This is a genomic window from Pseudoalteromonas sp. CH_XMU1449-3 (assembly GCF_037027245.1).
Classification (GTDB): Bacteria; Pseudomonadota; Gammaproteobacteria; order Enterobacterales; family Alteromonadaceae; genus Pseudoalteromonas; species Pseudoalteromonas shioyasakiensis.
The window spans coordinates 288358-519043 of the sequence record NZ_JAYMDY010000001.1 but is presented as its reverse complement, the minus strand read 5'-3'; the positions used below and the strand labels follow the sequence as shown (position 1 = coordinate 519043).

190 protein-coding genes, 1 tRNA gene and 1 pseudogene (2 of these 192 running past the window's edge) are annotated in these 230686 nt (G+C 41.2%); 103 read left to right on the top strand and 89 right to left on the bottom strand.

Translation table 11 applies throughout. The features are described 5' to 3' along the window. A protein-coding gene (locus WA256_RS02240; RefSeq protein ID WP_062564327.1) for a TonB-dependent receptor crosses the window boundary here: on the bottom strand, positions 1–177 show its beginning. Its footprint begins 2046 nt before the window's first position; only the first 177 of its 2223 coding nucleotides appear in the window; its start codon is at positions 175–177; its stop codon lies beyond the left edge, outside the window. Between the two features lie 548 nt (positions 178–725). On the opposite strand from WA256_RS02240, the gene WA256_RS02235 reads away from it, so the two are divergent. The 3 genes from WA256_RS02235 (at position 726) to WA256_RS02225 (ending at position 2525) form a co-directional block, all read left to right on the top strand. Continuing rightward, on the top strand, positions 726–1319 hold the full coding sequence (locus WA256_RS02235; protein ID WP_269407579.1) for a helix-turn-helix transcriptional regulator: 594 nt from the start codon (positions 726–728) through the stop codon (positions 1317–1319). 211 nt (positions 1320–1530) lie between these two features. Beyond that, positions 1531–2373, top strand: a complete 843-nt coding sequence (locus WA256_RS02230; RefSeq protein ID WP_062564325.1) for a VOC family protein — start codon at positions 1531–1533, stop codon at positions 2371–2373. After that, on the top strand, positions 2373–2525 hold the full coding sequence (locus WA256_RS02225) for a hypothetical protein (RefSeq protein ID WP_167350228.1): 153 nt from the start codon (positions 2373–2375) through the stop codon (positions 2523–2525). The genes WA256_RS02230 and WA256_RS02225 overlap by 1 nt, the downstream gene beginning before the upstream one ends. Positions 2526–2566: 41 nt before the next feature. Here the strand turns inward: WA256_RS02225 and WA256_RS02220 are convergent, their stop codons facing one another. From WA256_RS02220 to rlmE, 8 genes are all read right to left on the bottom strand, one after another. Beyond that, positions 2567–3511 carry a general glycosylation pathway protein gene (locus tag WA256_RS02220; protein WP_269407577.1) on the bottom strand — a complete coding sequence of 315 codons (945 nt, stop codon included), beginning with the start codon at positions 3509–3511 and terminating at the stop codon, positions 2567–2569. 200 nt (positions 3512–3711) lie between these two features. Then, positions 3712–3796: transfer RNA gene (locus WA256_RS02215), tRNA-Leu, on the bottom strand. A gap of 76 nt (positions 3797–3872) precedes the next feature. Beyond that, entirely contained in the window at positions 3873–4220 is a 348-nt protein-coding gene (gene secG, locus WA256_RS02210) for a preprotein translocase subunit SecG (RefSeq protein WP_054551698.1), read from the bottom strand. Position 4221: 1 nt separating this feature from the next. Continuing rightward, positions 4222–4971, bottom strand: a complete 750-nt coding sequence (gene tpiA, locus WA256_RS02205; RefSeq protein ID WP_235376889.1) for a triose-phosphate isomerase — start codon at positions 4969–4971, stop codon at positions 4222–4224. 69 nt (positions 4972–5040) lie between these two features. Continuing rightward, a complete protein-coding gene (gene glmM / locus WA256_RS02200; RefSeq protein ID WP_287203938.1) occupies positions 5041–6396 on the bottom strand; it encodes a phosphoglucosamine mutase in 1356 nt (451 codons plus the stop codon). Beyond that, positions 6389–7237: a dihydropteroate synthase gene (folP, locus tag WA256_RS02195; RefSeq protein WP_274167379.1), complete on the bottom strand. Its 849-nt coding sequence runs from the start codon at positions 7235–7237 to the stop codon at positions 6389–6391. Before folP ends, glmM begins: the two co-directional genes overlap by 8 nt. 106 nt (positions 7238–7343) lie before the next feature. Beyond that, positions 7344–9281 carry an ATP-dependent zinc metalloprotease FtsH gene (gene ftsH, locus WA256_RS02190; protein WP_251602676.1) on the bottom strand — a complete coding sequence of 646 codons (1938 nt, stop codon included), beginning with the start codon at positions 9279–9281 and terminating at the stop codon, positions 7344–7346. 66 nt (positions 9282–9347) lie between these two features. After that, positions 9348–9977, bottom strand: a complete 630-nt coding sequence (rlmE, locus tag WA256_RS02185; protein ID WP_054551703.1) for a 23S rRNA (uridine(2552)-2'-O)-methyltransferase RlmE — start codon at positions 9975–9977, stop codon at positions 9348–9350. 89 nt (positions 9978–10066) lie between these two features. Between rlmE and yhbY the strand changes: the two genes are divergently transcribed. Beyond that, positions 10067–10363, top strand: a complete 297-nt coding sequence (yhbY, locus tag WA256_RS02180) for a ribosome assembly RNA-binding protein YhbY (protein WP_062564320.1) — start codon at positions 10067–10069, stop codon at positions 10361–10363. Positions 10364–10468: 105 nt separating this feature from the next. Here the strand turns inward: yhbY and WA256_RS02175 are convergent, their stop codons facing one another. After that, positions 10469–11617 carry a serine hydrolase domain-containing protein gene (locus WA256_RS02175; RefSeq protein WP_062564319.1) on the bottom strand — a complete coding sequence of 383 codons (1149 nt, stop codon included), beginning with the start codon at positions 11615–11617 and terminating at the stop codon, positions 10469–10471. A 115-nt stretch (positions 11618–11732) separates the two neighbouring features. Between WA256_RS02175 and WA256_RS02170 the strand changes: the two genes are divergently transcribed. The 6 genes from WA256_RS02170 to WA256_RS02145 all read left to right on the top strand — a co-directional run bounded on the left by WA256_RS02170 (position 11733) and on the right by WA256_RS02145 (position 17485). Further along, a complete protein-coding gene (locus tag WA256_RS02170) occupies positions 11733–12539 on the top strand; it encodes a hypothetical protein (protein WP_304636633.1) in 807 nt (268 codons plus the stop codon). A 166-nt stretch (positions 12540–12705) separates the two neighbouring features. Beyond that, positions 12706–13545 (top strand): MipA/OmpV family protein, encoded by an 840-nt coding sequence (locus WA256_RS02165; RefSeq protein WP_054561864.1) that lies wholly within the window; start codon positions 12706–12708, stop codon positions 13543–13545. Then, on the top strand, positions 13535–13936 hold the full coding sequence (locus WA256_RS02160) for a DUF3019 domain-containing protein (RefSeq protein ID WP_269407572.1): 402 nt from the start codon (positions 13535–13537) through the stop codon (positions 13934–13936). Before WA256_RS02165 ends, WA256_RS02160 begins: the two co-directional genes overlap by 11 nt. A gap of 13 nt (positions 13937–13949) precedes the next feature. Continuing rightward, a complete protein-coding gene (locus tag WA256_RS02155) occupies positions 13950–14657 on the top strand; it encodes a response regulator transcription factor (RefSeq protein WP_175078973.1) in 708 nt (235 codons plus the stop codon). A gap of 12 nt (positions 14658–14669) precedes the next feature. Next, positions 14670–15959, top strand: coding sequence for an ATP-binding protein (locus tag WA256_RS02150; RefSeq protein ID WP_130167012.1), 1290 nt, complete (start codon positions 14670–14672; stop codon positions 15957–15959). Positions 15960–16132: 173 nt separating this feature from the next. Further along, positions 16133–17485, top strand: a complete 1353-nt coding sequence (locus tag WA256_RS02145; RefSeq protein ID WP_062564313.1) for a sodium-dependent transporter — start codon at positions 16133–16135, stop codon at positions 17483–17485. A 31-nt stretch (positions 17486–17516) separates the two neighbouring features. Here the strand turns inward: WA256_RS02145 and WA256_RS02140 are convergent, their stop codons facing one another. Both WA256_RS02140 and WA256_RS02135 read right to left on the bottom strand, forming a co-directional pair. Continuing rightward, positions 17517–17954 (bottom strand): GNAT family N-acetyltransferase, encoded by a 438-nt coding sequence (locus WA256_RS02140; protein ID WP_062564312.1) that lies wholly within the window; start codon positions 17952–17954, stop codon positions 17517–17519. Positions 17955–18021: 67 nt separating this feature from the next. Further along, complete coding sequence (locus WA256_RS02135) at positions 18022–18765, bottom strand: sporulation protein (protein ID WP_054561870.1); 744 nt, start codon at positions 18763–18765, stop codon at positions 18022–18024. A 221-nt stretch (positions 18766–18986) separates the two neighbouring features. On the opposite strand from WA256_RS02135, the gene WA256_RS02130 reads away from it, so the two are divergent. From WA256_RS02130 to WA256_RS02120, 3 genes are all read left to right on the top strand, one after another. Further along, positions 18987–20558, top strand: a complete 1572-nt coding sequence (locus WA256_RS02130) for a cation:proton antiporter domain-containing protein (protein WP_274167373.1) — start codon at positions 18987–18989, stop codon at positions 20556–20558. 285 nt (positions 20559–20843) lie between these two features. Continuing rightward, positions 20844–21125, top strand: a complete 282-nt coding sequence (locus WA256_RS02125) for a hypothetical protein (protein WP_058585448.1) — start codon at positions 20844–20846, stop codon at positions 21123–21125. A gap of 137 nt (positions 21126–21262) precedes the next feature. After that, positions 21263–21478 carry a DUF3820 family protein gene (locus tag WA256_RS02120; RefSeq protein WP_062564309.1) on the top strand — a complete coding sequence of 72 codons (216 nt, stop codon included), beginning with the start codon at positions 21263–21265 and terminating at the stop codon, positions 21476–21478. Positions 21479–21590: 112 nt separating this feature from the next. Here the strand turns inward: WA256_RS02120 and WA256_RS02115 are convergent, their stop codons facing one another. From WA256_RS02115 to ilvY, 6 genes are all read right to left on the bottom strand, one after another. After that, positions 21591–22838 (bottom strand): ATP-binding protein, encoded by a 1248-nt coding sequence (locus tag WA256_RS02115; RefSeq protein WP_335988716.1) that lies wholly within the window; start codon positions 22836–22838, stop codon positions 21591–21593. A 6-nt stretch (positions 22839–22844) separates the two neighbouring features. Beyond that, positions 22845–23537 carry a response regulator gene (locus tag WA256_RS02110; protein WP_054562019.1) on the bottom strand — a complete coding sequence of 231 codons (693 nt, stop codon included), beginning with the start codon at positions 23535–23537 and terminating at the stop codon, positions 22845–22847. A gap of 14 nt (positions 23538–23551) precedes the next feature. Beyond that, positions 23552–23938 carry a DUF3019 domain-containing protein gene (locus WA256_RS02105; protein ID WP_054561875.1) on the bottom strand — a complete coding sequence of 129 codons (387 nt, stop codon included), beginning with the start codon at positions 23936–23938 and terminating at the stop codon, positions 23552–23554. A 1-nt stretch (position 23939) separates the two neighbouring features. Continuing rightward, on the bottom strand, positions 23940–24773 hold the full coding sequence (locus tag WA256_RS02100) for a MipA/OmpV family protein (RefSeq protein WP_055197444.1): 834 nt from the start codon (positions 24771–24773) through the stop codon (positions 23940–23942). A 167-nt stretch (positions 24774–24940) separates the two neighbouring features. After that, entirely contained in the window at positions 24941–25990 is a 1050-nt protein-coding gene (locus WA256_RS02095; protein ID WP_335988710.1) for a GGDEF domain-containing protein, read from the bottom strand. Positions 25991–26196: 206 nt separating this feature from the next. Beyond that, positions 26197–27099: an HTH-type transcriptional activator IlvY gene (gene ilvY / locus WA256_RS02090; RefSeq protein WP_335988708.1), complete on the bottom strand. Its 903-nt coding sequence runs from the start codon at positions 27097–27099 to the stop codon at positions 26197–26199. Positions 27100–27245: 146 nt separating this feature from the next. Here ilvY and ilvC point away from each other — a divergent pair, with 146 nt between their 5' ends. The 4 genes from ilvC to WA256_RS02070 all read left to right on the top strand — a co-directional run bounded on the left by ilvC (position 27246) and on the right by WA256_RS02070 (position 32898). Beyond that, positions 27246–28718, top strand: coding sequence for a ketol-acid reductoisomerase (gene ilvC, locus WA256_RS02085; protein ID WP_062564305.1), 1473 nt, complete (start codon positions 27246–27248; stop codon positions 28716–28718). 144 nt (positions 28719–28862) lie between these two features. Then, complete coding sequence (locus WA256_RS02080) at positions 28863–30776, top strand: methyl-accepting chemotaxis protein (RefSeq protein ID WP_335988704.1); 1914 nt, start codon at positions 28863–28865, stop codon at positions 30774–30776. 84 nt (positions 30777–30860) lie between these two features. Next, positions 30861–32045, top strand: a complete 1185-nt coding sequence (locus tag WA256_RS02075; RefSeq protein ID WP_335988702.1) for a tetratricopeptide repeat protein — start codon at positions 30861–30863, stop codon at positions 32043–32045. Then, positions 32032–32898, top strand: coding sequence for a M20/M25/M40 family metallo-hydrolase (locus WA256_RS02070; RefSeq protein ID WP_269407568.1), 867 nt, complete (start codon positions 32032–32034; stop codon positions 32896–32898). Before WA256_RS02075 ends, WA256_RS02070 begins: the two co-directional genes overlap by 14 nt. Here the strand turns inward: WA256_RS02070 and WA256_RS02065 are convergent, their stop codons facing one another. After that, on the bottom strand, positions 32899–33216 hold the full coding sequence (locus WA256_RS02065) for a GIY-YIG nuclease family protein (protein ID WP_062564301.1): 318 nt from the start codon (positions 33214–33216) through the stop codon (positions 32899–32901). A 117-nt stretch (positions 33217–33333) separates the two neighbouring features. On the opposite strand from WA256_RS02065, the gene WA256_RS02060 reads away from it, so the two are divergent. Next, positions 33334–33696, top strand: coding sequence for an outer membrane protein assembly factor BamE (locus WA256_RS02060; protein ID WP_063528054.1), 363 nt, complete (start codon positions 33334–33336; stop codon positions 33694–33696). A 42-nt stretch (positions 33697–33738) separates the two neighbouring features. Here WA256_RS02060 and WA256_RS02055 read toward each other — a convergent pair whose 3' ends face one another. Together WA256_RS02055 and WA256_RS02050 are read right to left on the bottom strand one after the other, a co-directional pair. Next, positions 33739–34065 carry an RnfH family protein gene (locus tag WA256_RS02055; protein WP_058585457.1) on the bottom strand — a complete coding sequence of 109 codons (327 nt, stop codon included), beginning with the start codon at positions 34063–34065 and terminating at the stop codon, positions 33739–33741. Then, on the bottom strand, positions 34062–34502 hold the full coding sequence (locus WA256_RS02050) for a type II toxin-antitoxin system RatA family toxin (protein WP_054561884.1): 441 nt from the start codon (positions 34500–34502) through the stop codon (positions 34062–34064). The genes WA256_RS02055 and WA256_RS02050 overlap by 4 nt, the downstream gene beginning before the upstream one ends. A 133-nt stretch (positions 34503–34635) precedes the next feature. On the opposite strand from WA256_RS02050, the gene smpB reads away from it, so the two are divergent. After that, entirely contained in the window at positions 34636–35115 is a 480-nt protein-coding gene (gene smpB / locus WA256_RS02045; protein ID WP_054551727.1) for an SsrA-binding protein SmpB, read from the top strand. A 265-nt stretch (positions 35116–35380) separates the two neighbouring features. Further along, entirely contained in the window at positions 35381–37906 is a 2526-nt protein-coding gene (locus tag WA256_RS02040) for a TonB-dependent receptor (protein WP_235591841.1), read from the top strand. A gap of 68 nt (positions 37907–37974) precedes the next feature. Here WA256_RS02040 and WA256_RS02035 read toward each other — a convergent pair whose 3' ends face one another. Both WA256_RS02035 and fadR read right to left on the bottom strand, forming a co-directional pair. Then, positions 37975–38580, bottom strand: a complete 606-nt coding sequence (locus WA256_RS02035; RefSeq protein ID WP_054561886.1) for a peroxiredoxin C — start codon at positions 38578–38580, stop codon at positions 37975–37977. Between the two features lie 286 nt (positions 38581–38866). Next, on the bottom strand, positions 38867–39580 hold the full coding sequence (gene fadR, locus WA256_RS02030; RefSeq protein ID WP_054561887.1) for a fatty acid metabolism transcriptional regulator FadR: 714 nt from the start codon (positions 39578–39580) through the stop codon (positions 38867–38869). Positions 39581–39813: 233 nt separating this feature from the next. Between fadR and nhaB the strand changes: the two genes are divergently transcribed. Further along, positions 39814–41394 carry a sodium/proton antiporter NhaB gene (gene nhaB, locus WA256_RS02025; protein ID WP_335988693.1) on the top strand — a complete coding sequence of 527 codons (1581 nt, stop codon included), beginning with the start codon at positions 39814–39816 and terminating at the stop codon, positions 41392–41394. 88 nt (positions 41395–41482) lie between these two features. Here nhaB and tyrA read toward each other — a convergent pair whose 3' ends face one another. The 6 genes from tyrA to ffh form a co-directional block, all read right to left on the bottom strand. Further along, entirely contained in the window at positions 41483–42616 is a 1134-nt protein-coding gene (gene tyrA / locus WA256_RS02020) for a bifunctional chorismate mutase/prephenate dehydrogenase (protein WP_063527371.1), read from the bottom strand. Positions 42617–42881: 265 nt separating this feature from the next. After that, entirely contained in the window at positions 42882–43241 is a 360-nt protein-coding gene (gene rplS / locus WA256_RS02015) for a 50S ribosomal protein L19 (protein ID WP_054551733.1), read from the bottom strand. 33 nt (positions 43242–43274) lie between these two features. After that, positions 43275–44042, bottom strand: a complete 768-nt coding sequence (gene trmD / locus WA256_RS02010; RefSeq protein ID WP_054551734.1) for a tRNA (guanosine(37)-N1)-methyltransferase TrmD — start codon at positions 44040–44042, stop codon at positions 43275–43277. After that, complete coding sequence (gene rimM / locus WA256_RS02005; RefSeq protein ID WP_054551735.1) at positions 44042–44575, bottom strand: ribosome maturation factor RimM; 534 nt, start codon at positions 44573–44575, stop codon at positions 44042–44044. Before rimM ends, trmD begins: the two co-directional genes overlap by 1 nt. Before the next feature lie 17 nt (positions 44576–44592). After that, the gene (rpsP, locus tag WA256_RS02000) at positions 44593–44841 is read right to left on the bottom strand and encodes a 30S ribosomal protein S16 (RefSeq protein WP_054551736.1); all 249 of its coding nucleotides are present in this window, start codon (positions 44839–44841) and stop codon (positions 44593–44595) included. 240 nt (positions 44842–45081) lie between these two features. Then, a complete protein-coding gene (gene ffh, locus WA256_RS01995) occupies positions 45082–46458 on the bottom strand; it encodes a signal recognition particle protein (RefSeq protein WP_054551737.1) in 1377 nt (458 codons plus the stop codon). A gap of 243 nt (positions 46459–46701) precedes the next feature. Here ffh and WA256_RS01990 point away from each other — a divergent pair, with 243 nt between their 5' ends. The 3 genes from WA256_RS01990 (at position 46702) to WA256_RS01980 (ending at position 49840) form a co-directional block, all read left to right on the top strand. Continuing rightward, positions 46702–47505: a cytochrome C assembly family protein gene (locus WA256_RS01990; RefSeq protein WP_054551738.1), complete on the top strand. Its 804-nt coding sequence runs from the start codon at positions 46702–46704 to the stop codon at positions 47503–47505. A 61-nt stretch (positions 47506–47566) separates the two neighbouring features. Beyond that, complete coding sequence (locus tag WA256_RS01985) at positions 47567–48835, top strand: HlyC/CorC family transporter (RefSeq protein WP_130051057.1); 1269 nt, start codon at positions 47567–47569, stop codon at positions 48833–48835. Positions 48836–49000: 165 nt separating this feature from the next. Next, the gene (locus WA256_RS01980) at positions 49001–49840 is read left to right on the top strand and encodes a mechanosensitive ion channel family protein (RefSeq protein WP_054561892.1); all 840 of its coding nucleotides are present in this window, start codon (positions 49001–49003) and stop codon (positions 49838–49840) included. Between the two features lie 44 nt (positions 49841–49884). On the opposite strand, the gene WA256_RS01975 is transcribed toward WA256_RS01980, so the two are convergent. Both WA256_RS01975 and gshA read right to left on the bottom strand, forming a co-directional pair. Then, complete coding sequence (locus tag WA256_RS01975) at positions 49885–50493, bottom strand: transglycosylase SLT domain-containing protein (protein WP_054551741.1); 609 nt, start codon at positions 50491–50493, stop codon at positions 49885–49887. 136 nt (positions 50494–50629) lie between these two features. Next, a complete protein-coding gene (gshA, locus tag WA256_RS01970; protein ID WP_063527435.1) occupies positions 50630–52204 on the bottom strand; it encodes a glutamate--cysteine ligase in 1575 nt (524 codons plus the stop codon). A gap of 392 nt (positions 52205–52596) precedes the next feature. On the opposite strand from gshA, the gene WA256_RS01965 reads away from it, so the two are divergent. Next, a complete protein-coding gene (locus tag WA256_RS01965; RefSeq protein WP_335988679.1) occupies positions 52597–54144 on the top strand; it encodes a methyl-accepting chemotaxis protein in 1548 nt (515 codons plus the stop codon). Between the two features lie 59 nt (positions 54145–54203). On the opposite strand, the gene clpB is transcribed toward WA256_RS01965, so the two are convergent. From clpB to rluD, 3 genes are all read right to left on the bottom strand, one after another. Next, positions 54204–56780, bottom strand: coding sequence for an ATP-dependent chaperone ClpB (clpB, locus tag WA256_RS01960; protein ID WP_054561895.1), 2577 nt, complete (start codon positions 56778–56780; stop codon positions 54204–54206). A 98-nt stretch (positions 56781–56878) separates the two neighbouring features. After that, on the bottom strand, positions 56879–57601 hold the full coding sequence (gene pgeF / locus WA256_RS01955; RefSeq protein WP_063530031.1) for a peptidoglycan editing factor PgeF: 723 nt from the start codon (positions 57599–57601) through the stop codon (positions 56879–56881). A 5-nt stretch (positions 57602–57606) separates the two neighbouring features. Then, positions 57607–58584, bottom strand: coding sequence for a 23S rRNA pseudouridine(1911/1915/1917) synthase RluD (gene rluD, locus WA256_RS01950; protein WP_058585463.1), 978 nt, complete (start codon positions 58582–58584; stop codon positions 57607–57609). A gap of 129 nt (positions 58585–58713) precedes the next feature. On the opposite strand from rluD, the gene WA256_RS01945 reads away from it, so the two are divergent. Next, entirely contained in the window at positions 58714–59472 is a 759-nt protein-coding gene (locus WA256_RS01945) for an outer membrane protein assembly factor BamD (protein ID WP_054561898.1), read from the top strand. 95 nt (positions 59473–59567) lie between these two features. Here the strand turns inward: WA256_RS01945 and WA256_RS01940 are convergent, their stop codons facing one another. Then, entirely contained in the window at positions 59568–59906 is a 339-nt protein-coding gene (locus tag WA256_RS01940; RefSeq protein ID WP_054551748.1) for a P-II family nitrogen regulator, read from the bottom strand. A 137-nt stretch (positions 59907–60043) separates the two neighbouring features. Between WA256_RS01940 and WA256_RS01935 the strand changes: the two genes are divergently transcribed. Continuing rightward, on the top strand, positions 60044–60592 hold the full coding sequence (locus WA256_RS01935) for a GspH/FimT family pseudopilin (RefSeq protein ID WP_130167000.1): 549 nt from the start codon (positions 60044–60046) through the stop codon (positions 60590–60592). Between the two features lie 72 nt (positions 60593–60664). Next, a complete protein-coding gene (locus tag WA256_RS01930; RefSeq protein ID WP_335988669.1) occupies positions 60665–61204 on the top strand; it encodes a GspH/FimT family protein in 540 nt (179 codons plus the stop codon). A gap of 6 nt (positions 61205–61210) precedes the next feature. Here WA256_RS01930 and WA256_RS01925 read toward each other — a convergent pair whose 3' ends face one another. The 15 genes from WA256_RS01925 to murJ form a co-directional block, all read right to left on the bottom strand. Continuing rightward, complete coding sequence (locus WA256_RS01925) at positions 61211–61636, bottom strand: type IV pilin protein (RefSeq protein WP_058585466.1); 426 nt, start codon at positions 61634–61636, stop codon at positions 61211–61213. A gap of 153 nt (positions 61637–61789) precedes the next feature. Next, a complete protein-coding gene (locus tag WA256_RS01920; protein WP_063528195.1) occupies positions 61790–65005 on the bottom strand; it encodes a pilus assembly protein in 3216 nt (1071 codons plus the stop codon). A 12-nt stretch (positions 65006–65017) separates the two neighbouring features. Continuing rightward, a complete protein-coding gene (locus tag WA256_RS01915) occupies positions 65018–65530 on the bottom strand; it encodes a pilus assembly PilX family protein (protein WP_130166997.1) in 513 nt (170 codons plus the stop codon). 451 nt (positions 65531–65981) lie between these two features. Then, positions 65982–69008: a PilC/PilY family type IV pilus protein gene (locus tag WA256_RS01910; RefSeq protein ID WP_335988663.1), complete on the bottom strand. Its 3027-nt coding sequence runs from the start codon at positions 69006–69008 to the stop codon at positions 65982–65984. A gap of 15 nt (positions 69009–69023) precedes the next feature. After that, complete coding sequence (locus WA256_RS01905; protein WP_058585470.1) at positions 69024–69506, bottom strand: pilus assembly PilX family protein; 483 nt, start codon at positions 69504–69506, stop codon at positions 69024–69026. After that, the gene (locus WA256_RS01900; RefSeq protein ID WP_062564286.1) at positions 69494–70483 is read right to left on the bottom strand and encodes a PilW family protein; all 990 of its coding nucleotides are present in this window, start codon (positions 70481–70483) and stop codon (positions 69494–69496) included. The genes WA256_RS01905 and WA256_RS01900 overlap by 13 nt, the downstream gene beginning before the upstream one ends. Before the next feature lies 1 nt (position 70484). Continuing rightward, complete coding sequence (pilV, locus tag WA256_RS01895) at positions 70485–71039, bottom strand: type IV pilus modification protein PilV (protein ID WP_062564361.1); 555 nt, start codon at positions 71037–71039, stop codon at positions 70485–70487. A gap of 181 nt (positions 71040–71220) precedes the next feature. Next, entirely contained in the window at positions 71221–71931 is a 711-nt protein-coding gene (locus WA256_RS01890) for a LytR/AlgR family response regulator transcription factor (protein ID WP_181447710.1), read from the bottom strand. Beyond that, a complete protein-coding gene (locus WA256_RS01885; protein ID WP_335988656.1) occupies positions 71928–72953 on the bottom strand; it encodes a sensor histidine kinase in 1026 nt (341 codons plus the stop codon). The genes WA256_RS01890 and WA256_RS01885 overlap by 4 nt, the downstream gene beginning before the upstream one ends. 38 nt (positions 72954–72991) lie before the next feature. Next, positions 72992–73921: a 4-hydroxy-3-methylbut-2-enyl diphosphate reductase gene (gene ispH / locus WA256_RS01880; RefSeq protein ID WP_062564284.1), complete on the bottom strand. Its 930-nt coding sequence runs from the start codon at positions 73919–73921 to the stop codon at positions 72992–72994. Beyond that, positions 73921–74361: an FKBP-type peptidyl-prolyl cis-trans isomerase gene (fkpB, locus tag WA256_RS01875; protein WP_055020954.1), complete on the bottom strand. Its 441-nt coding sequence runs from the start codon at positions 74359–74361 to the stop codon at positions 73921–73923. The genes ispH and fkpB overlap by 1 nt, the downstream gene beginning before the upstream one ends. Next, on the bottom strand, positions 74358–74858 hold the full coding sequence (lspA, locus tag WA256_RS01870) for a signal peptidase II (protein ID WP_335988652.1): 501 nt from the start codon (positions 74856–74858) through the stop codon (positions 74358–74360). Before lspA ends, fkpB begins: the two co-directional genes overlap by 4 nt. A gap of 9 nt (positions 74859–74867) precedes the next feature. Beyond that, the gene (gene ileS / locus WA256_RS01865) at positions 74868–77693 is read right to left on the bottom strand and encodes an isoleucine--tRNA ligase (protein ID WP_062564283.1); all 2826 of its coding nucleotides are present in this window, start codon (positions 77691–77693) and stop codon (positions 74868–74870) included. A gap of 25 nt (positions 77694–77718) precedes the next feature. After that, the gene (ribF, locus tag WA256_RS01860) at positions 77719–78645 is read right to left on the bottom strand and encodes a bifunctional riboflavin kinase/FAD synthetase (protein WP_062564282.1); all 927 of its coding nucleotides are present in this window, start codon (positions 78643–78645) and stop codon (positions 77719–77721) included. Between the two features lie 73 nt (positions 78646–78718). Next, complete coding sequence (gene murJ, locus WA256_RS01855) at positions 78719–80299, bottom strand: murein biosynthesis integral membrane protein MurJ (protein WP_335988648.1); 1581 nt, start codon at positions 80297–80299, stop codon at positions 78719–78721. Positions 80300–80542: 243 nt separating this feature from the next. Between murJ and rpsT the strand changes: the two genes are divergently transcribed. Then, positions 80543–80803: a 30S ribosomal protein S20 gene (rpsT, locus tag WA256_RS01850; protein WP_054561913.1), complete on the top strand. Its 261-nt coding sequence runs from the start codon at positions 80543–80545 to the stop codon at positions 80801–80803. A gap of 98 nt (positions 80804–80901) precedes the next feature. On the opposite strand, the gene WA256_RS01845 is transcribed toward rpsT, so the two are convergent. Next, the gene (locus WA256_RS01845) at positions 80902–81285 is read right to left on the bottom strand and encodes a response regulator (protein WP_054561914.1); all 384 of its coding nucleotides are present in this window, start codon (positions 81283–81285) and stop codon (positions 80902–80904) included. Between the two features lie 151 nt (positions 81286–81436). Here WA256_RS01845 and WA256_RS01840 point away from each other — a divergent pair, with 151 nt between their 5' ends. The 3 genes from WA256_RS01840 to smrA all read left to right on the top strand — a co-directional run bounded on the left by WA256_RS01840 (position 81437) and on the right by smrA (position 82956). Beyond that, positions 81437–81880: a hypothetical protein gene (locus tag WA256_RS01840; protein WP_054561915.1), complete on the top strand. Its 444-nt coding sequence runs from the start codon at positions 81437–81439 to the stop codon at positions 81878–81880. Positions 81881–81980: 100 nt separating this feature from the next. Then, the gene (locus tag WA256_RS01835; protein ID WP_054551958.1) at positions 81981–82226 is read left to right on the top strand and encodes a hypothetical protein; all 246 of its coding nucleotides are present in this window, start codon (positions 81981–81983) and stop codon (positions 82224–82226) included. 148 nt (positions 82227–82374) lie between these two features. Next, entirely contained in the window at positions 82375–82956 is a 582-nt protein-coding gene (gene smrA / locus WA256_RS01830; RefSeq protein ID WP_054561916.1) for a DNA endonuclease SmrA, read from the top strand. 62 nt (positions 82957–83018) lie between these two features. Here the strand turns inward: smrA and WA256_RS01825 are convergent, their stop codons facing one another. Together WA256_RS01825 and WA256_RS01820 are read right to left on the bottom strand one after the other, a co-directional pair. After that, positions 83019–83153, bottom strand: a complete 135-nt coding sequence (locus tag WA256_RS01825; RefSeq protein ID WP_335988640.1) for a hypothetical protein — start codon at positions 83151–83153, stop codon at positions 83019–83021. Positions 83154–83251: 98 nt separating this feature from the next. Further along, positions 83252–84172, bottom strand: coding sequence for a 2-hydroxyacid dehydrogenase (locus WA256_RS01820; RefSeq protein WP_304636511.1), 921 nt, complete (start codon positions 84170–84172; stop codon positions 83252–83254). A gap of 123 nt (positions 84173–84295) precedes the next feature. Between WA256_RS01820 and WA256_RS01815 the strand changes: the two genes are divergently transcribed. Then, the gene (locus tag WA256_RS01815) at positions 84296–86014 is read left to right on the top strand and encodes a lysophospholipid acyltransferase family protein (RefSeq protein WP_062564279.1); all 1719 of its coding nucleotides are present in this window, start codon (positions 84296–84298) and stop codon (positions 86012–86014) included. 49 nt (positions 86015–86063) lie between these two features. Here WA256_RS01815 and dapE read toward each other — a convergent pair whose 3' ends face one another. Further along, positions 86064–87242: a succinyl-diaminopimelate desuccinylase gene (dapE, locus tag WA256_RS01810; protein WP_335988636.1), complete on the bottom strand. Its 1179-nt coding sequence runs from the start codon at positions 87240–87242 to the stop codon at positions 86064–86066. A 70-nt stretch (positions 87243–87312) separates the two neighbouring features. Further along, positions 87313–88731, bottom strand: coding sequence for an MATE family efflux transporter (locus WA256_RS01805; RefSeq protein WP_335988634.1), 1419 nt, complete (start codon positions 88729–88731; stop codon positions 87313–87315). 235 nt (positions 88732–88966) lie between these two features. Between WA256_RS01805 and WA256_RS01800 the strand changes: the two genes are divergently transcribed. The 9 genes from WA256_RS01800 (at position 88967) to WA256_RS01760 (ending at position 109985) form a co-directional block, all read left to right on the top strand. Next, on the top strand, positions 88967–89620 hold the full coding sequence (locus tag WA256_RS01800) for an OmpW/AlkL family protein (protein WP_054561921.1): 654 nt from the start codon (positions 88967–88969) through the stop codon (positions 89618–89620). A 333-nt stretch (positions 89621–89953) separates the two neighbouring features. Beyond that, positions 89954–92167 carry a CapA family protein gene (locus WA256_RS01795; protein ID WP_062564276.1) on the top strand — a complete coding sequence of 738 codons (2214 nt, stop codon included), beginning with the start codon at positions 89954–89956 and terminating at the stop codon, positions 92165–92167. Between the two features lie 9 nt (positions 92168–92176). Further along, a complete protein-coding gene (locus WA256_RS01790; RefSeq protein WP_304637507.1) occupies positions 92177–94069 on the top strand; it encodes a hypothetical protein in 1893 nt (630 codons plus the stop codon). Beyond that, complete coding sequence (locus WA256_RS01785; protein ID WP_335988630.1) at positions 94069–97182, top strand: poly-gamma-glutamate biosynthesis protein PgsC/CapC; 3114 nt, start codon at positions 94069–94071, stop codon at positions 97180–97182. The genes WA256_RS01790 and WA256_RS01785 overlap by 1 nt, the downstream gene beginning before the upstream one ends. Then, entirely contained in the window at positions 97169–99433 is a 2265-nt protein-coding gene (locus WA256_RS01780) for a hypothetical protein (RefSeq protein WP_335988628.1), read from the top strand. The genes WA256_RS01785 and WA256_RS01780 overlap by 14 nt, the downstream gene beginning before the upstream one ends. Further along, the gene (locus WA256_RS01775) at positions 99423–100166 is read left to right on the top strand and encodes a hypothetical protein (RefSeq protein WP_335988626.1); all 744 of its coding nucleotides are present in this window, start codon (positions 99423–99425) and stop codon (positions 100164–100166) included. Before WA256_RS01780 ends, WA256_RS01775 begins: the two co-directional genes overlap by 11 nt. Then, a complete protein-coding gene (locus WA256_RS01770) occupies positions 100151–104425 on the top strand; it encodes a hypothetical protein (RefSeq protein WP_335988624.1) in 4275 nt (1424 codons plus the stop codon). Before WA256_RS01775 ends, WA256_RS01770 begins: the two co-directional genes overlap by 16 nt. Further along, positions 104415–108494, top strand: coding sequence for a poly-gamma-glutamate synthase PgsB (locus tag WA256_RS01765; protein WP_335988622.1), 4080 nt, complete (start codon positions 104415–104417; stop codon positions 108492–108494). Before WA256_RS01770 ends, WA256_RS01765 begins: the two co-directional genes overlap by 11 nt. A gap of 246 nt (positions 108495–108740) precedes the next feature. Next, on the top strand, positions 108741–109985 hold the full coding sequence (locus WA256_RS01760; protein WP_335988620.1) for a DUF642 domain-containing protein: 1245 nt from the start codon (positions 108741–108743) through the stop codon (positions 109983–109985). A gap of 61 nt (positions 109986–110046) precedes the next feature. Here WA256_RS01760 and WA256_RS01755 read toward each other — a convergent pair whose 3' ends face one another. Further along, a complete protein-coding gene (locus WA256_RS01755; protein WP_054561929.1) occupies positions 110047–110577 on the bottom strand; it encodes a thioesterase family protein in 531 nt (176 codons plus the stop codon). A 109-nt stretch (positions 110578–110686) separates the two neighbouring features. Between WA256_RS01755 and WA256_RS01750 the strand changes: the two genes are divergently transcribed. Continuing rightward, positions 110687–111175, top strand: a complete 489-nt coding sequence (locus WA256_RS01750) for a hypothetical protein (RefSeq protein ID WP_062564268.1) — start codon at positions 110687–110689, stop codon at positions 111173–111175. Between the two features lie 66 nt (positions 111176–111241). Here WA256_RS01750 and tyrR read toward each other — a convergent pair whose 3' ends face one another. The 3 genes from tyrR to bcsE form a co-directional block, all read right to left on the bottom strand. After that, entirely contained in the window at positions 111242–112798 is a 1557-nt protein-coding gene (gene tyrR, locus WA256_RS01745) for a transcriptional regulator TyrR (RefSeq protein ID WP_054561931.1), read from the bottom strand. Between the two features lie 94 nt (positions 112799–112892). Next, positions 112893–114473, bottom strand: a complete 1581-nt coding sequence (gene bcsG / locus WA256_RS01740) for a cellulose biosynthesis protein BcsG (RefSeq protein ID WP_130166981.1) — start codon at positions 114471–114473, stop codon at positions 112893–112895. A 169-nt stretch (positions 114474–114642) separates the two neighbouring features. Next, positions 114643–116268 (bottom strand): cellulose biosynthesis protein BcsE, encoded by a 1626-nt coding sequence (gene bcsE, locus WA256_RS01735; protein ID WP_335988613.1) that lies wholly within the window; start codon positions 116266–116268, stop codon positions 114643–114645. A gap of 122 nt (positions 116269–116390) precedes the next feature. Between bcsE and bcsR the strand changes: the two genes are divergently transcribed. From bcsR to WA256_RS01675, 12 genes are all read left to right on the top strand, one after another. Then, a complete protein-coding gene (gene bcsR / locus WA256_RS01730; RefSeq protein ID WP_055021463.1) occupies positions 116391–116603 on the top strand; it encodes a BcsR/BcsP family cellulose biosynthesis protein in 213 nt (70 codons plus the stop codon). A gap of 10 nt (positions 116604–116613) precedes the next feature. After that, positions 116614–117336 (top strand): cellulose biosynthesis protein BcsQ, encoded by a 723-nt coding sequence (gene bcsQ / locus WA256_RS01725; RefSeq protein WP_304637489.1) that lies wholly within the window; start codon positions 116614–116616, stop codon positions 117334–117336. Continuing rightward, entirely contained in the window at positions 117326–119992 is a 2667-nt protein-coding gene (gene bcsA, locus WA256_RS01720; protein ID WP_062564264.1) for a UDP-forming cellulose synthase catalytic subunit, read from the top strand. Before bcsQ ends, bcsA begins: the two co-directional genes overlap by 11 nt. Continuing rightward, entirely contained in the window at positions 119989–122238 is a 2250-nt protein-coding gene (gene bcsB, locus WA256_RS01715; protein ID WP_335988607.1) for a cellulose biosynthesis cyclic di-GMP-binding regulatory protein BcsB, read from the top strand. Before bcsA ends, bcsB begins: the two co-directional genes overlap by 4 nt. Next, positions 122238–123353 (top strand): cellulose synthase complex periplasmic endoglucanase BcsZ, encoded by a 1116-nt coding sequence (bcsZ, locus tag WA256_RS01710; protein WP_062564262.1) that lies wholly within the window; start codon positions 122238–122240, stop codon positions 123351–123353. The genes bcsB and bcsZ overlap by 1 nt, the downstream gene beginning before the upstream one ends. Then, on the top strand, positions 123344–127156 hold the full coding sequence (locus WA256_RS01705; RefSeq protein WP_335988603.1) for a cellulose synthase subunit BcsC-related outer membrane protein: 3813 nt from the start codon (positions 123344–123346) through the stop codon (positions 127154–127156). Before bcsZ ends, WA256_RS01705 begins: the two co-directional genes overlap by 10 nt. A 244-nt stretch (positions 127157–127400) precedes the next feature. Then, positions 127401–128831: a peptide MFS transporter gene (locus tag WA256_RS01700; protein ID WP_063527708.1), complete on the top strand. Its 1431-nt coding sequence runs from the start codon at positions 127401–127403 to the stop codon at positions 128829–128831. A 115-nt stretch (positions 128832–128946) separates the two neighbouring features. Further along, on the top strand, positions 128947–131670 hold the full coding sequence (locus tag WA256_RS01695; protein WP_335988599.1) for a metallophosphoesterase: 2724 nt from the start codon (positions 128947–128949) through the stop codon (positions 131668–131670). 315 nt (positions 131671–131985) lie between these two features. Then, on the top strand, positions 131986–133032 hold the full coding sequence (gene hppD / locus WA256_RS01690) for a 4-hydroxyphenylpyruvate dioxygenase (protein ID WP_335988597.1): 1047 nt from the start codon (positions 131986–131988) through the stop codon (positions 133030–133032). Positions 133033–133175: 143 nt separating this feature from the next. Then, complete coding sequence (gene fahA, locus WA256_RS01685) at positions 133176–134489, top strand: fumarylacetoacetase (RefSeq protein WP_062564258.1); 1314 nt, start codon at positions 133176–133178, stop codon at positions 134487–134489. A 151-nt stretch (positions 134490–134640) separates the two neighbouring features. Then, a complete protein-coding gene (locus tag WA256_RS01680) occupies positions 134641–135792 on the top strand; it encodes a M23 family metallopeptidase (RefSeq protein WP_054561943.1) in 1152 nt (383 codons plus the stop codon). Continuing rightward, positions 135782–136264, top strand: coding sequence for a bactofilin family protein (locus tag WA256_RS01675; RefSeq protein ID WP_054561944.1), 483 nt, complete (start codon positions 135782–135784; stop codon positions 136262–136264). Before WA256_RS01680 ends, WA256_RS01675 begins: the two co-directional genes overlap by 11 nt. On the opposite strand, the gene WA256_RS01670 is transcribed toward WA256_RS01675, so the two are convergent. Then, on the bottom strand, positions 136261–136737 hold the full coding sequence (locus WA256_RS01670; RefSeq protein ID WP_062564257.1) for a hotdog fold domain-containing protein: 477 nt from the start codon (positions 136735–136737) through the stop codon (positions 136261–136263). The genes WA256_RS01675 and WA256_RS01670 overlap by 4 nt on opposite strands. A 177-nt stretch (positions 136738–136914) precedes the next feature. On the opposite strand from WA256_RS01670, the gene WA256_RS01665 reads away from it, so the two are divergent. From WA256_RS01665 to WA256_RS01650, 4 genes are all read left to right on the top strand, one after another. Further along, positions 136915–138087, top strand: a complete 1173-nt coding sequence (locus WA256_RS01665) for a multidrug effflux MFS transporter (RefSeq protein WP_062564256.1) — start codon at positions 136915–136917, stop codon at positions 138085–138087. A gap of 223 nt (positions 138088–138310) precedes the next feature. Next, entirely contained in the window at positions 138311–140152 is a 1842-nt protein-coding gene (locus WA256_RS01660) for a S8 family serine peptidase (protein ID WP_062564255.1), read from the top strand. 98 nt (positions 140153–140250) lie between these two features. Then, positions 140251–140883, top strand: coding sequence for a LysE family translocator (locus WA256_RS01655; protein ID WP_058585503.1), 633 nt, complete (start codon positions 140251–140253; stop codon positions 140881–140883). Positions 140884–140891: 8 nt separating this feature from the next. Further along, positions 140892–141356, top strand: a complete 465-nt coding sequence (locus tag WA256_RS01650; RefSeq protein ID WP_054551787.1) for a methylglyoxal synthase — start codon at positions 140892–140894, stop codon at positions 141354–141356. Between the two features lie 32 nt (positions 141357–141388). Here the strand turns inward: WA256_RS01650 and yegD are convergent, their stop codons facing one another. From yegD to WA256_RS01620, 6 genes are all read right to left on the bottom strand, one after another. Further along, complete coding sequence (gene yegD, locus WA256_RS01645) at positions 141389–142756, bottom strand: molecular chaperone (RefSeq protein ID WP_062564254.1); 1368 nt, start codon at positions 142754–142756, stop codon at positions 141389–141391. Positions 142757–142823: 67 nt separating this feature from the next. Beyond that, positions 142824–143663: a DNA ligase gene (locus WA256_RS01640; RefSeq protein ID WP_062564253.1), complete on the bottom strand. Its 840-nt coding sequence runs from the start codon at positions 143661–143663 to the stop codon at positions 142824–142826. 82 nt (positions 143664–143745) lie between these two features. Further along, positions 143746–144402, bottom strand: coding sequence for an HAD family hydrolase (locus tag WA256_RS01635; RefSeq protein ID WP_062564252.1), 657 nt, complete (start codon positions 144400–144402; stop codon positions 143746–143748). 48 nt (positions 144403–144450) lie between these two features. Further along, entirely contained in the window at positions 144451–144750 is a 300-nt protein-coding gene (locus tag WA256_RS01630) for a hypothetical protein (protein WP_054551791.1), read from the bottom strand. Positions 144751–144860: 110 nt separating this feature from the next. Then, a complete protein-coding gene (locus WA256_RS01625; protein WP_335988580.1) occupies positions 144861–147122 on the bottom strand; it encodes a TonB-dependent receptor in 2262 nt (753 codons plus the stop codon). Between the two features lie 368 nt (positions 147123–147490). After that, the gene (locus tag WA256_RS01620; RefSeq protein WP_335988578.1) at positions 147491–149185 is read right to left on the bottom strand and encodes a mechanosensitive ion channel family protein; all 1695 of its coding nucleotides are present in this window, start codon (positions 149183–149185) and stop codon (positions 147491–147493) included. Between the two features lie 155 nt (positions 149186–149340). On the opposite strand from WA256_RS01620, the gene WA256_RS01615 reads away from it, so the two are divergent. Continuing rightward, positions 149341–149889: an HdeD family acid-resistance protein gene (locus WA256_RS01615; protein WP_062564249.1), complete on the top strand. Its 549-nt coding sequence runs from the start codon at positions 149341–149343 to the stop codon at positions 149887–149889. Positions 149890–149912: 23 nt separating this feature from the next. On the opposite strand, the gene WA256_RS01610 is transcribed toward WA256_RS01615, so the two are convergent. Then, positions 149913–150785, bottom strand: coding sequence for a mechanosensitive ion channel family protein (locus WA256_RS01610; RefSeq protein ID WP_058585510.1), 873 nt, complete (start codon positions 150783–150785; stop codon positions 149913–149915). A 197-nt stretch (positions 150786–150982) separates the two neighbouring features. Between WA256_RS01610 and WA256_RS01605 the strand changes: the two genes are divergently transcribed. The 6 genes from WA256_RS01605 (at position 150983) to WA256_RS01580 (ending at position 158171) form a co-directional block, all read left to right on the top strand. After that, complete coding sequence (locus WA256_RS01605; RefSeq protein ID WP_054561957.1) at positions 150983–151192, top strand: hypothetical protein; 210 nt, start codon at positions 150983–150985, stop codon at positions 151190–151192. 216 nt (positions 151193–151408) lie between these two features. After that, positions 151409–153547 carry a M3 family metallopeptidase gene (locus tag WA256_RS01600; RefSeq protein ID WP_335988572.1) on the top strand — a complete coding sequence of 713 codons (2139 nt, stop codon included), beginning with the start codon at positions 151409–151411 and terminating at the stop codon, positions 153545–153547. Positions 153548–153694: 147 nt separating this feature from the next. Continuing rightward, positions 153695–155122, top strand: a complete 1428-nt coding sequence (locus WA256_RS01595) for an amidohydrolase family protein (protein WP_335988570.1) — start codon at positions 153695–153697, stop codon at positions 155120–155122. Between the two features lie 99 nt (positions 155123–155221). Continuing rightward, the gene (locus WA256_RS01590) at positions 155222–156079 is read left to right on the top strand and encodes a carboxylate/amino acid/amine transporter (protein WP_054561959.1); all 858 of its coding nucleotides are present in this window, start codon (positions 155222–155224) and stop codon (positions 156077–156079) included. 35 nt (positions 156080–156114) lie between these two features. Then, a complete protein-coding gene (locus WA256_RS01585) occupies positions 156115–157344 on the top strand; it encodes a glycerophosphodiester phosphodiesterase family protein (protein ID WP_335988566.1) in 1230 nt (409 codons plus the stop codon). Positions 157345–157433: 89 nt separating this feature from the next. Further along, positions 157434–158171: a dienelactone hydrolase family protein gene (locus WA256_RS01580; RefSeq protein WP_304636695.1), complete on the top strand. Its 738-nt coding sequence runs from the start codon at positions 157434–157436 to the stop codon at positions 158169–158171. On the opposite strand, the gene WA256_RS01575 is transcribed toward WA256_RS01580, so the two are convergent. After that, positions 158168–159079, bottom strand: coding sequence for a LysR family transcriptional regulator (locus tag WA256_RS01575; RefSeq protein WP_287242928.1), 912 nt, complete (start codon positions 159077–159079; stop codon positions 158168–158170). The two genes, WA256_RS01580 and WA256_RS01575, sit on opposite strands and share 4 nt — an antisense overlap. 134 nt (positions 159080–159213) lie before the next feature. Between WA256_RS01575 and WA256_RS01570 the strand changes: the two genes are divergently transcribed. The 3 genes from WA256_RS01570 to WA256_RS01560 all read left to right on the top strand — a co-directional run bounded on the left by WA256_RS01570 (position 159214) and on the right by WA256_RS01560 (position 160984). After that, positions 159214–159900 (top strand): type 1 glutamine amidotransferase domain-containing protein, encoded by a 687-nt coding sequence (locus tag WA256_RS01570; RefSeq protein ID WP_062565094.1) that lies wholly within the window; start codon positions 159214–159216, stop codon positions 159898–159900. Between the two features lie 112 nt (positions 159901–160012). Beyond that, positions 160013–160603, top strand: a complete 591-nt coding sequence (locus WA256_RS01565) for a rhomboid family intramembrane serine protease (RefSeq protein ID WP_335988560.1) — start codon at positions 160013–160015, stop codon at positions 160601–160603. Positions 160604–160624: 21 nt separating this feature from the next. Next, a complete protein-coding gene (locus WA256_RS01560; RefSeq protein WP_062565092.1) occupies positions 160625–160984 on the top strand; it encodes a 2OG-Fe(II) oxygenase in 360 nt (119 codons plus the stop codon). A gap of 286 nt (positions 160985–161270) precedes the next feature. Here WA256_RS01560 and WA256_RS01555 read toward each other — a convergent pair whose 3' ends face one another. Both WA256_RS01555 and WA256_RS01550 read right to left on the bottom strand, forming a co-directional pair. Beyond that, complete coding sequence (locus tag WA256_RS01555) at positions 161271–162290, bottom strand: endonuclease/exonuclease/phosphatase family protein (RefSeq protein ID WP_335988558.1); 1020 nt, start codon at positions 162288–162290, stop codon at positions 161271–161273. An 8-nt stretch (positions 162291–162298) separates the two neighbouring features. Then, positions 162299–162673, bottom strand: coding sequence for an STAS/SEC14 domain-containing protein (locus tag WA256_RS01550; protein ID WP_335988556.1), 375 nt, complete (start codon positions 162671–162673; stop codon positions 162299–162301). Positions 162674–162784: 111 nt separating this feature from the next. On the opposite strand from WA256_RS01550, the gene yghU reads away from it, so the two are divergent. The 3 genes from yghU to WA256_RS01535 are packed head-to-tail and all read left to right on the top strand — an operon-like array spanning position 162785 to position 165403. Then, positions 162785–163624 carry a glutathione-dependent disulfide-bond oxidoreductase gene (gene yghU / locus WA256_RS01545; RefSeq protein ID WP_335988553.1) on the top strand — a complete coding sequence of 280 codons (840 nt, stop codon included), beginning with the start codon at positions 162785–162787 and terminating at the stop codon, positions 163622–163624. Between the two features lie 35 nt (positions 163625–163659). Continuing rightward, positions 163660–164958, top strand: a complete 1299-nt coding sequence (locus WA256_RS01540) for an MFS transporter (RefSeq protein WP_335988550.1) — start codon at positions 163660–163662, stop codon at positions 164956–164958. 58 nt (positions 164959–165016) lie between these two features. After that, positions 165017–165403, top strand: a complete 387-nt coding sequence (locus WA256_RS01535) for a hypothetical protein (RefSeq protein WP_054561969.1) — start codon at positions 165017–165019, stop codon at positions 165401–165403. Positions 165404–165463: 60 nt separating this feature from the next. Here the strand turns inward: WA256_RS01535 and WA256_RS01530 are convergent, their stop codons facing one another. After that, complete coding sequence (locus WA256_RS01530; RefSeq protein WP_335988545.1) at positions 165464–167386, bottom strand: S9 family peptidase; 1923 nt, start codon at positions 167384–167386, stop codon at positions 165464–165466. Between the two features lie 188 nt (positions 167387–167574). Here WA256_RS01530 and WA256_RS01525 point away from each other — a divergent pair, with 188 nt between their 5' ends. Continuing rightward, positions 167575–168174 (top strand): FMN-dependent NADH-azoreductase, encoded by a 600-nt coding sequence (locus tag WA256_RS01525; protein WP_335988542.1) that lies wholly within the window; start codon positions 167575–167577, stop codon positions 168172–168174. A gap of 55 nt (positions 168175–168229) precedes the next feature. Here WA256_RS01525 and WA256_RS01520 read toward each other — a convergent pair whose 3' ends face one another. Then, a complete protein-coding gene (locus WA256_RS01520; protein WP_335988540.1) occupies positions 168230–168697 on the bottom strand; it encodes a hypothetical protein in 468 nt (155 codons plus the stop codon). Continuing rightward, a pseudogene (locus WA256_RS01515) lies at positions 168694–168879 on the bottom strand (EF-hand domain-containing protein); the annotation flags it as partial. The gene WA256_RS01520 and the pseudogene WA256_RS01515, both read right to left, overlap by 4 nt. Before the next feature lie 226 nt (positions 168880–169105). On the opposite strand from WA256_RS01515, the gene WA256_RS01510 reads away from it, so the two are divergent. The 4 genes from WA256_RS01510 to WA256_RS01495 all read left to right on the top strand — a co-directional run bounded on the left by WA256_RS01510 (position 169106) and on the right by WA256_RS01495 (position 172180). After that, positions 169106–170602 carry a cryptochrome/deoxyribodipyrimidine photo-lyase family protein gene (locus WA256_RS01510; RefSeq protein WP_335988538.1) on the top strand — a complete coding sequence of 499 codons (1497 nt, stop codon included), beginning with the start codon at positions 169106–169108 and terminating at the stop codon, positions 170600–170602. Continuing rightward, on the top strand, positions 170592–170744 hold the full coding sequence (locus WA256_RS01505) for a DUF2256 domain-containing protein (protein WP_335988535.1): 153 nt from the start codon (positions 170592–170594) through the stop codon (positions 170742–170744). The genes WA256_RS01510 and WA256_RS01505 overlap by 11 nt, the downstream gene beginning before the upstream one ends. An 89-nt stretch (positions 170745–170833) precedes the next feature. Further along, on the top strand, positions 170834–171262 hold the full coding sequence (locus WA256_RS01500) for an OsmC family protein (protein WP_054561975.1): 429 nt from the start codon (positions 170834–170836) through the stop codon (positions 171260–171262). Positions 171263–171388: 126 nt separating this feature from the next. Beyond that, positions 171389–172180: a putative porin gene (locus WA256_RS01495; RefSeq protein ID WP_335988531.1), complete on the top strand. Its 792-nt coding sequence runs from the start codon at positions 171389–171391 to the stop codon at positions 172178–172180. Between the two features lie 65 nt (positions 172181–172245). Here WA256_RS01495 and WA256_RS01490 read toward each other — a convergent pair whose 3' ends face one another. Then, positions 172246–173736: a dipeptidase gene (locus tag WA256_RS01490; protein WP_252948703.1), complete on the bottom strand. Its 1491-nt coding sequence runs from the start codon at positions 173734–173736 to the stop codon at positions 172246–172248. A 156-nt stretch (positions 173737–173892) separates the two neighbouring features. Between WA256_RS01490 and WA256_RS01485 the strand changes: the two genes are divergently transcribed. From WA256_RS01485 to WA256_RS01470, 4 genes are all read left to right on the top strand, one after another. Beyond that, on the top strand, positions 173893–174039 hold the full coding sequence (locus WA256_RS01485) for a DUF2986 domain-containing protein (RefSeq protein ID WP_064971746.1): 147 nt from the start codon (positions 173893–173895) through the stop codon (positions 174037–174039). Between the two features lie 485 nt (positions 174040–174524). Beyond that, the gene (locus WA256_RS01480; protein WP_130166958.1) at positions 174525–175076 is read left to right on the top strand and encodes a hypothetical protein; all 552 of its coding nucleotides are present in this window, start codon (positions 174525–174527) and stop codon (positions 175074–175076) included. Beyond that, positions 175076–177943 (top strand): prolyl oligopeptidase family serine peptidase, encoded by a 2868-nt coding sequence (locus WA256_RS01475; protein ID WP_335988521.1) that lies wholly within the window; start codon positions 175076–175078, stop codon positions 177941–177943. The genes WA256_RS01480 and WA256_RS01475 overlap by 1 nt, the downstream gene beginning before the upstream one ends. 85 nt (positions 177944–178028) lie before the next feature. Further along, positions 178029–178886 carry an AraC family transcriptional regulator gene (locus tag WA256_RS01470; RefSeq protein ID WP_105181134.1) on the top strand — a complete coding sequence of 286 codons (858 nt, stop codon included), beginning with the start codon at positions 178029–178031 and terminating at the stop codon, positions 178884–178886. Positions 178887–179299: 413 nt separating this feature from the next. Here the strand turns inward: WA256_RS01470 and WA256_RS01465 are convergent, their stop codons facing one another. Next, positions 179300–181432: a TonB-dependent receptor gene (locus WA256_RS01465; RefSeq protein ID WP_335988518.1), complete on the bottom strand. Its 2133-nt coding sequence runs from the start codon at positions 181430–181432 to the stop codon at positions 179300–179302. A gap of 103 nt (positions 181433–181535) precedes the next feature. Next, positions 181536–182387, bottom strand: coding sequence for a universal stress protein (locus WA256_RS01460; RefSeq protein WP_105174682.1), 852 nt, complete (start codon positions 182385–182387; stop codon positions 181536–181538). Between the two features lie 267 nt (positions 182388–182654). Here WA256_RS01460 and WA256_RS01455 point away from each other — a divergent pair, with 267 nt between their 5' ends. After that, complete coding sequence (locus WA256_RS01455; RefSeq protein WP_335988513.1) at positions 182655–183845, top strand: MFS transporter; 1191 nt, start codon at positions 182655–182657, stop codon at positions 183843–183845. Positions 183846–183926: 81 nt separating this feature from the next. Here the strand turns inward: WA256_RS01455 and WA256_RS01450 are convergent, their stop codons facing one another. Further along, positions 183927–184118: a helix-turn-helix transcriptional regulator gene (locus WA256_RS01450; protein WP_062570454.1), complete on the bottom strand. Its 192-nt coding sequence runs from the start codon at positions 184116–184118 to the stop codon at positions 183927–183929. Next, positions 184115–184543, bottom strand: coding sequence for a hypothetical protein (locus tag WA256_RS01445; protein ID WP_335988508.1), 429 nt, complete (start codon positions 184541–184543; stop codon positions 184115–184117). Before WA256_RS01445 ends, WA256_RS01450 begins: the two co-directional genes overlap by 4 nt. Positions 184544–184781: 238 nt before the next feature. Here WA256_RS01445 and WA256_RS01440 point away from each other — a divergent pair, with 238 nt between their 5' ends. From WA256_RS01440 to WA256_RS01425, 4 genes are all read left to right on the top strand, one after another. After that, on the top strand, positions 184782–188024 hold the full coding sequence (locus WA256_RS01440; protein ID WP_335988506.1) for an nSTAND1 domain-containing NTPase: 3243 nt from the start codon (positions 184782–184784) through the stop codon (positions 188022–188024). 15 nt (positions 188025–188039) lie between these two features. Next, positions 188040–188417 (top strand): DP-EP family protein, encoded by a 378-nt coding sequence (locus WA256_RS01435; protein WP_335988503.1) that lies wholly within the window; start codon positions 188040–188042, stop codon positions 188415–188417. A 158-nt stretch (positions 188418–188575) separates the two neighbouring features. Continuing rightward, complete coding sequence (locus tag WA256_RS01430; protein WP_335988501.1) at positions 188576–189556, top strand: GGDEF domain-containing protein; 981 nt, start codon at positions 188576–188578, stop codon at positions 189554–189556. A 137-nt stretch (positions 189557–189693) separates the two neighbouring features. Beyond that, the gene (locus tag WA256_RS01425; RefSeq protein WP_335988498.1) at positions 189694–192213 is read left to right on the top strand and encodes a TonB-dependent receptor plug domain-containing protein; all 2520 of its coding nucleotides are present in this window, start codon (positions 189694–189696) and stop codon (positions 192211–192213) included. Positions 192214–192275: 62 nt separating this feature from the next. On the opposite strand, the gene WA256_RS01420 is transcribed toward WA256_RS01425, so the two are convergent. Continuing rightward, positions 192276–193157, bottom strand: a complete 882-nt coding sequence (locus tag WA256_RS01420) for a dioxygenase family protein (RefSeq protein WP_335988496.1) — start codon at positions 193155–193157, stop codon at positions 192276–192278. 231 nt (positions 193158–193388) lie between these two features. Between WA256_RS01420 and WA256_RS01415 the strand changes: the two genes are divergently transcribed. The 3 genes from WA256_RS01415 to WA256_RS01405 are packed head-to-tail and all read left to right on the top strand — an operon-like array spanning position 193389 to position 196211. Next, entirely contained in the window at positions 193389–194906 is a 1518-nt protein-coding gene (locus WA256_RS01415) for an ATP-binding protein (protein WP_335988494.1), read from the top strand. A 1-nt stretch (position 194907) separates the two neighbouring features. Beyond that, complete coding sequence (locus tag WA256_RS01410; RefSeq protein WP_062565069.1) at positions 194908–195603, top strand: response regulator; 696 nt, start codon at positions 194908–194910, stop codon at positions 195601–195603. 59 nt (positions 195604–195662) lie between these two features. Next, a complete protein-coding gene (locus WA256_RS01405; RefSeq protein ID WP_335988492.1) occupies positions 195663–196211 on the top strand; it encodes a hypothetical protein in 549 nt (182 codons plus the stop codon). Here WA256_RS01405 and WA256_RS01400 read toward each other — a convergent pair. The 3 genes from WA256_RS01400 to WA256_RS01390 all read right to left on the bottom strand — a co-directional run bounded on the left by WA256_RS01400 (position 196208) and on the right by WA256_RS01390 (position 199656). Further along, positions 196208–197113 (bottom strand): tetratricopeptide repeat protein, encoded by a 906-nt coding sequence (locus WA256_RS01400; protein ID WP_335988489.1) that lies wholly within the window; start codon positions 197111–197113, stop codon positions 196208–196210. The genes WA256_RS01405 and WA256_RS01400 overlap by 4 nt on opposite strands. Positions 197114–197180: 67 nt before the next feature. Continuing rightward, on the bottom strand, positions 197181–197918 hold the full coding sequence (locus WA256_RS01395) for a hypothetical protein (protein ID WP_199775176.1): 738 nt from the start codon (positions 197916–197918) through the stop codon (positions 197181–197183). Positions 197919–198012: 94 nt separating this feature from the next. Continuing rightward, positions 198013–199656, bottom strand: a complete 1644-nt coding sequence (locus WA256_RS01390; RefSeq protein ID WP_335988483.1) for an amidohydrolase family protein — start codon at positions 199654–199656, stop codon at positions 198013–198015. 107 nt (positions 199657–199763) lie between these two features. Here WA256_RS01390 and WA256_RS01385 point away from each other — a divergent pair, with 107 nt between their 5' ends. Further along, positions 199764–200663 carry a LysR family transcriptional regulator gene (locus tag WA256_RS01385; RefSeq protein WP_335988481.1) on the top strand — a complete coding sequence of 300 codons (900 nt, stop codon included), beginning with the start codon at positions 199764–199766 and terminating at the stop codon, positions 200661–200663. Here the strand turns inward: WA256_RS01385 and WA256_RS01380 are convergent. Continuing rightward, positions 200660–202012 carry a magnesium transporter gene (locus tag WA256_RS01380; protein ID WP_054560666.1) on the bottom strand — a complete coding sequence of 451 codons (1353 nt, stop codon included), beginning with the start codon at positions 202010–202012 and terminating at the stop codon, positions 200660–200662. The genes WA256_RS01385 and WA256_RS01380 overlap by 4 nt on opposite strands. Positions 202013–202274: 262 nt before the next feature. On the opposite strand from WA256_RS01380, the gene WA256_RS01375 reads away from it, so the two are divergent. The 3 genes from WA256_RS01375 to WA256_RS01365 all read left to right on the top strand — a co-directional run bounded on the left by WA256_RS01375 (position 202275) and on the right by WA256_RS01365 (position 209038). Beyond that, a complete protein-coding gene (locus WA256_RS01375; protein ID WP_335988477.1) occupies positions 202275–205034 on the top strand; it encodes a cadherin-like domain-containing protein in 2760 nt (919 codons plus the stop codon). Between the two features lie 289 nt (positions 205035–205323). Further along, positions 205324–207975, top strand: a complete 2652-nt coding sequence (locus WA256_RS01370) for a TonB-dependent receptor plug domain-containing protein (RefSeq protein WP_335988475.1) — start codon at positions 205324–205326, stop codon at positions 207973–207975. Further along, positions 207968–209038 carry a cytochrome-c peroxidase gene (locus tag WA256_RS01365; protein ID WP_269407510.1) on the top strand — a complete coding sequence of 357 codons (1071 nt, stop codon included), beginning with the start codon at positions 207968–207970 and terminating at the stop codon, positions 209036–209038. The genes WA256_RS01370 and WA256_RS01365 overlap by 8 nt, the downstream gene beginning before the upstream one ends. Before the next feature lie 36 nt (positions 209039–209074). Here WA256_RS01365 and WA256_RS01360 read toward each other — a convergent pair whose 3' ends face one another. After that, positions 209075–210073 carry an AraC family transcriptional regulator gene (locus WA256_RS01360; RefSeq protein WP_269407509.1) on the bottom strand — a complete coding sequence of 333 codons (999 nt, stop codon included), beginning with the start codon at positions 210071–210073 and terminating at the stop codon, positions 209075–209077. Continuing rightward, complete coding sequence (locus WA256_RS01355) at positions 210057–210974, bottom strand: GGDEF domain-containing protein (RefSeq protein WP_269407508.1); 918 nt, start codon at positions 210972–210974, stop codon at positions 210057–210059. The genes WA256_RS01360 and WA256_RS01355 overlap by 17 nt, the downstream gene beginning before the upstream one ends. Positions 210975–211258: 284 nt before the next feature. On the opposite strand from WA256_RS01355, the gene WA256_RS01350 reads away from it, so the two are divergent. Beyond that, positions 211259–213559, top strand: a complete 2301-nt coding sequence (locus tag WA256_RS01350) for a TonB-dependent receptor plug domain-containing protein (RefSeq protein ID WP_335988469.1) — start codon at positions 211259–211261, stop codon at positions 213557–213559. 58 nt (positions 213560–213617) lie between these two features. Continuing rightward, positions 213618–215546, top strand: a complete 1929-nt coding sequence (locus WA256_RS01345) for a phytase (RefSeq protein WP_063527390.1) — start codon at positions 213618–213620, stop codon at positions 215544–215546. Positions 215547–215604: 58 nt separating this feature from the next. On the opposite strand, the gene WA256_RS01340 is transcribed toward WA256_RS01345, so the two are convergent. The 3 genes from WA256_RS01340 to WA256_RS01330 all read right to left on the bottom strand — a co-directional run bounded on the left by WA256_RS01340 (position 215605) and on the right by WA256_RS01330 (position 218825). After that, positions 215605–217191 (bottom strand): L-lactate permease, encoded by a 1587-nt coding sequence (locus WA256_RS01340; protein WP_063527389.1) that lies wholly within the window; start codon positions 217189–217191, stop codon positions 215605–215607. A gap of 81 nt (positions 217192–217272) precedes the next feature. Further along, positions 217273–217857: a YqaA family protein gene (locus tag WA256_RS01335; protein WP_055021262.1), complete on the bottom strand. Its 585-nt coding sequence runs from the start codon at positions 217855–217857 to the stop codon at positions 217273–217275. Between the two features lie 59 nt (positions 217858–217916). After that, a complete protein-coding gene (locus tag WA256_RS01330) occupies positions 217917–218825 on the bottom strand; it encodes a GGDEF domain-containing protein (protein ID WP_335988461.1) in 909 nt (302 codons plus the stop codon). A gap of 236 nt (positions 218826–219061) precedes the next feature. Between WA256_RS01330 and WA256_RS01325 the strand changes: the two genes are divergently transcribed. Both WA256_RS01325 and WA256_RS01320 read left to right on the top strand, forming a co-directional pair. Continuing rightward, positions 219062–220294 (top strand): TMEM143 family protein, encoded by a 1233-nt coding sequence (locus tag WA256_RS01325; RefSeq protein ID WP_335988458.1) that lies wholly within the window; start codon positions 219062–219064, stop codon positions 220292–220294. Between the two features lie 142 nt (positions 220295–220436). Then, complete coding sequence (locus WA256_RS01320) at positions 220437–222476, top strand: S9 family peptidase (protein ID WP_335988456.1); 2040 nt, start codon at positions 220437–220439, stop codon at positions 222474–222476. A gap of 33 nt (positions 222477–222509) precedes the next feature. Here the strand turns inward: WA256_RS01320 and WA256_RS01315 are convergent, their stop codons facing one another. Continuing rightward, positions 222510–223640: an ROK family transcriptional regulator gene (locus WA256_RS01315; RefSeq protein ID WP_335988453.1), complete on the bottom strand. Its 1131-nt coding sequence runs from the start codon at positions 223638–223640 to the stop codon at positions 222510–222512. A gap of 155 nt (positions 223641–223795) precedes the next feature. Between WA256_RS01315 and fucP the strand changes: the two genes are divergently transcribed. From fucP to WA256_RS01285, 6 genes are all read left to right on the top strand, one after another. Further along, positions 223796–225085, top strand: a complete 1290-nt coding sequence (fucP, locus tag WA256_RS01310; protein ID WP_063529513.1) for an L-fucose:H+ symporter permease — start codon at positions 223796–223798, stop codon at positions 225083–225085. Positions 225086–225165: 80 nt separating this feature from the next. Then, entirely contained in the window at positions 225166–225516 is a 351-nt protein-coding gene (locus WA256_RS01305; RefSeq protein ID WP_054561182.1) for a hypothetical protein, read from the top strand. Then, positions 225516–225896 carry a hypothetical protein gene (locus WA256_RS01300; RefSeq protein ID WP_054560682.1) on the top strand — a complete coding sequence of 127 codons (381 nt, stop codon included), beginning with the start codon at positions 225516–225518 and terminating at the stop codon, positions 225894–225896. Before WA256_RS01305 ends, WA256_RS01300 begins: the two co-directional genes overlap by 1 nt. Positions 225897–225980: 84 nt before the next feature. Beyond that, the gene (locus WA256_RS01295; RefSeq protein ID WP_062565053.1) at positions 225981–226736 is read left to right on the top strand and encodes a substrate-binding periplasmic protein; all 756 of its coding nucleotides are present in this window, start codon (positions 225981–225983) and stop codon (positions 226734–226736) included. 2 nt (positions 226737–226738) lie between these two features. Beyond that, entirely contained in the window at positions 226739–228955 is a 2217-nt protein-coding gene (locus WA256_RS01290) for a tetratricopeptide repeat protein (protein ID WP_304637444.1), read from the top strand. Positions 228956–229104: 149 nt separating this feature from the next. Continuing rightward, positions 229105–230686: the 5' portion of an acetate--CoA ligase gene (locus WA256_RS01285; RefSeq protein ID WP_062565051.1), read on the top strand. Its footprint extends 302 nt past the window's final position; only the first 1582 of its 1884 coding nucleotides appear in the window; the start codon lies at positions 229105–229107; its stop codon lies off the right edge, out of view.

The window sequence follows — 230686 nt, the reverse complement described above, 5'->3', positions numbered from 1 at the left end:
GATTGATGTCACTGCTGTTGGCGACTCAAAAATGCTTTCTGTACGCTTACGCGCTGTTACTTCGATTTTTTCGAAAGCATCTTGTTTAGCAGTGGTTTTTTCTTGCTCAGCTAAGGCTGAAGTAGATAATGCAGCAACAATAGCTACAGTTAACTGTGAGAGGTGACGTAATTTCAATTAAAACTCCAAAGGATACCGTGTGTGTATATTTTTACCCGTAAATTTCAGGCATAAAAAAAGACGCTTAGGTATAAGCATCTTTCCTCTGGAGGGGTATTATATGTCAGTTTTGTGAAAATATGTATAATTATTTTAATTATTATCAAAAACTGTATAAATAAACCGCATTACCTCCATGTTTTCGAATTATAAACCACTAGATTCTTTACAAAAAAGCAAATAAAAATAAATGTTTAGTTTTGTATTATCGCAGTAAACTTTCTGGGTAACACAATTAAAATGAACGAAAAATGAACGAAAAATGAACGAAAAATGAACGTTATTTTTATTGCTTTTCAATCAAGTAGAAATAAATTTCAGAAATTTCTCACCTTCAAAAGAGTACCTAGCTCAGGTAATGTTTAATAAAGTGCAGCCAAGTTAGCAAAAGCTAACTAAACAAAAATGTGCGCAAGATTTTCCTCTGTTGGAATTTCATTTTTTACACGTAATAATCAGCAACACAATTTACTTGTTATCATTTACCGATAGTTTTTGGCGTGAATATGGATTTTCTTTTTAATAAAAACGCGGCTGATTCTGTGTCACCTGCTTCGACTCTTCCTTACTGTATTGCGAACGATGATAAAACTCTGTTGCTTAATTACGACTCTTTAGACACCTTGACAAACCGTGAATTAATAAGTGAGTTCATGAAAACTCATGGTTATCATCATCTGGTAATTTTTAATATGCCTCATAGAGCGGATGTGCTGCCATTAAAAGACTGGCCAAAACTAAAAGGGTTATTTTTTAAAAACACTAAGACAGATATTTTTGAACAGGGACTGCAAGAAATTAAAAAGGGATCCTTGTGGTTTCCCAGAACGGTGAGCGATAAATGGATGAGAGTGATGCTCGAAACTGAGCAAAAAAATCAAATTCAATCAAATAACTTAACGTTTAAAGAATCTAAAGTACTGCACTTGCTTTCTTCTGGCGCAACATGCCCCCAAATTGCCGATGCTTTATTTATTAGCGAAGCGACAGTGCGAGTTCATTTGCACAAGATTTACCAGAAGATTAATGTTAAAAACAAACAAAAAGCCTTACAGTGGTGCGAAAGGAACATGAATAAAATCAATAAACTTGCGGGCTAAATTGCAAGTGAATTGTACCTAGGTAATACCTCATAATTCTATTTCCATCCTAGCGCCTATAACTTGCTCTATACAGCATTGCTCAAAGCTTTAAGTATTTTTGCAAAATAATTATTTAACTCTTTACCTTTTGGGAAAATAGTTTTTGATTGAATAACAAACAAATAATGGGCTATGCTTTTATTTGACCCCATTTTGCAAGGAGCAAACTTTGAAATTACTCACCCCCTTACGTGCTGCAATTTTAATAGCAGTCACAGCGGTCTCGTTGACTGGTTGCCAGCTTACCTCTAGTGAACTACCTGCAATCAGTGATTCAGGAACAAAAAACTCAGGTCACGTTGTGTGGCATGATTTGATCACACCTGATTTGTCACAATCTCAAGCATTTTATAGCAGTGTGTTTGGTTGGCAATTCGAAGCCGTTAACGACAGCTATACGCTGGCATCATTAGATGGAAAATTAATTGCTGGTATGGCAGAGCTTGATAATAAACAAAATGCCAGCCATTGGCTGAGCCTTATCAGCAGTAAAGACATCGCTGCCGTTAGTGAAAAAACTATCAAAGCCGGAGGTAAAGTCTTAGTAAGCAGTACCGAGATTAAAGGCCGTGGCACTATTGCTGTATTAGAAGACCCTCAAGGGGCTGTTTTTTCACTGATCAATACCGTAAATGGTGACCCTGAAACTCAGCAAACTGATAACGGTTGGATTTGGCAAGAAGTATGGAGTGATAACCCAGAGCAGAGCAAAGCCTTTTACCAATCACTTGGTAATTATTCTGCACAAAGTAAACCGCTAAATAATGGCAATTACAGTTACCTAGCCTTAAATGGCACACCTGCGATTGGCTTTGTAAAAAAACCAGATGCCGAGATTGGTAACACATGGGTGAATTACATTAAAGTAGCTGATGTTGATGCAACCCTATTAAAAGTAACCGCCGCAGGCGGCATAGTACTTATGGCACCAAATGACAAAGTACGAAGTGGCAGCGTCGCCATTATTCGTGATCCAGCGGGTGCTGGTATTGTAATTCAGGAGCAAATGTAATGAATAAAAAAATGATTCGCTTAGCTGCTCTTGCGGCTGCAATGTTAGCTTTAAATGCCTGCACCCCCTATGCAAGCCTAGATATTAATGCGCCATTTAAAGTAGGTCCTGTGTACGTTAACCCAAGTATTGGCATTGGCGGTACACTTTAATCAATTTCAGGGCGCTGCGTTTTAAACAAAGCGCCCTATCATTAGTGTTTTACTTTTAAGCGCTGTACCTGGGTCAGCACATCTTCAGCTTTGGCGCCTAGGTAAACGTAAATTGCCAGTGCAATCAACAGACCTACCACAGCAAACATCATCAATACAGCAGGTATAACATACTCAGTTTGCCCGAGTGCTGCTTTAAACATGGTTAGTAAGGCTTCTATCGATACTGCAATCAAAATTGTTGAGATAAAGCGTGTGATCGTTCGTCTTGTTGAGCTGTGGCGAAAAATATCCTTATGCATGAGGATTTCTTCTTCTAGAATTGTTTTGCCTAAATCAAAAATAGCCAACGCTAAAGTAACAAAGATAATAATAGTAAATGGTTTAAGTGGGTCTGACTGAGTGTCTTCGCTTAAGACTAAGTCCACCATTCCGGCAAATACTTTATATAACAGATAGAACACCAAGCAGAACAAACAAGCGACAATCAAGCCATAACCTACCTTAAAGTAAGGTGTCATTCTGGCTCGCTTGGTGTCTCCCATAATAAATTCAATCAGCTCTGTTAAGCACACATCGATAACCAAAAACTGCTGTTCATCGTTGCCTGAAGGAATTGTTTTGATCACTGAGATACAAAGATGCTTAGTCGCAGTCGAAATATATGGCGAAGTAAAATGCGGCACGGGTGTTGACGAAGCTAGTAAAAAATAAGGCCGAGCACTTAAGTCCTGCCCAGCCCCAATATGACCCAGTTTCTTGTTGTATTGACGCTTAAAGCAGACATTGTCACCTTGCTGAATGCCTTGCTCATTCAAACAATATTGTAATTCTAGAAATGGGTATTGATTGACAAGCTGTTGATACGCTTGCTTGTTAGTCAACGATGCCTGAACACTGGCAAGTATAGAAAGAAGAAGTTCATGAATGAGCTGCTGTTGCTCTTCATAGCGTTCTATAGCACTTAAATAACTCATTCTTGCCATCTTGCTTCCTCAAAGTTGTAGAGATACCAACTCTAGTTAAGCAAGGAAGACTCCAAGTTTTATTTCACTTAATAATCAATTAGTTAATTTCGGGCAGGGGAATGGCATTAGAATAAAAGCACTATAAAGGTGCGCATTTTGTTTTATGAAGCACTAAAACGAAAAAAGCTGTAACTCAGTGAGTTACAGCTTTTTAATTTTGGTGCGGATGGGGGGACTTGAACCCCCACGGCCGAAGCCACCACCCCCTCAAGATGGCGTGTCTACCAATTCCACCACATCCGCATGCAATTCTGTATGTTGTTAAGCTTTACGTTTACTTGAGGAATGAAAACTGCTTAACGATAATTAGCAAAGCTAATTAGTTAGGTACGTCAGACGTTTTATCTTCTGTCGCAGGCACATCAGATTGTGCTGGCGTTACAGTTTCAACAGCTGGCGCAGCTTCTAAGTTTTCCCACTCATCAGTCTTTTTGATTTGACCTGCAGTAAGGTTACCTAGAACAATACTTAGTACGAAGAAGATCGTTGCTAAGATTGTTGTTGTTTTAGTCATGAAGTTACCAGCACCTGATGAGCCAAATACGGTACCAGAAGCGCCAGCACCAAATGATGACCCCATATCTGCGCCTTTACCTTGTTGGATTAAAACCATACCAACTAATGCTAAAGCAACAATTAAATAAACTACTAATAAAATTTCGTACATCTTATACGGTCCCTTTTGCACTTTCACAGATAGCAGTAAATGAATCTGCTTTAAGACTCGCGCCACCAATAAGGCCGCCGTCTATATCTGGTTGTGCAAATAATAATTCGCTATTTTTTTCATTCACGCTACCACCATATAAGATGGTTAATTGCTGTGCTACATCGCTATCTGAAGAAGCAACCTTCTCGCGGATAAACTTGTGGACGGCTTGCGCTTGCTCAGGAGAGGCAGTCTTACCTGTGCCAATGGCCCAAACGGGCTCGTATGCTACCACAGAATTCTTCAGTGCTGCTACACCTAATTTGCTAATTACAGCATCAATTTGAGCTGCAACCACTAATTCAGTTTCGTTTGCTTCACGTTGCTGCTCGCTTTCACCCACACATAGGATAGGAGTTAAGCCAACTTGCTGCGCTCGCGCAAACTTATCTGCAACAACGTCATCTGACTCACCGTAAATGCTACGACGTTCAGAATGGCCAACTAACGTATAAGCTGCGCCTAGGTCTTTGACTAGCTGAGCATCTACTTCACCCGTAAAAGCACCAGCTTGATTTTCAGAGACTGTTTGCGAACCAAACGTGACGTTTTGTTGCTGCAAAGAACTCAACAATGGGAATGGTGGAAACACCACTATATCCAGTTCATCCGATTGAACATTTTTGATAGCAGTTGATAACTGTTCAACAAGCTCTAGAGAGCCGTTCATTTTCCAATTACCTGCGACCATCGGCTTACGTGTTGCCATTATTCCACTCCACATTAGAAAGCGGGCAAGATACTAACTCGACTTGCCCAAAGTTACAAGAGGTTATTGTTATGCTTGGGTTTGTTTGCTCACAGTTTCGACAACTGCGGCTATTTTACGTGCGCTATCAAGGACAACTTTTTCCTGTTCAGCTTCAACCATTACTCGTACAACAGGTTCAGTTCCTGATTTACGAAGTAATACTCGGCCAGTATCACCTAGCTGTTCTTCAACGTGCGCTACCATATCAACTACAGCTTGATCTTGTGTTGGATCGGTACCTTGTGGGTAACGAACATTGATCATTTTCATTGGATATTTTGTAAAACCAGCCCCTAAGTCTTGCAATGTTTTATTCTGCGCAACCATTGCTGCTAATACTTGCAAGCTTGAGATAATGCCATCACCCGTGCTGATTAAATCAAGGTTTAATACGTGACCTGAACTTTCACCGCCGATTTTCCAGCCATTTTCCTGCAGTAGTTCCATTACGTAACGGTCGCCTACTTTACTGCGAGCAAAACCAATACCGCGCGCTTTTAAGGCATTTTCCAGACCCATGTTAGACATCACAGTGCCAACGACACCACCACCTAAAATATCGTCATTTGCAGCTTGGCAAGCAATAATATAGACAATGTCATCACCATCAAATACACGACCATTGTGGTCAACCATCATTACTCGGTCACCATCACCATCGTAGGCAATACCAACATCAGCATTATGCTCTAATACTTTGCGTTTAAGCGTTTCAACATGGGTTGCACCACACTCAAGGTTGATATTTACCCCGTTTGGCTCGCAGGCGTGACAGATAACCTCAGCGCCTAACTCACGCATTACTGACGGTGCAATATGGTATGTAGCACCATTTGCGCAATCGAGTACAATTTTTAAACCTTCTAGCGATAAACCTTGTGGGAATTGGCTTTTACAAAACTCAATGTAGCGACCATCAGCTGTTTCTAAACGACGCGCTTTACCAAGCTTGTCAGAGGCAACGCAGGTCATTGGCTCATCCATCATAGCTTCGATTTCAAGCTCAACTTCATCAGGTAGCTTTAAGCCCCTGCTTGAAAAGAATTTAATACCGTTATCATGGTAAGGATTATGAGATGCACTAATTACAATACCCGCTTCTGCACGGAAAGTTTGCGTAAGATATGCAACCGCTGGTGTTGGCATTGGGCCTAACAAAACAACATCAATACCAGCAGCAATCAAACCTGCCTCAAGTGATGTTTCAAGCATATAGCCAGAAATGCGAGTGTCTTTACCAATAATGACCTTTTTAGTGCCAATTTTTGATAAAACACGACCTGCAGCCCAACCAAGCTTTAGCGCAAATTCTGGAGTGATTGGGTACTCACCAACCATGCCTCGTACACCGTCCGTGCCAAAATATTTTCTTGTTTTACTCATTTGTAATTCCTTTAGTACATGCTTGCCAAACGTTAAGCACATCAACTGTTTCTTGTACGTCATGAACGCGAATGATTTTAGCACCATTTTGTGCAGCAATCAGCGCGCCCGCAAGGCTTCCCGCTAAGCGTTCATGTGTGTCTCTATTTAATAAATTACCGATCATTGATTTACGAGATAACCCCGCAAGAACCGGTAATTTGAATTGGTTAAATACATCAAACTTATTTAAGATTTCGTAATTATGAGCCAGTGTTTTACCAAAGCCAAAACCTGGGTCTAAAATAATACGCTCAAGCTGAATGCCCGCTTGCTCACACGCGGCTAAACGCTCTGCAAAGAATTCGTTAATATCAGCAAATAAATCATCATAATGTGGGTTACTTTGCATAGTGCGAGGCTGACCTTGCATATGCATTAAGCAAATTGCTACCTCTGGGTATTGTGCCAATACCTCTACCGCCCCAGGCTCCTGTAATGCTCTGACATCATTGATTATGTCAGCCCCTGCAATTATAGCTTGGCGCATTACTTCACTTTTGCTGGTATCAATGGAAATAATACAATCGCTGGATGCTCTTAGCGCTTTCACTAAAGGAATAACGCGTTCAAGTTCATCTTCAAGAGAAACATCAGGTGCCCCTGGGCGAGTTGACTCACCACCTATATCAATTATTTTTGCACCTTGATTTAATAACGTATGAGCTTGTTTGACAGCGCTGTCTAGTTGGCAATAACTACCGCCATCAGAAAATGAATCTGGAGTGACATTTAAAATCCCCATCACTACAGGGGAATCGAGGTGTAAAATACGACCTCGGGGTAACTTAAGAGCGGTCATTTTTACCTTCAAACTTCCATGCATTTGCTCAACAACTATAGTGAGCCAATTTTATGCTACAAAAAAGCCCCGGCATCCGGGGCTTTTGCTTTTTATATTTTAACGACTATTCAGGTTTGTCATCAAGGCTTGTTTCATCCTTTTTTACTGAATCATCCGCTTTTGTCTCATTAACAACAGGCTCAGCCTTCGCACTAGGCTTTTTATCATCTGAACGGCGGTCATGAACATCACGCGGCTCACGTACAGGCTGACGTGCCATTAAGTCATCAATTTGACCCGCATCAATCGTCTCGTACTTCATTAGTGCATCTTTCATCGCATGTAAGATATCAATGTTATCTTTTAGGATTTGCTCCGCACGTTGATAGTTACGATCTGAGAATAAACGAACTTCTGTGTCGATCACTTTTGCTGTTTCATCAGACATGCTCATAGCACGGCTACCGCCGCCACCCATGTACATTTCGTTTTGGTCTTCAGCGTAAAGTAATGGACCTAGTTTTTCACTAAGACCCCATTGAGTAACCATTTTACGAGCAATATCGGTTGCACGTTCAATATCGTTACTAGCACCAGTTGTCACTTTATCTTCACCGTAGATTAGTGCTTCAGCAATACGACCACCGTAAAGACTAGAGATCATTGACTCTAAAAGCTCTTTTGAGTGGCTCACACGGTCTTGCTCAGGCAAGTACATAGTAACACCTAACGCACGTCCACGAGGAATGATAGACACTTTATAAACTGGATCATGTTCAGGTACCATGCGACCAACAATTGCGTGGCCCGCTTCATGGTAAGCAGTCATTTCTTTTTCTTGCTCACTCATCACCATGGTCTTGCGCTCAGCACCCATCATGATTTTATCTTTTGCAGCGTCAAACTCTGCCATGCTTACAACGCGTTTGTTACCACGAGCTGCATATAACGCGGCTTCGTTAACTAAGTTTGCAAGGTCAGCACCAGAGAAACCTGGCGTACCACGTGCAATTACCGCAGCTTCTACGTTATCGCCTAGTGGCACTTTACGCATGTGAACTTTAAGAATTTGTTCACGACCACGAATATCTGGAAGACCAACAACAACTTGACGGTCAAAACGGCCAGGACGTAATAACGCAGGGTCTAATACATCTGGGCGGTTCGTTGCAGCGATAACGATAATACCTTCGTTACCTTCAAAGCCGTCCATTTCTACAAGCATCTGGTTTAGTGTTTGCTCACGCTCATCGTGACCACCACCCATGCCAGCGCCACGTTTACGGCCTACTGCATCGATTTCATCAATAAAGATGATACAAGGTGCTGCTTTTTTAGCTTGTTCGAACATGTCACGTACACGTGATGCACCGACACCTACAAACATTTCAACGAAATCAGAACCTGAAATTGTGAAAAACGGCACTTTAGCTTCACCAGCTACTGCTTTAGCTAGTAACGTTTTACCTGTACCAGGAGGACCAACCATCAACACGCCTTTCGGGATGCTACCACCTAGCTTTTGGAATTTTGATGGGTCACGTAAGAAGTCTACAAGTTCAGTTACATCTTCTTTCGCTTCGTCACAACCAGCAACATCAGCAAACGTCGTTTTAACTTGGTCTTCACTCATCAGACGCGCTTTACTCTTACCGAAAGACATCGCGCCTTTACCGCCACCACCTTGCATTTGACGCATGAAGAAAATCCACACACCAATAAGCAGTAACATCGGGAACCAAGAGATTAAAATGCTGGCGAGGAATGACTGCTCTTCTGGCTTAACGCCTTTTACATTAACGTTGCTTTTTAAAAGATCATTCAAGATGTCTTTATCATACATTGGCATGATGGTTTGAAAGCGCTCACCATTTGTTTTAGTACCAGTAATCGTACCTGTGGTGCTTTCAATTGAGACTTCTTGGATAGCGCCACTACGAGCGTCGCTAACAAATTGAGTGTAACTTGTTTGGCGATCTGCCTGATCACCACCATTAAAGCTCTGAAACACTGACATTAGCACAACTGCAATGACCAGCCAGAGTATTAGATTTTTCGCCATATCGCTCAAGGAGTTAACCTCTTGTATCCAATTAATTTAAATTCAACTTAACGCAGCACAACTGTACTACAGTTTGTAGCCTGTCGCCACTATATAAACTTCCCGAGAACGGGCGCGTGATGCATCGGGCTTTCTAATTTTAACCGCTTTAAAGCTATTACGTACTTCCTGCAAGTATTGATCAAATCCTTCGCCTTGGAAGACTTTGACACAAAATGCACCATTTTTCTTTAAAACTTGGTGACACATATCTAATGCCAACTCAACTAAGTACATACTACCAGCTTGGTCAACAGATGTATTGCCGCTCATATTAGGTGCCATATCAGAAAAAACTACATCAACATTTTTTCCATCAATACGGGTCAGTAGTGCATCAAGTACCGCTTCTTCACGAAAGTCGCCCTGTAAGAAGTCAACACCTGCTAGTGAGTCCATAGGTAAGATATCACAAGCAATTACTTGACCTTTATCCCCTACTTTTTCTGCTAAATATTGCGACCAACTACCTGGCGCAGCACCTAAATCAACCACTGTCATTGATGGTTTGATTAATTTATCTTTGTTTTGAATTTCGTCTAATTTGAATACCGCACGAGAACGCCAACCTTTCTTTTGCGCTTCGTGAACATAAGGATCGTCGAAATGTTCTTTCAGCCAACGCTTAGAACTGGCTGAATGTTTTTTATTTGCCATAAAATTAATACGTAACTAATTAGTAATATTCTCTAGATGGCGTTAGAATACCCTTAATTCAAGCCATATTCAGCAAAATTTGTAACATGATGAAATTATCGAACAAACAAAAGCAGTTTTTAAAAGGCCAAGCGCACAGTTTAAAACCTGTTGTATTACTTGGTGCAAACGGATTAACAGAAGGCGTTTTAGTTGAAATTGAAAGCGCTCTAGAAATTCATGAACTAATCAAAGTTAAAGTTCCTACAGATGAACGTGAAACTAAAGCATTGATTTTTGATGCAATTGTTCGCGAGACAGGCGCAACAAAACTACAAACAATTGGCCATACAATTGTATTGTATCGCCAAAGCGAAGAGAAAAAGATTCAATTACCACGCGGTTAATCCTGCCTTGTGAAATTTCGAATCAGAAAAAGCCAGCAAATATGCTGGCTTTTTTGTAGGCAAAAATAATTTTGCATTAATTTGTAACTAAACTTTTTAGCTAGGCTATTTTTGCTCTCGCGTGTATTTAAGAACCCGATTAATAAACTCGGTAGTTAATTCATTAATTAACCCTGTTTCTGCATTGAGAACTAAGCTAAACCCTATGTTTAGATGCGGAAATACTACAATATCGCTGCGATAACCTTGCACCCAACCACTGTGGTAATAAAGTACTTCATCATCATAGTTGTAAACACGCCAACCCAATCCATAGTAAGCATCTTTTACATGGCTTCGCCAAACTCGGCGACGAGTTTCTTTTTTAGTATGTGTATAAGGACGGGTTTGTTTGATCAATGCTTCGAGTGGTAATACATCTGGGTATTGTCCTAGCTGCGCATTTAACCAAATAGCCATGTCATTTGCGCTGGCGTTTACACCTGCAGCTGCAGGCACTTTATAGTAATTTTTCTTTAAACGAGATGTATACCAACGCTTTCTACCGCGTACATGAGGGTGAGCATAGTTGTTGTCTTTAACCATCCCCTCAAAACCAACACTGGCATCCACCATTTTTAAAGGCGCAAAGATATATTCTGAAATCCAATGTGAGTAGTCCATCTGTGTTGATTGATAAATCACTGAGTCAATCAAACTAAACATCACATTTTGATAGCCGTAGCACTCGCTTGGTTTGCAGATAGGCTCAACAGTCAATAGCCGCTCGACAATATCTGGGTAACTCATACGCGACTCAATTAGGTTATCGTATGCATTAGGTACTAGGCCACTAGAATGGCTAAGGATATGATAAATTTTTAAGTCATCTTTGTAAGCAGTATTAGAAAAAGCAGGAATAAACTTACTTATTGGGTCATCAATATTAAACTCCCCTTGCGCTGCAAGTTTAGCAGTTAATGAGCCCGCAAAGGTTTTAGAGACTGATGCCAATCGAAAGCGGGTATGTTTATCGACTTTACGACCTTTTTCTATTTTTGTTCGACCAATACCATTAATAAAATCATCATGACCAATATTTACAATCGCCAATGAACCACCTGGTATCCCTTTACTTTTTAATTTTCGGGTAAGGTGTTTATTATAATCAGCAACGAAAGTTTGCCATTGCTTATCACTCGAAGCAGCTTCTCCGCTAGCAAAAAGCAGTAAAAAAGAAAAAAGAAAGGGAATTAAAGATAAGCTGTACTTCATTATTTATTTTTTTAAGTCTGTTTAGGAAGTTTCTTATAACATAATATCATGAACTTTTGCCTCGACTAACGTACAATACGCTTAATCTTAAATATTTATGGGTAGATTAATCTTTATGCGCTTACTTGTAGTTTTGTTTTTTACTTTAATTTCAGCTGGTTGTGCCCTTAAACCTGAACCTGCGCCATTACTTTCGATGCCAAAGAAACCAAGCTTACAAAGCCAACGCTTTCAAGTAGAGTATCAAACAGAGCATGCAGCTCCTAAAGTGAAGTCAGTACAGTTGCCTGCACATGCAGTTAGTAAAAACCAAACTGTGGTGATAGTTGCCGACAAAACCAGTGTGACAGATACACTTTATACGCAACTGACTGAAGCACTTACAGCTAAGCAGTTAAAGGTTGTCGCAGAAGGCGCACAAGCAGATTACACTCTATCTATTCATCAGCTTGATCTTGAGCTTATAGAAGACACAGAATATCAATTGGTAACACCAGAAAAGCCTCTGCCTTTATTTGATGAAGTAGCAAAACAGTTTCCAGTTCAGCAATGTGCAACGATCTTAGGTCAAGTAAGCATGCGCTTAACTCACAAGAAAACCGGTGATGTTGTATGGTTTGCAAAGTCATCAATTGACAGCGCAAGCTTTCACCGTGAGCCTCTGATCTACAGCTTTGAACAACAGCAGCTAATAAAGAATGAACTTGAAGTAGCGACTTTTGTACATGAACAAAATTCTGAAGAGGCACGTATGGCACGAGTTAACCAAGAAGTAACGATTCCTGCTTATCAAACGATTACGCGAATGAACGAATTTAAAAAGGAACAAGGACCGTGTAACCGTACAGAAATTAGCGCGCTTACACCTATGATGCAGTACTACCTGAGCAGCATTTTAATCGATAAAATAAAAGTTCAGTAACTAACTTTTGCTGTTTGTCTGCCCATAGGCAAACAGCTTCCCTCCTTGAATTTGCAACACTTTCTTACACTTCTAATTCCTGCTAGTACATTTTTTTACAGATTACAGGAACTCCTTAACAATATACTATAAGCTATTACCCTTTCTCACAGACAAGGAAGCAACATTGCGAGCTTACAGTGCCCTATTATTGATATGTTTAACCTTGCTTAGTACCACAAGCCAAGCAAGTAACCGCTATTATGCAGACAATACTTTAGAGCCAAGCCAAGGCTTTGCATGGGACTGGGGCATTGGTTTAGGTTACTACATTGAAGATTCTTACCTTGTAGGCATGGACTCTTACAATGATGGCATAGAGCCAGACGTACACCTCGCAGTTTCTTACGACAGCTTTTACCTCGATTACGACCAAAGCCAACTTAGCGGCGGTTTAACCCTAGGTTACAGTGTTATCGATAAATTTGAATGGGGCTTAGATATTGTCGGCACCAACATTCAATCTGGCTTTGATGAAACAGGCTTAAATATTTATGGTAACGAAGTAATTAAAGAGCTTGAAGGGATCAGAACACGCGACTACGACTTTGATGTAGGTCTTCGCCTATCACGTCGCTTTGAAAACTCGCAAATTTCATTTGAATACCTGCATGATATTTCAGGTGCACATAATGGCTGGGTAATGAATTCGTTTTTTAGCCAGATCATTCCTTGGCGAAATTGGGAGTTTCGCTCTGGCGTTGGCTTAAGTGCCTACTCAGCAGACTTTACAAATTACTACTTTGGCATTTCAGAAGCTGAAGCGCTAGAAACTCGCCCTGTATATAACCCAGATACCTCTTACAGCCTTATTTTTGAATTTCATGCAGAATACCCAATTAACAGACATTGGGTGTTTTTAACTGGTTGGTTATCGACTTGGTTTTCAAACGATATTCACCAAAGCCCTATAATTTCTCAAGAGTATCAGCATAAAGCCAAGGTAGGCGTGCGTTATGTTTTCTAAGTATTATTTGTGCTTTACCTTATTACTGTCAGGGCCATTACTCGCTGAGCAGCAATCTGTAGGTAAGAAAGATATTGAAAATGCGTTAGTTGCACTGCCCGACACTTGCGTAGCGCTGCGTGAAGGCAGAAATTGCTACGCAGAAGTTGATTTAACATGGCATCAAGAGCAAGTTGGTAACTACTGCTTACGTAATGCACAAAGCAAGCACATTATTCAGTGCTGGTTGATGCAACAAAAGGGCTTATTTAGATACCAATTTGATTCAGCACAAACCATAGGCTTTGAACTTATAAGCAGTGATAACGGTAAGGTTGTTGCAAGCACTGAAATACAATTACAGTGGGTCTATCAAAATCGTCAGAAGAAACGTCGTTGGCGACTGTTCTAAGCAGGAGTAAATAATGGAACATTACGGAACTATCTTATTAGTAGAAGATGATATTTCTCTCGCCAATTGGGTTGCGGAATATTTAATTGAACAAGGCTACCAAACAACCATATGCCAACGTGGCGACCAAGTGGTTGAACAGGTGCGTAAAACAACCCCTGACTTAGTTTTGTTAGATATTATGCTTCCGGGTCAAGACGGTATTAGTGTGTGCCGTGATTTAAGACAGTTTTATCACGCCCCGATTATTATGCTCACCGCACGTGATGATGAGATGGATGAAGTGATTGGCCTTGAAGTTGGTGCCAGTGATTACATGATGAAACCCGTTCGCCCTCGCGCTTTATTAGCACGTATAAAAGCAGCACTTCGCTCTAAATCAGATACACAAGAATCAAGCACAAGCTCTGAGCTTATTAATGTGGGTAAGTTATCAATCAATACTGAGTCACGTACCGTTTACTTTAATAATGATGAGGTTCATATCTCAAGCGCTGAGTACCTACTACTGCATTATTTAGCAAGTAATGCAGGTCAAGTGGTTTCACGAGATGCAGTGTTTAAGGCAACGAAAGGGCGCGAATATGATGGCTTAGACAGAAGTGTGGATGTGCTGATTTCATCATTACGTAAAAAATTTAATGATGACCCTCAGCACCCTGAAAAAATTAAAACTATCTGGGGCAAAGGCTATTTACTTGTTGCCACCGCTTGGCAATAACGACTCGCGCCTGTGAAAAAGTTTTATATCTCACTCCTTGGCAGTGCCCTGCTTTCAATCATCGTGTTGGGTTGGCTAATTGATGCTTTTAGCCAACAAACCCAAGCACCTCAGGATGTGTTTTCTAGCGAAACACAAATGATTAAAGGCTTTGCAAAGCAACTCGCAAAGTATGATGCTAAAGATCGTGAGCAAGCTATTGCGGATATTAACCAAAACTTTGCTGTGCAACTAGAGTATCGCCCTACACAGTCGCTTGCGCTACCTCATTCATTGTTAACACAAATGACCCAACCTAGTGGCCTTATCCTCGAAGATCAGCAAGGCTACTATTTACTTTACAGTGAAGCAGCTTTGGGCACACACCACTTAAAAATGCGTTTGGATAAAGACTTAACACACGAGCAAGGCAACGATGTATTACTCACCTTGTTGTTCTACGCTGGGTTATGCGTATTTATGGGCTTTATCATTGCGCCACTGGCCAAGCGTTTAACCGTATTAAACGAAGCGGCACAACGCTTTGCTAAAGGTGATTTAAAAAGCCGTATTCACTTATCTCACTTTACCTATATCAAAGATGTTGAGCTGACATTCAACCGTATGGCGAGTCAAATTGAAAAACTTCTCGATGAAAATAAGTTAATGGCATCAAGTTTATCTCACGATATTCGCACACCTATCGCCTGCTTAAGGTTTGGCCTTGAAGCAGCGCAAGACTGCCCTAATGACGAAAAGCGCCTTGAGTATCTTGCTCGAATGGAAAACGACTTAGACCAAATGGAGTCTATGCTAAAAAGTTACTTGGCATTTGCAACCCTTGAGCAAAAAGCAAATCAGTTGACCTTTAATCATTCTGATCTAGAAACCTATATTCTTACTTTAATACATCAAATTGAGCCCAAGCTTGAACAACAAGGCTTGCGCATTAATCACCTCGTTGAAGGCGGTGATATTTGTGCGGATTTACACTGGTTAGCTCGGGCCATTGTTAATTTATTAAGTAATGCTTGCGACTTTGCTGAATCAGAAATTTTACTCAGTGCTACGAGTACCAGTGAATCCGTTACCATAAAAATTGAAGATGACGGTCCGGGTGTCAGCGAACAAAACTGGCAAAAAGTATTTAGTCCATTTTTCCAAGAACAAACACATCGTAACCGGGATGGAGAAAGCTACGGGCTTGGCCTTGCTATCGTTGCGAAAGTTGTTGATTGGCATCATGGTACGGTCGAAGTATCAAAAAGTAAGCAGCTAGGTGGCGCGTGTTTTACTCTTTCAATTCAAAATAAAAGCCAATAAACATGTTTCATTTGTGTTAATTGTTTCGTATTGTAATGCGCAATTGCACGAATTCTACGCTGACAGCTCTCACATAACGAAGAACAACCAAAATGCGGATGATTAACCCTTTTTATTTAGTGTTAATTCGAGTAGATTGTCAGCGCCGTCACAAATAGAGAAGTAACAATAATATGAGCGCATCACGTGGGGAGTTCAGCTCCCGCTTTGGATTTATTATGGCTGCAGCAGGCTCTGCTGTTGGCTTAGGAAATATTTGGGGTTTCCCAACACAAACTGCAAGTAATGGCGGTGCCGCGTTTTTAGTGGCTTATTTAGTGTTAGCATTTTGTCTTGCTTATCCTGCTTTAATGGCTGAGTTAGTAATTGGTCGTCATGGTCAAGCTAATGCCGTCACTTCACTTCGAAAAGTAACGAATCAAGCATGGCAAAAGAAGTTCGCCTTCATGGTGGGTTTTGGCGGTATTATTTGTGCGGGTCTAATTTTAAGCTTCTATGCGATTGTGGCTGGCTGGATGCTGAGTGCAACCCTCGAACCTGTTGCACAATTAGCTGGTCAAGAGCAAGCAGGCACTTGGCTTAGTGAGCAGTCACTATCAAGAAACCTTATATTCACTGCCGCATTTATTATTTTAACCGTCTCAATTATCTCTAAAGGCGTAGAAAACGGCATAGAAAAATGGTCTAAGCGCTTAATGCCTGCCCTGTTAGGGATTTTGTTTATGCTTATCATCTATGTAATGACGCAAGATGGCGCAATGGAAGGCCTAAAGGCGTATTTAGTGCCAGACTTTTCATCGATTTTAAACCCTGAGTTATTAGTGAATGCACTAGGACAAGCATTTTTCTCATTGTCGCTTGGTACCAGCGTAATGATCATCTACGGCTCATACATTAGCAAAAAAGAAAACCTAGTATCGTTAGGCGCTTATGTGACTTTAATCGATGTGTTCATTGCCTTTGTAGCCGGTTTACTCATTATTCCAGCTATGTATGTTGCTCAAGCTCAAGGCGTACAAATTTTCTCTGCTGAAGGCGCATTACTTTCAGAAGATACCTTAGTATTCCAAGTGCTGCCGGCACTATTCACTAGCATGGGTAATGTGGGTATTTTTGTTGGCTTTGCATTTTTTGCGTTAATGAGTATTGCAGCGTTAACCTCATCGATTTCGATGCTAGAAGCACCTGTTTCCTATGCTGTTGAACGCTTTGCGTTAAAGCGTGTGCAAGCTACATGGATCATTGGCGGTATTATTGCGCTCATTAGTTTTACAATTGTCTTTAACCTAGGCACCTTGTTTGGCTTTGTGATCACCTTAACCACTAAGATTGGTCAACCGATTCTAGGCTTAATGTGTTGTATTTTTGTTGGTTGGATTTGGCATCGCGCGTCACTGCTAAAAGAAATTCAACAAGGATGCCCTGAAGCTGCTAATAGCTTCTTCTGGAAAGTATGGCCATGGTATATCAAGTTTATTTGCCCACTAGCCATTTCGCTCGTATTTGCTAACTCTCTGTTAAGCTAACAAATGTTTATGTTTGAAGTGGCCATTTAGGCTACTTCAAACACATATCTTGATGTGGAATGCCATCTTCTAGGTAATCATCGCCCACATTTTCAAAACCAAATTGCTGATAAAACCCTGTTAAATAACACTGAGCACCAATCATAATCGCTTTGTCAGGCCAATGCTCTTTACATGTGTCTATCGCAGTTTGCACCAACTTACTCGCCAAACCATCACCACGAAATTGCTTTGCTACCAGCACTCGACCAAATGCGCTAAATTGCTCACTCTTTTTATAGCATCGTGCATAGGCTGCCACCTGCTGACCTTTAAACAAGAACACGTGCTGGGTCAGTTCATTGTTATCCACTTCGTCAATTTCTGGGTAAGGGCAAGTTTGTTCTACCACAAATACATCAACCCGCGCCCGTAAAATGGCAAATAATTCATCTTTACTGAGTTCACTATAACTTTTAACAGAAAACATAACTCTCCTTTTTGAAGACAAAAAACCCAGCCGTAGCTGGGTTTTAACTAACTTAATAGCAGTTAGCCTAAGCAAATAATCGTTCTAGCTGATCACACAGCTGCGACAGATTTACATGATCATGCTCAATGGTTAAATCGACATAACCATCCCCTCTAAAGGCACGATCAAGTTCAATGAGTACATGAGTTTTGTGCGCTTCAGGAACAAACGACAACTCTATCTCTTGTAGACCAAATAGGCTTCGGCTGTTTGGTCGATACTCTAGCTCTTGATAGCATCCCGAATGTGATTGAAATGTAGGTGCTCTTAAGAAGCCTTTTTCAACATCCGCTTTCACTAAGCTAAAGCCAAGTCTATCCATCGCTTCCATCAACGTGCTTACAGCATCGTTAGGATAAATATGAAGTGCATCACGATCAGTTGGATCAAGTGCTAAATCAATATCCAAGCCTGTTTCAAGCCACACATGTGATTGGTTATAACCAGCATTAATTTCAGTGATCGGTGTTTCTGAATGCAGTCGCGCTTCAAATGGAATATGTTTTTCAGCACCTGCTGCAATCGTGCCGATATCTGTAATTCGCCACTTTTCAATTACATGGTTTGTAAAGTACTCACCATCTTCACCTTCGACTTTAACACGTGTCATCAGTGCTAAGTCTAAACCCGATATGTCTTGATCAACATCGCCGCCTTTAATAACAATAACGGCATTAAATTTTTGACCCGGTTGTAAATGCTCTGTTTCAAGTACAGTGTCAACTTTTGCTGCACCAATACCTACTGATGCAAGGATTTTCTTAAACATCTTTTCTCCTTAAGCCAGCTTCTAACCTATGGCTTAAATTCCTTTGTTAATGCATCTTAACCACAATTAAAAGCTAATGTCAGCGAAAAAATGATGCTTTTGGCGGATTAATCGATAAATCATGTATAAGTGCTTATTTTTTGAACTCTTACTGTCTGATATTGTTTTCCAACTACAAATATTTCGCTACACTTCTAACAAATGAAGTCAAAAGAAAAACTATGGAACTAATCTACTTTGCTACCGCGTTCGTTTGTGGCTTTGCTGTTTATCAGTTAAAGCTGCCACCTCTTATCGGCTTTTTATTAGCGGGTTTTGCACTCAACCTATATGGATATAAGACAACCGAGCTGCTGAATACGTTGGCAAGCTTGGGTGTTACTTTGTTATTGTTTAGCATTGGTCTTAAGCTCAAAGTATCAAACTTAATGAAACCACAAGTTTGGGCGCCCGCCTCAATGCATATTGTTTTAAGCAGTACGCTCTTTAGTGGTTTTATGTTGTTGCTAGGAGCCCTTGCACTGCCTTTATTTAACGAACTTACTTGGCAAAGTGCATTGTTAGTCGGTTTTGCTTTTAGCTTCTCAAGCACCGTTTTTGCTGTAAAAGTGCTTGAAGAACGCGGTGAAATGGCAAGCCTCCATGGTAAAATCGCCATTGGTATCTTAGTTATGCAAGATATCTTTGCCGTTATCTTCTTAGCCATCAGCACAGGTAAGGCACCTAACATTTGGGCTTTGGCATTATTAGTAGGTTTACCTATTTTACGCCCTGTGATGTTTTGGGTATTAAACCGCTCAAAGCATGGTGAGTTATTACCCCTGTTTGGTTTTTTCTTTGCGCTAATTATTGGCTATCAGGCCTTCGAATTTGCAGGTCTTAAAGGTGATTTAGGTGCGTTGATTATCGGTATGATGTTCGCATCGCATAAAAAAGCCGGTGAATTATCAAAGTCACTCCTTAATTTAAAAGACGTGTTGCTGGTTGGTTTTTTCTTAAATATTGGTTTGAATGCAGAGCTGACCAGCCATGCCGTGATTGTTGCACTCATCATTATCTTAGTTTTGCCTGTAAAAGTTGCACTTTATTATGTGCTAACAAACGCCTTCAAATTACGTGCTCGTACTTCACTATTAAGCGCGTTTAGCTTAGCTAACTACAGTGAATTTGGTTTGATTGTCTGCGCCGTTGCAGCCACCAGCAATCTAATCACGTCTGAATGGCTAGCCGTCATGGCTATCGCTGTGTCAATCACCTTTATACTCGCATCACCTTTAAATAAACGCTCGAATGAAGTGTATGTAAAAATTGAACATTGGCTACTAAAATTTGAAAGTAACAGCCGTCTTGCAGAAGAGCTGCCAGTGAATCTAAATGACACTAAAATCGTGATCTTTGGTATGGGTCGAATTGGTACAGGTGCCTATGAAACAATCAGCCAAACTCACCCTAACCTTGTCGCTGGTATCGATATTAAGCCGGATGTTGTTGATAAGCATATTAAACGAGGCCGCAGAGTGTTACTTGCTGATGCCACTGACCCTGACTTTTGGCAGCGGGTAAACCACTCACATGTCGGTATGGTGATGCTTGCAATGCCAAAACACATGCAAAATATTTTTGCCTTAGAGCAACTGCGTGCTTCTGGTTATGAAGGTCAAGTTACAGCGATTGCAAACTACCCAGATCAGCAAAAAGAACTAGAAGATATGGGGGTTGATTCCACATATAACTTCTATTTAGAAGCTGGTAGCGGCTTCGCAGAGCATGTAAAACAAAAACTTTTCTCTTAATGTAAAAAATAATTCTCGGTACCTTTTCATGGTACTGAGAATTATTTTCACTGTATTCAGTTAGTTGGCTAACTAGTTTTCACGACAAGCCAAATCAGTCCCTTTATTGGGTCAAGCTTATTTACAAAGCTTTACATCCAGATTAGCAATCAGGCTAAAAAAAAGAGTAGAATTAATTTCAAGGTGCTTAGCTAAGTATCTATTTTTAACACAAAAAAGTTTAACAGTGTTGTGTAGTACCGCTGTTTTTAATTCAGCACTGTTAGGTGGATTGAGGTTGTTTAAATGAAAGATAAGTTTACCAACGAATTTTTAGCAAACACGGATGACGCACGTGCTGGGAAACTTTCAGATATTCAGCAGCAACTTGATGAGTTACAAAATAATGGCATGACTGCAATGGATATCAGAACAGTGCTATTCAACAAGATGCTCGATGTATATCAAGTACCAAGTGACCATTTTCTTCGTGACGGTGAGACACCAGAACGAATCGACGACCCAGCTATTGTCGTTAAGCTAAATAAACTTGGCTTCACGAAAAAGCGTCGTCACCAACTACACTAATACGCCGTAATTAATTAGTGGTTGTTATTCTGAGGGCCTACATCCCTCACTAAATAGGCTGTTTCTTGCCCGTCACAGCCTATTTTCTCTCCTCTTTTTACCGTATCATCTAGCTTTAAAATTTCTTTGAGATAAAGATGGATACAGCTCAACTCAAACGCGCCATAAATACTAAAATGCCATTTGGAAAGTACGCTGGCCGCCCTTTATTGTTGCTGCCAGAGCCTTATTTAGTGTGGTTTAAACAGCAAGGATTTCCTGATTCCCAGTTGGGTGCACAGCTAGCAATGATGTATGAAGTGAAGCTCAATGGCCTTGAAAAAATGCTAATGCCATTATTAGATGAAAAATAATTAAACTTTTTTCGAACTTTTATAATTAAGTGCGGTCTATTACTTTGCTACTTGTTTATTTTTGGTTTTAATCTTTAAAAAGCGCCCTAGGCGCTTTTTTTATGTCTGCAATTTAAAGCGAGTTACTTTTAAACAAATGAATAGTAAATTTAGCTCCACCTAATGGTGAGTCACACACCTCAGACTGCCCTTGATGCCAACTAACAATTTTAGCGACAATGGCAAGCCCTAACCCAAAGCCGCCAGTTTTCTTGTCACGACTTTTATCTAAACGAGTAAATGGCTTAAAAATACTTTGCCACTCAGATTTTGCGATCCCTGGGCCGTCGTCTTCAACACTTATTTGTATTGAATCCCCTAATTCTTCAACACTTACATGAATTTTATGGTTTGCGTATTTTTGTGCATTGCCCAATAGGTTTTGAATACAACGCGCCATAAAATGCTCGTCACACTCGTAGTAAAGCTGCTTGGGTGCAGTCAATGCTACCTCTATATCTGTAGCAAACTCGAGTTTATTCACCACACTATTGATAAGCGCTGTTAGGTCACAGGAACGGGGCTTTAAGCTTGGTTGGTGTGAATCAAGTCGTGCGTATTCAAGCATTTCTGACACCAGTGCTTCAAGCTCTGTAATATCAGCCTGCATGTTATCAATGTAAGTGTAGGATTTTTCATTCTCGATTTGCTCTTCGAGCATGGCAACAGCAAACTTTAAACGCGCAAGGGGCGTTCTAAACTCATGAGAAACGGAAGAAGTTAGTTCTTGCTGCGCAGCCAGTAAATACTGAATACGCTCTTGCATCGCGTTTAGGGTATCAGTAATCGGCAGAAAAAATGATTTTGAGGCATCGTGAAGCTCAAAGTCTTGCGATCCTCCTACAGCTTCACAGGCGAGCGTCAATTTATTAAAGTCACGCCAAAGCAATAGGCTCCAGAGTCCAATTGGCAAGCCAATCACGGTCAATAATAAAAAGTAAGGCCAAACAGAACTAAAGTTTGGATTTTCAACTGAAAGTGGGCCTACATGTAAAAGCTGAGTGTCATTAAGGGCTATGTACCAAACCACTTTTTGTTCTTGATTGAACAAATACAGGTAATGGTCATTTTTGAGCTGTGTTTTTAGGTCTTCAGGAAGTGCTAGATCGGTGAGATTAATTATCTCGCTTTCGAATTCTTGCTGGAGTGTCGCTAAACCATTTTCAGTTTGGCTTAATAACCACAGAGATTTACCAAATTCTTGGTCAAGGGCTATTTGTTGTTGGGTTTCTTCGTAGGGCCATAACTGCTCTATGACCCCACTAACTAGAAACAGAGAAACTATTATATAAAGATATAAGCTAGCAAATAGTTTCCCCATTAAAAATTACATATCCCATGCGTCAGATACAAAAAGGTAACCCTGTCCCCAAACTGTTTTAATTCGGTATGGTTTATCACTGTTATCACCTAATTTCTTACGGATACGCGATACACGTACGTCAACGGTTCGGTCTAAACCATCATATTGACGACCAATCATGTGTTGATGAACATGCTCACGACTTAACACTTCACCAGCATTTGACGCAAGCAACCAAAGCAGCTCAAATTCATGAGAAGTCAGTGTAATTTCACTGCCTTTAAGTGTAACAATGCGGCTAGTTTTATCAATGGTTAAATCGCCAAAGCTAAGCTCTTCTGGCGCTTTGTTTGTAGCTTGACCGCGACGTAACAATGCATTGATACGTGCTAACAATACACGAGGTTCTGCAGGCTTAATTACATAATCATCTGCGCCAAGTTCAAGGCCAATCACTTGGTCAAAGTCCTCACCTTTAGCTGTCAGCATTAAGATAGGTAAGCTAAATTTATCACGTACCTGACGGCAAACGCTAAAGCCATCTTTACCCGGTAACATGACATCTAAAATCATTAAATCAACTGGGTTGTTTTCAAGGTATTCAAATACTTCGTCGCCGCGTTCAAGGACCGCAACATCCAACCCATTATGTTGAAGGTAATCACGTGTTAACTGCTGTAAGCCGAGATCATCTTCAACAAGTAAAATCTTTGCCATTGGTTGCTCCTGAATTAAAAAAAGCTCCACGGTGAGCGTAATCTACGCCTCGTTGTTTTTGCTTCGGTGCTTTGCACTTCGACTTTTGCGGTCGCAATTTTGCTCCCCGTGTGCGGATTGACTAAGGAGTATATTGTTTCAACCTGAACCCGCGCTTTATGGCTGTAAAGCCCTTTTTTGCTGTCGTTCCAGCATTGAATTTGTTGGTTATTTTGAAACAAACACAGATCTTGAGGCAGCTGTGTTTGCCAGCTGATTTTTAACTCAAGATCACAAAATTCGTGCTGTTGTAATACAACACACACTTTTGGCGTGATATCAAACTGAGTCGCTTGCGCATGGCTTGGGGTAACCCAAATAACAGCAACAAACACACACAGACTAAAAACAAAATACTTCATATTAAAAAATATGATTGAATCCTATAAATGCAGTCATCGAGTACGTGTGTTCAAAAAGCGGACTGTCATCCACGGCTGAGTAGTCATAATATGCTAAATGAAAACGAAGAGAGTTAGCCTCACTCAGGGGCCAACGGGCGTCGATTTTAGCATAAGGTTGCCAACTACTGCCAACATCTATTTCCCCATATGAGGACTCTTTAGCCGATAAACCATAAAAATAATCATTTAGTCTGGCTGATTTGTACCAAACCCCTAAGCTAGGTGCGACAGATAGGTTTCCTATTCGGTGATGTGACTGCCATTGTAATGCACTACGAAGACCTTTATATACACCTGAAACATCGGCTAGTGCCTGTAAAGAAATCACATGATTATTATGAATATAGTGATAGCTTAAGCCAGCATCTAATGCCCATCGTCTTTTTTTAATATCGTTCGTAGATACTGACTTTTCTGCCAGTTCATTACTAGTGGTCGATTCAACAATAAAGCTATTCGATGTTTGCAGTGCGAAAACATTGCTAGGGTGAAAATCTATAAAGAAGCGAGTCTCAGGGTTGAACTCGGTTACGAAATTAACAACATGAGTATCGCTTTCTTGGAATGAATAACCTAAACGGCCATTATCAAAGAACCATTTTTCACCATAAAAAGCGATTTCAGGCAGCACAATTAATGGTAAGTTATCACCACCATGAAGTGGGTTCGTGATCACCCCAGCTCCCGTATTAATACTTAGGTGCCACTGCTGGGTATCGATCTGTTGATTTGCCACACGGCTTTCACGTTCAGTGCGCGTTGAGTCATCGGCGCTTGCTTGACTTACTAGCATGCCTATCAAGACACAAACCGCTGCGCACATCCTGATCGTTTGAGATTTCATTGTTATTTTACGACCAAAGGGGTTTTGCAATAAGAGCATAATATCAAGATGTGAACAAACTGTCGTTGCAAGGTTACAACTATTCACAAATTTGATACATATATCGGTTAAGTTTGTTACTCTTCGACGATTTCGATACGATTTCGGCCATGCTCTTTGGCTAAATAGAGTGCTTTATCGGCTTTTGCTATGAGTTGTTCTGGATTACTATTTTTAGCTTTTATAGCAATACCAAAGCTAGCAGTGACTTGGCTTAACACCTTATTAGATTTAGGGTCTTTAATTTGTAATTTGGTTACAGCTTGACGTAATTGCTGAGTGAAGTTAGTCATGTCACTAATACTGGCAAACTGTGCGGTAAAGCAAAACTCTTCACCACCATAACGATAGGCCTGACCAACACTAGATACATGTTTAAGTAGTTTTGCCGAAACTGCACGCAAAACTTGATCCCCTTTTTGATGGCCAAAGGTGTCGTTAAACTGTTTAAAGTGATCGATATCGACCATAGTAAGAACTGTGACTTCAGCTAAGTCATTGGTTTGACAAAACCGCGTGATATCTTCATCAAATTTACCGCGGTTATATAGCCCAGTAAGCGGGTCTTTTTCGGCTTTACTTCGTGACCTAACAAGCTCTTGTTTTAATTCTGTAATTTCTGAGTAAGCCAGCGCAAGCTGATTTTGAAAATCTTGTGCACGACTTTGCAAAGCTGCCGACTCATCACTTAAGCGCTCTACACAATCAAGTACATCATCAAAGCCGCTTTCCTGACTTATATCTGCACTAGTTAGTGTGTCACGGCATTCTTGCAGGGCTTCATTAAAATCTGCTGAGTAACTAAGTGCTTCATTGATATCTTGGTGAACTCTGCCTACAACATCATTAAAGCCGCCAGATAGCTGATAAAATAGTGCCAAGTCGTCCCGAGATAAATACTTGTTGAAAAGCTGCTTTGCCTGCTCATGGCTACAGGTATTGTGCTTTTTAATAATACCATCAAGCTCTTCGTTTAAGTCTTGGTTCTTTTCGCTAACATAACAATACCAAAGCGCATAATTAAGCGGAGTAATTGGCATTTTGTACTTAACCATTAGAGGAATTGCGAGCTTCAGACAGTGGCTCGAGTAGCTTAAAGAGTGTTCGGCTTGCGCTGAAAGTATCATGAGTCTAGGCCATGAAAGTTTTATTATTTTAAAATACGGTATCAACCCCATTAAAAAAATCAATGAAAAAGGATTTTACAAACGTAAAACCAGCAAAAACCACGAATATTTTTTACAAAAACCAATACTAAATAATTAATTTAAATTAAGCCATTTGTATCAACATAATATATTTAACAATAAAGTGTTAATGACTAGATCTTAAGCTAGATTGCTTGCTGAGTAAGCGATTGAGCAATACTCCAAATTGCGTTGAGTGCCGGATCATGGCGCTCTTTATTTAAAACAGCTAGACCAATTTCAAATCCTGCAATAGTCTGCTCCGCATCACTCACTATTTGTACTTTATCTTTAAGTGGGCTGTTATCCAGTACAATTTTGGGCACCATGGCAATGCCTAAACCTAAGCTCACCATAGAAACCATGGCTTCGTGGCCAGCAACCTGCGCATAAATTCGGCCATGGATATTTTTTTTACGCCACCACTGCTCAAGCCGCTGCCTAGATAACCCCTGCTCAGCAACAATAAATTCTAAATCTGACCAATCAATATGTTCATTGTCAGAAAGCTTTTCACTGATCGGGCACACTATTTTTGGTGCTATCAATACTAATGGTGAGTAACCAACGCTGGTAAAGGCTATTTGCCCCGGTAACTTCATAGGTTTTGCAGCAATTGCCATATCTTCATGGCCATCTAAAACACGATTTATTGCAAGAGCAGGATCACCTGTATTGAGGGTAATTTCAATATATGGATGCTGCATTCGCAGTTGCTCAAGTATTTGGTGTAAAAAACTATAAGAGGCGGTTACTGAGCAATAAATACTGACATTGCCATAAACATGCTGTTGCGGCTCTTGCACATTAGCCTTAAAACGATGCCAGTTAGCCAGCGTCGCATTAGCGTACTCAATAAATGACTCACCCTCGCGAGTTAATTTGACGGTGCGATTATCCCGATTAAACAGCACTACCCCAACTTCTTCTTCAAGTTGCTTGATGTTGCGGCTCAAAGTTGGCGCACTGATATGGCAAAGCTCACTGGCTCTGGCAAAGTGCAGCGTCTTAGCTAACGCCAAAAAGTAATTAAGATGTTTGTGATCCATATCGCCACCATTTCATTTTATGAAATACTTTAATTCAAATATATCATTTTACGCAAGGTAAAAAATTGCATAGTGTTAATACATACAAAGAACACCACGTCGGTTCTTTGATTTTCTAACAAAATTGTATTTATAGGACACTAACAATGGCGAATTATTTTAATACTCTTCCTTTAAGAGAGCAGTTAGCGCAATTAGCGCAGTGTGAATTTATGGACCCAGCAGAGTTTGCTGATGGTGTAGACGCTTTAAAAGGGAAAAAACTCGTTATTGTCGGTTGTGGCGCACAAGGCCTTAACCAAGGTTTAAATTTACGTGATTCAGGTTTAGATGTTTCTTATACACTTCGTGAATCAGCGATTGCTGAGCGTCGTCAATCTTTCTTAAACGCATCTGAAAATGGTTTTACTGTAGGCACTTATGAAGAGCTTATCCCAACAGCAGATGTCGTATTAAACCTAACGCCTGATAAACAACATACGGCTGTTGTAACTGCCATCATGCCGTTAATGAAACAAGGTGCAACTCTTGCTTATTCACACGGCTTCAATATTGTTGAAGAAGGCATGCAAATCCGTGAAGACTTAACAGTAATCATGGTTGCACCTAAGTGCCCTGGTTCAGAAGTACGTGAAGAATACAAACGTGGCTTTGGTGTACCAACATTAATTGCGGTTCACCCAGAAAACGACCCTCAAGGCCACGGTTTAGCGCAAGCTAAAGCATATGCAGCAGGTACCGGTGGTCATCGTGCGGGTGTACTAAAGTCATCATTCATTGCAGAAGTTAAATCTGACTTAATGGGTGAGCAAACGATTCTATGTGGCATGTTACAAACAGGCTCACTACTTTGCTTCGATAAAATGGTCGAAAAAGGCATTGATGCAAGCTACGCGTCGAAACTAATCCAGTACGGTTGGGAAGTGATCACTGAAGCGCTTAAGTATGGTGGCGTGACAAACATGCTTGACCGTTTATCAAACCCAGCAAAAGTGAAAGCATTTGAATTAAGTGAAGAGCTTAAAACAATTATGCGCCCGCTTTATAACAAGCATATGGACGATATCATCAGCGGCGAATTCTCTCGCGGTATGATGGCTGACTGGGCTGAAGATGACGCAAAATTACTAGCATGGCGCGCAGAAACAGCTGAAACTGCATTCGAAAAGCAACAAAATACCGACCAAGAAATCAGCGAGCAAGCATTCTTCGACCAAGGTATTTTAATGGTTGCAATGGTTAAAGCAGGTGTTGAACTTGCATTCGAAACCATGACTGCGGCAGGTATCATCGCTGAATCTGCTTACTATGAATCACTACACGAAACGCCGCTTATCGCAAACACCATTGCTCGTAAGAAGCTTTTCGAAATGAACCGAACTATTTCAGATACTGCAGAGTATGGCTGTTACTTATACAACCACGCGTGTTTACCGCTTCTACAAGACTTTATGAAAGACATCGACACTGATGTGATTGGTAAAGGACTTGATAGTGCTAGCAACCAAGTTGATAACCAAACCTTGATTGCCGTGAATAAAGCACTACGCGAGCACCCGGTTGAAATCATTGGTAGCAAGCTACGTGGTTACATGTCAGCAATGAAGAAAATTGTTTAACCCTGGAAAGTAAGTTTCGCTTGTTAGAAACCAAGCCCAATTGCTTATATGCTTTGGGCTTTTTTTTTGTCCCTACATTGATTCGTCATCTGTAAAGTGTATGCTAAAATTACTGACTTAAATGTTGTAAACTAAGACACTTTCATGGCGTTAAATCAACTCACCATTACTAAAAAAATTACACTGCTTGGCAGTTCAATTGCCCTCATTGTTGCTGCGTTAATCGGCGCAACAGCGATATACAGTGCAAAACAAATCATTGAACAACGAATGATTGAATCTGAGCTACCTAGCAAACTTCAAGCAATTGATAACTATATTACTCACGATATAAATCAAATGATCAGTGCAGCTGAGCAACTCTCTAGTAACGAATTTGTATTAGAGTGGGCGCGTTCAGGCAATACTGATGATAAAACACTGCTAAAAGAACTTAACCGCCTTGTTAAGCAATACGATTTAGCAACAGCTTCGTGGGCTAATCGTGAAACTGCACAATATTGGAACCAAGACGGCTTCTTGCGCGTTTTAACGCAAGAGCAAGATGGTTGGTTTTTTGCGTTTACAAACACCGCACAGCCTTTTTCTATCAGTATCTATCAAGAGTCGCCGACTGATGTGAAAATGTTTGTAAACCACCAGCAAACCAACGGCATTGGTTTAGCAGGCCTTGCTAAAAGCATTGACGATATGCAGGCTATGCTGCAGCGCTTCCAAATCGAAGAAACAGGTTTTGTATTTGTTGCCGATAAAAACGGCCTCATTCAGCTGCATAAAGACGAAAACAAAGTCGCTAAAGCTAAGTTGGATGACGTTTATAAAACGGGTATCACGCGTACTCTGCTAACGCAAAGCGACTTCAATTTACAAGAAATTGATCTCAACGGAGAAGCAACCTTAGTGGCTGCAAGTCCAATTAAAAACACCGATTTATTTGTTATTGCCCAAGTACCTAAGCACGAAGTGTTTTCAAGTATTCAGGTTTTACAATGGCAAATCATCAGCTTTGCAATAGTGATTGCGCTGATCGCAAGTTTTGCTGGTTTAGTGCTTGCACGCACGCTTTCTTCGCCGCTGTCGAAAATGGCTGAGTTATTCACCCGTTTAGGCTCTGGTGATGCTAATTTAGCATATAGACTTCCTGACTCTGAGCAGCCAGAACTTGCTAACTTATCTGCAGGCTTTAACCAATTTATCTCTAAGATTGAAACTGCAATTAGCCAAGTAGCTCAAGAGAGTAGTGAAATCAGACAAAGCGCTGATCATGTGTTTCAGCAAGCACAAAAGAACTCAGTAGCACTTGATAATCAAAAAGAGCAAACAATCTCTGTTGCTGCGGCAATTAATGAAATGGGTGCGACAGTGCAAGAAATTGCCTCAAGCGCAGCGAACACGGCTAAGCTCACTGAGAATAGTAAGCAGAACACTGAACAAAGCCATACTCAGGTAACGCAAAGTAAAGAAGCGATAATAGAGCTGGCATGTGATATAGATAATATCACCGAGCAAGTAAACGAGTTGGCAAATAAAACGCAAGCTATCGCCAGTATTGTTGACTCTATCAGGGGTATTTCTGAGCAAACTAACTTGTTAGCACTCAACGCAGCGATTGAATCTGCTCGTGCGGGTGAGCACGGCCGAGGCTTTGCTGTTGTAGCGGATGAAGTAAGAGCACTTGCAAATCGCACTTCACAATCAACAACTGAAATTCAAACTATGATCAGTGAACTTACCAGTACCTCTGATTTAGTAGTGAATCACATCAATCACTCAAAATCACAAGCTCAATTAAGCGTTGATGCAATGCAGAGCTCTGTTGAATTACTTAATGCCATTAACGATGCTGCCAATGAAATAAACGATATGGCAACCTTAATAGCAACTGCGACCGAAGAGCAAAGTAATGTAGTGGCAGATGTCGGTCGCAATATTGAACAAATAAGTGACATTAGTGACAACGTCATGCGTGAACAAATTGACAGTGAGCAAGCAATCAAAGACTTAGCGAACAGTGCGCAAACCCTTGATGACCTTGTTGCGACGTTTGATAAACGCTGACACGTTTTGTAACAGTTAACCCTGACCCTTTTTTATTCACGGCCTATACTTAAATGGTATTAGGCCAAGAATTAAGAGGGTCAGATGAAATTATCTAGCATTGTTTTAGCCTCAAGCTTTTGCTTATTAACAGCGTGTAGTAGTACAGAAAATAATACCGCTCCCCCACCATTTGCTTTGACGCAAAGTAATACGTTTACTCAAACCCCAGTTGAAACTCAACAAGAGATTTTTGCATTAAGTGAACATGTAAAAGAGCAACTTGATAGTGCTTTTCCAAAAGACAGCCGTTCATTGCAAAGCACTAAACGTTTGCTGAAGTTCCTGTTGCAAAATGGCGATGCGTCTTTATCTTATCAATCTGGTGCTACCTTAACCGCTAATCAAGCCTACTCAAATTTAAACGCCAACTGTTTATCGTTATCGATTTTAGCCTATAGCCTTGCTGACTACCTTGGCCTTGCAGGACAATTTCAAAAAGTGCATATCCCAGAATATTGGGCACTTGATAATGGCTTTAATTTACTCACAGGCCATATCAACTTAAAAGTAAGTGAGGCTCAAAAACTGGTGGTAAATAGAAAAGTCATTTACCCAGAAGAGCGCTCTTTAGTGATAGACTTTGACCCTAACAGCCGCCAAGAAGCGTTTAAAACTAGCAACATCAATAAAGCCCGCATCACAGCAATGTTTTATAACAATAAAGGTGCAGCTGCGATGCTAAAACATGATTATGATACTGCTTTTAGCTATTACAAAGCAGCAGTTGATATTGATAGCAACTACTCAGGTGCATGGGGTAATCTTGGCGTGTTATTCAGATTAACAAATGACTATCAAAGTGCAGAAACAGCCTACCAATACGCGATTCGTTTAGATCCAGACAACAACACCGCCTTAGGCAATTTAGCAAGACTCTTTAACCTGACCGATCGTAAAGAGCAAGGTCAAGCTATATTAGCCAAGCTTGATAATAAACGCCAAGCAAACCCGTATTACCATATTTCTTTAGGAAACGACGCCTATACAACCGCCCGTTATCAAGATTCCATAAAGCACTACAAAAAAGCCCGTGACTTAAATCCAACCCTGCATGATACTGATTTTGGTTTAGCGAGAACCTACTATCAATTGGGTGACTTAAAGCTGGCTAAAAAGTATTTAACTATGGCTAACAATAAAGCAGACTTTGATCATGATAAACAGCGTTACGAGAGTAAATTACAAGCGCTTCGCTCGCATACTGCAAAGCTTATTGATTACCGCTAGTGCTGTACTGATAAGCATTGGGCAAGCATTTGCCAATACAGACTTAGAACAAGACATCATAACGCTAACATCGGCCCAATTTGCAGGACGAAAAACGAATACCAAGGGCGCGAAATTAGCCGCCGACTTCATAGTAGAGCGCTTTGTAGCACTTGGCTATTCGGTTAATGAACAAGGTTTTACTTATCAATCAGGATTCTTTGGCAAGGCTACAGGACGGAACATTATTGCGTCCCAAAATAGCCGCTGTGAAAACTGTAAAAAAGTTATTTTTACTGCCCACTATGATCACCTAGGGCAAAAAGGCAGTCGGCTTTATCCTGGTGCTAATGACAATGCCAGCGGCGTTGCCGCTTTACTTTATTTAGCTAAACACTTTGCACAAAGCCCCCAGCCCTATCAATTAGTTTTTGTTGCAACCGATGCAGAAGAAAATGGCCTACATGGTAGCGAGTACTTGGTATCAACACTTAATAAAGACGAAATCAAACTTAATATTAATTTAGATATGCTCATTGTGAACCCACGAAAACCGCGTATCTATGCGTTTTTAGATAATCAATCACTAGCGCAATATCAAACTGACATTAAAACCCTATCTGATGAGCAGCTCACCTTTATGGCAACTAGCTCGTCAGCGAGGCTGAATCGATTATTTGATCTCAAAGTTGATTGGCGCAGAGCAAGTGACCATTATTCATTCGCTAAAGCCGGGATCCCATACATTTATTTTGGCATCGGACACGATAAACATCATCATCAAAGCACTGACACAGCGGCGCACATTGACTTTACATTATTCGAGTATGCCATGGCGAAGATAGCCCTATTTATTGAAAAGCTTCCAAGTTAGCTATTTGGGTAGTTCAGAGGTTAAAACAAACTGCCTTTTTTGTGCTTTGCTGAGCTTTTTTACGCTTATTTCAAGTTTAGTTGCTTCACTACGATTACCTACCTGCTGTTGATAGATAAGTGTTAAAGGCCCTTTGCCTTTGAGGTTTTTAGCCCCTTTTCCCGCTTGATGCTGCATAAAACGCTTTTCAACGTTAGTGCTGATCCCAGTGTACCAATGACCTAAACGTGTTTGCACTATATACAAATGCCACAGAGCCTCTGAATTTTCGTTGTTTTTTATCGGCTGCTGTAAACTTTCTGGGTTTGCTGTGGTCAAATCTGTGCCTCGTGATTGTTAATCGCATTTCAGTAAAAACAATTACTGAAAAGGGTTTTACCTTCTGTGACTAATCGGTATCATGCAGTGTATAAAAAATAAGGATTCAAACAAATAATGCAGTCGTTTAAAACTTTTTCTTTTTGGTTAGTACTTACCCTTACTTTAAGTGCTACAGCAGGGTGTTCAAGCTGGGTTTACCGAATCAACATTCCTCAAGGTAACTTCTTAGAGCAGTCAGATGTAGATAAGCTACGTGTAAATATGACTCGCGAGCAAGTACTGTATGTACTAGGCAAGCCAGTAGCTGAAGACTCATTTGATAAAAATACCTGGCACTACCTGTACGTATTCAACATTGGTCGCAGTAACGAGCAACGTAAGTCACTCACTATTAACTTTGAAAACGATAAGCTCGTTTCGTTATCGGGTGACTATGAACAACCTAGCGAATTTAATACACCTTTAGAGCAAGAGTAATATTAATTCGAATTAATTAAGGGTAGCCTAAGCTACCCTTTTTTATGCCTTATTAAGTGGACGCCCACCTGTAATCTTATTAGCACGGCCCTCTTCTTTGGCTTTTTCAGCCCGGCGTCTGCGTGCATCCTTTGGATCAGCAATAAGCGGTCGATAGATTTCTATGCGATCGCCATCTTTTACTTCTTGATGCAGTTTACAAGTACGATTCCAAATCCCAAGTGTTAGGTTATTTGCGTCTATTTCTGGGCACTTATCAATAATGCCCGACTTAATCACCGCTTGCTCAGCGGTAGTACCGACGGGTACTTCTACCAGCAAACTGGTTGCCGTTGTTGGTAAAGCAAAAACCACTTCAACAGTGATCATGGGCGAACTCCATATACAGTTTTAGCACGTTGTGTAAATGCATTAACCATGTTCTTAGCGACTTCGTTAAATACTTTTCCGAAAGCCATCTCAATAAGTTTACTAGCAAATTCAAATTCAAGGTGAAGCTGAACTTTACATGCTTTATCGTCTAGCGGTAAAAAGTGCCATTTACCTTGCAGCTTTTTAAATGGGCCGTCGACTAAGCGTAGTGCAACAGTTTGCTCATCAATAAAGGTATTTTCGGTAGTGAACCACTTTTTTAAGCCGGCTTTTGAGATCTCTAAACTGGCCGTCATGCCACTGGCTTGTTGTGTAACGATTTTAGCATCTGAGCAATGTGGTAAAAACTCTGGATAAGCATCAACATCATTCACTAAATCAAACATTTCTTTGCTGCTGTACATTACCAGCGCACTTTTTTCTATTTGCGGCATATTCACTCCCAACTTTGTCGGCGAATTTTAGCAAGCTTTGGCTATTTCCCCAAATTTTAGTAACACGAAAATATCTGCAAAGCCTTAAAAAAGCGATGTAAAAACGCTGTTTTTACGTATAATATGAGCCACTATGGCTAAGAAAAAATCATCTAAATCGACAAGTAATACCATCGCGCTTAACAAAAAAGCGCGTCATGAGTATTTTTTACACGATAAGTTCGAAGCAGGGGTTGAACTACAGGGCTGGGAAGTAAAAAGTATCCGAGCTGGTAAAGTAAACATCTCTGAGACTTATATTCACATTAAAAACGGCGAAGCATTTTTACTTGGCAGTCAAATTCAGCCTCTCAACAGTGCTTCTACTCACGTAATTTGCGATCCTTTAAGGTATCGTAAGTTACTTTTAAATAAGCGTGAAATCGATCGTCTTATCGGTGCTACAGAACGCGAAGGTTTTTCATTAATCGCGACTGCAATGTACTGGAAAAAATGCTGGGTGAAGTTGGAGTTCCACCTTGCTAAAGGTAAAAAGATGCACGACAAACGTGAAGACGGAAAAAATAAAGATTGGGCGCGTGAAAAAGAACGCCTGATGAAACATAAAGCTTAATTTATGAAATGAGCCTAACCTTTTTGGTAGGCTCGTACCCCTTACCAGTCCTGACTTTCCCTACTTAAGAACCTTAACCCCTTAATAAACCCATACTTTTTTGCTATTTCATTCGCCACCATTTACATGATATCAATCTTTGTCGTGATTAATTCACAACACTTTCACAATTATACAAGGATTGAAATATATGAAGAACACCCATCGCTTTATACAACGACCTCTCTATGCATTTACAGTTGCAGCATTAGCAGGCACAAGTTTTATGTCAGCTGCTGCAGAGTCAGACGGAGCTGAAAAGGTCGAGCGTATTGAAGTTACAGGTTCTCGCATTAAGCGCTCTGACATTGAAGGGCCATCACCGGTTCAATCAATCAGTCGTGCAGACATCGATAACATGGGCTACGACAACCTACAACAACTATTAGAACGTATGCCAGTTGCAGGTAATGGTACTTTCTCTACTCGCGGTAATAACCAAGACTCTACAGCTAATGGTGCTGCAGCAGTCAGCCTTCGTGGTTTAGGCTCAGACGCAACATTGGTACTTATTAATGGCCGTCGTGTATCTATTAGCGCTTTTGCTGAAAGCATTACTAATTCGTTTGTTGATATCAACTCAATCCCTGTCTCTGCGATTGAGCGTATCGATATTTTAAAGGATGGCGCATCAGCTATTTATGGTTCTGATGCAGTTGCAGGTGTAGTTAATATTATCTTAAAAAAAGATATTAACGGCCTAGAGGTAAACCTTGGATATGGTGGCACTGACGGTCCTAACTACGAAGAAAAAACAGCAAGCCTAGTTTGGGGTACCAGTACAGAAAAAAGCAGCGCATCAATTATTATTGATTACTTTAACAACACAGCGCTCTCTTCTGATGAAATGGGCCGCCTAGGCACAGCAAACCAAGAACCATACGGTGGTATGGATTTTCGCTCATCGCGAGGTTTCCCGGGCTACTTCTATGTAGATGGTGAAAAAACCATTGATCCAGCCTGCCCGGCAGAAAATGCAACTGCAAGTGGCAGCTGCTTATTTGACTACGGCCCGTATGGCTACGTAACCCCAGCATCTGAGCGTGTCGGTGCTATCTCACAATTTGAATATAACTTCGACAATGGCATTTCAGCTTTCTTAGAGGTTGCAGTACAACATAATACGTCGCAAGCAGCGGGGGCACCTACACCGCTTGATGAAGATGCCGGCCTTACAGTACCTGCAAGCCATCCTAACAACCCATTTGGCCAAGATATCGAAATTGGTCGCTACAGAACCGTAGATGCCGGCCCTCGCCAATGGGATATTGAATCAGATACACTGCGTTTTGTTGCAGGCCTAAAAGGTGAGATCAGCGACTGGAGCTGGGAAGCAGCAGTTCAAAAAGGTCGCAGTAAATCAATGCAAACCGGTGACAGAAGCCAAGGTTGGGTGCGCACTGATTTCTTACAACAAGAAATCGATGCAGGTAACTATAATCCATTTGGCGGCACCTATAATGACCAAGCAGTGATTGACCGTATCACGACAAGCTTAGTGCGCCGTGGTGAGTCTCATATGACCTCATTTGATGCAAATATCAGTGGTGAAGCATTTAGCTTTGGCGATGATGTAGTAATGATGGCTGCTGGTATTGAATACCGTGAAGAAGATGTAAGCGATATTCCAGACGACCAATTTCAACGTGGGTTAATCTTTGGTACTGAGTCTGTCTCAGCCGCTGCAGAACGCGATCAATACGCAGCGTATATTGAGTTTTCAATTCCGTTAGCAGATAACCTAGAACTGCAGTTAGCGGGTCGATACGATGACTACAGCGATTTTGGCTCAACAACAAACCCTAAAGTAGCTGTTCGCTGGGCACCTACAGATTCAATTACTGTTCGTGGTTCGTGGGCTCAAGGTTTCCGCGCCCCTTCATTGGCACAAATTGGTTTAGGTCCATCTGAAGAGAGTCAATTCTTTGTGGATACTTACCGCTGTCAGGCAACAGGACAGGATTGTAACGCTCTAGATTACAATATCCAATTTGCGGGTAACCCGAACCTTGAAGCTGAAGAATCAGAGTCATGGAATGTGGGTTTCATTTGGGCACCAACCGCTGAATTTGGTTTTGGAATCGATGTATGGAGCATTACCCAAGATAATAAGATTGACGAGCAAGAGTTCGGCCCTATCTATGATAACAACTGTAATGACCAAAACAGCACTGTGTGTGTGCGTTTAGCGCCACAAAATGGTCAGAGTTTAGGTGTAATCCAAAAAGTTTACAGCACCTTTGAAAACGTCTCATCACAAGAAGTATCAGGTGTCGATGTATCAGCTAACTACACGCATGCGATGAACGATTATGGCTTCTTAAAATTCAATTTAGAATGGGCTTACCAAAACGAATTTAAGAAAGATGGCCGCGATTACACTGGCGAGTACCGTTACCCTGAAAACCGTTGGATTTTCTCAACAAACTGGGAAATGGGTGACTTCAATACTAATGTAAACGTTAGTTACACTGGCGAGTTTGAAGATACACCAGATATCGACTTTGACGGTAATTTAGACTTTGATAGCAACACATCACGTATGGTTGATTCACAAACGCTAGTTGATTTACAAACTGCGTATAACTTCTCAGAGAAAATCAAACTTTCTGTGGGTGTGAATAACGTGTTTGATGAAGATCCTCCGTTTGCAATCGGTGATGGTGATGGCGACTTATATGGCTATGTATCAAGCGTACATAACCCACGTGGTCGTTATTTCTATACTAAGCTAACAATGCGCTTTAACTAATATCGTTGAGCTTAAAAACAAAAACCCGCCAATTGGCGGGTTTTTTAATTCTTTAACTAAGGCCTAGATTATAGGTCGCCTTCGTTTTCAGAAAGGAATTTAGCAACACCTGCAGGGCTTGCGTCCATACCTTTTTTACCTTCAGTCCAACCAGCTGGACATACTTCACCGTGCTCGCTATGGAACGCTAGCGCGTCAACCATGCGGATCATTTCGTCGATGTTACGGCCTAGTGGAAGGTCGTTAACTACTTGGTGACGTACGTTACCTTCTTCGTCGATTAGGAAAGAACCACGGAAAGCAACACCTGCTTCTGGGTGCTCAACGTCGTATGCTTGACAGATTTCGTGTTTAACGTCTGCAACTAGTGCATATTTAACTTGACCAATACCACCGTCAGCAACGGCAGTGTTACGCCATGCATTGTGTGAGAATTGTGAATCGATAGAAACACCGATTACTTCAACGCCACGCTTTTGGAATTCTTCAAAACGCTTGTCGAAAGCGATTAGCTCTGAAGGACAAACGAAAGTGAAGTCTAACGGGTAAAAGAAGATAACTGCTTTTTTACCTTTGATAGTTTCTTTTAGGTTGAAGTTTTCAACGATTTCACCGTTACCAAGAACAGCTGCTGCAGTAAAGTCTGGTGCCTGACGGCCAACTAATACACCCATTTTTATCTCCAAATATTTGAGTTTATTTCCAATTGCCTATGCAATACTCACTTAGATATGGTTACTAAAAATCAAAAACCAAGAGTAAGTATTGATAATTTGCAAGATAGTTTAATGAGGTTACAGACAAATGAACAATCGAAAAAAACGATATGCTTAATCGGAAAAATTGATTCGCAATAAACGTGGATTGAGATAACTCTATATTAGTGTGCAAATTGACCGACAGAACAAAAAAAACCCAGCTTTTAGCTGGGTTCTTATAATAACTTATCAATACGGACGCTTAGTCCATGATATCTTCTGGCATATCACCACGGATTTGCTGCCAGATTTCGCCTGTTTGATGGCCGTATTTACGCATCATAGAAATCGCACCATCATGCTCACGACGCTCAGCAAGCTCTGTTAGGTCTTTATAAAACTGACGCGCTAATTCACGTGTACGAGAATCAGAGAAGTAGTGGCAGCCAATTTTTGAGTAGAAACCTTTAAAACCATTTAAGATAAGCACGTAGATACGATTATTACCCGCCACTGCTAATTCATGGTGAACTTTATAATCGTAATCAGCAAATGCTTGAGCACTGTCTTCAAGCTCTTCACTTTGCGATAAGATTTCAATTACACGCTCTGGGGCAAGCTTAATAGCCGCACGGGTATAAATTGCGCTGATATTAGTGCGAGCAGAAAGTAATTGGTCTGTAAGCTCTGGCATTTTGTCTTCATCAAGACGCGCTAGCGTCTCTAGAATGTTAAGACCCGAGGTTTCCCAGAAGTTATTTACACGGGTAGGTTTACCGTGTTGAATAGTTAGCCAGCCATCACGGGCTAGACGCTGAAGTACTTCACGTAAAGTTGTACGTGTTACACCAATCAGCTCTGACAATTCACGTTCAGCAGGAAGAATTGAGCCAGGCGGAAAGTCACCATTCCAAATAGATTCAACAATGTATTCTTCAGCAAAACCTGCTGGGCTTTTCGCTTTAAAAATTCTCATCCAATTTCCACTTGAGTTAGCAACTACTTTTACCGCATTTGGTGTTCAACTCACTGATTGTACCAGATGATCAGCAACTAACAAGTAAACTAACTCCGCAGTGCATAAAAATCTACAAGATCTAGTTAAATAAATGACCTTTTGGATTAAAAGTACGCCAAATAACAATACTTTCGATATACTGAATTTCTAATTATTAACAATAACAACCAGCACTATTAAAAGGTACGGCCATGCAGCAGCGCGTTTTACCAGCAATATTTAAAAATTTTTTGGGGACTTCGCCACAGTGGTATAAATACACCATTATTGCGTTTTTACTAATCAACCCGGTGTTATTTCAACTTAACCCTTATCTGGCAGGATGGGTATTAGTGCTAGAGTTTATTTTTACACTCGCCATGGCACTTAAATGTTACCCGCTACAACCGGGAGGCTTATTAGCAATTGAGGCCTTATTTATCGGCATGACAACCGCCGGCCAAGTTGAACATGAAATAGTGCAAAATATCGATGTGATCCTGTTACTTATCTTTATGGTTGCCGGCATCTATTTTATGAAAGACTTGCTTTTGTATATCTTCACAAAGCTGGTTGTTTCGGTTCGAAGTAAAACCGTATTGTCGCTGTCGTTCACGATTGCTGCGGCTTTTTTATCTGCTTTCTTAGATGCGTTAACGGTGATGGCCGTTGTTATTGCCGTTGCGATGGGCTTTTACAGTATTTACCACAAGGTGGCATCAGGAAAAGACTCTAGCAGCGAGCATGATATTAATGACGATAACCAAGTTCGCCCTGTGAATCGTCAAGAGCTTGAAGAGTTTCGTGCTTTTCTCCGTAACTTATTAATGCATGCATCAATTGGTACTGCTTTAGGCGGTGTTTGTACCATGGTAGGCGAGCCACAGAACTTGATCATTGCAGAGCGTGCTGGCTGGTTATTTGGCGAATTTTTCTTCCGAATGCTGCCTATTACTTTACCTGTTATGATTGCCGGTATTGCCACTACTTTCTTACTCGAAAAAACTAAAGCCTTTGGTTACGGCGCAAAACTCCCTGCCCCCATCCACACGATTTTATCGGATCATGCTAAAAAGCTTGAGAAAAAACGCACCACACGCGACAAAGTGAACCTAGCGATTCAAGCTTTCATTGCTGTTTGGTTGATCATAGGTTTAGCCCTTCACTTAGCCACTGTTGGTTTAATTGGTTTGTCTGTCATTATTTTTGCCACAGCCAGTGCTGGTATTATTGAAGAACACCAGTTAGGTAAAGCATTTGAAGAAGCCCTACCATTCACAGCATTACTTTGCGTATTCTTCTCTATTGTTGCAGTTATTATCGACCAGCATTTATTTACTCCTGTGATCGCATGGGTGCTTACCTTTGAAGGTCAGCTGCAACTGGTGATGTTCTTTATTGCCAACGGTATTCTTTCGATGGTCAGCGATAACGTGTTCGTGGGTACTGTGTATATCAATGAAGTGGCTGCTGCGTTACAGGCAGGTCAAATTACCCGTGATCAATTTGACCTATTAGCTGTGGCAATTAACACAGGTACTAATTTACCAAGTGTTGCAACGCCTAATGGACAAGCTGCCTTCTTGTTCTTGCTTACATCAACATTAGCCCCTGTGTTAAGACTATCTTATGGACGCATGGTATACATGGCGCTACCTTATACCATAGTGTTGACAATTGTTGGCTTGAGCATGACTTTATTCAGCCTTTCAGATATGACTGACTTACTGTATCAATGGGGCTTAATCAATCACCACAGCGGTGCGTTACTTGGCTCATTAGGTGGTCATTAAAACGATTATTTAAAACTAAATATTTGAAACTAAAAAGCCCGCTTGATGCGGGCTTTTTTGATAGATTTTTTTGCTAGATTAGATCTGTTTAATCTAGCACTTTTGCGTCGTTTGCTTTATTGAGTAAGCTACGGCTTTGCGTTAAGAAGTGCGCTGTCGCATCTGAGAAGTATTCTTTTGCATCAGCAAATGCGGCAATCAATGATGCTTTATCCCCTGCTTTTAACTTTTCTAGCGTGTCTGCAAAAGTATCTTGGTAGTTGGCAAGCAGTGCTTCGACATCGTCGAATTGCGCAAGCATGATATCAGAGTAAAGCTCTGGCGATTGGGCAAATAAGCGCCCTACCATCATTAACTCTAATTGATAAATGGGTGATGAGCAGCTGCGAAGCTCTGCAAGTGTATGGCTTTGCTTGGCAAGAAACTGGCCATATACAAAAGTTGTTAAGTGGCGCATAACCTGAATGATCTGCATTGCTTCATCGTGTTTTTTAGCATCCATTTCAACTACTTGGCAGCCCCAAACTTGTAGTTGTGCCATTAACCCTTTAGCCACTTCATGATCTCGCCCTTCACACACCACAACCGTTTGTTTTACCCAATGTGAAATATCTGGGCCAAACATAGGGTGTAAGCCAACTACAGGGCCGCTATGAGCCGCCATAAGTGCTTTTAAAGGTTTTTGCTTAACAGAGGTAATATCAACCAGCAAACAGTCATCATCAAGTGTTGGTAATGCTGCGACAACTTGCTCAAGTGCATTAATTGGCACACTGACAAGAACCAATTTTGCCCCTTTTAATATCGTTTCACTTTGTGCTTGCTGTGCTTTATCTAAAATACGCACTTCATAACCTGAACGAGTAAACTGTTGAGCAAATAGCTGACCCATGGCACCTTCACCACCAACAATTACAATAGGTGATAACTGAGGCGCAACACAAGCAAGGCTACCTTGCTGATTCTGATAGGCTTCACGCATCATACGACGCAGGATATCTTCAACTAACTCAGGGTTAACCCCTTGTGCGATTGCTTCTTTACGACGTGCCGCGAGTAAATCAGCCTCGCGATCAGGTGCATGTAATGGAGCACCGATTTGTTGCTTAATTGCGCCTATTTTTTCTGTAATCCCATTACGCTTTGCCAGTAATGCCACCAATTGCGCATCACATTCATCTATTCCTGCTCTTAAATCAGCTAGATCATTCACTGTTACCACGTTACTACACCTCAAACCCTAAAAACGTAAATATTTATATACAAAAAAGTAAAGCTTTTAATACAAATTATAGTAACAGGATAATAGCCAAAGCACAAAGCCCTAGCGCTCTTGTAGCTTAGCTTATAAAGGGATAACAGATAAGTTAGAAGGGAGTATTTCGGTATTTCTCAGGGAAGGAAAATTTTTTTGTGTTATAAAAACCAAAACGGGTTGCAACCTAAGGCTGCAACCCGTTTTATTTTGCGTTGTAAAACAGCGCGTATTAGTTAAGTTTTTCTCTAATACGTGCAGATTTACCAGAACGCTCACGTAGATAGTAAAGTTTCGCACGGCGAACTGCACCGCGACGTTTAACTGAGATACTATCGATAAGAGGGCTGTGCGTTTGGAATACACGCTCAACACCTTCACCGCTCGAGATTTTACGAACTGTGAATGCTGAGTGAAGACCACGATTACGCTTAGCGATTACAACACCTTCAAAGGCCTGTAGACGCTCTTTGTTACCTTCTTTTACACGTACCTGTACAACTACTGTATCACCAGCGCCGAATGCTGGTACGTCTGTTTTAAGCTGCTCTTCTTCAAGCGCTTTAATAATATTTTGGTTTACTTTTGCCATTATATTTCTCACTTTCCTAGGTGTAACTGTCTTCTAGCCACAAGCTTGTTGGTACTCTTGCTGAAATTCAGCAAGGAGTGCCGCTTGCTCCTCAGTCAGAGCTAGGTTATGCAACAAGTCAGGACGACGAAGCCAAGTTCTACCAAGTGATTGCTTTGTGCGCCACTTAGCGATTTCTTGGTGGTTTCCGCTGAGTAATACAGCAGGCACCTGTTTATCATCCAATGTCTCTGGCCGTGTATAGTGAGGACAATCAAGCAAGCCATTCGAAAATGAATCCTGCTCAGCTGACTGGTTATGACCTAACACCCCTGGTACTAATCGTGCTACTGCATCAATTAGCGTCATCGCGGGTAGCTCACCACCACTTAAAATAAAATCACCAATTGACCATTCTTCGTCAACGTATGATTCTATGATTCGCTCATCTATACCTTCATAGCGACCTGCAATTAGAATCAGCTTTTCTGATTGTGCAAGCTCGCTTGCACCTTGCTGATCTAATTTGCGCCCTTGCGGGGACATATAAATTACTTTTGCACCATCACCTGCCGCTTTTTTGGCGTCAAGGATAGCTTGTTTCAATGGTTCAACCATCATTAACATGCCGGGACCGCCCCCGTAAGGACGATCATCCACAGTTCTATGCTTATCAGTGGCATAGTCACGTGGGTTCCAACAGTTAAAGTCGATTAGACCATTTTTAACTGCGCGACCTGTTACCCCTTGGGTGGTAATCGCATCAAACATGTCCGGGAAAAGGCTTATCACCCCTACCCATAGCGAACTCGTTTGTGACATTAAAACCCTGGGTCCCAGTCTACGGTAATTTCTCTTGCATCATGTTTAACTTCTTTAATAACAGAATCTGTTAAGAAAGGAATTAAACGCTCTGCTTGGCCAAATGCATCTTTTTTGTTTGCTTTCACAACCAAAACGTCATTTGACCCTGTCTCCATTAGGTCATCAACAGTGCCTAAGTTATAACCTTTATCAGTTATAACAGACATGCCGATCAGATCTCGCCAATAGAATTCACCTTGCGGTAATTCTGGTAGCTGCGCTGCATCTACTGAGATTTCTGCATTGGTTAAAGCCATTGCTTCGTCTCGGTCGTTTACTTGCGCAACTTTAGCGATAAAGCCTTTGTTGTGGCGACGCCAGTCGACCACTTCTAAGGTCTGCCATTTACCTTGTTGCCCTATCAACCATGGGCTGAAATCGAAGATCCCTTCGGGATCATCAGTAAATGAATGCACCTTAAGCCAGCCCTTTATACCATACGGGGCACCGAGCTTTCCTACTGTAATATACGAGGTGTTCTCTTGACTCATGGTTACTCTTACGCCTATTAAGCCGCTTTACGAGCGTCTTTAACTAACTTAGCTACGCGATCTGAAAGAGATGCGCCTTGACCTACCCAGTGATCAACACGAGATAAATCTAAACGTACTTTTTCTTCCTGACCAGAAGCGATTGGGTTAAAGAAACCTACTTTCTCGATGAAGCGACCGTCACGCGAGAAACGGCTATCCGCAACCACAATTTGATAGAAAGGGCGTTTTTTAGCGCCACCACGTTGCAAACGAATAGTTACCATACCGTCCTCTACATTAGATTGACTGTTTTCATTAATAAGATTTACTCCCCAATACGGGAAGCTGGGGAATTGTACGAGTTTTTTGCAACATTGCAAGTAAGAACTGCTGCAAAATGTAAGTTTAGTTGATTAAACACTGATCTGGGCTTTAAATCTTACATGCAGCTAACAACTACGCATAAATTATCTACAAAAAAAGGAGCTATATGCTCCTTTTTATACACTTAATAAACAGCACTATTAAAATTTAGGGCCGCCACCCATCATGCCTGGTGGTAACATGCCTTTCATGCCGCGCATCATTTTCTTCATGCCACCTTTGCCTTTCATCTTCTTCATCATCTTCTGCATTTGCGTAAATTGCTTAAGCAGTTTATTGATTTCTTGCACCTGAGTGCCAGAACCTGCAGCAATACGTTTTTTACGTGAGCCTTTGATGATTTCTGGGCGAGCACGCTCTTTTGGCGTCATAGAGTTGATGATAGCTTCCATTTGTACGAAAGTTTTATCACCCATCTGGCCTTTTACAGCGTCTGGTAGGTTTTGCATGCCTGGCAGCTTATCTAGCATCGACATCATACCGCCCATGTTCTTCATCTGACGAAGTTGCTCAGCAAAGTCATCTAATGTGAAACCATCACCTTTAAATACTTTTTCGGCAACTTTAGCGGCTTTCTCTTTATCTACTTTCATTTCGACTTCTTCGATTAATGAAAGTACATCACCCATACCTAGGATACGAGAAGCAATACGGTCAGGGTGGAATGGTTCAAGAGCATCAGTGCGCTCACCCACACCCATAAACTTAATTGGCTTACCGGTAATATGACGAATCGATAATGCAGCACCACCACGGGCATCACCATCGGTCTTGGTTAAGATCACACCACTTAAAGGAAGCGCCTCATCAAATGCTTTTGCAGTGTTTGCCGCATCTTGACCAGTCATCGCATCAACAACGAATAAGGTTTCGATTGGGTTAATCGCGCTGTGAAGTGCTTTGATCTCGTCCATCATGTCGTTATCGACGTGTAAACGACCTGCGGTATCAACTAATACCACATCAATGAATTTCTTCTTCGCGTGCGAAATCGCATTGTTTGCGATATCAACCGGCTTTTGTGAAATGTCACTTGGGAAGAATTCAACACCCACTTCATCAGCCAGTGTTTCAAGCTGTTTGATTGCTGCCGGACGGTAAACGTCGGCACTCACAACTAATACAGATTTCTTTTTACGCTCTTTTAAGAATTTAGCTAGTTTACCAACACTGGTCGTTTTACCAGCACCTTGTAAACCCGCCATCATTACGACCGCTGGCGGCTGTGCATTAAGGCTTAGCTCTTCGTTAGCTTCACCCATGGCTTTTTCAAGTTCTTCACGAACAATCTTAATAAAGACTTGGCCGGGGCTTAAGCTTTTTGTTACTTCAACACCTACGGCGCGTTCTTTAACTTGCTTAACGAACTCACGAACAACAGGTAATGCAACGTCCGCTTCCAAAAATGCCATGCGGACTTCGCGTAATGTATCTTTTATATTGTCTTCAGTTAGGCGTCCGCGGCCACTGATATTTTTTAAGGTTTTACCTAAGCGTTCTTGGAGATTCTCAAACATGTAAAGGTTCCGATAAAACGTGTTGCACCTGCAATGTACATAAATCAAACAAGTTTGGCGACAATACAGGCAATATTAAAATTTAATTCCTAGCAGTATACCGTAAATGGTGGTCGACAATACAGTGTTCAAGTGTGCAGTTTGAGTTTCTTTTTACAAACTCTATGCTTTTGCCTTGCTATAAAATACAATGGCATCAAAGAGACAAGGATTTATCGATATAAATTAAGTGGCCAAAACACGATGATTATTAGTTTAACTATTATTGCTAGTTTGTTTTATGTGTTAGCAACGTCACATGTGCTATCACGCCTTTTTCACAAACAAGGTCCAAGCCAAAAACTCACAGTCATTCTTAGTACTGTGGCTATCCTTGCTCATATGCTATTACTGGTTAATTCAGTTTTTCGTGCTGACGGCCAAGATTTAAGTATCGTCAACGTTGCCTTATTAACCTGTTGGGTCATTGTGGTGTCGGTGACTGCTGTGTCTCTCAAATTCCCCGCGACTTTATTGTTGCCAGTTGTTTATGGTTTTGCAGCCTTACTGACCCTTGCCAGCTTGTTTATACCGCATCATGTGATTTTACAATCAATCGATGTTGAGCTTGGTTTAGTTACTCACATATCCTTATCACTGCTAGCCTATTGTGTTTTGATAATCTCAACACTTTATGCGGTCCAGTTCTACTTTATTGATAAGCGCCTCAAACGCAAAGACTTGGCAATTGTACACAGCCACCTCCCTCCTTTAATGGTGGTTGAGCGTCAGCTTTATCAATTACTCACGCTGGGTACTATCTTACTGACTTTTGCTCTCCTTTCTGGGTTTATCTTCTTAGAGGGAATGTTTGCCAGTGAGTTTATCCACAAAACGGTTTTATCGTTAATTGCTTGGCTAATTTTCACTGTGGTCACTGTAGGTCACTTACGCCAAGGCTGGCGTGGTAAGCCTGTGGTATTTTCGATCATGATAGCCGCTTTTATCTTGTCACTTGCTTATTTTGGCAGCCGTTTCATCCAAGAAGTGGTTCTAAATAAGTTTTAACTTGACTCAGCAAGCTGTCTCTAGCTTAATATGCACTGATTTATAAAAAAAGGATCCATCCTTGGACGACATATCGACTAGTACCCTGTTTATTATATTGGGATTATTGATACTTATTTCTGCTTATTTTTCTGGTTCTGAAACTGGAATTATGTCAATCAACCGTATTCGCCTGCGTCATCTTGCTAAAGAAGATCACCGTGCAGCGAAGCGCGTCAGCAAACTATTAAGTCGCCCTGACAGACTCATTGGTCTGATCTTAATTGGTAATAACCTTGTAAATATCGCTGCAGCACAGGTTGCAACGATTATTGGTATTCGTTTGTATGGTGATCTCGGTATCGCTATTGCAACCGGTGCGCTAACGCTGGTTGTTTTAATCTTTGCCGAAGTAACGCCAAAAACACTTGCTGCGCTATACCCAGAGAAGGTTGCTTTTCCAAGCTCAATTGTGCTCAAAGGCCTATTGAAAATCCTTTTCCCGTTTGTGGTTATCGTAAACTGGATGACCAACGGCATGTTACGCTTGTTTGGTATTACCACAGCACAAATTGAAGAGCACAGCTTAAGTAAAGAAGAACTAAAAACTGTGGTGAACGAATCAGGTGCACTATTACCTGCTCGCCACCAAAGCATGCTGACTTCAATTTTAGATTTAGAGCAAGTCACTGTTGAAGATATCATGATCCCACGCAACGAAATTGTTGCTATCGATATCAATGACGATTGGAAGCTTATCAGCCGCCAACTTACTCATGCACAGCACACCCGAGTACTGTTGTATCGTGACCAAATTGATGATGCTGTTGGCTTTATTCACTCACGTGATGCACTGCGCCTATTAACTAAAGAGCAGTTTGATAAACCATCACTACTGCGTGCGGTACGTGAAATTTACTTTATTCCTGAAGGCACATCACTGAACACGCAACTACTTAAGTTCCAGCAATCAAAAGAGCGTATTGGCTTAGTTGTTGATGAGTATGGTGATATTCAAGGTCTAGTAACGCTTGAAGATATTCTTGAAGAAGTAGTGGGTGACTTCACTACAACGCAAACGCGTACACCGAGTGAAGAAGTAACAGAGCAAGATGATGGCTCAGTACTTGTTGATGGCGGTGCCAATATTCGTGATTTAAATAAAGAAATGGGTTGGGAGCTACCGATTGATGGCCCGAAAACGCTAAGTGGTTTAATTGTTGAATACTTAGAGGACATCCCAGACTCAAACCTAAGTTTGCGTATAGCCGGCTACCCTATTGAAGTTATCGAGATAAAAGAAAACATGGTTAAGTTAGTTAAAGTTATTCCAAGTAAACGTACAGAATAATTTTCTACACCACCTAAACAAAAGGAGTAGCTTGCTACTCCTTTTTTGTTACTTACAGCTGAATTACCTCTGAAGATTCACATTTTATAAGCTATCCCGCACAACCAAACACGAATTCCTCTACTATTATTTTCTTTTGCATATATTGATATAAAAGGGAAAATAATGGACGAAATATCAATCGAAAAAATCTATAACCAAGCTATCGAATTGCTGATGCTTTACGGGCCAAAGTTTATCCTCGCAATACTGGTCTTGATCATAGGTTGGTGGTTAATTGGTAGAATTGCCAATATGGCCGAAAAATCAATGAATAAGGTCAAGTTCGAAGTTGGCCTTACGCACTTTTTAGTCTCCTTTATCTCGGTCATTTTAAAAGTACTGTTGCTGATATCTGTTGCTTCTATGATTGGTATAGAAACTACGTCGTTTATCGCAATGCTTGGTGCTGCTGGCCTTGCGGTCGGCATGGCACTTCAAGGTAGCCTTGCTAACTTTGCAGGTGGCGTGCTTATTCTGTTCTTTAAGCCTTTTAAAGTTGGCGATGTAATCGAAGCGCAAGGCTACATGGGTACAGTTGTTGAGATACAAATTTTTGTCACTGTTTTACTCACCTACGACAATGAAAAAATCATTATCCCAAATGGCACGCTCTCAAATGGCTGCGTTAAGAATAAGTTTTCAGAGCCAACACACCGCGTAGCTATCGAATTTGGCATTAGTTATGGCGATAATGTTCATAAAGCCCGTGATGTGCTTATGAGCGTGCTTAATGACTATGATTTGATACTAAAAGATATAGAAGATAAAAAACCATCGGTTCATGTTAGCCAGCACGGTGAAAGCCATATTGGCATGTTGGTATGGGCGTGGGTTGAGTCTGATAACTACTGGCCAGTGTATTTTGGCTTATACGAACGCGTTAAAATTGCCTTTGACGCTGCTGATATCACGATTCCATTCCCGCAAAGGGATGTCCATATTCACCAGTTTCCTGGTAAATAACTAACAAAAAGCCCGCTAATTGATGCGGGCTTTCTATTTATGCATTAACTAAATAAGCGTTCAAACCAGTTTTTGTCTAAATCGGCTTCACACTTTTTAAGTTGTGCGCCATAGCGGCTAGCTCGATGTTTAACTTTATTAGCAACGCTCATTAGCCATTTTTTACTTTTATAAGTGCCTCGCTTATAGCCGCCCCACCCTTCGTGGTAATTTAGGTACTGCGCGTAGGCGTCCCACTTCGATATACCATTTACTTTATGGGTTTTGTAAACGAACCAGGCCATAAAGTCGATAGCATCATCAAAATCATCTCTGTCTGCACCGCTGTTACCTGTTTCACGAATGTAATCTGACCATGTTGGGGTTTTTGCTTGAGAGTAGCCATATGCAGAGCTAGCACGTCCGATTGGAATTACCCATAAGAAGTATTCCATTGGTGGCGCTGCATCATGGCGGAATGAGCTTTCTTGATACATCATGCTCATTAGCACATGTTTTGGCGAACCCCATTTTTCTTGTGCATCACGAGCATCGTAATACCAGTCAGGTTTTTCTTCAAAAATCTTACATATATCATGAGGTTGCTCAGGGGGAGCCGTTGCACAACCAGCCAAAGATGCGGCCAGCGATAAAATAATTATACTTTTTTTCATTTTTTTATGGATCTCGCTGAACTTTTTCTCATCAGGTCAGTCTGAACTTATGAATGCAGCAGTATAGCATTGTTTCATCCCTGAAGAATCTTTGACGCAGCCTCCCTAGGCTGCGTTTTTTTATGCCTTCACAATACTAAGCTTTAGCAAAATAGTCATCTAAAAATGCAGTGAAAGATACACTGTCTGCTGCTTTAACTTCACGCTCTCTAAGTACAGAGTCAGTCGCTTGCTTTGCCAAAAATGCTTGATCATAAAATTGGTAATCAGCATCAAGGTGGCTTTGCTTGTACTGCTGTGCAAGTGCTAAAGCGAAATGACCATTATCTTGGTTCTCTTTTGCCAGCGCACTAACATATTTGCCAGAGAAAGTTTTACTTGGATTGTTCACCCAAGTTGCAAGCTCAGCTATGGTTTCGCTGTAATAACTCACGCCATATGCATTATCCATGTAACGGGCAACCTCAGATAGCTGAGTAAAAATTGTCTCGGCCCAATCAGTTAGACGCACCATCTCCCCCTGCTTGTTGAGCATTAGCTCTGGGTCTCGACCTTCATTGACAACCGCATCAAGGTTAGTTGTGCTTAATTTTTGCTCTTGCCAATCCATTTCTGGCGAGTCATTCAAGAGGCAATAAGTTAAGAATACGTCTAAGAAACGAATTTGCTGTAAATCGATACCCGTTTCACTAAACGGGTTAACATCAAGCGCACGTACTTCGATGTATTCTATACCGCCGCGAAGTAATGCATCGGTTGGTGTTTCGCCCGATGCTGCATTGCGCTTAGGACGAATTGGCGAGTAAAACTCGTTTTCGATTTGCAGAATATTTTTATTTAACTGCTTTGGCTCAGCACTCGTGTAGTCATCTATATGACCATAAATATCTGATGGTGTATGAATCGCCTCTTTTAAGCCTGCTACATATTCTTCGAGTGAGTTATACATAACACGTAAAGACGATTGTGCACTGTTAGTGTAACCAAGGTTACCCAAACGCAGCGCTGTGCCCACTTCTAAATAAAGAGTACCTTTACCTAGCTTTTTGAATGGTAAATCAGTTTCGCGCCCTTGTAAGAATGAACTACATAATGCTGGTGATGCACCAAATAAAAAGCTGATCAACCAAAGCTCACGCTTAAAGTTACGAATAAGCCCTAAATAGCCAGTCGAAATAGAGTCAGCTAATGTACCTTGGTTACCGTTTAAGCTATAAAGGCTTTGCCATAAGCTTTCAGGGAAAGAGATATTGAAATGCACACCGGCAATGGCCTGCATCATGCTGCCATAACGGTTCTTTAAGCCTTCACGGTAAAGTGTTTTCATGCGGCCAATGTTTGAGTCACCAAACTGTGCGAGTACAATGTCATCTTGATGCTCAATAAAGCATGGCATACTGATCGGCCATAACAGCTCATCGTCCATCTGCGATAAGGTGAACTTTTGCAAGTCTTTTAGCTGCGCGAGTGTTTGCTCTGCAGATGTACTAACCGGCGTGATAAATTCTAATAATGATTCTGAAAAATCAGTGGTGACATGATCATTCGTTAAAGCGCTACCAACGCCTTGTGGATGACCTTGCTGTGAGATAACACCACTTGGTTTTATCCTTAATGCTTCTCGCTCGATACCACGTTGAATCCCATTAATTGCGTTAGGAAATTGTGCCGTTAACGCTTCTAGCGTTTTATTTAAATCATGTTTTATCAAAAATGCTTCCTCGAGCCGCGTGGCTGTAATCCTAAGTGTATGGGGGCAAAAAAAAATTACTCAAGTCAGAAATATCAGTTTCATTATTTACCCATACACTTGAAGCTCAATCTTGCCATTGTGAGTCACAATATACAATTGCTTTGGTGGCACTTCATTGTTGCTAAAACGGTTAAAAATACAATTTAGGCTTTTTCCTTGAGTATATTAGACCTTTTAACTAATATAAAAGACTGAGGCTAAACATAATAATTCAGGCAAGATGTTGTTTTAGATCAAAGGGAAGATGAAATTATTAAAAGTTTCACAGTTAACACTATGTCCCCCCTTCCCTTACATTTTTCTGAGACTATAATCCGCACACCATAAAAAAGTATATTTCGAGGACTCATATGCGTCGTGGGCAAGAAATCGTCAATCAAGAAGTGACATACTCAGATAATCAAGAGCTTGTCTCTACCACAGATTTACGCGGTGTAATCACATACGTAAATAAGGAATTTTGTACTATAGCAGGTTACACCGAAGAAGAGCTTCTCGGAAAAAATCATAATATTGTACGCCACCCAGATATGCCTAAAGCGGCATTTAAAGAGATGTGGGAAAAACTTAAAGAGGGACACTCTTGGCGTGGCATGGTAAAAAACCTCTGTAAAGATGGTCGCTACTATTGGGTCGATGCGTTCGTTACGCCTATTTATGAGCATGGCCAGCTAGTGGGCTATCAATCAGTGCGTACCAAACCATCTGAGCAATTAAAAACCCGTGCGATGGCTCTGTACACTAAAATTAATGATGGAAAATCTATCGCATCATTTCGTGAGAATATTTCACTCAGACAAATAGTGTCTGCGATTTTATTGGTTGCAGGTATTGCTGGGTTAGCAATGACCACCCCATGGATGGTTGCTTTAACCGCATGCGCCCTTGTAGTACTACTTTTTGCTTTAAATTATGACGAGCTCGTTGTTACGCCAAGCCATTTAAAGCAGCAACGTGCAGAGTTTGATTCAGTATCACGTTATGTGTATTCAGGCTCACACCCATTTAGTATTGCTGCCTATAATCAGCAAATGCTGTTCGCTAAGCTTAGAACTGTGTTAGGCCGTGTTAAAGACTCTACTTACTCCTTCAAAGACATTGCTACCAACTTAGATAAACAATCGTCACTCACCGAGCAAGGTATTGCTGCACAAGGCCAACGTTTAAGTGATATTGCTACAGCAATGACACAAATGAGTGCCACTATTGGCGAGATTTCAGCTAATACCCATCACACTGCTGATAAGGTTAAAACCACTTACCAAAGCTGTAACGATATCAAACTGCATATTGAAGATAATAGCAGCATGGTGACTGATCTAGCTAACCAAGTAGAGCAAGCAGCCACTACCGCTAACTCTCTTGCTAGTGAAGCTGACAAAATAGGCCAAGTAATGAGTGAGATTGAAGGCATTGCTGAACAAACAAACTTATTAGCGCTGAATGCAGCCATTGAAGCAGCACGTGCCGGTGAGCATGGCCGAGGTTTTGCGGTTGTAGCAGATGAAGTACGCGCACTTTCTTCACGTACTCAAAATGCAACAGCACAAATTCATAGCTCAATTAGAGAGATCCAAGATACGTTATTTAGCTGGTCTAAAGTGATGCAATCAACTAAAGCGCAAGCAGATAGTTGTGTTGATACTACCGCCCATACACAAACTGAGCTTGCGAGCATCTTCGCACAAATTGATGAAATATCAGGCCTTGCGACTGAAATTTCGACGGCTGCTGAGGAGCAACAAGTTGTCAGCACCGATATACGCGAAAATGTAGAAAGCATTAAAGGTCACAGCGAAGAGAACTTAAAGCTTAGCTATAACGTGGCTAAAGATGCAGCGGGGCTTGTTGAAGGCTCACGAAAAGTTAACGATATGCTGTTAACCTTTAAAGTTTAAACTTAACTGATACAAAAAAGCCGCATCATAATTGATGCGGCTTTTGTTTTTAGGGCTAATTAACGACTCGAGAAAACAAGTCCATTCTCATCAGCATCAATATGGATGATGGCTCCTGGTTGGTAATCCCCACCGAGCAGGCGCTGTGCTAATGGGTTTTCAATGGTATGTTGAATAGCACGTTTTAAAGGCCTTGCCCCATACACAGGATCAAAACCACTTTCAGCGATGCGGTCTAAAGCTGCATCCGTAACTTCAAGAATGTAGCCTTTTTCTGTTAATCGCTCACGTAGCTTACTTAACTGAATATCTGCAATTTCCTTAATGTGCTCATTAGCAAGTGGATGGAATACCACGGTTTCGTCGATTCGGTTAATAAACTCAGGGCGGAACTGACTAACTAATACGCCCATCACTTTTTCTTTTAACCCGGCATAATCATTTGAACCTGCTTGCTCTTGGATAATATCTGAACCCAAGTTAGAGGTCATGATGATCACGGTATTTTTAAAATCAACGGTACGGCCCTGACCATCCGTTAAGCGGCCATCATCAAGCACTTGCAGTAAGATGTTAAATACATCTGGGTGCGCTTTTTCGACCTCATCCAATAAGATGACGGAATACGGACGACGGCGTACAGCTTCAGTTAAATAGCCACCCTCTTCATAGCCAACATAACCTGGAGGTGCACCGACTAAACGTGCCACCGAGTGTTTCTCCATAAACTCCGACATATCAATGCGCACCATGGCATCTTCAGTGTCAAACATGAAGCTGGCTAGTGCTTTGGTCAGCTCAGTTTTACCCACCCCTGTTGGGCCTAAGAATAAGAATGAGCCGATTGGGCGATTTGGATCAGCAAGCCCTGCGCGAGAACGACGAATTGCATTTGCAACAGCTACAACAGCTTCATCTTGACCAATCACTTTGTGGTGTAATTGATCTTCCATTTGCAGTAGCTTTTCACGTTCGCCTTGCAGCATTTTCGATACCGGAATACCTGTCCAACGCGATAAAATCTCAGCGATTTCATCTTCACCTACTTGGTTTTTAAGTAAGCTCATTTCTTGCATTTCTGCTTGTGAAGCAAGGTCGAGTTTGCGCTCAAGTTCAGGGATACGACCATATTGCAGTTCAGACATGCGCTGTAAATCGCTGGCACGGCGCGCCACATCTAAATCAAGACGTGCCTGCTCAAGTTCTGCTTTGATTACTTGCGTGCCTTGCAGTGAGGCCTTCTCAGCATTCCACACTTCGTCTAGTTCGCGGTATTGCGCTTCAAGTTCAGTGATCAGCTCTTGCATTTCGGTACGGCGCTTTTGACTCGCTTCGTCTTTTTCTTTCGCCAACGCATTGTCTTCCAGTTTTAACTGAATAATACGACGCTCTAGCTTATCTAAAGACTCTGGTTTTGAGTCAATTTGCAAACGAATTGAAGAACCTGCTTCGTCAATTAAATCTATTGCCTTATCTGGTAATTGGCGATCGCTAATGTAACGATGCGAAAGCTGCGCCGCAGCAACAATGGCCGGATCGGTAATATCAACTGAGTGATGCAGCTCATAACGCTCTTTTAAACCACGTAAAATCGCAATGGTGTCTTCAACCGATGGTTCATCAACAAACACCTTTTGGAAACGACGCTCAAGTGCCGCATCTTTTTCAATGTATTGACGATACTCATCAAGAGTTGTAGCACCCACGCAATGTAACTCACCACGGGCAAGTGCAGGCTTTAACATATTACCCGCATCCATTGCTCCGTCTGTTTTACCTGCGCCTACCATAGTATGAATTTCATCAATAAAGAGGATGACTTGGCCTTCTTCTTTGGCAAGTTCATTCAATACTGATTTTAAACGCTCTTCAAATTCACCACGGTATTTAGCACCAGCAACCAAAGCACCTAAATCGAGCGATAATACTCGCTTGTTTTTTAAGCCTTCAGGTACTTCACCATTGATAATACGCTGTGCAAGGCCCTCAGCAATCGCTGTTTTACCTACACCCGGCTCACCAATTAACACCGGATTATTTTTAGTACGGCGTTGTAATACTTGGATAGTACGACGAATTTCGTCATCACGGCCAATGACAGGGTCAAGCTTACCTTGCTCTGCTCGCTCAGTTAAATCGATGGTGAATTTTTTTAATGCCTGACGAGTTTCTTCAGCATTTGGGTCTTCTACTTTTTGGCCACCACGAATGGCTTCAATTGCAGATTCGATCTTGCTAGAAGTAATATTCAGCGCTTTAAAAATATCGCCTAAAGGGCCTTTATCATCACACGCGGCAAGAACAAACAACTCACTCGAAATGAATTTATCTTTTCGTTTTTGAGCATATTTATCGCATAAGTTAATTAATGAAATCAGGTTATTTGACAGCTGAACATCGCCACCAATACCTTCAACTTTAAACAGTTTCTCGATTTCTTGGGATAACTTAGTATTTAACTCATCAGCACTGACGCCTGCTTGTGCAAGTAACGCACGCACACTTGAACCATTTTGCTGAAGCAATGAATACATTAAATGCACAGGCTCAATAAATTGATGATCGCGCCCAAGTGCTAATGACTGCGCATCTGAAAGCGCAGATTGAAATTTACTTGTAAATCTATCTAAACGCATAAGGGTTTACCTATTAAAAAATCTAATTGCTTAATTAATGGGTATGCTTAGTGATTTGTTCAAGTAAAAGAAGAAAATTTAATCGCAAAAAAGGCGTATTAATTGCGCCAGATCAAGCTCGCCATACGGCCTGTTTGTCCGTCACGGCGATAAGAGAAAAACTGTGATTTTTCAGTAACAGTACAGTGCTCACCACCATACATTTTGACCACGCCTAATTGTGCTAATTGCTGACGTGCTAATAAATAGATATCAGCCATGTATTTTTCATGTTTGGCTGTAAAAGCTTGTTGATGCTCTGGGTTTTGTGAGCAAAAACACTCTTTAACTTCTTGCCCGACTTCAAATTGTAAAGGACCAATAGCAGGGCCTAACCAAGCAATAATATCGCTTGCTGGCGCTTGAAAGTGCGAAACCGTGTTTGCCAATATACCTTGCGCTAAACCACGCCAGCCACCATGGACAGCGGCGACTTCATCCCCAGAACTCGAGCAAAGCAATACTGGTAAACAGTCTGCGGTCATTATCGCCAGCGGCTGCTTTATTAAACGTGTGTAAAGCGCATCAGCAGAGCGTACTTGGCTTAAGTCAGACTGCTCATCAATTACGACTACATCGCTGCTATGTGTTTGGTTTAACCACACAGCAGGGTTTGGCAGCTGATTTGTAAGTAACGCGCGATTTGCAAGCACGGCTTGCTCATCATCACCAACATGTAAACCCACATTAAAACTATCAAAGGGTGCAACCGAAACCCCGCCCTGTCGGGTGGTACTCAGCGCGCTAACAGTGTTTGGGGCAGTCCATGCTGGTGTGATCATAACGCTTAAAACTCGATATTTGGGTTTGCTTTAGTATCAGCGCGCAAAGCTTCTGTCATAGCTGCCATATCATCTGGAATTGGCGCTTGCCAAGTCATTAGCTCACCAGTGATTGGGTGCGCAATTGATAGCTTTACAGCATGTAATGCTTGGCGTTTAAAGTCGCGTAGCATTTGAAACAGCTCAGGTGTAGCACCTTTTGGCGGGCGCGGACGACCACCATACAGTTGGTCGCCAACTAATGGGTGATTTAAATAAGCCATGTGTACACGAATTTGGTGAGTACGACCTGTTTCTAGGCGTAAACGTAGGCGTGTATGTGCACGGAATTTTTCTGCAACACGGTAATGCGTAACCGCTGGTTTGCCCATTTCATGCACGGCCATGTGAGTACGCTTTGTCGCATGACGACCAATTGGTTTTTCAACCATGCCACCAGCTGTCATTGTGCCGTTACAAATTGCTTCGTATTCACGGGTGAAGTTTTCACGCTTTTGTAATGCAGATACTAGGTGTGTTTGTGCCGGAATTGTTTTCGCCACGACCATTAAACCTGTGGTGTCTTTATCTAGACGATGCACAATACCTGCACGAGGCACATTAATGATGTCAGGGTAATGATGTAGCAAAGCATTTAATACCGTGCCATCTGGGTTACCCGCCCCTGGATGTACTACTAATCCCATAGGTTTATTGATCACCAAAATATCATCGTCTTCATAAACGATGTTTAATTTGATATTTTGTGCCTCATATTCACGAGGGGCTTCGATGGTTGTTTCTACACTCACCACTTCGCCACCGAGAAGTTTTTCGCGCGGTGTGTTTAATATTTCGCCGTTTACAGTGATTTTATCATCCAAAATCCACGTTTTTATACGTGAACGAGAATAATCAGGGAACAATTGCGCTAATACTTGGTCTAGACGTTTACCGCCAAGGTCAATTGGAACCTCGGCTTGGAGAGAAATTTGCTCTGACATTAGTAACTTTACCCAATTTACCAGTGCAAGCTGTGCTCGACTGGGTTAGAATCGCTTTAATATAATACGTATAGTTTACTCGGTTTTCCTCACTTGGCCTAGCCGAAGACATCGAAGGTAAGAAATAAAATGATAAATAAAATAGGGAAACGTGCGTTCGCCATAGTTTTTTCAGTATCTGTACTTGGCTTAGGTGCCTGTTCATCAGCACCAGATCAAGAAGATATCCAACGCGTTCCTAATAAATCTGCGCAAGCTTTATATGAAGATGCAAAACAAACATTAGATTCTGGCTTATATGCGCGTGCAATTGAGCTATTAAGTGCTATTGATTCTCGCTACCCTTTTGGTCCTCTATCAAAACAAGTACAAATGGACTTAGTGTTTGCGCATTATCAAGCAGGTAATACTGAACAAGCACTCGCAACTATCGACCGTTTCATTCGTTTAAACCCAAACCACAAAGATTTGGATTACATGTACTACATGCGTGGCTTGGTGAATATCAAAGCGGATGAAAACGCATTCCAAGAATATTTTGGTGTAGACCGTGCCGACAGAGATGCAAACCGTACTCGTGTCGCATTTACTGATTTATCAACGCTTTTAAAACGTTTTCCTAACAGTGCCTACGCACCAGAAGCGAAAAAGCGTTTAGTGTGGCTACTGAATAAAATGGCGCGCTACGAGTTAAAAGTTGCAGAATACTACTATGAGCGAGAGGCGTACCTTGCTGCAGCAAACCGTGGTAAATATGTGGTTGAGCACTACTCACAAAGCAGCTACCTTGATCAAGCACTGGAGATCATGGAAAAAAGCTATAACAAGCTTGGCTTACCTGAGCTAAGTGAACATGCTAAAGCAACGCGAGAAGCTAACAAGCGTTAAAATAGACTAAAAGAAAAAAGGCGCCTTAGGCGCCTTTTTTAATGTTTGCGGTTGAATATACCCAAACCACCTCAAGGTGCGAGTTTCAGTTGGAATTAAATCGCGTCTTCATCTTCTTCAGCGGTACGAATACGTACGACACGCTCAACGTCAGTGACAAAGATTTTACCGTCACCAATTTTACCTGTTTGCGATGTTTTAACGATAACATCGATAGCACGGTCAACATCTTCATCGCTTAATACGATATCTAATTTTACCTTAGGTAAAAAGTCCACCATATACTCAGCACCGCGATAAAGCTCGGTGTGTCCTTTTTGACGGCCAAAGCCTTTTACTTCGCTTACCGTCATACCTGTGATGCCCACATCTGATAATGCTTCGCGCACATCATCAAGCTTAAATGGTTTAATAATTGCTTCGATTTTTTTCATTTCGGATTACTTATTATTTCTCGATTGCCTCGATTTTAGACAATCCCATTGCTGATGGCAAACAAAGCTATGAATTACGGTGATTAAATCAGCAATCATGATATTATTAAACAAAGTGATTCAAAATAGAGACAACAATGAAATCATTACAACGGGGTTTTACATTATTAGAGCTAATGGTCACGCTTGCCATTGTGGGTATCGTTGCACTGATAGCACTATGGGATAGCTCAGACATGCTTGAAAATGACCGTGCAGAGAGCTATTTGTTAGAGTTAAAACGCACACTCAGTTTTGCACGCGCAAAAGCAACAAGTAGTGATGCAATTATTGTTGTTTGTAGTGGCAACACTTCAAGAGTTGAAAGTAACAGACGAGTTCCATGTTTAAACGATTGGAGCCAAGGTACTGTATTCGTCTTTTTCGATTCGAATCAAAATGGCGTTTATAACCCAAGAGTTGGCGATATCATTTTAAGAGTCATGGAAGAAGTTCCAGAAAGCAGTCAGTTAAATTTCACTGGAGATAATTCTATTATTTTTGATACCAGCGGTATGCTCACGTCAAGTCAAGGAAAGTTCACTTACTGCCCTTCAAAAGCTGATGACGATAATAACAAACAACTAGAAGTACTTACCTCAGGGACTGCTTTATATATTGGTACTACGACAGATGTCTGTAATTAAGCTTGGTAAATTGACAGCCCACACTCTCGAATTATAGTTAAATAAACAGTCGCAAATTTGGAGTCTTCAAGGATGAAGGCATTTACAACTCTGCGCAGCCTCAATGGGGCGACGTTAATTGAAAGCCTCTTAGTGCTATCAATTTTATCACTCCTGCTGCATATCGCCTTATTTGAATATAAGCCACTTCTGGCTACAAACCGTTTAGAAAGCAACATGCAAACGGTGAAAAGAGCACTGCAGTTTACTCGCCTAAAAGCGCAAACAAATGATGCCTATGTCACCTTCTGCGCCTTAAAACACAACAGATGCAACAAAGCTATATGGCACAAATCGTTAACCGTTTTTGTAGACAAAGGCGAACTAGGTGTATTTGAAAGTGGTGATACTAAACTAATGGAAATCGAAGCAATAAGTAAGTTCGACATGCTGACGTACCAGCGTCATGCAGTTACGTTTGGCCCTGCGGGTATGCCGATGGGATTAGGCAATGGCACTTTTACCTACTGCCCAGAATATAGTAAAGCAAGCCTCAAAGGGCTTGCAATTAGGGTCAGTCCGATAGGCCGAGTTAGATTAATTGATACAGATAGGTGCCAAACTGATAATTAATAAAGCTTATTTACCCCAACAGGTGCTTGAGTCAGCAGAACCTGTTGACGTTTTTAAACCTGTATCAGAAATAGACAATGTTTCACATTCAGCATCTTGTAATGGTGGGCCAGATTTAGGTGTTGCCTTAAATGTAAATGTACCTGCATCATTATCTACCTTAACACTAATGGTATAAAAGTTACTTTCTGTTGTCGTAGAAACACCTAAATCAGCAATTGTGCTTGTATATTCTCGGTTATCGACAAAGTATTGCTCTTGTTTATTAGCTGCATCTAATAACGAAGTAATTGCCTCAGTTCGAGCGGTACGTTTTACGTGCTCAAAATAACTAGGAATAGCAATGCTAGCGATGATCCCCAAGATAGCTACAGTAATCATCAGCTCGATTAGCGTAAAACCATTATGACTCTTTGTTCTTATAAAGTTCATATTTTAAAAACCTATATAATTGTTTTTTAGAGGAATTACCTCTATTTGTTCTTATTTTAGATGGCTAACAATAATTATGCAATTAAGGCGAGTATTTAAATAGCTACCACATGCTCTGCCTTAACATGTAAGGCAGAGCAGTCACTTAGTGTTTTATTGGCTATTATCGTTTCGCTCTTGCTTATAAATGAAAGTTTGTTGTGTTTTAAAGCCAAAGCCAATAGGTACTGCATCACTTACAAGTTTAATTTTACCATCTTCGATAACTAAACCTGGACCTTGGATCTCTTGTACTTTCAGTGGATTTTGCTCACCTTTGATACCTGGACCAATGGTTAAAAACTGGCTTTGCTCTTTAACCTTTTCATCTGTGTTGTCATCACAGTAACCATCGCTATTACCATCAACACAGCTGTCACCTACACCAAAATAAAGTTGAGGAGTATCAGGAACATCATTCGAGGTAGTAAATTTCAAGCTGTCATACACTTTTGTACCGTAATGTAAGTGGAAAGCGTATAAACTTCCTGAACCACCAGTTAGTGAACACTGATTCGCTGTTTCTGTAGATGAAGCTGGTGTATAGGTTGTGAAATAAGCGACACCACCGATAACTGTACTTGCTGCAAGGGATTTTTCACCTGCAGAAGCTAAATTGTAATACCAACCGTGATACTCACCTAACTCAATTTCTAAGTCAGTAAATTTATCAACGTCGTCCAGTGCATTTCCAAATGGATCAGAATCCATATTCATCAAGTCTGCTTGTGTAATTGCTGCGGGTACATCACTACCAAGGAATGGCTGAGTTACCGTATTGATATCACGGATCATAAATAACTGATCGTTGGTAACAGTGCCCGTTGGTTTAGAGCGATTACCACTGCCTATTAGCACAGCATCAAATGGCGTATCAATTCGTGTAGTTACTGTTTCACCATTGACGGCCGTTTCTGATACTTTGCTGAACATAGTTCTTGCAATCAAAGGCTTATAGAAGAAGCGGCGATCTTGGGTTGAAAGTGCACTCCCTAAGCTTGCTAATTTAAAATGTGTCCAGGGGTTTTCTGAATCTGTGGGGCTGTCAGAAGGCATATCAACACGCCACACATCACCGCCTGTATCCGTTGCATATAGCCTATCAATATAGCCATCATAGTCAGAATCTAAGATACTAATATCTGATGCAATACTATGCTTACCTAAAAAGCTATTCTCACTCGGCGTTAATGCCCACACTTTTTTACCCGTTTGCGCGTCAACAATAAAAATACCACGTCCATGAGTGTCGTCTGTACGAATAACATTGTCTTTGTTTGTATCATAACCCGCGCCAAAAATAAGCACTGGTCTATCTTTGTAACCGTCTAGATTCACATACGTCACTGTAGGTTTAGACCAAGTTTGCCCTAACTCTTTAAAGTCGCCTGTGCCACCTACAATTGGTTGATCCCACAGTAGACTTGGCGAGTCTGGGTTAGTTATGTCGAGTCCGTAGTAGTAATTTCCACCGCGTCTTAAGCCAAAGAATGCCCAAACTCGGTCTGAGCCATTTACTACTCCATCACTATTTTTATCATCAAAGAATACTGAGATTGGCCCGTCAACACCATAAACCTTGGTATCTGCTTGGTTATCACGAAGTGGCTTTATTATTTTATACAAGCTTCTGGGGATAAACGCCCAGCTTTCACTTAGCACATCATTTTTATCTTGGAACATGTGCAAGTAACCGGCATTAGTGCCTATTAAAACTCGGATATCATCATTACCATAATCAATTGTTACAGGTTTTGAGTGCAGCGGATCACCAAATATGTCTTTACGTGAATCCGTTGTCGATCCATCTTTGTCTTCATCATCAACATCAAGACCTCTTGACCAATTAATAAGGTCTTCAACTTCATCCGGATCAGCTTCAAAATCAACGGCAGCCTTGTCTATAGTTCCATAATGGAATACAACCCGATAACGGGTAAAGTTAAGCATGCGGCCGTTGACATTTGTTAGTACTTTACGCCCTTCATTTGGCACGCTAGAAGAGTTAGACAAATACAGGTTTACACCACCTAACTCAACTGAATTACCATCAGCGCTCTCACCACTAGGCAGCCAAAAAGTTTTAGCGTCTTTATCGATTAAACCATCTTCATTTAAAGCAGGTTTACCATCTCTATCGATAATTTGATCGCCAGATACTTTTAGCTTTTTCAGATTTCCGCGCCAACGAGCCCCTGTTTTAGGATAAAACATCGCATAATAGATTGATTCGCGGCTGCGTGTTTGGTCAACATTGTTACTTGCAATTGATGGTGCCGTGAAAGTATCGTTCACTTCTCGAATTTGAGTAATGGTATTTTTAAGGGCTTCAGAAAGTTGCTCTGCAGTATTGGCATGTAGGTACTTACCGCCACCTTCAGCTGCTGTTTCTGATAGTAAGCGCTTACCATTATCACTCATTCCAGAACCAAAACCTATGGTATAGACTCGACCTGTTTCGTGAATGTCTGTCGTCGTTGGCCTTAAATCAACTTCAACATCATCAGTACCGTGAATAATCTTTGCAAGCTTGTGTAAATACACTCCGGCAATTTTATCGCTATCACTTAAATAACTACCAAAATACGAATTGTGTAACGCACTAATATTAGAGTCTTGTTCATTATCAGAACCAGCTGACGGGTCACCGTCAGTCATATAGATAATGTTAACTGAGTTATCACAGCGCTTTATTTCTTCTGAATTATCAAACGGGGAAATATATGAGCTGTTATAAGCAATGCGAGGCTCATCCCAACAAACATACCTCCATCCCCTGTTATAGCGCCATTCACATACCTCCTCCATATATGTACTTGTTTCGGTCTTCTCTATGGACGTATCACGTAGTGCGGCATTAACTTTTTCACCATAGAAAAGACTTTGCCCTGTTATATAAAGATAGGCTTCCCAAAGCGTTTCGGTCAGTGGTGTCCCGCCATCGGCTGGAAGCCCTGCAATTGTGGTCTTTAAGGCTGATATATCTGAACCAATGCCTGCAAGTACATAGCCACCATTGGTACTGTTAAAACGCATTAAGCCAAAATCAATGTCATCGTTACCATCAACCAGTTTAGTAATAGCATCTTGCGCAACGCCTAAACGACTATCACTACATAAAATATAACCACCTGAGTAGCCACAACTGTTACCTGAACTAGTTGAAAAAGCCATACTACCTGAGGTATCAAAAACAATAAGAACCCGAGGTTTTTCATCTAGATTGGCATTGTGATTGACATATAATTCAATATCTTCAGCGTGACCCAAAAAACTAAACACTGCTAAAGAAGTTAGCAGTATACGTTGAGTTATTTTTTCTAAATTCATCACTTTTCTCCACTAACCACCGGTATTGAGGCTAGCCATTTCTTGGGCAACGCCTGTGCTGATCGTTAAGGTATGTTTACTCTTAGTGCCATAAGTAATAGTGGTATCTACTTGGACCATGTTACATGACACACCGGCGGTAAAGTTAAATTTACGTGGGCATGGTAAATCTAGCGCACCATTATTTAGATTTGTCATAGTATTAGATGCGCCATCCATATCATCCATACCAAAACCGCCCTCAGGTATTTCAGATGCCTTCATTAAAAAAGCACTATTGCCACCTGCTGCCGCTTCATTAGCAATAACTTTTTGCACTGTACCAATTAAGCTATTTTCTGCAGTCTCACGCTCTTGAGCTGAGTTTGTAATTTTTATATCTACACTGCTGCTATTCATTAAAGTCACAGCTATACCTGTCACAGCAACGACCATAATCAAAGCAATAATAAGCACAATGCCTTGCTGTTTTCGTATATTAGGAACACTGTTTTTTCTATTTCGATTAATTGAAAAGTTTTTCATAGCAAACCTTCGTGTTGATATTTCATCTACATCTCGCCTAGTAATATCCAAGTCAGCAAAACAAAATCAGGTAAAAGTGTTTTTAAATTTAAAACACGCAACCAATTAATGCTAACTAATTAGTATTATAATAAATACACAACATCATTCCAGTTATTTATTAAAATATTTAAAGATTTAATAAAAGAAAAAGAAGAAAGTTAAAAAATAAAATCTCAATTAATTTAAAATGTTACAAGGCGCCTAGAACCAAGAGAAAAAATCAACCAAATTACAACAGGTTAAATGTAAACTTTTCAGGACAAAGTTAAGATAGGAGATTATAAATACTAGATAACCAGCAATAAAATAGCCATTATAAAAAACATTCAACCCAGACAAACCCCCGGGTTGAAAACACATTTTCAATAAAGAAAAAATTAAATATAAAATTAAGAAACAAACAGTTTAATCATAAGCTATCATCATTTCTTTCTTGCTTATAAATATAACTTTGATGAACTTCTAATTTAAGTGGTTCCTCATCATAAAGCTGAACATTGCCATTTTCATCAACGCTAGGAGTTGGCCCATTAACTACTTTAGCCGCAATTTTCTCACAGTTTTCAGTACAATTTGGGTCTGTATTTGGTAATGGAAATATATACACATCACCATCTTCAACATACATAGTTGGTGTATCTGGTAGTTCTGCCGCTGTTGGGGTTCTTAACCAATCATACACTTTGGTCCCATAGTGAAGATGAAATGCATAAAGATAACCTTGTCCTTCTGCAATTGAGCACTGTGAATCCGATGATGAACTGGTATCTGGTTTATAGGTAGTAAAGTAAGCAACGCCTCCTAACACGGTAGCCTTCGAAGTAGCCTTTTCACCCCACCCCAAATTATAAAACCAACCATCTTTTTCAGCTAAATCAGCTTCTAATTCAACAAAGTCTTCCAAACTGTCGGTCAATTTGGCAAACGGATCACTATTTACATTCATTAAATCTGATTGCCAAATTAAATCTGGAATTTCATCCTCTTCAAAGCTTCGAGTTACTGTATTTACATCTCGAATCATATAGAGCTTATCAGCAACTTTTAAATTCAATGGATCTGTGCGATCACCACTACCAATCAGTACTGCATCAAATGGGGTATCAATTCTTGAGTAAGTTGTTTCATCATCAAGTGTTGTTTCTGTTACTTTACTGAACAGAGTTCTTGAAACATATGGCTCATAAAAAAAGCGGCGGTTATTATTACCTAATTTTGCAAGTTGAAAGTGCGTCCAATTTTTTTTGTTGTTTGTTGCCAAGTCAACTCGCCAAACTCCACCACCAGTATCACTTGCATACAACCTGTCAGTGTAACCATCGTAATCAGAATCAAGTAAATGTATGTCTGACGCTATACTGTGCTGCCCTTTAAAGCCACCTTCTGAGTTTGTTAACGCCCAAACTTGTTTTCCAGTTTCTGCATCAACAATGTATAAGCCTCGCCCTTTAGAATCTGTTGAGATTGAATTATCTTTATTCGTGTCGTAGCCAGCACCAAAAACCAATAGCGGTCTATCTTCATAGCCTTTAAGGTTGATAAATGTAATTTGAGGTTTAGACCATGTTTGTGCTAGTTCTAAAAATTTTCCATCACCACTTTTTAATGGCCCTCCCCACATCAGAGAAGGTGAATTAGGGTTAGTTATATCTAAACCGTAATAGCTATTACCACCTCGACGTAATCCGAAAAATGCCCATACCCTGTCATCATTATTAACGATGCCGTCTTCGTTTTTATCATCAAAATAAACGGTTATAGGGCCATCCACTCCATACACTTTTGTGTGTAACTTTTTATCGCGTAATGGCTTAATAATTGAGTACAGTTCCGCAGGCATAAATGCCCAGCTTTCGCTTAATACATCGTTTCTGTCCCTAAACATATGTAAATAGCCCGCATTAGTACCAATAAGAATACGAACATCATTGTAGCCGTAATCTATCGTAACAGGCTTAGAGTGCAGTACATCACCAAAAATATCATGGCGAGAATCATCTGTTGAACCGTCCTGATCTTCATCATCAACATCAAGTCCACGAGACCAGTTTATAAGATCAAAGACTTCATCGGGGTCTGAATCAAAATCAACTGCAGCCTTAAATCGATTTCCATAATGGATTATGACTCTGTAAGCCGTAAAGTTGAGCATTCGACCACCAGATAAGTTTGTGATCACTTTCCGGCCTTTATTTGGAATACTCGATTGTTCAGCTAGATAAGCATTTACACCGCCTTTCTCAACATATCCACCATCAGCAATGAGATTCCTGTTGGATTGCCAATACGTTTTTGCTGTTGATAAAATCGCCCCGTCATTACCAAGGGCGGAGGCAAGGTTGGCATCAACTACGACACCACCAGATACTTTTAGCTTTTTAAGGTTCCCTCGCCACCGAGCATCGTTTGAAGGTAAAAACATAGGAAAATAAACTGCATCACGATGTGATAATTTATCTGAATTATTTGATGCTACCGATGGCGAAGAAAAAGTTGAGTTGACCTCTCTGATATCGGTAAGAACATCATCAAATGCATCACTTAGCGCTTTTGCAGACTCTGCGAAAATATAACTACCCCCACCATTATCAGCAGTCGCCTGTAAAATGTCTCCTGCGTTTTTAACTAAGCCTTTACCAAAACCAATCGTGTAAACATTTGCGCCATCTACAACACTTGTTTCAGGGTATATATCCCTATTTTCTTTCTCTTTACCATGAAGAATTGTTGCCATTGAGGGTAAATGACTATTACCCACTTTTTTAGGTGAAGTGCCATAAATACTTTTATATAAGTTTTCTATATATTTATCCTGACCGACATCATAGTAAGGTTCACCGTCTGTCATCAATATAATATTTACGCTATTATCGCATCGTACTGGATCACCTGAGTTCTGCTTGAAAGGAGAAATATACTTACCATTTGATTCTGTTGAACTATCTCTTTTAGCTGGTTCAACCAGATTCGCGAAAAAAAGGTCATCTCCTATTAAGTATCGCCATGTTTCAGTAATAGTTTCAACTAATGGGGTTCCTAATTCTAGATCAGTGATGTCCCAATTTCTGAGAGTATTTTTAATCGCATTATGATTTGTTCCAATCCCATGGACAATATAACCACCAGTACCTTTAATAAGCCGCATTAAACCAAACTCAATATCAGTATTGTCATTGATTAATTTAATCATCGCCTCCTGTGCGACTTCTAAACGACTTCCTTCAGGGCATAGTATTAGTTTTCCTTTATCTCTACAGGCTTTGCCCGTTTCTATAGAGAATGCCATGCTATTTGATGTATCAAAAACAAGTAAGACCCGTAATTTTTCGTCTTCCGCTACGTCATAATTTACATATAGATCTATATCTTCAGCATAAAGGTTTTGGCAAAATACACATGCAAAAATAAAAAATAGGCTGTTTAACTTCATTTTCATACTCGCCTTACTCCATTAATTTCCACTATTTAAGCTCAGCATTTCTTGAGCAATCCCTGTTGTAATAGTGAGGTTATGCTTACTTTTAGAGCCATATTCAATCACTGAATTAATCTCAACCATATTGCATCTTAAGCCTGCAGTATCATCAAAACGTCTTGGGCACCTTAAAGCCATAGGGCCTTCATTTTTGTTAAACATGGTATTAGATGTGTCATTTGTATTACCTAGATCGAGGCCTGTTTCAGGAACTTGCCCTCTACTAAAGAAAAACCGGCTGTTACCTAATTTTTTTGCTTCATTAGCAATGACGTTTTGTACATCACCAATTAATTCATTCTCTGCCGCTTCTCTCTCTTGAGCGGCATTTGTGATTTTAATATCTACACTACTGCTGCTCATCAAAGTCACAGCAATACCGGTTATCGCAATAACCATGATCAAAGCAACGATTAATACAACACCTTGTTGCTTATGCATCATAGTTAAATGCGCCATAAGTTTGCCCCAACATTGTTCAAGCGGATAGTGGTCGTAAATAGTGCGCGTCGGTAGTTATCGTCAAATGTAAGAACGCGGCTATTTGCGTCTTCACCCAATGTATAAGTTTGATTTTTCAACTTAAGGTTTGAATCTGGTAAAAGCGATCTCACAAGTAAGAATACTTGCACTGTCAAAATACCACGGCGATTTTCCCAATCAGTGTTGGTCATCTGGCTGATACTTTTATATGTATCAACACGACTGTTATTTGTAGTATCAAGACCAAACACAAAGTGCATATTTTCTACCCCTTCCATAACCGTTTCAGTTGTCATGCCCCCAGAAGGAGTTAAGCGTTTACGTCTAAGTAAAGGAACAGACACTCTTTGGTCATTAATGGTGTAGGTTTGCTTTGCTATGTAATAAACATGATGTCGATAACGCCAAATCGTAGCATTACCATTTACAGCTGCTGCCGCGATTGGGCCGCGCTGAAACTCAGCAAGCTCTTGCTCGGCAATAAAATAGTAATAGTTATCGCTAGTATCGACAGGTTGAATTTGTAAGCCTTCTAAAAACTTAATTTGCAGTACATCTGTATTTTTCTCAACATTGTTTATACATCCAAGGGCTGAGTTACCGGTTGTTTGCACTGCATAAACGGAGCGAAAGTTACTGGTTGCAGCTGTATCTGGAAAGCTGCCATTATTAAGGCCTTCTGAACAATCATTACCGGGATTTCCTAAACTGTTTGTATTTGCATCTGAGAAAGAGTCTTCATAAAACGTGCCCCAAAAACCAATCTGTTCAATATCACGTTGCATGATATTCATAGCCAGTCTACCAGTTTCTTGTAGCTCACCAATTGTCATCGTGTCACGAGTTGTTGATTTCATGCTTATATAGGTAAACATCACCCCGCCGAGCACCACACCTCCGATGAATAAAGCAACCATCATCTCGACGAGAGTAAATCCATTATGCTTTTTCATATCAAGACCTTAAATAAATATAGCTTTGTAGAACAATCAAACGTCGCTTATCGCCTTTAGAACCACAATCAATTGCAGCTGTATCTTTATTAGCACTAAGTTCTTGACGTCCTTGCCAACTGATCACAACCTCAATATTGAATTCGCTGGCATTGCCTGCAGCAACGGGAGTACTACTAATGCACACAGTTGCATCGTCTAAAGCGCCGGTGTTTTCACGAGCCTGAATTGCACGCACCCACTGTTGTTTATCTAATTCTGCCAATTGCTGAGCACTACATGCTGAGTTATAGCAACTCAAACTCGTATTTAGAGCTGTATCACTATCGAAAGTGCCATTATATAACGCTGCAAAGCCAGGTGAGTCGTTCGCTCGCATACGCTGGATAATGTCATTACCAAGTGCTACAGCAGCTGCACGCTGCATAGAATCAAAGCTTGCCTGCTTCGCTTTTGCTTGCAGGGCCACAGCGCCTAATAAACCAAAGCTTAAAATAACAAAGGCAATAAGCACTTCAATAAGCGTAAAGCCTTGCTGCTCAGAATGTTTAATCATGATGAAGTTCATAGATACTTTTACATACCGTAAGAATATTACGGCACAAATAAATAACAATCTGTATATGGACGAGCGGTCAAAATGCGCGATAAACGGTACTTAAACTTTGCTCAAAGTTAGATAATGACTACTAAAGAAAGTAATTATTGAAGATAAGATGCTGCAATGAAGAGTGTTATTATTTACCCATTACAGCTTTAACATTTTTAAGCTCTCGACGACTAACTGCCAAAGGCTCTTCATACTGCTTCATCGTAACTGTATGCCCACCTGAAGATGGGCTATTAAGGCTAACAATATGTTGCTTATTCACAAGTGTATTACGGTGAACTCTAAGTAGCTGCAGCGGATAGGTTTGCTCTAGTTGCTTTAAACTTTGCTCAACAAGTGCCTCACCTCCAAAAAACACTACTCGAGTATATTTTTGCTCTGCGATACAGCAAACCACATCATCTACATTAACTCGTCGTATTACACCTGCAAGTTGATAACTAATGTAGTTATTTTCGGGGGCAGTTACTTGAGTACGGTTTAATTTACTCAGTTGCGTCATTGCTTTGGTTAATGCCTGCTCAGAAACAGGTTTAACTAAATAGCCATCAACAGCGAGCTCAAATGCAGTTAATGCGTGCTCTGAATGGGCCGTTAAAAACATAACTGCAGGCGGGATCGAAAACTGTTTTAGCTCTGCGGCCACTTCAAGGCCAGACTGCTTAGGCATATTAATATCAAGCATTACTAAATCGGGCTGGAGCTGCTTACAAAGTTCAATTGCTTGCTCACCATTACTTGCTTCACCAACAATAGTGCAACCTTCATTTGCAGCTAATAAACGTTTTATACGTGCCCTTGCTAGTGGTTCATCATCAGCAATCAAAACTTTTATCATGCATCCCTCTGCTTTGGTATTACCAGCTTCACTCTAAATACATCATCACGAATTGTGGTCGTCAGCTGTGCTTTTTGTTGATAGAAAAGCGTCAAACGTTGGCGGATATTATCCAGTGCCATCCCATTTCCTGTTCGTGAGTTATTCACTTCTGCAGCTACAGGGTTCGTTATAATGAAGGTATAAGCTTTATCCGATTGATGCATTTCAACAGAAATATTGCCTTGTTCTGCGGGCTCGACTCCATAAAATACAGCATTTTCAATAATCGGCTGTATTGTTAAACACGGAATATCAATGTCTGGCAACTCGTCAGGCAATTTCCAGCTTAATGCTAGGCGTTCGCCATAGCGCCAACGTTCAAGTGCCACATACTGCTGGCATAAAGTGATTTCATCAGCAAGCTTTATGGCTTTACCGCTACGCATTGCGGCCTGCGAAAGCGCCGCCAGCGCCAAAATTGCTTGCTCAGCCGCCTCAGCATCATAATGTGTCAGCTCAGCAGCAGTGTTTAAACTATTAAACAAAAAGTGAGGACGAATTCTTGCTTGTAAGGCATCAAGCTCAGCCTGCGCTAACGCTTTCGTTTGTTGCTCTTTTTGATTATGAATAAGCAAAAATTGGCTGAACAACGCGGTGACCAAAAATATGATCAGTAAATTACTGACAATAAAGTTAGCCCTCGACTCCATAGCAAACACATCTGAAAACACTGACAAAAACAGCCAACTAAAAACATACGTTGATGCCAGTAATGTAAATATCAGAATAAATAGCTGCTTTGAATGTGACTGCTCTGTAAGTAAAGCTCGGCACACATACAGTAACGACAAGCTAGAAAGAAAGATTAGATGTAAAAAGCAGCTAAATATAGCAAGGCGTAACCAAACATCACCTAAACTCATGGGTGAGAAGGCGAGCAAAATAGCAATGACTTGGCTGACGATCAGGGTGGCAAGGACACCACGAGATTGAAAAAGAGCCGCAATCAGCAAGCCGTTTGAATTTGGCTGTTTGCTCATGGGCTCCTCTTTTAACTGTTGACTACTATTTGCTTAGATTAGCGTAGCTCAACAGGAACGGCAAATACTATGTTCTCTTCTTCACCAGGATTTTCAACAACTTGATTGCCACCCAATTCTTTTAGACGAGCAATTACTTGTTGAACTAAAACTTCTGGTGCAGATGCACCTGCAGTCACACCCACTGCATTGACACTGTTGAACCAATCCGCTTCAACATTACTCGCATCATCAATTAAATAAGCAGTGGTGCCCATTTTGTCAGCAAGTTCTCGTAAACGATTTGAGTTAGAGCTATTTTTAGCCCCTACTACAAGCAGCACATCCACTTTATCTGCTAAATCACGGACTGCATCTTGACGGTTCTGCGTAGCATAACAAATGTCATCTTTACGCGGGCCATCAATTGCCGGAAACTTAGTACGAAGTGCATCAATTACATCTGCCGTATCATCTACAGATAACGTCGTTTGGCTACAGTAAAACAGGTTTTCAGGGTTTTTAACCGTTAGGCCAGCAACATCTTCAGGGGTTTCTACTAAGTAAATACCACCCGCTTCGTTGTCGTACTGCCCCATTGTGCCTTCTACTTCAGGATGACCATGGTGACCAATTAACACGCACTCAGTGCCTTTACGACTTGCGCGTGTTACTTCCATATGCACTTTTGTTACCAGTGGGCAAGTGGCATCGAACACTTTAAGGTCGCGACGCTTTGCTTCACTACGAACAGCTTGCGATACACCATGCGCACTGAAGATAACAATGCTGTCGTCAGGAACCTGATCTAGCTCTTCAACAAACACAGCACCGCGATTTTTTAAGCCATCAACAACATATCGGTTGTGAACGACTTCATGGCGCACATAAATTGGCTTTTCAAAGATATCCAGTGCACGCTCCACAATGCTAATTGCACGGTCTACACCTGCGCAAAAGCCACGTGGATTCGCTAATAAAATGTCCATTAACCTGTTACCTCTAAAATATCAACTTCAAAGGTTAAGCGCTGCCCTGCAAGAGGGTGGTTAAAGTCAATCGTGACTGAGTCACCTTGAACTTCACGAACAAGACCCGGAAGCTCTGTGCCATCTGGTTGAGTAAAGGCAATAATATTACCTACTTCAGCTGGAGTATCTGCACCAAACTTACTGCGGTCAACATAATAAATGTTATCTGGGTTTGGCTGACCAAATGCATCTTCTGGCTCTAATGCAAATGACTTACTGTCACCAGCAGCTAAACCGAGTAAACACTTTTCAAAGTTTGCTGTCAGGCTACCATCACCCATTCGCAATTTTGCAGGTTTATTATGTACCTTGGTTGAATCGGCTGCTGAGCCATCTTCTAACTTAATTGAGAAATGAAAGATCACTTCAGAGTTTTCACCAATTACAGCTTGGCTCATGCTTGTTGCTCCTTAGGACTTTCGCCTGTGAAGGCATCAAATAAAAGTAATGCGGCACCGATACAAATTGCACAATCGGCAATATTAAAAACAGGAAAGTGCCAGTTTTCGTAATATACATGCAGGAAGTCAATAACATAGCCATAAGCGATACGGTCGTATAAATTGCCTATTGCACCGGCTAATACTAACGCATAAGCAGAACATAATACTTTGTTCGTCGCTGGCAAACGCTTCAGCCACCATACTAAAAGCACACTGATCGACACTGCAATCAAACTAAAGAACCAACGCTGCCAGCCACCTGAATCACTTAAAAAGCTGAAGGCTGCACCATAATTATGTACATAAGTGAAATTAAAAAATGGCAGAATATCAATCGACTCTTCGTAGGCCATGGTACTAACGACAAGTGATTTTGTCGCATAGTCTACTACCAAAAGTAGTAGACTAAGCCATAACCAAACCAAGCCACTTTTTCCGGCTAGTTTGCTCACAAACAACTCCTATGCGAACTGACGCTGTTCACCATCGCCATCAACATTGCTTACACAACGGCCACAGATCTCAGGGTGAGCAGGATCAGCACCTACATCATCACAGTAGTGCCAACAACGCTCACATTTTTCAGCGGTTGTTGCAGCAACTTTAATGTATAAGCCATCAATTTCTGTAGCTTGCGTATCTTCTGGCTGTGCTGTCACAGTTTCAACGGTTACGCCTGACGTTAATAGTACAAAGCGCAGTTCATCACCTAATGCAGCTAATTTCGCGCTTAGCTCTTCACCTGCATAAATGTTTACGTTTGCTTGTAGAGTAGCACCAATAACTTCTTCTTTACGAGCTGCTTCTAGTACACGGTTTACTTCATCACGCACGTTAAGGATTGTTAACCAATCATCGTTGCTGAATTTACCTTGTGAAGAGGCTTGCAAGCCATCGTACCATACTGAAGTGAATACAAACTTGTCACGCTCACCTGGTAATGCTTCCCAAATTTCTTGCGCGGTGAAGCTTAAGATCGGTGCCATCCAACGCGTCATTGCTTCGGCAATGTGATAAAGCGCAGTTTGACATGAACGACGCGCATGACTGTCGCTTTTCGCTGTGTATTGACGATCTTTGATTACGTCTAGGTAGAACGAACCAAGCTCACCAGTACAGAAGTTCATTAGCTTTTGCGTTACAAGCAGCATTTGATACTTGTCATAAGCCGCTAAGATTTCATCTTGAAGCTCAGCTGCGCGGCCCACAATCCAACGGTCAAGCTCAACCATGTCTTCAATAGCAACTTGATCAGTTTTTGGATCAAAACCATTTAAATTCGCAAGTAAGTAACGGCTCGTGTTACGAATACGACGATAACGGTCTGCTGAACGTTTAAAGATTTCATCAGATACAGTCATTTCAGCTGTAAAATCAGTTGATGCAACCCATAAACGTAAGATGTCAGCACCTAGTTTGTTCATCACGTTTTGTGGCGAAATTACGTTGCCTAATGATTTAGACATCTTGCGGCCATTTTCATCAACCGTGAAACCATGTGTTAGCACTTGCTTATATGGCGCATGACCATTAATAGCAACCGATGTCATCATTGACGACATAAACCAACCACGGTGTTGATCAGAACCTTCTAAGTAAAGATCAGCAGGACCGGTTAAATCTTCACGTGCATCAACCACACATGCGTGAGTCACACCTGAGTCAAACCATACATCTAGCGTATCTTGTACTTTCATGTATTGCTCAGCATCATCGCCAAGTAAGGTTGCTGGATCTAAGTCATACCAAGCTTGAATACCTGATTTTTCAACCAGCTTCGCAGCTTCTTCAATTAGCTCTTCGGTATTCGGATGAAGCGCACCAGTGTCTTTATCAACGAATAATGCAATTGGCACACCCCATGTACGTTGACGTGAAATACACCAATCAGGACGGCCTTCAACCATGTTTGCAATGCGGCTCTCGCCCCACTCAGGTAACCACTCAGTCTTTTTGATTTCGCTTAATGAATCTTGACGAAGGTTAGCTTGGTCCATACTTACGAACCACTGTGGCGTAGCACGGAAGATAATAGGAGTTTTATGACGCCAGCAATGTGGGTAGCTGTGCGTAAGTGCATGATGATGCAATAACGCATTGTTTTCAGTTAATACGTCAATAACGCTCGCATTCGCTTTAAATACGTGCTGACCTGCAAACATTGGTGTGTCAGGTAAGTAAACACCGTTAGCACCAACTGGGTTAGCCACTTCTAAACCATAAGCAAGACCTGCCGCGAAATCCTCTTGACCGTGACCAGGTGCAGTATGAACAACACCAGTACCAGAATCAGTTGTTACGTGATCAGCAACAATCACAGGCACTGTGAAGTCATAGAATGGGTGAGCAACCTGCAAGTTCTCAAGTGCCGCACCTTTTACATAACCGAGTACGTGGTAATGTTTGAAGCCATAACGGTCCATAGCATCTTTAACTAGCTCAGAACCTAAAATTAGACGTTGCTGTGCACCTTCATCATCAATTTGAACAAGGGCATATTCAAGCTTTTCGTGAACCGCAACTGCACGGTTAGCTGGTAATGTCCAAGGTGTTGTTGTCCAGATTGCTGTGCTAACAGCACCTGTACCTTCATGGCCTTCAGCAAGTTCAAACGCATTGATTACAGCATCTTGATCAGCAAACTGAAAACGCACATCGATTGCTGGAGACTGTTTATCTTGGTATTCAACTTCCGCTTCAGCAAGTGCTGAACCACAATCTGTACACCAGTGAACAGGCTTAGCACCTTTGTGTAAGTGACCATTTTTAATGATGCGACCAAGTACGCGAATTGCATTCGCTTCAAAGTCAAAGTTCATTGTTAAGTAAGGCTTATCCCAGTCACCAAATACACCAAGACGTTTAAAGTCTGTTTTTTGACCTTCGACTTGTTTTTTTGCGTATGCGCGACATTTTTCACGGAACTCAGCAGCAGACACCTTAACGCCTGGCTTGCCCACTTTCTTTTCAACCATTAATTCAATTGGTAAACCGTGACAGTCCCAACCCGGCACGTAAGGTGCGTCGAAGTCAGACAAAGTTTTTGACTTAACAATAATATCTTTAAGAATTTTGTTTACCGAGTGGCCTAAATGGATATCACCGTTTGCATACGGAGGACCGTCATGCAAAATGAAGGTTTTTTTACCTTTTTTAGCGCTGCGAATTTGACCGTAAAGATCGTCTTCATACCATGTCTTAAGCATCTTTGGTTCACGTTGTGCCAAATTGCCGCGCATTGGAAACGCTGTTTCCGGTAAATTCAAAGTATGTTTGTAGTCGCTCATTAATCCTACTTTCCGTATCGGCTACCTAATTTAAACCAAAACACTGCTTAGCGGCGGTTACATCATCTGCAATCTGCGCCGTCAGTTGTGTTAATGTCTCGAATTTTTTCTCATCGCGAAGCTTTTTAATTAGCTCCACGTGCATAAATTGTCCGTAAATGTCTTGCGCAAAGTCGAAAAGATGGACTTCTAGCAATGCGCGTGTTCCATTAAATGTGGGTTTGTTGCCAATATTTGCAACCCCATATAATTCTTTATCACCAACTTTAGCTCGTACCGCAAATACCCCATTTACAGGGCATACTTGGCGTTTTAGTGCTATGTTGGCAGTTCTGAACCCTAATTCACGACCTTTCGCCCAGCCATGAATAACACGTCCAGAAATCGCATAACCATGACCTAACATGGTTTTTGCATCTTCTAATTGCCCTGCAGCAAGCGCATGGCGAATAAGGGTACTACTGACTCTATCATTGAGTCTGCGAAAACTTGCAGTACTTTTCACATCCATGTTCAGCTCAGCGCCCATGGTTTTCAGTAACGCAAAATCGCCACGACGACGTTTGCCAAAACAAAAGTCATCACCAACAGTTAATGCTTTAACGCCTAGCTTTTCAACCAGTACTTGGCTGACAAACTGTTCTGCTTCCATGTTGGCAAATTGCTGATTGAAGCTAATGCAAATCACTCGCTCTACGCCTAATTTAGCAAGCAAACTGAGCTTATCACGTAGTCGCGTTAAACGCGCGGGTGCATTATCTTTAGCAAAAAACTCTTGTGGCTGAGGCTCAAATAACATCACGGTACTTGGCAATTGATGCTTTTCTGCGTCTTGCAACAAGCCTTTAATCACTTCTGCATGACCTAAGTGCACGCCATCAAAATTACCAATGGTCAACACACAGCCATAATGCTGCGCGCGAATATTGTGAATACCTCTAATTAACTCCATGCCACCTTTTTGCCTTTATCAGCGAGCCCAAAACATTGATATCGGGCTTGAAGGGCCGATTATAATCTTTTTTTTAGTTTGATTCAGTAGTTGCAACACTTTTTATCGTATTTAGTCGCACACCTAAAATAAATAAGGCCGCAAAGTAAACAAAAACCGCCAGCACTAATAACCCACTCAACAGCAACACTTGCTCAGTAAAGTGCCATGTTTTCCACGTAAATTGCTGGCCAACATACCACACTGCAGCAGCCATTAATAAACTTGAAAACAAACACTTAAAGGTGAAGCTAAGGCTCATCGCAGAAAACTGATAAACGCCTTCTTTACGTAATTGATGATACAACAAATAGGCATTACAACTGGCCGACATCGCAGTTGCTAATGCTAAACCCAAATAGCCAATAAATGGAGCCAACATAATGTTAAACACCATATTTAACACCAATGTTTTAATGCCTATTTTTACCGGCGTTTTAGTATCTTGACGTGAATAAAAACCTGGAGCTAACACCTTGATTAACATAAAGCTAACCAGTCCCACTGAGTAGGCCATCACACCGTAACTTACCGCCTTTACATGATCAATTTCACCGTTTTGAAACGCACCATGATCAAATAAAACCGTAATAATGAGCGGGCTTATCACCATTAAACCAAACATGGCCGGCAAGCCTAAGAAAATAACAAATCTCACCCCCCAGTCGAGGGTTAGTTGAAAATCTTTTGTGCTTTTGGTGCTATGTAGCTTAGACAATGCGGGCAGTATGACCGTTGCTATACCGATACCAAATAAGCCAAGAGGAAACTCAATTAAACGGTCTGAGTAGTAAAGCCACGCGATAGAGCCGGTCATCAACATCGAGGCGATCATGGTGTCGAGTAACAGGTTTATTTGACTGATAGACACGCCAAACAAGGCTGGTAGCATGAGTTTTCGGACTTTCTTAACGTTTTCATCTTGCCAGCCCCATTTAGGGCGGCTCAACATGCGGGCACGATACAAAAATGGCAACTGGAACAATAACTGTACTAAGCCCCCTACAAACACGCCGATGGCAAGCGCGTATGCCCCCACCGAAAATTTATCGTGTAGAAAAACAGCACACGTGATAATTGATACATTCAACAGCACAGGGGTAAATGCAGCCACCGCAAAGCGATTATATACGTTCATAACCGCACCACTTAGAGCAACCAAACTCACAAAAAATAAATAAGGGAAAGTCAGCTTTAACAGTGCACTAGCCAGTACGAACTTTTCGGCATTTTCGCCTCCTTGCCACCAGTCGATAAACCAGCCAGTACCAAATAAAGCAGCTATGACTGGAGAGGCAACCACCCCAAACAAGGTGACAATTAATAAAATAGTTCCCAACGTACCGGCAGCTTGAGCCACAAACAGCCTGACTTTATCATCGCCTTGTTGCTCTTTTATCTCAGATAAAACCGGCACAAAAGCTTGGGCAAAGGCTCCTTCGGCAAACAAACGTCTTAAAAAGTTAGGAATTCGATTGGCAAATAAAAACACATCCGCAGCAGCACTGGCACCTAGCAGATTTGCCACAACAGCATCTCGTACTAACCCTAAAATACGCGAGATCATCGTCATTGCACTAACAATCATCCCAGAACGAAATAATCCTTTTGCCACCTTAAACCCATTATCAAAAAACTTCTAAGATGGGCGATTATGCCTAAAATATCTTTAAAGCACTAGGCTCGAACCCGACCCTTTGTTACAATGGCGATATTAACTGCTAAAGCGGCAAATTGATGTTCGTTATAAGGAGCAGTTTTTCTTGAGATGTCAAAATTTCGTTGACATTCATGATAAAAACAGGCATATTCCACGGCCTTTAAATTAAGCTTATTTTAAGATTGTTAGGAGCAAACCTTGGCTAACATCAAGTCTGCAAAAAAACGCGCTATTACGAGCGAAAAAAATCGTCAACATAACGCAAGCCGTCGTTCAATGATGCGTACTTACTTCAAAAAAGTAGTTACTGCTATTGAAGCGGGCGACAAAGAAGCTGCACAAGCGGCATTCGCTGTTGCAACACCTATCCTAGACCGTTACGCAACTAAAGGTCTAATCCACAAGAACAAAGCAGCTCGTCATAAGAGCCGTTTAGCAGCTAAAATCAAAGCGCTGTAATTTGTTTTTGATGAATATGAAAAAACCGGCTTTTGCCGGTTTTTTTTTATCTGTAATTTAACAAGGCACGTGTTATATATGCCTCATTAAAGTACTAGCTAGACAATTTCGAGCTCTGGGTAAAACTTTTTCAGCATAGCGGCAATCTTCTTAGGTGTGAAAGGTTTTACTACAAACCCTTTAGCGCCCTTCTCAATCGCTTCTTTAACGTTTTCTACTGTTGAATGAGCTGAAACCATTACTACGTTTGCTTCAGGCGAAATTTCGTTGATTTGCGAGATAATCTCTTTGCCGTCACCATCGGGTAATTCAATATCTAAAAAGATAATATTGAACTCTTTTTCTTTACATGCGCTTAAACACTGCGCGGCCGTAGAAGCCTCACGCACATTATCGATACCTAGGTGCATTAATGTTTGATTTAAAAAACTGCGAACTGTGCCTACGTCGTCCACAATAAGAATTGAAAGCTGCGTATCCATACTATTCCTCTTAAACTATGAAGATAAACACTCATTGCACTGTAGAGTGTAACGCATTTAAGCTATAAGTGATTTGAATTTGACTATTATATCAAAAACTTCGTTATAATCTCATTATAGAGACCTATGTTTAAAAGGCCAGATAAGCTTTATGTCTAATAAAATAAAAAAACAATCTTTGCTTGGTAAAACACCTGCACGAAAAAAACCAACACAAGCAAAGCGCCAAAGACCCGCCCCCCAGCAACAAGCGCGTGCACAAGCTGCGCAGCAAAGCGTTCCTGAAGTCGAACTTAAAAAAAGTAAAACACGCTGGTATGCGCTCGCAGCAGTTGTATTAATTCTGCTAATTACGCCCAAACCTGTGTTAATCACTTATGAAAAGCTAGGTATGGTCTCGCAAAGTGTATTTTGGCCAGGGGTTTTTGGTTATGGTGCAAACTTATTTGATTCAACCCTCAGCCCCCGTGCAGACCTAAGCCGCAACATTATTTACCTGTGCCAGGATAAGCGCAAACCAGATACCTGCCAGAAGTATCGCGTGACAGAGCAAAGTGGTTTTTTTGCTGCCATGAAAAAGCTAATAATGGATTAAAAAATCTAATCCGAAAATTTAAAATTACTTGGTTGAAAGCTGTGTAAAAGATCACCATAATGGCGCTCCTTTTTCAACACAGACACGATCAGATACGACCATGCTAAACGAGCTAGATTGGCTTTTAAACTTAACGTTACTTGCACTAGGACTAGGTGCATTTTTTATTAACCAGCTTACATTACTGCGTTTTGCAGCGATTAGCGCGTGTAGTTTATTATTTTTATCGTTTAGTTTAGATCTGATGTCATCAAGCGTTATCTCAAATATGAGCTTGGTGTTGATCAACACATTTTATTTATTCAAGGTCTACACATTTGGCCAATTGAATATCAATCAAGGTTAATCTTCTCCTAAGATAAATTGATAGAATAGGCTATCCCATCTATCAGCTTTTATGCCCAAGCAGCCCTCTGCTTGGGCTTTTTTTTACTTACAAAATGATTGAACTGAGATACCATATTAGTCGTATATAAATAATTTGGAGGTGCACTGTGTCATTAAACGACTTCGACTTATTTCTCTCATCAATGGAAGACGTAAAACCTCTTAAGCATGACACTGTTCAGTTTGATTCTACGAAACAGGGCCCTTCTTTAGCGCAACAAGAAAAACGTAAAGCAGCTGAGTGTGATTTAGCAATTGATGAAAACTATTTACGTACTGAATTCGTTGAGCTATTAGATCCTCATGCCATATTGGCATTTAAAAAAGATGGCGTACAAGGCCAAGTATATAAAAATCTGCGTTTAGCTAAATATCAACTCGATGCCACGCTTGATTTGCATGGTCAGCCTCTTCAACGAGCGCGCAGTACGCTTTTTAATTTTATTGATGACTGCCATAAACGAAATATTCGTGTCGTACTAATTCGCCATGGTATTGGTATCAAAAATAAATCACAGCCGGGTATTTTAAAGAGCTATACCAATAAGTGGCTGCAAGAAATTCCAGCGGTTTTAGCCTTTCATAGCGCCCTTAAGCATCATGGTGGTAGCGGTGCGACGTATGTGATGATTAAAAAATCAGACGAGAAGAAACACGAGAACAGAGAAATCCATTCAAAAAGAAGTTGATAGAATAAGTGATTGAAGTGCAGCATAAAAACATGCTGCACATATTAACTGTGATTGGTTGGTTATGATTGGCAAACTTCAATAGCCTGAGCTGGCTGCTCCGACGCATTCGCTTGATTAAACCATGCTGAAACACCAAGAACGATTACTGACACTACGACTAGACTAAATTTAGCTCCACCTTGATTAGATTTCATAACGCCTCTTTTTTTATTATTGTTTTTTTATTGAGCAACAACAGAATAGCAAAGTTACAGATGTTAACAAGGTGTATGTTAAACTAATTTGTAATGTGTCAATAACCTTTTGTTCTATCAACCTGATTTATTAGACTTTTACCTTCAATTAATCTTTTTACATTACCCGCAATTTGCAGCGTCACAGTCTCTAAATCTGACAATGCAGCACAGTGAGGTGTTAAGGTCACCTTTTCATGAGACCAATAAGGATGCACCTTAGGTAAAGGCTCTTCGCTGAACACATCAAGGGTAGCGCCACGTAATTGCTCACTATCAAGAGCTTCAAGCAAGTCTTCATCGACAACATGCTTGCCTCTGGCAACATTAATAAGCACCGCATGATTTTGCAATTTACTTAGCAGTGATTTGTTAATGATACCCTGAGTGTGTTGGTTAAGTGGCAGCAAGCACACGAGATAATCAATTTGACCAAGCATGTCATCTAATCCCTGCTGTGTGTAATAGGTACTTACTTCAGCATCGTGTTTTTCACTATTAGACCAAGCACTCACTCTAAAGCCATTTGCGAGTAAACGCTTAGCACAGGCTTTACCTAGTTCACCATAACCCAAAATACCCACATGTTGATGTGAATACGCTCGCTTTGGCTTCCAAGTACTGGCTGATTGTTTTAAATAATATTCTTTGAGTCTCAGCTTGTGTGCCAACACATGGGTCAACACGTACTCTGCCATATCATTTGCAAGATTATCATCAACAATTCTAACAACGGGGACATGCGCAGCTATCTTCGTTAAGTCGATGCTATCAACGCCTGCACCAAATGAAGAAACTGCTTTTAAATTTACTAGCTTAGGCCATAAATCAGCAGGGGCATTCCAAGCCAGTACAAACTCTACAGCTTCGTAGTCGGTGCATTCAGACCAGAGCTGCACGTCAACCTCTGGTAATAACGCTTGTAATCGAGCAATTAATTGGCTGCAATCTCGGCCTGTTACAGCTACAAGTAAAATCATTGTCTTCTCCATTTTGCCTCGTACTCGAAGCGCTCTTTAAAAAGTCACACAACTGCAACCTAACTGTCACAGCGAACTCTTACCCTAACCTCATCGCTGAATGCGTTTATGTTTGAGGTTTGTATGATCAGTGTTGATAAAGTAATAGAAGCAAATTTACCACAGTTAGAAAATTCACCAAAAGTAAAAGGCTTAGTAAAGAAAGGTCTGGGTTATTTATTACATGAGCAAGAGTTTGTTGCCTTTGGTGATGCATACCCACACTTACAAGGACTTGAGTTTGTAGAGCAAGTACTTGATGAGCTAGACTTTGACACGCGCTACAAGCCAAAGCAAATGGAACATATTCCTAGTGAAGGTAATGTCGTCATTGTCGCTAACCACCCTATCGGCTCTCTTGATGCATTAGCGCTAATAAAAGTCTTATCAAGTGTGCGCCCTGACTTAAAAGTCGTTGCAAACCGCATGCTGATGTCAATCACTCCGATGCACTCATTACTCTTACCCGTTGATAACCTCTCTGGTACAAGCAAAAAGAAAGAGCTGGCTAATATCCAACAGCATTTAAAATCAGACGGTGCGTTATTAATCTTTCCTGCAGGAGAGGTGTCACGCTTAAGTCCAACGGGCATTAAAGACTGTAAATGGAATACTGGCTTTTTACGTATGGCAAAGAAAGCCAACGCACCTATTTTGCCAATTTACATTAAAGCGAAAAACAGCCCGTTATTCTATGGCACCTCAATGATCTACAAACCCTTAGCCAGTTTGTTGTTAGTCAAAGAGATGTTCAAACAGCGACAAAAATCATTAGAGTTTGAAATTGGCGCGTCCATCCCACCTGAGTCATATTTAATCGAGAATTTAAAAGATAAAGAAATAGCTCAGCTGATAAGAAAGCAGTTGTATCGACTTATCACTAAAAAACCGCTGCCGTTAAAAACGCAAACCCCCATTGCCAGCCCAGAAGCAACGAAAGACCTTAAAAAAGCCATTGAAGAGTGTGAGCTATTAGGTGAAACCTCTGATGGTATGAAAATTTACTTATACCAATACTGTGGTAGCTCACCAATTTTCCGTGAACTAGGACGACTACGTGAAATTGCGTTTCGGGCAGTCGGTGAAGGCAGTGGCAAACGCCGAGATATAGATAAATACGACATGGATTATCAACACCTTGTACTGTGGGATGCTAAACAACTTGAACTAGTTGGCGCATACCGACTTGCCTGCGCACAAGACATCATAGAAAAACATGGCCGCAAAGGTTTATACACCGATAGCCTATTTAGCTACAGCGATGATATGGCGCCGTATTTTGAAAAGGGCATTGAGCTCGGTCGCAGCTTTGTGCAGCCCAAATACTGGGGTAGAAAGAGCCTAGACTATTTGTGGTTTGGCATTGGCGCATTTGTGAACCGCTACCCGCAATACCGCTATTTGTTTGGCGCAGTTAGCGTATCTAACGCACTCCCCGAGCAAGCTAAATCACTACTCGTTCATTATTACCAGCATTATTATGGTGCTAAACAAGTGTTAGCTATCCCCAATAATGAATATCGCCATACCGAATCACAAAAAGAACAATGTGCTCAGCTATTTGCTGGGGATGACATTAAAGAAGACTTTGTTGAACTTAAGCATGTACTTGCCAATATTGGCGCTCAAGTCCCTACCTTATTCAAACAATACACGGAGCTTTGCGAACCTGGTGGCGTACAGTTTTTAAGTTTTAGCATCGATCCTGAGTTTAATAACTGCATTGATGGTTTAGTGCTTGTCGACTTAGATAAAGTGAAAGCGAGTAAAGCCAAACGATACTTAGGACAGACACGCGAATAGTCGTTATAAAATAGCTAAAAAAGCCGGCACGCTCGCCGGCTTTTTCTTTTTAATTAAAGATATTTCTAAGTGCAGCTAAATATATTTGCTCAATAGTTTTTAAATCTGCGATAGGAACATGCTCATTAACTTGATGAATGGTATGGTTTCGCACGCCACATTCAATCACTTGCGTGTGCTCATTAGCAAAAAAGCGACCATCTGATGTGCCACCACTGGTACTAAGCATAGGAAAGCTGCCCGTGATTTCATGCACGGCTTGTTCAAGCTGCTGCAATAAGCAATTGCTGGCTTGATGCAGGGTATAAAATGATTCACACGGGCGTTCCCAAACAAGCGTTAGCTGTGATGCTAGATCTGCCAATGCAAACTGAATTTCTTCTTTGATGTCTTTGCTTTTATAGCCATGACTATAACGTACGTTAAACGTGAGCTCACATTGAGCAGGAACAAGATTATCGACCACATTGGCAATATTAATTCCGGTCACTTGCAGTGTTGTAGCCGAACTGGCTTCATCTTTGTGCCAACTAATTGCCGTTAGGCGCTTCACAACCTCTGCACTTAAATGCGCTGCGTTTATAGTGTTTGCTGGATAAGCAACATGCCCAGCTTTACCTTGAATAGATAATCGAGCAGACAAAGCTCCCCTTCTGCCATTTTTAATAGTATCACCCACATGCAAATGACTCGTCGGCTCGCCAACTAGGCAACCATCAAGCACAACACCTTGTTTGGCTAGACGCTCAGCAATCAATAAGGAGCCGTATTCAGCTTCGCCCTCTTCATCTGAGGTAATTAACCAGTAAAATGTGCCGCGTTTATTGCTATTTTGCGCTAAAAAGCGTTTTGTTGCGCAAAGCATAGCAGCAACGCCGCCTTTCATATCTGCTGCGCCGCGGCCATAGACACTGCCATCGACTATCTCACCACTAAAAGGATCAACTCGCCAATCACCTTCTGCAGCAGGGACCACATCTATATGACCAGAAAAAGCAACGATAGGGCCTTCACCGAAGGTGATTTTAGCAATTAAATTAGTAACATGATTAAAGCTAAATACTTCACAGTCAAAGCCGAGCTGGCTTAAGTTACCTTCAAGCCAATCAATTGCACCAGCTTGAGCGGGCGTTACCGATTTAAATCGGAGCAAGGTTTGTAATGTTTCAACCACCTCAGATTGCACCGAAAGGTGCGTTGCTAACTCTGCATTTGATACCAAACTCATAATAACCCTAGTCAGTTAGAAAGCTTAGGTTATTACAACGAGAGTTTATGACCGCAGTGTGAAACTTAAATTAATGATTTCCTTCTTCAATGAGGGTTTCTTGGGTTACCTTGGCAATTTCTTTGTCTTCTTTGGTTAATTGTGTTCGTTGCCAACGACCAGCTACGAACCAAAGATAAGTAATGATCGCCACAAGCACATTTGTAATAGCAAAGGAATACCATATGCCCTGTGGTCCAAGTGAGGTATGCTTAGACAAAATATACGCTGCAGGAAATTGAATAACACATTGCGAAAGCAGTGACACAACCATCGCATTCAGCATGTTTCCTGAAGCCCTAAATGCAGCAACCACGCAAAGCTGCACACCTATTCCGCCCCAAGTTAAACACATAACGCGAATGAACTCTGCACCACCGGCAATCACAGACTCATCATCAGGAATGAAAAAAGCCACAAAGTATTCAGCAAACAGATAAGCTACAACGCCCACTAATGTTAGGCCTAGTAACCCCCAAAGCGAGGCTAACCGTGTTATTTGTGCTGCACGCTGTGGATTCCCCGCCCCCATGTTTTGACCAACCAAGGTTGAAACAGCCATTGAAAGACCCATTGCAGGGATCATCACCATTTGTAAAATATTAGAACCAACACCATAAGAGGCAATGGTATGTGTACCAAAGCTGGCAACCAAAAACGACATAATGATTAAACCAAAAGCTCGCGCAGAGAGTTCAACCGAGCCAGGAGCCCCTAAAAAGAAGGCTTGTTTCATATATTGCCAGTCTGGTTTAAAGCTAGAGAGTTTCAGTTGGATGCCGTGGCGGCCTCGCAAAAACACCCATACCCCGATTGCAGCCGCTAAGCTTTGCGTGATTAGTGTGGCTAGTGCAGCCCCCATTACGCCAAATCCAGCAAAGTCACCAAAACCAAAAATCAGTAAAGGGTCGAGCACAAAATTGAGTAATACAGTAGCGCTTACAATATAAAGCGGTACCTTGGTTTGCCCTATGCCACGCATTAAGGCTTGAAACATGGCATAAATAAATACAAACACAACGCCAATAAAAGATACATGCATAAATTTAAGGGCATCACCAAACACTTGCTGTTCAACACCTAATAAAGTCAAAAAGTAAGGAGAAAGCACATAGCCTATTAAACCAAGTATGGTTGCGGTAATTGTCACCATTAACATAGTTTGGGCAGCAACGTGATTAACCTTATCTTGCTGACCCGCTCCCATGTATTGAGCGGATAAAATAGCGCCCGCCATTGCCAAACCAGAGCCAATAGCAATCACCAAAAAGGTAACTGGCATACTGACAGAAACGGCCGCCACTTGTTCTGCCCCTAAGCGCCCCACCCAAAATGCATCGGTCAGCTGATAAGCTGACTGCAAAATATTGATTAAGATGATCGGGATACCTAATTTAAGTAACGCTTTTGAAATCGAGCCATGAAGAAATAAGTGCTGCGGATCAGCCATGAAAAACACCTAATTAAGCAAATAACCCTGTTAGTTTACCAGCCGCAACTGAATATAGAGTCAATAAGAGTCAATCTTTTTTTTGCTGTACCTGTTTAAAAACTTAATCTAAATCAATAAATGGCTTCACTTAGTTCAAACATTTTTGAAACTTTGATCTAGAACAGGTTTTGTCCGCTTCAAGTTAGTAATAATAGCCTCAACCAAATAAGACAAGTAGTTCGCGGAGAACAACATGAAAACTAAATTAAGCATTGCATTACTTACTTCACTATTAGCACTCTCTCCTGTTGCAAACGCAAACTTAAGCGTGAACGTAGGTGCAATTAATGTAAACCCTGATAACGACAGCTCAAAAATCAATGAAGCACCAACGTTAGGTCTACGTGCAGATGATGATACTCAGCTAGGTATTACTGTAGATTATGCGCTTGATGACAATTGGGTAATTGAATTAGTAGCAGCAACACCTTTTAGTCATGATGTTCAAGGTGCAGGTGGTTTAGCAGGTAACAAAATTGCGAAAATAAAACATTTACCACCAACACTTTTAGCGCAGTACCACTTCTTAGACTCAACTTATAAGTTCCGTCCATTTGTGGGTGTAGGCGTAAACTATACTGTTTTCTTTGATGAAGAGCCTTCAGCTGCACTAAAAGCAACACTAGGTACTGACGATGTAGAAGTTAAACTAGATGATTCATTTGGCTTTGCAGCTCAAGCTGGTTTTAACTACATGATGAGTGAAAACTGGGGCCTTCATGGCATGGTTTCACTAATCGACATCGATACAGACGCTACCGTTTATGCTGACGGCGCAAAAGCATTAACTTCAACTGTAGAAATCGACCCAGTTGTTGCTATGTTCGGTGTTAAATACAAATTCTAACTTTCATTTTGTGAAAGCCCATACGCACAAAAAGGCCATTTATTGGCCTTTTTTATTTCCATTCATTTCCTAATACCAAATTGCTATTTGTCTAAATTTTAAGACAAATTCTGCCAACCAATAAATTTGAACTACACTTAAAACTTAAGTTACACCTTTATCATTGGTTATTAAGTCACCAGTACAAAATATCATCGAGACTATGCCCAAGAGCATGCAATATCTGAATTTTCAGAGCTGGTCAATTGTTGTCCCTATTAGCCAGCAATTATAAAATAACCATAATAATTTTGACGTATAGAATGTAAATTGCGTGATAACGAGGGGCGTTAGTTGAAAATATTTTTTAATTCTTTAGTTCTGCTTACGTGTCTTAACTTCACTGCATGTAAAGTAAAAGACCCGAACGAAGATAAACCAGATGAGCAAACGCAGGTCGCAATCAGCGATCGCGAAAAGCTGCTTGCTGGTAGTGCAAATATTTCTTTTACGATCACCGATGAAAATCAAACACCTCTAAGCAATATCAGTGTTACCTTAGCTGGGCAAAGCTATCAGTCTGATAGCGATGGAACTATAAGTGTTAGTAACCTTGCTTATGGCAATCATGCGATTATGATTGAGCAAACCGGATATTTTCCGCGTGCAAGTATTGTCGTTAATCAACCAGACTCATCGACAACGACAGTTCAACTCCAAACTAAAGCATCGAGCAGTAAAAGCCTCTTATTTGCTGGCGATACCATGTTTGGCCGTCGTTACTTAGATCCCAATTTAAAAACCATGGGCACGTCTATTCCCGATGTAACTGATGCCTTGATCCATCCAGATACAGCAGGGCCAGACAGCATTGCAATTACTGCTGATGTAGCAGCCCTATTTGAAAATGCTGACTTTGCGTCTGTTAATTTAGAGTCGCCAGTGACGACTAATCCAGCAACCGTCCATCCAACCAAAGAGTTTAGCTTTTTTAGTCTACCTGACTCACTACAAGGCCTAACTGAGATAGGCATAGATTATGTTGGTCTTGGTAATAACCATATCTACGATTACTTGCAATCCGGCTTAGAAGATACCCTCATTGAAGTAAGCAATGCTGGCTTACTACATAGCGGTGCAGGACTTGATGAAACCCAAGCAATGACCACAGTGAGTAAAACACTTGAAGATGTAACGCTCGTGCTTTTTGCCGCCACTTCAATCACAGGGACAGAACACGAATACAGCTACATTGCTGATACTGAAAAAGGCGGGGCTGCAAATTTAACCAACTCGGATACAGTTAAATCTTCACTAGAAGAGCAGGATTCTTCACAATTTATCATTGCCCAAATGCATGGAGGTGATGAATACACCTATTCTCCTTCAAGCTATATTGGCAGCCGGTTTGAAGCATTATCAAAGCAAAATACAGATCTCCTTATTGCTCACCACCCACATGTAGCGCAAGGCTTTGCTGTCTATAACGATATTCCTGCTGTACTCGGTCTTGGTAATTTCGTATTTGACCAACCTCGCCTTGATACCTTACTCGGTGTTGCTGTGATGATCGATTTAAACACAGAAACGCAAACCGTCAACCGGGCTTTTGCTTATCCTATTTTTGTTGAAGATTATAAACCACGCTTTACAACCGGTTTTTTAACTCACTACTTATTAAGACGCCTTGCTGAGTTTTCTGATGACAATATCACTTTAATTCCTCGTGATAATTATGGTGAAGTCTATTTTAGTCAAAATCAGGCAACAAAGAGCACGACAGACGTCACTATTGAGGTAAATAGCAATAGTGACATTATTGACTTACGACAATACGCCCCTTCATCAGCCGCATTCGTATCAGAGATCGAAGTAACCAGTGGCGAACTCAGTAGTATGGTCTTCGGCCGCGACATAATGGTGTTTGGTGATTTTGAAGATTGGGATAACGACAGCGAGGCGTTTGAAGTAAGCCGCTGGGATCACACCAGTGACAGCGTTTTTCCATGTACAGACCAACCTTATGCTGGCATTCAAGCACTGTGCTCAAGTCGTGACGAGTTCGATAATACGCCATCGATAATACCGTTTAGACATACAATGCGAGTGATGGAACTAACAGATGAAAATGGCGATCCACTTCTGAGTAAAGACTTCTCATTTTATGGTTATTTACAATCAGAAAATGGTGGAAAAATTGATGCTCTATTAAGTTATACAACCGAAATAGACGATCTTACTTTTTCACAACATAAAATAGATGTAAGTGAAGGCGGTGACCAAGCATGGCATGCATTTAGTCATGACTTTAGTTTACCGTCAGATGAGTTCACTTTAGGACCAAAAGAACTTCCACCAAGAGGTGTGAAACTGCAATTTAGACATTATGCACCAAGTACAGGTGAAGCAATCTCTCGCTTAGATAATGTTGCACTAATTAGCTGGCAAGATGCTATCAGCTCAGATAATGGACTATGGCAAACCGAGAAAATGCACGGTTTTGACTTTTTAAAAATCTCAGCAAGTGATGATACGAGTGTAAAAATTACGTTCACATTACTTGATTAAGGAGGAGATGTGTCTGCTGTTCAACAATTGTTGCGTTTAAAAAACTTGCGCGCATTTTGGCTTACTTTAAGCTTATTTTGTGTGGTCTTGTTAAGTAATATGTTCAACCTCTTTCAGGCGAGCAATGCTTTTTTATATCAAAATTTAGAGTCACTAAGCCACACTCAACAAACTAATGTTGTACTTATTACCAGCGACCGCTTAACAGACAACCACCAGCAACTTGTTGAAAAATTGGTTGAATATCAACCTCGCGCGATTGTAGTGCTGGCTAATGAAACATTAGTCGCACCAAAACTAGAAAATGTCTATTACCCATACGCTGAGGGAGAATATTGCGTACCACAAATTGATAATTGGGCTACTTACCAAATGCGCATTCCTCAATCAAATGAGCTTGAATGCAAAAGTATTTGGCAGCAGATATTTAATTATGATTCAGAACACGTTCAACTTATTGACTTTGATTTAGCTGTCACTGCGCTGCCAAAATTTAGTGCTGAACGGGTGCTAAATGTTGACGTAATGAGTGAGCAACTTGAAAATAAGATTATTATCATTGGTCAAAAAGCTGCCGCTTTTAATGTCTTTATTCACGCCCCAAAAGTCGACGGCTTAAATGATCCTTTATTACTGATAGCCTATCTCGCTGACAGTATTGATAAACAAACGACTGTAAAACAGCTAAATAGCTTACTGACTATTTTTATTGAGCTTGCGCTTGTTTTTGTACTGCTTTTTAGCTTTCAAAAACTGTCGCTCATATATTCTTTTATTATTGCCTTAAATAGCGTGTTGCTATGGTGCTTATTGGGCTATTTTTTCATTGAACTTAATCAACTTTTCATCCCAATCGGACAATACATAGTATTGACATTTATCACCTTATTTTGGGTGATTGTTGTTCGAAAGATGTCTGAAGATAACGAGCTGAACACTGTTGTGAACAATATTCAGCAAAAAATGATGGGCCGTTTTATCCCACAAAGCTTTATTGAGCAAGCCTCGCCGTGGGATCCAATCATTCAATTAATTAGCCAGCAGCTAGACTTAGAAAAATCAATTTTCCTTGCCCGAAAAGAGGATGATCATCGTGTTGTTGAGATTCGTGCGATTAATTGTAATTTAGATGATATTCAAGAGATGCGCCGTGATTACAAGCGCACTCCTTACAGCAAAGCATTAAAATCATTAGGGGTTGTACAAATTACCCGCCCCTTCTTTACACATATTAAAGAAGGTGAAATCGAATTTATGGCACCCTTGGTTTATGCCGGTGACGTCCGCGGCTTTTGGGCACTATCTGTTATCCCCAACAAATACTTCAATCAGCAAGCGTTTGAAAAAAACGTCAATAAATTCGCAGCGCAAGTTGCTGAATTACTTTTCCATTATCATATATTTAAAACGACTCAAGCGAGTAACAATAGCTTATTAAATCAATTGCTAACCTTAAAGCTACATGAGCCGATTAGTGAGCAGGTTAAACAATCTATTAATGAAATGGAGCAAAAGCTAACAACCTTAGAAATGGTGTTTAATCACACCCGCTCTGCCACTGTTTTATTTAATTTGTTTGGTCAAGTAATTCAAACAAACGCATCCCTCGAACAATTTGCCAAGCAGCACCAACTTGCTATTTTTGAAATGACGGCACTAGACCTACTTTGCAAGAGCTGTGATTTAGACGCTGAAATTGCTAAAGGGAAATTGCGTTATATCACTCTAAACAAAGCAGAAGTAGCCTTACCAGCTAAGTTTGGCGAACAAGACTATACCTTAAACATTAAAGCCCTACACACTGACAGCTCACAAGCGGCATCCGGTGAGCCTTTTCAAGTATCAGGTATATTATTTGAATTTATCGATAACCATGTAGCTCGTAATGAGGGGCAAGGTTAATGGATTTTGTGTTAGCACTCTTCCCTGCAGGTAGTGGCCTTGGTCAATCTGTTATTACAACAGTTTGGGTAGGCACTGCAGTTGTATGCTTACTTAACTTGCGCTTCGGCTTTCCATTAACAGGCCTTGTAGTACCCGGTTATATCGTTCCTTTGTTGATAATTAGTCCGACCTCTGCGGCAGTTATTATCATTGAAGCTATTGTTGTATATGCCTTAATGCGTTTCAGCGCACATTATATGATGGAAAAATTTGGCTATAGCCAAATGTTTGGTCGTGATCGTTTTTTTGCCATCATATTGATAAGTATCCTAGTTCGAGTATGTATGGATACCTTGTTTTGGCCGTTAATTGCAAACCAATTAAGTCGCTGGGATATCACCTTTGATTATGCTTCACAGCTCTACTCTCTTGGTCTTATCATTATCGCTTTAACAGCTAATGTAATGTGGAACGGAGGCTTTAAATATGGCTTAAAAGTAACCTTTATTCAGTTACTTATTACCTTTATTCTCGTACGTTTTGTGCTCATGCCTTTCACAAACTTTAGTATTGCTAACTTGGGTATTATGTACGAAGCAGTAGCTGCGTCGATTATTGCGGCTCCCAAAGCCTATATCATCCTAGTTATTACCGCTTTTCTTGCCTCTCGGGCGAATATTAAGTACGGCTGGGAGTTTAACGGTATCATGCTACCAGCACTTCTTGCCCTTCAACTTACTCAACCGAGTAAATTACTAACTTCATTTGCTGAAACAGCCATTATTTTGGCCGTTGGCGGGTCACTTATTCATTTTACTAGGCTTAGACACGCCAATATTGAAGGTGCCAGATTATTGATGCTGTTCTTCACTATCGGCTTTATTTATAAACTAACTCTTAACTACATTGTGGTCTGGTATTTCCCTGCCATAAAAGTGACCGATACTTTCGCGTTTGGTTATATGTTAGCGACCTTACTTGCTTTAAAGATTTATCAAAAAAACGCCTTAGGTCTTGTCGTCAGAGCAACATTACAAACTTCGATAGTGGGTGGTATACTTGCCATTATCGTTGGCTTTATTGTTATGCTAATTCCTTCGATACTATCTAAGCCGAACCTTAAACCCGAAACTGAAACTCAGCATGTTATTACGCTTAATCAGCAAGTTAGTCAGTATAAAAGTTACCTTTATACCAGTCGTAGTAATAAAGTTAGTGTAAGTAGTTATAAAGCAAATCAAGCCGTTGCTGAGTTTAAGTATGCTGTTTATCAGCTTAATAAGGCAATTATTAAACAGCAAGATATCGCTGAGCTCTCAGCTTTATTTTCTAGCATTGGCTTTTTACTGCAAGGTGATGAAAACTATATTTATCTGATTGATACAATTGAAGATAGGCAACGCGGACTGTTTGTTTTAAACAAACAACCTAAAACTCCTTTATTAGTCACCGTGCCATTTCCAATTACTGAAAGTTTAGCCAGTGATTCTGCAGCCCTAATTTTCGAACAGCTACAAAGTAAAGCTTTGGTTTTTGGTACAAGTAAAACGCCACAAAAGACCTTAGCGAAAGAAAACCAGCAAAGCCCATTTTATCAGGCGTTTATCTCTGCATTAGAAGGTACAGAGATATTGCAAATTCGACAGGCCAACCGCCATACTGCTACTTTGTTTTCAGATAAAACAACACATGCAAAAAGCCAATATTGGATCTATAACCAATTACCAAGCTCAGTAAGTCAGCGCGAGCTACATGATTTTGTTGGCAGTGAAACAACCTTTTTTGGCACGGCAACCAGTAGCAGTCTACCTTCTTCAAGCTTTACTGGTTCAATGTTCGAAATGTTTTTAGATGCTGATAATTACACCAATATTTTAGCCAGTATATACCGTGATAATTTCAATTACAGTAATCTACAGTTGAATGAATTAAATGAAGAAATTAATCAAATAGTTGATATTTATTCGACTCACATAAGCAAAAAAGGCAGTTTTGACTATCAACCACTTTCTAATAGTCAGGTCGCACTTTGGGAGTTTGAAGTCTTAACGCCACTTTACAAGCTGATTGCTCGCATTGGTAATGATGCGCTGACTGAAGATATGCTAAATCAGCTAAAACAAATTAATGGCACCGCACAGCTTTTGAGCTATCAATTAAGGCTTGTGAAAAACAACAGTGGCCGTTATTTACTGCTGAGCCCGCTAGATACTCCTGCTGCATTACAACAAGGCCAAGGCATATTCCTATTTAATTTGACCGAGCACGAAGCAATTACCTTAAGTGTCCCTAGACCTTTATTTGAAAGTAATACGTTAAGCTTTGCCAGTGAGTTATTTGCTAAGTCGAATGCTGCTAACCTACTCGTTGCAGGAGCGCACCCTTATGCACATCCACAAGCAAATGTATTAGCTGCAGATAATGTTGATTCTTTATTCAATATTATTCACCAAAGCTTCTTACGATTTACACAAAACCAGCCTAGCTTGAATATTCAAATTCGCAGCCATAGCGCACCTTCATGGATACGTCCAAATGCAATCGCATTCTCAACAACACAAATAAGCGATACTGCGATTCCATTAATGAAGCAAATTGACAATAAACTCAATGCGTTAGGTGTCAATTATCAAACAGTCATGGGGCAACAAGCCACTCGCGGTCTCGAGATTGGTAGCTCTCCGCAATCCGGTTACCAGCAGTTTAATGCCAATAGTGAGCTGGCAACCTTGTGGCTCGCTTCAGACTTTAAACAACAGTTTTCGATGGATCAAAGTAGTGTATTACAGCGTTTATTAGCCATTTCGAGTAACTCTAAGGTTAAGGTAATAAACCTTGCCACTCTATCACCATTTAACTGGCAACCATTGGATGTTAACAAGAACCAACAGCTTCAAACCCTTGTAAATAACTATGTCGCTAATCAGCGTCTCACATCATTGCGAGATTTTTGCCTCCAAATCCCCGCTTGTAGTTTACAAACCATCAAGCTGGAACACCTTGATAAATTCGCACTAATGATAAAGCAGAACAATAACATCCTTGCGATCTATAACCCGACAAACAATCAACTGATTGATGTAAAAGCATTTAACCTGCTAATGGGAGGAGGTCAGCGTGTATTTAATTAAACGCTTATTCGCCCTATTACTTATTTTGACATTACTTTTCGCTATATTTTTTGGAGGGCGCAGCTTTTTAGTGTGGCTAGACTCAGCAGAGCCCGTGGATGCACGTAGCAATACCGAAACGCGATCTAATGTACAGTGGTTAAGTAGCGAAAAGCCACTGCGATTTACATTTTCTAATCAGCGAACTCATTCTTTACGAATTCTCTCGAATGCCGTGTTTGACCAATCTGTGTTTCTTGAATTACCGGTCAATTACGCAATTAAATACGTTCTTTATGACGATAAAGGTAATGTGATTTTAGATAAAATTTACCATCACGCTTCAAAGCTAGTTAACAATAGTGAAGAACAACAGATCAAACAAATAATAGAGAATAAACAATCACTAAACGTTGCTTCTGGGCAGTCTTTTTATTTGCCAATCACTCATTATCCAAATGCCAAAAGCCTTGATTTAACGCTGATCCCAGAAGAAAAATCGCTACAAGGCGTGGTTGTCCGTGTTCATGCAAAAACTCCTGAGCAAAATATCGACCCACTCAACAGTTGGCTTAAACGCCCTCTAGAAAGGCGAAGACGTGCCACTGACTATTTAACTATGGGTGAAAACACACTAACCAGCGCTGAAATTAGTAATGCGATGGCATTTTGGTGGCAAAAAATTGCACCTCAAGGGATCCCTGGTATCGACTTTAAATCTGACATTTTGTATGAAACTCTGCCTTACAATGTCACTACATATGACTTTAGCATGCAGCAGCATGACTTAGGCGCTTATTACACTGAACTTGGCCTTTGTGCCAGTATTACACTTGATGTGACTGACAGCCTTATTTTCGCCGTTAACTCAGAGCAGCTATTACCATCGCTAACTTGGTATGATAAGCATCAGTTCAAGGCGCCAATACCAATTAGTGTATCTCCAACCGATAACAAAAATAGCTATAAAACAGAGCTTATTGATCCAGGCCTAGTCACCATTTGTAGTGAAGAACCATTACTGACTAATTGGCGAACAGCGTCAAGCACACCAATTTTAACGAGTTATGCAGGCAGCTATTTGGTGAACGAATTTGCCAGTGTAGATTTTGATATAGAGCCAAATAGTAATCTCAATATTGACGTTCGTGCATTGCAAAGTAGTCAGCTTAACGTGGTTATTTATGATGAACGTAACCTAGCAATAGAAGATTACACCGTGACTTTAAAAGGTGAAGTGTCAGACTTCGACCGATTGATCACCGATACAACTCAAAGACAGCGTGTCGGTATGCTAAATAGTTACTATTTACGTACCCCAGATAATGCTCATCATCTGAAAATTATCGCTGAAAAAGATGTCTACGTTCGATTAAAATCTCGGTTAGCAGATTTCAATTATCAACGAACAATTTCTCATCAATATCTACCTGAGCCAATCAATGGTTTTTACGATATTGCCGCTTGGTATGAACAAAGAGCTGCAAATCATTATGAGTTAACGCAGCTAGCACATTTTACTAATATCCGTACTTTTACTCCGCCAAAAGAGCCGGATTTAGTGACAACTTTTTATCAATCTAAAGAGCTCTTTGCAAAGCTGCCATTATCAAATGTCGCTTTAGTGCTAAGTCCTGATCGCTATTTTATGCCGAAGTTACCTCCTCAGGTTTTTAACTTTGGCTTATATAACAAAAATAACTATTCACCTTATGACGACTCTGAGGACAATAGTTTAGTTTATCGCTTAACTAACAAAAGCAGCAAAGAAGTCGCGGTGTCTGAGCTATCGGTCGAGGCATTACAACAATTACAGTCACAGGCGAAAACTATTTACCAAAATTGGTATGGAGATCGTCCATGGATAAAGCAACGCATTTACCAGCTTGATAAAAATACCCCTTTGACACTTGATTTCACAAAGCAACAGCGCCCGATGAGCTTAGTATTTAAAGTGTTTCGTGCAAATAGCAGCGAACCTGTAGAGTTATCGCTTACACAAAATGCCGACTACAAAGCAGGGCTGACAAGTGAATACAGCATCGCTAAACAACGCTTTATGCTACATCAATCGGCATTACTCGATGCTTTTTTAATTCACCCAAAAAATAGTCAGTTAACAAGCTATCCTAGCGTTACTCAAACAATCACTAATGACATTGCTGAGTTACATTCCCTAACACTGCAAACAACTGACACGGTGTGGGTTTCTATACTTGAGGAATATCCTTTGCAGGAGCAAAAAGTAAGGTGGTGGAACCATGAAAACTAAAATAATGATGATTATAGTTTGGCTCTTTGTATCTACATGCCACGCAACACCTAGTTTAAATGAGCTTACCTTGAGCTTAAAGTTATGGCTTGTTGATCAGCAACAGACTCCCACACACTTTAATGTCAACCAAGGTGCTCTATTTGCAAATGAATCTTTAAGTTCCGGTGGTGAAATTCATTATAAACAGCAAGGTGAAAAGTGCATTGCTTATGCACCACATCGCTTTTATGACAAACACACACATACTATTGCAAAGGCACTATATGCACACTGCCAAGTATTTTTAAGCAACACTAAACACCGCAACGACCGTGATGAGCATGGAGAACTTATTGACTTTGGTAAGTATAAACCAAGCGCGAGTAATGCCTTTATTCTTGCATACTCTGAACATGTTGAGTCATTTTCGATTTATCAGATCCATGGTTACGCAAAAGAAAAAAGGAAGACTCCAGAGGGTAAAAAAGCTGATGCAATTATAAGTAATGGTCATGCAATACCTAGCAAGCGGACGATTGCAATCACAGCCTGTTTAAATGAACAGCTAGATATTACAGCTATGGTTTATGGCCTTGATGTTAAAGAACTTGGAGGCACCAGCAATATTCTTGCATCGCTGGCTCCTAAGAACAGTCAGTTTTTCCATATCGAGTTAAGTCGCCAGTTGCGTGAGCGATTAGTTTCTAATAACCAGCTATTTAAGTTGTTTAACCAATGCCTTATTTCATAATTGCTATTATTTTACTGCTACTTTCAATGCAGCCTGCATACGCTGTTGATACAAATAGAGGTGTTCTTGAGCCCGCAATTTGGCTGCAAACTTCGCCAAAGCTCGCGCCCTATACCACCAGCCAAGATATGAGCTTTACTGCCAAGCAACATCGCTATCTTTGGCTTCCTAAAGGACATTGGCTAGACATTGACCCTGAGCTTCTTAATAAATTCATTATTAGTGCGGGGAATACGCAATACATACAACAACGCCTACAAGTGCATCGCGATTTATTATGCGATACGAAGCGATGCCAACTCCCCGCTTTGGGCCATAACCGAATTGTCGCCATCCAAAATCACCTAGATGAGGGTGCCACGTTCAGCGCTATGATTGGTCATATACCACAAAATGTAGATAGCTTTAGACGAGCCTTGTCGCTTGCTAAGCCCTCAGTTGTAACTAAAAACCGCAATGGCAGTGAACGTTATTATCAACTAAGCAAAGATGACGAAGTCACCTTGTTTTTCTCGGCAGCAAAAAAGCTTAAATTATCTGTTCGCCAAAATATGCAACAGCCTGATGAAAAAGGCGTTATCTATGCGTATGTCGATAAACAACTGATTGCTAAAATCAATACCATTAATAGCCAAGCCTTAGAATATAAAGAGCAGTCGCTAGGCCTTGAAAATACTGAGTACCTAGCTATCGCTGCCGGACAATACTTAACGATAAAAAGTAAAACCGATGCATTTATCAAACTGGAGCAAAGTCACCGCGCAATTTATGATGATAAGGCAGCAGAAAAAGAACAAGAAAAATTACTGTTACCATACTGGTATCAAGTCGCTGATGATGCCATTACAGCGGTTTATCGCGACCACTCATTGCAAGTGTTTAGTGATGATGTATTTAAAGCAAATAACTCACTTGCCCTAAAACGCCGTACCAACTTGCTATCTATGATGACTGGGCAATCTCAGCTTAAGGGTAGTTATCGCACTTTGAACGCAGTTGAGTCTCAAAATAGTATGGTTACTGAACTCGTTGAGCAACGCTTAGTAGACGATCAGTTTTATCCACGTATAAATCAACAGCTCCGCCTTATGGCCACTTTAAGCCAATCTGCACAGCTATTTGATTTATCCAGTGAAAAACGTGCAACACCTCGGTTAACTTTAATTGCAAGGAGCACTAAAGACAGCCAATTGAAACTATCTGCAGGTGAAAATAGTTGGTTAGTAAACCTAAAAGCAACAAATGACTTTCAAACATTATTTATCTCTGTGCCACTGAGCAGTCAGTCATTAACAATTCAAAGCTTAAGTAGTCAATCAAATAAAGTTGAGTTTGCGCTGTATGCAAGAACGCTTGCTGATCTGCCCAGCGACGAAGTGATATATCAACAAGCAGTTAATGCTAAGAATATAAGCCCTGCGATATCAAAACTGATTGCAGATGACCTACACAAACAACATGCTGATTATTTAGCGGCCATCGAGCCCTACGCGCCAGCACGTAAAAACGTCTCTGCATTTAATGCCGAACAATCATTATTAACAGCGAAAGACTTAGCTAATAGCGCCCCTCTCGATGCCTTAGCATTTTTAAAACCTCTGACCCAAAATGCGAATACAACGATTGCTAAACAAGCTTGGCAACTTAGAGTAGCAATTTTACGTAAACAGCAACAGTTCCACTTAGCCAATAGTTATTTAGAAGGCCTATACAAAAGTACACAGCAATTAGAGCTGAAGCAATTTGCAGCAAAAGCCTTGATTGATAGTTATCAAACAGAACGTCAAGATATTAAACTATTTGCACTGTGTGCAGGTAACTTAACAACCATAAATGAGTGCCCGCCAGTTTTGATTGATTTAGCGGTAAAACAGCAAAAACATCGTTTGGCTGCGTGGCTGGCTCACTCATCAACTGTGCCAACTAAAGTGTCTGAAAGCTTTAAAGCGCTTAACTATCAAACTCTCAGTGCCCCTCCCTTCATTGATGAAGCGCGTTATTTAGTAAAAGCAGGTATGCAAGAAACCTTTATTAACAGCCAGGGGAAATCTCAAAATACTGTCATCACACAAACAATGCCATGGCAATTTACAGCCCAAACACCTATTAATTTAGTTATTAAGGCTCGCACAGCAGCCAAGCAGAACGGTGAGTATCAAACCGCTTGGCTTATGGCTGAGAGTCAATATCAGCATAAACTCATGCCTATTTTTAGTGATATCCCCGCAACTACTTTGTTTGTTAAAAACCAACAAGCGGCCTCAATTGCAGCCACACTAGTAATTCGCCTTAAAGCTGGTGAAGCGCTAAAAATAACAGCTGACCATACGAGTTATCTTGATGTGAGCTTCATTCCAGACTCTTTATTTAGTCAGTTCGATTATGTGTCTGACGCCGCAAATAAATCCCCATCAAATGATATTATGTCGCTTATCTACTCTGCAGACGCTACACAAGCCGAACTTTTATTAAATGGGCTTTATTTACTTAGTAAAAAGCGCATTACCAATAACCAATACACACAACTTCTTCAGCGCTTAGAAACCTTAGGTGCGGATGCTAAATCGACCTTTTTACAAAACAGAATAGAAAGTTATGGTCAATGGCAGCCATTAGATAGTTTGCTCGACTTTGCTGGTACGCGATTATTTGACATGCAAAGTACAGCACAAAGTAGCTTTGCAGATCGTTTTACATTGCTTAATACACAGGCAGGCTCCAATAAAGGCATACTGCTGCGCCCATTCCACACATTAAACATTGATTTAGCACAAACTGAAGGGCAACAAATTCGCTTTAAATTTAACTTTTCTACTGCTGAATTGGCGCGTGCAAATGTTGCTAACCTGTCATTGCAATTAGCAAATGATCAAAAGATCTGGTCAGTCACAGAGCAGCAAAGCATTCCTTTCACATTTAACAAACGTGAATTGGATAACAACATCATTTCTGTCAGGTGGCTGAACCCGTATCTATCGCAGCACCTAACAATTGAAGCTGAACAATATATTGCAGGTCGCTGGCAACACCTAGAGCTGTCGACAACGTTACTCTTTTACACAGTGACACCTGATACGCCTTTAATGGCCAAATTACCTGCTGACAGACTCATTAAGTTAGAACAGATGAATGAATTTAAGCGAACAGAAAGGCGTTTCTTCCACCCTGCGGGTAAGGTTGAAGTGACTGCGGATAAATTACAATACGTTCGTTTGTATAGCTGGCAGCTAAGTGAGCAAAGCAATAAAATTTCACCTTACTCACAGGCAAAAACCCTGTTGCCTGAACTGGTCACTTATCAAGCGCCAGAAAAGCCCTCTGTTATCAATGAGCAGATAAACTTACATAGTGACGAATTAAATTGGCAGGGATTTATTCGCTACGATCAACAAACAATTTTCCAAAGTGCCGAAGATATACCTGCCCGTGAAGAAATAGATATAGGTGCCCGCTTACGCCTCAATGATGATAATCACTGGTATCAATTAGAGGGCTATTACTCTATGAGCGATAGCCAGGCTGATATTTTTGCCCTAAATGGTTACCATTCTTGGCAAGATGAAAACAGCCCATGGTATATCGACACGCAAATCAACTCACGTTGGCAGCCAAGCCATGATAGTTTTGACTTACAGTATGCATTAGATGCAAGTATCAGTATTGGTCAGTCTTGGCAGCGCGATACTGTGCACCGTCACCAATGGCAAGTAACGCCTTACATTCGCTATAGCAGCGCAGACCTTGATGATTACCTAGCAGATGAGCAACTAAACCCGAGCGTTTTCAACTTCTACCGTGAAAATCATGCATCTGGCTGGTTGAGTTATTACCAGTACCGTTATCAACCTTGGGTTGATAACTACCTTAACTTTGGTGTTTCCTCTGGCTCTAACGATGACTGGATAAGCCTAGACTACTTACGTTTCAACTCAAGCTGGAATCAGTATTATCGTGGCCACATTTTTCAAGTTGGTCTAGATAGCTACTATCGCTTTGCTGATGAGCATAGAGCTACAGCCACATGGCAATACATCACTCGCTTTGCGTGGCAAAAACAAGTCAATTTAGGCAGTTTTACAAATGGCTGGCTGAAACTAAGCTGGCAGCAAGACTGGGTCTGGAACAATCATAATATTAGTCTCGAGTTTTCATCAGGTAATAACCAGCACACCGGCTTTGCACCTTTTGCTCATGATGAAATTATTTTCCCTGCACTTCAACTTAACCATTTGCTAGAGCACAGTGATTATGAGCAGTAAACAACTTAAACAACGCCTAGAAACCTTGCTATTTGCTGATATAGCTAGTTTTTGGCTAGACTTATACCGTCAGAAGTATCATGAACTTGTTGATGAATTAAGCCAATGGGAGCTGATAAAAAATCAACCTGACGATGACGATGAAGATGACTGGCTTTTATTACAAGCGATTGCTTTCCTTACTCACAAGATTGAAACCTTGCAGAATCAGTTGCTTAAACTTGATACCGACCATCGCCGTTTTGTAGAGCGCTTAAGCCATGCAGAGTTAAAAGCAGAACGAGAGTTTCACATTCTTGATTACGCATACATTTTAGGGGCAGACCGACTGCAGCTAAAAAAAGATCAAGAGGCTTTTCAGCGCTGGTTTGATGAAGGTGCGATGATTAATCGCTATCAAGATAAAACCTCTGAGCTTGAACAATCACTGAAATTTTTAATTGGTAAACTTGGGGATTTAGCGAACCGCTATTTACGTAGCCACGCTGACGAAATTGCGCAATCATGGCTGACTCTAAATTTAGAAAGCTTTTTCTTGTCGTTATTAGAAAAAACTGACAATGAAGCCATTCGCAACTCAATTTTTCGCGCTTTGGCAAATCAAGTGCAGCTAATAAGTGAATATGTAGATGATCCTGAGTTTAATGCCGAATTAGTAGAAAACTTACTGCAGTCTCTTGAAAAAATAACAACCCCGCATGCTGCAAAAGTCGATATCTTAGAAATTTTAATTAATTTAAGGCCAACATTCACACGCTACTATATGCGCTCTCATATTGATTTAGAGCTACCTGAAAATGAGCAAATTGACCGAAGGCAGTTATTTTTACTCAGTGCCTTTGCTGGCATTCTTAGCAAACAGCTTAACCTCAGTGAGGTTAACATTAAACTATTATTTTTACTCGCCAAACATCGCTACCCAAGAGTAAGGCAAAGTGTCTATGAGCAATGTGCTGTATTGCCATGGCCATGTTCTCAACAGCTTATTTTAGAGGGCTTACAAAATGAGACTCAACAGGCTGTTAGGTTAACTCTGATTAAGCAATTAGCCGATCCACGTTTCAGTGAGCATCAGCAAGGATTCAAAGTTTGGCAACAACAATTAATAGCAACGGCTAGCTTTGCTGAAAAGCGCTTATTACTCGAGTTAAGTCCTCGCATTATGTTTAACCTGCAAGTGGATTGCCATACAGAGCAGCAAGCTAATAGTTTATTTAAATCATTTGTGGAATTTTTAAATCAGCGCCTAGAAGATGAGCCAAGCCTCGCTATTCGTCGCATTATCAGCCGTGTACGAGAACAACTTGTCAGCTTTATGCACCAGCAGCAAGTAGCACAACTTGAAGTTGACCTGAGCGCCCACAAAAATCTAGATTTAGCTGATTGGAATGAGCAGTTACTCGGCAGGTTATTAAGTAATCAAGCGCAAAATTATGAAGCCTACAATGTCAGTGCGCGAAAGAAATCATGGCAAGTACAATATAGCTACAAGCGAGGCTTTCGTTTTTGGCGACTTTGGCATGAATTCAAAACACCGAGTACTGATAAACGCCAGAGTTTTAACCACATGCATGCAAGAAAACCAAGTGCATTTATGCATGTACCTAGTAGTACAGTGGCTGAAATTAGTCAAACAGAAGTCCCTGGCGAACCACGCTTTGATGAACAGCAATTTAGTGCTCGTGAACACTTGCCATTACTCGACTTTCTTTTGAGCAGCCTTTCTCAAGACAACCTAAAAACGCCAGCAAAAACCTATACACCGGATGGTATTCTCATAGTGACCCCACCGAAGAGCCTATTTAAAAGGCTTTACTGCTATAGCTGGATATCGTTTAACTATGAAAAATTAAACGAGCTGAGAAATGGCTCAGAAGTTGAACAAAAACAGTTTTTAGAGATATTAAAAAGTAAAGGGTTTACACTTGATTTTCAGCCGTATGGTAGCGTACTTGATACAAACTTCCCGGTAGAAACAAGTATCAGTAGTTTATATAACAAACTCGCAATTACACCATTTCTGTTTAATCTATGGTCAAGCTTTAAAGAGTATGCTTATTCAATTTACCAAAATAGCATAGGCCAGCTTATATTCTTTGTGCTCAGCTTTATCGCCTACTTTTGGGCAAGGCATTTGAAAATAAGTCGTCAAATAAAGTCTGACAGAGCACACATTCCGGTTTCAATTGGTGGTTGGGGAACGCGAGGAAAGTCAGGAACTGAGCGTTTAAAAGCTGCACTTTTTAGTAGCCTCACGTTAAAAGTTGTTAGTAAAACCACAGGCTGCGAAGCGACCATGATCTATGCCAGAGCCAGTGGTGAACAGTTCGAAATCCCTCTATTTAGACCCTTTGATAAAGCCAGCATTTGGGAACAAAGTGACGTTTTACACTTTGCCAAAAATGTAAATGCGGATGTTTTTTTATGGGAATGCATGGGCTTAACTCCGCGTTATGTCAGAATTTTGCGCAACTGGATGCAAGATAGCTTTTCAACTATCACTAACGCCTACCCGGATCATGAAGACATTTTAGGACCAACAGGTATCGATGTTGCTAATGAAACAAGCCATTTTATTGGTGAAAACAGCTTAGTATTCACCAGCGAGCAAAACATGGCCCCTATACTTGAGGCGAATGCGAAGCAAAAGAATTCAAATTTAATTCAGGTTCATTGGGCTGACGGCCTACAAATTACCGAAGATATTCGAGCCCTTTATCCATATCAAGAGCATCCTGCAAATATTGCCTTAGTTTGTAAAATGGCCAAACACATTGGCCTCAGCAAAGATTATGTATTTAAAGAAACCTCTGCGCGAATTATTCCTGACATCGGCGTATTACAACAGTTTCCTCGGGCACCAATAAGTTCTATAGAGCAGTCTTTTGTAAATAGTATGTCGGCAAATGAGCGCTTAGCAACGCTTGAGAATTGGCGCAGACTCAGCCTTTATGAGCTCAATGATTGCCCTAAGACACAAGTCATTGCATTAATTAATAACCGTAATGATCGTGTCGCTCGCTCGAAAGTATTCGCTAATATTTTGAGCCATGACTTAAGGTTTGACCGAATTGTAGTGATAGGTACTAATGTAGATGGCTTTTATAGTTATTTTATAAATGCATTAACAGAGCGAATTGATAAGCTCATTGAAAATAATGATATTGAAGAACTTGAAAGCCTATCGGTACAACTTAACTTATTAACTGCAGAGCAGATCCATGCCCGCTTTGTCCATGCATATGGGCAAACTAATGCAGATAAATTAATGTCGCTGAGTGAAGGGACACTCAATAAAGCCTGCGTAAAAGAAATTCTCGGAGATATTTTAGACTCACAAGTAGGTGTTATTTTGAGTTATTTCCGCCACCACTTTCAACGAAATGCGCTTGCTGCTTTACAAGAAAACATAGCTGAAAATGCAAATGAAATAAAAGAGCGCCTATTAACTATTACTAAGTCTAAAATAACAGTCCATGAAAACAGCAATTTATCTGCCGATGAACTTACTATTTCAACCGCCGATTTAGCTCTGCCAAATACACATCAGGTTATTGTAGGCATGCAAAACATAAAAGGTGCGGGTTTAAACTACGTGTACGCATGGCAACAGTGGCAGAAAATACATCAAACCATTCGCCACTTATTTACTGAACAGTGTTCAGCTAAAGAGTTTCGTACCGCACTTACAAACTTAAATATGATTGTTTCGTTCAATCTCATTGAAATAGACTATATGAAACAACATTTAGCAACTTTAAAGAAAACTCACCTTGCGCAAAATGAGTTTTGCCAGGCTGAAATATCTAGCCTGTTAGAAAAACTTGAAGAAGATGAATCAAACCAAAAGCAGGAGCAACAACAAGCCTTACTTGTGAAATACTTCAATCAACTAATTGAATCATTTTTAGATGCCGGTGCTGCAGTAAAACGGAAAAAGCGCGCAAACCAAATTTATCGCGATATTGCAGATCAGCGTATCACTTTAGAAAAAGCGATTAAGCTACTCGGTAAACTTAGTCGCAATCAAAAGTCTGGATGGTTCGCGAACAAGTCAAATCAAGACTAACTTTAGGGTTAGACCCAAAACCAAACCCCAATACTTACGGGTTTGGTTTTTTTGAGCTATAAAAAAATCTTGAAAAATCAGAAATTTCCGATCAAAAAACAAGCTTTTACAAATCATAAAGTTAAACGATTAAACGTAAAATCACCGCAAATCCGGCTTGTTCCTTAATTGAACAAAAGCCATTTAAAGCAGTAAAATTATACTATTCAATATTAATTTTATGTTAATCACTTAACGGAGAGTGTCATGAAAAGCTTGGTTACTAAACTAGCAATTTTACCTTTAGCTATTGCATCAACGATCGCAATGGCTGGCACAAATTTAGTAGAAAACGGATCATTTGAAAATACAGATACAGTGACCGCTCACAATGGTCAATGGCAGTTATTTGATGTAATACCTGGTTGGACTCGTAGCACTAACGCTAAATTTGAAATTCAAACCAATAAACTTGGAATTATTCCTGCACAAGATGGTGAGCAACTCATTGAGCTTGATTCAACAGCCAACTACAGTATTTCGCAAGCAATTGCGACGACTGCTGGGAATCAATATGAAGTGAGCTTTTACTATTCTGCACGTGTAACAGGCAATGAACAAACAAATAAAGCAGAAGTTTTCTGGAATGGTGAATCATTAGCCGTTGTCAACAGCAGCACAAAAGGCTGGACGAAATACAGCTTTACAGTTGAGGCTGACAGCGCAAGCTCAGTGTTAAGCTTTGCAGGCGCGGGGACATCTGATTCAGTAGGTGCATTCATCGATAACGTCGTAGTGACTGAAATTCCGGCACCATGTGCAGTTGTAACCGGTTTATACGGTATTAATAACTTTGGCTCTGAAACTGAAGGCTATGTATATCACTTCAATCCAGAATCAAGCGCTGTAACTGTAGTTGCAGGTCTTAACAATACAGCATCAAATATTGCTAGCAATGACGGTGTGCTTTATTTCATGGAGCAACTTGATAAAAGCAGCAAAGCGTCAAAAATCTATAGCCTAGATTTAGCCACTGATACGCAAACTGAAGTTGCAGATGCGACATCATTCCCTATTTATCGCTCAACAGTGACTGCGGATGGTCTGTCTTTACGTGCGACAAGCAAAACATACATGTATGATTTTGACCTAACTACAGGTGAAAAAACGGTATTAGGTAAACTATCGTATGAAGGCGATACATTTGCAGACGGCGACATCGCTTATTCAAGTGATTACAACGTACTTTACGTGTTAACAGGTCAAGCACTTTACACAGTGGACGAAGGTAACCTTGAATTAACCCGGATCGGTGAGCACGGTGTTAATTGGGCGTCAGGTATTGCGATTGCTGATGACGGTACAATTTATATTTCAGGTAGAGAAAGCGGCGAGAATGCAAAAATCTACACCTTAGATCAAAACACCGCTGAAGCGACATTCGTGATGGATGGTCCGGCACACGTAAACGATTTAACGTTTGTTAGTGAAGCAGTTTGCGCAGCAGAGTAAACTGTGTTTAAAGCCATAAAATGCCAGCTTAGCTGGCATTTTTTTTAGCTAATCTTAGGTATCACTTATTAGTGAGCTTCTTTTGCTCTAACATTTCTTTCCAGTGCATCACTTCTGCTGGCAAAATAGGTGCAACTCCGCTAAAGCCCGCAACTTCAAGCATCTCTTCAACGCTCACAACACCTTTTTTACGTTTAAATACACCACGCACATAAGCAATTGCATGCAAACCTCTTTCTGAGTGAAACTTTTGCTCAATGTAAAAGTATTTATGGTCCCAGCCAACCAAGCGAGTGCTAACTGTGTACTTTTGCATTGGCTTAATATCGCGAATATAGGTAATTGCAGTTGCATTAACGATTGGAAACCAGCGGCGCTTCATTATGTGCTTTAACAAGCCTACTCGCTCAGTCATCCAAGTACGGGCAAGGTCCATCATTGCTAAGTAGCGAGAATTAGTCAGATGGAAGTTAATATCGCAATCGGTCGGTAACGCTTTGAATTCAATATCAATCGTGTCTAACAATTGTTGATAATCACGATTACGTTTAATTTTAAAAAACAGCAGTATTAGTCGAAAATAGAGGTTCACGGTAAAGGTCTAACCAGTTGATGATGCACAAAGTGTATCACAGCGTATTGCTAAGGCGAATATTCTGCTCTAATCTGTGCATATATTAGTATAAAAAAAGAATAACCTAATGAAATTATTTAGTTTGGTCACTCTGTTTTCAGCCAGTTTATTTACCAGCTCTGCCTTTGCAGATTTTAACTTTGCTGGGGATGGAACCTTAAAGTACCCAACGGGTGTTGAAAAAGCCTTTAAATTTGGCTTTGCTTGGCAACAAGATGCTGAAAAGTTCACTATTGGTGATAAAAGCTATGATATGTCATTACCTGAGTCATATTCTGTGGCGATTACACTCAGCAAAGACGAGCAACAGGTATGGGTTCAGGAATTTAATAATGGCTTTATTGAAGGCTTCAACTGGCAAATTGCTGATCACACCCTAAAACTCGAAAAGCGCAAATTCAGCGATTCAGTCAAAGGTGATTATGTTATCAGCCTTGATAATCGAGACTACTTTTTTGCCCGCAACAACATCAGTGTTGTTATTAAGTTCGACGATGAGGGTATTAAAAATATCGCTATCGATGGTGTCACCAAGGATATGGGTACCAAACAATAGTTTTTAATCGAAAAGAAAAAGGCTTAGGTTTTACCTAAGCCTTTTTTGCTTAATTAAGCTTTATAATTAAACCTTTACTGTTTTGCGGTTAATACCGTAATCTCGAAGCTTATTTGCTACTGCCGTGTGGCTCAAACCTAATCGCTTAGCGAGTTGACGAGAGCTTGGATAAGCAGGATAAAGCTTACGAAGTAAAGTCGCCTCAAAACGTTTTACCGCTTGGTCTAAGGTTCCTTCAAAGTCAGACTCAAGATAACCTAAATCATGGGTAAACGTTGGTAACTGAAGATGCTCAATACGCAATTCGTTATCATCTAACAACGACACAGCACGATAAATCGCATTTTCTAATTGGCGCACGTTACCCGGCCATGGGTAATCTTGTAAAAAGCGTAAACAATCCTCAGACATCACAGGCACAGAATGACCATTTTGCTGGGCATACTTTTGAATAAAGTGCTCTGCTAGCGGGCCGATATCTGCTTTTCTATCACGTAATGGGGCTATTTCTAAGGTCAAAACATTAATTCGGTAATAAAGATCTTCTCTAAATGTTCCCTCTTGCACCATCGCTGGTAAATCTTTTTGTGTTGCGGCAACAATACGCACATTTACTTTTACTTCGTTTTCATCACCGACTTTTCGGAAGGTACCGTCTTGTAAAAAACGTAGTAGCTTAGTTTGTAGCTGAGTCGACATTTCACCAACTTCATCTAAAAACACTGTGCCACCATCAGCTTGCTCTAAAACGCCGCGTTTTGGTGCCGCGTTTTCTTCATAGCCTGCGTAACCAAATAGTTCAGACTCAGCGACATCATCAGGCAACGAAGCACACGACAAAGCGATAAACGGTTTTACTGAGCGGTTTGATGCGTAATGACAAGCACGAGCAAGTAGCTCTTTACCTGTACCGGTTTCACCAGTAATCAGGATTGGCGCTTCAAGTTGTGCCATTTTACGCGCTTCACGAACCACACGGCGCATTGCAGTACTAAAGTTATGTATGGTTGCAAAACTTTCTTGGCCATAACGACGGAACGCACTGACTTGTTGGCCTAAGCGACTTTGTGATTTGATATTGATAACGGCACCGGCTAAAACATCCCCTTCAGCACCTTGGGGTACTGAAATAGGTAGAATATCGGCAATAAAGTCTTCGCCAGCTACTTCAACTCGGGTTGTTTGGCCAAGTACTTCTTTGCCTTCTAACCAACGCGTAAAATTAAAGCCTTTAAGCAGATTATTGATGTTAGCGCCAATCACTTCGCTTTCAGATAATTGCAGGTCGCGACACGCAGCATCATTACATAAACGCACCCAGCCTTTAGCGTCAATAGATATCACACCGTCAGGCAATGCACGCAGTAATGTATTTAACTCATTATGCTCTCGCTCAGAAGGTAAAAATGCAGTTGTACGAACGTCTTTCACGCCATCTATCAAACGGATAGATGGCATAATTTTTTGGAATTGTTCAAACTCAATAGGCGGAAAGCTCACGTACATTCGACAATTAACCGAATCTACCTCGATGCCTTTTAAATCAACTTGGTAACTAACCAAGATATTGAGAATCTCTTGTGCGATACCAATTCGGTCAGCACAGTGGATATCTAAACGCATTACATCCTCAAAAAACGGGAACCTATAGTATGAGAATAATACGCTAACTCCCTGCAGCTGGGTAGTCTATTGTAAACAATTTTGGACAAATAACTTAATTAGTCGGGTACTTGGTCCATTCTCCACCATCTAATTGGATGTAAGGCTGCCCTTTTATGTACATCATTACCGTATCTTCATTCTCGGCGACCTTGGCTGAAGTTGGTAAATTATCAAGCACTCGGTTAATGGGTACCGTACCTGTGAACAAATCTAACTTCATCGTATTGTTGATTAACTCTGACAGTGAAAAGTAACTCATTGTTTCATCAACGACATTCAGCCCATCATGCTTTATATCAGGACCGATGAATTTAACCGCAGTTGGCACTGAAACTATTGAAGGGCTCGGAATTTCGCGCAAACCAGAGAATTGTAGTTTATCACCCTGTAAGGCTGCCCCATGCTCAGGCACAACCACCAGCATAACATTACGACCTTGCGCTTTTAACTCAGTTATAAACTTATCAATGTCATTAAATAAGCGCTGTTGTCTAAGCGGATAGCTTTCAAAGCTATTCATACGTTCACGACCAGCAAGTTGATTGCCATCGTGTAAGCTAATGGTGTTGTAATAAAGAGCCCTAGGCTGCTCACTCGAACCTTGCTTTTTCAACCAGTTAGTGAGTATATCCGCATCAGAATAAATTGGTTTGCCATCGAAACCATACTGCGCAGCACTAAATTGGCTAAAATCCAGTTTTGGCACAGAAACACCACCGTATTGTCTGATCAAACCTATAAAGTCATCAAAATGTCCATCGTGGTTAAGAGCCACACTGGTTTTATAGCCAAGCTCAGCAAGATTAGTGAATAGCTGACATTGCTCATCAACAGGTTTAAATAGTTGCTCTTGACTTGTTTGCCCGCAACTTGCTCGTAATAAACGAATTGCCGCAGGGCCACTGTACGACGTTGCTGAGTTAAATTGGCTAAACAAAATATCAAAATCAGCAAATAAGTTACGTGGCTCAACACCAATTGCATTTAAATCAGCCGTCGCTAAAGAGCAAATATTTAGCACAACAACATCAAATGGTTGACCATTAAATACATCAGGAAACTGGCTTTGTAGTAAATTCTGTTGCTGGTAAAAGTCTTGTAACTGTTGATCCGGTGTCTTTTGTTTTGCTGTATCAGAAACTAAAACGGGTACTTGCTTTTTTGTAGTTTGGCTATTGCTTGCAACTTGAGTTGTAACCTCATCACTCGTAACAACCCCACTTAACCAAAACGCATACAAAAAGCCAATTATTGAAATACTGGTGTAACGCAACCACTTAACAGTAAACCAATAAAAAACCACTAAAGCAAAGAGCGCAAAAATCATATCGAGGCTAACAACGCGCGCTGTGATCTCAAAAAAGTAGCCGACGCTAAAGTCTTGTACATTGCCAGCTTGCTTGGTGAGCCTAGAAATCGGGGGCAACCACGAATCGTGATACAATAAAGCCGCACCTATCAGCACACTCATAGCATGTTTGATTCGAGACAACCAAACATGTTGAAAAGAGATAGCTAGAAAAGCAAAAAATGCTAAGTTTGCAAATAAATCAAAAGAAATATCACCTCGGCTATACAGAACAAACTTAACTAAAAAGTATAAATTCCAAATACCTAATCCTGAAAGCCTCACTTGTTATCCTTCTTGTGTCGTTTTGGCGTATAAGGCGTTAATAATACATGCCTAAATGTTAGTTTTCGGTAGAGCACGACTGCTTTATTAAACAATACCTTACCTGTATTACTCAGCAAAATGCCGATTAACATTGCGATAATAAAAGTAATAAAAAACTGATTTAAGCTCATGACAGCTCACCTTTTAAGGTCACTTTTACTGGCTCAGATATAGGTCGAATCACTTTTTTAAATTCCGGTGTCTCTGTATTTAAATTTGCAATGTCTGCTGTTTTTGTATCAAAAATATAACTGACGTTTTCTTGCAATTGTTGGGTAAAGTCGGTTATTTCAGTATCAGCAAAATGACGTTGCATGCGGCGACATTCTTGCTGAATATAAAAATGATCAGCAATGACATTTTTTGACATAAAAAAGTCGCTTACCTGTAATTTAAATAAATGTTTAATCGCACTTTCCACATCGTGTTCTCGACAAGCATGTAGATAAAGGTAAACCGTGCCATCAGCAAAACTAAAAATATCCCCTTCACGTTTTACATGAAATAAATGTAATGGGTGTATGGCATCAATACGCGGTAAAAGCTGCAACATAACAAGCACGCCACTTACACCCAGATTGGCAGCTGAGTCACTATGTTTAGCAACCTGCTGTACGAACTTATCTGGAGACAAATAACCTTTAGCTAATACATTTTCGCTGTATTTTAGAACATCATCAATAGATTTCGGTAGTGGCCTTGTAAACTGAAACCCTTGAATTGACTGAATTTGTGACAGTAAACGCGAAGGCTCAGAATAACTATATAAAATAAGGTTAACCCCTAAAGTTAAAAATAAGCACTCGTCCTGGTGACGAATAATGCCATCAACATTTTGAATTACTAATTTCAGTCGGCGACCACATTTCTTTCGAAGAGAGAAACAATCTTTGGCTAACGCTTTTAAATCAGTGTATCGGGTAACTGCAAAAACTAACGTCGCTGATTTTTTGGTAAGCCCTTTAGAAAAAAGAGCATCATTATCATCAATTATTTTATAAAACACGGGTAGCTTTGTACCCTCAGGTACAGCACTGCGAGTAAGCCATACCTCGTCTTCATCAAAGTCTTGCTCCGTTGCAAGAGACTTATCATCAGCCTCTTGCTCTACCTCAACTAATACAAGTTGACCATCATGAAGCTGTAAATTAACCGAACGCCCAGCGATAACTCCTTCTTTATGACACCAATAATCATACTCAAGAGTGCGAATTGAGGCCTCTTGAGTTATATAAATAAGGCCATCAAAGAAACGGTTTAAGGCTAATAACTGACGTCTCAATTCACTGACATAAGCACCTGACATTAAAAACACTAAAGTGACATTTTTTGACTGTGACAAAGCAACATAGAGCTTTAGTTTTTCACCTAGCTGCTGTTCGTTCAAAGAGACTAAATGTTCTGAATCGACATGCACGATAACCGTACTGTTTTTTAGTTGCTCATACTGTTTTATTTCGTTAATAACACCACGGGAAAAATGCAAACTTTTTGATACATTCTCATTATGATGTAAATGGAAAGGACGTAGTACCCCTTGTTCGAACAGGGTAAATAATAACTCGCTTCCCTCTCCTTCGAAAAATAATTCGACTTGTTCAGAGAGCAAAAAAACCGAGTCTTTATGATTGGTTAAAAGATGCCTTGTTAACTCTAATAACTGATTATCTAGCGGGGCAAGTAAAGCATAGTTTGCGCCTCGCTTTAGCTCAGAGAAAGCTCCGTTTAGTCCTGTAATATTTAAATGAGGCACCAACAAACCCTTAAAAAAGATACTTTAGTACTAGTTTTAAACGCTATTCTATATATAATGCAGATTATGTCCATGGATCGTGAACATTTTTAAGCTAATTTTTCTCATAACGGTTTTTTTAGATGAATGACTTTGCAGTAAAAAATTCACACACCTTAACTCAATACGATATTGAAAAGCTGTTACGCCAATTTGGCGGCAAGGAAACGGATTATGTTGAAATTGTTGATGTTGAAAAAAATCGAAAAACGATTGAAAAGTACCCCTTGCTTAACGATATCGCATTAGCAACAACACAAACACAGAGCACGAAAAAATTAACAAAAACGCAATAAAGAATCATAAATGAAGCGAATTTTTTTAAAAGGAATTAAAGGTGGCACTGGTACAACATCTATTGTGGCCAACCTTGCTTGTGCTTTGAGAAAATCAGATGTGCCTGTGTATGCCATCGATTTAGATCCAAAAGGCGACTTAGGCCTACACCTTGGTCTTGCTTGGGAGCATCAGCTCGGCTGGAGTGATTACCCAAACTTTGCCTCTGCATGTGAGCAGTTTCACCAAGATAACGATGGCGTAAAGTTTTTACCCTATGGCAGCCGTTCGAACTTAGGGTTAGACTTTTCATGTATTATAGAGAGTTGTCAGCAGCTTAATGACAGCGATGACAGCTGGTTTTTATTTGACTGCCCAGCCCATGTTGATGTGCACCGCTATTCGCTAAATGAAGACGATATATTCCTTGAGATTATTAATTGTGATGCAATTTGTCACAGTTTTGCTTTCAAACGTTTAAACACTCTAAAGCAGACTGAATCATCATGGCAGCATTATTTTTTAACCAATAAATATAATTCAGCCTCTGAGCTTGAATCAGATTTATTGCAGCTTTGGCAAACTGAATTACCATTAATTGCACCTTTATATATCAACAAAGATGAAGTCATCAAAGAAGCAACTGCATTTAGAAATGTGGCAATTAACTGTGCTCCATACAGCGTTGCTAATGATGACTTTGAAACGCTAGCCGGTTGGCTTGTAAGCCGCGCGAGTCAGAATGACCAATAGCATCCATTCACTCGGTGTCACACACCGACTATTTAAAGGTATTTTAGGGTTGTTTTTAACGAAGCAACTTGTGCGCTTCGTATTTATAAAATTTTATAGTTATTACAACCAACACAAAATGAGCCTATTGGGAGCGATTTTACTCCCCTTCTTTGTGCTTTTTTTGTCATTGTTTATTAAATTAGATAACAATAAAAAACGTGAGTTAAAGCTTAAACTTAAACGCTTGTATCCTCATGTTTCTCAACCAGTACTTACACCAAGCAATTGCATTCGGATTGTATTGCAAAGTGTGTACCTTGCGCTATTCAATACCACCACAACCTCACAGCAACATATCGCCGTTGAACAGCGTAAATCTTGGCGTAAAATCACGCGATCAGCTCGCTTATTGAGACTGGCAGACAGTAAACTAGTACGCTCTTTTAAAGGGCTTTGGTTAGTTGCTAGAAAGCAAACAAAAACTAAATCATATAAAGCAGTGAGTCGCTCTCCACTTTGGAGAAACAGCACCTTAAAGGTCGCTTTTTTCACTCTCATTATTTTTGCGGTGGCTATATTTGTAACCGTGCCATTTAGTATTGAAGCGCAAGCAGTGTTCATTAGTTTAATTTTGGTGGTTGCTTATTCTCTAAGGCGGGTTGAAGGGAAAATGGCCACTATTGTGATGATCACCCTTTCTGTTACAACCTCTACACGTTATCTATGGTGGCGCTACACAGATACCCTGAACTGGGGTGACCCGTTAGCCCTAGCACTCGGGATTGGTTTATTGCTTGCTGAAAGTTACGCTTGGTTAGTACTGATATTAGGCTTTTTCCAAACCATTAATCCATTAAACCGTAAACCAATCGCGTTAGGAAAAGACACTGCAAACTGGCCAACAGTTGATATTTATATTCCTACTTATAATGAGCCGCTTGATGTTGTGAAGCCAACAACAATCGCCGCGCAAAGTATTGATTGGCCTGCAGATAAGCTTAACATTTATATTTTAGATGATGGTAAGCGCCCTGAATTTGCCGAATTCGCAAAGCAAATTGGTGTTGGTTATTTAACTCGCCCTGATAACAAACATGCCAAAGCCGGTAACATGAACCATGCGATGAAAGTAACTAGTGGCGACTACATCGCTATTTTTGACTGTGACCATATCCCTGCTCGCTCATTCTTACAAATGACAATGGGACAATTCATCAATGACAGTAAAGTGTGTTTAGTACAAACACCTCACCACTTTTTTTCTGCCGATCCATTTGAGCGCAATCTCAAAAACCATCGGAAAATCCCAAATGAAAACATGCTGTTCTATGGTTTAATCCAAGATGGTAATGATATGTGGGATGCAACCTTCTTTTGTGGTTCGTGTGCTGTTTTAAGGCGCAGTGCCCTTGAAGAAATTGGTGGTTTTGCCGTAGAAACCGTCACTGAAGATGCCCACACCGCCCTAAGAATGCAGCGCGCTGGCTACAAAACAACATATATTAATATTCCACAAGCCGCCGGCCTGGCTACAGATAGTTTATCTGCCCACGTTGGCCAACGTATTCGCTGGGCACGCGGCATGGCACAAATATTCCGATTAGATAACCCGCTGTTTGGTAAAGGCCTAAATATCGCGCAGCGCTTGTGCTATTTAAACGCTATGTTGCACTTTTTATCAGGCATTCCGCGAATTGTATTCTTAACAGCGCCACTGGCATTAATTTATTTTAATGCGCAAATTATCTATGCACCGTTTGTTGCCATCTTTCTTTATATTGTGCCAACCCTGTTACAGGTAAAAATAACCAACTCTCGAATTCAAGGTAAGTACCGCTATTCATTTTGGGGCGAAGTTTATGAGTCAGTACTTGCTTGGTATATTTTAAAACCCACGACAGTTGCGCTTATCAACCCGAATAAGGGTAAATTTAACGTGACTGAAAAAGGCGGTTTAAACAAGCAAGATCACTACGATTGGACGATTTCAAAGCCTTATATAATCTTGTTACTTGTTAACGTTTTGGGTATGACCTACGGCGTGTTTAGATTGCTCTTCGGCGATAGTTCACAAATAGGTGTACTCGTCATAAGCATGCTTTGGGCAAGCTATAACGTGATAATTTTGGGTGCAGCTGTGGCTGTTGCCGCTGAAGCCAAACAAGTACGCAGCTCACACCGCATTAAAGCAAATTTCCCTGCAGCTATTCGCCTTGCTAATGGCCGTACTATTAAAGTAAAAATTACGGACTACTCAAATAATGGTGTTGGTCTTGAAACTGACCATAATCACCTTTGCCGTGTAAATGATAAAGTCGAGCTACTCATGAGCCGTGGCTTGAAGCAGTTTTCATTCCCAACTTATATCTGTAACACCCGCGATAAACAACTGGGTCTTACCCTCAGGGATTTAGATTTAGAAAAACAAAAAGCCTTTATTCAATGCACTTTCTCACGTGCTGATGCTTGGCTTGATTGGCAAGAAAACTTTAAACACGACAAGCCTTCATACAGCTTTTCTCACGTTTTTTATACCAGTCTAAGAGGCTTTAAGAACTTGATTTTCCATGCCCCAAATGAATTAAGACCCGCGATTGCGTTTGCATCAAGAGTCTTGTACTTTGTGGCGTCGTTATTACCTAAAAAACCAACAAAAGTACTAAAAACATCATGATAAAAACTTTTTTAACCTTGTTATTAGCTTTTGGCACACTCGGCATATCTGGCTGGGCGATAAGTGCTGAGCCTCTCTCTAATAAAGCGATTTTTGATGATGGTTACCCAGAGCAAGCACCAATTGAAAGCATGACGCTAAGCTTTGAAAAGCTTGGTTTAAGCAAGTTCAAGCTTGATGGAGTGAGTAATAGTACCCGTGTTGATTTTACAAACCGCCTCGATAAATTAGGGAAAAAACTGACTCTAGACTTTTCATACACAACTTCACCATCACTTATTGGTCGTGTCTCACATTTGAAAATTTTCTTAAATGAAAACCTTGTCACTGTGCTACCTATTGATGATAAGACAACGCCAATTGGCACAGTCTCTGAGCGCAGCATTGTTCTTAACCCTAAGCTAATCAAAGACTTTAACCAAATTCGCTTCGAACTAGTCGGTTTTTACGATCTGGTTTGTCAGGATGACTATAGTAAAACAATATGGGCCGAGCTTAGTAAAAGCAGCCGTATTTCTATTGACCGTCAGTCACTTGCTCTTGAAAGCTTACTTGAGTATTTCCCTGCACCATTTTTTGATTCGCGAGATTACAACAAGGTCACTTTGCCTTTTGTGTTTGCATCACAACCTGATGAAAACACACTCGAAGCAGCAGCTGCACTATCAAGCTTTTTTGGCGCACAAGCAAAATGGCGCAAAGCACAGTTCCCTGTGCAAATTAATGCAACACCGACAGAACATAGTGTCGTATTCGCAACAAACGACAACAAGCCTGATTTTTTATTGAATTACCCTGATGTTGAAAAGCCAACTGTAGAAATTATCAGCAGCCCTACTCAGCGCTACGCCAAAGTACTGCTTGTTTTAGGTAAAGACACAGCACAATTGAAAGAAGCCGTAGTAGGTTTAGTCTTTGGCTATAAAGTCATGACTGGTCGCAGTGCAACTATTGATGCAATTAGCAACTTACCGCTTCGAGAAGCCTACGATGCGCCACTGTGGGTGCGTTCTGATCGCCCAGTAAGCTTTGATGAATTTATTGAATACCCAACTCAGCTGCAATCGGAAGGCTATCGCGGTCTACCTGTTCGGTTAGACTTGCGTTTTGCACCAGATTTATTCACTTGGCGTGAAAATGGTATTCCTATTACCTTGAATTACCGCAACACGCCTGTTGAGCAAAACATGTTGTCGCGTTTGAATATGTTGATTAACGGTAAGTTTGTGGATGGTTTTATTCTTGATAACGAAGGTGGTAAAACGATTACAACCGATACCTTGTTACCGCTTTTATCTGAATTCAATCCAACCAAAACTCGTCAAGACTTTGAGCTAACAGGGTTAGATTTAACAACAAATAACCAGCTGACTTATGATTTTAATTTTGCAGTCGTAAAAACCGGTGAGTGTAGCGCTATTCCTGCCGGCGGTGAATTTGGTGCAATTGATGGCAGCTCTACCATTGATGTAAGTGACTTCCATCACTATATTGCCATGCCAAACCTACGCGCCTTTGCAAATGGCGGTTTCCCATTCACCAAATATGCCGATTTACACCAAAGCACGCTTGTAATGGAAGCTAACAGCTCAGTTAACGCGATTAGTTTATTGCTTAATTTCACAGGTCATTTGGGTGCCATAACAGGCTACCCAGCGCACCGTTTAGACATTCAATTTCCAAGTAACCAATTGGCGCTAAACGATAAAGACATTATTATTATTGGTAAGCCTGAATCTTTCTTAAACTCACTTGCCAAAGACAGCGCCCTAAGTGTGCTTATCAACAACAACCAACGCATTGTTGATCAAGCTATCTATAATGGTGCCTACGACACTAAAGGTGCTGAAAAAATTAAAGTAAATATAAGCAGCATTGGTCGTTTAGCCGTGATGTCCGGGTTCCAGTCACCGTTTGATTCAGACCGCTCAGTAGTCTCTTTGATTGCCAGTAATGAAAATGCTTTTGCACTTCTCACTGATGCTCTACTGAATGATGATAAAACAGCTCAAATAATGGGAAGCTCAGCCATTATCAATAGCCAAGGCATCAAAACGATTAAAACCGATGAACAGTATTTTGTCGGTCACGTGCCTATTCATACCCTTATTTGGTTCCACTTTTCAGACCGCCCAGTATTGTTAGCGATTCTATCACTACTAACCCTATTACTTATTTCATTTATGTTGTGGCGAGTGCTCGCGCTACTTACCAAAAAACGTTTATCTGAAGGAGATCAGGCATAATGAAAACTATCGCTTCTTTACTATTCGTTTTTGTTTTTTCAAGCAACGCCTTAGCTCAGTTAAGCTGCAGCGCTTGGCCGCAATGGAATAACTTTAAAACTCACTTCATTACACCAGAAGGACGCGTAATTGATTTGGGTAGTGATTACAGTATTACCACCTCAGAGGGGCAATCTTATGCGTTATTCTTTGCTTTACTTGCCAATGATAAAGCCAGCTTCGATAAGTTGCTTGAGTGGACTGAAGTACACCTTTCTGAAGGTGATTTAAGTACCCGTTTACCAGCGTGGCAATGGGGAATAAAGCAAAATCAAGGACAAATCCTTGATTCAAATCCAGCTTCTGATTCAGATTTATGGATTGCTTATACCCTGTCGCAAGCGGCTATCTTATGGAATGAAAGACGCTACGCAGTGCTCAGCTCAGTGCTTGCTGAGCGCATCATTCGTGAAGAAACAGCGCAGATACCAAACCTCGGTCTGACTCTTTTACCTGGGCCAACAGGTTTTGAAAAAGACAGTAGCTGGAAATTAAATCCAAGCTATGCACCGCTATTTATATTTGCGCAATTTGCGCACCTATACCCGCACTCGCCTTGGCAAACATTACACGATAACTCAGCGCAGTTATTAATAGATACAGCACCAAAAGGCGTGAGCCCTGATTGGGTTAATTACAGCGTGGAAAAAGGCTTTTATCATGATAAAAGCGCCCCTGCTACAGGTAGTTACAATGCTATCCGCGTCTACCTTTGGGCCAGTATGATGGCAGAAGATGCCCCCTATAAAAATGCCCTTACAGAGCAGTTTAAACCTTTTGTTGATAGCATTGTTTCTTCAGGCAAAGTGCCATTAGAAACCAATGCTGCCACAGGCAAAACGGCAGGCAACGCCCCAAGTGGTTTTGTTGCCGCCTTATTGCCATTGCTTGCTGAAGATAATGCATCACAAACTGTGACGGCTTTACAACAGCAAATAATGATGGATACCCGCTTTACCACCAGCCGCTACTACGACAGCGTGTTGTATTTATTTGGTAACAGCGCATTGAACAAACGTTTTAGTATTGATAAAAACGGGGCTTTAACAACTAACTGGAGCAATGAATGCCGATAAAGTGGCTACTTGCTGCAGTTTTAGCAAGCTCCAGTGCATCCGCAGCAATAAACAAAGACCTTGATAGTCAATCAATTGATTGGTTAATTAGCCAAGTACAACTTGGTGAAATTGAGCGTGATAATCAATTGATGAGCGACAGCTTAGAAAAGCTGCAAAGCATTGCACCTAAAAATATCCAGGTGCAATGTGCCCAGGTGCGCGTTTTATATAGCCTCAAAGAAACCGACAAAGCCAATGCGCATTTAGCAGAGCTTAGTAACCTATCACATCCGTGCGTAACAAGCTTAAACCTACTTGCACGCGTCAATAACCAAGACAAAGAAGCGGTTCAACAAGCCAGGCTGCGTGCCAGGGCCGGACAATACAGTGACGCGGTAAAAATCTACAATCGGCTATTTAAATCCGCCTACCCTAATATTGAATATGAGCTGGAGCACATAAACTGGCTTGCTCAAGATCCAAATCAATATCAGCAAGCACTGCGCGGTTATCGTTCTTTACTAAAACGCTACCCAAATAGTGGCCGTTTTGAGCTTGCCTACGCAAGACATCTGTTAAAGCAAAACCCAACAAACAAAGAAGCCATAGAATTACTGAGCCATTATGCACACAGTAACCAATATGGTGTTGAAGCTGAGTTTGCGTGGCTTGCAGCCCTTGAGGATATGCCGCTCAATAAACAAACTGAGCGCGAATATCAGCGTTACTTTGCAGCCTACCCTAAAAGCAGTAAAGGTCAGCTACAATTTAGTGACTTTAAAAAAGCGCATTTAGCTGAACAAAAAAAGCAAGCAGACCCTGCTTATCAGACATGGCTTAAAGGCAGTGTCGAACTTGAAAAACGCCACTTTGATGCAGCAGAAAAGCTTTTCAATAAAGCACTGCGAGGTCGTCCTCAAGATCCTGAAATATACAATAGCTTAGGTTTATTGAACTTAAGGCAAGGTCGTAATGCCAATGCTTACCAGTACTTTAAAAAAGCTCAAAAATACAGCATAGATGCAAACCGTATAACGGTGTTAAAAGGCCTCGCCAATACTGCTCGTTTTTGGCAATACATAGATGAAGCTAAATCAGCCATTAGTAGCAATGAACTCAAACAGGCTACGCTTAAGCTGGATTTAGCTGACACCTTAAATGAAGACCCTAATACGGTATTGTTTTACCGTGCTGAACTTGCCAAACAAGCAGGCCAACTTCAAAACGCGATGAACCTTTATAAGCAAGTGCTAAAAGACGATCCTCTGCAACAGCCTACTTTGCGTGCCATGCTTGAGTTAACCGCCTCAGATGGTAATTATGCTCGTAGTCATCGTTTTTATAATGGCTTAACTCGTCAGCAACAGGCATTAATTGCTGAAGATTACACCCTGTTACAAACACAGCAATTGCGAGCCCGTGCTGATGAGCTTACTGCTGAAGGTAAGCTAGATGAAGCAGTTGATGTGCTACTTATGGCAATCAAACAAAGCCCACGTCAAAGCTGGCTTTACTACGACCTTGCAAATTTATATCAACAACAAGGTTTAGTTGATCATGCCAAAGCTCTGTATAAAAAAACCTTGTGGCAATTTCCGCTAGATGCAGAGTTGCGTTATAGCCATGCACTATTTTTACGTTCGTTGAACGATTACCAAGGAGCACTGGCAACCTTAGATTACATTCCTAATAACGCGCGCACTGAACAAATTAATGTGCTTACAGAGCAGCTAAGTATTAATACCAAACTAGAAAGGCTCTCTGCCAACAATACAGCCACTAATAAAGCCACGGTGATTTATAAGCTCACCGAGTTAGAAGCACAGCCATTAACACCTTTAATGCAAGCTGAGCTTGCCAGTCAATGGCAACAAATTAATGAGCAGCAGTATGCAATAAGGCAACTGAAAAAAGCTCTTACTCGTGACCCAAGTTTGAGCCCATATTGGCACATGACATATGCAAATTGGCTAATTGAAAGCAACGATAAAAACGCTGCTGATAGCTGGTTTGCAGACTATCAACTGCCGAGTAACGCAACCGATGCAGAGCAATCACAATGGTTAGCACTACAAGTTAATTACGTTAATCGCTTTAGTGATAGTAACCAACGAGTTGCTAAGCTCTCAGAGCTTGCAACACGTTACCCTGATAACCCAGAACTGTCAGAGGCGCTGATCAATGCTCATATCGAGCAAGGCAATAGTAACCAGGCCATTACCCGTTTTGAGCAACACATCGCAAATGGGCAGACTGTGTCAACGGATACTGCTTTAGCTATTGCGACACTTGCTCGTCAGCAGCAAAGAGATGATTTAGCAGATCGCATCATTGCTGGGCAAATTAATCAAGTTTCGAGTGAGCAAAGCTATCGTCAGCAGCAATTAATGGCAGCCCTTGAACAATTTGAAGATAAACAGAGCGCAATAAATCTAGCTGAGCAATTGCTAGCTAAATCCAACAACAACCAAGAGCTTTATTATCAAGCAGCAGCGGTTGCGCAAGCTAAGCAACAAACTACGCTTGCGCAAAGCTGGTACCGCGCTGCCGTTGATCCAGATACGGCAACGAGCACCTTAAGCGATGAGCAGAACTATGAACTGTATGCCCTTGATGAAAATGAAGCTTGGTATGTCAATAATGCCAAGCGTCAATTGCAAGGTATTGAGCGCGATGAGCAAGCGTATATCACTGCTGCAATCAACTTAAGTAGCCAAACCAGCACACAAAATGAGTCCACACTGGGCGCTGGGGCAACGCCTATTGAAGCAGGTTTCCCGCTATGGGGTGGCACTGGGATTGTGAAATTAGACCCAATGACAATATCGAGCCAAGAAACCCGCTTTGATGAAACCTTTGCTGGTAGCCGCTATGGTCAAGGAGCCCTGTGTATTTTTGACTGCCCACTTTTAAGTATAAAACCAAAGCAACAAGGTATGGATATTGGCCTTGCTTGGCAAAACGAGCAATGGCGAATTGATGTTGGTACCACTCCACTTGGCTTTTTAGTCGAAGATATCGTGTGGGGCGTTAATTACAATGGTGATTTAGGCGACTTTGGTTATGGCATCACGTTTAATAAACGCCCGGTTACCAGCTCTGTATTATCTTACGCCGGACTTGAAGATGTCTTTACCAACCAAGTATGGGGCGGTGTTAGAGCTACGCAATTACAACTTAGTCTATCTCATGACCTTGGCCTAGATTGGGGTTTTTGGGGCAGTACTAACTATCAAATCTTGCAGGGTAAAAACGTAAAAGACAATCAAAGCTACAGCCTAATGGGTGGCAGTTATTATCGTTATATTCGCGAAAGAAACACCGAATTAAGTCTAGGCCTTAACTTATTACACTGGTCGTATAAGTATAATTTAAGTGAAGAAACCTGGGGACATGGTGGCTATTACAGTCCACAAAACTACTTGGGCGCTTCATTACCTGTGATTTTTGATAAGCGAGTTGGTCATAATTTTGTATACCGACTGCGCGCTGGCGTATCTTGGTCAACCACCACGACAGACGACATCGCATTTTTTCCTAACGACCCTATTTTGCAAGGCCAAGCAGAGGCTCAAACAGCTGTTACGGGTGTTGTACCTTACTTTGAAGGCGATACCAGCAGTGGTTTATCGTATAACTTAGGGGCAAGTTTTGAGTATCGATTCACGCCTCATTGGTTCTTTGGTGGTTACGTCAACTTAGATCGAGCCGATTTTTACGAGCCGAATTATGCTCAGCTGTACTTCCGTTATTACTTTAATCCGGTGTATAGCGAACAGGCTTTCCCGGGTAAACCTGTTGTGCCTTATGCAAGCTACTAACTGTCGCATCACAAGGGGCAAGTGTCGCAAGTTCTTCCCCTCTCCATAAGGTCTATGTATACTGTAGCGCACTTGTAGCTAGGATAAGGGTGTGTCCCTTTCCTTCAAGTACAAAACTTGAGCAACAAACCATTATCTTAGCTGCATCAAAAAACATGGCCGCCCGTTCACTAAATAAATACATAGAACGACCAAAGCAAAAACAATAAGGCCTCAAATAAAAACTTAGAGTTAGGAAGTAAATATGAGTTCATTACCTAAAGCAGGTGACTTTTTAGGGCATCCTAAAGGGTTATTCCTGTTGTTCGGCACAGAAATGTGGGAACGATTCGGTTATTACGGCATGCGCGCCATCTTAGTTTTATACTTAGTAGCGCTTGTACAAGAAGGTGGTTTTGGTTGGTCAAATGCAGACGCATTAAGCCTTTATGGTACCTTCACAATGGCTGTATACATCACCCCACTATTCGGTGGTTGGTTAGCCGATAACGTATTAGGACAACGTAAAGCAATTATCCTTGGTGGTTTATTGATGGCTGCAGGCCATTTCACTATGGGTATCCCACACAGCTACTTAGCTGGCCAAGAAGAAAACGTATTCTATATTGGTTTAACACTTCTTTGTATTGGTAACGGTTTATTCAAGCCAAACATCTCAACTATGGTAGGTGATCTATACAAAGAAGGTGATCAACGTCGTGATGGCGCGTTCACTATCTTCTACATGGGTATCAACCTAGGTGGTGCATTAGGTCCTCTAGTTGCGGGTTATGCTGCAGCTGCAATGGGCTGGCAATGGGGCTTCATCGTAGCCGGTGTTGGTATGGTGTTATCTGTACTTTTACAGCTTGCATTAAGCAACAAATACTTAGGCGATATCGGTGTTGTGCCTTCTGCTAAGCTTTCTCAAGCACAGTCTGAATCAAACACTAAAGAGCCACTAACTAAAGTAGAAACTGACCGTATTAAAGTTATCTTTACTATGAGTGTATTCAGCATCATCTTCTGGATGGGCTTTGAACAAGCGGGGGGTTTAATGAACCTTTTCGCTAACGATTACACAGACCGTATGTTACTTGGTTTTGAAGTACCAGCTTCTTGGTTCCAATCTTTAAACTCAATTTTCATCATTGTTTTTGCACCTTTAGTTGCCATTATTTGGTTAAAGCTTGATAAACGTGAACCAAATTCACCGGTTAAGTTTGCTATTGCACTTATCTTCTTAGCACTTGGTTTCATCACTATGATCCTAGCGCTAATGACACAAGGTCAAGGTGAGCACCTACAAATTAGCATGATGTGGTTAGTTTTATTCTACTTATTCCACACGCTAGGTGAGTTATGTTTATCTCCAATTGGCCTATCTATGGTAAGTAAACTTGCACCTCTACGTTTAGCTTCAATGCTTATGGGTATTTGGTTCCTATGTACAGCGGTTGCAAACAAGATTGCAGGTTTCGTAGGTTCATTCCTAGGTGAAGGTGAAGAAGCGTTAGACAACGCGATGGGTATCTTCATTGGTTTAGGCGCAACAGCGGTTCTTTCTGCTGTGATCATGTACTTACTAAGTGACAAACTAGTTGCTTGGATGCACGGTGCTGAAGGTCAACACGAGCCACAAACGACTGAACACATCCTAGCTGAAGAGCTAGAAGTAACAGCTGAAAAGCAATAATACTTATTCCCCGTAGCACCCGCTGCGGGGAATTTCTCTCTCCCCTATTCCCTCTGCGTCCTTAAAACTGATACTATATTCTGATATTAATTTGGTTTGCAAAGGAACTGAGTAAGTGCGCTCTAACACTCAACTACTGGTCATTATTCTGACCAGCTTATTACTAACAGCATGCGGTGGCGATAAAACAACAAAAGAAGTCGCAACAGCTCCTGATCAGTCTGGTTTGATTATTACTGTCGAAAATGGCGTATCAGCTGAATTCGCACAAGGCGATGTTACACTTAATGCAATAAGTAACACAGTCACAACAGACACCACATTTACTTACACTGAGACGAGTGCTTCAAGCACGGATATAGAGCAAGGTATTGTCTCGAGTATTCATACCTTTCGCCCTAATAACCTGATATTTGCTGAGCCATTAAGTTTAGCTATTAAGTTACCAGATGAACAAACCAACCTTGCCTTTAGCATAGTGCAGTTAGTTGATGAGCAGTGGCAAACTCTCAGTACTGAACAAAGCGATGATGGATTTGCTGTCAGTGATATTACAGAATTTGGTAGTTTTGCTTTAATGTCTCGCACCGTTCCTGCAGCCAGTAAAACCATTGGCGAGCACTGTAATGACACAGCCAGTAACCAAACGGTACGCTTTATTCATGTTGCAGATTTACACGCGCGCTTTGGCTTTAAAGAGCAGTTATTCAGCCGTATTCGCAGTTACTACGACAAGGCTAAACTTGAAAACCCTAATACTTTATTCACCAATGGCGGTGACGATTATGAAAAAGGCACCGTAGCTGAACAAACATCACAAGGGTTAGCCACAGTCGAAGCAATAAAAGCGATGGCCTTTGACGTACGTGTGATTGGTAATCACGACTACGCATGGGGACCTGAGCAACTACTAGACTTTGCCGATGACGATAATGCCATCGTGCTTTCAAGTAACACCGAATATGATGGTAGCGATGATACGCCGTTTGCCGGTGTCGATTTTTCGGTTGTCCAAGTAGGTTGCCTTCGTATCGGCTTTTTTGGCATGACTTCAGTGCCTTGGAATGAACTTGATGAACCAGTTGAAGACGAGCCAATTCCTGATTTTATCGCTAATTTCAAAATGAATTGGCAGTGGCAAGAAGTGGCTGAGCAGCTTGTTAACCAATACCGTCAAGATGTTGATTACATGGTTATGGTCAGTCACTTAGGTGAAGGCACTGACACCCGAATTGCACAAAATGTTACGGGAATTGATTTAGTGCTTGGTGGGCATACTCATGGCGGTGAAAGTTATCAAACCTTAGATAACGGCAGCATTGTCATTCAGCCAAACTTTTTTGCACAAGGTCTGACTGATCTTACCTTAACCTTCAACCTTGAAGATAAGGCACTTGCGGATGTTAATTACAATACAGTTCCAACCGCCAACATTACGACCCTAGATGAAAGCACTAAAACCGCCATCGATGAAATCATGGGTCGCTATGCCCCAGATGCAAACACCGAAATTGCCGTTTCAGAAAACTACCCCACTGCAGAAGAACTCACCACGATTACAGCCAAAGCAACTATGCAGCAGTTCCCTGCGATTGATGCCGCCTTACTTGATGCAAGCCAAGTACAAGATCGTTGGTTACCGGGCACATTAACCCAAGAAGATTTTCATGCCGCGTTTAAGGTTGAACGCCAACCATCGAATACCCCGGGCTTTAATTCAATTTATCAAGTTGAGGTGACAGGCAGCCAGTTGAAAAGCATGCTCGAAAGCCAGCCAGAATGGGTCTCGGTTGTGCCAGATAACATTGATGATGCAAGCACTTACCTCGTTGCTCTATTTAAAGGCCCAGCGCTAAATAGCGAATTGTTCTTCCCTGCTCTGCCAAACTTAGAAGCACAATTGGTCGCTGAAAGTTGGTGGCTACTTGATAACTACGCGCGAGCACGCACCAGCCAATGTTTATATATCGATACCGATAACATGCTTAATGCGTGTAAAGCAGATGATGCGGTCACAGTATGGAATTTTAACAACTCTGAGCAAGGCTTTAGCAGTGACTTTGGCCCTGCAACACTCAGCTTTTATGACCCTGAAGACAAAAATTGGGGGCCAGAAGATAGCCAATTTGCCACCACCACTGAGCTTGAAATTGCTGATTTACCGACGGGTGCCTCAGGCGTGCTCGCCTTTGCTCGCCATAGCCCAACGCAAGGCTTAACCTTAACGGCTAATAGTGCCGCAAACGGTGATTACCAAACAGAAGGCCTTATCGCTGATTACACCTTAGTGATGGATATTATGTGGCCAGAACAAAGCACCAATGAGTGGCGCTCATTACTACAAACCGATATCACTAACAATGATGACGCAGACCTTTACGTTAGCCGAGATAACGCCATCGGTATTGCCACCAGTGACAGTGGTTACTTTGGCGAGCTTACAGCAAACAGCTGGCACCGTATTGCTTTTGTGTTTTATGCTGCTCCAAACAACGGGGCACTAAAAATTTATCTTGATGGCGAGCTGATTGGTATTAAAGATGAAGGTGAAATCAATGAGCGCTGGGCAGTCAACGATGCGGCCTTACTTTTAACCGATAATGACTACGAAACTAAGCCGGGTTACTTAAACGCCTTGTTATTTGCTGGTCGTGCAATGACAGATGCCGAAATTGCCAATATGGGTGCTGCACAGCAGCAACTTAATTTTACGCAATCAACCCGTACCTTAAACCAAGTGGTTGAGCGCCATTATCAAGCTGCGCCACAAATTATGAGTAACCCTTGGTTACAACAACGCAGCAAGTTTTTTAACAAAGCGCGCCAAACTGTAAACTAAGCTATACAATCAACTTAATAAAAAAGGCCATTTCAGGCCTTTTTTATTGCCTGATAAATACTTAAATTTACCTTTAAATACATATAGATAACCACAAAATAGAATAGTAGGCATTAGCCAACCTAGTGGCTTACTCATTACCTTTGAAACTGCAATTGCTGAAATTAAAATCATTGTCCCATTTAATTTACAAAAGGGGCTTTGGCTAAATAGTGCGGGGATCTTCCCCTTATTGAGATTCTGGTTAATCATCCGCTCATTACAGAACAATAATTCTTTTTTAGCGCAGTGCTTATAATTGCGGGAGTAATGACAATGAGCGAAGTAAATAATCCATTAGGCCTAATGGGCATTGAATTCACTGAATACGCAACACCAGATGCAGATTACATGGACAAAGTGTTTACTGATTTTGGCTTCTCAAAGCTAAAAAAATTCAAAGGTAAAGACATTGTTTACTACAACCAACATGACATTCATTTCTTACTAAACAATGAGCGTGATGGTTTCTCTGCTGAATTTGCTAAAAGCCACGGCCCAGCAATTTGTTCTATGGGTTGGCGTGTAGAGAATGCGCAAAAAGCATTCGAGGTTGCTGTTGAGCGCGGTGCAAAGCCTGCGACAGATTCAACACATAAAGATTTACCTTACCCAGCTATTTACGGTATTGGTGACAGCTTAATCTATTTCATCGAGCAATTTGGCGACAAAGGTTCTATCTATGAGTCAGATTTTGAAGATTTAAACGAGCAAAACATTGTTGAAGACAAAGGCTTCATCCGTATCGACCATTTAACCAATAACGTTTATAAAGGCACGATGGAAACATGGGCTAACTTCTATAAAGACGTATTTGGTTTTACTGAAGTTCGTTACTTCGACATTAAAGGTCAAAAAACAGCGTTATTATCTTACGCACTTAAATCTCCGTGCGGTACTTTCTCGATTCCAATCAACGAAGGTAAAGATAACAACAATAACCAAATCGATGAGTACTTAAATGAGTACAATGGTCCGGGTGTACAGCACTTAGCATTCCTAACGAATGACCTAGTAAGCTCACTTGATAAGCTTGACCAATCAACGATTGCGACGCTTGATATCATCCCTGAGTACTACGACACTATTTTTGACCGTGTGCCTTGGGTTAAAGAAGATAAAGAGAAGATCCGTAAGCATCAAATCCTAGTAGATAGCCAAAGCGAAAATTGTTACCTACTACAAATCTTCTCGAAGAACCTATTCGGCCCTATCTTTATCGAAATGATCCAACGTGTAGATGACGGCGGTTTCGGTGAAGGTAACTTCCAAGCCCTTTTCGAATCAATCGAACGTGATCAAGAGCGTCGTGGTGTAATCTAAATCATCATAATGAATAAAAAGCAGCGTTATTCACACGCTGCTTTTTGTCGTTTTAAATTCTGTTTTAAACTAACTGTTTAAATTGCGTTGATTGCCTCCATATAGATAACTAATAAATCAGCGCGAACAAATAAGGAAAGAGTATGAGCCTAATTAACGAAACCCACGATATTAATCTAAAAAGCTGGGTTGCATCTGCTAACGAAGCGAACTGTGACTTCCCAATTCAAAACCTTCCTTTTGCAGAAGTACGTCGTAAAAATTCAGACGAAGCGTTCCGTGGCGCTGTCGCAATTGGTGACCAAGTTATCGATTTAGCGAAAGTAAACGAACTTGGTTTATTCTCTGGTGATGCACAGGTTGCTGTTAAAGCAGCAAGCCAAGCTACATTAAATGAATTTATGGGTCTTGGTCAGCAGTATTGGTCTGCACTTCGTCTAGCGTTATCAAAAGCACTTCGTGAAGGTGCGAGTGAGCAAGCACAATTAAGCGAAGCGCTTATCGCTCAAGCAGACATCGAATTTGCGCTACCGTGCCGTATTGGTGATTACACTGACTTTTATACTTCTATTTACCACGCAACAGCGGTAGGTAGTCTATTCCGCCCTGATAACCCACTTCTACCTAACTACAAATGGGTACCAATTGGTTATCACGGCCGTTCTTCGTCAATTGATGTTTCAGGTCAAACGTTCCACCGCCCTAACGGTCAAACTAAAGCACCAGATGCAGAAGTACCATCATTCGGCCCTTGTAAACGTCTAGACTACGAACTTGAGTTAGGTATCTACCTTGGTAAAGGTAATGAATTAGGCGATGCGATTGCCATTGAAAATGCTGAAAACCACGTATTTGGTTTCTGTGTATTTAATGACTGGTCTGCACGTGATTTACAAGCATGGGAATACCAGCCTCTTGGTCCATTCCTTGCGAAGAACTTCGCTTCGACTGTATCTCCTTGGATTGTTACCACAGAAGCACTGGCACCATTTAGAACAAGCTGGACACGTGACGAAAACGATCCTCAACCAATGGACTATTTAGAGTCAGCTCATAACCGTGAGTTTGGTGCATTCGATATCAAAATGGATGTACAAATCGAAACTGAAAAGATGCGTGCAGCTGGCGAAGCACCAACACAAGTATCTAAATCAAGCTTCAAGCACTCTTACTGGACCGTTGCGCAAATGGTGACTCACCACACAGTAAATGGCTGTAACTTTCAACCAGGCGACATGTTAGGTTCAGGTACGCAATCAGGTCCTGAGCACGAAGAAGCTGGTTCATTATTAGAACTATCACGCGGTGGTAAAGAAAAGATCACCCTAGCTAATGGCGAACAACGTGCTTTCTTAGAAGATGGCGACAACGTAATCATGCGTGGTTGGTGTGAAAAAGACGGTTTTGCACGTATTGGTTTTGGTTCAGTCGAAGGTACAGTACTACCTGCAAAATAAAAATAACTAGCTATTTTTATTTCCAGAACAACGATTAAGGGCATTTTTTGCCCTTTTTTTTGCATTTTTTTCAGTTGAGTTACAATTTTTTGCTGGCTTTTTTAAATCAGATTGCTATCTTAGCTCGGTTATTAGTCAAATTTTGTACGCCATGTTAGTTAAACTTAAGTCTTTTTATCGCACGTTTTTTCCAGCTCGTCAGCTGTTGATCCGTCAAAATGGCGAGGTAAAACACTTAGTATTAGCCCCTTGGGTGCAATTAACGACTTTACTAGTCATTTTAACTGCTATTGTTTGGTTAAGCATTTCGACACTACAAATCATTTCTCAAGCTGACAAGATCACCAGCATTGAACAAACCCAGCTTACCAAACAGCAAGAATGGCAAAAACAGCATTATCAGCAACAAGCTGTCTATGAAAAACAGCTCGAGCAATTAGCCGTACTTGAACAAAAACAAGCGCTATTGCAAAGCATGATCGAGTCATTACCAGAATCAATGAACAAACCGGCACTACCAACCGACGCAGAGCCATTGCTTTTACCTGTTCAGGAGCACGCTGAAGAGTTTCACGCACCTTTAGAAGATGAACAGCAACCAAAGCAAGTTAAACGCTTAGAAAGCATTTCTGAGCGCCTAGCTCGCCTTGATGCAGCTTATAACAACAGCTTTGTTGTATTAGATGAGCAAATTAAACTTCGCCACCAAGAAATTGTTGCTATGTTAGAGGGCGCAGGCCTTGATAGTAGCCTTGCCAATGGTTCGGTATTAGAAGGTACAGATACCGCACAGGGTGGTCCATTAGACTTATTCGACGAATCAAAAATCCCTCTTGAGTTTTTAGCAATTGCCGACAAATTGCTTGCATTAAATAACCTCGAAAACTTACTGAGTGAATTACCACAAACACTTCCTGCTGCCGATTACTACATTTCAAGTAGTTATGGTCTACGAAAAGATCCAATGAATGGCCGCCGCGCTTTTCACAAAGGCGTTGATTTAGCAGGTTGGCATAAAACCGAAATTTTTGCTCCCGCTGACGGCACCGTTTTACGTGCTGGTCGTAATGGCGGTTATGGCAACTTTATCGAACTACAACACAAAAATGGCTTCGTTACTCGCTTCGGTCACCTTAATAAAATTAAGGTTAAAAAAGGCCAAACAGTGACTAAAGACGATGTCATCGGCTTAATGGGTAGTACTGGCCGTAGTACCAGCACTCACCTACATTACGAAGTTTTAGTGAATGGCAAACATGTCAACCCGGTTAAAATAACAAAGGCGCTTTCTCGTGTTCGGTAAAAAAAAACAATCAGCAGCTAGCTCGTCTGGCTCATCTTTAAAAAGAACCAACCACACTCCTTCAATTATTTCTGAAGACGTTCGTTTAACTGGCGGCCTCAGCAGCCAAGGTGAAGTTCAGCTTGACGGTCGCATCGAAGGCGATTTACGCGTTAAACATTTAGTGATTGGTCACACTGGCATGATTGAAGGTGTTATTGAAGCTGACAGTGTCATCGTCAAAGGTAAAATTATTGGTTCGCTTATTGCCAATAAAGTGACAATTGAAAGCACTGCAGAAGTTCATGGCGATGTATTTCATGACACCCTGAGCATCGAAGCCGGCGCAATCATTGAAGGCAGCTTAAAACATCGTAATGAAGAAGATAATGTGGCGCCTATTAAGCCTGAAGAACAAAACAGCTCTTCAATACTGGCTGATGATGACAACGACCTGTCGTTTGTAAACAAACAAGCCGCTGATAAGTCTTAACGTTTTTTAGCGGTTACATACATTGTAATATCCGCGGTGAAAACGAGTTCATCGCGGCTATTATAAACCTTCACGGGTACTAGCAAGTCTTGCTTTTCTAACCACTCACTCGGCACGTCTATCTGGGCCACAGCACGCATGTCTGTGTCAATTTTCGCTAAATAATTCACTGTCATGCCTTTTGGGATCCAGCGATGTGTTTTTGCCGGCACAGTTGCATCAACCATCAAGCCAGCGCATAGCTCAGCAACATTACATTGTGCAATTGCATGGATGGTACCAATGTGATTATGGATTGCTCGGCGATTTTTAACAGTTGCGCTGCAATGCCCAGCAGTTAAATTTGTGATCAATGGCTTTATTGAACCAAAGTAAGGAGCTTTAAAGCACACGGCTTTACTAAACAACCAGTTACCCTTCGGCAGTGACAGGCATTTAGTCCAAATTTTTAATAATGATGATTGTGAGCTCACGACGTTTATCCATTATTTTTATGATGTGAGATAAAAAGCTAACACATCAGACCAGATAGCGAAATGGAAAATTTTTGTAAGCAGTTTTGATGATTACGTATGTATTACACTTTTAGCCAAGTGAACGCTTTTCTTTTCCTTTAGGGGCACATAAAATACCGTTTTAAAGGAGAGCGAATGCAGTCACGCCAGCACAAAAACCTCAGCTTACTATTTATTCTTGGCCTTCTGGTTATCTTTAGCCCGTTAGCAATTGATATTTACTTACCCGCATTTCCGACCATTGCAGAACAATTCAGCGCTTCAGAAAAGCAAATTCAGCAAACCGTCGCTATTTTTATGCTTACCGTTGGGCTTGGACAGCTCATTGCAGGGCCATTAGCAGATAAATTTGGTCGTAAGCCTGTGGCAATTAACGGTGTGACAATTTATGGTTTAGCGGCTTTTGGCGCCTATCTGGCACCTGATTTTACAAGCCTGATGATTGCAAGAGCACTGCAAGGTTTGGGGGCCTGTGCCACATTTGTAGTAGCGTTTGCCATTGTAAGAGATAGATTTGGTAGTGAACGTAGCGGCCAAATCATTACTTATCTTAATGGTATCGTCTGCTTTATCCCTGCCCTCGCACCAATTTTAGGCGCTTGGCTCACAGTACAGTTTGGCTGGCGCATGAACTTTTTATTCATGGCTGTATTTGCACTCATTGGTTTATTCATAACCTTGTTAATGTATAAAGAAACCCGTCCTGCAGATAGTGTATATAGTGGTCATATTCTTGACCTGCGCCGTTTTATGCCAATTATCAGCACGCCATTGTTTTTATTTCATAGCTTAATTTGCTTGGTAACTATGTCGGCTATTTTAGTCTTTGTTACCTTAGCACCTGGCTGGCTTATTACTGAATTAGGTGGCAGTGTTACCGACTTTACTTTCTGGTTTACCTGTAATGCGGTCTTGAGCATTGTTGCAAGCTTTATTATGCCACTGTACATCAAACGCCAACCAAAACGCGCGTTAAAAGCAGGACTCTTGTTGCTTGTAATCGCAGGTGCCTTAATGTTGGCCTTTAGCCAACAACGTACTGCGCTTGCGTTAATGTTTCCGATGTTTATTGCTGCGTTTGGTTTTGCACTGACACTTGGCTCATCAGCAGGCCGTGCACTAAGCTTGTTTCCTAAGCAAGCAGGCACAGCATCAGCACTTATTGGCTTAATGCAAATGAGTGGCGCAAGCTTATTAGTGTTTATAACGCAATTGTTAAATTTGACTACACCAGTATTAATTGGCGTGCATTTTTTAATGCTCATCCCTTTCACCTACTTACTGTTCAAACATAAGCACTTGTCATAAAAAAGTTTTATCATACTTTTTGTCATAATGGGTAAATGAGAATCGTTATATTCTATTTACCCGTTTAGACATCCTGTTATTTCCTACCGTTATAAAAAGCATCTTTCTAGAATAATTTGTTCCAGTTTTATGGATTATTTTGCTTGTACCTATAGCACCATTAAACTATTGTTTACTCACGTTAACATTTAGTTAACTCAACAACATGTTTGGGATACGAATTATGAAAAAGAATAAATTAGCATTAGCACTGATCATCAGTGGACTATGTGCAGCAGGAACTGCAAACGCAGCAAATGACCGTTACATCATTCAAGTAGACAACAATAAAAAAGGCGTAGTTAAAGCACTCGCTAAAAAGCTTGGTGGTGATATTAAAGTTGATGGTAATGGCTTTATTGCAGCGCAATTTACAGGTCATGACCTTGCAAGTGTAAAAGGCTTACTAAACAACCCTCACATCAAACTGGTTGAAGAAGACCAAAAACGTGTACCAATGGCGCTTTATAACGATGACGCTGGTAATGCAATGCAGCAGCAATTAACGCCTTACGCAGTTTACCAATCACAAGCTGATCAAGTTACCTTCGATGCAAATGCTGGCATGAAAGTATGTGTAATTGACTCAGGCTTAGATGCTACAAACCCTGACTTCATTTGGGGTAACATTACAGGTGATAATGACAGTGGCACAGGCAACTGGTACGACAATGGTGGTCCACATGGTACTCACGTAGCAGGTACTATTGGCGCAGCAGACAACAATGTTGGTGTGGTTGGTATGGCACCCGGTGTGGCAATGCACATCATCAAAGTATTCAACGCTGAAGGCTGGGGTTACTCTTCAGACTTAGCACACGCAGCAGATTTATGTTCTCAAGCAGGTGCAAATATCATCAGCATGAGCCTTGGTGGCGGTGGTTCAAATAGCACCGAGTCTAACGCATTTGCTAATTTCACAAGCGCTGGCGGTTTAGTTGTTGCTGCGGCGGGTAACGATGGTAACAACGTACGTTCATACCCTGCAGGCTATCCATCAGTAATGATGGTTGGTGCAAATGATGCGGACAACCAAATTGCAGATTTCTCGCAATTCCCTAGCTGTACATCTGGTCGTGGTAAACGCGCTACTACAGATGAAACTATCTGTGTTGAAGTAACAGCAGGCGGTGTTGATACTCTTTCTACTTACCCTGCTGGTATGGCAACGTCAGCTAGCTTAGCAGCTGATGGCGCAGGCTTTGCTACTTCATCAATGGAAAACTCAGGTAATGCATCAGGCACAGCGTATTACATGGGTACTGCTGAAAGCGTAGATGCTGGCGCAGCGGGCAAAATTTGTATGATTGACCGCGGTAATATCTCGTTCTATGACAAGGTAAATAACTGCGAGAACTCAGGCGGTATCGGTGCTGTTATCATCAATAACGAAGCAGGCATGTTATACGCTACATTAGGCGAAACTAACGATACAACAATTCCAGCTGTCGGTGCGGCACTTGAAGACCGTTCAGCTCTTCTTTCAAGCACAACTATTGATATCGCAATTGGTACTAGTGATTATGGTTTCATGAGCGGTACATCAATGGCAACACCTGCTGTTTCAGGTATCGCAGCGCTAGTATGGTCAAATCACCCTGAATGTACGGGTACAGAAATCCGTGATGCACTAAAAGCAACGGCAGAAGATCAAGGTGCTTCTGGTCACGATGTTTACTTCGGTCACGGTATTGTTAAAGCAGCTGACGCAGATGCATACCTAACAGCCAATGGCTGTGCAGGTGGTGGCGATAATGGCGGTGGCACAACACCAGGTAGCGATGATATTAGCCTTTCTACTTCAGGTTACAAATCGAAAGGTACAGCGTATGTAGATTTAAGCTGGAGTGGCGCTGCTACAAGCACTGTAGATGTTTACCGTAACGGCAGCAAAGTAGGCTCAGTGGCAAACACTAACAGCTACACTGACACTATCACAACAAAAGGCGGTGGTACTTACACTTACCAAGTATGTGAGGCACAAAGCACAACTGTTTGTTCAAACAATAGCACTGTGACATTCTAATACTTTCCCCAACCCAAATCAGCGGGCATTGATTGCCCGCTTTTTCTTTTTCTAGAAGCTTGTTAAAATCAACTACCTAGCTTTTTATCTTTGTGCCGATGATCAATCCAGAATTTCTACTGTCGTTTTTAGGCGCCAGCTTTTTAATTGCCGTAGCTCCCGGCCCTTCTAATGCATTTTTAATGGCACAAACCTTTGCCAATGGCCGTAAAGCCGGGATGCAAAGTGCCTTTGGTTTTGCCTTAGGTGGTGTGGTGCATACTTTTTTTGCGGTGGTGGGTTTAACAGCAATTTTAAAAGCGTCGACTGTTGCCTATACCACAGTGCAGTATTTAGGTGCAGCGTACCTGTGCTATTTGGGCATAATGACGCTAAAAGACACCTTTACACAGCCTGAGTCAGAGTGCGAAGAAAAACCCCATGTAAGTACCAGTAAAAAGCAAAATGTGATGTTTCAAGCAATGATGACCGAGGTACTTAATCCAAAAGTCGCTCTATTCTTTATTGCGTTTATTCCGCAGTTCGTCGATCCGAGCTTGTCTTCAACGACCTTTCAGCTCGCTTTTTTTGGTTTACTCTACCCGCTTTTTGCTTTTCCTATCGACTGCACGTATATTTATTTCGGCGATAAGATAGCCAGCTATTTTCGTGAGCACCCACAAACCCAAATTTGGATTGATCGGATCACGGGGCTGGTGTTTATTGCACTAGCAATTAACCTATTGATATAAGAGCACTTATGGAACAAAAACAACAAGCCTTACCAGCCAAAAAGAATATTGCCCTCGTAGCCCATGATGGTAAAAAAGCTGCCCTTCAGGCGTGGTGTGAAAAACACCAAGACATTTTAAGTAAGCACACGCTATACGGTACGGGCACAACAGGTCATTTAATTGAGCGTACAACAGGGCTTGAAGTGATTAAGCTGCTAAGTGGCCCTATGGGGGGCGATCAACAACTCGGTGCTAAAATTGCTGAACATGAAGTGCACATGCTGGTGTTTTTCTGGGATCCACTTGCATCGCAGCCTCACGACCCTGATGTAAAAGCATTACTGCGTTTAGCTGCGGTTTGGAATATTCCTGTTGCCTGTAATGAAGTCAGTGCGGATATGCTATTAAGCTCACCTATGATGGAAACTGAGCTGTGCCGCACGTTGCCAGATTACGAAAAATACCTTGCAACGCGCCAAGTGACTCTTTAGTTCTATAAGTCGATATATCAAAGTGGGGGCTATTAGCTATAAAGCTTGTGCGCCCACTTAGTTAAACCTGCAGTAACACTACCAAAGTGATCCCCGTTCAGCATAGTAATATCACCCAAATGGGCTTTTAACGCGGCTTTGATCAGTGGTGATTGCGCGCTACCGCCAGTTAAGTAAATGACATCAGGCGTTGTGCCTGCTTCTTGAATCGCTTGTTTAGCTAGGCTCACTATCTGGCTTATCGAATCATCAACAGCTAAAGCGAGATCTTTTAGCGTTAAGCACTGCGTTAAGTCTGAATCTAAAAAGCGCAAATCTGTAGTAAATTCATTCGCTGACGAGAGCGCAATTTTTGCCGCCTCGCCTTGCTGCACTAATTGATGACCTTGCTTATTTTGCTGCAATTGAATTAAGCGTTTAAAAAGCGCAGGCTCTTTAACTTCACGAAGTTGAGTCAGTAACTCACGATAATGGGCATCGCTATAAAACTGGCTTTGCAGATTTACATCATTGATTTTACAAGCTTGCCAAAACGGTTGATTCGGAAGAGGAAGACCCGATTTAAACTCAGTGCCTAAACCTAGCAATGGCATTAAACCATGAAAGCTCAGCGCAATATCTAAATCATTTCCACCCACACGCTTACCACTGTGAGCTAAAAAGTCATTGTCACGGCATTGCTTATCACGAAAGCTAGGCCCCATTTGTACAAATGAGCAATCGCTAGTACCCCCGCCAATATCGACAACCAACACTTTTTGGTCTTGCTGTAATGAGGTTTCATAATCAATCCCCGCCGCTAATGGCTCATACAAAAAAGACACCTCTTTAAAGCCTGCACGCTTTGCTGCTCGCTCTAATATGCCCAGCGCTTGTTGATTAGACTCTTCACCACCGACTGATTGAAAGTTTACCGGTCGTCCAATTACCGTTTCTGTTAATGTGTCTTGCAAAGATTGCTCGGCGCGTTGTTTAATTTTTAAAATCATCGCCGTGGCAATGTCTTCAAAGAAGTTTATTTGCCCTTGCTTTAAGCCTACTGCACCAAAGAATGACTTAGGTGACTTTACAAAGTAACCTTCTTCAGGAAATTGCACATACTCACTAATTGCTTCTCGACCTATAAATAAGGTCTCATCACCAGCTTGAATATCTAGGTCAGATTTAATACGAGGAATGGTATTTAAAAGCGCTTGTCGCTCAGTTTTAAAGTCGTGCTCAAATGGGCTACCCGTAAGGTGTTTTGTCACAAAATCGACAACTAATGCACTGTGATGAGTATAAAGTGTTGATGGTAAATATTGCTTACCCTGCTCAAGCGGCACTAAAGAGACTTGTTGCTCGTTATTCATTACACCGATTGCACAATTTGAGCTACCGTAATCAAAGCCTGCAAACATTCTAACACCTATACATCAATAAAAAGGCCGCGAAATTTACCATAGTCGCAGCCGTTTTTGAATGACGCTATGGCGTTTCATGTAAAAAGCTTGCAAAACGTGGTAGGCCATTCTTAGTAAAGCCATGATATTTGTAGGTAATTGTACTACCTATCGCTGGGGGCGATGATCTTTGTTGATCGGTAAACCCCGAGCCAATTTTAAACTCGGTACCGTCACTGCTGCGCACCTTGAGTGCACCAAGCATATTTTTATACTTACCCTTTCCTGCGATATAACCGATTACAATCGCTTCAGCATCAAAATAAGGCTTTAACTTTAGCAATGCATCACTTCTCCCTGCACTATGCTTTGCAGCTGCTAGATGCAGCATGACGCCCTCAGCTCCTTGTGCGATTAGTTCATCCATAAACAAACTAAGTTGCTTGTTATCATTAAAGTGCATTTGCGCAACGGCTTTAATATGCTCACTTTGCAGCTGGTTTACTAACCTTGTGTAGTTTTCATAGCGTTGACTAAATGGCGTTGTCGCATCCGGCATATCAAATATCATGTAATTGACGGTTTGCCATTCTGATTCTACAGGTGTGATTTTTCGAACGATCCCGCTCACATTGGCAAAATCTTGGTGCTTAGTCCAAAGCTCTCCATCAAGCCATACACCTGGCAGTGGATCTGTGAACCACTTGGGGGCATAAATTGGGTTACCATTTCGGGTTACTAATTGACTCCCTGTCCAAATAGCCCGAACGCCATCATATTTTTCACTAACTAAATAGTCAGATACATTTACCTTTTCGGCTTGATAGACGTTTGCTAAAAGGACTGAAGGGGCTTGTTGCGCTTCGGCTGAAAAGCCTATAAATAACGTGATTGCGCACAAAAGCGCACGAGTGAATTTAACCATAATTGCTTCCTTGCAAATTTGTGAGTATTAACTGGCCTGGCTTTGACTACTTAACAAAAGCAGCTTAGCAACAGTCAGCTAATTATAGTTTAGTTTGTAGCCATTTGAAAAATTCGTTCAAATCAGCAAACACACCCGCGGCTTTACTAAAATCATGCTCTAACGTGAAATGATTCGGCACCGCATACACAGCAACACCGGCATTGCTTGCTGCAGTGACACCTGTAAAGGTATCTTCGACGGCTACAGCCTCATTAGCCTTTATATCTAGCGTATCTAGAGCTAATTGATAAGGGTCACCAGCAGGTTTAGGATTATTAACATCATCTTTGGTAACCACACAGTCAAACCAATCGAAAATGCCATAGCCTTTTAAAATAGGATAGGCTTCATCTTTTGCACTACCTGTTACTAATGCCATTTTTAAACCACTGGCTTTGACTTGCTCAAGCACCGCTTTTGCGTGTGGCATAAAGGCAGGCAAATTAGTACTAACAAAACGGCCAAATGCAGCGTACTTATCATCCGTTAATTGCTCTGGGCTAATAGTAAGCCCATAATTTGTCACAACCTCTTTAGCGGCTTCAAGTGTTGGTCTTCCTGAGAAGCGCTGACAAAACGTAGCTTCATCATACTGCACGCCAAAAGGAGCTAACAAATCATTCCAAATATTAAAATGCACACTTTCAGAGTCAACCAAGGTGCCATCCATATCAAACAATACTGCTTTTAAAGTCATCCTCATTCCTTCAAAGTAAAAAGGTGCCATAGGCACCCTTAAATATGATTATTCAGTTAAGCCCGCAGGTGGCTCAGCAAACGCTTCTTCGCCTGTTTCTACATCAACCAGCTCGTAGCCACGTTGCTTTCTTACCACTTTTAAAATCGGCTTAGAAAACGCTGTTTTTAAACGATCTGCATCTGCTTCAAGTTCTTCGACTGTATTACCAAATGGTGCTGCACCGGTTTCTGACCAGTTAGTCACTTTACCATTTAAGTTATATTCAACTTCATGAATTTGATATTGTGCCGCTTCATCTTTTGTTGCTTCACAAAAAATTACACGGTAGTTCCAAAATCCAGCCATAGTTATTCTCTTTCTCTTCAATTAATCCTGCCACTTTAGCAGTTACCAACGCGATTATAAACGAAAAAACCCGCTATACAGCGGGTTTTAATAGGACTTATTATTTCAGCTTAGAAGAAGCTTACTTTGAACTCAGCACCGATGTAACGCTCTTCGTTCACCATTGCTGTGTTGTTATTGAAGTCGATAGCACCGATTGATTGTTGCTCGTCGAACATGTTACGAACGAATGCTGATACTTCATATTCGTTGTCGCCTTCGGCCCAAGCATAACCTGCACGTAAACCTACTTCAGTTAATGGCTTGCCTTCAAACTCAACTGACTCGTATAAGAAGTAGTTGATTTCGCTGCGGTAAGACACGTCAGCGTAAGTGAAGAATTCACCGTCAGCCATTTCGCGGCTATAGCGTAATGTAAGGTTAGAGATCCACTCAGGTGCGTGAGGTAAGCTGTTACCATCAAGGATAGCTTGGCCTGCGCTGTTTAATGAGTTTGTTACAGTACACTGCGCACATACGTCAACGGCTAGGTCTTTATCATCAAGCTCAGTGTTGTTGTAGCTTAAGTTAAATGTAGCGTTTAGGTTGTCAGTTAATACCCACTCAGTGTCTAACTCAAAACCGTAACCAGTTGTCTTATCGGCATTAACTAAACGGTTGAAGTTTGCACCACCACCTACAGCTGTTAATTGTTGGTCATCCATTGTGTAGTAGAACACAGTTGCGTTTACACGACCTTGGCCGTCAAGTACGTCTGATTTGATACCTGTTTCGAAAGACGTCACAGTTTCAGACTCAGCAACAGTTACTTCGTCACCGAATAAGATACGACCTTGGATACTTGGTGCACGGAAGCTGTTAGCAACACGCGCGTACCAGTTTACGTCGTCGTTGATCTTGTAGTTAGCAGATAAATCCCAGCTAACGTGGTCGTCACTTGGATTTTCTGTTAGGAATAACGCACCGCCACCTGCTGGGCTTAAAGTACGGTTTGCAGAGAACTCTTTTTCGTCATCTGAGTAACGTAGACCTGCAGTGACTTTTAGATCATCAGTGATTGTGTAATCTAATGAACCGAATACCGCCCATGCTTTTGTATCTTGCTGCTGGATAACATAGCCGTTTAACTCACCTGGTGTTGAACCATAAGTGTCGTAGCTGAGGTTTTCGATTGTTAGCGCTTCATCAAAGTAGAAAACACCTACTTGGAAGTTTACATCGCCAGCATAGTTGCTAGATAAACGAAGTTCTTGCGTGTATTGGTCTTGATCTGGAATACCGTCAGCACTTTCAGAATAAAACGGGATAAAACCTGGGCCCATATCTGGTAAGTAGCTTGCACCGTAACCACCGTCGATGTCAGCGCGAGAATAGATTTCAGCGCTTTCCCATGCAGAGATTGACGTAAGAGTTAAATCATTGATATCCCACTCAAGCTTCAAGCTTGCGCCTTGAGATTCAACTTGTTGTGTCGCACGAGAAGCAGCATCGTGGTAAACCACATCATGTTCGTAGTTATCAGCTAAATCGTTTGTGCCTGCTTTAATAGCGTTACCACGGAATGCGATTGGCGTACCGTCCATATCACGTACGTGGTAGTTGAAAAGACCTGTGAAATCGTCACCTTCATATAAGAACTGAACACGTGCCGCTTTTTCAGTGTAACCACCTAAAACGTCATCTTGTTCAAAACCAGGTGCACGGTTATCGATGTAATCGTCTTTTTCTTGCCAAAGTACAGAAACACGCGTTGATAAACGGTCTGTTAGGCCACCGCCAACAGCACCTTCAAAATCAACTGCGCCACGGCTACCGTAAGAAACTGAGCCATAGCCTTCAAATTCTTGTGATGGCTTAACTGTATCAAATTTAACAAGGCCAGCCGGTGTGTTACGACCGAATAAAGTACCTTGTGGGCCACGTAGAACTTCTACACGTGCTACGTCAAATACAGGGAAACCTTTTAAGATTGCGTTCTCTTGAACAACTTCGTCTACAACTAACGAAACTGGTTGAGAAGCATTTAGGTCAAAGTCTGTGTTACCTAGACCACGAACATAAAAGCGTGGGAAAGAACGACCAAACGAAGATTCGATTGATAAGCTTGGGATCTTCGCATTCATAAAACGAATATCCATACCAGCTGAGCTGTAAGCGTCTAAGCTGTCACCTTGTAATGCAGATACAGCTACAGGTACTTCCTGAGCGTTTTCTACACGTTTACGAGCGGTGATTTGAATAACTTCTAGTTGGTTGTTTTTTTCTGCTGTCGCTTCGTCGGCAGCAAGAGTTGAAAATGAAGTACCTGCTACGGCAGAGAACAACGTTGCATTGATAAGTGTTGCTAACGTAGATCTTTTCATTGCTTTCATGTCGGGTTTTAACCTTTTTTATGCACTCTTATTCAACGGTGATGATGTTGCGTCAATTCATTTGACGGGCTCGGCCAATTTTTCGCGCCTTGTAATAAGCTGCGCGGACCTCTAGTTCGAGAGTGCAAAACGAAGTAAAGAGGCTGAACGAACGCTGACGATTATAACACTTTATGACACTTTTACTGCATTAAAAATTATAAATATACAATTTTTTTACAACAATTAGCGGCAACATCGCCGCATTTAGAAGATTTTATGCAATTATTTTTCACCAAAGCGGACATATGTCCTGTGCATCTAATTACAACAATGTGTAGACATTATGTACAAATGAGAGCCGCTTTCATTTACCCCTTTTTTAGCAACTAATCAGTCACACGTGCGAATTCTGGGTTAGCTAATTCACATTCATGCTCATTTAATAAGCCTAAGATTGCTAAATTTAATTCTTCGATTACTTCCATATAAAAAGCGAAGTCGACGGTCTCTACGTAGCTTAGTACATCCACTTGTAAAGCCCAAGGCGTGAAGCCTTTAAAGCGAACACGGCAAGGCTCAAAGGCAATGTGCTTGTGTTGCTCTAAAAGCTCTCTTAGGGCTTGCATAAACGACATTAGGTTTTGTTGCTTAGTATTGGCACTGAGCATCAATTTAGGTCGATAAGAAATACGCTCCCGTTCCGAGATATTCTCAAGCTGCATATCAACAAACTTTGCATTCGCTACATAGATAACTGAACGATCAAGGGTTCGAATTCGCGTTGCTCTTAGCCCTATTTCTTCTACCGTGCCTAACTGGCTGCCAAACTTACATAAGCTACCTATTTTTACTGGTGCAGAGATATATAAGGTGATTGCTGCAATGATATTCTCAACAGTTTTTTGCGCTGCAAGAGCAATTGCAAGGCCACCAATACCTAAACCTGCCAGTAAGGTAGTGGCATTAAAGCCTAAGTTTTCAAACCACATGAATAGCAACGAAATGACAATCAGGGTTTTAGCTACATTACTTATAGGGCGTAATAAGAAAATCGCTTGTGGTTTATCTTGTCTAATAAAGCGCTGGCTTAATCTGTGTTTGGCAAGATCAACTGCCCGTATGCAAATCCAGCCCCAAGCGATCAATAACACGGTCGCGCCATGGAATAGCGCCATCACAGCAATAGTTACATTAGATTGGTCGTTCAATGAACGCGCCATAAATACCGCAAGCAACAGGCTAACCGGCCCATTAATAAAACCAATAACGTCTTTTTCTACAGGGACTTTTAAGTGTGCGAGAATAAACGTGATTATGCGGGTAATGATAATCGCGACCGCTAAAAACAGTACAAATGTGAAGGCAAAATAAATCCACTGCCAAAGCATCACACCCAAAAATTCAATGTCTGGTAGGTTATCGTAAAGCCACTCACCAACTCGGTTATAGCCATACTCTTTGGTGAGTAGAGGGATTTGACTTACGGTGGCATTCGATATTTTCCAGATCCGGTTACCTGTTTTATCATCAGGTACACTTTGCAATAAAATTTGCACCTTACCTTGTGAAGTGCTGATTTCTCCAACCAAATCACGATAACTAGGCACGCTTTCTTTTTGTTTTCCTTTAGGCTTATTGCTCAAGTTATCAACATCGACCCATAAGGTACGATCAAGTACCACTGATAGATTTTCAGCAAGCTGAATTTTTCCTAATGCCTCAACTTCTTTGGGTAAGTTACGATAGTCAAGATAATGGCTGGCACGTTCAAAATCTCGGTCCCGGGCCGCTTTTAAGTACCCCTGCATGGAGCTGCGTGGCGTAATTCGGTCAAAAGCATCATAGGGTAAGTCATCTTCAAGAGGCTCCTGCACTTTTTCCGTTGTAGCAGGTGTATTCGTTTCAGATTCTTGTTTGGCCGGTTTTTGTTCGGCTTGCTCTTCCTTGTTGTCTTTATCAATTAAGGATTTAACGGTCACTTCTGGTGTGGTTGTTGCCCATAATGGCGCATTAAACAACAGTAAAAAACACACTAATAACTTACTAAATTGTAATGAAAACTTGGTATTACAACGGCTCACACTCTATTCCTTGTTCGATAAACATTAAATCGCTGAAATAATCAGCTAATTAAATTAGAGCATGGTTTGTGTAACTGTACAAAAAATAATTAAAAATCTTTGCAAGCAAGCACTGAAATGTTAGTTATATAGAGACTTAAGCAAAGGATACTATTATGCAAATCTCAAGTTCACTGATCCCTCATTGGTCATCATTAATGATCCACGGTGCCATTGCCATCGTTTTTGGCTTATGTGGTTGGTTTGCCCCAGAAGCCTCATTAGCGATTCTGATGTTTATTTTCGCCGCTTACTTTTTTGTCGATGGTGCCATTAGAACTTGGTTAGCTATTGCTTCAAAAAATGAAAACCCACTTTGGTGGATGCTATTAGTGGGTGGTTTAATTTCAATTGCTGCTGCACTTGTAACCCTGTTTGCTCCCAACGTAACGGCTATCTTAATGCTGTACTTTATTGCCGCATGGGCCATTGCTATCGGCGTGATTGAAATATTGATTGCCAGTAAACTACGCAAAGAGATCAGTAATGAATGGCTGTTAATTGGTAGCGGTATTATTTCAATTATCTTTGGTGGTTATCTGATATTTAACCCTGGCGCGGGCATAATCACTCTACTTTGGCTAGTTGCAACCTATGCCATCGTATTTGGCATAATGATGGTGTTGCTTGCTATGAAGCTGAAAAAGCTCAATGAACAAGCATAAAAAAAGCGGCTAAGCCGCTTTTTTTATTTTTGGTTATTACGCCTTGTTAAAGCTATCTCACCATCGATATGAATATCGCGCTGCGGGAATGCAATGGTAATGTTGTTTTCAGCAAATACTTTATAAATGCTAAAACGCAGCTCACTGCGCACTTGGCGAAGCGGTGCTTCTGATTCAGCACAGACCCAGAAAATGGCACTAAAAGTTAAAGAGCTATCAGCAAAGTCATCAAATAACACAGATGATGCAGGTGTTTTTAAAATGGCTGGGTGATCATCAAGAATTTGCTTCATCAGCTTCTCTACAAGCACCACGTCTGAACCATAAGCAACGCCAACATTCACAAATGAACGGGCATTACGGTCAATTAAGGTCCAGTTAGTTACTGTGTTTTCTAATAATTGGCTATTTGGTACCAGCATATGCACCCCATCGTTACGGCGGATACGGGTTGAGCGAGTATTAATTGTCTCAACGACTCCTTTAGCTGTGCCCACTTCTAAAAAATCACCAATACGAATTGGTCGCTCCCACATTAAAATCCAACCACTAATAAAGTTATTGATAATGTTTTGCGCACCAAAACCAACACCAATTGCAATGGCACCAGAAACAAATGCAAACGCTGTCAGAGGAATGTTGAGTACCTCTAGCGAGGTAAACACAAGCACTGCGATGGTCACTACAAGGTAAATACGGGTAAATAAATGAACCGCGTCAGGGCCTAAGTTTTTTGCCAGTAATGCTTTTTTAATTAACCGACCAATCCAGGTGACCACAAACCACATTAAAAACAGTACCAAAGGTACTTGAATTACTTTTAGTACAGTAATTTGCACATCGTTGTAGGTGAACAATACAAACGATAATGCAGATTGCAGATCAGCAAGGGTCATAAATTAACATTCCTAGTAAAAATCAGTTTGGTTCAGTTGTGACTAAGTTTAGCACGGCATAATAGGTGAAAACTTGGTAAATACTAAGTTCTTTATGCGCAATATGCGCTAATTATTAACTATTTTAGCCTACAGCTGCTATATACATAGAGAGAGCTTGAGGTTTCACAGGCTTTGAATAGCACGAGGAGAACACAATGTCACAAATGACACTCACACAAAAACTTGCCACTTTACAACCCTTGGTTGATCTAAACTTATTTGAATCAAGTTTAGAGTACCGTAACCGCATCTTAAACTTACTTGCTGAGCAAGAGCACTCACTGAATTTAATTAACAAAGAGTTTGGCAACGCTATGCCAGAAAGCTTTGGCTCAGAGAAAAAGTTTGTGTTGGGTTACAACTAACCTATGGTGATTTATTACCAACAAGATTTAAACTGGCAGCTAGTGCCACTTTTTACTTAAGTGAGCCATTAATACACAATTGATGGCTTTTTACACATTTTTATCCCTCAACAGCTTTATTTGCGTTCAAATTCCCCATTCAGACGACAAACTTGATTGTTTCTAGCCAAAAATTTGATAAGTTAGAAAAGATTTATCCACATTTTTGGAGCTCTCATGCGTAAGACCTTAGTAGCAACTACGATTGCTAGTGTGCTTTTATTATCTGCTTGTAGTTCACAACAAGCCGACACTCAAACTCAAGTTGAAACTGCCGCTGAAACACAAACAGCTAATGTTGAAAACGTTCTTTTCAAGCCAAGCCCTTTACAATACATGGCCCCTGAGTTTGATAAAATTTCGACTAAAGACTACGAGCCAGCGTTTGAAGCAGGCATCGCACAGCAGAAAGCTGAAATTGCAAAGATTGCAAACAACCCAGAACCAGCAACATTTGAAAATACCCTTGTTGCAATGGAGTTCTCTGGTGAGCTATTAGACCGCACGTCTGAGGCATTTTTTAATTTATCAGGTTTAATCTCTGACAGTGAGTACCAACGTATCGCCGCTAAAATGGCGCCGATTATGTCAGCTCACACTGATGACATTTACTTAAACAAAGCTTTATTTGCTCGCGTACAAAGCATTTACGACAACAAAGCGTCTTTAAATGCTGAAGATCAACGCCTTGTTGATTACTACTACAAAAAGTTCGTTAACGCGGGTGCAAAACTAACTGAAGCTGAAAAAACAAAAATGCGTGAAATCAACGCAGAGCTTGCCAAGCTTTCAACTGAGTTTTCACAAAATATCTTAAAATCATTTAAAGAAGATGTGATTTTAGTTAAAGATAAAAGCGAGCTAGCTGGTTTATCTGAAGGTGAAATTGCAAGCCTTGCAGCTGCTGCCAAAAAAGCAGGTAAAGAAGGTTACATGATCACATTGGTGAACACGACTCGCCAACCTATCTTACAAAGCCTTGAAAACCGCAAACTTCGTGAAAAGATTTGGACAACTTCTTCAACGCGTGCACAAGCAACAAACAGCCCTATCATCATCAAAGAAACTAAGCTACGTGCAGAAAAAGCGGCATTACTTGGTTATAAAGATTGGGCTTCGTATGTAATGACTAATCGTATGGCGCAAACAACTGAAAATGTTTACGGCATCCTTGATGACTTAGCACCGAAAGCGGTTGCTAAAGCAGAAGCAGAAGCAGAGCAAATCCAACAAGTAATTAAAAAGTCAGGTGAAACGTTTGCGCTTCAACCTTGGGACTGGGCGTTTTACGCTGAAAAAGTTCGCCAAGAGAAGTACGACTTAGACCCTGCGTTAGTTAAGCCTTACTTTGAAATGCAGTCAGTGATCCACGACGGTTTATTCTTTGCGATGAATAAACTTTACGGCATTACGTTTAAAGAGCGTAAAGACTTACCGGTTTATCACGAAGACGTCATGGTGTTTGAAGTATTTAACGAAGACGGTAGCGCTATTGGCCTATTCTACATGGACCCTTACGCACGTGAAGGTAAACGTGGTGGTGCCTGGATGAGTGCCTATGTTAGCCAAAGCGGTCTTAAAGACACTATGCCTGTGATCTACAACGCGCAGAACATTCCTAAGCCAGCTGAAGGTCAACCTACACTCATGACTTTCTCTGAAGTAACGACTATGTTCCATGAGTTTGGTCATGCTGCGCACGGTTTATTCTCTGACGTTAAATACCCAAGCTTAGCGGGTACAGCCACTGCTCGTGACTTTGTTGAGTTCCCTTCGCAAGCACACGAAGACTGGAATATTGAACCAACAGTACTTGCAAACTATGCCAAGCACTACAAAACAGGTGAACCAATTCCACAAGCGCTTTTAAATAAAGTACTTGAGTCACAAAAATTTAACCAAGGCTTTGATACAACTGAGTATTTAGCTGCGGCACTGCTTGATATGGAATGGCACTCATTTGGTGTTGATGCTGACATTACAGACGTTCAAAAGTTTGAACATGATGCGTTAGACAAGCACGGTATTGCTTACTACCCAGTACCACCACGCTATAAGTCTTGCTACTTCAGCCACACCTTTGCCGGTGGTTACTCAGCGGGTTATTACGCTTACCTTTGGACTGAAGTATTCGCAGCAGATGCGTTTGCACACATGACCGAAGAAGGTGGTTTAACACGTGAAAACGGTGATAATTTCCGTAAAGAGATTTTATCAAAAGGTAACAGCCGCGACTTAATGCAAAGCTACATTGAGTTCCGTGGTCAAAAACCAACAACAGACGCACTATTAAAGCGTCGTGGTTTAGTTGAATAATCACCATGATGTTTAAAGTATGAGGGGAAATCCTCATACTTTTTAAGTAGTAATTAAACTTTCACCCCACTTTTATTCCTATTCACCTCAAAGCAATTGTCAGTTAACTCGTTTTTGCTAATCTCAAAGAAAAACACGAGTTCATACATGAAAAACGCTTTACTCTTAGGACTTTGCTCAGCTTTAGCTGCATGTTCATCAACCCCAGATGAGCGCGCTGACATCGTGATAGAAAACGCCCAAATTATTGATATGCAAACTGGGGCTATCTCAGCAAAGCAATCTCTTGCCATTCGCGATGGAATTATCATCAAACGTAGCGATAAACCTTTAAGTAGCCAATACCAAAGCTCAACATTTATTGATGCAAAAGGTCAGTATGTCATGCCAGGTTTATGGGATATGCATGTCCATTTTGGCGGTGGTGATGAGCTTATTGAAGAGAATAAACAGCTATTACCATTGTATTTAGCCTACGGCGTAACAACCGTTCGTGATGCTGCAGCTGATTTGAGTGAATCTGTACTTAGCTGGCGAGAACAAGTAAAACAAGGTCAGTTAGTGGGCCCAACTATTTTCACCTCAGGCCCGAAATTAGAAGGTAAAGGGTCTATTTGGCCTGGTGATTTAGAAGTAGAAACGACTGAAGAAATGCATGCTGCAATGGATCTGTTAGACAGCATGGACGTTGATTTTATCAAAATTACCGACAGCGCTTTAACGCCTGAGCTTTATCTAAAGGCAGTAAAAGAGGTTAAAAAACGGGGTTACCAAATTTCGGGTCATATTCCTTTTTCATTGTCTGTGACTGATGTCTCCAAGGCGGGTCTTGATGCGATTGAGCATATGACCTACATGCTTAAAGCTGCGGCTAAAAACGAAGCAGATATTTCTGCAAAGGTTGCCTCAAAAGAGTTGAGTTATCGAACTTCACTACCCATTATCACCGCGCAGTTTGATGAGCCTACAGCCATTAAGAAGTTTACGGTTCTTGCTAACAACGACACCGCCGTGGTGCCGACCTTGATTGGTGGCAAAATAACGGCTTACATTGATGAAGACAATCATCAAGACGATGCCTATTTAGATTATTTAGGTAAAGGTTTAAAAGCTACGTATCAATGGCGAGTTGATAGAGCTAACAAAGACACCCCAGCACAAATCAAACAGCGCAAAGAGCGTTTTATTAAAACCGCACAGTTACTCCCTATCGCCCAACAAGCAGGTGTGAGCATTATTGCAGGCACAGATGCGGGCTTTTTAAATTCGTATATTTATCCGGGGCTTTCTTTGCACCAAGAACTGAGTATTTTTACTGAATATGGCCTAACACCACTGCAAACGCTGCAAGCCGCAACACTTGCGGGGCCTAAATTTTTAAATAAACAACAGCAATACGGTGCACTAAGTGAAGGTAAAGTAGCCGATCTCATTTTGCTTTCAGAAAACCCGCTTATTGATATTCGTAATACACAAACACTAAAGGGTGTTGTCTCGCACAGCACGTTTTACGATAGCAACGCACTCGAGCTATTAAAGCAACAAGCAAAAGCCTTTGTTGCCAGTCAACCCTAACCCCCCCATTGCCCATGACCGCGTATTATCCGTCATGGGCAATTTTAATTTTCAGCCATCTCATATACACTGCCCTTTTTTGCACATAACTCGAATAACATGACCTACTTATTTGCTGTAACCCTGCTTTGGGCCTTTTCGTTTAGTCTTATTGGTGTTTATTTAGCAGGCCAAGTGGATGCATGGTTTAGTGTGTTAATGCGCATTGGCTTGGCAACTTGCGTGTTTTTGCCCTTTTTACACTGGCGTAAAACCCCTAAAGCCTTAGCACTAAAGCTCATGGCAATAGGCGCAGTACAACTTGGTGTGATGTACAGCTTCTATTACCATTCGTTTTTGTACCTTAGCGTGCCCGAGGTACTGCTATTCACGGTAATGACGCCACTTTACATCACTTTGTTAAACGATTTGCTTGAAAAGCGTTTTAATGCCAAGTTTTTATTCGCCGCAATGCTAGCTATTTTAGGTGCCGTTGCTATTCGCTATGAAGGCGTCGATGAAAACTATCTTATTGGTATGTTAATGGTGCAGGCTGCTAATATTTGCTTTGCCACTGGGCAAGTAACCTACAAACGTTTAATGCAAGATGAGCAACTCCCCCACTCTCGAGTGTTTGCTTGGTTCTTTATTGGTGCTTTAATTGTCGCTCTGATTTGTTACGGTTTATTTGGTGATACCAGTAAGCTGCCCACCACTACTACACAGTGGGGCGTGTTAATTTACTTAGGCACGATTGCTTCAGGGCTTGGTTATTTCGCTTGGAATAAAGGCGCGACCATCGTTAATGTAGGTGCCTTGGCTGTCATGAATAACCTCCTGATCCCAGCAGGGATCATCGTTAATATTGTAATATGGAATCGTGATGCCGATATCATCAAGCTTGCCATCGGCGCAGCGATTATCTTATTAGCACTTATTATAAATCAGAAACTTAATAAAACTGCCACGGAGTCATGATAGACTAAACTCTATTCGATTAGAGGAATGCTGATATGCGCGCACTGGTTTTATGTTGTTTAGTTTTCGTTATTCAAGGCTGTAAGAGTCTGCCCAAGGAGCAGGCAGTGCAAGTGGGTGCTAGGCCTTACTATTTAATCGACAATATGCCTGATGGGCCTTTAAAGCAGCAACTTGCTGAATGCGGTAATGGCCCTTTCTATAAAACTGATTTTGTAATTGGTCATCGCGGTGCCCCTATGCAGTTTCCTGAGCACAGCAAAGAGTCATATTTAGCCGCTGCAAGAATGGGCGCTGGCATACTTGAATGTGACGTCGCCTTTACTAAAGACAAACAACTCGTGTGTCGCCATTCACAGTGCGATTTACACACCACTACCAACATTTTAGCGATTCCTGAGTTGGCTGCAAAATGCAGCCAACCTTTTACCCCGGCCAAAGACGGCCAACCAGCTCAGGCTAAATGCTGCACCAGCGATATCACCCAGGCTGAGTTTTTAACCTTAAAGGCTAAAATGGATGGCGCCAACCCAAACGCCAAAACCGTCGCAGAATATATGCAAGGAACACCAAGCTGGCGCACTGATTTATACGCAAACAGTGGCACTGTTATGACTCACCAGCAAAGCATTGAGTTATTTAAATCACTAGGTGTAAAAATGACACCCGAGCTAAAAAGCCCAGAAGTTAGCATGCCATTTAACGGTTTTAGCCAGCAAGATTATGCGCAAAAAATGCTTGATGAGTATCGGGATTTAGGTGTGAATAGCCAAGATGTTTATCCGCAATCATTTAATCTTGAAGATGTGAAGTATTGGCTAAACAATCACCCTGAATTTGCAAGCAACAGTATTTATCTTGATGGCCGAGATGAGCAAGCAGACTTTGATGCTATGGATGAAACAACTTGGCAGCCATCAATGCAGGCTCTATATAACGAGGGAGTACGCATTATCGCACCGCCAATGTGGATGCTTTTAAGCCTTGATGAGTCAGGTAAAATCGTGCCATCGCTTTATGCTATTAAAGCTAAACAAGCCGGACTGAACATCATTACTTGGAGTTTAGAGCGCTCTGGCCCATTAAATAATGGCGGTGGTTATTATTACCAGTCGATTGCCAGTGTAATTAAACAAGATGGGCAAATGATGAAAGTGGTAGACGTCCTTGCTAAGCAAGTGGGTGTGATGGCTATTTTCTCTGACTGGCCTGCTACTCTTACCTATTACGCAAGCTGTATGCAGTATCCTGCCTCAGAGAGTTAACTGAGCATCAATAAATTTCAAGGGCTTTGACTCGTCCAAAAGGTGGGGCTGAGGTATTATTAGCTAAACCGTTTTTTACAAGGATAAACATGATTATTCAGCACCAGAGCCACGACATATCGACCAACACAGGTGTAATGCGCACCAGTATTTATCGCCCTGTAGAAGAAGGTAAATACCCGTGTATTATTTTCTATTCTGAAATTTTCCAAGAAACAGCACCAATTGCACGCTCTGCGGCAATACTTGCTGGTCATGGTTTTGTCGTGTTAGTGCCAGAAGTTTTTCATGAGTTAAATCCTATTGGGACAGTACTTGCCTATGATGATGCTGGTAAAGACAAAGGCAATGCCGACAAATGGGCAAAACCGCTTGAGAGCCATGACTCAGATACTGACGCCTTAATTGCATTTGCACGTCAGCAAGATTACTGCACAGGAAATGTAGGTGCCATGGGCGTATGTATTGGTGGTCACCTTGCATACCGTGCCGCATTAAACCCAAGTATCAAAGCCGCTTTTTGTTTATACGCGACAGATATACACAGTGATACTTTACCAGCACAAGCAGGTAATAACTCATTTGAGCGCATGGCAGATATTAAAGGTGAGATCCACTTTGTTTGGGGTAAACAAGACCCACATGTACCAAAAGAAGGCCGCCTTAAAATTTACCAACAAGCGGTGGCAACAGGCATTAATTACCAGTGGCAAGAAGTAAACGCCCAACATGCGTTTATGCGCGACGAAGGCGACCGATACGACCCAGTGCTTGCCATCAGCATGTATCAACAAGCAGTCGCTTTATTTAATCGCACGCTTGTTTAAATCGTCATAGTGGCTACTTGATTAGTAAAATAATCCTTCAAGTAATCAAGTAAAACCCGCAGTTTTTTACTTCCCGCCGCCCCTGGCGGGAATACGCCATAAAGTTCAATATCAGCAGTTTTGTAATCATCTAAGATTGTGCGTAACAATCCTGCTTTGATCCTTGGCAATGCATCATAAACTGGGATTTTCGCTAAGCCATGCCCAGCTTCTACAAAGGCAGTTCGTGCAGCAGCGTTGTTGGTACTTATGCCACCACTAACTGCCACCTCAAAGCGGCGTTTATCTTTTTCGAGCGTGACAACAGCACTACTTGGTTGATACACCACCCATGTATGCTCCGCTAAATCGGCAATGCTCTTTGGTATAGGGTATTTTGTAAAGTAATCGACTGAACCGCATAAGCAGGTAGCCATACTTGCAAGTTTAGTGGCTTGTAAGTTTGAGCTTTCAAGGGCCACGCCTCTAATCGCTAAGTCAAAGCCCTCTTTGATAATATCAACCACATCATCACTGAGCTGTAAATCGATATCAATTTTCGGATACAAACGCTTAAACTGAGCCAGTGCCGGTACCACAAGTTGTAAGCCAACATTCACCGGACAACTCAATTTGATAACCCCAACCGGTTCACTCTTTAAATTCTCAAGGTGTAAGTTAGCAGCCTCAGCGTGCTCAGTGATAGCCTGACAACGTTCATAATAAGCCATACCAGCTTCGGTAAGGGTCATGGTGCGCGTTGAGCGATTAAGTAACGTCAGCTTTAATTGCTGTTCTAATTTCTTTAAGTGGTAACTGACAACGGCCCTTGATAAACCAAGTTGTTGAGCCGCTTTAGTTAAGCTGCCTTGCTGCACAATGTGGGCAAACACCACCATGCTTTTTAATTGCTCAAACGATACTTTCATAAAAACTCCTAATCTAACCTGAATAATTGTATCAATTATTAAACCAATGAAGTCAAATTTATCTGCGTTGTTTAACTCGATTTTCACCCCTATAGTGTTATTAACGATGTTTAATACACAAAAAGGGATTCACTATGTCAGCTAAGAAAATTTTAATGGTACTCACTTCACACGATGAACTTGGCGATACCGGCCATAAAACGGGCTTTTGGGTCGAAGAATTTGCGGCGCCCTACTACGCCTTTATTGATGCCGGTGCAGAGGTAACTTTAGCTTCTGTTAAAGGTGGCCAACCTCCGGTTGATCCAAATAGTGCAGCCCCTGATGCAGCAACCGATGCCACAAAACGTTTTGAGCAAGACAGTGCGGCAAAAACTTTAATGGCTAATACTAAACCTCTGGCTGAAGTTAAAGCCGATGATTTTGATGCGGTATTTTACCCTGGCGGCCATGGTCCGTTATGGGACTTAGTTGATAACCAAGATTCAATTAGCTTGATAGAGCAATTTCTTAACTCAGAGAAACCAGTGGGTGCAGTATGTCACGCCAGTGCCGTATTACTGAATGCGAAAAATGCAGCTGGTAAATCTGTGGTATTTGATAAAAAAGTAACCGGCTTTAGTAACTCAGAAGAGGATGCCGTACAACTTACCAATGTCGTGCCATTACTTGTTGAAGATGAGCTAATCAAACAAGGTGGTCAGTATCAAAAAACCGATGATTGGGGCGAGCTTGCGATTGAAGATGGCCTACTAATCACAGGGCAAAACCCTGCAAGTTCTGAACTTGCTGCGAAAAAACTATTAACCAAATTAGGTTAAACTAGGTCAACATGCCCTAAACCTTTAGCAAACACCTTGCATATCAAGGTGTTTACCTTCACTTTTAATAAGTTATACTCATTCGGTCACATTGATTTAAGAGCTTCTCATCATGACTGAAAAAAAAGCTGTCAAAATTCCTCCTATCAGTAGTAAGCGATTCGCAATTTTAGGCATTATGCTGATGTGCTTGGTACTGCAAATAATTAATACCCTACCCGGCATAAACTTAAACGGCTTAGGTATTTTGCCAAGACAGATATCTGGTTTATCAGGGGTGTTTTTTGCGCCATTTTTACATGGTGGCTGGGCACACCTTTTTAGTAACCTAGTGCCATTTGCTATTCTCGGCTGGCTAGTTTGCCAATTTAGCGTAAAACGCTTTTGGCTGGTGTTTGCAGGCACAGCGCTCATTGGTGGGTTATTAGTATGGCTATTTGGCCGCAGCAATATTCATGTAGGACTAAGTGGTGTTATCTACGGTTTATGGGGCTATTTAATTAGCTACGGCATTATGCACCGCTCATTCAAAGCCATTTTAATCAGTATTGCGGTTGTTGTGTTATATAGCGGCCTGATTTGGGGTGTCTTCCCGCAGCGCATTCATATTTCATTCGAAAGCCATTTATTCGGCGCAATTAGCGGCGCATTCATCGGCTATATTATGGCAAAGCGTGATAAGCAAAAGAGCCCTAAGCTTTAAACTGACAGCTTTTAAATAATAATGACCACACCTACACTATTTAAGAAGCTCTTTCGTTTTGAAAAAGGCAGGCAACTTTCAGGCTACGATAAAATGCTAATTTGCACAGCCCGCTGGCCAATTAAATTTGATATGTATATTTTGCGTTTTCCTGAGGGCAGTGAAATAGCGGCTCACACCGATAAAGTCGCTAGTGGTAAACATTTCAGGCTTAATATTGTACTCAAAAAAGCGCGTGCAGGTGGGAAGTTTATCTGCTCTGCCCCACTCTATGAAAGCTCACGAATCAAATTATTCCGTCCTGATATCTGCGAACATCAGGTAACGCGGGTAACGTCTGGCAGCCGATATCTTTTAAGTATCGGCTGGATAAAAAATTAATAAGTTAACTCCCACGTTTAGAGCTATATTTCAATTGTTTATATAGGCTCATAAAAAACCTAAATAACAATACTAGTGCTACTACTGTAAGTGAAAATAATACGTAAAATAAAGACGTAGTAATGTTATCTTTCATTTGAACAATAACAGATGTGTACTTTATTACGAATAAAAGTAGTACTACTCCACCTAGAATACCCGCTACTAACTTCCATTTGAGTTTAACCATCAAAGCTTGCTCCCTTATAGCTTATAGTTCAACACTAGCAGCAGAAAGTGGTCAGTTTCAACTCCTTAACTTCATTGTCACCATCACAACGCCATGGTCGGTACTTTGATCATCATAGGCAAATTGGGGGTTGATCAAGTGCTGATCATAGGTGTGATAATCAACCACCTCAAAAAAGCTACCCTGAAACCCGGCATCAAACTCACGGGATAACAAAATATAATCAAATACTGAGCTGCTACTACCAAAATAGTGGGTGGCTTCTCTGTCGTTCTCGGTGACAACATGGCGCTGATAGAGTTGCCAACTATCTTGTAGTTTGAACTCTGAACGAGATGGGCTATTTTGCCTATGACCGCTAAAACGAAGGTGGTCAGCGATTAAATGGTTAAGCACACCATCGTGTAACTCATTATTAAAGTCCCCCATCACAATCACAGGGTTATTGGTGTGCGCTCTGCGCTTAATAATTTCAACGAGTAACAGCGCTGCTTCACTGCCACGCTGCATACTTGATGCCCAGCGCCCAAGGGCTTGCGATTTTAACTGCATAACTAAGTTTTGCTGTTCGCTGTGGCTTTCATCATCTTGGTGATGGAGCATGCTGCGCTTTGATTTAAAGTGCACTACATAGCAATCGACGTGTCCTAAGTGAGGTACTTCAAGTGTCGCGCGAATAATACTGCGGCTAAAGTTAAAATTATCGCTCAAGCCCATCGCTAAAATATCATCTTGCTCTGCCTCAACCTGACTGACAGCAACAACTTTATAGCGTGAGGCAATGGCCACAACCGGATCGCGATAAATAAAGTCATCAATCACCGTTGGCTCATCAACCACTGCAAAATAAGGGTAACCCTCTGCGTTAACTTGTTGTTTTAGTTCATTGATACTGAACACTTCTTGAAAGCCAATAATATCTGGCTGCTGATTTTTAAGGTAATCGGCCAACCAGCGCTGCTTTTTGGCCCACTGCTCAGCGCTATAAATGCGCTGAAAATCATAAAATGCGTCAGGTGGCGCTAAATAATTATATAAATTAAACGTTGCTACCTTTAATTGACTGTTTTTTATCACTTAACTCCTTATTCGTGTAACCACTCAGTGGCAATGATCGGGTCTTCAAAGTATTTCACTTCGCCACTGATAAACCAGTTACCCACTTTGCTTGCCACTTGTTGCCAGTTTTTGTTACCAAGCACAGCTATACGGCAAAACTCTTTGTTATGTTTAAGGCCTAACTTAAAATCATCCCACGCCGCTTGTAACTCCCAGCCTTCTAACTCAGTAATATCAACATAGGCTCTTATTTTTGCACTCGGAACTGCTGCTACAGCATTATCTATAAGAGGAGTGAGAGTTTTATAATCCTCGTGGGTAAGCTTTCCGACTACTTTAATTGTGAGATAAAAAGTCGTGCTAGTTCGCTCAAGGCCAATGGCTAAACCATGCTTTTTCATGTCATTCTCCTTGTTATTCATAATTAATAACTGTACTTCCCTTGCTCTATCTGATCAACTAGGATGGTAATCTCGTACTGACATTCATTAAAGCACAATTTAGGAGTTTCAATGAGTAATACCGACAGTTATACGCCACCTAAAGTGTGGCAATGGGATGCAGAAAACGGTGGTGAATGGGCGAAGACGAATCGTCCGGTCTCAGGTGCAACCCACGAGCAAGACTTGCCCGTTGGTAAACATGACCTACAACTCTACTCGCTTGCGACACCAAACGGCCAAAAAGTCACTATCATGCTCGAAGAGCTATTAGAGCTTGGTATTGATGAAGCTGACTACGATGCATTTTTAATTAAAATTGGCGATGGTGACCAATTCTCTTCAGGGTTTGTAAGTGTTAACCCTAATTCAAAAATCCCAGCCTTAATGGATCACAGTACAACGCCCGTTACTCGCGTGTTTGAGTCAGGTGCAATTTTACAATACCTGGCAGAAAAGTTTGATGCGCTGATCCCAAGCGATCACACCAGTAAAACAGAATGTCGTAATTGGCTATTTTGGCAAATGGGCTCAGCCCCATACTTAGGTGGAGGCTTCGGTCATTTTTATAGTTATGCCCCTTTCAAGATGCAGTACCCAATTGATCGCTTCACCATGGAAGTAAAACGCCAGTTAGACGTATTAAACCGTCATTTAAGCGACCATGACTACATGGCTGGTAGCGAATATTCAATTGCCGATATCGCTATTTGGCCTTGGTATGGCAGCTTGGTACTTGGCAATTTATACGATGCGGCAGAGTTTTTAGATGTTGAGTCATATAGCCATGTGATGCGCTGGGCAAAACAAATTGAGCGCCGCCCTGCAGTGCAAAGAGGTCGCAGAGTAAACAAAACATGGGGTGATGAAGCTGAGCAGTTAGCAGAGCGCCACTCTAAGGAAGATTTTTAAGGGCTTAAATGCCCTTTTTCATAAAAATAAAAAGTATGCAAAAGCTCAGCAAAGAAGATATCTACCAACGCCTCAGTAACACCGAGGATGCCCGTGCCTGCAAAGCAATTGATGAAGCTGCTTGTAAAGTAGTGCCCGGCAATTTTCTTACCTTATTAGTAAGCCAACTATTTAGTAAGTTTGCAGATGCCCTGTTAAACCCTAAAGTGACCCTGCCTTGGCTTTTACAGAGCATTAATGTACCAAGTAGTTTTATTGCTTGGCTTGTGCCTATTCGTGAGTCAGGCTCAATGTTGCCACAACTGGCCATCGCAAGTGCTATTCGTAGGCTGCCTGTCAGAAAGTGGGTTTGGGTGATTGGCGCCATAGTGCAAGCCTTGTGTATTGTTGGCATGCTTATTTGTGCTTTAACACTGCAAGGTGCAACGGCAGGTTTTGCTATCATAGCTATTTTGATTATCTTTAGCCTTGCTCGTGGCTTTAATTCCATTGCTGCAAAAGATGTATTAGGCAAGGTCATACCTAAACAACAACGAGGCAGCATTAGTGGTCTTGCTGCGAGTTTTGCCGGATTTGCAACGCTCACCTTTGGTCTTGGTTTATGGTATCTACAAAGCCTTGGCTATGAAAATGGGGTGTATGTTGCTTTAATGCTGGCCGCTTTAATGTGGCTGTTTGCAGCGCTCAGTTATAGCCGCATTCAAGAATACAAAGGCGCAACCGAGGGCGCTGAAAACGGCTTTTTGCATGCTTTATCAAAATTAAAACTGCTTTACCAAGATAAGCAATTTGCCCACTTTATTATCACTCGTGCGTTGTTGCTATGTTCTGCTTTGAGCGCACCGTTTTATATCGTTCTTGCCAGTGAACAGGCTTTCGACTTTTCACTACTTGCTACATTTATGGCGCTTTCGGGGCTTGCCAGCTTAGTCTCTGCGCCAATTTGGGGGCGATTAAGTGATTTATCGAGCCGCAAAGTATTAGTATTTGCAGCAATGCTAGTCACCCTCAACGGGTTTGCCGTTTATTTATTTGCTTATTTGAGCCCACAAACGCTCAATGAATTTTGGCTATTACCGCTATGTTATTTTTTACTCACCGTAGCTCATCAAGGGGTTCGCCTTGGTCGTAAGACCTACCTTGTTGATATGGCTGAAGGAAACAAGCGCACAGACTATGTCTCTGTTAGTAATACGGTGATCGGGGTTATATTATTACTGCTAGGTAGCGTCGGCTTACTAAATACCTACTTAACGACTGCAGAGTTAATTTTTTTCTATAGTATCTTAGGCTTACTTGGTGCAATTAGTGCGTGGTTTTTACCCGATGCCTAGACCCTACAGTAAAAAAAGCGCATAATCGCGCTGATTTTATTTCCAAAAAGGACTTACTATGAAAAAGGCAGCTCTTGCACTTCTTACGCTACTTACACTTTCTGCTTGTAGCACCAGTGTGCCTATTCGTAACTTTGACGCAAACCCTGTACCGCAAATGGCGTCTGGCCAACATGACCTTGAAAGTATCAAAACCAATATTTTAAAAGCATGTATGAAACTAGGCTGGACGTGTCGTTCAAATGCCGAAGGCCAAATCTTAGGTAAACTTGATATTCGTAAACACCAATTACGCGTTGATATTACGTTTAACGAGCAAGAATATTCTATTGATTACAAAGATTCGATAAACCTTGATTACAATGGTAAAAAAATCCACCGCCAATATATCAATTGGGTTACCAACTTAATGCGCAATATTGATGCTGAATTAGCTTATAAATAAAATTGACGCAGAATCAGGTATTAAAAAAGGCGACCTAGGTCGCCTTTTTCTTTGCTAATTCTAGTTTTTCAAGTTCTTATCGAAGAACTCTAAAAACGCTTTCAACGTTTTAATTCTATACGGCTGGTGCGATAAGTAATGGTCGCCATCTTCGAGCTCAATGTAAGTAACATCTTTGCCTTCGTCTTTAAGTTCATCATCCATTTCACGACTATGATAAACAGGCACTACATTATCATCAGAGCCATGAACCAATAGCACCGGACGATTAATTTGCTTTGCAAAATTAACAGGCGACACTTTTTCTAGTTTATCGCCATCAGTTCCAAATTGCTTACGCACAATTTCTTTATTAGTGAAATAACGCGCTTTACTAACAATACGCTCAAGATCAGTAACGCCAGCAAAGCTTGCTGCACATTTGAATGTTTCAGGGTGTTTAACCACTGCCATTAATGCAGCATAGCCACCATAACTTGCCCCGCCTATACAAATTTTATCTTCATTAGCGATACCTTCTTCAACAAGCCAATTCGCCGCATCTTGCAAGTCATCTTGCATTTCTTTACCAAAACCTTGAACTGCAGCCATCTCAAATTCATGGCCATAGCCACTTGAACCACGGAAGTTTGGTTGCAGTACTGCATAACCATTATAAGCAAGTAACGCAGTCCAATAGTCAAAACCAGCGTAATCACGAGCCATCGGCCCGCCATGAGGGAACACAATTGTTGGTAACTTATCCCCTTCTTTGTAACCCACAGGTAGAGTTAAATACCCTTCAATAGTTAACCCATCACGGGCTTTATAACTAATTTTCTTTTTACCGCTGTAAACAGTTTCATCAACATCTGGAAATGCCGAGGCAAATGCAGTTAATTCGTTAGAATCCCGGTCACCCAACATATAGGTACCAGGGATTTGCTCACCTGAAACGTAAACCACATATTGACGCTGTTCTTTACTGGTATCAATAATATCAATATCAAACTTATCTGCCGGCAATACAGCGCGTAAGCCATTATAAAGGTTATTTAAATCTTCATCCCAGTAACGGATCCCCTCATCTAATTGAGAGTGCGTAAACCCTGCTACTTCACCTGTAAGAGATGAATAGAATATATGACCGTCGAAGTCATAGTTATCATCGCTGAACACTAACTCTTTTTTCATGGTCGTTAGGTCCATTTTATAAAGCGCATCATAGCCATCTTTAAGAGCTTTGAAGTAAAGAATATTAGGGTCTTTATCGAAGCCCAAAACAGTCACTACATCAGGGCTAAATGCTTTATATTTGAATAACGTTTTACGGTTATCTCGATCTTCGTCATAAAGAATATATTCAAATTCGTCTTCATCCATTTTTAGGGCAATACGCACATTACCTTGGCGGTCTGCTGTCCAATCAATAACTTTACTACGTGAGCGCTGAATTTTTTTCTTACGAAGTGTACTTAAATCAAGTTCATACACGCCAGGGGCATTGGCAACATCAAAATCACCTTGAACTAAAATTTTATCTTTTTTATCGGGTAAAAAGCTGATTACCTGATCACCAAATTGCGGTTGGCGTTCATCACGATTAAAGTTAGGCTTTATAGCCAGTTTCGCCTTGCCATCACCACCAATTTTATATGCATATAAACGGGTAGAGGTATATTTAGGGCCGCCAAATTGACGTTGAATATAGCGGGCACCTAAAAGTAGTACCTCATCATTTGCCCATTCATACCAATCGAAGAAAATAGTGTGATTATCTGAACGAATAATAGAATCAGCTTCTTTAGTTTTACGGTTATAAACCATTAAAACCAGCTCACCATTTACATTTCGAATAAACGATAAATTTTTACCATTTGGCGAAAATTTTACTTGGCTAAAAGCGCGTAAAGAGGCGAATGATTCTACAGGGAGTTGTGTGTTTTCAGCAGCACGAGGCATTAAGCTCAGCACTGCAAAAAGAGTAAGCAGTAAGTACTTCATAATAAAGTCCATTTCTTTTTTATTGTCGCGGCAATAGTAACATTAAATTACAAAAAAAGACTAATTCAAAAAAATTAGACACCTCTTCCATTCGTTTAAAACGAACGTAACGCTCGATTAATAGCATTATTAATTTAATTTTTGCTAATTATAATAGCTGCACAACTTCAGTTTTCTTAGGTGACATGATGAAAAAAGTACTTGTGTTAAATTCATCTTTAAATGGTGAACAAGGTAATTCAACCAAGCTTAGCCAACTATTTGTTGAGCAGCTTGCTAACAACCAACAAATTTCAGTAACAACTCGCGATTTAAGCGACAATGCGATTGCTCACTTAACGCAGACAGAAATGGCTGCTTGGATGACTGATGCAAACGAACGTAGCGATGAGCAAAAGCTACTTGCTGCAATTTCTGACGATTTAATTGCCGAACTTAACGATAACGAACTGATTGTTATTGGTATGCCAATGTATAACTTTGGTATTCCATCAACATTCAAAGCTTGGATTGATCGTATTGCTCGTGCTGGTATTACATTTAAATACACAGAGCAAGGCGCTGTAGGTTTAATTAAAGACAAAAAAGTAGTGGTACTTGCTGCCCGTGGTGGTGTATATCAAGGCACCGACATGGATACACAAACTAAATACTTAAAAGATGTACTTGGTTTTGTGGGTATGACTGATGTTAACTTTATTTACGCTGAAGGCCTTGCAATGCCAGGTGCAGAGCAAAGCTTAGAAACAGCACAAAACGAAATAAAGGCTTTCACCGCGTCACTTTAATATGTGATTAATAAAGCTAGATATAAAAAAGCGGTCATCATGACCGCTTTGTGATTTACGCTGTGACCGATAACAGCGAATCACCTTCAGATAAACCAAACTTTTCTTGCACAGAGGCTAGAATCGCTTCTTTATCTTCTTCTCCCAGTTGATCAGAATATTGCGCTAACAGCTCATCTAAATAACTGACAACTTCTTCGCTATCAACCTGCTCAAGTGAGTTACCACTTGGCGGCGGTGGTGGCGGACCAGGCGGACGCTCACCTTCAGGAGGACCTAATTCACCGACTTCAGCGGCATCAAAGCCAGCTTCAGCCATAATTGCTTCCATTTCTTGACCCGGTTGAATACCCGCATCCATAAATGTTTGCATAATAGATTGTGCATCTTCTGCAGTTAAGTTTTCAGGATCAAACTGAGCTAAGGTTTCATTCATTAACTCTGTTTGCTCACTGGTCAACGGCTCTGCTTGAGGTCGTTGCATGGGCTGAAAATTCGCACCCGATGAAACACTGTTGATCATCGTTGATTTTCCTTACGTTTTGGTGGTTTATGGTTGTTGAACTCGTCTTCAGTTACTTCACCATTTTGATCAGCATCCATGTCATTAAAAATGGTTTGCAGCATATCTTCTGGCATAGGCTGTTCACTAAACTCAGTAAAATCAATCGCCCCATTGCCATCTATATCAAACGATGCAAAGTCAGGTCGCTGTGGCTAACAACGAAATAGCTAAAACAGAAAGTGCAGATAATTGCTTCATAGCGAACCTCTTATGTCATTCAATTGACCGTAAGCATAATCTGAATACCATCCAAAAGTGTGTGGGCAATATGCTACAAATGTGGAAACTTTGTGGATTGCTTTAGTAATTAATCTAAGTTGTGACTTGCTACGTATAATCACCAAAGCAATTTTCAACTCCACGTTTATGGCAGGCTCAAAAAAACAAAAAGTAAATCTTGTTTGGTTTAAACGTGACCTACGACTATCTGATCATCAGCCACTTGCCAGTGCAATTGCATCAGAGCTGCCTTGCTTACTTATTTACAACTTTGAGCCCCTATTACTCGAAGACCCCCATTACAGCTATAGGCACTGGCGTTTTGTTGCTCAGTCACTTAAAGACATCAACCAACAGCTCGAAAAATATAACGCTGAAATCGCCATTTATAATCAAGAAATGATTACCTTGTTAGAAACCCTTAGTGAAAATTTTGATATCGCAGGGGTTTATAGTCATGAAGAAATAGGTCTTTACAATAGCTTTGAGCGAGATAAAGAGGTCAAACGCTGGCTAAACAGCAAAGTAATTCCATGGCACGAAACGCCACTTGGAGGTGTAAAACGAGCACGACCTAAAAAATTTGATTGGCAAACACATTGGCATGGCGTGATGAACCAACGTCTTGTAACGCCAAATTGGCAAGCATTTAATGCAGTTCTGCCTAATAATTACCAAGCAGCAACCTGTGCTGATGATTTTCTAAAGCACGACCCGCAGTTTCAATATGGTGGCCCTCATGCAGCCAGAGCTTGCCTACAGAGCTTTGTAGAAGAGCGTGCAAAGAGCTACCAAAGTGGCATCTCGAGCCCTTCCAAAAGTAGAGATTCATGCTCTAGGCTTTCGCCTTACTTAGCCTTTGGCAACTTGAGCCTCAGACAAGTTTATCAAACTCTAAAATACTATTTAGCAAAGCAGCCTTTAAGTTGGCGTCGCTCATTATATGCTTTCGAGTCAAGGCTTCACTGGCATTGCCATTTTATGCAAAAATTCGAAACTCAATGCAGCATGGAGTTTGCACCGCAAAATGCGGGCTACAAGCACTACCCTTATCGTGATGATGAACATGTTGCTGAGCACCTAAAGCGCTTTGAGCAAGGTCAAACAGGCATTCCCATTATTGATGCGTGCATGCGCTGCCTAGCAGCAACGGGTTACATTAATTTTCGAATGCGCGCTATGTTAGTCAGCTTTATGACTCATCATATGAACATTCATTGGCAATCAGTCAGCTTTATTTTATCGCGTTATTTTTTAGATTTTGAGCCTGGTATTCACTACCCACAAATCCAAATGCAAGCATCGGTCACAGGAACCAACACGATTCGTTTGTATAACCCAATAAAGCAATCTGAAGATAAAGACCCAGAGGGCATATTTATTAAAACATGGTGCCCTGAGCTTAAAAACTTACCCATAGAAGATCTCCACCAGCCATGGCAACAGCCGCCAATGGAGGCCTTATTTAATAACTTTAAACTCGGCGAAGACTACCCTGAGCCTATGGTAGATATTGAACATGCAGCCAAACAAGCACGTGAGCGATTATGGTCATTTCGAGAACGTGATGATGTAAAGCGTGGCACAAAAGCCGTACTGAATAAGCATGTGATAAGCCTTAAAAGACAACGACATGGCTCATAAAAAGCTTAATTTACCCAGCAAAACCTGCCCCGTTTGCGACAGGCCATTTATGTGGCGTAAGAAGTGGCAACGTAACTGGGAGCATGTAAAGTACTGCTCAGAACGTTGCAAGCGTGAAGCAAAAAGAAATATTGGCGTTTAAGTTGCACTTATATCGTTAACTCACAGTTTTCGGCACAAAACCCTGAAAGCCTTTCACGGTTGTCGAAAAAATTTACAAAGGAGATGACGATGACGATTAAAAAGTCTGCACATACGAGTTGGTCTGGTGATATTAAATCTGGCAAAGGCTATATTTCTAGTCAAAGTGGCGCGCTTGAGAAACAGCCATTTGGCTTTAACACTCGCTTTGAAGATAAGCCAGGTACTAACCCTGAAGAGCTGGTTGCAGCGGCACACAGTAGCTGTTTTAGCATGGCGCTATCGCTTGCACTAACTGAAGCTGGCTTTGTCGCTGACGACATAACGACCAAAGCAACAGTGAGCCTTGATGAAGTTGATGAGGGCTTCGAAGTGAGCCACATTGCACTTGATGTCAGCGCAAAAATAAAAGAAATTTCGAGCGAAAAGTTTGAGCAACTTTGTGATCAAACTAAGCAAGGCTGCCCTATTTCTAAACTGATGAATGCCGAAATATCACTCACCACAACGCTTAATTAATCTCTGTAGGCCAAGCACTGCTTGGCCTTTTCACAAACTAACAGACCCACAACACTTTATTACAATGTAAATACCTACTTGTTGTATTATTTTTATGAAATAAAACCAAATACAACAAGGATATGTATGTTTAAACAACTTGCCCCTATTGCTCTGGCAGCACTTGCTTATTCAAGCTGCTCGATCGCAACAGAACAACAGATGAGTAAACAATGGTTCAATAGTATCGACTATACGCACATAGAGAATCACAGATATAGTTTTAATGCATACCAATTAGTGAGCCATTACTACTTTGAGGAGCAACAGAGCTCTGGGGTACTTGATGATTATGGCTACCTAGATACAGATTCAAACATTCGAGTGAATTACTTTAATAGCGATTACACTGATTATCTTGGCTTGTTTGGTGAAGGATTTTATAAAAACTGGTTTGTTACAGGTGAAATTTACGATGTTGATGATGCTGATGACTATACCTTAGGAATAGGCTATTTATTTGCCGATGCCTTAAAAGTCTCTGTAAATAGGGATGTACGTGAATATGGTGATGATTATTTCCGCTTAAAAGCGCAGTATAACCTCCAAATAAACGATAAGGATTACCTTGGTTTTAGCGCAGAAACAGATGATGAACTCGACGTTTGGAATATCTCTGCCAGATACTTTAATCATTTAAGCGGCAGCCATTACATTACCGTCGATGTTGGCCACCAAGACAGCCTTTATGATTCAGCAAGCAGTGCCATGATCAGCTACTACTTCGGCGATCACTATGCCATAGGCGCAGGTTTGGATGATTCTGAACTCGTTTTACAAGGCAAGTACTTCATCAATGATAAATACTATTTAACCGCTAATTACACTGAAAGCGGCTCTGCTGAACTTTATAACCTTAAGTTTGTTGCCCAGTTTTAAACTGATATGAGCCAACAGCTTTAAACAAAAACGCCACTATTAAGTGGCGTTTTCAGTTTATAGAATTACATATTACCCAACTTCATCATCATTGCAGTGTACATTTTTAAGTTCAGTGCTAACTGCTCTTCAGTAATAAACTCATGCTCTGAGTGACCTGTGTACTTTTTACCTGGCATTGATGGACCAAATGACACCGCATTATCAAACAGCTTAGCATTTGTGCCACCACCAATTGACACAAAGCCCGCGTCTTTATCGCCGGTAAAGTGCTTAAAGATATCGAGTAACGCTTCTGCATGAGGCGCACCATCTAACAGCATTGGCGTACCAATCACCACTTTCGTGTCTTTTAACGTAACACCATTAGTAGTTTGCCAAGCGCTAAGCGCTTCATTAATTTGCTGCTTAAGCACTGCTTCTTGTTTACCTACCGGGCGACGCATATTAATCGACAACTTAATGTCGTTACCATCGCGGCTTAATAGGGTTGGCGAAACCGTCATCGGGCCCATAAAGTCATGCTTGTAACCAATTTCACCGAATTGCGCGCCGTATAAATCAAGACCAATTAGCTGATTGATAAACTCAATTGCTTGACCATCGCTATTGTTCTCAAGATCAATACCTTTAAAGATTTCTGCAAGGTGCGCAATGGCATTTTCACCCGCTTCTGGCTCAGATGAATGCGCTGAAATCCCCTTCACTTGGACTAACAAGCCATTTGTTTGCTCTGTCATCGCCACTTTGACGTTTTTAAGCTTAGCGACATTGTCGTGTAATTTAGCCACTGTCGCCGCATCAGCGTTATGCACTAACACGCTGGCATCTTCAGGGATTTGGCTAACAAAGGCACCGCCTTTTAAGTCACTAACATATAAGCCTGTTTGTGCAGAGGTCGCTGAGAAAGTCGGGGCAATTAAGCTCCAGCCTTTTTCTGCAACAACCACAGGGTATGAAGCATCAATAGTGACAGCGTATTTTGGTTGCTGATAGGTTTTCATGAACTCTTCGAGTGGTGCCCAGTCAGACTCTTCTGCAAGGTAAACCATTAATTCAATACGGTTATTTAATGTAATACCCTTGTCTTTAATCGCCTTCATCGCATGCAGTGCAGTCGCAATTGCACCTTTATCATCTTCTGTACCACGTGCAATTAGCTTTCCTGGCTCAGAGGTTTTATCCATTTCAAATGGACTTTGCTGCCATTTACTGGCGTCTGCTGGTTGCACATCACCATGGGTTACTATGGTTACTTTGTCAGCTTGGTTACCCATGCCAATTAACACTGTGTAGCCTAAATCTTGATAATCAAAACCAAACTGCGCCGCTTTCATTTTTAAGAACGACTTAAAGCCAATGAAATCTGGATTATCTGGAGTCGCTAGACCTTCTTTATTTACCGTTGGGTACGAAACTAAATTCTCTAAGGTATGAATTTGCGCTTGTTGATATTGCTCTACCGCGTAGTTAGCCAGCTTTTCACTTTGCTCAGACACAGCAGCCTGACTAGAGAAAGCACTTAATAAAAATGCAGCAAGTAATGAATGTTTCAAGATAAGCTCCAGAGTTTAAGAAGGTTTTTAGAAAGTCGCCTTGATTGTAACGCTTATAACGCCGACATAACATCTCTAATTCAAGCAAAATAGATCGCTTAAAAATACCAACAAGGTACAATAGCCACTCACCCTATTAATTCGTTTGTTAGACTCATGAACCGCAGAAAAAAGATCTTCACTAAACTTAAGCAAAAAGATAAGCGCGCCAATGCAAAATTGCATAAAAGCAATAAACCGGCCTACATCTCAAAGGCAGAACGCGAAAAGTTAGCACAGCAAGAAGCTGAGCAGGAAAGTTAAAATACCTAGCGGTCAGGTTGTAGGCGCGATTTTACATCGCGCAATATAAAAAGATAACGCGCGAAATAAATTTCACGCCTACATCAAAAAACGTGGGAGCGGCTTTAGCCGTGAATAAAATAAAGCTGTTCGGCGTTAAAACGCCTCCTACACCGTAGGCGTCAAGCTTGCTTGGCGCGTCTCAAACGCCACCACAAAACAAACACCCTCGCGCGAAATAAATTTCACGCCTACAGCACCTCAATTCACATTTGTATCGGACACGTGATCTGACTCGCTAACTTTACTCTCGTAGCTAGATACTCTGGTTTTCAAACTGAAAGCTGAAGGCTCGTCATTTTCTTTGTGCAATCTGGTTTCGCGCGTAGAAATTTCACGCCTAGCAACTCAACTGTTTTCACACTCATTCACAAATTGTGCTTCACATAGTTCCGATTTTTAAGTATTTTAAAATTAATAAAATAACAACAATAAGATACAAGGGAATGAGACGTTTATTGCTGCTTAGCTGTGCGCTTTTGTTAAGTGCATGCTCATCTAAAGTTACAAACATAAAAGAAGACCGAGACACACTATCTAAAGCCGATGAAGGCTACCTACTGATTGGCATTGAAACTAACCGTAGTTTAAAAGCCATTTATATTGATGGCCCAAAGTCGCTTGTTCTTACGGCTAAGGACATTCGAAGTGGTAGCAATTATATTTTAGCGAATCTACCACTGGGTGATTACACCATCACACGCTTAAACTTAAATCGATATTCCTATCTTGAATTTGATAACGATGAAGAAAGTTGGCAATTCACCCTTTCTGCTAAAAAAATCAACTATGTAGGTCATTTAGATATTTCCACGATAGGTTTTTGGTATACCCGCTCTCACATTGTTTTAGAAAACAGAAGCTCTGAAGCACTGCAATACATGGAACAAAACTTCCCAACGATTTTGTCTGGTCGCTCGCTAAATTATGGCGGCCCAGGGGAGGACTCATTCTTTGATTATTTGGAACAAACATTTTCGCAGCAGGAAGCAAAATAATGAAAAAGCTACTTATCTTATTATTTTTTATCTTTCCCTTGCATGCTGAAATATTATCGAGTGAAGACTTAATGTATTCGCCCGATCAAAGCCAAGTTAAAGTATCGCCCAGTGGCCGTTGGATCAGCTTTTTAGAAGCGCAAGAAGACAAAACCAAAACCCTCAACATCATCGATATGAAAACGATGAAAATGTACTATGCAGTTAAACTCAATGAAAAAGATAATTTTTATAATTATGAATGGCTGAGTAACGACAATATTTTCGTTCGTGTAAATAGCAAGTATGACTCAGACTATAACGCAGTAATTAATGTCACAGAAAGTGAAGAAAAGCCAAAGTTCGAACAGCATAAAGTAACAACCAAGGGATACATAGTTGATAGGTTATTAAACGATGCTGAACACATTTTATTCGCCAAACCAGATAAAAAGAATACGCATCTTTATAAGGTTCCGCTCACTATCTTGTATAAAGATAACATAAGCTCCTTCTCCCCCATTGAGAAGGGCTTAAAAGGTGCTAGCAGCTATTTTTTTGATGAGCATAAACAGCAATTATTTACTGTTAAATTTGATATTGATAAAAAAAGCTTACAGTTTTTCTACAAGGTTATCGGGAGTGATAAGTGGATACCACTTTTTACACTCACAGACGCAGATTATCAGTTTTTACCAATTGGATTTACTGACCAAGATCACCTTGCCGTTATTACCAACAAAAATACCGATAAGAGTCAGGTGAGCCTTTTTAATATTAACACGCAAGAAATCACCGACACACTCTATCAACACCCCAAATATGACATTCAGTCGGCAGAACTTGATGATAATGGCAAACTTATCGCCGCCTCGTATATCAAGCATGGTAAATATACGACTGACTATTTTGTGGATACGTATAAACAGTTGCATAGCAAAGTTGCTGAAGCATTAGGGGATGAGCAATTCTTCTGGGTAAATAGCTCATTAGATGGAAAAAACCATATTCTTTACAACCATTCCTCAACGATTCCTGGTAAATACTTCTTATATAACGCCGAAGCTAACCACATTGAATTATTATTCTCTACCGATAAAAATGAAGACGTTAAGTACGCTAAAACAACGTTTTTTAACTTTAAAGCCTACGATGGAACTAACCTTGAAGGTTACTTAACCAAACCTATTAACAACGATAAGCAGGTATTATTAGTGATGCCACATGGTGGCCCGATTGGTATTCGTGAAAGTGATGAATTTAGCCCTGAGGTGCAATACCTTGCTTCCCGTGGTTTTTCTATCTTACGTGTTAATTTCAGAGGCTCAGCAGGGTTTGGTAAAGAGTTTTTAGAAAGCGGTGTTGGTCAATTTGGTAACCTTATCGAACAAGACATTTCTGCCGCAGTGGCACATATTCGTTCACAATATAGCTTTAAACATACCTGCTCTATTGGCGCAAGCTATGGTGGTTATTCTGCGGTGATGCTGGCAATTAAACACCCTGATATTTATGAATGCGTGATTGCAAGTTTTGGTATTTATGACTTACCTCTACTTTATAACGCAAGTAATATCGCTTTAACTAAAGATTATCAAGAGCTTATTGAGCGTACTGTTGGTGAATATAACCAAGATTTAAAAGATATTTCCCCCGTCTATCAGGCTACATCTTTAAAAGCCCCTGTTCTTATTATTGCTGGCAAACAAGATGAAATATCGGGCTTTGAGCAAAGTAATCGCTTTTACTATGTTTTAAAGCGTTTAGGTCATGATGTTGAAAAAGCGTTTTTCGAACGCTCTGGGCATGGTCATCAGATTTGGTATTACGATCAAGTAGAAGCAGCTTTAGCTAACGACTTTCTTGAAAGAAAACTTAACCTAAACAGTACATTAACTAATTATACTGAATCTGAAAAGAAAGCGGTTCAACGTGATGCCATATTGTTAGCAGATACATTTGACAGTAAAACAATAGAAACTGATCGTACAAAAGAAAGCTTTGAATACTACCAATTAGCTGCCAACTTAGATCATGATCGAGCCATGTTTAATGTCGGTAGTTATTATCATCGTGGCGATAATAGGCCTATTGATATTAAAAAAGCTATTGAGTATTACAGCCGCTCGGCGGAATTAGGCTATGAGAATGCAAAAGAAAGACTAAGTTTTATCTATTCCTACAGTTTACTTGTGGAGCCTGACTTCAAAAAAGCTCAAAAGTACTCTCAAGAACTTTATGATAAAGAGCAAACTGCTAAAAACACATTTAACTTAGCAGTAGTCAATTGCATTGCTGATATTAAATTTAGAAATACAGAAAAGTGTTTAAGCTTAATAGAAGAGTATGCTGAAAAAGTTGGCAATAACTCAAACGGAGAAGTTAGAGAGCAAATAGCCCTGCTAATGCTGGAAGGTCAATACTCGACTCAAGAGCGAGAAAGGCTTCAAAAAGTAATTAAAAAACTATATGGGCTTGATTATCCAAATGCGATTTTAGAGTTAGAACGGGCTGGATTATTTAAACTAGTTTTATCTGAAAAATTTAATGGCCGTTCTAGTGTCGAGCAACTCAATGAAGATACGGAATTTTCATATACACTGAACGAAAAACAGCGCTTTGGAATCGAGTTTTCAATGAACCGCGAGGGTATTGATAATCGTAAGGATCGCTTGGTTATATTTACCAAATGGCACTTCAAACCAAGCTCTCCTGAAGAAAATGAAAATGTTTATTACCAAACTTTATGGGGCAGCCCTCTTGATGAATGGTTTACCTACCGCACTTTAGATGAAACATCGACGCCAGGTACGTGGACTTTAGATGTGATGGGCGCAAACCAACAGTTGCTCTATCAAAACACCTTTAAAGTGACAGCTATCAACTAAACTCAAAATGCGCAATTTCAATCAGGTAACGACTTAGGGGCCATGGCAAACTGGCCCCACTTCTGAAAAGCATTAACGAGTAACCATGAAAACGAAGCAACAACAACGCATTGAGCTAGTATGTGACTACATTAGCCAGCATCTTGATGAACCTTTATCACTGGAGACACTCAGTGAGGTGGCATGTTGTTCGAAATATCATTTTCATCGTTTATTTGTCGCTGGAGTTGGCCTAAGCGTTACCAAATATGCGCAGCTTGCGCGCTTAAAGCGTGCCTCATTTCGACTTGCATTTGAACATCAACTTAAAATTATTGATGTTGCATTAGAAGCACAATTTGATAGCCCAGAAGCATTTAGCCGTGCTTTTAAGCGCACCTTTACGCAGTCGCCAAGCGAATTCAGAAGCAAACCAAACTGGCCTAATTGGCACACACAGTTTGAATTTTCATTACCTGACAAAAAGGTTTGCCCTATGAATGTAAACATTGTTGATTTTAAAGCACAGCCGGTGGCTTTATTAACCCACCATGGCGCTGCTAATACCCTGATGAATACCGCTGCACAATTTATTGAGTGGCGCAAAGAATCAGGCTTTTCACCTGTTAAAACCAGTAACACGTATGGGATCCCGTATAGCGATCCGGCCACCACTGAAGACCATGCGTTTCGTTTTGACTTTGCAGGCAGTATCACCTCACCGATTACTGAAAACCCGCAAGGTGTGCGAAATGGTGAAATTCCAGCAGGACGCTGCGCCGTTGTTCGTCATAATGGCTCTCATGATACTATTAGCGATACAGTTTACTACTTATACCGTGAATGGCTAGTGCAAAGCGGCGAAGAAGTCAGAGACTTCCCTTGCTTCTTTCATTACCTCAACCTTATCCATGAAGTTGATGAATGTGACCTGCAAACGGATATATATTTGCCGATAAAATGATTGCGAGATGCGAGATGCGAGATGCGAGATGCGAGATGCGAGATGCGAGATGCGAGATGCGAGATGCGAGATGCGAGATGCGAGATGCGAGATGCGAGATGCGAGATGCGAGATATTGTAGGCGCGATTTTATATCGCGCAATATAAAAAGATAACGCGCGAAATAAATTTCACGCCTACATCAAAAAACGTGGGAGCGGCTTTAGCCGTGAATAAAATAAAGCACCCTCGCGCGAAATAAATTTCACGCCTACGACAGCTTATTTCACATTTGTATCAAGCACGTGACCTGACTCGCTAACTTTACTCTCGTAACTAGAAACTCTGATTTTTAATCTGAAAGCTGACGGCTGATAGCTGACAGCTCTCTTTCCCCTAGCAACTCGCTAACTTTACTCTAGCAACTCCCTTCCCTAAAACCTATAACTCACACTGGCATTATACGAGCGGCCTTGTCCGGCAAGTTGCTCAAAACCATTGCTCATGTCTTGCTTATAATTAGCAATGCTTACGCCGCCAAGCGGCTGTTGGTAGTATTCATCAAGTAAGTTGGTAATTGCTAACTTAAAGGTTAAATTTTGCCACGTTTTCTGGCTTGAGATAGCCAGTAACTGATAGCTGTCGGTTTGGTTTTCTAAACGGCGCTCATCAACATGGGTTTTACTATCAACCCATTGCCAGCTCAGTGCGTTTTGCCAGCCTTTGTATTCGTGCTCTAGGCTCAGCTCAGTGTGCAGTGGCATAATTTGATATAAGTCTTCATTGCTATCATCACGTTCGCCATGAGTACTGGTTAGTGAGCCTTTTAATTGCCACTTTCCTGCTTGCTTAGTGTTGTAAAGTTCAATTAAGCCTGCCAGTTTTGCACCGTAAAGTGTCGCATCTAGGTTCGTAAAAGTAAGAATATTGCGCTTGGTATGCGCCATGTCAGTGCGATTAAAGCTTTTAGTCACTTCAGCATCAATATAATCATTTACTTGCGTGTACCAAACATTTGCCGTTACTTGCCAGCTATCGTCTTTGGCAAGTTTGGTGTAGCTAGAACTCAATGTGTGGGCTGTTTCGGCTTCTAAATCTGGGTTACCAATATAACCATTACCATCACCAAACCAACCAATCATAGTGGTTGCCATCGTACCTACACCCCAGCTGTAACGCTCATATAAATTAGGTGCGCGGTTTTTACGAGCTAAACCAAATTGCAGCTCATCGTTATTCGATAATTGATAGCGAGCAAGTAAACTGATATCAACTAAGGTGTCGTCACGTTTACGGTCTAATTGGTTAAATTCCATCGCAGCTTGGGCGTCGGTTTTTGACATATCCATCATTGAGCCCATATTAGCCATACCGCTCATGCCACCTTCGTTATAAGCCTGCACTTCGCCAGTATCAGTGGTGACTTGCTCAACACGAACACCTGCCGACACCCACCATGCTTGGTTTACTTGGTTTTGGTACTCAGCAAATGCCGCAAGGCGATCACGTTTGCCATCGTTAATGTTTACGTATTCATTTGGGCCCATCATCATTGACCCTGCAACCGCCGGCCACCAATCATCAATTCGATAACCGTAGTATTCTTGCCCTAGCATTAATGATGACTTTTTTGATAAATCAGTGCGCCAATGAACTTGATAACTGTAATCTTGTGCATCGGTATTCATTGGCATCATGCCGGTTTTCTCATTACTGAAAAAACCCATTTCGTGTTTTACATCATGCGCATTCACTTGTACCTGCAAATCACCATTTTCAAGCTCACGTTGGTACTGAGCAACGAAACCATAACTGGTGTTATCGGTCATATCCATGTATTGATTAGGAAAACCTTGGTAAGGAATCTTTTGATGCGTCAGCTTAACTACAAGCTGTTGTTTCTCATCACGAATAGCGCCCGTTAACGCATGATTTTGCACTCGATATAAGGTATCAAGTACACGCTCACCATGCCCATCATCATAGCTGTTAGCATCTTCAAAGCTGCCTTGGTAAGACAAGCTAAACTGTTTGCTCGCAAGGCTGGCACCTAGCGCGTATGCTTGGCTATCGTTAACGCTCTTGTACTGGGCGGTAACATAGCCTGCGCGCCAGTTCACTGAGTCTGTATCACTAAATTCAGGGGCAATCGTATTTACCCTAATAACACCGGCAATATTATCACCGCCACTGCTTACCGGTGATACACCAGCAACGACACTGTAAGAGGCAATTTGGTTTGCCGACACATAAGAGAGTGGCGGGTTCATTTGGTTAGCACACGCTGCTGTAACATCAGCACCATCAACTAAAACCTTAACTCTATCGCCCATCATGCCGTTCATCACCGGCAAGTTAGACACCCCTCCAGCCGCAGAAAAATCAACACCTAAATCTTTCAGTAACGCGTCTGCAGAGCCAACTAATTGATGGTTATTTTGGGCATGACCTTGTACTTCTATCACTTCAATAGAATCATCAGCAAAGGCCGAAATACTTAATACACAGCTGAGTGCTGCAGCGATTTTAGAAAATAAAAAACCAGGGCGAGAAAATTGCGTGTTCATAACTCTTTTAAAATCAAAGCAAATAATTAATGACGCCGATTATAAAACTCATTAATTAGTCTGAACACGTGACATATTGTCGCACCCTGTCACAGGTAAACACTTAGCGCAGCACCACTAGTGGAATACGGCTATCTTCAAGCATTTTTAAGGTCGTGCTGCCTAAAAAGAACTGCCGCCATTTAGAGTGACCAAATGCGCCCATCACCATTAAGTCAACGGCGTGGTCACTTTTATATCGCCACAGCGCTTGGTAAACATCGCCATCGAGCATGCGCGCTCTCACATTAAAGCCGTTTTCAGCCAGCCTTGCTGAGGCAGTATCGAGTTTGTCTTGGCAGTGACCGTCTTGTTTATCAACCATCACCAAGTGGCAATCTAAGCCGGATAAAATCCCGCCCTTGATAATTTGTGTAATCGCTTTGTCGGTACTTTCGCTGCCATCATAAGCCAGCATAAAGTTTGTGGGCTCATGAAATTGCGGCGGCACAATCGCAACCGGGGTATGCACCTGACGGATCAGCGTTTCAATATGCGAGCCCAGTACTTTAAAATCATCGTAATGGCCTTTACCAGAGCGGCCAATAATCATCACACGGGCATTGTCTTCATGTTCAAGTAGGGCATCAACAAGACTCATTGAAAGCTGCTGTTGTTCAATCTCGGTTAGGCCTGCATGCTCAGCTTTTTTCATTGCTTCATCTAGCAATAATTGACCATGCTGCGACGCTACTTTGTTGCGCTCTTGTTCAAGTTTTGCCAATTGCTCTAACAATGAGGTTTGCGAACCTAAACCAATAATTGCGGTTAAATCATCACTGCCCTGCGGCAAAGGTGGCTCTAAAGCATGCAAAAAATTAATTGGATGGCTGGAGCGCTTAGAAATCCAAATCGCCGCTTCTGTCACCGCATCGGTCATGCATGAACCGTCGATACAAGCAAATATCTTTTTCATTGCGCTCTCCTTTAAACCAATTCAGTTAACCAAGTATAGTTGGCTTTTTCTCTGTATTTATTTTGAACAGCAAAGACTTAAGAAGTTCAGGTTATTTTCTTATAGCAAACAAATATAGAACGTTCCAAAAAGTACTGTATCAACCCCATTAATTTGTATTACAATAGCGCTGGGCACACACCTCTACTCCAGAACAAAGTATTTGTTACTGGCATTTTCGATTATCAAAAACCTATTTTGTTTTTAAATTTATTTTAAAGGAATTACATGACTAACGTAGCCAACTCCCAAGGCAACGCAAGCACGTTTACCATTCTGATAGTATTGGCTTTAGGCACATTCATTTTGGGCCTATCAGAATTTTCTATGATGCCAATGTTGCCCCTGATCAGCGAAACATTTTCGTCTACGCCAGCGAAAAGTGGTTATGCAATCAGTGCTTACGCGATTGGCGTAGTTGTCGGTGCCCCACTATTTATGATCACAACCGCCAACATGCGTAAGCGCAATGCACTGTTGATGTTTGTCAGTATGATGTTTTTATTCAATGGTTTAAGTGCTTTTGCAAACTCGCTTGAGCAACTTATTTTATTTCGATTTTTAAGTGGTTTACCACACGGTGCCTACTTCGCCGCTGCTATTTTATTGGCAGCCGACATTGCCCCTGCCGATAAACGCGCAAGCTTTATGTCAAAAGTATTTATGGGTTTAACCATTGCTACTATTGTTGGTGTGCCCATGGTCACCCTAGTGGGGCAAAACTTTAGCTGGCGTTATTGTTTAGCGGGCACAGCTGTACTTGCGTTAGTTGCCTTGGTATTGATTGTGAAATATGTACCTAACGTAAAAAATACCGCGCCAACATCGATTCTCGATGAGTTAAGTGTATTAAAGAATAAGCTCGTATGGACCATTCTGGGTATCATAATTATTGGTTTTGGTGGTGTATTTTGTGTTTACACTTACATTGCCGACACTATTTTAGAAGTCACCCATACCCCTGCTTACACTATCTCTATTGCTATGATCATGTTCGGTATTGGCTGTACTTTAGGTAACTATGTATTAGGTAAAGCCGCCGACCACTCACCGCTGAAAACCACAGGCGCAGCGCTAATTGGTGCAGTGGTATTTGCAGCCAGTTATGTAAGCGCAAGCCATAACATTTGGCTGTTATACGCGGTGATTTTCTTTATTGGTTTTAGTGTTGGTTTAGGTACCGTGATCCAATCGCTATTAATGGATGTATCACCACAAGGGCATGCCATGATTGGTGCGCTAGTACAGTGTGCGTTTAATACAGCTAATGCGATAGGCCCTTGGCTTGGCGGCATGGCTATTGCCGAAGGCGCACTCCCTAGTCAAACAGGCTATGTTTCTGCGGCACTATTCTTAGGTGGTTTTTTAATGTGGTCGTTAAGTGCGATGCAGATGAAAAGACAAAGCTGTAAGCCTTAAGCTCTCAGCTCTCAGCTCTCAGCTCTCAGTCTGATCGCTGAAGGCTGAAGGCTGAAGGCTGAAGGCTGAAGGCTATCAGACTTACTCATCCTGAAATATCTCTTCGATACTCAGGTTAAATAAACGCGCGGCTTTAAATGCTAATGGCAAACTTGGATCAAATTTACCTTTTTCGATAGCATTCACTGTTTGCCTTGATACATCGAGTAATTCGGCTAATTTTGCTTGGGTGTAGTTGTGCTCAGCACGAAGCACTTTCAAGCGGTTTTTCATTCCTCGCCCTCGTCGTTTAACTGCTTATTCATCATTAAAAGACTCACTAAATAGGTTAAGCCCATAAAGAGTACGAGGTGTGAAATATCTTCTTTAAAGCTTATTAAGCCACTTGATTGCACCACCGAGTAAGCTAAACCAAATACTAAGCTTGCACCCAAGGTAATCGCCATTGCATTAAGGTGCATACGCTGCTGCAGCTCATCCATTCCTTGAAGTTGTCGTTTGTTCGATAAAATCATCATAATGCCAACTACTACATTAAGTAAGATTGCCACAACACTAAAAACAGCCTGCTCTTGCCATAAAAAATGCGGCCCAAATGAGGCAATTGCTAAAGTAATCACCCATGCTGATGTCCATTTCGCGAGGTTTAGCGTGTTCTGCTTATTACGTTGTTTAAAGGTTAATCCTGTCTGATCCATTATTCTCACCTTAAAAGTAAAGTAAACTTGACTAAAGATTAACCAAGCAACACAAAAAGTCAAACAAACTTTACAAAAAGTTTTATATACACGACATCAATATGATTTTTTAATGTCAGAAAAGGCAAGGCGCTTGCTGTTAATCTCATAATATTGTATTAATCAAAGAATTCCGTAATCTAATATAAAATCGGTCCAATCGGACTGCGTTTCTAACAATAACAATGAAGATAACACTATGAATACGGCACTGTTTTTCGTTGGCGAATGGCAAGTTACCCCGGCCACCAACTCAATCCGACGCGGTGAACAAACAAAGCATCTTGAACCAAAGGCGATGGATGTATTACTGCTGCTATGCGAAAAACAAGGTGAGCTACTAACGAGCGAAGAAATTATCAGCCATTGCTGGCCAAATGTAGCGCTCGGTGACAATCCCTTACATAAAGTGATCACCCAATTACGTAAAGCCTTTGACGATAAAGCAAGTGATCCGCATTACATAGAAACCATTCGTAAACGTGGTTATCGAGTTATTGCCGAAATCAACTTTCCACTCAACGAAGAACAAAAAGCCAGCCAAACCTGTTGGCAAGGTGATTCGCCCTTTGTTGGCTTAAGTGCGTTTGCACCAGAGCAAGCCGATGTATTTTTTGGTCGTAACAAACAAATTGCCACTTTGCTACAGCGAGTGTCGGCTCAAATTGAGTTTGGTCGCGCATTTTGCTTAATTTTGGGAGCCAGTGGTTCAGGTAAATCGTCGTTAGTTAACGCAGGTGTATTGCCCGCTTTAATGTCGAGTAATGGCTACGATGGCATAAGAGTACACAGTTACTGCCAACTCGACTTTGCCGATGTCAGCAAAGAGCGCTTACTGCTTGATTTAGCCTCAACCTTGCTCGATTTAGAAATAAACGACGCACCTGTACTTAGCGATATAAGTGCCGATGCGTTGGCTGAATTGTTATTAACAGATCCAGAACAGGTTATTTCCCGCTGTAAAGCAGCACTTGCAGCGCTAAATAAAGAGCGCACTACGCCCTATTTATTTTTATTTATCGACAGGCTCGAAGTGCTATTGTCATCGCCGCTATTTAGCGATGACGAGCGCAACCAGCTGTTAGCTCTTATTGAGCGCTTAGCAACAAGTGGCTGCATGATCATTTTTAGTGCCTGTCGTAATGACTTTTACCCGCAAGTAGTGAGTCAACCAAGTTTAATGGCAGGTAAAGCCAATGGCGCACACTTTGATTTATTAGCGCCAACTCGCTCTGAGCTTAAGCAAATGATCCGTTTGCCAGCACTTGCAGCAGGCTTAAGTTGGCAACATCACCCAGAGCATCACACACCGCTTGATGAACAACTTTGTAACGATACTGCCAATAACCCAGATGCATTGCCAATGCTGCAATACACCTTGCAGCAGCTTTATTTACAGCGCAGCCCAGACAACGAATTATTGTTTTCTGAATACCAAGCGCTTGGCACTATCGAAGGAGCCATCGGCCAAAAAGCCGAACAGGTGTTTTGCCAATTACCCAAAGACCAACAAACTGAACTTGCCGCAGTACTTTCTAAACTGATCACCTTAAACCCAGATGGCGAAACACTCACCAGCCGCGCTGCGCGTTGGAGCGAATTAACCAGCCCTGCTGCGACCAAGCTTGTTCAGGCTATGGTCGATAGCCGCTTGTTTGTGTCGCACCTTAAAAATGAGAAAGCCTGTTTTAGCCTTGCCCACGAAGCCCTGCTACGCCATTGGCAACGCGCCATAGATTGGGTGCAAGAACACCAACAAAGCTTAGCAATTCAAAGTCGTGTGCAACTAGCCACCGAGCGCTGGCTGCTTGAACAAAAACACAGCGACTTTTTATTAGCGCAAGGCAAACCGCTGCAAGAAGCACAAAGCCTAGTTAAAAACCCTATGTTTAGCTTATCGAGCGACGAACAAGCGTTAATTAAAGCTTCTAACAATAAAGCCAAACGTAAAAAACGCGTGTTACAAATAACGGCGGCTGCACTTGTGTGCTTAACCTTTATTGCCACATTTATGAGCGTACGCAGCTATCACGCCGAACAAGTAGCAAAACAAAAACGCCAAGAAGCTGAAAGTTTATTGGGTTTTATGGTCGGTGAATTTGCCGATAAACTCAGAAGCGTTAAGCGCATGGATTTACTGGATGGTATTAGCAACAAAGCCCTTGAGTATTTTACCAATCAAGACGAAGAAGCAGCCTCGTTGTTTGACTTTAGCGATAAACAAGCCGAGTTTAATAACCGTTTTCAATACGCTCAAACCTTAGAGGCCATGGGCGAAGTCGCCTACTCTCGCGGCAAAACCGACGAGGCCTTCACCGCCTTTGATAATGCACGAACGCGCCTAGAATCATTACTAAAAATTCAACCCAACAACCTTGATGTTTTAATGCTTGCAGGGGCTAATGCTTTCTGGCTTGGGCAATTAAACTTTGATAACAGTGACTATACAGGCGCCGAACCTTGGATAAAACGCTACCAAGAGCACAGCAAACAAATGTACACATTAGCACCCAACGATTTTAACTCAATTATGGAGTTATCTTATTCTTATAACTCGTTAGGTTCATTGTACTTAAAGCAATTTGACTACGCTCTCGCAAAACAGAACTTTACTGAATCTTTAAAACTTAAAAACCAAGCCCTTGAGCTAAAACCGAATAACAAAAATCTATTACGCGATAAGACAGATACCATCAGTTGGATTGCAAGTACTGAAGAAAACTTAGGGCATTTCAATGAAGCTCTCAAGATTTTTGAACATGCAGAAAATGAAACAAATAAAATGTTAACTAAGTATCCGGCCGATGCTAGTGTATTAACATCGTTAGCATATAAACATATCCAGCAAAGCTACTTATTAAGTTACTTCCCTGATAAATCAAAATCTTACGAAAAAGCAAAGCAAGCAACAGAAACAATTAACAAAGCGAGATTGCAAGATGTTCAAAATAAAACTATTGAAAGAACATACTATCAGTTTCTAGCTTATCAACTCTCTCTCTCTGATAACCCAAATATAGATAATAGAGTTAGTGAAATAATAGAGTTTTTAGGTACCAACAAGTCATCGAATAGACAAGTTATTGGTACAAAAATTAGCTTGATAGAATATTTCATTAATAGAAATAATATTAAAAGGGCTTTAGATCTTTTAAAAAGCCTGGATGAAAATAACATGTTATCCAGCGCACTGGATATAGACAATGCACGACTTCATACAAGAATCTTGTTAATTAAAGCTCGTTTAGCTAAATCACAACAAGAAAAAAATTCTTTATGTGAAGACGCAGCAACCACTCTAAATAAAATAAGTAAAAAAACTAAAAGTATAAAATTTACTTACCCATTAATTCAGGCATATACCTGCCTAAATAAATCACACGAAATAGAAGCGACCATTGTTCCGGTAAGAGAACTGGGAATAATTAATTTTCAACTATAAAGTAAAGGAAAAAACATGAGTGAAAGTAAAGTATACAATTTCACAGTGAATATTGAATTAGATAGCAACAAAAAAGCTGTATTTACATACTTCCAAGATGGTCAACAAGTATCTGGTGGTGGGGTTGTTACAGAAAGAGATAGTCTTGGTATTTACACCCTAAATGAAGAAACTCAAAAAAGAGGGTTCTTATTTTCTGCCGCTACTTTTAGTAATCATGAGGGTGACTGTGCTAAAGATTTCAGTTACGAGGTTACAAACGCTGGTACGGTAATCAATATTTCAGATACCGATGAAAACAGCGGTACAGCATGTATGATCTTCACGGTTAGCTGCAATGGTGAGGAATATCAAAGCGAAGATCCACAGTTTGAAAATAAAGAAGAAGTATAAAATCTAGAAATAACACCAACACAAGGCTCCACCAAGGAGTCTTTTTCAATTTAAAAACAACAACTTAAAATCAGAAGATTACCAGAAGGTTAATTTGCACTTTTTTAAGTAACTTTATAGACACCAAAATCGTTTGCATCGGCAAAAAGGAAACGAACGTGTCTACTAACAAAAATGAACAACCAAGCACTGCTCAATCAGAAGCTAAAAACGCACTACCGCAGTCTATCCATTCAGAGCAACTTGCACTGATTGCCCAAATGTTTCAGAACATTCCTGAGGGAGTGTTTATCATTAATGGCCAAGGCACGTTTGAATTTGCAAACCCGATGGCAGCACAGCTTTTAGGTGACAACCAAGAAGCGTTAATCGGGCAAAACATTTTACATTACCTACACGACACCGACCGTGATAAATACATGTATACCCTACTCAGTTGGTTAGACCATAAAGACTCGCCGATAAGTCTTGGGCCAAACGAAGTTAAAATAAACCGTGCCGACAGTAAAACCCTTGAGGCGGATTTATGTATATCGAGCCTGCCAAAAAACATTGCCGTTGCAGAAAATTTATTTATTTGTGTATTACATGATTTATCATCACACAAAGAGCAATATAATCGTTTAATTAAACAGGCTACTACTGACCATTTAACCGGTCTTGCAAATAGATTAACTCTTGAAGAGTCATTAAAAGAAAACTGGCAAGAAAGCGTACAAACCAACCAAGCTATTAGCACTATATTAATCGATATTGATTACTTTAAATTATTCAACGACCGATTCGGTCATGTAAAAGGCGATAAATGCTTACAAAAAGTAGCCAGTATAATCGCAGAATCACTCCCTTCTCGGGATTGTTTAGCAGCGCGTTATGGTGGAGAAGAATTCGCCATTATATTACCCCGTTGTCAAAAAGATACGGCCGCCGCCATTGCTAAACATATTCAAATAAAAGTAAATAACATGCCATTTACTGATATAGGTTTACCGAGTGATTTTAGAATAAGTGTAAGCCAAGGAATTGCTTGCGAGTTTAATAATCAATACCGTACTTCAGAGGCATTAATTTGCGCAGCAGATACTGCTTTATACCGAGCAAAAACAGAGGGCAGAAATAAAATCAGTATTAGCGCATAATAAAGGTTAATATAATGTAAATACAGTGAGCTAAATAGCTTGTTTAGATAATCATATAGTATACTTTTATGTTATTTGTTTGTTCCTTTTTTATTGATAAACTGCGAAGCGAAATCAACGTTAGATGGGATCCAACAATGACAATTTTTAAAAAAGTACCTTTGCAACTCGCTATTGCAAGTACACTAGCTACATCAGTGACTGCAATCGCTGCTGAGCAAACAACTGACAACACCGTTCAAGATGTTGAGGTTATTTCTGTTACAGGTACTCGCCGTAGCCTTCGTAGCATTTCTGAAAGTACCGTGCCTGTCGATTTATTAACAAGCCGCGATCTATCAAGCACAGGCCAGCTTGATATGAGCCAAGTATTGGCATCACAATTACCAAGCTTTAACTACCCGAGTGCCACCATTGCTGATGGCACTGACCACGCAAAACCGGCTGTTTTACGTGGCCTTGCCCCTGATCACACATTAGTTCTGATTAATGGTAAACGCCGCCATGCCGGTGCATTATTAAACTTAAATGGTACGGTTGGCCGTGGTTCAACCGCAGTAGATCTAAATAATATTCCGACTTCTGCAATTAAACGTGTTGAAATTCTGCGTGATGGCGCTGCAGCTCAATATGGTTCTGACGCGATTGCCGGTGTGATCAATATTGTATTAAAAGATGCCGATGAAGGCGGTAGCGTGAGCTACACATACGGTGAATACGACACACAAATGGCAGGCTCTCCTCAGCTACCAAACACCACAACCGATAGCGAAGGCAACTTAAGCTTTGAAACTGGCAGCGACCGTGAAGTAAACGACGGCATTACGCGTACAGCAAGTGCTAATGCGGGCTTTGCACTAGGCGATAATGGCTTTATTAACGTGTCGATTGAGTCACGTAATAACGAGCCTACAAATCGCTCTGGCTTTGATGCACGTGAGCAATATAGCCGTGATGAGAATGGCGATTTAGATTCGCGTGAATTTGACTTTGACCGCTATAACCACCGCTTTGGTAAAGCCGATATCGAAGACTTCGCGCTTTTTTATAACCTAGGTTATGAGTTTGATAACTCGCTATCGCTTTACTCATTTGCTAGTTACTCAAACCGTAAAGGTAACTCAGGCGGTTTTTATCGTCGCGCTAAAGATTCTCGTAACTTAACTGAAGTTTACCCTGACGGTTTCTTACCGCAAATTGATACCGATGTAGATGACTACTCATTTGCGGTTGGTCTAAATGGCGAAACTAATGATTGGGCTTGGGATGTAAGCACCAATTATGGTCGCAACGATTTTGGTATTGGCGTAAGCAACAGCTTAAATACCTCGATGGGTGTTAGCAGCCCAACAGAGTTTGATGATGGCTCGCTTGTGTATGAACAATACTTGGTGAACATGGATGCTAGCAACACACTAGATTTAGGTTTACCTGATGATGTGTTTGTTACGATTGGTGCTGAGTATCGTCACGAAAACTACCAAATCAAAGCAGGTGAAACAGCCTCTTACCTCACTGTATTAGATGACGATGGCAACCCAGTTGCTGCCGGTGGCGCGCAAGTGTTACCTGGTTTTTCACCAGAAAGTGCAACCGATAAAAGCCGTCATAACATTGCGGTGTTTGCAGAGTTTGATACTTACCTAACGACAGATTGGAACCTTGTTTTAGCAGGTCGTTTTGAAGATTACAGTGATTTTGGTAGTACTTTTACCTCTAAACTTGCTTCGCGCTACAGCATTAATGAGTCGCTGTCGCTACGTGGTGCAATTAGCACAGGTTTTAGAGCGCCTTCACTTGCCCAAACATCTTATAAATCAGTAAGCACTGTTTTTGAAAATGGTGTGCCAAATGAAGTGGGCTTATTCCCTGTTGATGAGCCAGCAGCGCAAGCACTGGGAGCTCGTGATTTAGACGCTGAAGAGTCAGTTAATATGACGGCGGGCTTCATATTTACGCAAGGCGGCTTTAGCTTAACCCTTGATGCGTATCGCATTGAAATTGACGACCGTATCGTATTGTCTGAAAACTTAAGCGGCCCAGAAGTTGAAGCAATTTTAGCCGAAGCGGGCGAAGTAAATACGCAGCGTGTTCGTTACTTTACTAATGCCATTGATTCACGTACACAAGGTGTTGATATTGTTGCGACCTACTCATTAGGTTTAGAAAACTATGGTGATTTACGCTTAAGTGCAGCAGTTAACTTTAACGACACTGAAGTAACACACATTAAAGAAAATCCACCTGAATTAGAGGCACTTGGCGATAGCTACGAGTATTTCTCTCGTCGCGAAATTACACGCTTTGAAAAAGGTACTCCAGCCGATAAATGGAACCTATCTGCGACATGGGATTATGAAAACTTCCAAACAACATTACGAGCAACTCGTTATGGTGAAGTAGTTGATACTGCAAGCAGTGAAGATGGTGATGAAGTACTTGATGCTAAATGGATTGCTGACTTAGAAGTGGCTTACCGCCCTGATGAGCAGTGGAAGTTTGCATTAGGCGCCAATAACCTATTCGATCAGTACCCTCAAGATACTGTAAGTAATATTGGTTACAGCGATTTCAACCAAATTTTCCCTTATAGTGGCTTTGCGCCATACAGCTTAGATGGCCGTTTTATTTACGGTAATATCACTTATAGCTTCTAAAAAATAGGGCGTGAAAGCAGTAATTGCTAACACGCCCTAACCTACAATGATGAGTGAATAAATTAACTAATTTGAATAGTGTGATACGCCAATAAAGTGCCATCACTATTTTGTGCTGTGTTTAAAATAAACTGCTCATAATCACTACCAAACACGTTATCGATGCTAGCAAGAGTTGTATCTTGTTCACCGCGTGATTTGTAATCGCTGTGAGTGGTACAAATTTCTTTTGCAAACGCATCAGTAAAACAGAACTGGCTAATTACATAGTCGTTATTGTTGTTTGCTACTTTAAAGTGAATATGAATAGTACGGCCAGAATACCAACCAGGGAAATGCGTTTTAAAGTTCACACGGCCACTGCTATCTGTGATCAATGAACCACGGTACCAAGTACTTGCCTCAGCTTCGGCATCACCACCTGTACAGAAGTCACCGGCAAAACGTGAGCTATCAGAACTACTGCTAGTATCGCCCGAGTAAATACCGCTGGTATCACAGTGCCAAACCGAGATTTCGTAATTTGCTAATGGGTTACATTCGCTATCAATTAACTGTAAGCACAGCATCATAGGTAAACCGGTTAGGCCATCCGAAATATCTTCGTCTGAATCAGCTTGGAAGTAACACGGGCCCTCGGTTGTTGCCTCAGTAAGTGCTAACACACATGCTGTTGATGTTTCAAAAATACTGTCATCAGGAAAGTCATCAGTAATAAGTGCTGTTGTGCCCGATACATAATCACTGTCGTTCGTGGTTGTTGTATCGTCTGTATCAGTGCTGGTATCTGTGCCTGTTGAAGTGTCTGTATCTGATGTTGTATCTGTTGACGATACTGTATCTGAGTTACAGCCTAAAAATGCCAACATAGGCACAGCAGCAACTGAAACACCTAATGTTTTAAGCATTTTTCTTCGAGTATAAAGTTCAGGTTTTAAAGTCATCTTGTGCCCCTTCGCTAACATGAGTAATTAACGTCGAGTATAAAGAACAAATGTAGAGACTTTGTGTAGAAAAAGTGGTGCTTTTATAGAGTGACTAGGATGCACATGCCAAAAAATAGACATTTATAGTATATTCATTTCTGGCTATTACATTTTACTATTACATCTATGAAGTTAATTCACAAACTCTTAATTACCAATCTTATCATTACGCTACTACTGGTGCTGACCATGTTTGGTCTGAATGCAATTTCCAATAAGCGTATGCTAAATAATGTATTTGAAGATATAGATAACGAAGCATTTAACCGAATAGCCTCTGAAATTAGCCTGCAGTATCAGCAAACGGGTTCGATTGGGATGTTTATCGATTCTAAAGCCCTGTGGTATGAGTTAATCAACCGTAATTTTCATTCAAGCCGTTTATTGTTTTCGCCCAATAGCCCAAAACCAGGAGAGCCCGGCCCTTTTCCATTAAATGGGCCTCCTGAAAAGCATATGCAAAATGAGCCGATGCCACCCCCCGATGACTTTGGGATGCCACCATCGTTCGATCAGCCACCTGAATTTGACCCATCAACTGAGTTTAACGAGCCTGCAAACTTTGCTGACATGCATGAGCCGCCACCTCGCAATAACCCCATGGCTGATGACTTCATGCCCTTTGAAAAGCGCCTAAGTTTGCTTGATGAAAAAGGCGAAATATTGATTGCAGGCAATACCGAAACTGAGATCGTGAACGAGCAAGAAATCACCCACAATGGCGAGGTTGTTGCGGTGCTTCAGCTGCATGCTAACCGCAATCATATGAGCGCGCTAACTCAGCATTACCTAAATACACAAATTAATATCAGTTTGTGGACAGCAGGGATTGGTTTATTAATTGCGTTATTATTTAGTTACTTACTCGCACGTCATTTTACGAACCCTATTTCGCAGCTGAAAAAAGGCGCAAAAGCCCTTGCAGAGCGAGAGTTTGAGACCAAAATAACCGTCAACAGTAGTGATGAATTTGCGACCTTAGCGGATGATTTTAATCGTATTGCCACAGAGCTCAGACGCTTTGAGTCGCAGCAAAGCCAATGGCTCATGGATATTTCTCATGAGCTACGCACGCCTTTAACTATTTTAGAGGGTGAACTAGAGGCCATTAACGATGGCATTATTGAACCAAACCAAAAGGCAATAAGCTCACTGCAAGAAGAAGTGGCGCTGTTAAGCCGACTTGTGAACGACTTACATAAAGTCAGCTCACTTGACAGACACAGCTTTAACTATCACATGGAAGCCATTGATTTTAATGCCTTGGTAGCCCTACAAGCGCATAAGTATGCGTTTAAATTTCAATCCAAAAACATCACGCTTAATGCCACCTTACCAGAGCAAACGGTAATGGTTTTGGCCGACCAAAATCGTATTACGCAGGTACTACAAAACATTTTAGAAAATAATTTACGTTATACCGATGAACAGCAAAAAGTCTGGTTAGATTTAACCGTGTCTAACCATCATGTATTTTTGTCGATAGAAGATTCAGGCCCCGGTGTTCCTGATGAGGCCCTTGAAAAACTATTTGATCGTTTATATCGCACCGATAGCTCTCGTAACAGAAAAACCGGCGGTTTTGGCTTAGGCTTGGCGATTTGCCAAACAATTGTTGAAGCCCACCAAGGAAAAATAAATGCAACTAAAAGCCGTTTAGGCGGTCTGTGTATAACGTTAAAACTCCCGCTAGCAGAGGCGCACTAATATGTCAGAAACCTTAGCTAAACAGCATATTCTCGTTATTGAAGACGAAGTTAAAATTGCCGAATTAATAGAAAAGTATTTATATCTTGAAGGGTTTAAAACAAGCCTAATTCACGATGGCAACTGCGCACTGGATGCTGTAAATGAGCTAAACCCTGATTTGATTATTCTCGATATCATGCTGCCAGGCACTAACGGCATCGAGTTGTGTAGCAAGATAAGACAATTCAGTGATGTGCCTATTATTATGCTTACAGCACGGGTTGAAGAAATTGATCATTTAATTGGTTTTGATGTTGGTGCCGATGACTATGTTACTAAACCATTCAAACCAAAAGAGTTAATGGCGCGTGTGAAAGCCATTTTAAAACGACGCCGAATGCCAAGTAGCAAACCGAGTACATTCAAAGCAGGCAATATTATTGTTGATCCGAGCGAATACAAAGTACTGGTAAAAAATGAAGAACTGAAACTAACAATTAATGAATTTAGCTTGTTAAAAATATTAATTGCCTCACCTAATAAGGTTTTTTCACGCCAAGATTTACTAACCATGACTCAAGGTAAGTACTTTGAGAGCTACGAGCGCAGTATTGATTCGCACATTAAAAACTTGCGTAAAAAGCTGACTCAAGCCGACCCTGATAGCCATTACATTGAGTCAATTTATGGCGTGGGATATAAATTTAAAATTTAAACAACCTTTTTCACACTTGCGACGACTAACTAAATAACATAACCCATTAGGACATCATTATGAATTTAGTACGTATTAGCGTAAGTGCACTCTTAATCACGGCCACTACTGCTTGTATTGGCCTCTCTAATGCCAGCACAACAAACAACCTGGGTGATTATCGCGTTATCACTTTTAAAGACTGTAAAAAGGTAAGCGAAAGTCCCCTCAATAACGAGCAAATTGCAGCATACCTAGAGCTTGAGCGTGAACAAGTAAAACTTGAAGCACTTGAGCAACCAATTAATGACATAGAGCTACAAGTTACTGAGTACTCTGAGCAAATAGAAGCAATCACCGAAGAAGCAGTTGTTGAAGACGAGAACCACTTGCGAATTAATAAAAGTTTATTAAAAGAGCAAGATAAGCTGGCTAAAGAACTCAATAAACTTATGGCTGCTCATGATGCCGATTTTAAAGCACTGGAACAGCAAGCAAAATTAATTGAACATGCCGCTAAGCAGTTTGATAAAACTATGAAGCCTTTGATGGAACAAGGTGAGTCAACCCATCTACAAATTTTAGCGCCGGGTGAAGACGAAAAACCAGGGTGTTTTTACACTATCTAAAGCACGTTACCTAGATGTGCATAAAGTTTCGCATGTGATTGCCGAATGTCTTCTTTATGCACTTGCTTAAACCATTTTAATGCTTGATCTTGCTTTCCTGCTTGCCAATTGATTTCAGCAAGACGTAACTTATAAATAGCAATCACATGTCGATCTGAATCTGTATCCATGTACTTAAGAGACTGTACATAAACTCCATCGGCTTGCTCATAATTTGCCAGAAGTTGGTGGGTACGAGCTAAATTACCTAAAGCAACAGAGATTTTGCGGTTATGGTTGGTTTTTAATATCCAATCAGCGGCGGTTTTTCGATTTGCAAGTGCACCGTCTATATCACCTAATGAGTGATAAACATTTGCTTTATTCGAAGCCAGTTCAAAGTGGAAAATGGGATCTTTGCTTTTGCCAAAGCGTCGCTCTGCCCTATCAAGAATTTGCAATGCCGTTTCTTTGTTGCCAAACACGTATTGTAGATTAGCCAATTCAACCATACGCATAGGGTTACCAAAGGAGTCGAAGATTGCTTGCAGTTTTTCAAATGCTTTTGTGGCATATTTACGACCTGTTTCGAAGTCGCCTAAATAATGCATTGATTTGGCGTAATAAAAGTAAACTTGCACCTGAAATACAACAGGTAACTCTTCACTGGTAATGAAAGGCTCAGTGCTATCTTTCAAGATTTGATATTCCATTTTGTCGTAGAAATAATCAAACTGATAAGATTTAATCTCATACCAACGCGCAGAGCCAAGCTCACTGCTTGCTAGCTGTTGATTAATGTAATCTAAGCAACTAATTTGTGATTGTCGCTCACAAAACATCTCATGATCACTAAAGTTTTCAGAGGCATTGGCATTAAGGCTCGATAATCCTAACAATAACAAGGCTAACTTTTTCTTCATGCTCTATTTTCTCAGCGATAACTCACTCAGAAAACTAACAAAATTTAACAGCTTATAACAGTAATTTTTAATTAAATTGATAAGTGTAACCCAGCACTAAGTTTTGATCTGAGCCGTAATCACTGTCTTCTGTTGCAGCAAATAGCTTGAAACTTTGTTGTTTATCAAATTGATAACTTGCACCAATGGCTGCGAAATAACCTGAATAATCGTTAGACCCAACCGAATACGCTGCGGCAGTCATTAATGTCCATTTTTCGGATAATGGCTTTAACGCAAATGCGCCTAAGTAACCACCATCACTGCTGTTTGGAATAAGCACCCAACCTTCAGGGCCAGGTATTTCTGTTGTTAAACACGCACCTTGCCCTGCTAAACAAGCAATTTCACCATCAACATGGCTATAACCACCCATAGCGAAAATTTGCCAACCATAGGGCGCAATATCAAAGTAACTCAGTGGCATAAAGGTGCCAACACTATAGGTTGTACGCTCAGCTCCTTGATCATAACTTTGCTTACCAAAGTTAAAATTAACAATGCCAATATCAAATAGCCACGAGCCACCAACACGCCATTCATCGCCATTGGCACTCACACTAGCATTAAGCTTTTTTACTGCTCCTAAACTTAGCGAACCGGTGATCCTTAATTCATCAGAATAACTTGCACCAAACTGAGTGACGACCTTGGTGGGATCTTCACTCAGTTTAGTTTGTTCACCCGAAGCGGTTTGTGCTGCTGATGCGCTAAACACTGAAATTACCGATAAAGCAGCGAGTGCTGCTTTTTTACCTAATACCATATTAACGTCCTTTTAGTTTGACTGAGTCACAATTCATAATAACTGTGTATTAGGTAAATAAAAGTGTTTATTTTATGTTCGCTTACAATTTTAGCTACAACGCAGCGATACACTCCACTTCAACCTTTGCGCCAAGTGCCAAGCCACTGGCTGCAAAAGCACTTCTGGCGGGTAACTTAGTAAAAAATGGCGTGTAGGCTTGATTGGCTAAAGGCCAGTCTTTTATATCTGCCAACATAAGGGTGCATTTAACAATATCGTTAAAATCTAAATTGTGATCTTGCAAAACAAAGCCAATGTTTCTCATTGCCTGCGTCATTTGGGTGCTGATGTCATTGCCAGCCAACGCCATGGTGGTTGGCAAGTTGCCTAATTGCCCCGATAAAAATAATAACCCAGCCGCTTCACGCGCCATCACAAACGGTAATTTTTCATTATCACCCAAATGGATAAACTGGCCATTTTTAATTACATGAACAATATTTTGGCTGTTGGTGATTTCAATACTTGGGTCACTGTTAAGTACCACAAGATTCGCCGTTTTACCTGCCTTTATTGAACCAGTTTGCTTCTCAATGCCAATCACTTTTGCACCATTAATGGTTGCAGCCTGTAAAGCTTCTAAAGGTGTTAAACCTGCCCGTTCAACTAATAATTGCATTTCATGGTGTACCATAGGCATCACTGTATTAAACCTATCACTGGTCACATCGGTACCTGCAGCAATAGTTACACCGGCTTGATGAGCCAATTGCGTAAACAGCCCGCCCCACTCATTGAGCAATAACCCTTTTTCACCACGAGAGGCTTTGGTTTTATCAAATACCGTTAAGGTTGAGTCTAGAATTGTGCCCTTATTTTTCATCTGTTTTATAAGTGATTGATAAGCTTCTAGTTGCTTTGCATCGCTTTTTTGCTGCTCTGTTAAGGCAACATTTTTACGGCGCATATCATAGAAATTTTCAATTACTTGCGCGGCAAAATCGGCAGCATGTGAAATTGTTTCAACCCCACCATTAACGGCTTCAAGCGGTGTTGCTGGGCCAATAAAAGCATGCGACCACACCTTGAGGTCATGTTTTTTAGCAGCTTGAGATAGCTTTGCTACCACTGTTCCTGGCACATTTGCATAAATTTTGATGCCGGTTGCCCCCAACCCTTTGCTACGTAGCATAATGGCATCAAAGTCACTGTGTTCATCAACAGCACGCATCCAGTCCACAGCACCGGGGATTTCACCTTTTGCAGAGGCGACTGTACGGGGGTCCGAAAAGAACGCTTTACCACCAATAATCACAGAATAATAAATATCCGGTGATTGAATAATATCGTTATCGGCTCGCCTTTTAAGTGAACTCAAAGCACGGGTATCGCCGCCCATATCGCGCACACTTGTTACACCACCCTGTAATAGCTGACGCAAGCGAATGCGTGTGATTTCATCGTTATCTGAATCATCAGGCGAAGTAGCATGGTGCACATGAGTATCTATTAAACCGGGTATTACATACTTACCTGCTAAATCGATTTTAATGACATCATCGGCAAAGCGACGAGATCTTGAAGGAACAATATGTTTGATTTTGTCATCTTCTATGATGATGGTTTGTGCTTTATTAACCGACAAGGCTTCCACGTCAATTAGGTTCACATTTTGTAATGCAATGGTTTGTGCCATCACCGACGACGATAAACCCAATGCAATGCTGGCAAGTAATGTGTTAATGCCCGATTTCATAATCACCTCTTATTCTTGTTTTAACTCCCAACTTACACCTGAATGACTTGGTTTTACATCTCACAAAAGTTTATAGTGTATGAACTTATAGTTTAAAAATAATAACAATGAACAAACTAGAAGCCGTTAGAGCCTTATGCTTAGTCGCTGAATATCAAAGCTTTACGCAAGCTGCTAAGCAGATGCAGCTGTCTACCACCATGGTAAGCCGCCATGTTAAACAGTTAGAGCAAAACTTAGGCTGCTTGCTGCTAAAGCGAAACACCCGTAAAGTTTGCTTAACTGATGCAGGGCAAAACTATGTTCTGCAAATGAAGCCTTTACTGAATAAATTTAATGAAGTTGATGAAGAGATAAGCGGGCTTAGTCAAGCGCCTAGCGGCAAGCTGGCTATTTCCGCCAGTATTGAATTTGGTTGCCAATATTTAACACCTTTGATCAGCCAGTATCAGCATGCTTTTCCCGATGTTAAATTAGATATTGTATTGTCTAATACGCCCGTTGATTTATTTGATAGCCAAATTGATCTGGCATTTAGAGTTGCTCCTTCATTACCTGATGCCAGCCATATAGCGCAGACAGTTTGCCATTCATCATTATCTTTGTGGGCCAGTCCTGCCTACTTAAAAAAGCATGGCACGCCAATAGATATAGCAGCCTTATCGGAACATAGATTACTGTTTTTCAGTCATCATATTCGTCATGACCAATGGATTTTTTTGCTAGATGGTCAGCATGTTTGCCGCAAGTTTAACTGGGCAATGACTTCTAATAATGGCCGATTTTTAAATGAAGCAGCGGCAGCGGGTGATGGGATCATTCAAGCCCCTCGTTATTCAGTAGCCCCGTTTATAAAATCAGGCGAATTAGTTGAAGTGTTAGCACAGCACACCCTAAGTCCACTAACGATTGCTGCGGTTTATCCGCATAGGTATGCGCTGTCAAATCGGGTAAAATCATTTGTTGAGCTGGCTAAACACTACTTTAGCCAGCATCCGATCCCTTAAAGAAGGAGTAAACTACCTAAACCTAGGAAGGTAACAAAACCGACGATGTCGGTGACTGTGGTCAGGATCACAGAACCTGAAAGGGCTGGATCGATTTTAAGCTTATCTAAAATAGATGGGATCACCACCCCTGATAACGAAGCAGCAACCAAGTTAAGTAAAATAGCGATAGTAATTGTTAAACTTAACATGCCATCGTTGAACCAAAAATAAGTAAGCACACCAATCACAAAGGCCCAAACACAGCCATTTAACGCCCCTACTCTTAGCTCTTTTTTCAGCAGTGCTCTACGGTTGGAGTCGGTAACCTGACCAAGTGCTAAACCGCGCACAATAACCGTTAACGTCTGACTACCTGCAATACCGCCCATAGAAGCGACAACCGGCATTAATACCGCCAGCGCAACCACTTGCTCAATAGTTGCACCGAACAAACCGATAAACCAAGAGGCCAAAAACGCCGTTGCTAGATTAATACCAAGCCAAATACCGCGGTTTTTTGCCGATTTAGTGACGCTTGAGAACAGATCCTCGTCTTCACGAAGACCACCGGCTTTTGCAGCCGCTTCGTCGGTGACTTCTTGACGCAATTCATAAGCTGATGACACTGATAACCGGCCTAATAGTTTGTTGTCGGCATTAACAACTGGCATCGCCATTTGCTCACTGTGAATAACCACTTCAGCGGCTTCGTATAGGTCGTCATCAGCATGTAAAGCCGATACATCAAGGTTCGCGTAATCCAGCAGACTGTCGTTATCATTGGCTTTAAATAAAGCATTGATAGCCACTTCACCAATGAGAGTGCCCTTACGGCTGACTAGATAAATCACCTCGGTATATTGCGGTAAGCCTTTTTGAAAAATTTTACGCGCGCCAGCCACGGTGAGTTTTTCTGAAACTTTTAAAGCATCAAAATCGAGCCAGTGACCTAACTGCTCTGGGTTATATTGCTGTGCAAGGTCGTACTGCTTTGTTTGAACTTCATCGAGTTGTCTGCGTGCATAATCAACAAAGCGCTCAGGAATAATTTCTTCAAGTTCAAGTAACTCTTCTACGCTCACTTCGTCAAGTAGCTTAAAGCCTTCGGCTTCTTCTAGACTTTGCAATAACCAGCGACAGCTATCGCCACCTAGGTTAATGAAAATTTCATGCTGGGTATCTTCATCAAGTAATTGCCAAATTTCTAGACGCTGTTCTTTAGGTAAGGCTTCAAACAATAACGATAAATGTTCTGTAGAAAGCTTTTCTTTAGCATCAGCAAGTAACTTATTTTTACGTGTTGTGGTGTCACACTGAAGCAAGTCATCAATTAACTGGGGAAGTTGGTCAACAGGATACTCAATCATTTGAGACCTCGGTTAATTACATCAATAACAATAGTCTAACGCAGCTCGGGAAAAATAACTGCTCTGAAAAGGTATATTTTTTTGCAACCAAACAATTATCCCCAGCTGTAAAACATCGTTTTTAAATCACTGTTTCAAGCTAGAGAGTCACAATTGCATAAAAAAGCACACCCAAATACAACTAAGATCTATTATCATTCGCATTATAATGATAACATCTCAGCCCTCCTTAACTTTATCAATAATAAATACGGGTATCAGCATGAAAAACAGAATAAAGTATTTACCACTTGTGATTGCATTTGCTCTCACTGGATGCGGTGGTTCAGATAGTAATGATGCACCTGAGTTCACCAGCAACTTAACATTCACATTAGATGAAGACACATCTATTACGGGCCAAGTTGTGGCAGCAGATGATGACGCTGTTAGCTATACCCTAGGCTCTGCAGCAAGTAACGGACTATTTGCTTTAAATGCTGATGGTACATTTACCTATACCCCAAAAGAAAATTTTGCAGGCCAAGACACAGTAACCGTTACCGCCACTGACGGCAGCTTAAGTACTGATGCAGTACTTACTTTTACGGTTAACAACGTTAACGATGCACCAACGCTTACGAGCCAGTCAATCACTGTAACCACCTCAACAACAACTGAAGGTTCATTAACTTTTAATGATGCCGACGGTGACACTGTAACTGTCTCTTTAGTAACGCCTCCTACCAACGGTACCCTTACTCTAGATGAACAAACAGGGGCATTTACATTTACAGCAGAAACGCTGTCAGAAATTAACGACAGTTTTGTTATTGAATTTACCGATGGCAATATTAGCTCGCCTATCAGCGCAACCATTGAATTAAAACCTTCGTATGTTACGAACGAAGATAAGCTCAATTACTACTACAGCTCAGATAAGTCTCATTTAAAACAAGCTGAAGCGATTAGTGAAAATATCAATGACGATATTTACATGGACGAAGTAAACACACAATTAGCTATTGGTTACCTTATTGCAGGCTTTGCCGAAAAAGCAGACGAACACTTCAACAAAATTACAGCAATAGACACAAAAGCAAATGCCTATTTAGATGCAGCAAAATCTCTTGATTTAATAAATTTAAGTGAAAAAGCTTTAACATTTAGACAAGATGCTGCAACTCTTTACAATCAATACCTTGCTGAAAAAGGACTGGATAATATCAGCAACTCAGATCCGGGCTTTTATCTGACTCTAACGAATCAATACAACGCAGCTGGCCAAACTGAGGCCGCTCAAGCCATGTTAGACACACTAAAACTTTATGCAAATGAAGTTTATACAGAAGAATATAATAAGACTTATATTAGGTTCATATCTGCAATCAAAAAAACCGTTGAATCTTCTAAAGAGCAATATGCTGCAACCCACAAAGAAACAGTAAGAAATGAAGGAGTAAAAGTCACTCAAGCCATGGCCGAATTAAGTGAAAAAATCGGTTACTTTATACAAAAGTCAGGTGACTACAAAGGCCAACCAACTGAGCGTATGCGGGCACTTTACATTGCATGGTCTGCTCAATCTTTTATACAACTCAATGAAGTTGATTTGGCAAAATATTATACGAACTTAGCGCTTTCATATTATGGTGTTGTTGGTTTTGATAATACATATAGCTTTACTGCAAGCCCATATGCAGAAGCAACTTTAGCTTCATACACCTATCCATTAGAAGTTTTAACAGCAAATATTAAAGCTTTATATGATGTAGAGCTTTCAAATAATCCCGCTTTTGCTTTACTCACAGATCAAGATGACAAAGATGATGCTGTTGAATTTTCTTTTGCTTATGAAGTAGCTAACAAGCTACAAGCAGGTATCACCATAGATGATGCAGTACAAAACGCGAAAGAATACTTTATGAGTGGCGAATCACCTAATGCAACAAGCTTCTATCAAACACTTATAACTTCATCAGGCCAACCTGGTGCAGCTGATATTCTTCGAGTTCGAGGTGAAAATGAACTTGGCCTAATTCTGGCGGATTACGCCGCAGATATACTATTTTCTGAAGACTATGTTTTAAGCCAGACTAGAATTACTTACATTACTGACCGGTATGGTTGTGCTGGTCTAGTCGATCTTGCAATAGCATTAGGTAATGAGCAACAAGCTAAAAATTACGCACAGCGCTGTTCAGATATTATAGATACTTACTTTATTGAAAATAATACTAACTTCACTACCGACGCAGCTGCTTATGCATTGAATCACCAGCTAGCTACTTTCGGGCTCGTATCTCAACCTGAATCGATAGCTATCACCGCAGAAAAACTTAACACTCTAATTAATTTGTTTGATAAAAAACAAACACAAATAGAATGGCGATTAAGTTCACTCGGTTACCTTGTGCAAGCTGGGCTAATTGATATGGCATTAAATTGGTTAGATATCAGCTTGACCACACTTCAATCAGAACAATCAAACCTTGATATTAATGACTATAAATCTCTACTTACTAAAGCACTTTACGCGACACTTAGCACTGGTGAAATAAGTGGTGGACTATTCGAAAGCTACTCTCTCACCTCATCATTAGTTAGATTCCAAGTAAATAACGAGCAATATGCTTCAGCTTATGCTGAAACAATTGAAATGTTAGAACCATTTGTAGCAAATGCAAATACGTTTATACTCTTACAAGACGATAAAGTTATACAAAGCAACCTTGAAACATTGCTTACTTTTCAAGCCCTACTTGGCAATGATGCCGCGGTAAAAGAGTTAATTGAGCACTCGGTCAATGCAGAAGCTGATAAGCTATCACTTACAGCCCTTTATGCTAACTTACTAGCTCAAAGAGATGACTTCCCTACATCTTCGATTGCGAGTATCGATACGGACCACGATGGTAAACCCAACTTCTTCTTATCAGGCGCATCAGAGCAAGCAATTGCCGACTCAGGCTTAATTGCTGATAACGATGCCGACAATGATGGTATTGAAGACAGTATCGATTTAACTCCTTTAGGGGAGTAGTACGTTCATATCACGGCGAGGCAATCATGCCTCGCCCGTCAAGTTAAAAACCTCAAAAAATTCATAAAAACACAAACTAAAAGAATTTAATATTCCTTAAAAAGTTAAAAACCCAACAAATACAATTGAGATCTATTTCTATTCGCATTTTTAATTGATACAATCACCCGCTCTTACCTTTGTGCAAAATATGCAACAAATTAAGCTATTTAATAAAGGTAATTAACTATTGCCAGCTCCTAAGCGGCCTTCTCTTTAACCTAATTGGTACTATTTCAGGAGTTTTACCATGCAAATGCGCTACTTATCAGCGTGTTTGATGCTTTTACTTAATGGCCCTTTACACGCTAATGAAGTAAAGCAACAAACAACAGATCCTCAATGTAACGATAAGAACAATAAGCAATGCAAAGAGATAGAGCGCATTACTGTTAAAGGGCAATACATCGGAATTGAAGTACCTGAGGTGATAGGTCGTGCCTATTTAGATAGAGACTTCATCGAAGCAACCCCTAAAGGTAATGGTGATATCAACGAATTGATTGCCTTACTACCGGGCGTGCAATTAAGTGAAGACTACTACTCAATTGATAACCTTGCTGAAATTAGCGCCCCTGAAATAAGTATCTCGGGTGCAAAGCCTTGGCAAACAGGCTTTATGATTGATGGTATGAATTATAACAATCGTCTTGATCCTGCCAGTGCGAGCCGTATTGGAGCCTCTGAAAATGAGGTGTCAGGCGGTGTGCAGAGCATGAATATTAACAGTCAAATTGTTGAGTCGATTACTGTTTACGACCATAACATTCCAGCAGACTTTGGTGACTTTTCTGGTGGCGTGGTCGATGCCGAAACAATTTCACCTTTTTCTACAGATACTCGTGTGAGCTTTGGTATCCGTGGTAATCGCAGTGATTGGGGGGAGTACCATATAATCGATAACGATGAGCCTGATGACACCGCAGAGGGCAAAGACGACCTTGAGCCGCCAATCTATGAAAAAACGAATATCGATTTTTCAATCCAAAAAAAGTTAAATGAACAGCATGCGTTACTAATGAGCGTTAGCTATTTAAAAAGTGATATTTCGGATATTTCGCTCTCAGCACAGAAGGTCGAAAGTAGAGAAAACATCAATGCCTTACTGAAGTACAGCTATCGCGATGGCTGGGTTGATTCACTTGATTTAAGCGTTATGTATGCCCCATATACTTCAGACTCGTACTTGAAAGACGTTCTCAATAGTGACTATCAAGTTGAGGGTGGCAGCATTGGTTTTACTGCAAATTTAGCTGAAGAAACTCGCTTTGGTCACTTCAGCAGTGAATTCAATATGAGCCAAAGTGATAACAATCGCACAGGCCCTGCGCATTATTACATTTGGCTTCAAGCAAAAGGCAAAGAGTGGGGTCAATTAGCCGATCAAAGCGTCGACTCAACTCCTGTTTCAGAGTACGGCGGCTATGGCAATCTTGATAATACGCAAACCAGCTTTAATTGGCGAAATACCTTAACACTTGAGCGTAAAAAGTGGGGCAATACCGAACATGCCATTCGCGTGGGCGCTGAACTTAACCATCAAAACTATGAGCGTACTCGCCAACAAAACTATTATAAGTATGACTCACCAGTTCAATACTCATCAACCAACACACAACTTAATTGTAGTGGCTATACCCTTGATTGTGTTGAGCAAAGTTTTTATGTTGATTTAGATACCCTTGCCGAACAATTAGGCGGTAGTATCGACTTTAATAACCCAGAGCACTTACTTGCCTACTCGAATAACGTCGCGACAACAGCCCAGTATTTTAACTCCCGTCTTGTCACGCCACGTGAAAATATCGATGTAAGCTTAAATAAAGCAGCACTGTATGCAACCGATGTGATCACTTGGAAGCAGTTTGATTTTCATTTAGGTGTTAGATACGACTACGATGATTTTTTCAAAAATCACAATATCGCGCCACGCTTATCAATGGGTTATGACGTATTTAACGATGGCAATACACTACTGACTGCTGGTTTAAACCGTTATTACGATGCAGGCCTACTCGGTTATAAAATTAAAGAGCAACAAAAGTTCGCTTATCGTGAGTACCGTCCTATTCAAAGTGGTTACTTACAAGCTTGGCTTCCTTCTTCTTACACAGGTAACTTTCGTTATATTTTTGACGATGTAAAAAGCCCTTACGATGATGAAATTGCGCTAGGTCTTCGCCATGCTACCGAGAGTTTCGGTAACTTTGCAGTGAAATACGTACATCGCGACAAAAAAGACCAGCTATCTAGAAATAAAGAAACCAACCTAAAAAACGATGGTTATCAATATATTACTATTTATAATAATGGTACTGGCGAAAGCGAACGTTACTCACTGTCTTGGGATGCAAAATTTGGCGACCATTCAATATGGGCCAATGCATCTTATAGCCAAAATAGTGAAAGCAATAGTGACTACACTGCAACACCCGACAACACCCCTATTGAGTCACTGGTTTACTATGAGGGTGAGCTCATGAGCTTATCTGAGTTAGATACCCTAAAAGCGAATTTTGGTCGCCCAGTAACTGCTAACTTTGGTTGGAATACAGATTGGACTGATACTTTTTCAACTGGTTTAACAGCAACTTACAGCGGCAGTTACACAACTGCAATTAAGTCTAGTAGCGATCAACGAATTGGTATTGGTAGTGAGTGTACTACGTGTGAAGCAGTTGAAATATTTGTACCAAAGTACGAAGCACATACCTTTGATTCTCGCATTATGTTTGCATTAAGTAGCCGTTGGGATTATCAGATAAGTCAATCTCAATCTGTTGAAGTTCGCCTTGATATCAGCAACTTATTCAATGCACGTAGCCATGCCATTACAGAAGGAAACTCAGGTATTGAACCCGGTAGAATGTTTTGGTTAGGGGTGTCGTATAACTATGAATAAATGGTTATTTCTCTTTACGTGCAGCATTTTTACAACGAGCGCCTTTGCGCAAAAGCAGTCATTACGAGAATTATACACAAAGCCACAGCATGAGTGGCCAGCTATTATTAGCAGTAAAGATGTGCCAGCTGCACCGCTCAAACCTTTAAAAGCCAAGCCCATTAAGCAAAGTGATGAGATCATCGCATTAGGTGAAAAACTATTTAACGATACCCGCTTGTCACGAGATAACACGGTAAGCTGCGCAAGTTGTCATGAGTCTCGATTGGCGTTTTCAGACAGACGAAAGTTAGCTGTCGGCATTGGCGGTCAAGTCGGAACGCGAAACACCCAAGCCATTATTGGTATTGATCATTGGCAAAGCTTCTTTTGGGATGGCAGAGCTAAAACTGCAGCTCAGCAAGCATTAATGCCAATTGAAAACCCAATAGAAATGGGCAGTTCGGTTGAGCTTGTGCTTAATAAAATAAACAGGGCTGAGGACTATAAAAAACCAATACTCAATGCCTTTGGCAAAGAAGCGCTTAATAAGGAGCTATTAGCTCTATCGCTTGTTGCTTTTGAGCGCACCTTTGATGTACCTGAGTCATTATTCGCGCGGTTTATCGATAAAGCGCAAACGAGTCCAAGTGAAGCTGTCGCACTTTTAGACGATCAACAACTTGAAGGCTTACATTTATTTAGAACCAAGGCGAGGTGTATGACTTGTCATGAAGGTGCTTTACTCAGCGACAATGAATTCCATGTTACGGGGCTACATTTTTATGGTAGAAAACTTCAAGATTTAGGCCGTTTTGATGCCACCCAAGACTCCGCTGATATTGGCAAGTTTAGAACCCCTTCTCTTTTAGCGTTACAACAAAGTACGCCTTGGATGCACCATGGTGGCTTTCAAAGTTTGCTAGGGATAGTCAACTTCTACAACGCAGGTGGAGCAAGGCCAAAACCGAGAAAAAAATTTAAAGATGATCCAAACTACCCACAGACAACTGAGTTACTGCATAAGTTAGAGCTCAGTAAGGATGAAAAAAATGCACTCATCGCATTTTTAGAAACCCTTTAACTGCACGCTCGCTCTTAGCGATAAGAGCGGGCTTTCTTACCCCTTCAATTGACTTGGCGTAAGCCCGGTCCAGCGTTTAAACGCTCGTCTGAAATTAGCAATATCATAAAATGATAAGCGCATGGCAACTTGCTCATTGCATTGTTCCCGTATGGCAAGTAGGTAAATCGCTTTGCGCTTACTTTGCTCATCATACAAGGTAGAAAAACGTACGCCATGAGCTTTTAATTTACGCTTGAAGGTTGCAGGGCTCATGGCAAATTGGCTGGCTACTTGATCTAAATTTAACGCCGGAGTTTGATAAATTAATCGGCTCACGGCTTCCACAAAGGTGCTATTTGCAGAATTTAATGCCGCTAGTTGCGAGTTAATTTGTGAGAACCTAAAACTACTAAACGCGGGGTTAGTGAGCCTAAGCGCATTTTTATTCAATACCCAACGGGTTATAGGCTTTTCAAAAGCGACTTTAAGGCCTAAATGCTGCTCGTATTCTTGGCTATGTCTGGCGCGTTTATAGGCAAACTCAAACTGACAAGGGACTCGCTCACCCGCCACTTTTTTAAGAATTTGGTAAAACGCAGCGCTGTAAATTTCCATAACATACTGGCTTATTTCATCATCCAAGCCCACAGCATTTTGCAGCACAATGTAATACTGCTCGTTATGCACATAACTGTAACTAAATAACAAAGGTGCCAGTTGCATGCGCAAATTGTGTAACTGCTTTAAAGCTTGGCCGATGTGCGCAGCATGTAACACGCCTTGGGCGGCAACAGAGGTATCGTTTGCCAGTTGACTGCCTAATAAAAAACCGCTGTCGGCGGACTTCATCAACTGCTTAAACTGCGTCAATAAGCGCACTTGCTGTGAAATACTAAACTGATGCTGCACACTCATTAAGTCTTGCTCAAACACCCCTGTGCCTCTGAGTAACTTATGCAGTGCAATGCCGCGACTTAAGGCCAGCTCCACCAGCGTGGTGATCAGTCCCTGTGCGGTGAGGTATTTGTCATCTTGATTAAGATACGGCTTCACAATGGCTGACTCTTTGTTGTTTTTGTTGTTGTAACTTAGCGTGTAAACGCGAGCTTAAACTTTGTGGTGTATCGCCTTGTATACTGCCAACTAAGGCCGCTGTTACATCTTGAAACTTTGCGTGTTTTGCACCTTCGACCTTAAAAGCACAATGACTCAGCGCCGAGGTAATTTGCGCCACCAGCTCTTTCGCTTGTACTGCGCTGGTGTTTGGCATTAGCACCATAAAGCAGTCTCCTGCATAGCGGCACACCACATCGCTAAGACGGCAATTCATCAATAAAAGCTCGCTTACTTCACCTAGTAAGCGGTCGCCTTCGATAAAGCCAAATTCAGCGTTAAAATCAGCAAAACCACGAATATCAATGGCGGCCAGTTGCAGTGGCTGTGGCTCACTTAATTGTTCTTTTAACACTGCTTGTAAGTAATCAGCCTTATACAGCCCTGTTATTGAGCATACTAACTCATGCTCACGATGCAGTGCTTCACGGCGCTTTAACTGCCTATTCAGTACGTATTGCTCTTGATGCCATTGATACAGCCCAAGGCTTGTGAAAATCATGCCTATCGGCGCAGGCAATGATTCTATCCAAGTAAGCCAAGTATTGGTTGGTTGATGTAACCACTCATCAAATAAATCAAGGGAAGCTGAAAACATAAAAAGCCCAAGCCCAAGCACTAAAAAGCTGGTGACTTTGCCGGGCGGCCTCGAAATAAGCAGCGCAGCTATCCAAGTAAGGGTCATAAGCACAATGCCACCCTCGCCTAAAATATCTAACCATGCGATATCAGCAAAAGGCTTTAATTCTCCTGCTTGCGCGCTTAGCAAAAACGCAATTACAAACAGAGCAATAACGGCATTGGTTAAAAATCGATGATGAGTAAAAGGGTTATATCGCATTCTCAGTACCTAACAATAATTCACGCTGCCATGCTAACTCGTTAGCGTTTAAAGCAGCAGGGTCATATTAGCTCAATGATGTGACAGCAAAACGACAGTCAAACCTTGTTAAACCCTTTAAGTACTGTAATTGCCTTAAAAAGATGGGGTTATTGCAGCTCAAAAGTACTTTTAAAAGCCTCTAATCACTTGTTTTTACTGGCTGTTAGCGATTTTCTGTCACATTTGCGTCATTTAAGCTGCGTACTTTGCTCATCAAACCAAGGACAACCAGGAGCAAACCCATGAAACAATTTAAAACGAAGGCGTTAGTAAGCGCCCTCGCCTTATGCCAATTTGCCGCTTACGCACAAGACGAACAAAGCAGCGATGAGAAAAAAGTAAAAGTCTCTGAAGAGCTTGTTGTATATGGCGAGATTGGTTATCGCAACCGCTCACAAGAGCTGGCACCGACGCTTGAATACTCACAAGAATACTTTCAACGTTTTGAACCGCTGACTGCCGGTGATGCATTAAAACGTGTACCGAGTGTGACGTTTTTATCAGATGTTTTAGAGTCTGATGGCGCCCGTATGCGTGGCTTAAGCCCAGCTTACACAAAGGTGCTTATCAACGGTGAAGAAGTACCTGGTGCAGGTGCTGACCGCTCATTCTTTGTTGACCGTATTCCTGCTGAACTAATTGAGCGTGTAGAAATTATTCGTGCTTCAAGTGCAAACCGCTCTGCCGATGCCATTGCCGGTACGCTAAACATTGTATTGCGTGACGGTTACAGCCTAGATGGTGGTTACCTTCGTGCGGGTGGCCTGCGTTATGACGATGGCGAATTAAAAGAAAGCTTTGCTGGTGTTTACGGCACTGAGTTTGCTGGCGGCCGTTTATTACTTGGTGCGAACCTACAAGGCCGTTATAACCCAAAACAAAAATCAAGCCTACGCTATGGCGACAGCCCAGAGAATAACGCCAATTACAAAACCGAAGAATTCGATAACCGCGAAGATCAATCAGACATCCGTGACGGTGACGACACCTCGCTAAACGCCAGCTACGAAATTGCTTTTGATAATGGCAGCAAGTTCGATATCAGCGCAATTTGGGTTGATACCGACCGTACTGAAGATGAGCGTTCATTCGAATATGACGACCCAACAGCAATCAATAACTCAATTGTTGAAGGCGGTAACCTTGAGACCGACAACGCCAATGTATCTTTCATCGATCAAACCAACTACAACATCAACTCGGGTTATGAGTTACCCCTTTTTGGTGGCACCAGTAAATTTAAGCTTGGTTTTGCAAGCTTTGAAGAGTCTGTTTACGAGCAAGAAGTAGAAATCGATACTTCTGAGCTACCTATGGTGTTTGAGGAAGAAGAAGAAACTGTAGACCTAGATGACAAAGAATGGTCATTACAATGGCAACATAGCTTATTTGCAGGCGAGAACAAAACGATTCAATTCGGTGCCTTTGTACAAGGTAAAGAGCGCGATACTGCGGTTTATCAAGCCGAAGGTGAAAGCGAACAAAGCTTTACCAGCTGGGATCAATTCAGCAAAACACCACTGTCACTGGCAGGCTTTAACAACGAGTTTGAAGCAGCCGCTGGTGGCGTCAATAAACTCGAAGAAGACCGCTTAGATGTATTTGCATTAGTTAAGCACGAAGACCAAGACTTCTCGTGGGAGTTAGGTGTGCGCTACGAAACAACTGACTCAACCATTACTGACAAAGCAGAGGGTGTCAGCGCTAAAAACGATTATGACTTCTTCTTACCATCGGCCCATTTACGCTATAACGTCTCTGAAAACGGCCGTGTAAGTGCCTCGGTTGCTCGCAGCTTACGTCGTCCTGATTTTGATTACATCACCCCAGCTCTACTTGAAAAAGAGTTAGGCGATAACGACTTTTTAGGTAACCCAGACCTACAACCAGAATCATCGTGGGGTATGGACTTAGGTTATGAGTATCGTTTAGGTAAAAGCGGCGTCGTGGGTATCAATGTGTTCTACCGTGATGTCACTGACCTTATCGAAATAGCTAATACAGGCCAACAAGGTTCAGAAGGTGATGGTACTTACATTTTGCAACCGCGTAACACCGGTGATGGCAACGTAACAGGTATCGAGCTTGATTTATCAACGCCGCTAAGCGCTATTAGCATGCCAAACACAGGGGTATTCTTTAACTACTCATGGCTTGATTCAGAAGTAGATGACACTTTCGGTAGCCGTAAATTCAACGACCAATCTGACTACGTGTTTAACGTTGGTTTTATTCAAGACCTACCTGATTTAGGCGCCTCGTTCGGTGCAACTTACCGTAAACAAGGTGATGCTTATGGTCGTATCGTGGGTGAAGAAGTAACCACACACTACGGCGCAGACCTTGAAGTATTCGTAGAAAAACGCTGGCAAGACGTCACGCTTCGTTTGGTGGGCTCAAACCTATTAGATGCAAGTAAAGACGAAACCTTTAACAAATTCGACACGGTTGATGACCAAATCAACCGCGACTTTGACGAGTATGAACTGGAGTCTGAAGAAGCAGGCCCTGTTATTCAGTTAATGCTGCGCTACGCGTTTTAATACACATAAGAGTTATTAAGGCAGCGCATTGCTGCCTTGTTGTATATTTGGGGATCCCATGAATTTAAAAAAACCACTTAATCTTGTTGCCAGTGCAGTAATGCTAAGCACCCTAGCTGCGTGTAGCCAAACAACGGCAACCGAGGCACCAAGTAAAAACCAATTAACAGCTTTTGGCACAACTGAAAATATGCAAGGCTCACAAGCAGCAGCCCTTGCTGATGACGCTTGGCTATTAAGCTCACAAAGCCAAGGTCTACAACTTATTGATGCCACAGGTAAACAGCACGGATTACAAAAAGGTAACTTCGAAGCGCTGTCTGTTAAGGCAATCAGCAAAAACAGTTACCTTGTTGCTAGCATCGACAACGAAGCTGACCAAGCGGTGATTTTTAGCTTACAAAAAGCAGCTAAATGGCAGCTAACTGAAATTAGCCGTATCAGCCCACCAAAAGCAAAACCTGAGGCGGTGTGTTTATTTGCTAACCCGACAACTCAAGCAGTATCGGCATTTGTGGCAGACGCTCGTGGTCTTATCCGCGAAACACTGGTGTTTGATATGGCAAACAAACGCGCATTAAACCTTGAATTACGTGAGTTTGCTGGCGTAAGTGAAACATCAGGCTGTGCGGTTGATGATAACAGTAAAACTCTTTATTTAAGTGAAGGCGAGCTAGGCATTTGGCAAATTAACGCAGATGCTGAATCGCGCGCCGATAAAAAGCCCGTGGCTTTGATGTCGCCATTTGGCAGCTTAGCGCCTGAAGTTGGCGGTTTAAGCACTACAGATGATGGTAGCTTATGGTTCACCACCTCTGAAGATAACCAATTACATCGCTACGAAAAGAGTACTAAACGTTTTAGCAGCTGGCAATTTGCTGGTGAACTGGCGATTGAATCTGCCGCAGTGCGCTTTAACAATAAACAAGCTGATATCGTGTTATACGATGACGAATCAGGTCATTATGTAAAAGGTCAAATAGATGGGCAGGCTAAACAACATAATAGCGCTAAAACAGCGGCTGTTACTTACATCAATGCACAAGCGCAAACCGATGCAGTACGTGCTTTTGGTGATGCCGCCGATGACCCTGCTATTTGGGTAAACCCTAAAAATGCAGCAAAAAGCCTGATCTTAGGTACCGATAAACGCCGTGGTTTAATGGTGTATGACCTTGCAGGCAAAGAGCTACAAGCGCTAGAAACAGGCCGTTTAAATAATGTTGATGTGCGCCAACATGCAAGTATCAACAACGCAACAAATACCTGGATTGCAGGTAGTAACCGTACTCACAACAGCATCAGTGTTTATACCGTCGATACTCACAATCAGGTGCAACATCTTGCTGAGCTGCCAACGACTCTAAAAGAAATTTACGGTATGTGTATGTACTCATCAAACACAGGCAACTATGTGTTTATGAATGACAAATCAGGCCTATTTCAGCAATACAAACTAACTGGTAATAATGAGAGCGTATCAGCACAACTAGTGCGCGAGTTTAGTGTTCCAAGCCAACCTGAAGGGTGCAGTGCAGATGATAAAACCGCACAGCTATTTTTAGGTGAAGAAGACGAAGGTATTTGGTTTATTGGCGCTGAGCCAACAGCAGGAAATAAACCTGTAATGCTGCAAACTGTGAACGATATGTTGGTTGATGATGTAGAAGGCATGGAAATCTACCACGCAAAAGATGCCCGCTATTTAGTGGTTTCTAGCCAAGGTGATTACAGCTATGTGCTTTATAAAATTATTGATGGCAATACCCCTAGCCTAGAGTTTGCGGGTAAATTTGCAATCAGCAATAACCTAGAGTTAGCAATAGATGGCGTATCAGAAACTGATGGCCTAACGGTAACACCGGCTGCGTTACCGGGCTACCCTGAAGGGGTGCTAATTGTGCAAGATGGTTACAACCGTATGCCACAGGCACCGCAAAACTTTAAGATTATTGACTGGCGCGAAGTAAAAAAAGCTATTCAATAAATTACTCCGTAAGGGTGCTCGGTTTATCTAGGCACCTTTTTTATCTGAACATGTTTAATCAGTAAAATAGATAACTAAAACACCCAACTATTGCACCGTAAATTAGCATAGGCAAAAAGGTTTTCTTAAGCACTGGCCCTTCTTGATTATTCACTCCAACAATACTGGCTACAGCAATAATATTGCTAATGCAGATCATATTCCCCATCGCCGCCCCCGTTGATTGCAACGCAAGCACTAAGGTTTCTGACAAACCCACTTGCTGTGCAATACCATATTGAATACCGCCAAAGGTAAGATTAGACACCGTTGCCGAACCTGAAAAGAAAGTGCCGAGAGCTCCCAAATACGAAGCAAATAACACCCAGTGCTCCCCGCTTAAATCAGCAAAGGTACTCGCCATATAAAATATGGGCGCATTATGGCCACCTTGCATTAAAACATTCACCATCACCAGCGCCCCGATCAAAGCAATACATGGCATAGCAATACGGCCTAAGGTGTCGGAGCACATTTGCTTTACTTGTGACTTGCTCATTTTAAGTAACGGAACGCAGATCAGCACCACTAATACAAACGGGATCAACGCTGGTACAAACAAGGTTTTATATGACCACCCCACTGAGGTGCCAAATATCTCATGTAAAGATAAGATCAGCGCTTTGCTTAATTCAAACTGTGCAAAGCCCAAATTAATACTCACCCAGAGCGTTTCGTCGTTTAGCAATGCTTTAATACCCAACTGATGAATACGGGTTATGACCAGCACAACAATCAAAAGTAATAACGGGAATAATGCTAAAAATAGCGCTTTGGGTGTGAGCTCAGCTTTGCCTTTCGTGCTTTGTGCATTTACAGCTGAGTTATCTAACCCCACTCCCTTATCCGCCAAAAAGATAGTGACTAATAGACCCACTGCACCACCTATCAACGATGGAAATTCATAGTTCCACTGGGCAAACAACCAATAAGGTAAGACACATGAAAACACACTTAAATAAATGAATACGCTATTTTGACGCACCTTTTTTAGTGGTAAAACAAGACACAGCGCAATCATAGGAATAAGCAAAGCAGCAACAACATGACAAAACGCCGTCCATCTTGAGATAGCCAGCACTTGCCCGTCATCTAAGTTTAGCGCCGAAAAGCCAAACCATGTTGGTGTGCCAACTGCACCAAAAGATACGGGGATCGAGTTTAAAATAAGAGTGAAAATAATCACTTTAAAAGGCGAGAAACCAAGCCCGACCAAAATAGGCGCCGCGATGGCCGCAGGCGTGCCAAAGCCCGATGCGCCTTCGAGCATAAATGCAAACGCCCAACCAATGATCATCAACTGCGCAACTTGATTACTGCTAATTGATTCAAGCCAATGTTTTATCGTAGTTTCGGCCCCAGATATTGCCAACATGCGGTTAAGTAAAATAGCCCCTGCAATAATCGAAATGGGCGTCATAACAGACAACACACCAGCAAACGAATTAGCAAGCAACAGCCTTAAATCAGCTTGAAAGAAAAACAGTTGCAGTAAAGCAGCGAGTAGCGCTGTTATGGGTAAAGCAATGTAAGAAGCGATGGGGCTGCGTTTTACCATCATCCAGATCAGCACCAAAATAGGCAGTGCAGCCACTAGGGTATTCATGGGTCATCCTGTTGTTTTTATTAAGCGCTTTCCTTAATTCAAAGTATAGACAGGATAACCATAATCAGTATTTTTTATTTGTTAAATGAGTGTACTGAGCCACCAAAGTAACAGTACTAACACCGAAATAGCGACTAAAGCTTTGGTTTTGTGCTTTTGAATAACTCGCTCTGCCTGATTACCCGCGTAATAAACAACGGCAGCAAGGGCAAAGTAGCGGATTGAACGAGCAATAACCGTTGCCAGTAAAAATAGAAAAATTGAATACTTAGTTGCTCCAGCGGCAAGCATGGCAATTTGAAATGGAATAGGCACAATACCGAGCGTCAATACAAACCAAAAGCCTTGTGCCTGCATTTTTTGCTTAACTTGCTCGAACTGCTCAGGGTTTGAGAAGGTATTAATCACCCAGTCCCCCACTACATCAAATAGATAGTAGCCGAGGGCATAACCAAAAATAGCACCAATAATACAACCAATGGTCGCCATTAATGCGATTAACCAAAGCTTTTCGCGGCGGGCTTGCATTAACGGAACAAGCACAGCTTCAAGAGGAATAGGCACTATGGTTGACTCTAAAAATGATGCCACCGTAATCGATTTAAGCATATGTTTAGAGTCGATAAACTGCCGTGTTTTTTGCTTTAACTTTTTAGCAATTGCCATTATTCATCCCTTGGAGTTTTGTTGCGGTATAGGTTACAACAAAAACCCTTAACCGTCCCTTACGGTTTATGAATATAACGGCTACGGCCTTGATTTTTTGCCAAATAAAGCGCTTGGTCGGCACGTTTCATGGTGTTGCTAAATGTCTCTGTGGCACGTTTTATAGCCGAACCCACACTCACGCTGAGCGTTTTACTCGGCGTCACCATCACATTATTAGCAAGGCTGAGCAGTTGCTCACAGGTAGCACGTAACTTTTCAGCGTCGTCAGTGGCAACATACAATGCAAATTCTTCACCGCCTATTCGCGCAAATAGAATGTCATCATTTAATGCTTGATGACACTGATAAACAAAATCTATCAGTACCTGATCACCAACATCATGGCCATATTCATCATTAATCGCTTTAAAGTGGTCGATATCAGCTATCACTAGGCTGTGTGGCTTATCTTGGTTTTGCTGCACATAATGATAAAAATAACGACGGTTATACGCCTTTGTTAATACATCGGTTTTTAGTTCTTCTTCAAGCTGTTCGCGGGTTTTAGCTAAGTCTGTAAGGGCAAGATAAAGACCAAACCCAGTTACTAGCATCCCTAAAGTGCGGGTAATATCTTCGATATAAATGCCAACCCAGATTGGTTGAAATACCAGCTCGTCTAAAAAATCAAAAGTAAGCCCAACGCTCCAAAGGAAAATACCCACACTTAAAAATAAGTAACTGCGCTTAGCAACCACCGAGGTTTGCACAAACGCGAAAATACAAATCAAAATAAGCAAATTGATGGCGTCACTTAGCACGCCATTTAAGTAGACATCGTTTTCGAGCCGATTAAAGTAATACAGATAAGTGATCACTATCAGCAACAAAAAGACAATAAAAGAACTAATAAATAACTGCTTTATTATGAGTGGTACTGAGTTTAACTCGGCCTTTACTTCAGGAGGGGATGCTTGCTTATTCATAACTAATCACGACAACGTACTGCAATGAACTAAACATTAGCAAAGCAAATTTAAAAGTGCATGATAAAGCCGCTTTAAAGGGCAAAAACCAGCGTTTTTACTGGAGTAAAAAGTCTAAAAATAAGCCGTTTTAGTCAGTAAAAAAGTCTAAGTTCATGCTATTTGCCACTAACGGTCGCAATTCTGCTGTTATTTTTTTATCATCGCTGACAATTTAAATGACACAGCAAGAATCAATGAGCGACGCACGATTTATTCCTTTTCGAAAACACGACATCATCAACCTCTGCCAAGCCTATTTAGGTAAATCGCAATCAGGTTCGTTTATGGAGTTTGCTACACTTTTGCAAAGCGTGACTCATTATCAATATCACGAGCTGCTGGAGTCATTAAAAAACAACTATGCACCATTTGACCCAAATAGCGACACCCGCACTCTAACTCCGATTACCGACGAGCAACGTGCCAGTTACCAATCTGCCTTTGCAAAAGACTTTGCCACCGTACTCAATGCTGCCAATTTTGAAACCATTACCAATCAAGACTTGCAAGATGCATTGAATGAAGAGTCTTTATTTAAAGTGCGTTTAGCCGTTGAGTTTGATGATTTTGCAGAAGTGGTCTTTTACCGTCGCGGTGAATCGCAAAAAACTGAGACGCTGCGCAGTTTTTGGGGTCTAAAGAAAAAGCAAATCCAATTTACTAACTATGATCGCGTTGCCATATTCATCCGCTTTAAAGACGAGCAGTACTTTTTAGAAAAAGGCAAAATGCCAGTAGGCTTTGAGCCAAATTCAACCATTGTCAAATTATTTCAGAATGTCCCAAAAGCCGATTTAGAAATGCTGTTTCCGAATAGCGAAGTAAAAATGCGCCCAATAGATAAACTGATTATTGGCTCTTCAGCTCTGATTGGCGGTGCTGTGGTATTGGTAACAAAATTAGGCGCGTCAATTTTACTACTGATTGCTCTGATTGCCTTTTGGGGTGGTTGGCGCAGTGAAGAAGTACATATGAGTCAGCAACACTTTATTACCTTTGCAATCGGCATGGGGGTATTTGGCAGCTTTATTTTTAAAGAATGGAGCAAGTTTAAAAATCGTAAAATTCGCTTTATGAAAGCACTAGCCGACAACTTGTATTTTAAAAACCTAGATAACAATGCAGGTGTTTTCCATACTCTAGTTGATGCAGCTGAAGAAGAAGATGTTAAAGAGGCGCTGCTTGCCTACACCTTTTTACTAAAAAGCGAATCAGCGATGACTGCAGATCAATTAGATAATCAAATTGAGCAATGGTTTAAGGAGCAACATAATTGCCAGCTCGACTTTGAAATTGATGATGCTTTAGACAAACTCGTAAAGCTTGATCTAGTTAATCAGCAAAGTGATCTTTATTCAGCGGTTGATTTAGATGAGGCCAAACAGCGCTTAGATGCGCGTTGGGATGACTATTTTAAGTTTGCCTAAGCCTTTAAAATCAGTTACTAGCGAAGCACATATAGACTTTGAGTCAATTCAACTGGGGTAAGTGCAACTTTATCTCAATGTGCTTGCGCAGCGAATGGTCTGCTTTTAGGATAAAATTTTACGGCTAAAAAAAGACCATTCCATGCAATTAAAAAAAACAATCCTTATTGGAGCAAGTTTGCTGTGCGCAGCAACAACAGCTCAAGTATATGCTAACGACAAATTTGTCTCTGAAGATATTTTTCAGCTTGAATACGCAGGCGACCCACAAATAAGCCCAGACGGTAAAAAAATCGTTTATGTGCGCAGCGGCTACGACATCATGAAAGATGGTAATAAGCGTAGCTTTTGGCTGTACGATATAAAGTCTGGTCAACACACGCCACTGTTTTCTGATGAACATAACTATAGCCAACCTACTTGGTCTCCAGATAGCAAGAAAATTGCCTTTACCAGCAACTCAAGTGGCTCAAATCAGCTTCACGTTTATTGGTTAGCACAAGACAAACAAGCATTATTAACGCAACTACCAAAATCAGTACGTAACTTAACTTGGTCAAATGACTCTGCACAAATTGCCTTCACCATGAGTATTCCTGAAGGTAAATCTGCGTTCGCTAAATCAGTAAAACTGCCGAAAAAACCTAAAGGTGCTGAGTGGTCAAAACCAGTGAGAGTGTTTGAAAAAGCACGCTATCAAGCTGATGGCGCAGGCTTTTTAGAGCCTTCATACCGTCACGTTTTTGTTATTCCTGTTTCGGGTGGCACACCACGCCAATTAACATCGGGTGATTATCAGCACTATGGCCCTCTTGCTTGGGATCCAAGTAACACAAAACTAGCTTTTTCTGCTGATCGCAATGATGAGTGGGAGTACCGCACAACTGAGTCAGACCTATATGAAATCAATGTAAAATCAGGCGAGCTTACGCAACTAACCGATTTACCAGGCCGCGAAAGCAACCCACGTTACGCACAAGACGGTGATGAACTTGCCTTTGTTGCGCGTGACAACGCCCCTGTGCCTTACATTAACTCGACACTATCTATGCTCGATTTAGACGATAAATCAATCAAGCATATTACTGAAAAATTAGACCGCTCAGTGGCTGATTATAAGTGGTCAGGCGATGGTGACTTTGTTATTCAGTACGATGATTTTGGTAAGCGTAAGCTCGCTAAAGTAAACAGCCGTGGTAAGGTCACTGACTTAACTGATACCGTATCGGGCACTTCGATTGGTCGTCCGTATATTAGTGGTAGTTTCAGCATGGCCAATAATGGCGCTATTGCGTACACCACAGGCAGCGAATACCGCCCAGCTGATTTAGGCTACATCTACAGAGGTAAAAGTAAAACGCTAACTTCATTAAACGAAGATGTATTAGGCCATAAGAAGCTTGGTAAAGTGCACGAGCTGAATGTTAAATCGCAGTTCGACGGCCAGGCTATTCAAGGTTGGTATATCACACCACCTGATTTTGATGAAAGCAAACAGTACCCATTAATGGTTGAAATTCACGGCGGCCCACATCTTGCCTATGGCCCAAGCTTTACTGCTGAATTACAACGTTATGCCGCTGAAGGTTACGTGGTTGTGTATGTGAATTACCGTGGTTCAACAAGTTACGGTAAAGACTTTGCACTACTGCTAGATGGTAAATACAGCTCTGAAGAAGACTTTGCCGATCACAACTCAGCAGTTGATGCCATGATTGCTAAAGGCTTTATCGACAAAGATAACCTATTTATTGCTGGTGGTTCAGCAGGTGGTATTGCAACGGCTTATGCTGTTGGTTTAACAAACCGCTTCAACGCTGCGGCAATTACCAAGCCTGTGATCAACTGGTTAAGTAAAACTCTTTCAGCTGACAGCTATATTGGTCAAATTCGTAACCAGTTCCCTGGCATGCCTTGGGATAATGTGGAGCACTACTGGAAACGTTCGCCGCTTTCATTAGTGGGTAACGTAACCACGCCATCATTGATCATGACAGGTGAAGAAGACCGCCGTACGCCTATTTCAGAATCAGAGCAGTTCTATCAAGCATTAAAACTGCAAAAGGTAGATACCGTGCTTATTCGTGTGCCGGGCTCACCACATGGTATTGCGGGTCGTCCATCACGTATGATTTCGAAAATTGAATACACGCTTGCGTGGTTCAAACAATATCAGAAGTAATGAATTAAGCAGGAGTGAGCAGCTCACTCCTGCTTAAAAATAATGATGACTAAGCGCAAGTTGAGCAGACCCTATCGACTGCGCTTTTTCCCCGCACACGCCTAAACTAACTTCACAGCTACGTAGTCCACGACTATCTAAACGTGCAGATGCTGCAATTGATAACTGCTTGAGCTGTTCAAGCGCTTTACTCGGTAACGGCGAATCAATAATCACAGCTTGCATATCTAATAGACTCAAACTGTTATGCATGGCAATACTGATAGCCTCAGCAGCTTTTTCAAGCCAAGGCTGAACTAGCAATTTATGCTCTTTAAACTGACTGTCAGTTAGCTCATACACTGAAATGCCAAGTTGCTGCTTATCAAACTCGCTTTGCAATGATAGTAATGAACATTGACTAAGTAACTGCTCCCGATCAGCGTTTAGCATTGAGCCTATAGCACCGGCATTACCACTTTTACCTTCGAGAAGTTGGTGGTTAATCACCACAGCCCCACCTAAAAAAGCCCCCAAATAAACATACAAAAAATCGCTGTAGTTATTAGGGTTACCAAGGCTTAGTTCTGCACAGCAGGCAGCGTTATTATCGTTACTAATATAAACCGGTAAATTAAACTGACTTTCTAAGTAACCTTTTAAGTCGAAATTTTGCCATTGGCTAAGGGTATTTGTTGCAGTATCTGAAGCGGCTTGCCATTGCCAAATATCAAACGGCATAGCGACACCAAGCCCACACACATGTGAGCGCAGTTCAGGTTCTAATTGACTGATTAATTGTGGGATATGTGTTTCTAAGAATGATTTAAGCTCATCAACCGATGCTTCATTCACCTCAACAGATACCGATGCTCTTTGCGTGCTTTGTAAGTCAACGAGTATCAGGTCGAAGCGTCGTCGCCCGATTTTCAAACCAAAACTAAATGCGCCATCTGGATTGAGCCTAAACGGCACACTTGGCTGCCCTACTCGTCCTTTTACAGGTGCATCACGAAGCAATAGCTTATCTTCTTCGAGCTTGTTGATATTTACTGTTGCAGCCTGAGCAGACAAGGCTAACGCTTTTGCTATTTGCGCTTTAGGCATGCTTTGCTGTTGCCTAATTAAACTTAAGATTGCGCGCTCGTTCTTGCTTCTTGGTGCTCGCGATAAACTGCTCTTCATAACATCCTTCTTGATACCAGCTTGATAAGCGGCCTATTAGACCTTTTTGGCGTACTATCTACCAGTCAAAATAATAAATCAACTAGGTTGATTTATTATTTATAGTCGTGAATACTGTCGGCCACAACAATATGAACACATTAATCTGGTGAACTATGCAAACACAGCCTGCTATTGTATCGCGCCAAATGCTTTGGCCTTTTATTCTGCTTACAATTTGCTTTGCTGCTTGGGGTACTGCGGCCAATATGACAGACCCATTAGTGAAAGTTTTTAGCAAAACATTTTCGATGAGTGCGTTGCAATCAGCACTGGTGCAGTTTAGTTATTACGGTGCTTATTTTTGCTTAGCTTTACCGGCGGCCATGATCAATAGACGGTTTAATTATAAAACGGGGCTGTTAGTGGGTTTAGCCATGGCCGCAAGTGGTGCCTTATTGTTTTACCCTGCTAGCCAAACCATGCTCTATAGCCACTTTTTACTGGCCTTGTTTATTCTTGCTGGTGGCTTGTCTATTTTAGAGACCTCGGCAAACCCTTATGTCATGCAGTTAGGATACGAGCAAACAGCAACCCGTAGACTTAACCTCGCGCAAGCTTTCAACCCTGTTGGTACTAATATTGGTGTGTTTTTAGCGGCGACGTTGATTTTACCGAACTTAAATCAAGCTGATAGCGCAAGCCGTGCCCTAATGAGTGAAGCGCAACTAAAAACCGTTGTGAGTGCAGAGCTAGATGCTGTGATGGTGCCGTATGTGGGTATGGCCTGTTGCTTAATCTTACTATGGCTATGTATCTTTTTTAGCCGCTCTCCTGCCACAGTAACAAAAGCCGCAGCGCAGCCGCGTAAACTTAAAAAAACCTTTCAACATTTATATCAAAATAAACACTACCGATTTGGTGTGCTGGCACAGTTTTTTAATGTTGGCGCACAAACCTGTGTATGGACCTACACCATTGGTTACACAATGGAAGCACTTAACACTACAGAAGTTACCGGCGGCCAAGTCTTACAATATTCTATGCTGGTGTTTTTAGTATCTCGATTCATTATGACTTGGTTAATGCGCTTTATTAGCGGCGCTAAATTACTGCGTTTTATGGCTTTAGTTGCAGCCGTGCTTTGTTTTATTGTTACCACCCAAGTTAATTTAGTGGGCGTAGTCGCACTTGTCGCTATTTCAAGCTGTCTATCTTTGATGTTTCCAACCATTTACGGCACAGCACTTGAAGGCCTCGGCGAAGATGCAAAAGTGGGTGCGGCAGGTTTAGTAATGGCAATTTTAGGGGGCGCATTTTTACCTCTGATCCAAGCCGCAACTATAGATGCCTTTAACACTGCGGTTTCGTTTGTTGTACCACTTGTTTGCTTTTTAATTGTTGCTTTGTATGGCCACCATACCAAAGTAGCAGCAATACCCGCCAAAGCGCAGTTGCAGGACTAAACGCATCAATGAGATAATGCACCTCGTTTACCTACTTAAGCGAGGTGTATCGTCAATTAATGGCACATATTACATTTTTTATGGTCAAGTTTTTGGCCTTTTCTGTTGGCTGTTTTTCCTGCTTTTTACTTCATGACCAAGCCAATGTTGCCCTTGTGTTATCTGCTGCATTTACCGGTTTAGTTGGCACATTTATTCCTTTTCCTGCTCGTTTTGGTAACCATCCTTATGCAGCCATTTACGCTGGTAGTTTTGCTGGTATGTGCTCATCGAGTTTAATCAACAGCTACTGGGAGCTGAGTTTTATCTCTTTAATTGGTGCCAGCCTTTACGTATTAACTATGAACCTATTTGCAGGTTTTGGTGGTCGTCTTGGTAGCGTTGCTTTTGCCAGTGTGGCGCTTTACATGCTTGCAAAAGGAGTCTTTTAATGGATTTGTTTATTACAATTACCGCTTTACTTGGTGCCTACTCTACTTACTTTTTAGCGCATCATAATCGCTTTGATGGCATTCGCGCCTCAGCCGCCACCAGCATTATTGCATTTGCAATTTTAAGCCTATTCCCTGTTGATGTAGAACTTTACAGCGTGGCGTTTTTTGGGGGGACTTTCATTGGCATGAGCGCACCAAAACGCTTTGGCATTTTTACATTAGCCATTGCTTCAATATTGTTTGCTTTGTTGTTTGAATACCTTGTGCCGCGCTTGCATGGCTATGGCGGTGCATTGGGCTTGAGTGCTTTTCTATCTGTGTGTGTTTGCCATATCGGTATCTTGCTAGGGGCACCCCGCAGTAAAAAAAGCAACTAAATCTGACTTGGCAATTAAAAACCTATACCTTTTCATTAAGATTCTTTAGTATGTTAATTACTTGTTTAAGGATAAAGGATCTTTATGCTGTTTCGCTCATTACTGATTGCTACCATGCTTTGTTTCATCAGTTGTGCAACGGCTGCGAAAACACTGACCTTTATCGCTGAAGATCTACCTCCTTACCATTTTAAAAATCAGCAAGGCGAAGCCGATGGTGCACTTGTTGAAGTAGTAAAAGCCGCCTTAACACACGCAAACATCCCCAGCGAATTCGCAATTATGCCTATGGCGCGGGCTTTTCATGAGCTCGAAAACAATCCAAACATGTTAATGATTTCGCTACTAAAAAACCCAGCTCGTGAGAGTCGCTTTCAGTGGTTAGCACAAACCTATTTTTCGGACGCTTACCTCGTTGACCTTGCGAGCAAAAGCCACAAAATATTTAGTTTAAAGCAAGCTCAGCAGTACCGTGTCGCGACTATTCGAGGCTATTCAAGTGAGCATTACTTGAAGCAAGCCGGATTTAATGAAGATAAAAATTTGGTGCTAGTCAGTCATTACCATCAACTTTGGCAATTGCTTGAAAAAGAGCGCATAGACTTTGTGCTGACCAACACCCTGACTTTGCAAAACGAACTGGCATTATCTGGGGTTGATCCAAGTGACATTCATAAAAGCCTACACTTAGATGACTTTCCTTCAGGTCTTTATTTAGCTGCAAACCTTAATTTAGATAAACAACTCGCAGCGCAATTAAGAAACGCGGTTGAAGCTTTGAAGCAAAGTGGTCAATACCAAGCAATATTACAAAAATGGCAGTTGCCTTTACCTAATTAAAAATGAAAAACACTCCATTATTTTATAAAAGCTTAGCCTTAGCTTGTGCCCTTAGCTGTCTAACGCTAAGCACCTATGCTATTACCCCTAAACAAGCGTTAGAAAAGCTAAACGAAGCCCAGTCACTACGCAATAGTAACCCAAACCAAGCCACTGAAATATTTGAGCAGTTAACTAACGACTCAACTCTCGTCAATGAGCCTAACATCATACAAGAGGCATTCGAATCGCTGGCATTTATGAATGTGAGCAGTGGTGATTATGATCAAGCACTGAGCTATGCAGAGCAGCTACTGGAGTACGGACAAAAGCAAAGTAATCAGGCTATTGCAGTACGAGCGATGCTTATTCAGGGCTACGCACAAGGCAGAAAAAGTAACTTTCTAACAGCAGAGCAGCACTACCGAGATGCATTAGCTATTGCTAAACAGATAAAAGATTCTGTGCTGATTGCCCAGTCTTATGAGCGATTAGCAGCCATTTTACGCTGGCAAGATAAATACATAGCCGCCCTAAATGAGGCACAAAAATCTGTTAATATCTTAAATGAGTTTGATGATGAAAAATCGTATGCATCGGCATTACTAAACTTAGGAATAATCGAAGCCATTATTGGCGATCACAATGCGGCGCTTGCAAGTTTAACTCAATCATTCTCTTTGCATCAAAAGCTTGATGACAAAAAAGGCATAGCCGATTCGCTTTACGAAATTGGCGAAGTTTACCGCCGTATGGGCGACAGTGCTCAATCGTTAAAGCACTTTAAAATGTCCCACGTGTTGGATTTAGAAATTGGCTCAAAAGTCGACATCGGTAACAGTGCCATGAAGGTCGGCTACGCTGCGCTAAAACAAGGCGAACTTGCTACAGCCACAGATTACGCAGAAAAGTCGATTAGCTATTATCAGCAATCATCTTCAAACACAGGGCTATGTCGCTCGTACGATTTAATGGCGTTAATTGCTTTAAAACAAAATAACATAAGTGAAGCGCAAGCCTATATCAACCGCGCTTTGGCAATCGCTACTGACTATAATTTTCGCTCACACTTGGTATCTTTAGGGATCACTCAAACACGTATTTATCAAGCCCTTGATGATCACGCTGAAGCAATTAAAACCGCAGAGCAGGCTTTAAAACAGGCTGATGAGCTGCAAGATGTTGAAGATCAAATTAGTTTAAATAAGTTACTCACTGACTCTTACCTTGCTTTACAACTGTATAAACAAGCATTTGAATCGCAAAACCGCTATCAAACCCTTGAAGATAGTACCGGTAAAAATCAGCACGACTTAACCGTGGCCGCGATGCAAAGCCAAGTAGCTTTTATGCGAAATCAGCAAGAAATCAACCAATTGAGTGCTGAAAAGCAAATTCAAGCGGCTCAACTAAGCGAAAGTGAATGGCAATTCAAAGCGTGGTTACTGGGCTTAAGCTGCGTGATTTTGCTGATATCTGGCTTTGGTTACCGCTCATTTAAAAAGCGTAAGCTTGCCAGTGAACGAGCACAGCTACTCCAAGAAGTCGTTGATAAAAAGAACCGCTTACTAGCCGATGTGTCTCATGAAATTCGCACGCCACTCACAGCACTACAATTGCAAGTTGAAGCATTGCAATACAATATCGCCAAAGACGTAGATGCCTCTTACGATGCCATTAATCGAAAACTTACCGATATCAATGTACTGATCCGTGATATCCATCAACTAGCACAAGCTGACTCCGATAGCCTATATCTGAACCTAAAACCCTATTTACTTGCTGATGTATTATCCGTTTGGCAGCAAGACTTTACTGCTTTTGTAGAAAACAAAGGCTTTGAATTTACTTGTAACATTCACCTTGCTGCTGATATCAAAGTCACATGGGATATCGATAAAATTAAGCAAGTACTGACGAACCTTTTATCAAACAGTACTTTTTATACTGATAAACCCGGCAAAATTAAATTTATAGCAATGGCCTCAGAGCAGAGTATTACTTTTAGTATTGAAGATACCCCACCCGGCGTTACCAATAATCAGTTAGTTGAAATATTCGAACGTTTATACCGCGTTGATAAGTCGCGCAGCCGTCAAACAGGCGGCTCAGGCCTTGGGCTTGCAATTTGTAAAAGCCTGATTGAAACACACAAAGGCACTATTAAAGCTGAGCATAGTGAGCTAGGTGGCGTTAAGATCCTCATTTGCTTACCGCTTATTAGTGAACAACAGGTTTAATTAGCACCACGATTCCCTAAAATCGCCCCTAAACAGGGCGATTTCACGACATTTAGCCCAATTAATGCCGACCAAGGTCGCATATTATTTAATCAAAAAAACACCTACATTTTTTAGGGTCTCTCACTAAAAAGTATAGGAGCCTCACAATGGCGGGCGAATATCAACAACAATATCAACAGTTCCAGCGCGATCCGGGTCAGTTTTGGCTTGAGCAAAGTAAACGAATTCCTTGGTTTAAAGAGCCAAGTGCCCCTTATCAATATGACGATAATGATTTTTACCATTGGTTTGCCGATGGTCAATTAAACACTTGTTACTTAGCCCTCGACCAACATGTCGAAGCAGGCTATGGCGACCAAACTGCACTGATTTACGACTCTCCTGTTACCAATACCAAACAACAATACACTTATGGCGAGTTACAAACTCAAGTTGCTAAATTTGCAGGACTCATGCAATCCCTTGGCGTAAGCAAAGGTGACCGTGTAGTCATTTATATGCCAATGATCCCACAAGCGGTTATTGGTATGCTAGCGTGCGCGCGTCTTGGTGCCATTCACTCCGTTGTATTTGGTGGTTTTGCACCACACGAACTCGCGGTGCGTATTGATGATGCAAAGCCTAAGCTTGTGCTTACTGCGTCTTGCGGGGTCGAAATTAATCATGTGATTGAATATAAACCACTGCTTGATGAAGCACTCGAAACTGCCAAGCATGCTGTTGAACACTGTATTGTATTTCAGCGTGAGCAAGCGATTGCCGAGATGCAAGATGGCCGAGACATCGATTGGCAATCAGCCTCTGATGCAGCAAGTGCAGTCGATGCAGTGCCTGTTGCAGGCGACGACCCGCTTTATATTCTTTACACATCAGGCACCACAGGCACACCTAAAGGGGTGGTTCGAGAAAACGGGGGTCACGCAGTTGCAATGCATTACAGCATGGAAACCGTGTATGGCATGAAACCCGGCGAGGTATTTTGGGCAGCTTCAGATATTGGCTGGGTGGTTGGTCACTCATACATTGTTTATGCACCGCTCATTTATCGCTGTGCCACCGTACTTTACGAAGGCAAACCAATAAGAACCCCAGATGCCAGTGCGTTTTGGCGTGTTGTAGAAGATTATAAAGTCACCGCTTTATTCAGTGCTCCTACTGCGTTTCGCGCAATTAAAAAAGAAGACCCTACCGCTGAGGGCTTTAAACAATACGATACCTCAAGTTTAAAACGCTTATTCTTGGCCGGTGAGCGCCTAGATCCACCCACTTATGAATGGCTAAAAGACAACACCGGCTTGCCTGTACTCGACCACTGGTGGCAAACAGAAACAGGTTGGGCAATTGCGTGTAATCCAATTGGTATTGAACAACTTGCTACTAAGCCGGGTAGTTCAACGGTGCCAACACCGGGATTTGATGTACAAATTCTTGATATGAATGGTGAGCAGTGCGCTGCAAACGAAAGCGGTGCAGTTGTAATTAAACTGCCTTTACCACCGGGCTGTTTACCAACAATTTGGCAAAACAATGAACGCTTTCAAGCGGGCTACTTAAGCGAGTACCCAGGTTATTACCTCTCTGGTGATGGCGGCTATATTGATGACGATGGGTATCTATTTATTATGGGTCGTACCGACGATGTAATTAACGTTGCGGGTCATCGCTTATCAACCGGTGAAATGGAAGAAATTGTAGCAGCCCACCCTGCTGTTGCTGAATGTGCAGTAT

Coding starts and splice junctions, on each gene's coding strand:
- WA256_RS01475 (WP_335988521.1), top strand. CDS start 175,076: ATGAAAAAGCTACTTATCTTATTATTTTTTATCTTTCCCTTGCATGCT.
- WA256_RS02175 (WP_062564319.1), bottom strand. CDS start 11,617: ATGAAGTACAGCTTATCTTTAATTCCCTTTCTTTTTTCTTTTTTACTG.
- WA256_RS01600 (WP_335988572.1), top strand. CDS start 151,409: ATGCGTAAGACCTTAGTAGCAACTACGATTGCTAGTGTGCTTTTATTA.
- WA256_RS01660 (WP_062564255.1), top strand. CDS start 138,311: ATGAAAAAGAATAAATTAGCATTAGCACTGATCATCAGTGGACTATGT.
- WA256_RS01665 (WP_062564256.1), top strand. CDS start 136,915: ATGCAGTCACGCCAGCACAAAAACCTCAGCTTACTATTTATTCTTGGC.
- WA256_RS01680 (WP_054561943.1), top strand. CDS start 134,641: ATGTTAGTTAAACTTAAGTCTTTTTATCGCACGTTTTTTCCAGCTCGT.
- WA256_RS01835 (WP_054551958.1), top strand. CDS start 81,981: ATGCTAAACGAGCTAGATTGGCTTTTAAACTTAACGTTACTTGCACTA.
- ftsH (WP_251602676.1), bottom strand. CDS start 9,281: ATGGCGAAAAATCTAATACTCTGGCTGGTCATTGCAGTTGTGCTAATG.
- WA256_RS01945 (WP_054561898.1), top strand. CDS start 58,714: ATGATAAATAAAATAGGGAAACGTGCGTTCGCCATAGTTTTTTCAGTA.
- WA256_RS01775 (WP_335988626.1), top strand. CDS start 99,423: ATGAAAACTAAAATAATGATGATTATAGTTTGGCTCTTTGTATCTACA.
- WA256_RS01700 (WP_063527708.1), top strand. CDS start 127,401: ATGAGTTCATTACCTAAAGCAGGTGACTTTTTAGGGCATCCTAAAGGG.
- WA256_RS02115 (WP_335988716.1), bottom strand. CDS start 22,838: ATGGGGAAACTATTTGCTAGCTTATATCTTTATATAATAGTTTCTCTG.
- fadR (WP_054561887.1), bottom strand. CDS start 39,580: ATGAGAATTTTTAAAGCGAAAAGCCCAGCAGGTTTTGCTGAAGAATAC.
- ilvC (WP_062564305.1), top strand. CDS start 27,246: ATGGCGAATTATTTTAATACTCTTCCTTTAAGAGAGCAGTTAGCGCAA.
- WA256_RS01425 (WP_335988498.1), top strand. CDS start 189,694: ATGACAATTTTTAAAAAAGTACCTTTGCAACTCGCTATTGCAAGTACA.
- WA256_RS01355 (WP_269407508.1), bottom strand. CDS start 210,974: ATGCGATATAACCCTTTTACTCATCATCGATTTTTAACCAATGCCGTT.
- WA256_RS02105 (WP_054561875.1), bottom strand. CDS start 23,938: ATGAAGTATTTTGTTTTTAGTCTGTGTGTGTTTGTTGCTGTTATTTGG.
- WA256_RS01575 (WP_287242928.1), bottom strand. CDS start 159,079: ATGAAAGTATCGTTTGAGCAATTAAAAAGCATGGTGGTGTTTGCCCAC.
- ribF (WP_062564282.1), bottom strand. CDS start 78,645: ATGGAGTTAATTAGAGGTATTCACAATATTCGCGCGCAGCATTATGGC.
- WA256_RS01505 (WP_335988535.1), top strand. CDS start 170,592: ATGGCTCATAAAAAGCTTAATTTACCCAGCAAAACCTGCCCCGTTTGC.
- WA256_RS01920 (WP_063528195.1), bottom strand. CDS start 65,005: ATGAATTTAGAAAAAATAACTCAACGTATACTGCTAACTTCTTTAGCA.
- WA256_RS01765 (WP_335988622.1), top strand. CDS start 104,415: ATGAGCAGTAAACAACTTAAACAACGCCTAGAAACCTTGCTATTTGCT.
- rimM (WP_054551735.1), bottom strand. CDS start 44,575: ATGAGTCAAGAGAACACCTCGTATATTACAGTAGGAAAGCTCGGTGCC.
- WA256_RS01485 (WP_064971746.1), top strand. CDS start 173,893: ATGAACCGCAGAAAAAAGATCTTCACTAAACTTAAGCAAAAAGATAAG.
- WA256_RS01445 (WP_335988508.1), bottom strand. CDS start 184,543: ATGGATCAGACAGGATTAACCTTTAAACAACGTAATAAGCAGAACACG.
- fucP (WP_063529513.1), top strand. CDS start 223,796: ATGCAAACACAGCCTGCTATTGTATCGCGCCAAATGCTTTGGCCTTTT.
- WA256_RS01415 (WP_335988494.1), top strand. CDS start 193,389: ATGTTTGGTCTGAATGCAATTTCCAATAAGCGTATGCTAAATAATGTA.
- WA256_RS01615 (WP_062564249.1), top strand. CDS start 149,341: ATGCAAATCTCAAGTTCACTGATCCCTCATTGGTCATCATTAATGATC.
- WA256_RS01395 (WP_199775176.1), bottom strand. CDS start 197,918: ATGGTATTAGGTAAAAAAGCAGCACTCGCTGCTTTATCGGTAATTTCA.
- WA256_RS01980 (WP_054561892.1), top strand. CDS start 49,001: ATGGACGAAATATCAATCGAAAAAATCTATAACCAAGCTATCGAATTG.
- WA256_RS01900 (WP_062564286.1), bottom strand. CDS start 70,483: ATGAAAAAGCATAATGGATTTACTCTCGTCGAGATGATGGTTGCTTTA.
- WA256_RS01300 (WP_054560682.1), top strand. CDS start 225,516: ATGGATTTGTTTATTACAATTACCGCTTTACTTGGTGCCTACTCTACT.
- WA256_RS02110 (WP_054562019.1), bottom strand. CDS start 23,537: ATGGCAAAGATTTTACTTGTTGAAGATGATCTCGGCTTACAGCAGTTA.
- WA256_RS01325 (WP_335988458.1), top strand. CDS start 219,062: ATGAGCGACGCACGATTTATTCCTTTTCGAAAACACGACATCATCAAC.
- yegD (WP_062564254.1), bottom strand. CDS start 142,756: ATGTTTGCAGGCTTTGATTACGGTAGCTCAAATTGTGCAATCGGTGTA.
- WA256_RS01530 (WP_335988545.1), bottom strand. CDS start 167,386: ATGAAGTACTTACTGCTTACTCTTTTTGCAGTGCTGAGCTTAATGCCT.
- clpB (WP_054561895.1), bottom strand. CDS start 56,780: ATGCGTTTAGATAGATTTACAAGTAAATTTCAATCTGCGCTTTCAGAT.
- WA256_RS01610 (WP_058585510.1), bottom strand. CDS start 150,785: ATGACCCTTGCTGATCTGCAATCTGCATTATCGTTTGTATTGTTCACC.
- WA256_RS01295 (WP_062565053.1), top strand. CDS start 225,981: ATGCTGTTTCGCTCATTACTGATTGCTACCATGCTTTGTTTCATCAGT.
- WA256_RS02130 (WP_274167373.1), top strand. CDS start 18,987: ATGGAACTAATCTACTTTGCTACCGCGTTCGTTTGTGGCTTTGCTGTT.
- WA256_RS01785 (WP_335988630.1), top strand. CDS start 94,069: ATGGATTTTGTGTTAGCACTCTTCCCTGCAGGTAGTGGCCTTGGTCAA.
- WA256_RS02160 (WP_269407572.1), top strand. CDS start 13,535: ATGTTTTCTAAGTATTATTTGTGCTTTACCTTATTACTGTCAGGGCCA.
- ilvY (WP_335988708.1), bottom strand. CDS start 27,099: ATGGATCACAAACATCTTAATTACTTTTTGGCGTTAGCTAAGACGCTG.
- WA256_RS01845 (WP_054561914.1), bottom strand. CDS start 81,285: ATGGATACGCAGCTTTCAATTCTTATTGTGGACGACGTAGGCACAGTT.
- WA256_RS02100 (WP_055197444.1), bottom strand. CDS start 24,773: ATGCTAGTAAGTCAAGCAAGCGCCGATGACTCAACGCGCACTGAACGT.
- fkpB (WP_055020954.1), bottom strand. CDS start 74,361: ATGAGCCAAGCTGTAATTGGTGAAAACTCTGAAGTGATCTTTCATTTC.
- WA256_RS01805 (WP_335988634.1), bottom strand. CDS start 88,731: ATGGCTGATCCGCAGCACTTATTTCTTCATGGCTCGATTTCAAAAGCG.
- WA256_RS01890 (WP_181447710.1), bottom strand. CDS start 71,931: ATGATAAAAGTTTTGATTGCTGATGATGAACCACTAGCAAGGGCACGT.
- WA256_RS01380 (WP_054560666.1), bottom strand. CDS start 202,012: ATGATTGAGTATCCTGTTGACCAACTTCCCCAGTTAATTGATGACTTG.
- WA256_RS01565 (WP_335988560.1), top strand. CDS start 160,013: ATGACTGAAAAAAAAGCTGTCAAAATTCCTCCTATCAGTAGTAAGCGA.
- WA256_RS01915 (WP_130166997.1), bottom strand. CDS start 65,530: ATGAAAAACTTTTCAATTAATCGAAATAGAAAAAACAGTGTTCCTAAT.
- WA256_RS02095 (WP_335988710.1), bottom strand. CDS start 25,990: ATGATACTTTCAGCGCAAGCCGAACACTCTTTAAGCTACTCGAGCCAC.
- WA256_RS01825 (WP_335988640.1), bottom strand. CDS start 83,153: ATGAAATCTAATCAAGGTGGAGCTAAATTTAGTCTAGTCGTAGTGTCA.
- rpsP (WP_054551736.1), bottom strand. CDS start 44,841: ATGGTAACTATTCGTTTGCAACGTGGTGGCGCTAAAAAACGCCCTTTC.
- WA256_RS01550 (WP_335988556.1), bottom strand. CDS start 162,673: ATGAAAAAGCATGGTTTAGCCATTGGCCTTGAGCGAACTAGCACGACT.
- WA256_RS01365 (WP_269407510.1), top strand. CDS start 207,968: ATGAATAAATGGTTATTTCTCTTTACGTGCAGCATTTTTACAACGAGC.
- WA256_RS01760 (WP_335988620.1), top strand. CDS start 108,741: ATGAAAAGCTTGGTTACTAAACTAGCAATTTTACCTTTAGCTATTGCA.
- WA256_RS01640 (WP_062564253.1), bottom strand. CDS start 143,663: ATGGTTAAATTCACTCGTGCGCTTTTGTGCGCAATCACGTTATTTATA.
- tyrR (WP_054561931.1), bottom strand. CDS start 112,798: ATGCGTTTAGATATCCACTGTGCTGACCGAATTGGTATCGCACAAGAG.
- WA256_RS02040 (WP_235591841.1), top strand. CDS start 35,381: ATGTCAGCTGCTGCAGAGTCAGACGGAGCTGAAAAGGTCGAGCGTATT.
- ffh (WP_054551737.1), bottom strand. CDS start 46,458: ATGTTTGAGAATCTCCAAGAACGCTTAGGTAAAACCTTAAAAAATATC.
- WA256_RS01385 (WP_335988481.1), top strand. CDS start 199,764: ATGAACAAACTAGAAGCCGTTAGAGCCTTATGCTTAGTCGCTGAATAT.
- WA256_RS02170 (WP_304636633.1), top strand. CDS start 11,733: ATGCGCTTACTTGTAGTTTTGTTTTTTACTTTAATTTCAGCTGGTTGT.
- WA256_RS01465 (WP_335988518.1), bottom strand. CDS start 181,432: ATGAACACGCAATTTTCTCGCCCTGGTTTTTTATTTTCTAAAATCGCT.
- fahA (WP_062564258.1), top strand. CDS start 133,176: ATGAGCCTAATTAACGAAACCCACGATATTAATCTAAAAAGCTGGGTT.
- WA256_RS01975 (WP_054551741.1), bottom strand. CDS start 50,493: ATGAAAAAAAGTATAATTATTTTATCGCTGGCCGCATCTTTGGCTGGT.
- WA256_RS01925 (WP_058585466.1), bottom strand. CDS start 61,636: ATGAACTTTATAAGAACAAAGAGTCATAATGGTTTTACGCTAATCGAG.
- WA256_RS01520 (WP_335988540.1), bottom strand. CDS start 168,697: ATGATCAACAGTGTTTCATCGGGTGCGAATTTTCAGCCCATGCAACGA.
- WA256_RS01650 (WP_054551787.1), top strand. CDS start 140,892: ATGGAACAAAAACAACAAGCCTTACCAGCCAAAAAGAATATTGCCCTC.
- WA256_RS01840 (WP_054561915.1), top strand. CDS start 81,437: ATGTCTAATAAAATAAAAAAACAATCTTTGCTTGGTAAAACACCTGCA.
- WA256_RS02035 (WP_054561886.1), bottom strand. CDS start 38,580: ATGGGTGTATTAGTTGGCCGTCAGGCACCAGACTTTACTGCAGCAGCT.
- WA256_RS02050 (WP_054561884.1), bottom strand. CDS start 34,502: ATGCCGCAAATAGAAAAAAGTGCGCTGGTAATGTACAGCAGCAAAGAA.
- WA256_RS02060 (WP_063528054.1), top strand. CDS start 33,334: ATGCAGTCGTTTAAAACTTTTTCTTTTTGGTTAGTACTTACCCTTACT.
- WA256_RS01460 (WP_105174682.1), bottom strand. CDS start 182,387: ATGAAAAAGATATTTGCTTGTATCGACGGTTCATGCATGACCGATGCG.
- WA256_RS01525 (WP_335988542.1), top strand. CDS start 167,575: ATGAAAAAAGTACTTGTGTTAAATTCATCTTTAAATGGTGAACAAGGT.
- nhaB (WP_335988693.1), top strand. CDS start 39,814: ATGCAGCAGCGCGTTTTACCAGCAATATTTAAAAATTTTTTGGGGACT.
- WA256_RS01470 (WP_105181134.1), top strand. CDS start 178,029: ATGAAAACGAAGCAACAACAACGCATTGAGCTAGTATGTGACTACATT.
- WA256_RS01420 (WP_335988496.1), bottom strand. CDS start 193,157: ATGACTTTAAAACCTGAACTTTATACTCGAAGAAAAATGCTTAAAACA.
- WA256_RS01590 (WP_054561959.1), top strand. CDS start 155,222: ATGACCTACTTATTTGCTGTAACCCTGCTTTGGGCCTTTTCGTTTAGT.
- pilV (WP_062564361.1), bottom strand. CDS start 71,039: ATGATTAAACATTCTGAGCAGCAAGGCTTTACGCTTATTGAAGTGCTT.
- WA256_RS01375 (WP_335988477.1), top strand. CDS start 202,275: ATGAAAAACAGAATAAAGTATTTACCACTTGTGATTGCATTTGCTCTC.
- smpB (WP_054551727.1), top strand. CDS start 34,636: ATGGCTAAGAAAAAATCATCTAAATCGACAAGTAATACCATCGCGCTT.
- WA256_RS01990 (WP_054551738.1), top strand. CDS start 46,702: ATGATTATTAGTTTAACTATTATTGCTAGTTTGTTTTATGTGTTAGCA.
- WA256_RS02145 (WP_062564313.1), top strand. CDS start 16,133: ATGAGCGCATCACGTGGGGAGTTCAGCTCCCGCTTTGGATTTATTATG.
- rlmE (WP_054551703.1), bottom strand. CDS start 9,977: ATGGCAAATAAAAAACATTCAGCCAGTTCTAAGCGTTGGCTGAAAGAA.
- WA256_RS01595 (WP_335988570.1), top strand. CDS start 153,695: ATGAAAAACGCTTTACTCTTAGGACTTTGCTCAGCTTTAGCTGCATGT.
- WA256_RS01885 (WP_335988656.1), bottom strand. CDS start 72,953: ATGAGCAAACAGCCAAATTCAAACGGCTTGCTGATTGCGGCTCTTTTT.
- WA256_RS01800 (WP_054561921.1), top strand. CDS start 88,967: ATGAAAACTAAATTAAGCATTGCATTACTTACTTCACTATTAGCACTC.
- WA256_RS01635 (WP_062564252.1), bottom strand. CDS start 144,402: ATGACTTTAAAAGCAGTATTGTTTGATATGGATGGCACCTTGGTTGAC.
- WA256_RS01655 (WP_058585503.1), top strand. CDS start 140,251: ATGATCAATCCAGAATTTCTACTGTCGTTTTTAGGCGCCAGCTTTTTA.
- bcsR (WP_055021463.1), top strand. CDS start 116,391: ATGAATGACTTTGCAGTAAAAAATTCACACACCTTAACTCAATACGAT.
- WA256_RS01965 (WP_335988679.1), top strand. CDS start 52,597: ATGCGTCGTGGGCAAGAAATCGTCAATCAAGAAGTGACATACTCAGAT.
- WA256_RS02055 (WP_058585457.1), bottom strand. CDS start 34,065: ATGATCACTGTTGAAGTGGTTTTTGCTTTACCAACAACGGCAACCAGT.
- WA256_RS01940 (WP_054551748.1), bottom strand. CDS start 59,906: ATGAAAAAAATCGAAGCAATTATTAAACCATTTAAGCTTGATGATGTG.
- pgeF (WP_063530031.1), bottom strand. CDS start 57,601: ATGATCACACCAGCATGGACTGCCCCAAACACTGTTAGCGCGCTGAGT.
- WA256_RS01560 (WP_062565092.1), top strand. CDS start 160,625: ATGACCACACCTACACTATTTAAGAAGCTCTTTCGTTTTGAAAAAGGC.
- WA256_RS01405 (WP_335988492.1), top strand. CDS start 195,663: ATGAATTTAGTACGTATTAGCGTAAGTGCACTCTTAATCACGGCCACT.
- WA256_RS01450 (WP_062570454.1), bottom strand. CDS start 184,118: ATGAAAAACCGCTTGAAAGTGCTTCGTGCTGAGCACAACTACACCCAA.
- WA256_RS01495 (WP_335988531.1), top strand. CDS start 171,389: ATGTTTAAACAACTTGCCCCTATTGCTCTGGCAGCACTTGCTTATTCA.
- WA256_RS01330 (WP_335988461.1), bottom strand. CDS start 218,825: ATGAATAAGCAAGCATCCCCTCCTGAAGTAAAGGCCGAGTTAAACTCA.
- WA256_RS01455 (WP_335988513.1), top strand. CDS start 182,655: ATGACTAACGTAGCCAACTCCCAAGGCAACGCAAGCACGTTTACCATT.
- WA256_RS01345 (WP_063527390.1), top strand. CDS start 213,618: ATGAATTTAAAAAAACCACTTAATCTTGTTGCCAGTGCAGTAATGCTA.
- WA256_RS01510 (WP_335988538.1), top strand. CDS start 169,106: ATGGCAGGCTCAAAAAAACAAAAAGTAAATCTTGTTTGGTTTAAACGT.
- bcsB (WP_335988607.1), top strand. CDS start 119,989: ATGATAAAAACTTTTTTAACCTTGTTATTAGCTTTTGGCACACTCGGC.
- WA256_RS01935 (WP_130167000.1), top strand. CDS start 60,044: ATGAAATCATTACAACGGGGTTTTACATTATTAGAGCTAATGGTCACG.
- WA256_RS01705 (WP_335988603.1), top strand. CDS start 123,344: ATGCCGATAAAGTGGCTACTTGCTGCAGTTTTAGCAAGCTCCAGTGCA.
- ileS (WP_062564283.1), bottom strand. CDS start 77,693: ATGAGCGACTACAAACATACTTTGAATTTACCGGAAACAGCGTTTCCA.
- WA256_RS01335 (WP_055021262.1), bottom strand. CDS start 217,857: ATGGCAATTGCTAAAAAGTTAAAGCAAAAAACACGGCAGTTTATCGAC.
- secG (WP_054551698.1), bottom strand. CDS start 4,220: ATGTACGAAATTTTATTAGTAGTTTATTTAATTGTTGCTTTAGCATTA.
- WA256_RS02125 (WP_058585448.1), top strand. CDS start 20,844: ATGAAAGATAAGTTTACCAACGAATTTTTAGCAAACACGGATGACGCA.
- WA256_RS01750 (WP_062564268.1), top strand. CDS start 110,687: ATGAAATTATTTAGTTTGGTCACTCTGTTTTCAGCCAGTTTATTTACC.
- rplS (WP_054551733.1), bottom strand. CDS start 43,241: ATGGCAAAAGTAAACCAAAATATTATTAAAGCGCTTGAAGAAGAGCAG.
- WA256_RS01390 (WP_335988483.1), bottom strand. CDS start 199,656: ATGAAATCGGGCATTAACACATTACTTGCCAGCATTGCATTGGGTTTA.
- WA256_RS01815 (WP_062564279.1), top strand. CDS start 84,296: ATGATCAGTGTTGATAAAGTAATAGAAGCAAATTTACCACAGTTAGAA.
- WA256_RS02235 (WP_269407579.1), top strand. CDS start 726: ATGGATTTTCTTTTTAATAAAAACGCGGCTGATTCTGTGTCACCTGCT.
- WA256_RS01540 (WP_335988550.1), top strand. CDS start 163,660: ATGCAAAAGCTCAGCAAAGAAGATATCTACCAACGCCTCAGTAACACC.
- WA256_RS02140 (WP_062564312.1), bottom strand. CDS start 17,954: ATGTTTTCTGTTAAAAGTTATAGTGAACTCAGTAAAGATGAATTATTT.
- trmD (WP_054551734.1), bottom strand. CDS start 44,042: ATGTCACAAACGAGTTCGCTATGGGTAGGGGTGATAAGCCTTTTCCCG.
- WA256_RS01820 (WP_304636511.1), bottom strand. CDS start 84,172: ATGATTTTACTTGTAGCTGTAACAGGCCGAGATTGCAGCCAATTAATT.
- WA256_RS01630 (WP_054551791.1), bottom strand. CDS start 144,750: ATGGCTGGATTTTGGAACTACCGTGTAATTTTTTGTGAAGCAACAAAA.
- WA256_RS02220 (WP_269407577.1), bottom strand. CDS start 3,511: ATGGCAAGAATGAGTTATTTAAGTGCTATAGAACGCTATGAAGAGCAA.
- WA256_RS01315 (WP_335988453.1), bottom strand. CDS start 223,640: ATGAAGAGCAGTTTATCGCGAGCACCAAGAAGCAAGAACGAGCGCGCA.
- WA256_RS02080 (WP_335988704.1), top strand. CDS start 28,863: ATGGCGTTAAATCAACTCACCATTACTAAAAAAATTACACTGCTTGGC.
- folP (WP_274167379.1), bottom strand. CDS start 7,237: ATGACCGCTCTTAAGTTACCCCGAGGTCGTATTTTACACCTCGATTCC.
- WA256_RS01480 (WP_130166958.1), top strand. CDS start 174,525: ATGAGACGTTTATTGCTGCTTAGCTGTGCGCTTTTGTTAAGTGCATGC.
- WA256_RS01440 (WP_335988506.1), top strand. CDS start 184,782: ATGAATACGGCACTGTTTTTCGTTGGCGAATGGCAAGTTACCCCGGCC.
- WA256_RS02120 (WP_062564309.1), top strand. CDS start 21,263: ATGGATACAGCTCAACTCAAACGCGCCATAAATACTAAAATGCCATTT.
- WA256_RS01410 (WP_062565069.1), top strand. CDS start 194,908: ATGTCAGAAACCTTAGCTAAACAGCATATTCTCGTTATTGAAGACGAA.
- WA256_RS02135 (WP_054561870.1), bottom strand. CDS start 18,765: ATGTTTAAGAAAATCCTTGCATCAGTAGGTATTGGTGCAGCAAAAGTT.
- WA256_RS01340 (WP_063527389.1), bottom strand. CDS start 217,191: ATGAATACCCTAGTGGCTGCACTGCCTATTTTGGTGCTGATCTGGATG.
- WA256_RS02155 (WP_175078973.1), top strand. CDS start 13,950: ATGGAACATTACGGAACTATCTTATTAGTAGAAGATGATATTTCTCTC.
- WA256_RS01905 (WP_058585470.1), bottom strand. CDS start 69,506: ATGGCGCATTTAACTATGATGCATAAGCAACAAGGTGTTGTATTAATC.
- glmM (WP_287203938.1), bottom strand. CDS start 6,396: ATGAGTAAAACAAGAAAATATTTTGGCACGGACGGTGTACGAGGCATG.
- WA256_RS01535 (WP_054561969.1), top strand. CDS start 165,017: ATGAAAAAGGCAGCTCTTGCACTTCTTACGCTACTTACACTTTCTGCT.
- WA256_RS01290 (WP_304637444.1), top strand. CDS start 226,739: ATGAAAAACACTCCATTATTTTATAAAAGCTTAGCCTTAGCTTGTGCC.
- WA256_RS01570 (WP_062565094.1), top strand. CDS start 159,214: ATGTCAGCTAAGAAAATTTTAATGGTACTCACTTCACACGATGAACTT.
- WA256_RS01625 (WP_335988580.1), bottom strand. CDS start 147,122: ATGAAAGCAATGAAAAGATCTACGTTAGCAACACTTATCAATGCAACG.
- WA256_RS01400 (WP_335988489.1), bottom strand. CDS start 197,113: ATGAAGAAAAAGTTAGCCTTGTTATTGTTAGGATTATCGAGCCTTAAT.
- hppD (WP_335988597.1), top strand. CDS start 131,986: ATGAGCGAAGTAAATAATCCATTAGGCCTAATGGGCATTGAATTCACT.
- WA256_RS01770 (WP_335988624.1), top strand. CDS start 100,151: ATGCCTTATTTCATAATTGCTATTATTTTACTGCTACTTTCAATGCAG.
- WA256_RS01435 (WP_335988503.1), top strand. CDS start 188,040: ATGAGTGAAAGTAAAGTATACAATTTCACAGTGAATATTGAATTAGAT.
- rluD (WP_058585463.1), bottom strand. CDS start 58,584: ATGTCAGAGCAAATTTCTCTCCAAGCCGAGGTTCCAATTGACCTTGGC.
- dapE (WP_335988636.1), bottom strand. CDS start 87,242: ATGAGTTTGGTATCAAATGCAGAGTTAGCAACGCACCTTTCGGTGCAA.
- bcsA (WP_062564264.1), top strand. CDS start 117,326: ATGACCAATAGCATCCATTCACTCGGTGTCACACACCGACTATTTAAA.
- WA256_RS02075 (WP_335988702.1), top strand. CDS start 30,861: ATGAAATTATCTAGCATTGTTTTAGCCTCAAGCTTTTGCTTATTAACA.
- WA256_RS02225 (WP_167350228.1), top strand. CDS start 2,373: ATGAATAAAAAAATGATTCGCTTAGCTGCTCTTGCGGCTGCAATGTTA.
- WA256_RS01305 (WP_054561182.1), top strand. CDS start 225,166: ATGGTCAAGTTTTTGGCCTTTTCTGTTGGCTGTTTTTCCTGCTTTTTA.
- yhbY (WP_062564320.1), top strand. CDS start 10,067: ATGAAATTATCGAACAAACAAAAGCAGTTTTTAAAAGGCCAAGCGCAC.
- ispH (WP_062564284.1), bottom strand. CDS start 73,921: ATGGACATTTTATTAGCGAATCCACGTGGCTTTTGCGCAGGTGTAGAC.
- WA256_RS01585 (WP_335988566.1), top strand. CDS start 156,115: ATGCGCGCACTGGTTTTATGTTGTTTAGTTTTCGTTATTCAAGGCTGT.
- WA256_RS01370 (WP_335988475.1), top strand. CDS start 205,324: ATGCAAATGCGCTACTTATCAGCGTGTTTGATGCTTTTACTTAATGGC.
- tpiA (WP_235376889.1), bottom strand. CDS start 4,971: ATGGCAACACGTAAGCCGATGGTCGCAGGTAATTGGAAAATGAACGGC.
- WA256_RS01350 (WP_335988469.1), top strand. CDS start 211,259: ATGAAACAATTTAAAACGAAGGCGTTAGTAAGCGCCCTCGCCTTATGC.
- WA256_RS01320 (WP_335988456.1), top strand. CDS start 220,437: ATGCAATTAAAAAAAACAATCCTTATTGGAGCAAGTTTGCTGTGCGCA.
- WA256_RS01605 (WP_054561957.1), top strand. CDS start 150,983: ATGTCACAAATGACACTCACACAAAAACTTGCCACTTTACAACCCTTG.
- bcsZ (WP_062564262.1), top strand. CDS start 122,238: ATGAAAACTATCGCTTCTTTACTATTCGTTTTTGTTTTTTCAAGCAAC.
- yghU (WP_335988553.1), top strand. CDS start 162,785: ATGAGTAATACCGACAGTTATACGCCACCTAAAGTGTGGCAATGGGAT.
- WA256_RS01910 (WP_335988663.1), bottom strand. CDS start 69,008: ATGAAAATGAAGTTAAACAGCCTATTTTTTATTTTTGCATGTGTATTT.
- bcsQ (WP_304637489.1), top strand. CDS start 116,614: ATGAAGCGAATTTTTTTAAAAGGAATTAAAGGTGGCACTGGTACAACA.
- WA256_RS01930 (WP_335988669.1), top strand. CDS start 60,665: ATGAAGGCATTTACAACTCTGCGCAGCCTCAATGGGGCGACGTTAATT.
- WA256_RS01580 (WP_304636695.1), top strand. CDS start 157,434: ATGATTATTCAGCACCAGAGCCACGACATATCGACCAACACAGGTGTA.
- WA256_RS01500 (WP_054561975.1), top strand. CDS start 170,834: ATGACGATTAAAAAGTCTGCACATACGAGTTGGTCTGGTGATATTAAA.